Here is a 224831-nt window from a genome sequence, read left to right on the forward strand (position 1 = left end):
GTCGAATTGGCGCGCACGACGTTGACCAAGTGGCTCGATTCGATTCACGAGTGCCGGCGCAAGCTCGGCACGACGCTCACGGTCGGCACGACGCGGTTCATGCTCGACCCGCTCGCCAAGGCGTGGCACCACGTGGCGGACGACTTCCGGCGGCGGGACGTGGAGCTGAAGGTCGTGCACATCCGCACGAAGGACATCTGGACGAGCCTGGAGTCGAAGGAGGTCGACATCGTGTGCGGCAGCGTGGTGACGCACGCGGGTCGGAACAACGGGTTCGAGGACTTCGACGTGATCGAGTGGCGGCGCGGAGGGCTGGCGCTGCTGACGAACCTGCCGGAGAGCCGGCTGGGGACCAGCGTCGGCACCGGGGAGTTGCCGAAGCTGCCGCTGGTGGTGCCGGGTGACGGGCTGATCGCGGAGTTCCTGCGCGGGTGGTTCGGCCCGGAGTACCGCAACGAGCTGGACATCGCGGCGGAGATCGACGAGATCCAGTACGGCATGTCGCTGCTGCGGTCCGGGCTGGTGGAGGGCTGCATGATCGTCACGTCGGGCCTGGGCGTGGTGGCCGCGAACAACGAGCTGCGCGAGGGGTCCGGGCTGCGCGTGGTCGAGCTGAAGAACGACCGGAAGCCGCAGCTGGAGCGGTTGGTCGGGGTCTTCGCCCGCAAGGAGGAGCGGGCGAAGTTCCCGGCCGACCACCCGTTGAACCTGCTCTGGGCGGCGTTCCAGCGTGAGGTGTCGGACTAGACCGGGCCAGTCCCCACCGGCTTAACGCGCCGTGTCGGACGGGCGCTCCTCGCGGCGCCGTTGGGCTTGGCGCACCAGCCACTGCGTGCCGGTGAGCTGCTTCGGGACCTCAGGCTTCTGGCGTTCCACGGGTTCCTCCTGCTCCTGCTGCGGTCGGGGCGACGGGCGCTGGGCGTCCAGGTCGTTCATGGCGCGCTCCCTACCTTGGTCGACAGCGAGTGCCGTCGATCGGAGCACCGACAGGGGTCGGCCCGCTAGGGAGATCAACCCTATGGGTGACGGGCGGCGCCCTCGCTGCGTTCGGCGGTCTGGGCCCCGTACCGCTCGGCGTACCGAGTGGGGGTCTCACCGAACGTGGTGGTGAAATCCCGGACGAAGTGCGGCTGGTCCGCGTATCCGAGGTCCGCGGCGAGGTCGGCCCAGTCGATCCGGCCGCCCGCCTCCATCCGCTGGGTGACCTCGTGCAGCCGGTAGCGGCGGATGACCCACTTCGGGCCCACCCCCACGTGCTCGGCGAACAGCCGCTGGAGTTGGCGGACGCTCGTGCCCACCTCGTCGGCCAGCACGTCGACCCTCGTCATCCGGGGGTCGGCGACGACCAGGTCCACGATCTCCGCCGCCTGCCGCGCCTTCGGGTCGGGTTCGGGGAGGTTGCGGCGGAGCAGGTCCTCGACCGCGGCGACGTCCGCGCGGTCGGGCACGCCGTCGAAGACGCTCGTCGCGGGGATCGACCGGTCGGTGATCGACTGGACGGGTGCGCCGAGGAACGCGCGGAAGACGCCGGGGTGGAAGGCGACTCCGAAGACCCGGCCCTCACCGTCGAGTTCCTTGACCACGTGCCCGCTGGAGACGCCGTGCACCTCGGGGGCGGCGCCGGCGCGGAACGTCAGGTGGACGTTCGGGTACGGCAGGATCAGCTGGCGGTACGGCCGGTCGTACCGCCACTCGACCAGCCAGCAGCGGGCCACCAGCCCGGCCAGGTCGGGTGACGGCCGGAGGAACTCGTGGCGCTGGTGCCGCCGCCAGGCCAGCTCTCGCTCGTCCCGGATCACGTCGGCGAGGGTATGTCGCCTTTGTTCAATACACCGGCGACGGCCGTCCCTAGGGTGGCCGCATGTCCCGTGAGCAGATGATCGACCAGGCCGTGGCGACCGCGCTGGAGGTCGTCGAGAACATCAAGCCCGACCAGTCGGACGCGCAGACGCCGTGCGAGCGGTTCGACGTCCGCAAGCTCGTGAACCACCTGCTGTTCTGGGGACCGTCCCTGGCCGGCGCCGCGCGCAAGCAGCAGGTGGCGCCGGCGGCGGAGTCCGAGTTCCAGGTGGACCTGACCACCGGCGACTGGTCCGCCGACCTCAGCGCCCACTTCCGGTCCACGGCGACCGCGTGGGGCGAGCCGTCGGCGTGGACGGGCACGACGTCGGTGGCCGGCACGGAGGAGATGCCGGCCGAGGTGATCGGCGCGATGGTGGTGGGCGAGACGGTCGTGCACACGTGGGACCTGGCGCGCGCCACCGGGCAGTCGCCGACCTGGGACGACGGGCTGCTGGAGTTCGTGCTCGCCGACCTGGCCGCGACCGCGCCGATGGGGCGTGACATGGGCCTCTACGGGCCGGAGGTGCCGGTGCCGGCGGACGCCCCGTTGATCGACCGGATCGTCGGCCTCACCGGCCGCACGCCGTAGGCGAGGTCCTCCAGCGCTGCGCGGGAGGTCGACTGGCGGTGTCGTGGCTGGTCAGCACGGCGGGGCCGGGCTGACCAGCACGCGGAAGATCAGTCCCGCAGCTCCATCGTGCAGCACTTCGGGCCGCCGCCGGACTTGCGGAGTTCCGAGATGTCCACGAACACCGGCTCGAAGCCGCGCCGGGCCACCTGGTCGGCCAGGGACGTCGCCTCCACCGGCAGGATCACGTGCCGGCCGTCGGAGACCGCGTTGAGGCCCAGGCACGCGGCGTCCTCGGCGGTCGCGATGACGGCGTCGGGGAACAGTCGGCGGAGGACCTTGAGGCTGCCCGGCGAGAAGGCCTCCGGGTAGTACGCGACCAGGTCCTCGTCCAGGACGAACAGGGCCACGTCCAGGTGGTAGTACCGGGCGTCGGTGAGCTGCAGGGAGATGACCGGGACGCCCAGCGCCTCCTGCGCCTCCGAGTGCGCCAGCGGGTCGGTGCGGAACCCCGTACCCGCCAACAGGTGCTTGCCGGTCCAGATGAAGTCGCCCTCGGCCTCGTTGGTCCGCTCGGGCATCACGACCGTGCCGTAGCCGTTCTCCAGGAACCACCGCCGGAAGTGCTCGGCCTCCGCGGCGCGCTGGGGCGCGCGGAAGCGGGAGCCGAGGACCTTGCCGTCGATGACGGTGCCGGAGTTGGCCGAGAACACCATGTCCGGCAGGCCGGGTTGCGGCTCGATCACCGACACGTGGTGGCCGAGTCGCTCGTAGGTCTCCTTCAGGGCCGTCCACTGCGCCATCGCCAGCGACGTGTCGATCGGCTCCGTGGGGTCCATCCACGGGTTGATCACGTACTCCACCGTGAAGTACGCGGGTGGGCACATGAGGTACCGACGGGTGGTCGGCACACGCACCTGCGCGGCGGGCGTGGCGACTTCGAGCACGATCGGCTCGTCACCGGGGCCCGCGAAGGAAACCGAGGTCATGGATCGAAATGTAGATTGCCATCTGACCATCGAACAACGCCGCGATATTGCGTCTTCTAGGGCAGTATGTTGCGTGTGGACACGATCGACCAGCGAATCATTTCGCGCCTCATGGCCAACGCCCGCTCCAGCTACGCCGACATCGGCAAGGAGGTCGGGCTCTCGGCCCCCGCGGTGAAGCGCCGCGTGGACAAGCTGCTGGACACGGGGGTGCTGCGCGGCTTCACGGCCGTGGTGGACCCGGAGCAGCTGGGCTGGGGCACCGAGGCGTTCGTGGAGGTGCACTGCCGCGGCAACGTGGCGCCGCACGACATCCAGCAGCGGTTGGAGACGATGGCCGAGGTCAGGGCCGCTTACACCGTCTCCGGCGCGGCGGACGCGATCGTGCACCTGCGCGCGGCGAACATCCACCACCTGGAGACCGCGCTGGAACGGCTGCGGGCCGTCGAGATCATCGACCGGACCGTCTCCACGGTGGTCCTGTCCCGCCTCCTGGACCGACCACAGGCCCCTTAGAGTCTGCGCGCATGGCCGAAGTGCTCCTCGAACGCTCCGACCGCGTGGCGGTCATCACCGTGCACGACCCCGAACGCCGCAACGCGCTCACGGTCGACCTCTCCGACCAGCTCGCGTCAGCGGTGAAGACCTGCGAGGACGACGCGGACGTGCACGCCGTGGTCGTCACGGGCACCCCACCGGCGTTCTGCGCGGGCGCGGACCTGACCGCGCTGGGAGAGGCCCGGGAACAGGGCCTGCGGCGCATCTACGCCGGGTTCCTGGCGGTGGCCCGGTGCACGCTGCCCACGATCGCGGCGGTCGGCGGCGCGGCCGTCGGCGCGGGCCTCAACCTCGCGCTGGCGTGTGACGTGCGGCTCGTGAACGACAAGGCGAAGTTCGACGCGCGGTTCCTCCAGCTGGGCATCCACCCCGGCGGCGGCATGACGTGGATGCTGCAACGGCTCGTCGGCCCGCAGACCGCGACCGCGATGACGCTGTTCGACCAGGTTTTGAGCGCCGACACGGCGGTATCCCACGGCCTGGCCTGGGCACGGGTCGACGGCGGGCACGACGAACTGGTGGCCGCCGCGGTGGGGTTCGCGCGACCTTCGGCCGAAGCTTCGCGCGAACTGGTCCGCACCATCAAGGCGTCGATGCGCACCACCGCCACGCTGGCCGATCACACTCAGGCCGTGGACACCGAACTGGCACCGCAGGTGGCCTCGATCGGGACCCCGGAGTTCCAGGCCAGGCTCGCGGCCATGAAGGCGCGGATCAGCGGCCGGGAGCGACCTGGACAGACGACCTGAGGTACATGTAACTTCCGGTAACAGTTACCGGCGGGTACGGCCCCATGGCCGCAGGAGTACCACCTGATTGCCGCGGAGTTCACCGCCTGCGCACCAGGTGGGAGGAAGCGTCCCGCACAGTGGTACAGCTGAAACCGGCACGTTGCCGGGCACGACTACCCTCGCAAAGGGGGAGGGGCATCAGCCCCTGAGTGGGTGTGAGGAAAGGGATCGGCGTAGGACATGAGTACCGATGTTGGTAACGGCGCCGCGCCAAGTGGCACGGAGGTCCGCAAACTCGACCGAGTGGTGATCCGGTTCGCCGGGGACTCCGGCGACGGCATGCAGCTCACGGGTGACCGGTTCACCTCCGAGGCCGCCGCGTTCGGCAACGACCTCGCCACCCAGCCGAACTTCCCGGCCGAGATCCGGGCGCCCCAGGGCACGCTGCCGGGCGTGTCCAGCTTCCAGCTGCACTTCGCGGACTACGACATCCTCACCCCCGGCGACCGCCCCGACGTGCTGGTGGCGATGAACCCGGCGGCGTTGAAGGCGAACATCGAGGACCTGCCCAAGGGCGGGATCCTGATCGTGAACACCGACGAGTTCAGCAAGCGGAACCTGACCAAGGTCGGGTACGCGGCCAACCCCCTGGAGGACGACACCCTCACCGGGACCTACCAGGTGCACAAGGTCGCGATGGCCACGCTGACCATCGGCGCGCTGGAGGACACCGGGCTGGGCAAGAAGGACGCGGAACGGGCGAAGAACATGTTCGCCCTGGGCCTGCTGTCGTGGATGTACCACCGGCCCACCGAGGGCACCGAGCGGTTCCTGCGGGAGAAGTTCGCCAAGAAGCCCGACATCGCCGAGGCCAACGTGCTGGCGTTCCGGGCGGGCTGGAACTACGGCGAGACCACCGAGTCCTTCGCGGTCACCTACGAGGTCGCGCCCGCCAAGCTCGACCGGGGCACCTACCGGCAGATCACCGGCAACACCGCGCTGGCCTACGGCATCGTCGCGGCCGGGCAGCGGTCCGGGCTGCCGGTGGTGCTGGGCACCTACCCCATCACCCCGGCCTCGGACATCCTGCACGAGCTGTCCCGGCACAAGCACTTCGGCATCACCACCCTGCAGGCCGAGGACGAGATCGCCGGCATCGGCGCCGCCCTGGGCGCCTCCTACGGCGGCGCGCTGGGCATCACCTCGACCTCCGGGCCGGGGCTGGCGCTGAAGTCCGAGACCATCGGCCTGGCCGTGATGACCGAGCTGCCGCTGATCATCATCGACGTGCAGCGCGGCGGCCCGTCCACCGGACTGCCGACCAAGACCGAGCAGGCCGACCTGCTGCAGGCGATGTTCGGCCGCAACGGCGAGTCCCCGGTCCCGGTCGTCGCGCCGCGGTCGCCCTCGGACTGCTTCGACGCCGCGATGGAGGCCGCGCGGATCGCGCTGGTCTACCGCACCCCGGTGCTGCTGCTGTCGGACGGGGCGATCGCGAACGGCTCGGAGCCGTGGCTGATCCCCGACGTGGCGGACCTGCCCGACCTGACCGTGACCTTCGCCACCGAGCCCAACGCCCCCGACGGCACGTTCTGGCCCTACCTGCGCGACCCGCGGACGCTGGCCCGCCCGTGGGCCGTGCCCGGCACCGCCGGGCTGCAGCACCGCATCGGCGGGCTGGAGAAGGCCGACGGCACCGGCAACATCTCCTACGACCCGGCCAACCACGACCACATGGTCCGGCTGCGCCAACGCAAGATCGACGGCATCGAGGTCCCCGACGTCGTGGTGGACGACCCGACCGGCGACGCCCGCGTCCTGGTCGTCGGCTGGGGCTCCTCCTACGGGCCGATCGGCGCCGCCGCGCGCCGCGTGCGCAAGCTCGGGATGCCGGTCGCGCACGCCCACCTGCGCCACCTCAACCCGTTCCCGGAGAACCTGGGCGAGGTGCTGCGCCGCTACGACCGGGTCGTCGTGCCGGAGATGAACCTCGGCCAGCTCGCCCTGCTGCTGCGGGCGAGGTACCTGGTCGACGCGATCAGCTACACGAAGGTCCAGGGCCTGCCGTTCAAGGCCGAGGAGCTTCAGGACGTGCTCGCCGACGTGATCAAGGGAGTGTCGGAATGACGGCGACGGATCTGGGACTGCCGGCCCTGGGAGGCCTGGTCGGCGTGCCCACCGCGGACGAGCCGCAGAAGGCCAAGGACTACAAGTCCGACCAGGAAGTGCGCTGGTGCCCCGGCTGCGGCGACTACGTGGTGCTCAACGCCGTGCAGTCGTTCCTGCCCACCCTCGGGCTCAAGCGCGAGAACATCGTGTTCGTGTCCGGGATCGGCTGCTCCTCGCGGTTCCCGTACTACATGAACACCTACGGCATGCACTCCATCCACGGACGCGCCCCGGCCATCGCCACCGGCCTCGCCGTGGCCAGGCCCGACCTGTCGGTGTGGGTCGTCACCGGCGACGGCGACGCGCTGTCCATCGGCGGCAACCACCTCATCCACACCCTGCGCCGCAACGTCAACCTCAAGATCCTGCTGTTCAACAACCGGATCTACGGGCTGACCAAGGGCCAGTACTCGCCCACCTCCGAGGAGGGCAAGGTCACCAAGTCCACCCCCCTCGGATCGCTGGACCACCCCTTCAACCCCGTGTCCCTCGCGCTGGGCGCGGAGGCCACCTTCGTCGGCCGCGCCGTGGACTCCGACCGGGCCGGGCTGACCGAGGTGCTGCGGCAGGCCGCCGAACACCGCGGCACCGCACTGGTCGAGATCTACCAGAACTGCCCCATCTTCAACGACGGCGCGTTCGACGTGCTCAAGGACGAGGAAGAAGCCGCCCAGCGGATCATCAACGTCGTCCACGGCCAACCCATCACCTTCGGCCGCGGCGACTACGCCGTCGTCCGCGACGGCTACGGACTGGGCGTCGCCAAGACCGCCGACGTCCGACCCGACGACATCGTCGTGCACGACGCCACCGACCTCAACCTCGCCTTCGCCCTGTCACGACTGTCCACCCAGGACCTCCAGCACACCGTCACCGGCGTGTTCCGCAACACCGCACGCACCACCTACGACGACGCAGCACGCGAACAGGTCGAACAGGCCAAGGCCGCGAAGACGCCCGACCTCGGCGCGTTGCTGCACGGCAAGGACACCTGGACCGTAGCCGGCTGAGCCGCTCTTCCAGACCAGAGGACCCCTGTTCCGGGAGGCGGAACAGGGGTCCTTCGCTTTCCCTCCCCGGGGAAGCTGTCGGGCTCGGTCTTGCGGGAGGGCTGGTCTCACGGGGCCGGGCGGAAGCCCGCCTTCTCGGCGTCCGCGGTGGTCCGGAACCAGACGTCGGCGCGGGTCTCGCGGAAGTTCGCCGACCCGTCGGTGAAGTAGCGGCGGCCGGTGAGGGTCGCCTTCACCTGGAACTCCGGCGCGGGCGCCCGGCCGTCGGACTTCGGCAGCACCGAGCCGGGCCCGAACGGCGAACGCGGGTTGAAGCCCTCCTGCTGACCCTGGAAGCGGGTGCTGCCGGGTGCGGGCCTGCCACCCGTGCTGGGGCTGAAACCGACCGGACGCGGGCGCACGGGGCGCGGTGGCGGCGGTGTGGCGGGCTTCGGCGCGGGCGCGGCGGGCGGAGGCGTGCGCGGGGCGCCCGCCTGGCGGGTGGGGCGCTGCGGCAGGCCGTTCGCGGTCAGCGGGGTGGGGTTGCCGGCCAGCAGTTCGGGCGAGAGCGTCGGCACGAACGGCTGGTCGTCGCCGATCGGCGGCCGGTTCGGGCGCGGCTGGTCGGGCTCCGGCTCCTGCTCGTGCTCGGATTCCGGCAGCGGCTCGAACAGGCTGCGGGGCCGGGAGGGCTCGGCCGTCTTCGGCTCGGCCTTCTTCGGCTCGGGCTTCTTGTGCTCAGCTGCCTTGGGCTCGACGGCCTCGGGCTCGGGTTCCCCGGCCTGGGCTTCCGCGGGCCGCGGTTCGGCGGCCCAGGGCTCCGGGGCTTCCGGCTGGGACTGGAGGTCCGCGGCGGGGACGAACGTGGGCTGGAACGGCGGCTCCTCGACCACCTCGGGCTCGGCCACCACCTCTGGCTCGGCGACGGCGGGCTCGGGCGCGCGGAACGACTCGGGCTGGACGGGCTCCTCGACTTCGGGCCGTGTCTCCACCGGACCTGAGTCGACCACGGCCTTCATGACGTCCGTCCGAGGCCCTTCGTCCCGGAACTCCTCGTCCCGGAACTCCTCGTCCCGGCCGGACCCGACGTCGACGGGCGTGAAGTGGCCGGTCAGGTCGTGCTCGGGCCACACCTGCTGCTCGTCCCGCCGCCCGCCGCCCGCCTGGCCGTCCACCTCGGCGATGGCCTGCGCCAGCGCGGTGGCCGGGATGAGCGCCGTCTCCTCGGCGGACGAGGGCCGGCGCTCCGGCTCGTCCTCCTCCTCGTGGCCCTCGGTGACCTCGTCCTCGTCGTAGACCTCCTGGACGGGCTCCTCGCGCCACACCTCGCGCGGCTGGAAGACCGCCACCTCCGGCGGGGCCGTCGGCTCCTCCAGTCGCGGCGCGACCTCGGCGACCGGCGCCGCGGGCACGGCCGGCATCACGGTCGTCGCCTCGGCGGGCAGCTCGGGGTCGTCGTCGGACGCGTACTGGCGCGGGCGGTGATCCGGCTCCGGCGCCTTCCGCGTGTCGTGGCCGTCCTCCGGCGCCATCCGCTCGAACAGGCTGCGCGGCGGCTCGGCGTCGTGCTCGGGGAAGTCGTGCTGCTCCTCGAAGTCGGAGAGCGGCCGGTGCTCGTCGTCCAGCTCCTCCAGCAGCGCGTCCCGCTGGTCGAGCTTCATGTTGGCGACGTCGTAGCGCGGCGCTTCCAGGGAGGCCTCGTACTTCGCCCGGTCGTCGTTCGCCCGCTCGGCAGTCATGCGCTCGGCGGTCGCGCGATCGGCAGTCACCCGCTCGGCAGTCGTGCGCTCCTCAGTCGCCCGCTCGGCGGCCTCGTACCGCGGCGGCTCCGGGGTCAGCACCTCGTCCGCCAACGACCGCGACGCCTCGACGTGCCAGTTGTCGAACTCGTCCGCCGGCACGGCGGTCGGCCCGGCGGTACGGGCCGCATCGGCGGATGACGCGGGGCGCGGCGACGTGAGGAGGCGTTCCTCCAGGTCTTCCAGCTCCCGCTTGGCCGGGCGCACCAGGACCAACCAGGTCAGTGCGGCACCTGCCACGAAGGACAGCAGGCTCCACAGCCACACCTGTCCGAAGAGCGAACCCACGGGAGACCCTCCCACTGCTGCTTGTCACACACCCCGACGCGCTCCGCTCCCGGATATTCACCCGGTTGGGGAAGCCGTGCAAAAGTACCCTGACCGGCCAGTCCGGCGCGTGGGGCCGGCCGGACCTGCGGCCACGCTTCGATAGTAGGCCAGTCGGACCAACTGACCTGCCAAAACGGCTCGCGTACAGTACCCCTTGTGCCGCCGTTGACCCACTCTTCCGCAGTGACGACGGAGGTCAACCGCCCGAACCGGGGGATCGCTTTCGGCGTCGGCGCCTACTTCCTCTGGGGCATCGTGCCCGCCTACTGGCCGCTGCTCCAACCGGCCGGGTCGGTGGAGATCCTGGCCCACCGGATCGCGTGGTCGCTGGTCGTGATGGCGGTCATCACCGCCGCGCTGGGCCGTTGGGCGGGTATCCGCAGGCTGTCCCGGCGTGGCTGGGCGATGGTGGCGGCGTCGTCCGTGCTGATCGCGGTGAACTGGGGCGTCTACATCCACGCGGTCAACACCGGGCACGTGGTGGAGGCCGCCCTCGGGTACTTCATCAACCCGCTGGTGAGCGTCCTGCTCGGGGTGTTCGTCCTGCGTGAGCGGTTGCGGCTGCCGCAGTACGCGGCGCTCGCGATCGCCGTCACCGCCGTCGTCGTGCTGGCGGTGGACTACGGCAGGCTGCCGTGGATCTCGCTGGTGCTGGCGTGCTCTTTCGGCCTGTACGGGCTGCTGAAGAAGACCGTGCCGCTGGAGGCGACCGCGAGCGTGACGGCGGAGAGCCTGGTGCTCGCGCCGATCGCGGTGGGCTACCTGATCTGGCTGGGGCCGGCCGGGACGTTCGCCTCGCACGGCTGGGGCCACGCGCTGATCGTGGCGTCGGCGGGGTTGGTGACCGCGATCCCGTTGATCCTGTTCGGTGCGGGCGCCCGGCTCGTGCCGCTGGTGACCATGGGGATGCTGCAGTACCTGGCGCCCGTGCTGCAGTTCTCGTGGGGCGTGTTCGTGATGCACGAGCCGATGCCCGCGTCCCGCTGGTTCGGCTTCGCACTGGTCTGGGTCGCCCTGGCCGTCTTCACCGTGGACGCCGTCCGGGTCCGCCGCCGCCTCCCCGTCCCCGCCCCCGAACTGGCCTGACGCGGAACCGGGCCGACCCGCGGCTCAGTGCGAGCGGGTCACCACGTAGTCGCTCACGGAGGCCAGGGCGTCGCGGGCGGCGCCGGCCGGGAGGACGTGCAGGGTGGCGCGGGCGCGGGCGGCGTAGTCGTCCAGGGTGTGGCGGGCGCGTTCCAGGCCGCTCGACGCGCGGAGCAGGGCCAGCGCCTCGTGGACCTCGGCGTCGTCGGTGATCGGGGCCGCCAGGAGCTTCGCCAGGCGCGAGTCCGGGTCGTCCTCCAGCGCGTACAGCATGGGCAGCGTCTTCACGCCCTCGCGGAGGTCCGTGCCGGGGGTCTTGCCCGACTCCTCCGGAGGGGAGGCGATGTCGATGACGTCGTCGGAGATCTGGAACGCCGCCCCGATGACCTCGCCGTACGCGCCCAGCGCCTCGACCTGTTCCTCCGTCGCGTCGGAGAACATCGCGCCGAACCTGGCCGCCGTGGCGATCAGCGAACCGGTCTTCTCCGCGATCGTGGTCAGGTAGTGCGACACCGGGTTTTCACCGGCGCGCGGCCCCATCGTCTCGCGCATCTGCCCGGTCACGAGCTCCGAGAACGTCTCGGCGATGATCCGCGCCGCTCCCGTGCCGAGGTCCGCGACCAACGCCGACGCGTGCGCGAACAGGTAGTCGCCGGTGAGGATCGCGATGCTGTTGTCCCACTTGGCGTTGGCCGACTCCGCGCCGCGGCGCATGGTCGCCTCGTCCATGACGTCGTCGTGGTAGAGCGTGGCCAGGTGGGTCAGCTCGATGACCGCACCGGCCTTGACCACGCTGTCCCGGTCCCACGTGCTGCCGAACTGGGCGGACAGGAGGGTGAACAGCGGGCGGATGCGCTTGCCACCCGCGGTCACCAGGTGCAGGGACGTCTCCATCACCGGGTGGAACTCGCTCTGCACGACGTCGCGCAGCAGCTCCTCCACCTCGGCGAGCCCGCCCTGCACCAACTCCGCGAGCACGGGGTCCTCAATACGGAACCCCGCACCCGCCCGCTCGCTATTTGTCACAGGTGCAGAGCCTACGTACCACTAGAAGATGAACACTCCTGCCCCCGCCCATTCCAGGACGTCGGGCGGGTACACACCGAGCACCAGCGTGATCGCCGCACCCAGCGTGATCGCGATGGCCGTGAACGCGCCCGGCACGGTCACCGTCGGGCCGTCCGCCGCGGGCTCGCTGAAGTACATCAGCACGATCACCCGCAGGTAGAAGAACGCCGCCACCGCGCTCGCCACCAGCGCGATCACCACGAGCGGCGTCATGCCGGCCTCGATGGCCGCCGCGAACACCGCGAACTTGCCGATGAACCCGCTGGTCAGCGGCAGGCCCGCGAGGGCGAGCAGCAGGAACGTGAACACACCGGCCGCCACCGGCGACCGCTTCGCCAGACCGGCCCACTGGGACAGGTGGGTGGCCTCGCCGTCGGCGTTGCGCACCAGGCTGACCACGCCGAACGCGGCGATCGTGGTGAAGCCGTAGGCCAGCAGGTAGAACATCGTGCCGGACAGGCCCGCGTCGTTGAGCGAGATCACGCCGACGAGCAGGAAGCCCGCGTGCGCCACCGACGAGTAGGCGATCATCCGCTTCACGTCGGTCTGCGTGAGGCCCAGCACCGCGCCGATCACCATGGACGCGATGGCCACGGCCCACAGCACGCCGCTCCACTCCCAGCTCGACCGCTCGAACGCGCCGTAGAGGACGCGCAGGATGCCGCCGAACGCGGCGACCTTGGTGCACGCCGCCATGAACGCCGTCACCGGCGTGGGCGAGCCCTGGTAGACGTCCGGCGTCCACGAGTGGAACGGGCCGACGGACGCCTTGAACAGCAGACCCACGACCAGCAGGCCGAAGCCCGCGTACAGCAGGGTGTCCGAGCGGTCCGTCGCCGTGGTCGCGCTCGCGATGTCGGCCAGCTTCACCGAGCCCGCGAAGCCGTACAGCAGCGCCACGCCGTACAGGAAGAACGCCGACGCGAACGCGCCGAGCAGGAAGTACTTGACCGCGGCCTCCTGCGACAGCAGGCGACGACGGCGCGCCAGGCCCGCCATCAGGTACAGCGGCAGCGACATCACTTCCAGCGCGATGAACATGGTGAGCAGGTCGTTCGCCGCGACGAAGACCATCATGCCGCCGAGCGCGAACAGCGTCAGCGGGAACACCTCGGTCTGCATCTCCCGCCGGCGCAGCTGCTCGCGCAGACCGCCCACGGCGCCGGGCAGGATCGAGGCGTCCGCCACGATCGCGCCGCCCGGCTCGACCGACCGGTCCGCGATGAGCAGCACCGAGCCGAGGCCGAGCATGAGCAGGGTCGCCCACAGGAAGATCACCGGCTGGTCGACCGCGACGGTGCCCGCCAGGGTGATCTTGCCCTGCTCGGGGGTGTCCTCGGCGACCGCGTACTTCAGCAGCAGTCCACCGGCGGCGACCAGCGTGGCGAGGGTCAGCGCGACCTGCGCCGCCCAGCGCGTCGCCTTCGGGAGGAACGCCTCCACCAACACGCTGAGGCAGGCCGCGCCGAGCACGATCAGCAACGGTGCGACGGCCCCGTAGTCGATCTCCGGGGCTTGCAGCCGCTCCACTTGCGAGAGGAACGTCGTCACGTCACTTGCCTTCCTGCGCGACCGGGTCGACGACCCCGACCTCGCTGAGCGTCGCCCCGACGGACGGGGTGATCACGTCCAACACCGGCTTCGGGTAGAAGCCGAGCACCAGGATCAGCGCCACCAGCGGCGCGAGCACGGCCAGTTCGCGCTTGTTCAGGTCGGGCACCGGCGCCTTCTCCGGGTCGACCGCCGCACCGGGACCACCGGCCAGGCCCACCAGCGCGTTGCCGCGCACCGGGCCCTGGAACACGCGCTGGTACAGCCAGAGGACGTACAGCGCGGCCAGCACCATGCCGATGGCGGCCAGGATCGTGTACACCGGCTCGTTCGGGTAGGACCCGATGAGCACCAGGAACTCGCTCACGAACGAGTTGGTGCCCGGCAGCGCCAGCGACGACAGGCCGGCCACGAAGAACAGCCCGCCCAGCACCGGCGTCAGCTTCGCCATGCCGCCGTAGTCCTCGATCAGGCGCGACCCGCCGCGGGCCATCACCATGCCGACGACCAGGAACAGCATGCCGGTCGAGATGCCGTGGTTGACCATGTACAGCACCGCGCCGGCGCCGGCCTGCGAGCTGAACGCGAAGATGCCCAGCGCGATGAAGCCGAAGTGCGCGATCGACGTGTAGGCCACGAACCGCTTCATGTCGGACTGGCCGACGGCGAGCAGCGAGCCGTACAGGATGCCGACCACGGCGAGGATCAGCACGAGCGGCGCGAGTTCCTGGCTGGCCGCCGGGAACAGCGGCAGGCAGTAGCGCAGGAAGCCGAACGTGCCGATCTTGTCCAGGATGCCGACCAGCAGCACGCCCGCGCCGACCGGCGCTTCCGCACCGGCGTCCGGCAGCCACGTGTGCAGCGGCACCAGCGGCGCCTTGATCGCGAAGGCGATGAAGAAGCCGAGGAACAGCCAGATCTGGGTGGACAGCGGGGCTTCCCGCGTCACCGTCACCAGCGTGGCCCAGTCGAACGTGCCGGAGCCGAGCTTGTCCGCGCTCACCACGTACAGGCCGATCACGGAGGCCAGCATGATCAGGCCGCCGAGCAGCGAGTACAGGAAGAACTTCATCGCCGCGTACTGCCGGTTCGGCCCGCCGAAGCGGCCGATCAGGAAGTACATCGGGACCAGGACGGCCTCGAAGAACACGTAGAACACGAACACGTCGGTGGCCGCGAACACACCGACCATGCCGGTCTGCATGGCCAGCAGCAGCGCGAAGAACCCGCCCGCGCTGCGACCCTCGGGCAGCTTGTCCGCCCACGAGCCGCCGATGACGACCGGCACCAGGAACGCGACCAGCGCGATCATCACCAGGGCGATGCCGTCCACGCCGAACGACAGGTGCACGCCGAAGGCGGGGATCCAGTCGGCCGAGCTGGTGAGCTGCAAGCGCTCGCCACCCGGGTCGAACGCCGTCCACGCCAGCACCGCCAGCGCCAGCTCCACCAGGGAGAACGCCAGCGCGACCGTCTTGGCCAACCGGTCGTTGCCCCGCAGGAACGCCACCACCAGGCTGCCGACCAGCGGCAGCAGGAGCAGCGCGATCAGCGTCCAGCTCACGAGAACCTCACCATCAGCAGCGCGCCCAGGACGAAGACCGTGCCCAGGAGCATGGAGAGCGCGTACGAGCGCACGAAGCCGGTCTGCATCCTGCGCATCCGGCCCGAGCTACCGCCCAGCAGCGCCGCCGACCCGTTGACCAGGCCGTCGACGCCCTTGTTGTCCACGAACACCAGCGCGCGGGTGAGCCAGGTGCCCGGCCGCGCGAAGAGCGCCTCGTTCAGCGCGTTGCCGTACAGGTCGGCGCGCGCGGCGCGGACCGGGAACGACACCCGCGTCGGGCGTTCCACCGGCTGCGGCCTGCGGCCGAACAGCAGGAACGCGATCAGCACGCCCAGCGCCGACAGCCCGAGCACCAGGAAGTTCACCACGCCGTGCGAGAGCACGCCGTGCTGCTCCTGCAGCTCTCCCAGCGACGGGGTGAGCCAGCCGGCCAGGTTGTGGTCCGACGCGAGGAACCAGCCCGCGCCGACCGAGCCGACCGCCAGCACGATCATCGGCACCGTCATCGACAGGCCCGACTCGTGCGGGTGGTACTCGCGGCCGTCGGCCGACTTCAGCTCGGTGTACCGCGGCTTGCCCAGGAAGACCAGGAACAGCAGGCGGGTCATGTAGAACGCGGTGATGCCCGCGCCCAGCGCCGCCACGCCGCCGAACACCCAGCCGCGCCAGCCCGGCTCGCTGAACGCCGCCGCGATGATGGCGTCCTTGGAGAAGTAGCCGGACAGGAACGGGAAGCCGATCAGCGCCAGGTAGCCCAACGTCCAGGTGACGAACGTGATCGGCATCTTCTTCGCCAGGCCGCCCATCCGCCGGATGTCGCCCTCGTCGTTCATGCCGTGCATGACCGACCCGGCGCCGAGGAACAGGCCCGCCTTGAAGAAGCCGTGCGTGAGCAGGTGCATGATGCCCAGCGCGTACCCGACCGGACCGAGGCCGACGGCCAGGATCATGTAGCCGATCTGGCTGACCGTCGAGTAGGCCAGCACCTTCTTGAAGTCGTCGTAGGCGCAGCCGATGATGCAGCCGATCAGCAGCGTGAGCCCACCGATGATCATCACGACCAGTCGGCCGTCCGGGCTCAGGTTGTAGATCGGGTTGGCGCGGGCGATCAGGTAGACGCCGGCGGTGACCATCGTCGCCGCGTGGATCAGGGCGGAGACGGGCGTCGGGCCGGCCATCGCGTCCGGCAGCCACGCCTGGAGCGGGAACTGGCCGGACTTGCCGCACGCGCCGAGCAGCAGCAGCAACGTGATGGCCAGGACCTCGGCCGAGGAGAACTCGCCGACGCGGGCGAACACCTCGGTGTACTGGGTGGTGCCCAGGGTCTTGAACATCATGAAGATGGCGATCGCCAGACCCAGGTCGCCGACCCGGTTCATCAGGAACGCCTTCTTGGCCGCCGACGCCGCTTCAGGCTTGTGCTGGTACCAGCCGATGAGCAGGTACGACGCGAGGCCGACGCCCTCCCAGCCGAAGTACAGCGTCACGAAGCCGTTGCCGAGCACCAGCAGCAGCATCGCGGCGACGAACAGGTTCAGGTAGCCGAAGAACTTCCGCCGCCCGGCGTCGTGCGCCATGTAGCCGATCGAGTAGATGTGGATCAGCGCGCCGACGCCGGTGATCAGCAGCACGAACGTGAGCGACAGCGGGTCGACGCGCAGCCCGAACTCCACGTTCAGCGCGTTCACCGGCACCCAGTCGAACAGGTGCACCTCGGTGGTCCGCTGCTCCGGGCTCAGGCCCAGGGTGGAGAAGAAGAGCGCGACCCCGTACGCGAACGCGGCGATCACGGTGGCGCAGCCCAGCAGGTGGCCCCACTTGTCGGTGCGCTTGCCACCCACGAGCAGCACGAGCGCGCCGAAGGCCGGCAGCGCGAGCAACAGCCAGGCGAGACTGCCGATCCCGCTGGCCACAACAGGTTCCGTCACCGGTGACCCCTCAGTACTTCAGCAGGTTGGAATCGTCGACCGAGGCCGAGCGACGCGTCTTGAAGATCGCCATGATGATCGCCAGACCAACCACGACTTCGGCCGCGGCGACGACCATCACGAAGAACGCCATCACCTGGCCGTCCAGCTGCCCGTTGATGCGGGCGAACGTGACCAGGCTGAGGTTCACCGCGTTGAGCATCAGCTCCACGCACATGAACACCACGATGGCGTTGCGCCGCACCAGAACGCCGACCGCGCCGAGGCTGAACAGCAGCGCGGACAGCAGCAGGTAGTACGTAGGGGTCACGACGACTCTCCCTTGAGCGCGCGCGCGTCGGGGTCGTGCCCGGTGCCGGACAGCTCCGCGACGTCGTCCTCGAGACTTTCCTTGGCGGTCGTCTCGATGAGCTCGGACAGGGACTCGGAGGCGACCGAGCCGTCCGGCAGCAGTGCGGGCGTGGCCACCGAGTTGGCGGTGGCGAACACGCCGGGACCGGGCAGCGAGCCGGGGCGGTTGCCGCGGAAGCGCTCCTCGACCAGCTGGCGCTGGGTCTTCTTGGCGTCCTCGCCGGTGCGCGAGGTGAACGCGAGCACCATGGCGCCGACCGCCGCGGTGATCAGCAGCGCGGACGTCAGCTCGAACGGGAACAGGTAGTCGGTGAACAGCATCTCGCCGATGTTGGCGACGTTGCCGCCGTTCTGCGTGTTCTGCGCGGCCAGACCGACCGGCTGCACCTCGGTCAGCGCGCGGCCGACCGAGGCGACCACGAGGCCGGCGAAGCCGACGCCGATGACCACTGCGGCGAGCCGCTGGCCACGCAGCACTTCGACCACCGAGTCCGAGCTGTCCCGGCCGACCATCATCAGCACGAACAGGAACAGCATCATGATCGCGCCGGTGTACACGATGATCTGCACGAAGCCGAGGAACGGCGCCTGCTGGACCATGTAGAGCACACCGAGGCTGAGCATGGTGAGCACCAGCCACAGCGCGGAGTGCACCGCGTTGCGGGCGAAGATCATGCCCAGCGCCCCGGCGAGGGCCAGCGGGCCCAGGATCCAGAACGCGACCGCCTCGCCGGTGGTGACGGTGTCCACCACGCGTTCGACGGCGTCGGGCTGCTGCGCGAGGAGGGAGGAGATCATCGATCCGCTCCCGGCGTCTGCTTCGCCTGCGCTGCCAACTGCGGACCGTTCACGTAGTAGTCCTGCTCGTTCTCGCCGAGCCGCATCGGGTGCGGCGGCTGCTCCATGCCGGCGAGCAGCGGCGCGAGCAGGTCTTCCTTGGTGAAGATCAGCTTCTGCCGGTTGTCGTCGGCCAGCTCGTACTCGTTGGTCATGGTGAGCGACCGGGTCGGGCACGCCTCGATGCACAGGCCGCAGCCGATGCAGCGCAGGTAGTTGATCTGGTAGTCGGCGCCGTAGCGCTCACCGGGCGAGTAGCGCGCGTCCTCGGTGTTGTCCGCGCCCTCGACGAAGATCGCGTCCGCGGGGCAGGCCCACGCGCACAGCTCGCAGCCGACGCACTTCTCCAGCCCGTCCGGGTGCCGGTTGAGCTGGTGGCGGCCGTGGAACCGCGGCGCGGTGACCTTCTTGACCTCGGGGTACTCCTCGGTGACGACCTTCTTGAACATCGTGCTGAAGGTGACGCCGAAGCCCTTGACGGGATCAAACACGCCCATCGCTGGCCTCCTTTTGTGAAGCTGCGGTTACCGCTGCCGGTTCCTTCGTCTGATCGCCCGGTAGCTCGGCGACTGGCACCTGCCGACGCGGCGGCGACTTGGGGACCTGGAGGTCCAGCGGCGGCACCGGGTAGCCGCCACCGGTGACCGGCACGGCGTTGGGGTCGTGCGGTTCGCGCTTGTCCGGCAGCAGGAACGCGATGAGCAGCACCACCGAGAGGAAGCCGCCGATCAGCATCAGCATGGTGCCGGTCTCCAGACCGCCACCGGCCTCCACCTCCTGCCGGATGTAGCGGGCGAAGGTCACCGCGACGAACCAGACCAGCGCGATCGGGACCAGGACCTTCCAGCCCAACCGCATGAACTGGTCGTACCGCAGGCGGGGGAGCGTGCCGCGCAGCCAGATGAAGAGGAACAGGAACATCAGCGTCTTGATGACGAACCACACCAGGCCGAGCCAGCCGGCGTTGAGGAAGTGCGACTCGTCCACGAACGGGAAGCGCCACCCACCGAGGAACAAGGTGGTGCTCATCGCGGACAGGGTGACCATGTTGACGTACTCGGCGAGGAAGAACAGCGCGAACTTCAGCGAGCTGTACTCGGTGTGGAAGCCGCCGACCAGCTCCGACTCGGCCTCGGGGAGGTCGAAGGGAGCGCGGTTGGTCTCGCCGACCATCGCCACGACGAAGATCAGGAAGCTGACCGGCAGCAGGTAGAAGAACCAGCCGCCGCCCTGGGCATCGACGATGGCCGCCGTCGACAGGGACTGCGAGTGCAGGATGACCGCGAGGATCGACAGGCCCAGCGCGATCTCGTAGGAGATCACCTGGGCGGCGGCGCGCAGCGCGGCCAGCAGCGGGTACGGCGAGCCGGAGGCCCAGCCGGCCAGCACGATGCCGTAGACGCCGAGCGACGAGCAGGCCAGCACGACCAGCACGCCGACCGGCAGGTCGACCAGCTGGAGCGCGGTGCGCTCGCCGAAGATCGAGACCTCGCCGCCGAGCGGGATCACCGAGAAGGCGACGAACGCGGGGATGCAGGAGATCACCGGGGCGAGGAAGTACACCCACTTGTCGGCCAGGACCGGCCGGATGTCCTCCTTGAAGGCGAGCTTCAGGCCGTCGGCGAGCGACTGGAGCCAGCCGTTCGGGCCGGTCCGGTTGGGCCCGGGACGCTGCTGCATCCGGGCCACCACCTTGCGCTCCCAGTTGATCATGAACAAGGTCATGACCACGAGGAACCCGAAGATGCCGACGACCTTGAGGAGGATCAGCCAGAGCGGATCGTCGACGAGGAGTTCAGCGGTGCTCATGCCTTGCCTCCAGCAGGCGCTGTGATCTTCTCGGCGGAGCCCGCGACGGCCGGGGCCACCGCCACCACGGAACCGTGGCCGGCGACCAGGTTGCGCCGCACGGTGACCGCGCCCGAGTTGCCGGGCAGCCACACGACGCCGTCGGGCAGGTCGGCCGCCTCGACCGGCAGCACCACCTCGCCCCGGTCGGTGGCGACGGTGATCTCACCGCCGAGTTCGACGCCGAGGTCCCGCGCGGTGGCCTCGGACAGCTTCGCCACCACCGGGCGGGCGGTGCCGGCCAGGTTCGGCTCGCAGTCCTGCAGCGAGCCGTTGTCCAGCAGCCGCCGCCAGGTCGCGAGGACCGCCTGGCCCTGCTTGGGCTGCGGCAGCAGCGGCGCCGGCACGGTCGGCGGCGTGGCGCTCGTGGTCGCGGTGCCGAGCCTGGCCAGGTCGGCCGCCGCGGCGGCCGGGGTCTGGGTGAACAGGTCCGCGTCCATCTCGACGGCCAGCGTGTCCAGCACCCGGCCGTCCGGCAGCGCGCTGGTGCCGTCGATGGTGGTGGTGAACGTGCGGGGGCGGCCTTCCCAGTTGAGGTAGCTGCCCGCCTTCTCGACCGCCGGGGCGATCGGGAGCACCACGTCGGCGTGCGCGGTGACCGCGCTGTGCCGCAGTTCCAGGCTCACCACGAAACCGGTGAACTCCAGCGCGCGCTCGGCCAGCGCCGGGTCCGGCAGGTCGTTCGGGTCGACACCGCCGACGACCAGCGCGTCCAGCCCACCGCTCGCGGCGGCGGTCAGGATGCCGGTGGTGTCGCGGCCGGCCTTCACGGGCAGCGTGCCGGGCTCCAGGCCCCACGCCCGCTCGACCTCGGCGCGGGCCGCGTCGTCGCCCACCAGGCGCCCGCCCGGCAGCAACGTCGGCAGCAGGCCCGTCTCCAGGGCGCCCCGCTCACCGGCGCGGCGCGGGATCCAGGCGACCTTCGCGCCGGTCCGCTCGGCCAGTGCGGCGACCGCCGAGAACAGGCCCGGCACCTCGGCGGCACGTTCGCCGACCAGGATCACCGCGCCCGGCTTGGCCAGCTCGTCCACCACGTCGGCGGCGTGCTCGGGCAGCGCGTTCAACGCGGCCGGCTCACCACCGGGCACGCACGCCAGCAGCACGCCGTTCGTCTTCTCCACCCCGGGAGAGGTGAACTGGCCCAGGTGGAAGACCTTGATCCGGTTCTTGCGGGCCGCCTTGCGCAGCCGCAGGAACACGATCGGCGACTCCTCTTCCGGCTCGAACGCCACCAGCAGCGCGGCCGGCGCGGCCTCGATGCCCGCGTACGTCACGCCGCCGTTGTCCGGGTTCGTGCCGAGGATCGCGCTGGTCAGGAACTCCAGCTCCTCCGCCGAGTGGGCGCGGGCGCGGAAGTCGACGTCGTTGGTGCGCAACGCGATCCGGGCGAACTTCGAGTACGCGTAGGCGTCCTCGACGGTGAGCCGGCCACCGGCCAGCACGCCGACGCCCTTGCCGTCACGCGCCTTCGCCAGGCCCTCGGCGGCGTGCTGCAGCGCCTCGGTCCACGACGACTCGCGCAGCTCGCCGGACTCCTGGTCGCGGACCAGCGGGCGGCGGATGCGGTCCTCGGCGGTGGCGTAGGTGAACGCGAAGCGGCCCTTGTCGCAGGTCCACTCCTCGTTGACCTCGGGCGCGTCGGCCGCCAGCCGCCGCTGCACCTTGCCGCGCCGCCAGTCGGTGCGGGTGGAGCAGCCCGACGAGCAGTGCTCGCACACGCCCGGCGTGGACATCAGGTCGAACGGCCGGGCGCGGAACCGGTACGCGGCGCTGGTCAGCGCGCCCACCGGGCAGATCTGGATGGTGTTGCCGGAGAAGTACGACTGGAACGGCTTGTCCTGCGCCACGCCGACCTGCTGCTGCGACCCGCGCTCCAGCAGCTCGATGAACGGGTCGCCGGCGATCTGCGCGGAGAACCGCGTGCAGCGCTGGCACAGCACGCACCGCTCGCGGTCCAGCAGGACCTGCGTCGAGATCGGGATCGGCTTCGGGAACGTCCGCTTGTGCTCGTGGAACCGGGAGTCCGCGCGGCCGTGCGCCAGCGCCTGGTTCTGCAACGGGCACTCGCCACCCTTGTCGCAGATCGGGCAGTCCAGCGGGTGGTTGATGAGCAGCAGCTCCATCACGCCCTGCTGCGCCTTGTCCGCCACCGGCGAGGTCAGCTGGGTCTTGACCACCATGCCGTCGGCGACCGTCATGGTGCAGGAGGCCTGCGGCTTCGGCATCGGCCGGCCGCCCATCTCCACCTCGACCAGGCACTGCCGGCAGGCGCCCGCGGGCTCCAGCAGCGGGTGGTCGCAGAACCTCGGGATGACCGTGCCCAGCCGCTCCGCGGTGCGGATCAGCAGCTCGCCCTTGGGCGCGACCACCTCCACACCGTCGATCACGAGCTTGACGTGACCCTCGGGGACCACGACCTCGGTGCTCTTCTCAGGCGCAGTTGCCTCGATAGTCATGCGCGTGCTCCCGCCAAGGCTGCTGCCTGGTCCAACTTGGAGGAGTTCTGGTCGCAGAGAGCGAGGAACTCCTGCTTGAAGTACTGGATGCCGCTGGTGATCGGAGCCGTCGCGCCGTCGCCGAGCGCGCAGAACGAGCGGCCCATGATGTTGTCGCAGACGTCCAGCAGCGTGTCGATGTCGCTGGCCGTGCCCTCGCCGCGCACCATCCGCTGGAGGATCTGCACCAGCCAGTAGGTGCCCTCGCGGCACGGCGTGCACTTGCCGCACGACTCGTGCTTGTAGAACTCGGTCCACTTCATGACCGCCCACGGCACGGACACGGTCTCGTTGAAGATCTGCAACGCGGTGGTGCCGAGCAGCGAGCCCGCCTCGGCCGCGCCCTCGAAGTCCAGCGGGACGTCCAGGTGGTCGGCGGTGAACAGCGGGGTGGACGAGCCGCCCGGCGTCCAGAACTTCAGCGGGATGCCGTCCTTCATGCCGCCCGCGAGGTCCAGCAGCTCGCGCAGCGTGATGCCCATCGGGGCCTCGTACTGGCCGGGGCGCTCGACGTGGCCGGACAGCGAGAAGATCTTCGGGCCGGGCGACCGCTCGCGGCCCATGGTGCGGAACCAGTCCGCGCCGCCGTTGACGATGTACGGCACGCTGGCGATCGTCTCGACGTTGTTCACCACGGTCGGCGAGGCGTACAGGCCGGAGGTCGCGGGGAACGGCGGCTTCAGCCGGGGCTGGCCGCGCTTGCCCTCCAGCGAGTCCAGCAGCGCCGTCTCCTCGCCGCAGATGTACGCGCCCGCGCCGGAGTGCACCACCACGTCGAGGTCGAAGCCCGAGCCGAGGATGTCCTTGCCCAGGTACCCCGCCTCGTACGCCTCGCGCACCGCCGCGTGCAGCCGGCGGATCACGTGCAGCACCTCACCGCGCACGTAGATCGCGGCGAAGTTCGCCCGGATCGCGTACGAGGTGATGATGACGCCCTCGATCAGCGAGTGCGGGTCCGCCATCATCAGCGGGATGTCCTTGCAGGTGCCCGGCTCGCCCTCGTCGGCGTTGATGACGAGGTAGTGCGGCTTGCCGTCGCCCTGCGGGATGAAGCCCCACTTCATGCCGGTGGGGAAGCCCGCGCCGCCGCGACCGCGCAGCCCGGAGTCCTTGCACTGCTGGATCAGCTGGTCCGGGTGGGCGGTGAGCGCCTTGCGCAGCGCCGTGTACCCCTCCAGCTGCTCGTAGGTCCTCAGCGTCCACGAGCGCGGGGACAGCCAGCGCTTCGTGAGGACGGGGGTCAGGGGTGCCGACGTGCTCTTACCAGCGGAGGCACCATTGGTTACAGCGGCCATGTCAGCTCCCCTACCTACTTCTTCTCCGGCAACGGCGGGAACTCCGCGTGCTCCGGCATGGCCGGCGCGGTCCACCCGCGGTCCGCGGCGATCTTGGCTCCGCGCACGGTCTCCGGCGCGGCCGACGGGCCGTCCAGGTCCGCGTCCCGGCCCTCGAAGAACCCGGCGAGCTGCAGCTCGGCCTGGCGGAAGTCGGTCAGCGGCGCGCCACGGGTCGGGTGCGGCTTCTCCCCCGACTGCAAGGACTTCACCAGGTCCAGCGCGCCTTCCGGCGTCTGGTTGTCGAAGTACTCGTAGTTCACCTGGAGCACCGGTCCGAGGTCGCACGCGGCCAGGCACTCGGCGTGCTCCAGCGTGATCGAGCCCGGCGCGCCCGGCTCGCCCGCGGTCTCATCGTGGCCGACGCCCAGGTGCTCCTTGAGCTTCGAGTAGATCGCGTCACCGCCGAGCACCGCGCACAGCGTGTTCGTGCAGACGCTCACCAGGTGCTCGCCGCACGGGCGGCGCTTGTACATGGTGTAGAACGTCGCGACCGCGCTGACCTCGGCGTTGGCCAGGTCGAGCTGGTCGGCGCAGAACGTGATGCCGGCCTGGCTGACGTACCCCTCGACCGACTGCACGAGGTGCAGCATCGGCAGCAGCGCCGACCGCGACTGCGGGTAGCGCGCGATGATCGCCTGCGCCTTGTCCACGATCGACTGGTCGAACACGCTGGTGTCGACCGGGTTCTCGGTCACCAGCCGCTGCGTCTCGACGGGGTCCAGCGGGGAGGCCGCGTAGACCTCTTCGGAAGTGCTCATCGGTCACAACCACCCATCACCGGGTCGATAGAGGCCACCGAGGCGATGACGTCGGCGACCATGCCGCCCTCGCACATCGCGGGCATCGCCTGGAGGTTCACGAAGCTGGGTTCGCGCACGTGCACGCGCATCGGCCGGGTGCCGCCGTCGGACACGACGTGGTAGCCGAGTTCGCCGCGCGGCGACTCGATCGGCACGTACACCTGGCCCGCCGGCACCGCGAAGCCCTCGGTGACCAGCTTGAAGTGGTGGATCAGGGACTCCATGGACTGGCCCATGATCTTGCGGACGTGCTCCAGCGAGTTGCCCATGCCGTCCGAGCCGATGGTCAGCTGCGCGGGCCAGGCGACCTTGGCGTCCTCGACCATGACCGGGCCGGGCACCAGGTTGTCCACGGCCTGCCGGACGATCTTCAGCGACTGGTGGATCTCTTCCAGGCGCAGCAGGTACCGGGCGTACGAGTCGGCGGCGTTCGAGGTGGGCACGTCGAACTCGTAGTTCTCGTAGCCGCAGTACGGCTCGACCTTGCGCATGTCCCAGGGCAGGCCGGCGGAACGCAGGACCGGGCCGGTGATGCCGAGCGCGAGGCACGCGTCCACCGGCAGGTAGCCGACGCCGGCGAGCCGGTTGCGCCAGATGGGCTGGCCGGACAGCAGCTTGTCGTACTGCGGCAGCCGGGAGTCCATCACCTTGATGAAGTCCTTGATCTTCTGCTCGGCGCCCTCGGGCAGGTCCTGCGCCAGGCCGCCGGGCCGGATGAACGCGTGGTTCATCCGCAGACCGGTCATGAACTCCAGCAGGTGCAGGACCTCTTCGCGCTCGCGGAAGCCCGCGGTCATGCCGGTCAGCGCGCCGAGCTCCATGCCGCCGGTGGCCAGCGCCACCAGGTGTGAGCTGATCCGGTTCAGCTCCATGAGGAGCACCCGGATCGTCTGCGCCCGCTGCGGGACGGTGATGCCGAGCAGCTTCTCGACGGCCATGCAGTACGCGGCCTCGTTGTGCAGCGGGGCCAGGTAGTCCATGCGCGTCACGAACGTGACGCCCTGCGTCCAGTTGCGGTACTCGACGTTCTTCTCGATACCGGTGTGCAGGTAGCCGATGACGCTGCGGGCCTGGGTGACCGACTCGCCCTCCAGCTCCAGCACCAGGCGCAGCACGCCGTGCGTGGAGGGGTGCTGCGGGCCCAGGTTCATGACGATGCGCTCGTCACCCGCGGCCTCGGCCAGCACCTCGTCCCAGTCGCCGCCGGTCACCGTGTAGACGGTGCCCTCGGTGGTCTGGCGCGAGCCGGCGTACGAGTCGGGGTTCGACGTCGTGCGGTTCGCGTCGTGCGAGTCGCTGTCGCGGCCCGGGCCACTGGTGTCGGTGCCCGTGGTCACGTCGGAAAGCCGTTCGGTCATGAGTAGGACCGCCTCTGGTCTGGCGGGGGGATCTCCGCGCCCTTGTACTCCACCGGGATGCCGCCGAGCGGGTAGTCCTTGCGCTGCGGGTGGCCGTCCCAGTCGTCCGGCATGAGGATCCGGGTCAGCCCCGGGTGGCCGTCGTAGATGATGCCGAACATGTCCCAGGCCTCGCGCTCCTGCCAGTCCGCGGTCGGGTAGACCGCGACCACGCTGGGGATGTGCGCGTCGTCCACGTCGACCGCGACCTCCAGCCGGACGCGCCGGCGGTAGGTCATCGACGTCAGGTGGTAGACCGAGTGCAGCCGCTGCGGCGCGTCGACGCCGTAGTCCACGCCGGACACCGAGCTGCACAGCTCGAAGCGCAGCGCCGGGTCGTCGCGCAGGACGCGGCACACCTCGACGAGGTTCTCGCGGCGCAGGTAGAAGGTGATCTCGCCGCGGTCCACGGTGATCTGCTGCACCGTGTCGTCGGGCAGGCCCCGCTCCCGGATCGCGGCCAGCAGCTCGTCGGCGACCTCGTCGAACCAGCCGCCATAGGGCCGATCGGACGGCGCGGGCACGTAGGCGGGCAGCCGCAGTCCGCCGAAGCCGGACGTGTCACCGCTGCCGGAGATGCCGAACATGCCCTTGCGGGCCTTGCCCGCCACGATCGGCGCCTTCTCGGCGGCGCCGTTCGCCTCCAGGCCTTCGACGGCGCGGTCGGCGCTGGAACCAATGTCCCCTGGCTCGGTCATCGGATGCTCACTTCTTCGCAAAGCGCTCGGAGGACGGGATCAGGTCCGTGGTGTGGCCCGAGGCGGCCAGCACCGAGGCCCGGTTCGGCCCGAGCGGTTCGTCCATGATCTTCGCGTGGATCTTGAGGATCGCGTCGATCAGCATCTCCGGCCGCGGCGGGCAGCCGGGCAGGTACATGTCGACCGGCACGACGTGGTCCACGCCCTGCACGACCGCGTAGTTGTTGAACATGCCGCCACTGGAGGCGCACACGCCCATGGCCAGCACCCAGCGCGGTTCGGGCATCTGGTCGTAGATCTGGCGCAGCACCGGCGCCATCTTGTTCGTCACCCGGCCCGCGACGATCATCAGGTCGGCCTGGCGCGGCGAGGCGCGGAAGACCTCCATGCCGAACCGCGCGAGGTCGTAGCGCGGACCGCCGGTGGTCATCATCTCGATCGCGCAGCAGGCCAGGCCGAAAGTGGCCGGCCAGAGCGAGGACTTGCGGGTCCAGTTGACCAGCTTCTCCACACTGGCGAGCAGGATGCCGTTCGGGAGCTTCTCTTCGAGACCCACAGGATCTTCCCCCTCAGTTCCAGTCGAGGCCGCCGCGACGCCACACGTAGGCGTACGCGAAGCCGACCGTCGCGACGAACAGTGCGATCTCCACCAGGCCGAACAGGCCGAGCCGGTCCGCGGAGACCGCGAAGGGGTAGAGGAACACCATTTCGATGTCGAACAGGATGAACAGCATCGCCGTCAGGTAGTAGGCGACCGGCATGCGGCCACCGCCCACCACCGGTTGCGGCGAGGGCTCGATGCCGCACTCGTAGGCGTCGAGCTTCGCGCGGTTGTAGCGGCGGGGCCCGATGAACGGCGCGGCCGTCACCGAGAACAGCGCGAAGCCTGCTGCGAGGGCGAACATCAATACGAGGGGGAGGTAAGGGTCCAGCACTCTCCGTCGTCCTTTCCTCGCTGTCGCGGTGGTGGTGCACCGCTGACCGTTGCGCACCCTAAAGGGTGGTCGAGCGGCCTCCGGAGGTTAGGCGCGCCTAACATTCCGCAGGTCGCTTGTGAAACACTTCACAAGGCATCTCAGCCGGTTGTGAACTGATTCACAAGACCTGAGGTCCAGTGTAGAACGTCACACAGAGGCGTGACGGGCACCCCCGACATAGTCGCTGACCTGGTCTTTTTCGGTGCAGTTCAACAGTTGGGCGACGGCTGTGTGAACGGCGGCACACCGAAAACGAAACAGCGCCGACTTCGAAGGCGGCGCTGCGTCGACTGGAAGGCGGTCGGGGGAAGCCCGTTAGGCCGTAGGGGCTAGTTTCGTCGCCGCGGTGATCATGCGGTCGAACGCGTCGCCGTCCTTGGGGTCGTAGAGGCCCGCGAGGAGCTTCAGGACCAGCTTCATCAGGGTCTTGCGCGGCAGCCCGTACTTGGTGGCGGTGCGCATGATGATCGGGTTGCCGATCAGCTTGCTGAAGATGTTGCCGAGCCGGTAGTAGCTGCCCAGGGCCTGCTCGATGTGCACCGGGTAGCCGCGCAGCGCCCGTTCACGGCTCGCGCCCTGGCGGGCCAGCGCCTGCACCACGGTCTCCGCCGCGATCCGCGCCGACTCCATCGCGTAGCCGATGCCCTCGCCGTTGAACGGGTTCACCATGCCGCCCGCATCGCCCACGAGGAGCAGGCCGTCGCGGTAGTGCGGCTTGCGGTTCAGGCCCATCGGCAGGGCCGCGCCGCCGATCTTGCCGGTGGCGTTCTCCTCGCGGAAACCCCACTCCTCCGGGGTTCCGTCGAGCCAGCTCTTGAGCAGCGCGCGGTAGTCCGTGGTGCCGTAGGCCTTCGAGGTGCTGAGGATGCCGAGACCGACGTTCACGGTTCCGTCGCCCATGCCGAAGATCCAGCCGTAGCCCGGCAGCAGCACGTTGTTGGTCCGGTCCCACAGCTCCAGGTGCGACTCCAGGTAGTCGTCCTTGGTGCGCGGGCTGGCGTAGTAGCGGCGGACCGCGACGCCCATCGGCTTGCGGTCGTCCTTCTGGATGCCGAGGCTGAGCGCGAGGCGCGCGCTCACGCCGTCGCAGCCCAGGACCAGCGGCGCCCGGTAGGTGACCGGGGTCTTGTCCGGCCCCTGCTTGGCCGTGACGCCGACGACCCGGCCGTGCTCCACCAGCGCGCCGGTGACGGTCGTCTGCTCGTGCATCCGGGCGCCCGCGTCGACGGCGGTGCGGGCCAGCATCTCGTCGAAGTCCTGCCGGGGCCGCACCACGCCGTAAGGCGGGAACGTGGCCAGGTCCGGCCAGTCGAGTTCGAGCGTGACGCCGCCGCCGACCACCCGCAGGCCGCGGTTGTGCAGCCAGCCCGCCTCTTCGCGCATGTCGATGCCGAGGTCGATGAGCTGCTTGACCCCCCGCGGGGTCAGGCCGTCGCCGCAGACCTTCTCGCGGGGGAAGGTGCTCTTCTCCAGCAGCACCACGTCCAGGCCCGCGCGTGCCAGGTAGGTGGCCGCGGTGGATCCCGCGGGACCCGCCCCGACCACGATCACCTCGGCGTCCTCGCCTGCCTTTCGGCGGCTGGGAGTCGTCATCCCCGCTCCTTGTGCATGTGTTCACAAAGTCCACGGCGAGTCTACTGGCGGGCACCTGAGAGCCATGCCGGAGCGGTCGGCGAGGGCTTTCAGCTCGGACCGGCGCGGCCGGGGTCAGGCCGGCTTGGTGCCGCGGTGCAGGGCGACCAGACCACCGGTGAGGTTCATCCAGGCCACGTCGTCCCACCCGGCGCGGGCCACGATCTCGCCGAACTCGCGCTGGTCGGGCCAGGTGCGCATGGACTCGGCGAGGTACTTGTAGGCGTCCGGGTTGGAGGACACGAACCGGCTGACGAACGGCAGGATCCACAGCAGGTAGCGCTTGTAGACGAAGCGGAACGGCCGGAACGTCGGCGTCGACACCTCGCAGATCACCAGCCGGCCGCCGGGGCGGACCACGCGGGCCATCTCGCGGAGCGCGGCCTCGGGCTCGTTGAAGTTCCGGATCCCGAACGACACGGTGACGGCGTCGAAGGAGTTGTCCGCGAACGGCAGGCGCATCGCGTCGGCGGCGACCTTCGGCACCTGCCGGTGCGCCCCGGTCTGGAGCATGCCGAGCGAGAAGTCGGCGGCGACGCACCACGCGCCGGTGGCGGCGTACTCGACCGTGGAGACGGCCGTGCCGGCCGCCAGGTCGAGCACCTTCTCGCCGGGCCGGGCGTCCAGGACCCGCCTGCTCCACTCACGCCAACGCCGGTCGAACCCCAGGGTCATGACGGAGTTCGTGCGGTCGTACCCCTTGGCCACGCCGTCGAACATCTCGGCGACCTCGCGGGGGTTCTTGTCCAAACCTGCACGCGACATGCCCTGAAGCCTAAGTGACCGCCCGCTACCCCCACACGCTCCCTCCCCCTCGCCGCGACCCGCGTGAGTCCCGCGTTCGCGTCGTGCTCGCGCTGGGTCAGCGGGCGCGGAGGGCGGTGAGCATGCCGTCCACGGCCGCCTGCCACGGGTACTCCTCGGCGCGGGCACGGGCGGCGGAGCGGCGGGCCGGTTCGGGGTCGTCCAGGAGCGCGTTCACGGCGCCCGCGAACGCCGGGGCGTGGTCGGCCACGGCGGCGCCGCAGCCGGGGCGGACGATCTCCTTCAGCGCCGACGACGCCGAGACCACCACGGGCGTGCCGGAGGCCAGGGCTTCCAGCGCCGCCAGGCCGAACGTCTCGTGCGGACCCGGCGCCAGGGAGACGTCGGCCGTGGCGAGCAGGTCGGCGACCTCGGTGCGCCGGCCGACGTACCCGAGGAACGACACCGGCAGGCCGGCCGCACGACGTTCCAACGCCTCGCGCCGCGGCCCGTCACCCGCGATCACCAGCCGCACGTTGTGCCCGGCGGCGTGCAGCTCGGCCGCCGTGTCCACGCTGCGCTCGACGTGCTTCTCCGGCGACAGCCGCCCGCAGTGCACCAGCAGCGCGTCGGCGCCCCGGGCCAGGTCCGCCTTCAACGACCGGTCGTGCCGGGTCGGCGTGAACGTCCGCAGGTCCACGCCGAGCGGCACGCGGGCGACGTTGCGCGCGCCGATCCGGTCGAACTCCTCCCGCGCGAACTCCGTCGTGCACACCACCGTGTCGTACGAGGCGGCCATCCGGGCGTTCGCCCAGTCCGCGCCCCGCCGCGCGAAAGCCCTCGGCAGCAGGAACTGCTCCAGCAGCCGGTCCAACCGCTCGTGCGAGATCACCACGCTCGGCACGCCGCGCGCCGCCGCCCACCGGCCCATGCCGCGCAACGTCAGCCGGTCGGACACCTCCAGCCGGTCCGGTCCGAGGTGGTCCAGCAACGTCCGCACCCGCCACGGGTCGACCGCCCGGTACCCACCCGTCCCGGGGATGCGCGGCGCGGGCAACGTGATCCGCCGGACGCCCGGTGACAGCTCCTCGTCGGCGTGCGCCGCGCCGGGGACGACGAGCGTGACGTGGTGGCCGTTCGCCGCGTAACCGCCGCCGAGGTGGTGCAGCGCCGTGCGCAGACCACCGGAACGCGGGCCGTAGAAGTTGGCCAGCTGCACGATCCTCATGCGTGCCCGGTTCGCGCGCGTGCCCGGATCCTCATGCCGCACGACGCTCCGGCAGGTCCAGCACGGCCGCGTAGTGGCCGAGCAGCTCGTCGCACACGGCGGACCACGTGCGTCCGCGCACCCAACGCCGCGCCGCCTGGCCGTACTGCCGCCGTCGCAACGGATCGCCCAGCTCCACCACGGCTCGCCGGAGCTGCGCGTCGTCCGCGACCAGGTAGCCGGTGTTCGGCTGCACGAGGTCGCGCGGGCCGCCCGCGTCCGGCGCGACCACCGGCACACCGCTGGCCAACGCCTCCTGCACCGCCTGGCAGAACGTCTCGTGCGGCCCCGTGTGCACGAAAACGTCGAGGCTCGCGTAGGCGGTGGCCAGGTCCGTGCCGCTCTTGAAGCCGAGGAACGCGGCGTCGGGCAGGTGCTGCCGCAACTGCGCTTCCTCCGGGCCCTCGCCGACGACGACCAGCCGCACGCCGGGGAGGTCGCCGAGCACCGCCAGCCGCTCCACCCGCTTCTCCGGCGACAACCGGCCGACGTACCCGACCAGCAGCTCGCCGCCCGGCGCGAGTTCGGCGCGCAGCGCCTCGTCCCGCCGACGGGGGTTGAACAACTCGACGTCCACCCCCCGTCCCCACTGGTGCACGCGGGGGATGCCGTGCTGCCGGAGCGCGTCGACGGCCCAGCTCGACGGCGCGAGCGTGCGGTCGGCCTGGGCGTGCAGCCGCCGTGTCCACCGCCAGGCGGCGCGGGCGGTGAGGCCGAGCCCGTAGTGGCCGGCGAACCCGGCGATGTCGGTCTGGTAGACGGCGACGGTCGGGATGCCCAGCCTCCTGGCCGCCGACACGCCCCGCGCGCCCATCACGAACGGGCTCGCCAGGTGCACCACGTCCGGCTGGAAGTCGGCCAACGCGGTCAGCACCTTGCGCGTGGGCACGCCGACCGGCAGCGAGCTGAACCTCGGCAGGTCCACGGCGGGCACGCGGACCACCGGCGTGCCGAGGTGGTGGTCGGCGCCCGCGCCCGGTGCGACCACCAACGCCTGGTGACCGTGCGCCTTCAGGTGCTCCAGGACGCGGAGGACGGAGTTGGTCACCCCGTTGACCTGGGGCAGGAAGCTCTCGGTGACGATCGCTACGCGCACCAGGTCACCCTGCGGTGCCAAGGACACGGCGGCGTGACAGCTCTGCGAACGGCGGCCGAACTCCTCACGTCGGGGTTGACGTTGTCCCTGGCTTCACCTTGTGTACGCGTCTTGGCCACTCGGTGCGGTGACACTAGGTCGGCATGACCGTCTTGTCGTCCCGACCCGTGCAGCCCGTCGATCCCGGCCTGGTGTCGATCGCGCTGGAGATAGCGGGGCGACTCGCCAACGACGCGTCCGACGTGATCATGGCCACGGCCGGTCGCGGTGCGCGGTCCGACGACGAGACGTCGCCGTTCGACTGGGTGACGGACACCGACCGGACTTTGGAGCGGCACACGCGGCGGGTGCTGACGGCCGAGTTCCCGGACATCCCGGTGTTCTGCGAGGACGTCGACGAGGACGTGGCCAGCGACGCCGAGTACCGGTGGGTGGTGGACCCGGTCGACGGGACGGCGAACTACGTGGCCGGGGTGCCGTGGTGCGCGTACAGCCTGGCGCTGGTGGACCGGTGGGGGCCGGTCGTCGGCGTGGTGGCGGACCCGTACCGGGCGCAGATCTACGCGGCGGCGCGAGGTCGTGGGATGCGGGCGAACGGCACGCCGGTGAAGCTGGGCGACCAGGCGGTCAGCTCGATCGTGTGCACGGAGATGACGCGGACCGGTCCGTGGCCGGGGATGGGCGAGTTCATCTCGCGGGCCGCGCTGGCGGGCACCGGCGTCCGGGTGCTGGGTTCCAAGGCCTTAGCCGTCGCCCAGGTGGCCCTGGGTCACGCCGCCGCCGCCGTCCTGCACAGCTACCACGAGTGGGACGTGGCCGGCGCGGTCGCCTTGGCGGTCGAGTCCGGCGCGGCCGTGCTGGACCGGAGAGGCGAGGACGACCCGTTGCCGGTGGACGGCCTGCTCGTGGCGATGCCGGAAGTGGCCGAAGAAGTCCTGGCCTGGTGGCAGTCCTCAACGGCCCGTTAACCCGATTGCCGGACATGGCGCGCGCGGTCGAGGTCGCGGGGCCGTGCGCCTCCGGGCTAGCCGTTGCCCAGGTGGGGGAGCTGCTGTTCGAGGACTTCGAGGTGGGAGCGCACGGCGTCCAGCGACGTCTGGTCGAGCATTTGCAGGGCCACGCGGCCTACTTCGTCCTCGAACGACGTGAAGTCGCGGACGGTGGCGGACATGCGCCGGGACACCGGGTGGTTCTGGTCGGCGCCCAGTGCGCGCCCCAGGTCCGCGATCCGGCGCACGGCCGACAGCTCGCCACCGAACTGTCCCGCGATCCGCTCCAGCCACTCCCGGGCCGGTGACGCGGGCACCGCCGCCACCGCCGCGTGAGCCCGCCGGACGGCCAGCTCGCACCGGCCCACCATCGCGGACCACCGGTCGTTCACCGGCGGAGGCGGGGGTGGGGGCGGGGGGAGGTGCGGCAGCGGCGGGGGAAGGGCGGGTCGGGACCGCCGGCGCACGGCGCCCACGACCAAGCCGATGAGGGAGGCGGGGATGCCTCCCACCATCGCACCCACCATCCCGGCGGCGATGAACGACGCGGCCCACAGCTGATCGTCATCGGTGTCCGTCGACGCCAGTCCCAGCATGAGCAAGACCGTCATCAGCGCAGTGCCGATGACGAAGCCCCACAGCGCCGCTCGTCCCATGGCGCCCAATCTGCCAGATCAGGCGTCGTAATCCACGGTTACGGCCGAGGTCACGGGAACGGACTGGCAGGTCAGCACGAACCCGGCGTCCACCTCGCGCGGCTCCAGCGCGTAGTTCCGGCGCATGTCCACCTCACCCGACACGACCAGCGCCCGGCACGTCCCGCACACCCCGCCCTTGCACGCGAACGGCAGGTCGGCACGCAGCCGCTGCGCCGCGTCGAGGATCGGCACGTCCGCCGGCACCGGCACGACGGTCGTCCGCCCGTCCAGGATCACGGTCGCCGTGGCAGCGGCCGTCACCGCGGACGACTCACGGCGAGGCGGAGGCGGAGGCTCGTCCACGTAGAACAACTCGTGGTGCACCGACGACACGGGAACGCCCAAGGACGCCAACACGTCCTGCGCGTCCCGCACCAGCCCGTAAGGCCCGCACAGCCACCACTGGTCGACATCGGCCCACGGCACCACCGAACCGAACAACGCCCGCAGCTTCGCCGCGTCCAACCGCCCGGTGAACAGCTCGACGTCCCGGGGCTCCCGCGACAGCACGTGCACCAGCTGGAACCGCGCCGGGTACCGGTCCTTCAGGTCCGCCAGCTCCTCGGCGAACATCACCGTGTCCGCCCGTCGGTTCCCGTACAGCAGCGTCACCCGCGCCCCGTCCGCCAGCACCGACGCGGCGATGGACAGCGCCGGCGTGATCCCGGACCCGGCGACGACCAACGCGTGGTGCGAGCCGCCGGACGGCGTGAAGTGGCCCAACGGCGGCAGGACTTCCAGCACGTCACCGCGCTGCAACCGGTCCACCAGCAGCGTGGAGAACAACCCGCCGTCCACCCGCCGGACCCCGATCCGCAGCGGACCGCCGGCGGGCGCGCAGATCGAGTACGACCGCCGCTCGTCGCCGTTGCGCAGGGTCAGGTACTGCCCCGGCGAGAACGCGAAGTCGGCCGCCAGCGACGCGGGCACCTCGAACGTCACCGCGACGGCGTCCGAGCACAGCTGCTCGACCGACGCGACGGTCAGCTTGTGGAACACCGGCCGCGCCATCAGATCTCCTTCACGTGCTCGAACGGCTCGGCGCAGTCCGCGCACCGCCGCAGCGCCTTGCACGCCGTCGACCCGAACCTCGACAGCTCCGACGTGCGGTACGACCCGCAGCGCGGGCACGCCACCCGCCGCGACGGCGGCACCAGGTTCAACGGCACCGGCCCGACCTCCTGGGGCCCCAACCGGGACGGCGGCGCGATGCCCGCCTCCCGCAGCTTGCGCAACCCGTCCTCGCTGATCCAGTCCGTGGTCCAGGAGGGCGACAGCGACAGCCGCACGTCCACCGCCGAGAACCCGGCCGCCAGCAACGACCGCCGCAGGTCGGCGCCCATCTCGTCGAGCGCCGGGCAGCCCGAGTAGGTGGGCGTGATCGTCACCGACACCCGCCCGTCCTCCTCGGTCACGTCGCGCAGCACGCCGAGGTCGGCCAACGTCAGCACCGGCAGCTCCGGGTCGCGGACGCTCGCCGCGACCTCGAACGCGGTGCTCGTCCTGGTCACCACTTCGCCCCCGGCAACGACCGGTGCAGGTGCTGCATCTCGGCCAGCAGGTAGCCGAACGCCTCGGTGTGCACGCCGTCGCGCCCGGCCCGCCCGTTGACCCGAGCCGCGGGCACGTCCGCCGGCCGCGTCAGCCCGGCCGCCGACAGCACCGCGTCCAGCACACCGTCCACTTCGGACCGCAGCTCCCCCGGGTCCACCGCGACACCGGCCAGCCGCGTCTCCACCGGGTGCGGCGTGAACAGCTCGTCCAGGAACGGCCACACCCTCTCCAGCCCCGCCTGCATCCGCCGGTGCGACTCGTCCGTGCCGTCGCCCAGCCGGACGACCCACTGCGCCGCGTGATCGCGGTGGTAGGCCAGTTCCTTCAACCCCTTGGCCGCCACCGCCGCCAACACCGGGTCCGCGCTCCCCCGCAGCCGGGAGAACTGCGCGATCTTCCACGACGAGAACACCAGCAGCCGCGCCATGGTCGTGGCGAAGTCGCCGCCGGCGAACGGGCCGCACTCGATCTCCGCCAGGTGCGCGTTCAGGAAGTCGCGCTCGTCGCGCAGGAACGCCAGCGCGTCCTCGTCCCGCCCCGCGCCCTCGACCTCGCCGGCCCTGGTCAGCAGCAGCCGGGCCTGGCCGAGCAGGTCGAGCGCGATGTTGGCCAGCGCGACGTCCTCCTCCAGCTCCGGCGCGCGGGAACACCACTCGGCCAGCCGGTGGGACAGGACCAGCGCGTCGTCGCCCAGCATCAGGCAGTACGCCGCGAGGTCGGCGCGGTCGACGTCCGGCACGTCCCGGTCGACCCCGGCCAACGCCTCGGTGAACCCGGTCCCGAAGGCCCAGTGCGTGTCCTCGTGGTCGATCAGGGACTCGTACGCGTTGTCGAAGCTCATAGGTGCGGCACGTCCTCGGGGATCGCGTAGAACGTGGGGTGCCGGTAGACCTTGTCCCCGCTGGGCTCGAAGAACGGGTCCTTCTCGTCCGGTGACGACGCGGTGATCGCCGCCGCCGGCACCACCCAGATCGACACGCCCTCGTTGCGCCGGGTGTAGACGTCACGCGCGTTGCGGACGGCCATCTCGGCGTCCGGCGCGTGCAGCGACCCGACGTGCACGTGGTTCAACCCGCGCTTGCCGCGCACGAACACTTCCCACAGCGGCCACGACGAACTCATGCCACACCCTCCTCGGCGGCGGCGCGACGGGCGGCGTGCGCCGCAGCGGCCGCACGCACCCACTCGCCGTCCTCGTGCGCCTTGCGCCGGTGCGCGACGCGCTGGGCGTTCGACGGCCCGTTGCCGCCGACGACCTGCCAGAACTCGTCCCAGTCGGGCTGCCCGAAGTCGTGGTGCCCGCGTTCGGGGTTCCACTCCAGCTCGGGGTCGGGCAGCGTCACGCCCAGCTTCTCCGCCTGCGGCACGGTCATGTCCACGAACTTCTGCCGCAGCTCGTCGTTGGTGTTGCGCTTGATGCGCCACTTCATCGACTGCTCGGTGTTGGACGACTCGGCGTCCGGCGGGCCGAACATCATCAGCGACGGCCACCACCAGCGGTCCACCGACTCCTGCACCATCGCGCGCTGGGCGTCGGTGCCGGCCATCATCGTCATCAGCAGCTCGTAGCCCTGCCGCTGGTGGAAGGACTCCTCCTTGCAGATCCGGATCATCGCCCGCGCGTACGGCCCGTAGGACGTGCGGCACAGCGGCACCTGGTTGCAGATGGCGGCGCCGTCCACCAGCCAGCCGATCACGCCGACGTCGGCGTAGGACAGCGTCGGGTAGTTGAAGATCGAGGAGTACTTCTGCCGGCCGGAGACGAGCATCCCGGTCAGGTCGTCCCGGTCCGCGCCCAGCGTCTCGGTCGCGGCGTAGAGGTACAGGCCGTGCCCGGCCTCGTCCTGGACCTTGGCCAGCAGGATCGCCTTGCGGCGCAGCGACGGCGCACGGCTGATCCAGTTGCCCTCCGGCTGCATGCCGATGATCTCGGAGTGCGCGTGCTGCGCGATCTGCCGGATCAGCGTGCGGCGGTAGCCGTCGGGCATCCAGTCACGCGGCTCGACGCGCTGCTCGGCCGCGACCGTGCGCTCGAACTGTGCCTCCAGGTCCATGCACCGATGTTACACCTGGAGGCTGATTTTGGGCAGAACTGTCACAACCCTCGGCGCCTGGCTCTCCGGGCGAGCCACCAGGCCGGCGGCAACAACACCGCCCAGACCGCGAGCAGGAACGTGCTGATCGGCAGCAGCGCGAGCGCGGCCGTGCGTCCGGCGACCCTGGCGATCTCCGGGTCGGCCGTGTCGTACTCGATCCGCACCAGCTGGCCGGGCTCCAGCCCTTCGGGGTACAGGACGCCCTGCGACGGGCTGTGCACGGCGCCGTCCGGCGTGGCGAAACGCACCACCGTGCGCTGGAACGAGACCGACACCACCTCGGCGGTCGCCTTGCCCAGCCGCTCCTCGATCATCAGGTCGTCCCGCCAACACGCCGCCAGCAGGATCACCCCGATCAGCGTCACGACCGCGCCGAGCACCAGCAACGACCGGCTGGCCAGGAGCAGAGCCTTCGGGCGGGCACCTGTCCGCACTGCGTCGTCCACCACAACTGAGGAGTCTAGGGCGGCCTACGCGTCGGATCTCAGCGACGAGTCCATACCCTCGAAGCCGTGACCTCAGCTCCTGCCTCGCGGACCCGACAAAGGCTGCGCGCGCACACCAGGCGCGCGGCGGGCCACGACCTGCTGGGCAGGCTGCCGGCGCCGACCGGGGCGCTGAGCTGGGTGCGGGACGGATCAGGCCTGGTCGGGTGGGGTGAAGCGGCCCGGTTCGAGGCGTCCGGGCCGGACCGGTTCGCGGCGGCGGACCGCTGGTGGCGCGAGTTCACCGACGAGCTGGACGTGGACGACGAACTGGGCGTGCCGGGCACCGGCCCGGTGGCGTTCCTGAGCATGGCGTTCTCCGACCGGCCGGGGCACTCGGTGCTGGTCGTGCCGGAGGTCGTGCTGGGCCGCCGCAACGGGTACAGCTGGACCACCACGATCGGCAACGGCGGCCGGTGGCGGGTCGAGCCGGTGCGCAAGCCGTCCCGGGTGCGCTACGCCGACGGGCAGGTGTCCGTCACCGGCTACCGCGAGGCCGTGCGGACCGCCGTCGACCGGATGCGGGCGGGTGACCTGGACAAAGTCGTGCTCGCGCACGACCTGCTGGCCGTCGCGGACATCGGGATAGACCACCGGTTCGTGCTCGACGGCCTGGCCCGCCGCTACCCGGAGTGCTGGGTGTACGCCGTGGACGGCCTGATCGGCGCCACCCCGGAACTGCTGCTGCGGCGCAGCGGCTCGGTGGTCGACTCCCGCGTGCTCGCCGGGACGACGTGGCCGCACGACGGGATGTCCGACGACGAGCTGGCCGCCGCGCTGCTGTCGTCCGGCAAGAACCTCGGCGAGCACGACTACGCGGTGACGTCGCTGGTGGAGACGCTGCGTCCGTTCTGCTCGACCATGTCGGTGGACGGCCCGTCGGTGCTGCGGCTGCCGAACGTGTCGCACCTGTCCAGCGACGTGATCGGCACGCTCAGCGGCACGCCGTCACTGCTCGCGCTGGGCGAGGCGCTGCACCCCACAGCCGCCGTCGGAGGCACACCGCGCGCGGAGGCCATCGCGATGATCGACGAGCTGGAAGGCATGGACCGCGGCCGCTACTCCGGTCCGGTGGGCTGGATCGACGGCAACGGCGACGGCGAGCTGGGCATCGCGCTGCGCTGCGCCCAGGTGAACGGCCGCACGGCCCGCCTGTACGCCGGCTGCGGCCTGGTCGGCGAGTCCGACCCGGACTCGGAGGTTCGGGAGGCGCACGCCAAGATGCGGCCCTTTCGCGAAGCCCTCGAAGGCATGTGACCCCGACGGCGTGCGATCCCGACGGCGTGTGACCCCCGAGGGCAGTCGACCCACGACGAACGCGGGGCCGCGCCTGGTCGGGGACGGCCCCGCGTTCGTCTGGTTCTCGGTGATCAGTGGTGGTGGCCGGCGAGCAGCTCGTGCGTCTGCTGGATCTTCTGGAACGCCTTCGGCTCGGTCACCGTCGCCGCACGCGCGGCGAACCCGGCGGCGCCCGGCGCGACGGCCGGCTTGCCCGGCGTGTACAGCCAGGTCCGGAACAGCTCGTCCAACTGCTTGCCCGACAGCCTCTCCGCGAACGCGATGAACTCGTCCGTTGACGCGTTGCCGTTGCGCTTCTCGGCCGGCCACCGCTTCAAGAGCTGGAAGAACGCCTCGTCGCCGATCTCGCCGCGCAACGCGTGCACGGTCAGCGCGCCCCGGTCGTACACGGCGCCGTGGAACTGGTTCGGCGCGCCCGGGTCACCCGGCAGGACCTGCCAGAACGGGCTGTCGGCCGGGTACAGGCCGTAGACGTAGTCCGAGTTCTCCTGGACCGTGCCCTCGCCGACGTGCTCCGACCAGAGCCACTCCGCGTAGCTCGCGAAGCCCTCGTTCAGCCAGATGTCCTTCCAGCCCCGCACCGACACCGAGTCGCCGAACCACTGGTGCGCCACCTCGTGCGCCACGACGTAGGTGTTGGCGCCGCGGCGGAAGAACCCGGCGTCGTACGTCGACCGGGTCTGGTTCTCCAGCGCGAAGCCGATGCCCGGCGTCGCCACCCCGCCCTGCGCCTCGAACGGGTACGGCCCGAAGTACGTCTCCAGGAACTCCGTCATCTCGGGCGTGCGCTCGATGCTCGCCACCGCCGCGCCGTAGTCCGCGCCGAGCCGCTCCGAGTACGCGTTCAGCACCGGCTGACCGTTCGGCGCGGTCGACTGGCGGATCTCGAACTGGCCGATCGCGAGGAACGCCAGGTACGTCGCCTGCGGCTGCAGGCTGCGGTAGCGCCACCGGGTCCAGCCGTTGATCTGCTGCGCGGTGCCGTTGAAGATGCCGTTGGAGATGACCTCGACGCCGGTCGGCACGGCCACCGACACGTCGAACTTCGCCTTGTCGGTCGGGTGGTTGTTGCTCGGGAACCACCACGGCGCGATGTCCGGCTGGTCGATCGCCAGCGCGCCGTCCGGGGTGCGCTTCCACGACGTGTAGCCGTCCACGGCGTAGGAGGAGGGCGTGTCGGAGTACGTGACCACGATGGTCATGTGGGCGCCCTTGCGCACGTTGCCCCGGGGGTCGACCACGAGCTCGCCGTCCGCCTGCGAGAACTCGGCCACCTTGTTGTCGACCCGGACCGAGCTGACCTCCAGCAGGAAGTCGAGGTTGAACCGGCTCAGGTCCTGGGTGGCCTTGGCCAGGATCGTCGTCGTGCCGGAGAGGGTGTCGTTCGCCGGCTGGTAGTTGAGCCTGATGTCGTAGTGCGACACGTCGTACCCGCCGTTGCCGGCGTTCGGGTAGTACGGGTCACCGATGCCCGGTGCTCCCGGCTGGGCCGCCGTCGCCGTGCCGGCGAGCAGGAGCAGGGACGCCGCGGTGGCGGTGCCGAGGGTCAGCTTGGCTCTCAGGGACATGCGGCGAAACTAGTCCGACCGGGCGGCGGCCTGTACCCCCATCAGTAGGGCCTCCGACCAGTGGAATTCGCACAATTCGCCCCTTTCCACTTCTGTTTCACGCGTCCGTGCAGGCCGATGACGGGTTGTGCCGATTTGGGCCGGTTTCGACCGGTTTCCGTACCCGGCCGAGTGACGAACTCCGAATGCTAGTTCGAATACTATTGAGCCATGGATGTTCCGCCCGTGTTGTTGACCGAGGATGACGTGTTCGCCGCCGTTGCGGAGGTTGAAGCGTCCATTCGGGCATCGCACCGGCGACGGCTGGAATTGCTCGCCGAGGTGGTGCGCTGCGGGTACGACCTGGATTCGTACCGGCGGTCGGTTCGGGTGAATCCGGTGGAATTCAAGCAGTGGGTCGCGCAGGTGGGGTTGTTCCTGCCGTCGGTCGCGCCGACCGGGCAGTCGTTGCCGCCGCTGCACCCGGTGGTGGGTGGGGCGTTGGCGGAAGGTGTGTTGTCGGAGGGTCATCTGCGGGAGTTGGCGCGGGCGGTCGGGACGCTGAAGCTGCCCGACTGGTCGGAGGAGGTTCTGGTCGAGGCGGCGCGGTCGGTGGAGCCGAAGGTGGTCCGGCAGCTGGCGGACCGCATCCGGGACCGGGTCGAGCAGGACGCGGTGGACGAGCTGGACGAACCGGCGGCGGAGCCGGCGGATGTGCTGTACCTGCGGGATCTGCCGGGTGGACGGGTCGAGTTCTGGGGTGAGCTGTCGGCGGAGACCGGTGCTCGGTTCACCGCGATGCTGGAGCCGTTGTCCGTGCCGCGTCCGGAGGGACCGAAGGACCGGGCGCGCCGGCTGGGTGAGGCGTTCGCCGACGTGGTGTCGCTGGCGTCGCGGTCGGGTGACCTGCCGTCCGAGGCCGGGGAACGTCCGCACATCAGCGTCACCGTGGATGTGGAGACGCTGCGGCGTGGGGTGGGGCACGCGGTGCTCGACGGCGACCGCTATGTGAGTGCGGCGCAGGCGCGGCGGATCGCGTGCGACGCGAAAGTGATCCCGGTGGTGATGGGTGGCGATTCGGAAGTGTTGGATCTGGGTCGGACGAAGCGGACGGTGAGTGTGGCGCAGCGCAAAGCACTGCATGCCCGCGACCGGGGATGCGCTTTTCCGGGGTGTTCCCGACCGCCGAAGTGGTGCGACGCGCACCATGTGCGGCACTGGTCGGACGGCGGGGACACCGATCTCGGGAACCTCGTCCTTTTGTGCCGCGCGCATCACACGCTGGTGCACCACTCACCATGGCGGATCACCATGACCGGAGGCATTCCGACGTTCATTCCGCCACGACACGTCGACCCGCGTCAGAGGCCCCGGCAGAACCTGCTCCACCGACCGACCGTGCCCCTCGCGGCCTGACACGCGGACCGGCCCGGGTCACGTGAGCAGCCACCTAGTGGAATGCGGTGGACACGGCGTGCTTCAACCGGGCGTGCAGGCCGCGCAGTTGATTCCGTGCCGGCCGGACTTCGACCACGCGGATGCCGCTGGGCCGGTCGAGCGCCTGCCGGAACTCGTCCGGCGTGCGGGCGAGGGTGTGCGGCACGTGGTGCGCCTTGCACAGCGCTTCCAGGTCGACGCCGTGCGGCGTGCCGAAGACGCGTTCGAACACGTTGTCGTGCTCCTTCGCGCCCTGCTCCAGCAACGTGAAGATGCCGCCGCCGTCGTCGTTGAGCACCACGACCGTCAGGTCGGGGCGCGGTTCGTGCGGGCCGACGATGAGGCCGCTCGCGTCGTGCAGGAACGTCAGGTCGCCGATCAGGGCGTAGGTGGGGCCCTGGGCCAGCGCGATGCCGGCGGCGGTGGACACGCTGCCGTCGATGCCCGCCACGCCCCGGTTCGCGTAGGTCCGGAGGTCACGGCGGGGCTCCGCGACCAGGTCCACGTCGCGGATCGGGTTGGACGAGCCGAGGAACAGGTTCGCGCCCGCGGGCAGTGTGGCGACCAGGTCGCGGGCCACGTGCAGGCCGGTCGGCCAGGGCTCTTCGGCGAGCAGGTCGTCCACCACGTCCACGACGACCTTGTCCGCGTGCTGCCAGGCGGTGAGCCAGTCGTCGTCCACCTCGTGCTCGCCCAAGGCCAGGTCGGTGGACGTGTGGGTGGCGGTGAACTGCGGGTCCGGCCAGTCGAGGTCGTCGGAGAGGGCGTGCACCACCGGTGTTCGGGCGATGAGCTTCAGCACACCCCGGGAGAGGGTCGCGCGGCCCACGACCACGACCGCCTGCGGCTTCAGCCGGTCGGGCAGTTCGCCGGCGTTGAGCAGGAGGGTGCCGTGGCGCAGGCCGTGGCCGGTGGGTTCGGCGATCAGCGGCCAGCCCGCGCGTTCGGCCAGGTCGGACAGGTCGTGGTCGGTGTCCCCGACGATCACCAGGGTGCGCGGGCCGAGGTGGTCGGCCGGGTGCAGCGAGGTGGTGGTGCGCGGGATGGCGCGCGTCCACGGCATGTCGAACGGGCGGCCGTCCAGGCTCTCCGGCCAGTCGTCGTCGTGGTCGGGCACCAGTGGCTCGCGGAACGGGACGTTGACGTGCACCGGGCCCTGCTCGCGGGCGGTGGCGACGGCGCGGCAGGTCAGGGACCGCCACAGGCCGTTCTGGTCGTCCCGGCTCTCGGCGATGGGGAACTGGAGCGTGTCCAGGCCGAAGATGCGCTGCTGGTCGACGGTCTGGCTGGCACCCGTGCGGTACAGCTCGACCGGGCGGTCGGCGGTGAGCGCGATGACGGGCACGCCCGCGTGCCTCGCCTCCAGCATCGCCGGGTGCAGGTTCGCCACGGCGGTGCCGGACGTGCAGGTGACGGCGGTGACCTGGTTGCCGCCCTTGGCCAGGCCGAGGGCGAGGAAACCGGCGGTGCGCTCGTCGATGCGGACGTGGAGGGTGAGGCGTCCGGCCACGGCGGCCTCGTGCAGGGCGAAGGACAGCGGGGCGTTGCGCGATCCTGGGCTCAGCACGACGTGCCGCACGTCGTTGCGGATCAGCTCGTCGACAAGCACCCTGGCCTGCGCGGTGGACGGGTTCACCCGGCCATTGTCGCGCAGGGTGCGATCAGGTGATTCGCCTTGCTGAGCGAACAGGTGTTCGAGATGCCCGGATCAGGACGTCCTACCAGCGCGGACCCGTCATGCCGACCCGCCGGGAACCAGGCCCGCCCTCAGGTTCGCCGCAGGCCTATTGTCCGTGCCGTGGCAGATCAGGACGTTTCCGAGCTGTTCGACCCCACCCGCTGGAAGCTGGTCGAGGGGTTCGACTTCACCGACATCACCTACCACCGCGCGGTCGACCAGGGCACGGTCCGCATCGCGTTCGACCGGCCCGACGTGCGCAACGCGTTCCGCCCGCACACGGTCGACGAGCTGTACCGCGCGCTGGACCACGCCCGGATGAGCTCGGACGTCGGGTGCGTCCTGCTCACCGGCAACGGCCCCTCGCCCCGTGACGGCGGCTGGGCGTTCTGCTCGGGCGGCGACCAGCGGATCCGGGGGCGCAGCGGGTACCAGTACGCGTCGGGCGAGACGGCGGAGACCGTCGACCCGGCGCGGGCGGGCAGGCTGCACATCCTGGAGTGCCAGCGCCTGATCCGGTTCATGCCGAAGGTCGTGATCGCCGTGGTGCCGGGGTGGGCGGCCGGCGGTGGGCACAGCCTGCACGTGGTGTGCGACCTGACGTTGGCGAGCGAGGAACACGCGAAGTTCAAGCAGACCGACGCCGATGTCGGCAGCTTCGACGGCGGCTACGGCTCCGCGTACCTGGCGCGGCAGGTGGGCCAGAAGTTCGCCCGGGAGATCTTCTTCCTGGGCCGGACCTACAGCGCGGAGGACATGCACCGGATGGGCGCGGTCAACGCCGTGGTGCCGCACGCCGAGCTGGAGGCGACGGCGCTGGAGTGGGCGAAGGAGATCAACGGCAAGTCGCCGACCGCCCAGCGGATGCTGAAGTACGCGTTCAACATGATCGACGACGGGCTGGTGGGCCAGCAGATCTTCGCCGGTGAGACCACCCGGCTCGCCTACATGACGGACGAGGCGGTGGAAGGCCGGGACGCCTTCCTGGAGAAGCGCCCGCCGGACTGGTCCGACTACCCCTACCACTACTGACCGCCATGATCACCGTCGAGCAACTGCGCGAAGCCCTCGGCAGGCACACCACCGTGCCGGCGGCTCACCCCGACCAGCCACTCCCGCCCCTCCAGGGCTGGGAGGCCGACGCCGTCCTCTCCGTCGACACCTCGGGGTCGACCAGCGAGCCGAAGACGGTCCTCCTCGGCGCCGAAGCCCTCACCACGTCCGCCGAGCTGACCCACGCGCGACTGGGCGGGCCCGGCACGTGGCTGCTCGCCCTGCCCACCACGCACATCGCGGGCATCCAGGTGCTCGTCCGCTCGATCGTGGCGGGCACCGAGCCGGGCGTGATGGACCTGTCCACCGGCTTCCGGGCCTCCGGTTTCGCCGCCGCGGCCCGCCCCCTCCTGGCCGAACCCGGCCGCCACTACACCGCCCTGGTGCCGACCCAGCTGGCCCGCCTGGTCGCCACGGACGGCCCCGGCCTGGCCACGATCCGCGAGTTCGACGCCGTCCTCATCGGCGGCGCCGCCACACCACCCACCCTCCTCGAACGGTCGCGGCAGCTGGGCGTCCGGGTCGTCACGACGTACGGCATGAGCGAGACGGCCGGCGGCTGCGTCTACGACGGCCTGCCCCTCGACGGCGTGCACGTCCGGCTGGTCAACGGTCGGATCGAGATCAGCGGTCCCGTGCTGGCCCTGGGCTACCGGGGCGGCGAGCGGTTCGGGGAGTGGTTCCGGACCGGTGACCTGGGGCGGATCCGGCCCGACGGCACGCTGGAGGTGCTGGGCCGCGCCGACGACGTGATCATCAGCGGTGGGGAGAACATCGTGCCCACCCGGGTCGAACGCGCGCTCACCGCCCAGGCCGGCGTGCGCGAGGCGTGCGTCGTGGGTCTGGCCGATCCGGAATGGGGCCAAGTGGTGGCGGCGGCCGTGGTGCCGGATGATCCCGGAGCCCCGCCCGACGCGGACGAGTTGTGCGCGGCGGTCGGTGAGGCGGTCGGCCGGTTCGCCATGCCGAAGCGGCTGGTCTTCGTGTCCGAACTGCCCCGACGCGGCCCCGGGAAGGTGGACCGGAGGGCGGTCACCGGCTCGTTCGGGTGAATTTCCGCCTTGGCGGCAGCCTTGTTGGTTGACAAATAACCATCCCGCGCGATTGGCTCGGCACGCCGTGACGCGCGGCCCTGCCGCGGTCCCCTCCGCACCGCGTGTCCGGACGAGGAGTGCTGCGATGACCAGGCGCTACCTGATACCGCTCGCCGTCGCCACCGTCCTGACCGCCGGTCTGGCGGCACCCGCCACCGCCGCCGAGGGCGACCGCGAGTGGACGGCCGACCTCTCCACCGTGAACGCCGACGACAACGGCGTCACCTCCCACCGCGGCACGGTGCGCCTCGACCGCGCCGCGCCGACGCCCGCCAGCGCGCGGGCCGCCGTGCGCACCGGGTTCCTGCAACTCGAACCGCACACGGTCGACTCACCCGTCAACGCGGTCGCGGCGACCGTGAAGAGCCACGTCCCCGCCGGCGCCGAACTCGCCGTGGACGTGCGCGGCTCGCTCGGCGACGGCCAGTGGACCGAGTGGGTCGAGGCACGTCCGGAGGCCCCGGCCGTCCTGCCCACCGCGGTCACCACCGTGCAGGTCCGGCTGGCGCTGATGGCCGAGAAGGCCACCCCCGAGGTGAGCCGGGTCGACCTCCGGGCGTTCACCGCGCCGAAGACCGCCGACGTCGAAGCCCAGGCGGCGGGCCGGTCCTACCGGGTCTACGCCACCCGGGAAGGCCTCGTCGGCGGCACCACGGCCAACGGGCACGTGATCGTGAGCCGGGACCACTTCGTCGCCCTGCCGTCCCGTCGCGGCCTGTCCGCCAAGGGCACCGGCACGTACAGCGTGCGGGTGTGCGCGGCGAACGGCCGGTGCGAGTGGGCGCCGGTGTGGGACGTCGGCCCGTGGAACACGAAGGACGACTACTGGAACCCGTCGTCCACCCGTGAGATGTGGCAGGACCTCCCGCAGGGCAAGCCGGAAGCCCAGGCGGCGTACCAGGACGGCTACAACGGCGGGCGGGACCAGTTCGGTCGCGTCGTCGCCAACCCCGCCGGCATCGACCTGGCCGACGGCACGTTCTGGGACGGCCTGAAGCTGACCGACAACGCGTGGGTCACCGTCACCTACTCGTGGACCGGTTCGGGTCCGGCCGGGTTCGTCCGCACCTCGGGCGACCCGCTGAACGTCCGCAGCGGCGCCACGTCGACGGCCGCGCAGGTCGGCCTGGCCGCGAACTACGCCCAGGTGCGGGTCGAGTGCCAGGTCACCGGGCAGACCGTGACGGGCTCGCAGGGCACGTCGAACCTCTGGTTCCGGATCGCGGCGGGCAAGTACGTCGCGAAGGCCTTCGTGTCGGACGTCACGGGCGCCGGCGCCTGCTGATCACCCCGCCGTCCACCGGCAGCACCCGGGAGCGGGTCCCCGATCACCATGTCGGAGGATGTCCGACATGGCCACAGTCGCCCAGTGGATATCGGGGACCCGCCCCCGCACGCTGCCGAACTCGATCGCGCCGGTGCTGGTCGGCGCGGGCGCCGCGGACCACATCGACGGCTTCAACCCGACGTGGTCGCTGCTGGCGCTGGCGGTGGCGGTGGCGCTCCAGGTGGGCGTCAACTACGCCAACGACTACTCCGACGGCATCCGCGGCACCGACGCCGACCGGGTCGGCCCGTTCCGGCTGGTCGGCTCCGGTGCGGCCAACCCCAAGGCGGTGCGCACGGCGGCGTTCGCGGCCCTGGGCGTGGCGTCGCTGACCGGCCTGGTGCTGATCTTCCTGTCCGGCCGGTACTGGATGGTGGCGTTCGGCGCGGTGTGCGTCGCCGCGGCGTGGTTCTACACCGGTGGCCGGAAGCCCTACGGCTACTCGGGTCTCGGCGAACTGGCCGTGTTCCTGTTCTTCGGCCCGGCGGCGGTGCTGGGCACGCTGTACGTGCAGACCGGCGAGATCACCGGGATCGGCATCGGCGGCGCGATCGCGATGGGCGCGTTCTCCACCGGCGTGATGGTCGCGAACAGCCTGCGCGACATCCCGACCGACATCCGGGCGGGCAAGCGAACGCTGTCGACCATCCTGGGGGACAAGGACTCCCGCCGCCTCTACCTCGCGCTGGTCGCGATCCCGTTCGTGATCACGCCGGTGCTCGGGCTGCGCGTCCCGCTGGCCCTGCTCGGTTTCCTGGCCCTGCCGCTGGTGATCCTCGGCGCCCGCCACGTGGTCAAGGGCCGCACGGGCCACGGCCTGATCCCCGTGCTCCGCGACACCGGCCTGGCCATGCTGGTCTGGGGCATCACCGTTCCCGTCGCCCTGTTCCTGGCCTGACGCTCAGCGCTCGTTGCCCGCCCGCAGCCAGGCGGTGTACTCGGCGACGGCGCGCTCGGTGTCGTAGGCGGGCCGGTAGCCGGTGTCCTGGTGGATGCGGGTGATGTCGAGGTAGCTCGCGCGGCCCGTGCCGCCGGTGGGCAGGTCGACCCGCGCGTCCGGGACGACGTCCTTGATGGCGGCGATGATCTCGGCGTTGGACGTCGCACGGCCGGCGGCGACGTTGTAGGTGCGGTGGTTGAGCCGGTCCGCGAGTTGCAGGAGCGCGATCGCACGGCCGCAGTCCTTCACGTAGCAGAGGTCGAGCGCGTCTTCCGCGTACACGGGTGCGGGAAGCAGGGAGAGGTCCGGCTCGGTGCCCCGGGCGGCGGCGTGGACCAGCGCGGGTGCGGCGAAGAACAACGCGCCGTGCGGCTCGCCCGGTCCCCAGATGCCGGAGATGCGGTAGTCGACGACCTCGATGCCGGTGGTGGCGGTCAGGTGTTCGCCGAGGAGTTCACCGATCTTCTTGAACCTCGGGATCAGGTGCGGCGAGGTCGGCGGCAGCGGCATGTCCTCGCGCAGTGCGCCTTCGGCGGCGACGCCCGAGTAGACGCCGATCGTGCTCGCGACGCCGACGCGCGGCACACCCCAGGTCCGGGCGGCCTGGAAGACGTTGAGCAGCCCGCCGATCGCCGTGCGCGTCGCCTCCACCGGGTCGTCGGGGCCGGGCGGCCAGGGCATCGACCCGGCGAGGTGCACGATGCCGGTGATCTCGTGCCGGGCGCCGACGTCGAGCAGCGCCGCCAGGTCCGTGACGTCCGCCCGCTCCACCGCCACCCGTTCGTCGGCGAGGTCGGCCGGCACGTCGGCGGCCCGGCGCTGGACCAGCACGCAGCGCTCGCCCAGGTCGAGCAGCGCCCGCACGGTGTGGGAGCCGATGAAGCCCAGGCCTCCGGTGACCAGGATCATCCCAACACCTTTCTGTCGTCTGACTGATTATCAGTCGTACTGACGATCAGGCTAGCGATAGCATCCGCGGGTGGCAAGGGAGGACGGGCCAGGCCCGGAGTTGCGCATGAACCTCGTCTACCTGCTCAAGCACGCCCACTTCCGGATGGCCGAGCTGACCGGGCGGGCGTTGACGCCGTACGGCATCGAAGGGCGCGAGCTGGGCGTGCTGCTCACCCTCGCCGGCGGCGAGCCGATGTCCCAGCAGCAGGCGGCGCAGCGGCTCGGCATCGACCGCACGACGATGGTCGCGCTGCTGGACGCGCTGGAGGGCAAGGGCCTGGTGTCACGTCATCCGGACGCGGAGGACCGCCGGCGCAACGTGGTCGAGCTGACCGAGAACGGGCAGGACACCCTCCGCCGCGCCACCGAGGCGACCGACGAGGCCGAGCGCGCGTTCCTCGCGTCGCTCAGCCCTCAGGCCGCGCGGCAGCTGCGGGACTCGTTGCGGACGATCGTGACCCAGCCGGACTAGCTGACCGGCTACCAGGCGTCCTCGGTGAAGGACATCGGTTCGTCGTCGTCGCGCGGCTCGGGCTTGGGCGGGTCCACGCGGCGTTCTTCGCCCCGGCACAGGGCGGCGAGGATCTCGCGGTCCGCTTCGAGGGCCACCTTCACGCCGCGGTCGTCGGAGGCTTCCCCCATGAGCACCTGGCGCCAGCTCAGGTAGCCGCCCGCGATCCGCCGTTGCAGCGCCTGGAGCTCCGGCGACGCCTCGTTGGACTTGGCGAACTGCATCACCCGCCGGACGTCCTCGGCCGAGGGCTCGCGCTGGGGGTGCCGGAGCTTCGCCGCCTCGCGCATCGCCTTCTCCGCGTCGGCGACCGACCTCGCCAGCACGTCCTCGGCCGTGAGCACCTCCGCCGTCCGCCACGCGCTCACCGCACACCCCCTCCTGCACACCGATCACGCTGGGACGCACGACACCCGCCGCGCGTTCCCGGCGTGGCGGGAATCAATCGGACCAGTGCCCGGTGGACCGGAACCCGTCCAGCGTGGCCAGGTGCGGCTCCAGGTCCATGCCCTGCGCGGCCACCCACGAGTCGTCGTAGTAAGTGTGCCCGTACCGCTCCCCGCCGTCGCACAGCAAGGTGACCACGCTGCCGTGCAGCCGCGACGCCCGCATCTCCGCGACCAACTGGAACGCGCCCCACAGGTTCGTGCCGGTCGACCCGCCGACCCGCCGCCCCAGCACGTCCTCCACGTGCCGGATCGCCGCCACCGACGCCGCGTCCGGCACCTTGATCATCCGGTCGATGACGTGACCGATGAACGACGGCTCCACCCGCGGCCGGCCGATGCCCTCGATGCGCGAGCCCCGCGTCCCCGTCAACGAGGGGTCGCTGCCGCACCAGGCGTCGAAGAACACCGAGTGCTCCGGGTCGACCACCGCCAACCTGGTCCGCAGCTTCCGGTAGTGGATGTACCGGCCGATGGTGGCGCTCGTGCCGCCGGTGCCCGCCCCGACCACGACCCACTCCGGCTCGGGCGCGGCCTCCAGCGCCATCTGCTGGAATACCGACTCGGCGATGTTGTTGTTGCCACGCCAGTCCGTCGCCCGCTCGGCGTGGGTGAACTGGTCCATGAAGTGCCCGCCCAGCTCCCCCGCGAGCCGACGGGACTCGTCGTAGATCGCGCCCGGCTCGTCCACGAAGTGGCAGCGCCCGCCCTGGCGCTCGATCAGCTCCACCTTCTCCCGGCTGGTGGACCGGGGCATCACCGCGATGAACGGCAACCCGAGCAGCCGCGCGAAGTACGCCTCGGACACCGCCGTCGACCCGGACGACGCCTCGATCACCGGCGTGCCGCCGACGACCCAGCCGTTGCAGATGGCGTACAGGAACAGCGATCGCGCGAGCCGGTGCTTGAGCGAGCCGGTGGGGTGGGTCGACTCGTCCTTCAGGTACAGGTCGATGCCCCACTCCGGCGGGAGGGGGAAGTGCAGCAGGTGCGTGTCCGCGCTGCGGTTGGCGTCCGCTTCGATGATGCGGACGGCCTCGCACACCCACTCCCTGGTCCGGGAACTACATCGATCTACCGAAGTCGTCACGCCGGCACGATAACTTCTGCGTCGTGACCCCACATGCGAGCGGTTCCTTCCGCGGCAGCATCCTGGCCGGCGCCGTCGGCGACGCGCTCGGCGGTTCGATCGAGTTCGACCGCATCGACCGCATCCGGAGCCGCTTCGGCCCGTCTGGTCTCACCGACTACGCCCCCGCCTACGGCCGGCTGGGCGCGATCACCGACGACACCCAGATGACGTTGTTCACGCTGGAAGGCCTGCTGCTGGCGAAGAAGCGCGGCAGCGACCCGGTGCACGAGGTGCGCGCGGCGTACGGGCGGTGGCTGCGCACGCAGGGCGGCCCCGAGATCGGTCCGGACGGCTGGCTGCTGGACGTGCCGGAGTTGCACAACCTGCGCGCGCCCGGCACCACGTGCCTCACCGCGCTCCGCTCGGGCGTGCTGGGCACCGTGGGCGCCCCGATCAACGACTCCAAGGGCTGCGGCGCGGTGATGCGGGCGGCGCCCGTGGCGTTGTGGTCGGACGACGTGCACGAGGTGTTCGACCTGGCCGCCGCCACCGGCGCGCTCACCCACGGCCACCCGAGCGGCTACCTGTCGGCGGGTGTGCTGGCGGTGCTGGTGCAGCAGGTGCTGGCGGGCGCGCCGCTGCTGTCCGCGATCGACGTGGCCCGCGCGGAGCTGATCACGTGGGACGGTCACGAGGAGCAGCTGGGACTGCTGGACCTGGCCGTGGAGCTGGGCGCGGGCGGTGCGCGGCCGACGCCGGAGGTCATCGAGACGGCGCTGGGCGGCGGCTGGGTCGGCGAGGAGGCGCTGGCGATCGCGGTGCTCGCCGCGGTGGCCGCGCGGGACCTGGCGGACGGGCTGCTGCTGGCCGTCAACCACTCCGGGGACAGCGACTCGACCGGCGCGCTGTGCGGGAACCTGCTGGGCGCGCGGGACGGCGTGGAGGCGGTCCCGGAGCACTGGTTGGCCGACCTCGAACTCCGGGACGTGGCGGAGCGCCTGGCCGACGAGGCGGTGGAGGCGTTCACCCGGTGACCTGCCGGACGTGCCGGGTGCGGCATCGTCCGGCAGGGGCCACCGCGGATCAGGACGGGATCAGGACAGGATCAGCGACAAGCCGTAGGTGGACAGGATCGGGTTGACCTCCTGGTAGAAGGTCACGCCGCCGGACGAGCAGTTGCCCGAGCCGCCCGAGGTCACGCCCTGGGCCTGGTTCGAGCTCAGCCACGACCCGCCGGAGTCACCGGGCTCGGCGCACACCGTCGTGCGGGTCAGGTTGTAGACCACGCCCTGCGGGTAGTTGACCGTCTGGCCGCGGGCGACGATCGTGCCGCACCACATGCCGGTGGTCGAGCCCGAGCGGCAGATGCCCGAGTTCACCGGGACCTGCGCCGAGCCGCGGACGTAGTACCAGTAGCCGTTGTAGCCCTCGACGTAACCCCAGAGGTTCACGCCCGCGTTGGTGCGCACCCAGGCCATGTCGTTGCCGGGGAAGGAGGACGCGGCGAACGAGCCGAGCACGGTGCCGTTGCTGTCGCTGACGGTGTTGCCGGGACGGCCGCAGTGGCCCGCCGTGACGAACCCGCCGTAGACCGAGAACCCGACCGAGCAGCGTCCGGCGAAGTTGATGTAGTAGGGCCAGCCGCCGACCACGTCGGCCAACGGCTTCGGCGAGTGGTCCTCCTCCACGACGCGCACGGCGCCGTGGGCGGCCTTCGCCTTGGCGACGAACGCGCGGGCGGCGCCGTCGAGCTTGGTGCGGTTCACCGTGACGACCACGGTGTTGGTGCGGGTGTCGACGTACCAGCCGTTGACCGCGGACGGCGCGGCCTTGCCCGCCAAGCGGTCGATGTCCACCTTCGCGGAGTCGAGCTCGGCCAGCGTGTGCGCGACCGGGACGACCTTCGCGTCCAGGTCCGCGGTCGCGGTGGCGCCGGCGACGGCCACGACCAGCTCGCCCGAGCTGTCGTCGAACCAGCTGCCGGCGTACGCGGAGCCGAGGGTCTTGCGGGCGGTGTCCTCGACGGCGCGGGCCTTCTCCTCCTGGACGAGGCGGGTGCGCACCTGGTCGGGGGTGAGACCGAGGTCGCGGCCCAGGGCCTCGACCATTCCGGTGGAAACGCGCGGCGCGTCGACGGAAGAGGTGGCGGCGACGTCGGACGCCGCGGCAGAGTTGAGGGAGGGGACCAGAAGACCGAACGCGAGCACGAGCGCGCCGGTTAATCGAAGAGCACGAGTCACAGGGATGCCCTTTCACGATTGGGTGCACAGGGATTGCCACCGATTAACTTGGTGGCCAATTAGGACGATACTTTCCCACCGGAACTATCCGCAGCCCCCAAACCGGTGTACATCCTTAATCTACATAGGTAGACTGAGGTCGTGGAGCCACTCGGACGCATCGGAGGGGCCACGGTCGACGTGCTGGGAGTGCTGCTCAAGAGCGACCAGCCGCGCTGGGGCCTGGAGATCATCAAGCTGACCGGGCGCCCGTCCGGCAGCGTCTACCCGCTGCTCGACCGCCTGGAACGGGCCGGGTGGGTCACGTCGTCCTGGGACGACGACAGCGAACGCCGCGGCCCGCGCCGCCGGATGTACGTGCTCACACCCGGAGGAGCCCGCGAGGCGATCAAGGTGTGCGCGAAGAAGGCCAAGCCCGTGCCCGTCACCCGACCGGAGGTCGCCCGATGACCCGACTCGCCCTCGCCGTGGTCAGGGCAGCCGCCCTGAGGCTCCCCCGCGCGCAGAGAGACCGCTACCTGGAGCAGTGGCGGGCCGATGTGGAAGGGGCGGCGGAAGTCGGGCTCAACCCGCTGGGCGTGGCGTTCGGCGCGATCCGCATCGCGAACCGGGAACGGGCGCCGAGGACGCTGCTCCCGATCGGTCCGTTGGCGCTGGTGCTGCACCTGCGCGGGAGCACGCGGTTCGGCGCGGTGCTGACCATGGTGCTGCTGGCCAACCTCGGTGGGGTCATCCTGCTGATGATGTAGTCGCCGGCAGGCGGCAGCGCGGCTAGGCCGGGTTGTCGCCGCGCAGCTGGGCGCGCAGCTTCTCGCGTTCGGCGCGGCGCACGGCCTGCTTCTCCTCCAGGCCCTGCGCAACCCGCGTCCGCAGCCCGCGGAACACGAAGAGCGACAGCGGCAGGGCCACCACCACGCCCACTGCGAGGGCGACCAGCAGCGGCACGTTGACGAGCACGAGCAGCGCGGTGACCGCGGCGACCATGCCCAGGCGCGCGCCGATGTACAGCGTCACATCACGACCCAGGTGCACGGTTGACCAGGTTACGCGTCGCTCGCGGAACCGGCCGCCGCGGTGTTGGGACGGCCCTCGAACCGGGTGGACAGCACGACCGTCGTGCGGGTGCGCGCGACGCCCTGGATGCGCCGCAGCCGACCCAGCGAGCGCTCCAGGTCGTCCACCGTGGCGACCCGCACCTTCACGATGAACGACTCGTCGCCCGCCACCCGGTAGCACGACTCCACCTCGACCAGCTCGGCCAGCGCGAGGGCCAGCTCGTCGTCGTCCGCGGTGTCCGTGGGGTGGATGCTGACCAGCGCCGTCACGCCGAGGCCCACGGCGCTCGGGTCGACCACGGCGTGGTAGCCGACGATCACACCGGTGGATTCCAGCTTGCCGACCCGCTCGTGCACGGCGGAGGCCGAGAGGCCGACCTTGCGACCCAGGTCGGCGTAGGTGGCCCGACCGTTCTCGCGCAGGGCGGCGATGATCTGGCGATCAAGAGCGTCCACCGGTCACAGGGTAGGCCCAGGGGCGTTCGCGCACGCCGCGGGCGGCATGTCCGAACCGCGCGCTTCGTCCCTTACTACCTCTTTACCATCACCCAAGCGTTCGAGTACCCGGCGGGTGGGATGCCACCATGCGTCCGGTACGTCTGTTCGCCACCGGGGAGGATCGACTGTGACCGTCACGCAGGGACACCAAGGGGAACGGCTGCTCACGCCGGGCGAGGTAGCGAGCTTGTTCCGGGTAGACCCGAAGACGGTCACCCGGTGGGCGACCGCGGGCCGCATCGGCTCCATCCGCACGCCGGGCGGCCACCGCCGGTTCCGCGAGTCGGAAGTGCAGCAGCTGTTGTCGCAGCTGACCACGGAGGCGACCGAACCGGTCAGGCGTTGAGGACGTACACCTCCGGGACACGGGTAATCTCGTGGCAAAGGAGGTGGCGACCATGATCTACCTGCTCGCGATGATCGGTGCGCTCACCATCGCCGTGCTGCTGTGGCGTGCGTTCGGACCGGACCGGGTCGAGACCGCCCCCAGTCGTCGTCGCACACTGGCACCGGACGACGACCCCGACTTCCTGCGCAAGCTCGGTGAGCAGCGCAAGAAGAAACCGGACGACGAGGAGTGACCACGGAGGGGCCTCAGCTCGCGAGGCCCCTCGTGGTGACCCTGGTCGGTTAGTTGTTCGGGAAGTCGTCCGCGACCGTGGCGGCGAGTTCCAGCAGCGCCAGACGGGTGTCCGGGCCGAGCTTGTCCAGCTCGATCTCCGCGCCCTCTTCGAGGTGCGAGTCGAACGGGATCCGCACGACGGCGCGGCAGCGCTGCGCGAAGTGCGCGGCCAGCTTGTCCAGGTCGACCTTGCCCGAGCCGGGCCGCACCGAGTTGATCACCGCGACGGACTTCGCGACCAGGTCCCGGTAGCCGTGCGCGTCCAGCCAGTCCAGCGTCGCCGCCGACGTCTGCGCGCCGTCCACCGAGCCGGACGAGACCAGCACCAGCGAGTCCGCCTGGTCCAGCACGCCCTTCATCGCCGAGTGCATCAGACCGGTGCCGCAGTCGGTGAGGACGATGTTGTAGAACAGCTCCAGCAGCGCGACCGTGCGCAGATAGTCCTGGTCGCTGAACGCCTCCGACACGGCCGGGTCCTGCTCGGACGCCAGCACCTCCAGACGACTGGGCGACTGCGAGGTGTACGCGCGGACGTCGCTGTACCGGGTGATCTTGGAGGCGTCGCGCAGGAGGTGCCGCACGGTGGCCGTGGTCTCCCGCGGGACCTTCAGCGCCAACGTGCCGCGGTCGGGGTTGGCGTCCACCGCGATGACGCGGTCCCCGCGCAGCGACGAGAACGTCGAGCCGAGCGTGGTCGTCGTGGTGGTCTTGCCGACGCCGCCCTTCAGGCTCAGCATCGCGATCTTGTAGCAGCCGCGCAGGGGCTGGTTGATCCGCGCGATCAGCTCGCGTCGGCGCAGGTCCGCCGGGCTCTCGCCCAGGTTGACCAGGCCACCGGTGACCGAGTGCACGGTCTTGCGCCAGCCGGACTGCGGTGGGCGCTTCGCGCGCTTGATCAGCTGCTGCGAGGACATGTCGTTGGCGTTCGCCCGCAGCGGCTGCGGCTGGTGCGGCTGGACGCTCTGCGGGAAGTTGTTGGGGAACCCGCCCGGGTACTGGTGCGGCCCCGACTGGCCCGGCGCGGCGTACGGGCCCGACTGGCCGCCCGACACCTGGTACGCCCCCGACTGACCGGGGACCTGGTACGCCCCCGACTGCTGGCCCGGCACCTGGTACGGACCCGACTGCTGGCCGGAGACCTGGTACGGGCCGGACTGCGCCGGGAACCCGCCGGACGGCGGACCGGTCACCGGGCCGGACGACGACGGGTCGACGTACGGGTTGGCGTGCTGGGGGTTGGCGTGCTGGGGGTCGACGTAGTGGGCACCCGATCCCGGCTCGACCTGGTAGCCGCCCGACTGGTTCGGGTTGGGCTGCTGCCCCTCCGCTCCGGCCGGCTGCTGCCACGACGGCTCAGGATTCTCGTAGCGACCGGTCACCGCTGGGGTCCTCCCTGAGCAAAGCGGATCGAGACCTCCCCGACCCCACGCGTTCGACGGTAGTCGGCGACCAGTGGTTCCATCACACTGGGTGTGTGCGCTCACCCGGCCATCCGGCGAGGGCGCACGCGCAAGTGGTGGTCTACGGCGAGCCGACGTTCGCGTACGAGTGCAGCCCAGTCGTTACGAGGTTGATGAAGAACAGGTTGAACACGGTCAGCGCGAAGCCGAGCGAGTTGATCCAGGCGGCGGGCCGGCCGCGCCAGCCGGCGGTGGCCCGCGCGTGCAGGTACGCCGCGTAGACGACCCACGACACGAACGCCACCGTCTCCTTCGGGTCCCAGCCCCAGAACCGGCCCCAGGCCGCCTCGGCCCAGATCGCGCCGCAGATGATGCCGATGGTGAACAGCGGGAACGCGAACACCGTGCTGCGGTAGGCGAGCCGGTCGAGCACGTCGGCGTCGGGCAGCTTGCGGAACCGCGCGCGGCCCGAGGACCTCAGCAGGTAGAGCAGGCTGGCCACGCCGGGCACCAGCAGCACGCCGCTGGACACCGAGATCACCGAGACGTGCACCACGAGCCAGTACGACTGGAGCGCGGGCTGCACGGGAGCGGCGTCGGCGTACAGGACGGTGCCGCCCAGGAACATCAGGACCACGATCGGCACCAGCACGAAGCCGCCGAGCCTGCGCACCGGGAACGTGCGGGACAGCACCAGCCACGTCACCACGGCCGCGAGCGTCAACAGCGAGCCGTACTCGTACATGTTGCCCCACGGCGCGCGCTCGGTCGCCAACCCGCGCAGCACCAGGGAAACGAGTTGCAGGCCGGCGCCGAGGACCGTCAGCGCGGTGCCCATGCCGCCGAGGCGCTCGGCGCGGGACACCTCCGCCTTGGCCACCAGGCCGGGCACCCACGTGCCGTCGGCCTGGGTGCCGCCCGTCGGGGTCCCGCCCGCCGCGACGAGTACGCGGTCCCGGACCTTCTCGGGCCGGGCGAACGCCGCCTCGCACAGGTACAGCACGGCGGCGAAGAAGTAGATCGCCACGGCGGCGCCGTACGTCCAGTCGCTGTACGTCGCCAGGGTCGCGGTCGGCATCAGCTCTCCTCCTTGTGGGCGAGCAGGTCCCGGGACACCGAGGTGAACTCCTCGCCGTACCCGGCCTGGTCAGTGCGGGCGAGGCCGCCGACCTCGACAACGGTACGCCCGTCCGCCTGCGGGGTCGCCCGCACCCAGACGCGGCGGCGCTTGATGCTCAACGACACACCCAGACCCAGGATGACCAGCACCGAGGACAACAACACCCACACCTGGGTGGGGTCGTGCGACACCTGCAACGACACCCAGTCGCGGACGCCGTCGAAGCGGATCACGGTGCCGTCGTCGAGCGTGAGCTCCTCGCCCTGCCTGAGGTTCTTCCGGGCGACCTTGTTCAGCTTGCCGTCCTCCACCATCTTCCGGTCGATGGAGAAGATCGACTGGCCGCGCCCGGAGTCGGTGCCGAGGTCGCCGCGGTAGACGTCGATCGCCACCGCCGGGTCGTTCGCGGCGGGGAACGCCGAGTTCAGCAGTTCGCCGCGGAAGACGGCGGTCGGCGCGAGGAGCCCGGTGATCGCGAGCTGGCTCCTGCGGCGCTGCTCGGCGTCGGGCACGTCCGGCGGGTCGAACTTCGTCGCCCCCTCGGACGCCAGCGTGACCTGGTCGACGGGCCGCCACTGGGTGGTGCCGGCGCGGGTCTGGCCGTTCGGGAAGGTGACGGTGAACAGCGGCGTGTAGCCGTGGCCGAGGAGGTAGACCCGATCGCCCGCCGTGCGCAGGGGGCTGTTGACCTCCAGCGGGTACGGCCGCCAGGTGCCGGTCTCCAGGTCAGCGCCGGACTGGTACTGGATGTCGGCGCGGAAGCTCTCCGCCTGGCCGTTGTGCAGGAAGGTGGCCTCGAAGTCGTCGACCCGCACGCAGAACTGGTTCAGCTGCGTGCCGTCCACGCGCAGGCCGGGTCGGAACGTGTCGTAGTTGTAGACGCCCGAGTTGCAGAACTGGCCGCCGTTCGCCTGCACGATGACCTGGCCCTCGTAGCCGAGCATCTTGCCCAGCGCGAACGCGATCAGCAGACCCAGCAGGGAGAAGTGGAAGACCAGGTTGCCGGTCTCGCGCAGGTAGCCGCGTTCGGCGCTGATCGTGCGGACGCCGCCCTCTTCCTCGCCGGTGACCTTGCGCCAGCCCTTGAGCCGCCGTTCGGCGTGCTCGATCACGGCCTGCGCGCTCGCCGTCGTGTCCGCCTTGGCGTGGTGCGGCATCCGGGCCAGGTTGCGCGGCGTGAGCACGGGCCTGGCCCGCATCTGCTTGAAGTACTCCCAGGTGCGCGGCAGGAGGCAGCCGACCAGGGACACGAACAGCAGCACGTAGATCGAGGAGAACCAGATGCTGGCGTAGACGTCGTAGAACTGGAGGTCGTCGAGGAACCGGCCCCACCAGCCGTTGTCCGCGATGTACTCGTCGACGCTGCGCGGGTTCAGCGACCGCTGCGGCAGCAGCGCGCCCGGCATCGCGCCCAGGGCGAGCAGGAACAGCAGGGTCAACGCCGTGCGCATGGCCGTGAGGCCGCGCCACGTGTTGCGCAGGAGGGCGAGGAGGGCTCTCACTACAACGGCAGTTTCAGGTCGTTGACGACGGAGTCGCGCAGCCAGCCGACGAAATCGCCCCACAGGCCGGTGACCAGGGCGACACCGACCGCGATCAGCAGCACGCCGCCGAACACCTGCACCTGGCGGACGTGGGTGCGCAGCCAGCCCGTCATCCGGACCGCCCAGCGCGCGCCCAGCGCGATGAGGATGAACGGCACGCCGAGGCCGAGGCAGTAGGCGAGCACCAGCACCGCGCCGCGGGCGGTGGCCGGGCCGACCTCGCTGCTGCGGGCCAGGGCCATCACGCCCACCAGCGTCGGGCCGAGGCACGGGGTCCAGCCGAGCGCGAAGACCCCGCCCAGCAGCGGTGCGCCGATCAGGCCCGCGTTGGGGGTGCGGTGCACGCGGACGTCCCGCTGGAGGGCGGGGACGAGGCCGATGAACACCAGGCCCATGGCGATCGTGATGACGCCGCCGATGCGCTGGAGCAGGTCCTCCTGGAACCAGAAGAGGTCGGTGAGACCGAGCACCACGAACGAGGTCAGGGAGAACACGACCGTGAAGCCGAGCACGAACAGCAGCGCCGCGCCCGCGACCCGCCGGCGGCCGGTCTTCCTGCCCTCGTCACCGGCGACCGCGGGGGCTTCCGCGCCGACCAGGCCGGCGAGGTACGCGAGGTAGCCCGGGACCAGGGGCACGACGCACGGCGAGGCGAACGAGATCACCCCGGCCAGCATCGCGACCGCGGTCGCGAGCAGGATCGGGCCCGAGGTGGCCAGAACGGTCGCGTTCACGTCGTTCAGGGTAGGTAAACGCGACTTGACGCCGTCCACCGGCATCCCTTATGGGCGACCCACGTCACAGCGACCGACCGGTGCTCCGACCCCTGCTCCCCGCCGGCGCGTTACCCGATCGAGCGAAGCCCTAAACCCGACCATCCACCCTTGTGGGTGATCAAGCCACTTCATAGCGTGACGCCATGCGTGCACACCGGCTCACCTTGCCGGTGCCGGCGGTCGCCTTCGCCGTCGTCGCCGTCCCCCTGCCCGGCGACGCGGCGGAGCCGACGCCCACCACGGCGACCGAGGTCGAGTGGGTGGAGGTCTTCCGGCCCGACGACGCGATCACCCGGACCCCGGTCCCGCGCACCGTCGAAGCCGCCGCCGACCCGGCCGAACGCCGCTACGCCTCCGCGGCCAGCTCCTTGACCAGCGGCACCAGGTCGGACGCGATCACGGGGCCGAGGAACGCCGCCGCCACCCGGTGCTGCTTGTCCAGCACGAACGTGGACGGCACGGTGTTCGGCGGCAGCCCGCGGAACGCGAGCATCGCCCGACCGGACTCGTCGTAGATCGACGGGTACGTCAGGCCGCGGTTGGTCATGAAGTCGCGCGGCGACTCGGTCGAGGTCTCCTTGACGTCGACGCCCAGCACCTGCACGCCCAGCGGCCCGGTCTCGTCCTGCACCTTCTGCAGCTCCGGCGCCTCCGTGCGGCACGGCGGGCACCACGCGCCCCAGAGGTTCACGACCACGACCTTGCCCTCGTAGTCGTCCAGGGAGATCGTCTTGTCGTCCTCCATCAGGCTCGGGCCGGTCAGCCCCCTGATGCCCTTGCGCTCGTCGCCGTCGTAGCGGAGCCGGGTCTCGCCGTTGGGCGCGACGAGCTGGAACTCCGAGCCGACCACCGGCTCGTCCGTGCCCGCAGTGCAGGAGGTGACCAGCAACAACGCCGCCACCAACGCCGCCTTGACCGCTCTCATGCCCCCGTCACCCTCGGGTTCGTCGCGCCGACCGGTTCGGTGTAGACCACCCGCACCAGCTGCTCGCCCTCGAAGACCAGGCTGGTCAACGACGCCAGCGAGCACTCGCGCCGACGCGGGTCGTGCCACATCCGCTTGCCCTCCAGGAACCGCCGCAACGTCCAGATCGGCAGCTGGTGCGACACGCACACCGCCTCGTGGCCCTCGGCCTCCGACCGGGCCCGCTGCACCGCGCCGAGCATCCGGTGCGCGATCTCCAGGTACGGCTCGCCCCACGACGGCAGGAACGGGTTCACCAGCTTCGGCCAGTGCTTCGGCGAGCGCAGCGCGCCGTCGCCCACCGCCACCCGCAGGCCCTCGAACTGGTTGTCCGCCTCGATCAGCCGGTCGTCGGTGGCCAGCTCCAGCCGGTGCGAGTCGGCGATCGGCGACGCGGTCTGCTGCGCGCGGTCGAGCGGTGACGCCACCACGTGCGCGATGTCGTGGTCGGCCAGGTGCTCGGCCACCGTCAGCGCCTGCTTCTGGCCGCGCTCGGACAGCTTGAAGCCCGGCAGGCGGCCGTACAGGATGCCCGTCGGGTTGTGCACCTCGCCGTGCCTGAGCATGTGGATGACGGTCCGCGTCACTTCGTCGCCTCCGCGGCGGCACGGGCGGCGTGCGGCAGCGCGTCCGCGATCACCTGGAAGTCGTCGTCGGTCATGGCCGCGTTGACGAACCACGCCTCGTAGGCGCTCGGCGGCGGGTACACGCCGCGGTCCAGCAGGGCGTGGAAGAACGGCGGGAAGCGCCACGTCTCGGCGGCCTGCGCGCCCGCGTAGTCGACGACCTCGTCGTCGGTGAAGAACACGCTGACCAGGTTGCCCGCGAACTGCACGCGGTGCCGCACGCCCGCGTCGGTGAGCGCGGCGGTGAACAGCGCGCCCAGGCGGGTGGCATTGGCGTCGAGGACGCGGTAGACGTCGTGGGTCGCGGCGCGCAGCGTGGCCAGGCCCGCCGCCACCGCGACCGGGTTACCGGACAGCGTGCCCGCCTGGTAGACCGGACCGGCCGGCGCGAGCTTCGCCATCACGTCGGACCGGCCGCCGAACGCCGCCGCGGGCAGGCCGCCGGACATCACCTTGCCGAACGTGTAGAGGTCGCCCTGGACGTTCTCCAGGCCGTACCAGCCGGAGTACGACACGCGGAAGCCGGTCATGACCTCGTCCATGATCAGCAGCGCGCCGTTGGCCCGGCACAGCTCCTTGAGCTCGGCGTTGTGCTTGGGCGCGATCGCGCCCATGTTGCCCGCCGCGGCCTCGGTGATCACGCACGCGATCTCGCCGTCGTTCTCGGCGAACGCCCGCCGGACCGCCTCGATGTCGTTGTACGGCAGCACCAGCGTGTCCGCGGCCTGCGCGCCGGTGACACCCGGCGACGTCGGCAGGCCCAGCGTGGCCACGCCGGAGCCCGCCTGGGCGAGCAGCGCGTCCACGTGGCCGTGGTAGCAGCCGGCGAACTTGACGATCTTGCGGCGCCCGGTGAACCCGCGGGCCAGCCGGATCGCGCTCATCGTGGCCTCGGTGCCGGAGTTGACCAGCCGGACCTGGTGCACGGGGTCGACCCGGTCGATGATCTCCTCGGCCAGTTCGACCTCGCCCTCGGTGGGCGTGCCGAACGACAGGCCGTGCACCGCCGCGTCCCGGACCGCCCGGACCACGTCGGGGTGGGCGTGCCCGAGGATCATCGGACCCCACGACGACACCAGGTCGACGTACCGGTTGCCGTCGGCGTCCCACAGGTGCGGACCTGCGCCGCGGACCATGAACCTCGGCGTGCCGCCGACCGAGTGGAAGGCCCGGACCGGGGAGTTCACGCCACCCGGGATCACCGCCGCCGCGCGCTCGAACAGTTGCTGGGATCGCGTCACCGTCACGGGGTCCAGTCTCACACGTCGGGTTCTTCGACCTGCTTCCGACCACGGGTGCGCACCGCGAGCACGGTCTGGCGCACCGCGTCGAGCAGCAGCACCCCGGCCACGGTGACCAGGCCGACGGACGCGCCGATCCAGTTGCCCCGGAACCTGGTCGACTCCAGCGGCGGCTGGTCGGGGACCGGGAAGCTGTAGTGGACGACACCCCGGTTCCAGCACCACACGGCGGCCGGCACGAGCAGCGCCACGAGCACCACCTCGCCCACCGCGATGAGCGCGCGCTTCGGCTGGTGCAGCGTGTGCTCGCCGGGTTCCGGCTCGGTGTCGGTGTCGGGGTCGGTGCCGACGGTGGCCGCAGTCACGTCGGTCAGCTTCTCATGCCCCCGGTCCTCCGCGCCCGCGCCGGTCACCGCCCGTCAACGCCCTTCAGCTCCAGCAGCCGCGCCATCCCGGTCCGCAACGCCTCCGCGTCCCGCGCCCAGCCCGTCACCACCGTGCCGTCGACGAGCCGGATCGGCACCGCCTCCGCGCCCTTGGGCACGTCCCAGCCGCCACCCAGCACCTTGACCCCCGCCCGGGGCTCGACGCCCTCGACCGACTCGACGTCCCCGATCGCCAACTCCTCCCGCCCCTGGTGCAGCGCGGCCGGCGTCAGGCGCACGGCGTGCAGCCGCCGCCGGCCCTGCACCCACAGCAAGGTCGGCAGGAGCAGGCCCAGCGCGACGACCGACCACAGCAGCGGCCGGAACAGGCCGGTCAGCCCTTCGACGCCCACTCCGAGCAGGGCGAACACCGGGCCCCACAGCAGTGGCCACCAGGACGCGCCGGGCTCGGCGTACAGCGTGGGCTGATCCACTACCCGAGGTTCCCCGCGAAGTAGTGCCGGGTGCCCGGCAGGAAGCTGCACGCCGCCGCCGCCGCGGGCAGCACCAGCCGCGCCACGATCACCACCCACGACAGCGCCTCGGCGCCGCCGTCCCGGCCCGCGACGATCGCCGCGGCCAGCGCGAGGACGCCGATCACCATGGAGCCGCCGACCAGGGCGAGCCGCGCCTGGTAGCTGCCGCCCAGGAACGCCACCGCGCCCACCACTCCGCAGATGCCGAGGCAGCCCGTGAAGAACAACGTCATCACCGTGCCGAACCCGTCGAAGCCGTCCTCGGCCAGCGTCCGCAGCACCGTGCCCGCGGGCCACGACAGCGCCGCCAGCAACCAGAGCACGAACGCCGCCATGACCGCGGGAGGCCTGACCGCGGCCGTGGTGAACTGGTCGACGCTCCGCATCTGGCCGGGGAACTGCGGGCCGGGGTACTGCGCGCCGGGGTACTGCGGCGGGAGCTGACCCGGGTACGACGGCCGCGGTCCGGCCTGCGGGTGGTCCACCGGGCGCATGGACTGCCCGTACGGGTCGAAGGGCTGCCCGCCTTGCTGCTCCGGCCCAGGTGGCTGCTGTCCGAAAGGGGGCTGCTGTCCGAAGGGCGGCTGGGTCATCTCGTCACCGGCCCCTGGTGGGCGGGGCGTGAACTCGCAGGGCGAGGCGAACGGGTCCGTTCGGACATGGCATCTCCGCAGGGTTCAGTGCTGCTTCACCCACTGTGCCGTACCGGGGAGCCAGGTGAGGGCCAAACCCACGGCGATCAGCACCAGCGTCACCAGGTTCACCGCGCTCGCGCCCGGCAGCACGATCCACAGGACGTGCAGCACGGCCACCCCCGTGAGCACCCCGCGGGACCAGCGCCTGCCCAGCTTCAGCAGCCAGCCGAACAAGCCGTAACCGAGGGCGAAGCCGATCGCGACGATGGTCAACTGCGTCAGGAGCCCGGTCACGTTCGCCGGGTCGTGCCCGGCGCGGGCCGCCGACGCCTCCAACTCGCCGCGCTGCCACCACAGGTAGATGTTGGTCAGCAGGCCGAACGCGCCCAGCGCGAACCACACGCCGACCGCGCCGCGCACGACCGCCGGCGGCTGCCCGGTCACTCTCTGTCCTTGGCCGCGTCGAAGTACGCCTTCGAGGCGGGCAGGTACATCGTCACCACGGCCGCCGCGACGAGCAGCGCGATGACCAGGCTGAACTCGGGCATGGCGAGGAACATGGCGTACAGCAGCACGAACGGGACCATCACGACCAGCGCGGTCCGCGTCCAGCTGCGCCCGGTCCGGCTCTTGAGCACGAAGAAGACGAGCAGCCCGGACAGGATCGCCGCACCGAGCAGGACGATCGTGAGGAGGCTGTTCACCGACGCCTGGAGCTGGTCCTCGGTGAGGTTCTGGTCCCGGGTGGCCTCGCGGAAGTTCTCGACCAACCCGTCGCGCTGGGTCAGCAGCACCAGGCCGGACAGGAGGAGGAGCGCGGCGGCCGACATCCACAGCCAGAAGGACAGCTTCACTTCCCTGGGCCGCGTCGACGCGGGCTGCGCGGACGAGTCGGCCCCGCTCCCTGGTGGCGGGTGCTCGGGGTCCTGAGGGGTCGTCACGCCGGGCAACGCTAGGGCGGGCCTGGTGTGCTGTCCACCATGACAGGCGGTGGACAGCACACCTGTTACTTCAGGTCAGCTCGCCTTGAAGTAGTAGTTCGAGTCGGACTTGTACATGAAGACGATGGCGCCGATGACCGCGACCAGCGACACCAGCACGAACAGCGCCGAGATGACGCCGAAGGCGCCCAGCGACAGCAGGATGCCGATGACCGCGAGGCTCAGCAGGTTGCCGATGATGGACAGGCCACCCAGCACGGTCAGCAGGATCCGGGCCCAGTTGGCGCCCTTGCGCATCTGCATCACGACCACGATCCACAGCAGGGCGAAGATCAGGCTGACGATCGTCGTGCCGGAGCTCGACTCCACGCCCGTCTGGCGCTCGATGTCCCCGGCGATGAGGAAGCTGATCAGGTTGCTCAGGATGCCGATACCAGCCGCGACCAGCCACAGCATGAACGCGGTGTCGACGGACTTCGGACGCTGGGGCGCGCGGAGCTCGCTCTCGTTCAGCGGCGGCGCGGCCGGGGGGTAGCCGGGCTGCTGGGGCTGGCCGCCACCCTGCTGCGGGTAGCCGGGCTGCTGCTGCGGGTAACCGGGCTGCTGGGGCTGCCCGCCCTGGTTGTAGCCGCCCTGGTTGTAAGGGTCGTTCGGATTGGTCATGCGACGGACGGTAGGCGGGGCACGGCACTCCGTCGACCGGAAATCACAATCCGTTAGCTACCTGTGGTGGATCGACGCTGACCGAACGCACTGATCGGAAGTACCCGGAAACTGATGGCCGGTACATCAGCACGATGACCGCCGCGTCGATCACCGTCGTGATCCCGCTCAGCACCAGGACCAGCGGGCTCACCGTGAAGTCGGCCGCCGCCATGCCGCCCGACGCCACCGCGAGCAGCTGCAGCGTGCCGAAGGCGACACCGATGCCCGCGAGCACGGTCACCACGACCCGCGCCCAGTTCCGCCCCCACGCCATCCGGTTCGCCAGCACCGCGTAGACCAGCACGAACGCCATCGTCAGCAGCAGCCCGAAGCCGATCGCGCCGGTCATCGCCGCGTCCAGCTCGTCCTGGCTGAACGTCATCCCGCGCTGCACCAGGTCCTCGCGCAGCATCCTGATCAGCATCTCGCGGTCCCCGAGCTGGTACAGGAAGCGGCCCCCGCCGATCACGGCGCTGAGGATGAACAGCCACCGCGCCAGGTCGATCGGCTTGGGCGGGGTCGGCTTGGGCGTCTTGACGCGCTTGGGTCGGCTCGGCGTGGTCATTCCCGGTCCAGCCAAGCGGCGGCTTCCACGGCCCAGTACGTGAGCACGACGTCGGCGCCCGCACGGCGGATCGACGTCAGCATCTCCAGCACGGTCCGCTCGCGGTCGATCCAGCCGTTGCGGGCCGCGGCCTCGACCATCGCGTACTCACCGGAGATCTGGTACGCGGCCACCGGGACGTCCGACATCTCCGCGACGGCCTTGAGGACGTCCAGGTACGGCAGCGCGGGCTTGACCATGACCATGTCGGCGCCCTCGGCGAGGTCGAGCGCGACTTCGCGGAGCGCTTCACGGGCGTTCGCCGGGTCCTGCTGGTAGGTCTTGCGGTCGCCCTGGAGCTGCGACTCGACCGCCTCGCGGAACGGGCCGTACAGCGCGGACGCGTACTTGGCGCTGTAGGCGAGGATGCCGGTGTCGGTGAGCCCGGCCTCGTCCAGCGCGGTGCGGATGAACCCGATCTGGCCGTCCATCATCCCGCTGGGACCGACCACGTGGGCGCCGGCCCGCGCCTGGGCCACGGCCATCTCGCCGTAGACCTCCAACGTGGCGTCGTTGTCCACCGCGCCGTCCGGCGTGAGCACGCCGCAGTGGCCGTGGTCGGTGAACTCGTCCAGGCAGCAGTCGGACATGAGGACGGTGGCGTCGCCGAGTTCGTGGCGCAGGTCGCGCAGGGCGGCGTTGAGGATGCCGTCCGGGTCGGTCGCGCCGGAGCCGACCGCGTCCCGTTCGGCGGGCACGCCGAACAGCATCAGCCCGCCCACACCGGCCTGCACCGCCTCGACCGCCGCTTTGCGCAGCGACTCGCGGGTGTGCTGGACCACGCCCGGCATGCTCTTGATCTCGACCGGCGCGTCGGCGCCTTCCTTGACGAACATGGGCAGCACGAGCTGGCGGGGGCGCACGGTCGTCTCGGCGACCAGGCGGCGCATGGCCGGCGTGGTGCGGAGCCGGCGGGGGCGGTGGGCTGGGAACACGGCGGCACTCCCTGGAACGAGGTCGGGGCCACCACGAAGGCGACCCCGACTCACTTCGAGCTTCTTACGAGCGGCGCAAGCGCTTGGTCTTGCGCGGTGGCGGCAGAGCGCCTTCGGCCCGCAGCCTCGCGGCGTGCTGGGCCAGGGCGTCCACCAGGGCCGGGACGTTGGCGTCCTCCGGCTGCACGTCGACCCGGAGGCCGAACTCGCGTGCCGTCTCCGCCGTCTGCGGGCCGATGCACGCCACCAGCGTGCGCGCGTGCGGCTTGCCCGCGATGCCGACCAGGTTCCGGACCGTGGACGACGAGGTGAAGCACACCGCGTCGAACCCGCCGGACTTGATCATCTCGCGGGTGTCCGCGGGCGGCGGGGCGGCCCGGACGGTCCGGTAGGCCGTCACGTCGTCGATCTCCCAGCCCCGTTCGCGCAGGCCGGCCGCCAGGGTCTCGGTGGCGATGTCCGCTCGCGGGAGCAGGACACGATCCACCGGGTCCAGTATGTCGTCGTACGGCGGGAAGTCGGCCAGCAAGCCCTCGGAGGACTGCTCGCCGCTGGGCACCAGCTCGGGGATGATCCCGAACGAGCGCACCTTCGCCGCCGTCGACTCGCCGACGCAGGCGATCTTCACGCCGGAGAACGCGCGGGCGTCCAGGCCGAACTCGCGGAACTTCTCCCACACGGCGCGGACGGCGTTGGTCGAGGTGAAGACGACCCACTGGTAGCGGCCGTCGACCAGGCCCTTCACCGAGCGCTCCATCTGCGCCGGGCTGCGCGGCGGCTCGACCGAGATGGTCGGGACCTCCACCGGGATGGCGCCGTGCGAGTGCAGCCGGTCGCTCATCGCGCCCGCCTGCTCCTTGGTGCGCGGCACCAGGACCCGCCAGCCGTAGAGGGCTCGCGACTCCCACCAGGAGAGCTTCGCGCGACCGGCGACGGCGGCGCCGACCGTGACGACCAGCGGGCCGCCCAGGTCGCCGGCGTCGGCGGCCAGCGAGGCCAGCGTGGTGTCGACCGTGCGCTGGCCGAAGCCGGTGCCGTCGCAGGTCACCGCGACCGGGGTCTGCGGCGCCAGGCCGTGCTCCACCAGGGAGGACGCGGCCTCGGCCAGGTGACCGCCGGTGGCGTGGAGCACGAGCGTGCCGGGCGCGGAGGCCAGGCCCGCCCACTCGACCACGCCGCGGACGTCGGCTTCGGTGTGCACCGCGCCCAACGCCACTCCGGCGTAGGCGGGCACGGCGGTGCCGGCGGGCACGCCCGGCACCACGTCGAACGCGATCGTGGTGCGGGAGACGGCCTGCGCCTCCTTCACCACCGAGTCCAGCGTCAGCGGGTCGCCGGCCACGAGGCGGACCACGGCGTGGCCGTTCTTCGCCTCGGCGACCAGGTCCTTCGCCACGTCGGCGGGGTCGCCCACGGCGGGTCGGACCTCGACGCCGTCGGGTACCAGCGCCACCACCTCGGCCGGGACGTCCGGGTCCGTGACCACGAGCTCCGCCTTGTGGAGCAGGTCACGGGCACGGACCGTGAGCAGCCCGGTGTCGCCCGGACCTGAGCCGACGAAAGCGACTCGGCCGGGGGTCTTGCGTGCGCGGGTCATCAGGGCACTCCCCATCAACTACGCCCCGCCGGCGACGCGGTGGCGTGGCCGGAGAGGTCGAGCAACTCGGCGGCCAGCGCGCGGCCGAGTTCCTCTGCTGCGGTCAAGTCACCGGTGGCGGACGCACGGAGGAGGTCTCCATCCTCCGTCGCCATGACCCCGCGCAGCGACAGCCGGAGAACGACTCGCGTCGACCCGTCCGCGTCTTCAGCGAGGTCTTCCACCACATCGGCCAGTGCGCCGACCGGCGCGCTGCAACCAGCTTCGAGCGCGGCCAACAAAGCGCGCTCGGCGGCGACAGCGGCCCTACTGGCCGAATCGTCCAGAGTGGACTGGAGGAGGTGCTCGGTGTCGACGTCGTCGACCCGGCACTCCACCGCGAGGGCGCCCTGTGCGGGCGCGGGGAGCATTTGGATGGGCTCCAGGGTCTCGGTGATCTCGGCGGTGCGGCCGAGGCGGGCCAGTCCGGCGCGGGCCAGGACGACGGCGTCCAGCTCACCGTCGGCGACCTTGCGGATCCGGGTGTCGACGTTGCCCCGGATCGGGACCACCTCGATGCCCAGGCCAAGTGCTTCGAGCTGCGCGGCGCGGCGCGGCGAGCCGGTGCCCACCTTCGAACCGGTCGGCAGCTCGCCCAGGGTCAGGTTGTCCCGGGCGACCAGCGCGTCGCGCGGGTCCTCGCGGGGCGGTACGGCGGCCGGCGACAGGCGCGGGTCGCGGGCGGTGGGCAGGTCCTTGTACGAGTGCACGGCGACGTCGATCTCACCGTTGGCGAGCGCGTCGCGCAGCGCCGAGGTGAACACCCCGATGCCGATCTCGGCGACGGGTGCGGACGAGCGGTCGCCGGGTGTGGAGATCGTGACGATCTCCACGTCCGCGCCTGCCTCGCGCAGCGCGTCGGCCACGTGGCCGGTCTGCGCGAGCGCCAGGGCGCTGCCGCGGGTGCCGATCCTCAGGGTGCGGTTCACCGCTTCTCACCTTTGGGTTGCGTCGAATGGGGGGTGCTGACGGCGGACGGCGCCTGCGGGTCGAGCCCGAACAGCTCGCGCAGCGCCTCGGCGTAACCGGCGCCGCCGGGCGCCGCGGCCAGCTCCTTCACCCGCACCGTGGGGGCGTGCAGGAGCTTGTCCACCACCCGGCGCACGGTCTTGGTCAGCTCGTCGCGGACCGCGCCGTCCAGCTCGGGCAGCCGCGAGTCGAGCCGCAACAGCTCGGCGTCCACGACCTCGGCGGCCCGCTTGCGCAGTGCCGTGACGGTCGGCGTGACCTCGGCCGAGCGCTGCCCGGCCAGGTAGGCGCGGACCTCCTCGGCCACGATCTCCGCCGCGCGCAGCGTGCCCTGCCCGGTCGGGGCGTCGGACAGCCTGCGCTGAAGGGTTTCCAGGTCGACCACGCGGACGCCGTCGAGCAGCGCCGCCGCCTGGTCCACGTCCTTGGGCAGGCCGAGGTCGCAGACGACCAGCGGCCGGTGGGGCTCGCGTTCGCCGATCAGCTCGGCGCCGATGACCGTGCCGACCGCGCCGGTGCAGGCGAAGAGCACGTCCGCCTCGGCGATCTCGTCGGCCAGGTCTTCGAGGCCGGTGGACGTGGCGTCGACGCCGTCCGCGCGCAGTGCCGTGGCCAGGCGTTCGCCGTTGGCGGCGGTGCGGTTGGCGATGACGACCTCGCCGATGCCGGCCCGGCGCAGGTGCGCGGCGGCCAGGCCGCCCATCGAGCCGGCGCCGACGATCAGCGCCTTGCGACCGTCGAGGCCCGCCCTGCCGCCGGAGGCACGTCGCAGCACGTCGTCCGCGTCCCTCAGCGCCTCGGAGACGACGGACGCGCCGGCGTGGTCGATGTCGGTCTCGGTGTGCACCCGCTTGCCGACCCGCAGCGCGTGCTGGATCAGCTCGTGCAGCGTGCGGCCGACCACGCCCGCCTCGTCGGCGGCGTTGTACGAGCTGCGCAGCTGGCCGAGGATCTGTGCCTCGCCGACCACCATCGAGTCCAGGCCGCCGGCCACCGAGAACAGGTGCTCGACCGCGGCGGCCGAGTAGTGCACGTACAGGTGTTCGAACAGCTCGGCCGGTTCGGCGCCGGCCTGGTGGGCCAGCACCTCGACGACCTCGTTCATGCCGCCGTGGAACGTCTCGACGACCGCGTACACCTCGACCCGGTTGCAGGTCGACAGGAGCACCGCCTCGGACACGCTCGGCGCCGCCAGCAGCTGGTCGAGGACCTTGCGGCGGTCGGCGTCGGCCACCGCGACGCGCTCCAGCACGGGAACCGGGGTGGTCCGGTGGGACAGCCCGACGACAAGGATGCTCATGCCGTCACCACCGATCGGCTCACTACCCGCACGATCACGGGCGAATCACCACCCCGTCCACACCGATGCCGTTGACCACGTCGCCGGCGGCCTCGTCAGCCCGTCGCGCCACGTGGAACGACAGGATCTGCATTTCGACCGCCAGGTCGACCTTGCGCACTTCGACGTAGTCCGGCACTTGGAGCACGACGGGTGCGAAGTTCAGGATGCACTGGACTCCGGCGGATACCAAACGGTCGCAGACCGCCTGAGCTGCCTGCGGCGGTGTCGCGATGACCCCGATCGACACCTCGCGTTCCGCGCAGACCGTCGTGATCTCGTCGATGTGGTTGACGGGTATGCCGCCTACCGGCACTCCCGTCAGATCCGGGTCGACGTCGAACAGCGCGGCGACCGGGAAGCCGCGGCTCGGGAAGCCGCCGTAGTTCGCCAGCGCGTGACCAAGATTACCGATGCCGACGACGGCCACGGAGTGCTTGCGGGTGAGGCCGAGGATCCGCTCGATGTGGCCCACCAGCACCTCGACGTCGTAGCCGACGCCGCGCGTGCCGTACGAGCCGATGTAGGAGAGGTCCTTGCGGAGCTTCGCCGAGTTCACCCCGGCCGCACCGGCCAGTTCCTCGCTGGAGATGGTCGTCACGCCCTGCTCGACCATGCCGGAGAGGACGCGGAGGTAGACCGCGAGCCGCGCCACCGCCGCCTCGGGGATCGCGCGTGCCCGCTCCCGGACGTCGACGGGCGCTTCCGTGCCGGCCTCCCCCGGGCGAGCCTCCCCTGGGCGAGCCTCTCCCGGGCGGGTCACGACACCGTCACCCTCGCCCCGCTGAGCCGCCACGCTGGTACTCCTCGACATCCGTCGCACTGACCCGCCGGGCACCTTCACCAGCGGTGTGATTCACCCACCGTACCGCTTGTGAACGCTTGCACAAAGTTGATGGCCGGACCCCTGCCTGCTTCGTCGCCGGATACGGGGCCACGTCTCACCTTGGGGTGAACCGGGGCGGTCCGGGCGTGTCAGCCCACCGTGAAGAAGACCGAGTGCCACCCGGTCGCGCCGTCCGGCAGGGAGTCGACGCGTGCCTGTGGCTGGGTCGAACCGGCCTTGTCGGTGGCACGGGACTCGATCGTGTGACCGCCTGCCGGGAGGTCCAGCTCGATCCGCCACATCCGCCAGGTCGAGTCGCTGACGTCGGCGGACAGCGTCGCCGTCTGCCACGGCCCGTTGTCGACCCGCACCTCCACCCGGGCCACGCCGACGGGCTGGGCCCACGCCACGCCGGTCGCCACGACCCGGCCGGACACCGTCGACCGGCGCCCGGGGCGGTCGATCCGGGACATCACCTTGACCGGCGCCTCCCGCGCCCACTGGCGCTCCAGCCAGTACGCCCGCCGGGCGGCGAACGTGGTCAGCTCCAGGTCGACGACCCACTTCGTGGCCGAGACGTAGCCGTACAGGCCGGGCACGACCAGCCTGGCCGGGAACCCGTGCTCCACCGGCAGCGGCTCGCCGTTCATGGCCAGCGCGATCAGCGCGCCCCGGTCCGGCTCCAGCACCGCGGCGGTCGGCGTGCCCGCCGTCCAGCCGTCCACGCTGGTGGAGAACAGCTGGTCCGCGTCCGGGCGCACGCCCGCCTCCACCAGCACGTCGCGCAGCGGCACGCCGACGAAGTTCGCGGTGGAGACGTACCGACCGCCGACCTCGTTGGACACGCAGACCAGCGTGACCGTTCGCTCCACCAGGTCACGCCGACGCAGGTCGTCGTAGTCGAGGGTCAGCTCGCGGTCGACCATGCCGTGCACGCGCAGCGACCAGTCCTCGGCGCGCACCCTCGGCACGCTCAGCGCCGTGTCGATCCGGTAGAAGTCCTCGTTCGGCGTGATGAACGGGGGCGTGCCCTCGGCGGCGAAGTCGGCGTCCGCCGGGATGGCAGGCGCGGGTGCGGCGGGCTTGATCTCGCCGACCGCCCGCCGGGACGCCTCCACGTCCACCCGGCCGCCGATCAGCTGACCGGTCAGGCCCGCGAGCCCGGCGCCGACCGCCGTGGCACCCGACGCGACGAGGAACGTGCGCCTGCCCTCGACGGTCGGGGCGGACGACCTGGCGTGCAGCCACCGGAACACCGCGACGCCCGCCACCAGGCTCGCGACCGGCGCCAGGACGCCGAGCCGGCCCAGGTCGGGCCGGTACAGCACCGCGACGGCGCCGAGCAGGCCGACCACCACCGCCATGCCGAGCAGCAGGACGAGCTTGTCGGCGGTGCCGAACGCGCGGATCGCGAAGTCCTTCACCGCGCTCGGCGTGAAGTCGATCGCGGTGTTGCCGACGGCGAGGAACGGTGAGGCCGACGGCCCGACCAGCCCCGCGACGAGGTGCCCGGCGGCGAGCGCGGCGGCCACGCCGAGGATTCCGACGAGGGCGGCGGTCCAGCGGTTCATGCCCCCATTCGACACCCGCCACCGCCCCGCGCGCCGAATCCGTAAGCGCCCGGTAATCGCCGTCGAGCCGGGTCAGCGCAGGGCGGCCCGCAGGCGGTCCTCCTCGACGGACCAGTAGCCGTGCTCCTCGCCGTCGACCAGGATCACGGGCACCCGGTCGCCGTACTCGGCGCGCAGCTCGCGGTCCGCGTCGACGTCCTGGACGTCCCACGGCACGCCCAGCTCGCCGCAGATCCGTTCCAGGTCGGTTTTGGCCTGCTCACAGGCGTGGCAGTCGACCCGGCTCATCAAGGTGACGTGGTGGCTCACGCCGTTCAGGCTAGGGGTTGCCGCAGCCGCGACCGCGCCAGCTTCCCGGTGGGCGAGTGCGGCAGGGTGGTGGCGAACTCGACCACCGTCGGCACCTTGAACTTCGCCAGCCGCGCGGCGCAGTGGTCCTTCACCGCGTCCTCGGTCAGCTCGACGCCCTCGGCCGGCACCACGACGACCTTGACCGCCTCGCCGGTCCGCTCGTCCGGCACGCCGACCGCCGCGGCCTCGGCCACCCCGTCCAGCTCGGTCAGCACGTGCTCGACCTCGTGCGGGTAGACGTTGAAGCCGTTGACGATGATCAGGTCGTTGGCCCGGTCCACCAGGTGCAGGTCGCCGTCCTCGTCCAGGTAGCCGACGTCGCCGGTGCGGAACCAGCCCTCCGCGTCCGGGCCGTGCGCGCCGTCCGGCCAGTACCCGCTGAACAGGTTGTCGCCCCTGGCCGCGACCAGACCGGTGCCCGGCTCGTCCTCGTCCTGGTCGAGCGGACGGCCGTCGGTGTCGACCAGCCGCACCTCCACGCCCGGCAGCGCCCGGCCGACCGACCCGCCCTTGGGCACGCCGCCGGCCAGCGTCGTGGTCAGCACCGGGCCGGTCTCGGTCAGCCCGTAGCCCTCGTAGACGGGCAGGCCGACGGCCTCGCGCATGGTGTCCAGCAGGCCGGCGGCCAGCGGCGCGGCGCCGGAGGTGAACAGGCGGACCGTGGCCAGGTCGTCGCGCAGCCGCTCCACCGGCTTGGCCAGCATCGCCGAGTACATCGGCGGCACGCCGACCACGGTGGTCACCCGGTGCTCGCGGATCGCGGTCAGCGCGGCGTCCGGGTCGAACCGCTCCAGCAGCACGGCCGTCGCACCGGCGCCGGCGACCTGGAGCAGACCAGGGCCGAGCCCGTAGACGTGGAACAGCGGCAGCGCCAGCAGCACCCGGTCGCCCGGCGTCACCGGTGCGGGCCGCAGGGACGCGCACTGCCGGACGTTGGCGAGCAGCGCCCGGTGCGACAGCATCGCGCCGCGCGGCGTGCCGGACGTGCCGGAGGTGTAGCCGAGGACGGCGAGGTCCTCGCCGGAGCCGATGGCGGGGAACTCCTCGCCCGGCTCCATGGTCGGCGCGGCGAGCACCTCGACGTCCGCACCGCCGCCGTCGCCGACGAGCAGCTTCGCGCCGCTGTCCGCGACGAGTCGTTGCAGCTCACGGGTCGGCTGGCCCGGTCCGGCCGGCACCAGGACGGCGCCGGCGCGCAGCACGCCGAACACCGCGACGCAGTACGCCGCGCCGGCCGGCAGCCGGACGACGACCCGGTCACCGGGCTCCACGCCCGCCCGTGCCAGCCGGTGCGCCTCGCCGTCCACGGCCGCGTCGAACTCGGCCCAGGTGTGGGTGTTCGCGGCTCTCCGATCGCCGGAGGCCGTGACATCGACCAGTGCGACGTGCTTGGGTCCACGGTGCGCGGATGCGCGAACCAGGTCGGCGATGTTGCTTGCTGAAGTGGTCAACATGACCTCCTGGTGAACCACAGCGGATCTCCGCGCAGTCTGTCACGCGGGAGCGGCGTCACGCAGTGGCTCCGCCCCCGTCCCCGATTCGACCCCACTTGCCGCTACCTACTACGGAGTAACAACACGTATGCTGCCGGCACGGCGACCCTGTGGAGGTGCCGCGAGCCGATGACCGCACGGGCACGCGAGAACTCCGTCCGACCCATCAGGACGCTGCGCTCCAGGTGGAGTGCGGGAGGGCAGTCCAGCAAGATCGACAGCGTGGAGAGCGACGCGGCGACCGAGCCGTGGAACCTGGTCCGCGCCGCCCAGGGCGGCGACACGGACGCGTTCGGCGCGCTCTACGACCGGTACGTGGACGTGGTGTACCGGTACGTGCTCTTCCGCGTCGGCGACCGCACGCTCGCGGAGGACGTGACCAGCGAGACGTTCCTGCGCGCGCTGCGCAGCATCGGGTCGATCAGCTACCAGGGCCGCGACGTCGGCGCCTGGTTCGTCACGATCGCGCGAAACATCGTCTTCGACCACGTGAAGTCCAGCCGGTACCGGTTGGAGGTCACGACGGCCGAGCTGGCGGACAACCGCGAGGTCACGGACGGTCCCGAGCAGGAAGTCCTGACCGACGCCACCAACGCCGAACTGCTCCGCTGTGTCGCCCAACTGGGCGAAGACCAGCGCGAATGCATCACCCTCCGGTTCATCCAGGGGTTGTCCGTGGCGGAGACGGCGGCCAGGATGGGCCGCAACGAGGGCGCGATCAAGGCCCTGCAGCACCGAGCGGTGCGCCGCTTGGCCCAACTGCTGCCCACCTGGCTGCGGTGATCGCCATCGCACCGCTCGTCGCAGGCGTAACCCCGGGCGGCCCCGGGTCGTTACTCGGGGCAGGATCCTCGGCGCAGGGTCGTCCGAGACGCGGGATGGTTGGCCAGCGGGATGGTGGGCAGAGGTATCACGCCGCTACGGCGTCACAGGCAGCGCGAGCAGTTCGCCCGCGCCGTCGACACGCATCCCGGTCCGGCACGCCCCGGTTCCGCTGACACCGGCCGGACCGGCGAAGACTTCGCCGACGAACTGGCCGTAGTCGCGCTGCTGCGGAAAGCCGCAGCCACGAGCGGCCCGGACGAGGCCGCCAAGGCCCGGATGCGGGCCAGGGTGCTCGGCGCCGCGGCGCCGCCGCCGACCAAGCTCGACCGGCCCGCGGAAGAGCCGCGCACGCCCCGCGCCGGAGCCCGCGGCCGATTAGCGGTGGCCCTCGCCGCGGCGCTGTGCCTGCTGTTGTCGCTGACCGGGATGAGCCTGCTGCTCAGCCAGGACGCGCTCCCCGGCGACGCGCTGTACGGCGTCAAGCGCACCGCCGAGACGGCATCGCTCGGCCTCACCTTCGGCGAGGAGTCGAAGGGCCACAAGCGACTGGAGTTCGCCGCCGCGCGCGTCGCCGAGCTGGAGACGCTGGTCGACCGGTACCGCGGACCCGACGGCGGGCCGCTCGGCGGCTACCTGACCGCGCTGACCGATTTCGACGCCGACGCCGCGGCCGGTTCCCGCGTGCTGACCGCGTTCGGCTCGAACTCGGATCAGCGCGTCCTCACTGAGCTGCGCGATTGGGCCGACGCGCAGGCCACCCGGCTGACCGGGTTGCGGGCCGCGCTGCCCGTCGAGGCCTCGGACCGGGCCGGCACGTCGTTGGACCTGCTCGACCGGATCGCCCAGCGCGCGTCGGCCTTGCAGGGCCGGACGGACTGCGTGTCCGTGACGTCGGGGCAGTCCGACCAGATCGGCCCGGTGCCCGCCGAGGGCGAGTGCGCGGCCCCGCCCGTGCCGCCCGGCACCGCGCCGGAGAACCTGCCGCCCGCGCCGGAGCCCACGTCCGCCGCGGCGCCCACCACGTCCGCCGGCCTGCCCGGCACGAGCGCGTCGAGCGGCCTGCCGAGCGCCGGGGTGCCGCCGTCGACGCTGCCCACGCCGTCCGCGCCGACGATCTCCACCAGCGCTCCGGTGCTCCCGCTGCCCACGTTGCCGCTGCCGTCGCTGCCCCTGCCCGGCCTCGGCGGCTGATCGCTACCCTGTCCCCATCGGACCGCGGGAGGCGCTGACGTGGTGAAAAGGCGTGTGGTGGAGGGCTCGGCCGAGCGGGAGCGGCTCGCCGCGCTGGCCGGTGAGGCTTCGGCCGCTGCCGCGCTGGCGGTGGTCGGCCCCTCTGGGAGCGCGTCCACCGACCTCACCGCGGCGGCTTTCTTCGACGTCGACAACACGATGATGATGGGCGCGTCGATCTTCCACTTCGCCCGCGGGCTCGCCGCGCGCAAGTACTTCAAGAACTCCGACCTGGTCGGGTTCGCGTGGCAGCAGCTCAAGTTCCGGGTCGGTGGGCGCGAGGACCCGCAGAGCGTCGCCGCGTCCCGCGAGCAGGCGCTGTCGTTCGTGGCCGGCCGGTCGGTCGCGGAGTTGGTCTCGCTCGGCGAGGAGATCTACGACGAGCTGATGGCGGACCGGATCTGGACCGGCACGCAGGCGCTGGCGCAGATGCACCTGGACGCCGGGCAGCGGGTGTGGCTGGTCACCGCGACGCCGGTGGAGCTGGCGCAGATCATCGCCAAGCGGCTGGGGCTGACGGGCGCGCTGGGGACGGTGTCGGAGAACACCGACGGCATCTACACCGGCCGGCTGGTCGGCGACCTGCTGCACGGCCGGGCGAAGGCGCACGCGGTGCGGGCGCTGGCCGCGAAGGAAGGGCTCGACCTGCGGCGGTGCACGGCGTACTCCGACTCCGTGAACGACGTGCCGATGCTGTCGGTGGTCGGCACGGCGGTCGCGGTGAACCCGGACTCCGGGCTGCGTGAGACCGCGCGCAAGCGGGGCTGGGAGATCCGCGACTTCCGCACCGGCCGCAAGGCGGCGAAGATCGGCGTGCCGTCCGTGCTGGGCGCGGGCGCCCTGGCGGGCGCGGTGGCCGCCACCCTCGCCTACCGCCGCCGCGACCGCTGACCGCCGGGGCGGGTCGGCCTCAGCCCAGGAAGACGTTGCGGCGTTGCGTGAGCAGCCGGTACAGGGTCTGCTGGATCGTCTCCCGCACCTGGTCGGTCAGGTTGAACACCAGCATCGGGTCGTCCGCCGCGTGCTCGCCGTACGCGTCCGTCCGGATCGGCTCGCCGAACTCGATGTACCACTTCGAGGGCAGCGGGATCGCGCCCAGCGGCCCGAACAGCGGGAAGAACGGCGTCACCGGGAAGTACGGCAACCCCAGCAACCTCGCCAGCGGCTTGATGTCGCCGATCTTCGGGTAGATCTCCTCCGCGCCCACGATCGAGCACGGGATGATCGGCACACCGGTGTTCAGCGCCGCCGAGACGAACCCGCCCCGCCCGAACCGCTGCAGCTTGTACCGGTCCTTGAACGGCTTGCCGATGCCCTTGAAGCCCTCGGGCCACACGCCGACCAGCTCACCCGAGCTGAGCAGCCGTTCCGCATCCGGGTTGCACGCGAGCGTCTGCCCCGACTTGCGCGCCAACGCGCCCAGCACCGGCGTCCTGAACACCAGGTCCGCGCCCAGCATCCGCAGGTGGCGGCGCTTCGGGTGGTCCGCCCGCACCGCGAACGCGGTCATCGTCGCGTCCAGCGGCAGGGTGCCGGAGTGGTTGGCGACGATCAGCGCGCCGCCCTCGCCCGGCACGTTGTGCATGCCGATCGTCTCCACCCGGAACCACTTCTCGTACAGCGGCCGGAGCGGCGGCATCAGGAGGTGGTCGGTCAGGTCGGGGTCGAAGCCGAACTCGTCCACCTCGTAGTCGCCCTGGAGCCTCCTGCGGGCGAACGTCAGCAGCTCCGCCAGCTGCCGCTCCCACGCCGCGGGCTCGGGCGCCACGGGCTCCTGCGCCGACTCCTCGGCCGGCTCTTCGAACGGCGCGTCCGAAGGCTCGGGAAGAGCGGCGTGCGCCGAAGAGCGCGCCCGTGCCGCGCCGCGTCGTCGACGGGGAGCCTCCCGGTCCGCGCCGTGCAGCGGGATCACCCGTGCCTCTGCCACCGCGTGTCCACCTCCTCGCCGTCCACCGGCCGTCTAACGGAACCTGGCGGCCAGGTCGAGCACGCCGCGCTCGACCGACGCCACCACCTCGGGATCGATCAGCGGACGCAGGGCGCGCCCGCTCACGTAGTCGTCGAACGCCTGCTGCGTGGTCCACCTCGGGGTGAAGCCGAACTCCTTCTTCAGCAGCGTCGTGTCGACCACCCGGCCCCAGTTGAGGAACCTCATCTGGTCCGGGGAGAAGTCCACCAGCCTGGCACCGCGGAACAGCCTGCCCACGGTCGGCACCGACGCGCTCGGCACCCGCAGGTTGATCCGCCCGGCCCGGCGGATGGCCTGGGACAGCATCAGCACGCCGTCACCGCCCACGTTGTACACGCCGGGCAGGTCGTGCAGCGCCGCCCGCTCCAGCACGGCCAGGGCGTCCTCGGAGTGCAGCAACTGCACCCTGGCGTCGTAGCCCAGCACCGTCGGCACGACCGGCAGGGCGAAGTACCTGGTCAGCACCGTGTCGATGCGCGGGCCGATGAAGTTGCTGAACCGCAGCGCGGTGACGTCCACGTCCGGCCGCCGCCGGGCGAACCCGCGCACGTACCCCTCGACCTCGACCGCGTCCTTCGCGTAGCCGCTGGACGGCAGGTCCTTCGGCCCCATGTCCTCGGTGAACACCGCCGGGTCGCGCGAGCTCGACCCGTAGACCGCACTGGTCGACTTCACCACCAGCTTGCGCACGTGCGGCGACTTCTGGCACGCGGCCAGCAGCTGCATCGTGCCGATGACGTTCATCTCCTTCATCGCGGTCCGGCCGGTCGGACCGGCCGGGTTCGCGGTCACCGACGCGTGCACGACCGTGTCGACCTGCGCGGTGGCGATGACCTTCGCGATGAGGGGGTTGCGGATGTCGGCGCGCACGAACTCGGCGCGGCCCATCCGGCGGAGCAGGTCGCGGGACGGTGGCTCGGTGTCCACGCCGAGCACCCTGTCGATGTCCGGGTTCGCCGCGAAGCGCGCGGCGAGGTGACCGCCGAGGAACCGGCTGCAACCGGTGACGAGAACGACCTTGGGCGCCATGCGACTCCCTGTGCGGGTGGTGCGACTCGTCGATGCTAGCCGGGAACCCGGGTCGGGCCGGGATGAGGAGCGGCCCCTTGAGGCAGGTCACCAGCGCTTCACCGGTCAATCACCCGGATGGCGGCTTCACCGGCCGGGCGGCCCGGGACGGCGCGGAACGACAACACCGCCAGTCCCACGGCCGTTCGCCGGGGGACTGGCGGTGCGAGGACCCGCAGGGGTTACTTGCCGCGCTTCCTGCGCTGGACCCGCGTCTTGCGCAGCAACTTGCGGTGCTTCTTCTTCGACATGCGCTTGCGGCGCTTCTTGATGACCGAGCCCATGCGGGTTCCTTCACTACTAGACGTTGGTGGTCTCCACGCGCCGGTGGAAACACCCGTCAAGAGGGCGCGCCGACACCAGGCACGAACGGCCTATCACTTTACCCGCCGCCCCGTACCGGGCCTCACCCGGCGTCGAAGTAGGCGTTCCGCAGGTACTCGTGCACCGCCTTCTCCGGCACTCTGAACGACTTCCCGACGCGCACCGCGGTCAGCTCACCGGAGTGAACCAGTCGGTACACCGTCATCTTCGACACGCGCATCATCAGCGCGACCTCGGCGACTGTCAGGAACCTGACCTGGCCGAGCGACTTCTCCTCCGCAGGCATGGATCACCGCGTCCTTCGACACGCGTCGTGCCGTCGGCTTCCCCACCGACGGTTCGACACGCACGTGCTCCCTTGAGGGTAACGGGACAGGTGGGGCTGGTGCGACGGCCAATGGCGGTATCAGTCCGCCTCGTGGTCCCGCCCCAGCTCCACCGAGCGGTCCCGAGCTGCTTCGATGGCCGCCAGCATGGCCGCGCGGACGCCGTGCTTCTCCAGTTCGCGGATGGCCATGATGGTGGTGCCGGCGGGGGACGTGACGGCCTCGCGGAGGATGACCGGGTGCTGGTCGCCCTCGTTCAGCATGGTGGCCGCGCCGACCGCCGACTGGATGATGAGCCGGCCGGCCAGGTCGCGCGGGATGCCGAGCAGGATGCCCGCGTCGATCATGGCTTCGACCAGGTAGAAGAAGTAGGCCGGACCGGAGCCGGACAGGGCCGTGACGGCGTCCTGCTGGCTCTCCGGGACGCGCGCGACCTGGCCGACGGTGCGCAGCAGGTCCTCGACCAGGTTCAGGTGCTCGTCGGTGGCGTACCTGCCGGCGGAGATGGCGCTCATCGCCTCGCCGACGACCATCGGGGTGTTCGGCATGACCCGGACCACGGGGGTGCTGTCGGGCAGCCTGCGCTCGTACAGGGACGTCGGGAGGCCCGCGCAGAGGGACACGACCAGCGTGCCGGGCTTGAGCACCGGAGCCAGCTCGTCCAGCAGGGGGTCGATGTCCTGCGGCTTGACCGCGACCACGAGCACGTCGGCCCGCTGCGCGGCGCCCACGACGTCGAGCCCTTCCACCCCGTACCGGTCCGCCAGCTGTGCCGCACGGTCCGGGTGCTTCTCCGTGAACAGCAGCTCGTCGGCCTTGCGCCCCCCTTGGAGCAGCCCGGACAGCAGGGCCTCACCGATCTTGCCAGCCCCCAACACGGCGATGGTCGTCATGCCCCAAGCCTGCCACGCCCCACCCCACCCCCCGCGAGTCCTCCACTCACGCACCGCGAGTCACGCGGCCAGACACCGCGAGTCACGCGGTCAGCCCGCCGGCGTCAACGCCAGCTGCCGCGCCTGGCACACCAGCCGCCCGGCCGAGTCGATCACCACGGCGTCCTCGTCGAACCACTGACCGTGCACCGCGCTGCACGACACCCGCACGCGCAACCACCCCGGTGCCGGGCCGGCCCGCAGCAACGACGTCATCTGCACCGTCGGCGACCACCCGAACCGACCCAGGTTGAACGTCACCGGCATCGAGATGTCCCCGGCGATCAGCGCGAAGTACGGGTCCGGCCGCTCACCCAGCGGACGCACCCACAGCCGCAGCACCAACGGGTCACCCACCCGACCGGTCAGGAACCCGGCGCCTTCCTTGTCCAGCCGCACGTCGCACACCGACCCGAGCTTGTACACGCCCCCGGACCCCATGGACGCCAGGTCGATCGCGTCGGCGGGCGGTGCGGCGGCCATCTCCGGCAGGTCGACGTAGTCCGGCGTGCCGTCGGGCATCCGCCCGACCGTCACCACCGCCTCCACGCAGCTGCGCCCGCGCTGCTCCAGCGACGACGTCACCACTGTCGCCGTCCGCCCCGCCTTGCGAACGTGCGTCCGCAGCAGCACCGGCCCGACCTCCGGCGCGCGCAGGAACTGCGAGCTCACCGCCAACGGCGCGAGGTCGTCGGCGCCCGGCACGGCCGCACGCGCGCTGTCCACCGCCGCACGGGCCACCAGGGCCAGCAGGAACCCGCCGTGCGGCTTGGGGCCGACCGTCCACTCGGCGGGCAGGGACGCGGTGTACGTGCCGTCGCCCAGGGGGCGGACCGCACTGGCTACCGAGAAGGACACGGGGCTCCTCACGAACGGCTGACCAGCGAGCGCAGGAAGAACGCGACGTTCGCCGGCCGTTCGGCGAGCCGGCGCATGAGGTACCCGTACCACTGCTCGCCGAACGGCACGTAGACGCGCACGACGTGGCCTTCCGCCGCGAGGTGCAGCTGCTCGCCGGGGCGGACGCCGTACAGCATCTGGAACTCGAAGTCCTCGACCGCCTTGTCGTACCAGCGGGCGCGTTCGCCGATGATCTCGATCAGCCGCGGGTCGTGGGTGGCGAACATCGGGTACCCGGAGCCTGCCAGCAGGACGTTGGCGCAGCGCACGTAGTTGAGGTCGACCTCGTGCGGGTCGACGTACGCCACCGACGCGGGTTCGGCGTACGCGCCCTTGCACAGCCGGACGCGGGTGTCCGCGAGGTCGCGGCAGTCGTCCAGGGTGCGGCGCAGGTACGCCTGGAGCACCGCGCCCACCGACGGCCAGTGGCGGCGCAGCTCGGCGAGCACGCGCAGGGTGGCGTCGGTGGTGGTGTGGTCCTCCATGTCGACGGTGACCGTGGTCGCCGCCTGTTCGGCCGCCGCGCAGATGCGGGACGCGTTGTCCAGCGCCAACGTCTCGCCCAGGGCCAGGCCGACGGCGGACAGCTTCACGCTGACCTCGGCGTCGGCGGCCAGGCCCACGTCGTGCAGCTGGTCGAGCAGCTCCAGGTACGCGCGCACGGTGCGTTCGGCCGTCTTGCGGTCGGTGGTGTCCTCGCCGAGGTAGTCCAGGCTGACGCGCAGGCTGTGCCGACCGACGAGGTCGCTGGTCACGTCGATCGCGTCGCCGATCGTCTCGCCGGCCACGAACCGGCGCACGACGTCACGGCTGACCGGCGCGGTCGCGACGACCCGGCGCACCGTGTCGTTGCCCGCGACGGCGAGGACCAACGTGCGCAACGGGTTCACGATCAAGACCCTAGCCGCTGGGCAGCGGCGCAGCGGATGGGAGTTCGGGGCCGACCTGGCCGACGCACCTGAACGCAGCGTTCACACTGCGGGAACTCACGGGCCACGGTGCCCGAACGTTGTGCTCGCAGTGCCCGAGCGGACGACTCGGGGTGCCCGAGCGGAGGACTCGGGGTGCCCGAGCGGAGGACTCGCGCGTGGTCAGAGGTGGAGGCGGGCGAAGAGGAGGGATTCGGCGAGGAGTTCGGCGCGCTCGGCGGTGGTGCGGGCGCGGCGGGTGTTGACCTCCAGCACGACCTGCCCGGTGAAGCCGGTCCTGGTCAGGTGGGACAGCAGCTCGCCGCACGGCTGGTTGCCCCGCCCCGGCACCAGGTGCTCGTCCTTCGGCAGGCCCGAACCGTCGGCCAGGTGCACGTGCGTGAGCCCCTCGCCCATCCGCTTGGCCAGCTCCATCACGTCCGCGTGCGCGGCCGACGCGTGCGACACGTCCAGCGTGTAGTTCCGGTGCCCCACGTCCGTCGGGTCGATCGACGGCCGGAACGCCGTGACCTGCACCGACCGCCCTCGGCCCAAGGCCTTCCGCACCGGGAACATGTTCTCCACGGCGATGGCGACCCCGCTGGAGTCCTCCAGCGACGCGACCAGGTCGGCGAACCCGTCCGCGTACTTCCGCTGCCACAGGAACGGCGGGTGCAGCACGACCGTCCGCGCGCCCAGGTCGCCGGCCGCCCGCACGCTGCGCCGCAGCCGTTCCGCCGGGTCCGGCGACCACACCCGCTGGCTGATCAGCAGGCACGGCGCGTGCACGGCCAGCACCGGCACGCCGCTGCTCTTCGCCAGCCGTTCGAGCGCCTTCACGTCCTGGCTGATCGGGTCGGCCCACACCATGACCTCGACGCCGTCGTAGCCGAGGTCCGCCGCCGCCTGGAACGCGGCGCCCGCGGGTTGCGGCCACACGGCCGCGGTGGACAGGCCGACGGGGATCAAGACTTCACCAGGAGCATCGCGGCGGGCGAGACCGTGACGATCAACCCCACCAGCACGGCCAGGACGGTGGTCTGGAGGTCGTCCGCCCGGCGGATCTTGCGGACCACCATCACCAGGCCCACGGTCACGCCGAGCGCCACGACCAGGGCCGCGGGCGCGGCCGTGCGCCACAGGAAGCTGAAGCCGAGCCACAGCGCCGCGCCGCCGAGCACGCCGACCGCGAGCTGGCCGATCATGACCAGCCACTCCTTGCCGGCCGAGCGCTCGACGGGCTCCTCGTCGTCCTCGACGTCGGCCAGCCCGGCGGGCTCGTCGTCGAACTCGCGCCGCTGGAAGTCGCGGCGCTGGTAGCCGTCGCTCGCGTCGTCTTCGTCTTCCTCGTCGAGGTCGACGTACGGGTGGAACTGGGTGCTCTCCTGCTCCTCGGCCCCTTCGGGCTCGTCGTCGTCGCCGAACCAGTCCTCGGGGGTCTGGTCGGGCAGCGGCTCGGGCAGCCTCGGCGGCGCGGGCGGCACGATCAGCACCGACTCGGTCGGCAGCGACTCCAGCGGCACGTTCGGCGTGAGCTTGTCGGTGATGCGCGGCATCACCTCGGTGACCGGCTCCCGACCAGGCGGCTTCACCATCGGCGGCTTACCCGCCGGCGGCGCGGCAGGCGGCGCGGGCCGCACCAGGTTCGACGGCTTGACCTGCGGTTTCGGCAGGTTCGGCCGGGACTGCTCAGCCTGGTAGTCGGCCACGATCGGCGGCACGACCCGCGTCTCCTCGGCCGGGTCCACGTCGGGTGCGCGCCGACGGCCGGGCTCGGCCTTCGTCGGCTCCAGCCGCGAGAGGTCCGGCCTGGACACCTGCTCGGGCCGGGCGACCGGCGGCGGTGGGGCGACCGGCGGCGGTGCGGCCGGGGGCGGCGTGACCGGCGGCTGGTAGGCCGTGCGCTCGGCCTCGACGCCACGCTGCCGCTGCGGTCGCGCAGGCGGTGGTGGCGGCGCGGCGGGCGCGGGCTCGTCGCGGATCGGCATGAGCCGGCCGCTGTCCGAGTTGACCCGGTCGATGATGGCCTGCGGACCGGTCTCCGCGGCCTCTTCGGCACGGCGGCGTCGCCGACGCGGCGTCACCTCGCCGGAGCCCGCACCGTATTGGGCGAGCAACTCCGCGACGGTGCGCTGGGTCTGCTCCGACTCGCTCTCTCGACTCATCAACTCCACCGTGCCCCGTGGCGGCCAGTCCGTCCAGTGTCACCCGTCGTGCGGGTGCGACCCGGCAGTGTGCCCTGGTCCGAGCCATTAGTGTGGTCCAGGCGACGCAGGATGACACCTTCCCGGAGCGCCCAGGGGCAAATCTCCAGCTCGCCGAGTGACAGGGCTCGCATCGTGGCCTCCGCCACCAGGGCGCCCGCCACGAGCTGGTGCGCCCTGCTCGCGCTCACGCCTTCGAGATCGGCCAGGTCGGCCGCGGACATCCGGGAGATGAACGCGACGAGCTGCCGCAGACCTGCGTCCGTGAGCACGCGCCGTGCCCGCGGACCGGCCGAGGACGGCGCCGCGCCGGTCAACCGGGCCAGCGTCCGGAAGGTCTTCGACGTCGCGACCACTCGATCGGGCGCGCCGACCCGGCGGATCTTCTTCGCCACCGGCGCCAGCTGGTCGGCCAGCCACTCCGCGGTCTCGCGCACCTCGGCCCGGCTCGGCGGGTCGTTGCGGAACCGGGTCCGGGTGAGCCTGCCCGCGCCGAGCGGCACCGAGAACGCCTCCTCCGGCTCCTCGTCCACGCCGACCGCCAGCTCCAGCGAACCGCCGCCGATGTCCAGGCACAGCAGCCGGCCCGCGGACCACCCGTACCAGCGGCGCACCGCGAGGAACGTGTACCGAGCCTCGTCCTCGCCGGTCAGCACCTGGAGGTCCACGCCGGTCTCGGCGCGCACCCGGTCCAGCACCTCGGCCGAGTTGCCCGCCTCGCGCACCGCGGAGGTCGCGAACGCCATCAGGTCCTCGCAGCCCAGTCGCTCCGCCGTCGCCTTGGACGCGGCGACGGTGCGCACCAGCTGGTCGGCGCCCGCACGGCCGAGCAGGCCGGAGCCGTCCAGCTGCTCCGCGAGGCGCAGCACGGACTTCTCCGAACTCATCGGCGTCGGGTGGGCACCCCGATGAGCGTCCACCACCAAGAGGTGGACGGTGTTGGACCCGACGTCAAGCACCCCGAGGCGCACGCGGTGCACCGTACCCGGTCGGGATTGTCAGGATTCGAACTTGTAGCCCAGTCCGCGCACGGTCACCAGGTGACGCGGGGTCGAGGGGTCCGGCTCGATCTTCGACCGCAGCCGCTTGACGTGCACGTCGAGGGTTTTCGTGTCCCCCACGTAGTCCGCGCCCCACACCCGGTCGATCAGTTGGCCACGGGTCAACACCCGGCCGACGTTGCGCAGCAGGTACTCCAGGAGGTCGAACTCCTTCAGCGGGAGGCTCACCTCGCCGCCGTCCACCGTCACCACGTGCCGCTCGACGTCCATCCGCACCGGCCCGGCTTCCAGGACCTGCGGCAACAGCTCCTCGGACTCACCGCCGCGGCGGAGCACCGCGCGGATGCGGGCGATCAGCTCGCGCGCCGAGTACGGCTTGGTGACGTAGTCGTCCGCGCCCAGCTCCAGGCCGACGACCTTGTCGATCTCGCTGTCCCGCGCGGTCACCATGATCACCGGCACGGCGGACCGGGCACGCAGCTGCTTGCACACGTCCGTCCCGCTCATCCCGGGCAGCATCAGGTCGAGCAGCACGATGTCGGCGCCGTTGCGGTCGAACTCCTCCAACGCCTCCTGGCCGGTGGCCGCGAGCGCCGCGGTGAAGCCCTCCTTGCGCAGCAGGAAGGCGAGCGGATCGGCGAAGGACTCCTCGTCCTCCACGATGAGCACCCTGGTCACAGCTCTCCTCCGTGTTTGCTGCCCGCGCCGCTCGGCACGGGTCTCGCCATGTCCTGCCTGGGCAGGTCCTGCGTGGGCTCTTCCTGGTCGGGGTGAGCCGGGATGCGCAGGGTGAACGTGGAACCGGTGCCCGGCAGGCTCCACAGCTTCACCTCGCCGCCGTGGTTGTTCGCGACGTGCTTGACGATGGCCAGCCCGAGCCCGGTGCCGCCCGTCGCGCGCGACCGGGCCTTGTCGACCCGGTAGAAGCGCTCGAACACGCGGATCTGCTGGTCCTCGGCGATGCCGATGCCGCGGTCGGTGACGGCGATCTCGACGAACCCGTCCACGAGCTTGCGGCTGACCGACACCGGGCTGCCCGGCGGCGAGTACGCGACCGCGTTCTCCAGCAGGTTGCTCAACGCCGTGACCAGCAACGTCCGGTCGCCTTCGACCTCAAGGCCGCCGGGCTCGTCGGTGGTGATCTGGATGCCGGCCGACTCGGCGGACAGCTTGGACCGGCTCAGCGCCTCGTCCACGACCACGTCCACCTCGACCCGGCTCAGCTCCGGCAGCTTCTCCGCGCCCTGCAGGCGGGACAGCGCGATCAGCTCGGTGACCAGCGTGCCCAGCCGGGTGGCCTCCTGCATGATCTTGGCGCTGAACCGGCGGACCTCCTCCTGGTCGTCCGCGGCGTCCAGCACGGCCTCGGCCAGCAGCGCCAGCGCGCCGACCGGGGTCTTCAGCTCGTGGCTGACGTTGGCCACGAAGTCGCGCCTGGTCGCCTCCAGCCGGACCGACTCGGACTCGTCGGTGGCGTCGACCACGACGAAGCCCTCGGTGAGCACCTTGACCGTGGCGTGCACGGCCGCCGGGTGGCGTCCCTTCACGACCTCCAGCGTCGACAGGTCGACCGAGATGACCCCGCCGTTGCGGCGGGCCAGCTCGGCGGCCCGTCTGGCCCGGTCGTCCACCCGGTTGTTCCGCACCACGCCCAGCTCCTCGGCGCGGGCGTTGTGCAGCACGACGTCGCCGAAGCCGTTCAGCACGGCGATGCCGTCGGGGGACGAGTGGACGACCATCGACATCAGGTCGGCGACGGTGAGGCCCTTGGGGCGGCTCTCACCGGGACGCGCGGTCGTGCGTCCGATGAGAAACGCCACGCCGCCGATCAGCAGAACGCCGATCGACAGGACGAGGTAACCCGTTGCGGTCACGAGCGCATCGTAAGCAGGTCAGGGCGTGTACGGCCTAGTGCGCAGGCCTGGTTCGTGACTCCCGCGACATGTCTGGAGCCGATGTTTTCCCTTCGGACGGCCGCAGTTCACCCAATCGTGTCCAATCAGGTCAGTGCCGGTGCATCGGCCACGGCCCAGACAAGCGAAACGGCGGCACCCGCGCTCGGTGTGCCCTTGCGCGTGTGCCGCCGTCGCGGGGTGGAGCTGTGGGGTTATCGGCCCTGGTTGGCCACGGCCTTGATCGCGTCGGCCGCCGCGTCCGGGTCGAGGTACTGGCCGCCCGGCTTGAGCGGCTTGAGCTCGTCGTCCAGGTCGTAGCGCAGCGGGATGCCGGTGGGGATGTTCAGGCCCGCGATGGCCTCGTCCGAAACGCCGTCGAGGTGCTTGACCAGCGCGCGCAGCGAGTTGCCGTGCGCCGCGACGAGGACCGTCTTGCCCGAGCGCAGGTCCGGCACGATCGCGGAGTCCCAGTACGGGATCATCCGCTTGACCACGTCGAGCAGGCACTCGGTGAGCGGCAGCTCCGGGCCGAGGTCCGCGTAGCGCGGGTCCGCGTCCTGGCTGAACTCCGAGCCCAGCTCGATCGGCGGCGGCGGGGTGTCGTACGAGCGGCGCCAGAGCATGAACTGCTCCTCGCCGAACTCGTCCAGGGTCTGCTTCTTGTTCTTGCCCTGCAACGCGCCGTAGTGGCGCTCGTTGAGCCGCCAGTCCCGCCGGACCGGGATCCAGTGCCGGTCGGCCGCGTCGAGGGCGAGGTTGGCGGTGCCGATGGCCCGCCGCAGCAACGACGTGTGCACCACCTCGGGCAGCACGCCCGCTTCGCGCAGCAGCACGCCGCCACGACTAGCCTCTTTCACGCCCTTCTCCGACAGGGGGACGTCCACCCAGCCGGTGAACAGGTTCTCCGCGTTCCACACGCTCTCGCCGTGGCGGAGCAGCACCAGGGTTCCGACAGCCATGGCCGTCAGCCTGCCAGATGCGGCCGCCCTGTTCACGCCGGTGGTCACTGTGACCTTGATCGGTGCAGCTCCACGGCCGGAGAACGGTGTCGGGAACGGCTCCGGGCCAGGCCGCGAACGGCCCGGCCCGGAACAGCCCCACCGGTCGGTCAGCCGCCCAGGTTGCCCAGGCCGCCGCCGCCACCCAGGCTGCCGAGGCCGCTGCCGCCGCCGGTCAGGCCGCCCGTGAGCCCTTGGAGCACCGGGCTGACGACCGGCACGCCGCCGATGCCGACGAGACCACCGAGGCCACCGAGGCCCGTCTTCTGGCCGGACGTGGCCGCCTTCGAGAGCTGGTCGGCTTCGGACGCGTTGGCCCCCGGTGCCGCGAGCAGGACAACAGCGGTGGCGCCGACCGCGACGGCCAGCTTTCCAAGCATGCGCATGCGTATGTTCTCCGATGTGTGGATGCGTGTTTTGCACCCGACATGGTTGTGACGATCCGCCGCCCCCGCGCGGCGAGCAGCCGACAACAACACCATCGAGTGGTAATTGCACCCCATCAGGTCCTGCGCAAGGCGAGAAAGCAGTCGATCAGGCCGGTGAGCTGGCCTCACGTGCCCGGAGGTCCTTGCGGAGGATTTTCCCCGAGGCGGACTTCGGGATCGCGTCGATGAATTCCACCACGCGCACCTTCTTGTGCGGCGCGACCTGGGACGCGACGAACTCCATCACACCCGCCGCGTCGAGCGGGGAATTCGGCTGGAGGACGACGAAGGCCTTCGGGACTTCCTCGCCCTCCTCGTCGCGCACCCCCACGACGGCGGCGTCGGCGATGTCCGGGTGGGTCAGGAGCAGCGCCTCCAACTCGGCCGGCGGCACCTGGTAGCCCTTGTACTTGATCAACTCCTTGACCCGGTCCACGATGCTGACCAGACCACCCGAGTCGATCACCGCCACGTCGCCGGTGTGCAGCCAGCCGTCCTCGTCCAGCGTGACGGCCGTCGCCCCCGGGTTGTTCAGGTACCCCTTCATGACGTTCGGCCCGCGGCACCACAGCTCGCCGCGTTCGCCGACGCCGACGTCCTCGCCGGTGGCCGGGTCGACGAAGCGGCACTCCATGTTCGGCGCGATCACGCCGACCGTGCCCACCGGGATGTCGTCGCGGTCGTCGGGGATCGCGTGGCTGACCGGGCTCATCTCGGTCATGCCGTAGCCCTGCGACACGCGGCAGCCCAGGCGCTTCGCGACGGCCGCCGCGAGGTCCGCGTCCAGCGGCGCGGCGCCGGAGAACAGCGTGTCCAGGCCGGACAGGTCGTACTGGTCGACCAGCGGGTGCTTGGCCAGCGCCACCGCCACCGGCGGCGCGATGTACACCCGGTCGGTCCGGTGGTCCTGGATCACCCGCAGGAACTCGGGCAGGTCGAACTTCGGCAGCGTCACCACCGTCGCGCCGGCGTTCAGGCCGCAGTTCATCAGCACCTGCATGCCGTAGATGTGGAAGAACGGCAGCACGGCGAGGATCCTCGTGTCGGGACCGACGTTCAGCATCGGCCCGCACTGCGCGATGTTCGCGACCAGGTTCCGGTGCGTCAGCATCACGCCCTTGGCGCGGCCGGTCGTGCCCGACGAGTACGGCAGCACGGCCACGTCCTCGGCCGGGTCGATCGACACCTCCGGCACCGGCTCGGAGTTCGCCAGCAACGACGAGAGGCTCGGGTAGCCGTCGGCCTCGTCCAGCACCACGACGTCCGGGACACCGGCCTTCTCGGCGCCGGGCGCGGCGTTGGGCAGCAGCACGGACACCGTGAACAACATCTTCGCGCCCGCGTCGGCCAGCTGGTGCGCGACCTCGTCCGCCGTGTACAGGGCGTTGATGGTGGTCGCGGTGGCGCCGGCGCGCAGGATGCCGTGGAACACGACCGCGTAGTAAGGGGTGTTCGGGCTGAGGATGCCGACGACGTCGCCCTTGCCGATCCCCTTGGCGGCCAGCGCGGCGGCCAGCCGGTCGATCGCGGCGGCCAGCCGGCCGTAGGTCAGCGACGCGCCGGAGGTGCCGTCGACCAGGGCGACCCGGTCGGCGCGGTCGCCGAGGTCGGCGAACAACAGCTCGTGCAGCGAGACGTCCGGGACCGCGACATCGGGAATCGGACTGCGGAAGACCATGCGGCTGCCTCATTCATCCGGGGGCCGTGATCCCGCCATCGTGAGTCAACCCACACCACCGGTCAAGGCAGCAGATGATCACGCTACAGCGTTACTTAACTCGGCTAAGAACACACGAATGGAGCAGTGTCGCCCCTTGTGGTGATCGCCGACGATCTGCCAAGTTGGCAGGGCCTCGCGGGTCGGCTCCCACGCACTCCGACGACCGGCGCGGCACGAACCGCGGCTTGCCATCCCCCCGTCGGGCCGCGGCCCGCTCTGGGAAAACCGGGCTCCCCCCGCCCGGCTCCACCGCAGCGGGGAACTGTCGCGGGGCGGCTTGCGCTCGTGAATCCCCCTCTCTCCCAAGCCGCCCCGCGCTCCCGCGCGGTGTCGCTCTCAGTAGTCCTGTCGCCAGGAGTCACCACCTCGGTGGAGCTACGGCGTGGCGGCCGTGGCTGCCGGTTCCGATGCGGCCCTGCGGCGCCGGCGACGCCACCACAGGTACCCGAACGCGGGCACGCCGAGCACCACCGCGAACGGCAGCACACCCCCCAGCACCACCAGCAGCCAGCCGAACGCCGCCAGCAAGGCCTTCCAGCCACCGGCGAACGCGCTCAGGAAGTCGTCCTCCTCCGCCACGACCGCCGGCGCGTGCCGCGACGACATGGCGACCGTCAGAGTCGCCATGGCCACTTGGCCCTTCAGCGCCTCGTACCGGCGCTGCAACGACTCCAGCTCGGACTGCCGCTTGGTCAGCTCGGCCTCGATGTCGGTGATCTCCGACGTGGTGGACGCCCGGTCCAGCAGCCCGCGCACCCGCTCCACGCTGGCCCGCTGGTTCGCCAATCGGGCCTCGACGTCCACGACCTGTTCGGTCACGTCCTCGGTCCGCAGCTCACGCCGGCCGATCTCGACGCCCTCCAGCCCGCCGATGGACGCCAGCACCGCGCCCAGCCGGTCTCCGGGCACCTTCAGCGTCACCGAAGCGCTCTGCGCCTGCGACTTCTCCTGCGCCGAGTACCCGCCCTCGGCGATGGCCAGGCCCTTGACCCGCGCCAGCACCGCGGTGACGTCCGCCGCGACCAACTCGACCGTCGCCGTGCGCACGAGCTGCCGGTTCTGCTGCGCCGACGATCCCGCCTGCTGGGCCTCGCCGGACCCGGCCTTGCCCGCGGACTCCTGCTTCGGCGTCCCGCCGCCCGGCTGCTGCTCCGCCGGCGCCGGCACAGCCATGTCTGCCGCCGGCGCCGACGAGAGGTCCCCTGCGCACCCGGCCAGCGCCACCACCGCGAACGCGGCGACCGCCAACCCCACCCGTCTGCCCATCTGCCCTCCCTCGGTTCACCGCTGGGACGGGACGCGGGCTCACCGCAGTTGCGCGGGTGCGATCACGATTCGGACACCAGGTGCCGGAACGCCTCCAGGTTGGACAGCGACTCGCCACGCGAGACCCGCCAGTCCCACTCGCGCTGGATGGCCCCGGCGAACCCGATCTCGAGCAGGGTGTTGAAGTCGCCGTCGGCCGCCTCCACCACCTGACCGAGCACGCGGTCCAGCTCGTCGGGCGTCACGGCGTGCGGCGCGATCCGGCCGACCAGGTAGATGTCGCCGGTGGTGTCGATCGTGTAGTGCACGCCGTACAGCTTCGCGTTGCGCCGCAACAGGAACCGGTAGACGTCCTCGTGCGCCTCGTCGGGCTTGCGGCACACGAACGCCTCCACGACCAGCGCGTGCCTGCCGCTCACGAGCCAGCAGTTCGTCTGGAGCTTCTTCGTGCCGGGCAGGGTCACGAAGTACCGGCCCGGCCCCTTGCGGTCGTAGCGCAGCTCGCGGTCGTCCAAAGTGGACCGGATCACGTCGTCCAGGTCCTGTTCCGGTTCCCGGCTCAAGCGAACACCTCCTCGCGGAACACGTCACGTGCTTCGGCGTACCCGGTGAGGAGTGAATCAGTGGTCCGGTCCCACGAGAACCGGTGGGCGTGGCCCACCGCGTTGCCGGCCAGCTCCTCGCGGTAGCCGGGGCGCAGCACGATGTCGGACAGCGCCCGCGCCCACGGCCCCGCGTCGTGGCCGTCCACCAGCGCGCCGGACACACCGTCCCGGACGGCCACCGGCAGCCCGCCGACGGCCGCCGCGACGACCGGCGTGCCGCACGCCTGCGCCTCCAGCGCGACCAGGCCGAACGACTCGTTGTAGCTGGGCACGGCGACCACGTCGGCCGCCTGGTACACCCCCGCCAGCGCGGTGCCGCCCTGCGGGGGCAGGAACCGCACCACGTCGGAGATCCGCAGTTCCGCCGCGAGCCGGATCAGCTGGTCGGGCGTCTTCATGCCCGAACCGGACGGTCCGCCGACGACCAGCACCACCAGCCGCGACCGCAGCCCCGGGTCGCGCGCCACCATCTCCGCCGCGGCGCGCAGCAGCACGTCCGGCGCCTTCAACGGCTGGATGCGGCCCACGAACGCGAGCACGACCGACTCCGGCCCCAGCCCCAGCGCGGCCCGCGCGGCCTCCCGGTCACCCGGCCGGAACCGCTCCAGGTCCACGCCCGGCGGCACGACCAGCACCTTCCCCGGGTCGGCGTCGTACAGCTTGATCAGCTCGGCGGCCTCCACCTCGGTGTTGGCCACCAGCCGGTCCGCCTCGGCGACCACCTGCTCCTCGCCGATCACCCGCATCCGTGGCTCGGGCGTGTCGGCTGCGGCCAGCGCCAGGTTCTTCACCTTGGCCAGGGTGTGCGCGGTGTGCACCAGCGGCACGGCCCAGCGCTCCCGGGCGAGCCAGCCGACCTGCCCGGACAGCCAGTAGTGCGAGTGGACGACGTCGTAGTGGCCGGGGTCGTGCCGCGCCTCCGCACGCAGCACGCCCGCGGCGAACGCGCAGAGCTGGCCGGGCAGCTCCTCCTTGCCCAAACCCTCGAACGGACCCGCGACCACGTGCCGGACCTTCACGCCCGGCGCGAGTTCGGCGACCGGCGGCAGGTCGGACGAGGTGGCCCGGGTGAAGATCTCCACCTCGATGCCGCGCTGCGCCATCCGCGTCGCGGTCTGCACGATGTAGACGTTCATACCGCCCGCGTCGCCCGTGCCGGGCTGCTCCAGCGGCGACGTGTGGACGGAGAGCACGGCGACCCGCTTCACCGGGAGAGCTCCGCGACGAAGCCGGCCAGGTCGGCGGCGAAGCGTTCGGGCTGCTCCAGGAACGGCGAGTGTCCGGTGCGGTCGTAGCGGCGCAAGTCGGCTCCGGGGATCATGGCTGCCGCGAACTCCCCGGCGGCCGGGTCGACCACCTCGTCGGCGGTGCCGTGCACCACCAGTGTCGGCTTGTCGACCGCTTCCAGCACGGTGGCGCTCTCGACGTCGCGCTGGAACATCTCCCGACGCACCCGCGGCGGGACGCGCAGTGCGGTGCCGACCATGCGCTGCACCAGCTCACCGGGCAGTCCGGGCGCCTGGTCGCGGCAGAACTCGGTCAGCGCGGGCACCGCCACCGCTGGGTCCTCCGACAGCGAGTCGGCCAGGGTGGCCTTCGACAGCCGCCCGGTGACACCGCCGGGCCGGTCCCGCCCGAGTTCGGTGATCGCGCCGACCAGCACCAGCCCGGAGACCCCCGCCGTGCCGTGCGCGCGCAGGTAGTCGGTGACCACCAGACCGCCGTACGACCAGCCGACCAGCACCGCGGGCCTGCCGACGTGGTCGAGCACCGCTCTCAGGTCCGCGGCCCAGGCGGCCGAGTCGCGGTAGCCGCCCTCGGCGATCTCCGAGTCGCCGTGTCCGCGCAGGTCGAGCGCGTAGGAGCGGTACGACGGACTTGGCGGCCACACCTCCCCGGACTGTGCCCAACCGTGCACCAGCACTACCGCCGGGGCGTCCACCGGGCCCGATTCACGGACCGCCAGCCGGACGCCCCCGGCGTCGAGGAGAGTGTTCTGCACGATCCAGCTCAACGCCGTGGTCGTCCCGTCGCTTCCCGGCACAACCGAATTTCTGTCACAACGCGGACATGGTCCGCCATTGGGCCCAGGGGATCTGCCAGTCGTACCAGTCGTACTGCGGCGGCAGCGTGGTGATCGAGCCGGTGACCTCGACCGGGTCGCCGACGAGCGCGCTGTCGTAGAACGCCTTGGCGTCCGCCTCCAGCAGGTTCGCGCAGCCGTGGGAGGTGTTGTTCTTGCCGATGTTCTCGGCGTTGTCGTTGTTCTCGTGGATGAACTCGCCGTGGTTGGAGAACCGCACGGCCCACTTCTTCACCACGTTGGTGTAGCCGTACCGCGGGTTGTCGAAGCTGAACTGCGGGTCCTTCTGCATCACCACGAACGTGCCGTTGGGCGTGGTCAGCTCCGGGTCCGCGTCCCGGCCGAACGACGCCGGGTAGGACGCCACGGTCTGCCCGTCGCGCTGCACCACGAGCTGGTGCGACGGCGTGTCGATCTTCACGACCTGGTTGCGGCCGATGGTGAAGTCGCTGGTCACGTCCGCGCGGCCGAACGCGCCGCCGCCGTAGGGGACGCCGTAGAGCTTCGCCTCGACGTGGACCTCGGTGTTCGCGGGCCAGTAGTCCTCCGGCCGGTAGTGCACCTCGCGGGAGCTGAGCCAGCCCCAGCTGCCCTGCACGCCCGCCGAGTTGGTGACCGTCAGCGCCTTCTCCACGGTGGCCCGGTCGGCGATGTCGGCGTCGAACTCGACCTTGATCGGGACCGCGACGCCCATCGTCTGGTTGTCGCCGGGGAACAGCGTGGCGCGCACCTGGACGGCCGGGTTGATGGTGGTGAACGTGCCCTTGAGCTCGACCGGCCTGCCGTCGGTGCCGGTCGCCCGGCCCGCGTACGTGTAGCTCTTGCCGTAACCCAGCGGCTCGGTGCTCGACCACGACTTCTTGTCGTCGGCGAGCTCGCCCTTCACCGGTTGGCCCTCGGGGTTGGTGAGCGCGACCTCGTCGAGGACGCCCTCGGCCACGGTGACCTGTGCCGGCACGTTCACCGGGACGTCGGCCGCACCGTCGGCGGGCGCGGTGGTGACCTTCACCACGGGCGGGTTGTCGCCGCCGACCGGCTTGGCCGTGCCCTGTTCCACTTCCGCCGCGCAGCCGGCCACCAGGGCCAAGCCGACCAGCAGTGCCGCCACTCTCCTGTGCACGTTACGACCTCCCGATAGGAGGACGTTCCACACGGCTTTCGGTGTGAGTGACCTGCATCACACACCTAGGATCATCAGCGTGAACCGTCCAATCGCAGTCGTCACCGGTGCAAGCGCGGGGATCGGCGAGGCCACCGCCCGCAGGCTCGCCACCGAGGGGTTCCACGTGGTGCTCGGCGCCCGGCGGATCGACCGCCTCCAGGCCATCGCGGCCGAGATCGGGGGCACGGCGGTCGAACTGGACGTCACGTCCGCACCGTCCGTGGAGTCCTTCCTGGACGCCGTCCCGGCCGCCCGGGTGCTGGTCAACAACGCCGGCGGCGCGCGCGGCCTGACCACCGTGGCGGAAGCCGACGAGGAGCACTGGCGGTGGATGTGGGAGACGAACGTGCTGGGCACGCTGCGGATCACCAAGGGCCTGCTGCCGAAGCTCATCGCCTCCGGTGACGGGCACGTGGTCACCGTGACGTCGGTCGCCGCGTTCGAGGCCTACGACAACGGCTCCGGGTACACGTCGGCCAAGCACGCGCAGTCGGCGCTGCACCGGACGCTGCGCGGCGAGCTGCTCGGGCAGCCGGTGCGGGTGACCGAAGTCCTGCCGGGCATGGTGGAGACGGACTTCTCGGTGAACCGGTTCGACGGCGACGCCGAGCGGGCCGCCGCCGTCTACCGGGGCGTGACGCCGCTGACCGCGGACGACGTGGCAGACGTGATCGCGTTCGCGGTGACCAGGCCCGCGCACGTGAACCTCGACCAGATCGTGCTCAAGCCCCGGGCGCAGGCCTCGGCGACCCGCGTGCACCGGGAGTGAGCAGGTCCACGTCGAGCTGGTCGAGCACCGGGCCGATGGGGTTGGCGAAGCCGCGGCGCGGGCTGCCGCCGCAGTAGAGGCCGACCACGTGGTTGCCGTCGTCCAGCAGGACGGCGCCCGAGTCGCCGTGGTCGGCGAACCCCGGCGTCTCGACCCGGATCTGGTCGTACAGGGTGCGGACGCCGAGGCCGACGCCGAAGTCCAGCGTGATCGCGGCGTCCGTGGAGGCGACCACGCCCTCGGTGCAGGCGGTCGTCCGGCCGCGCTTGCGCACCCGACGGCCGACCCGCGCGCCGGCCTGCCCCCGCACCGCGCCCAGCCCGACCACGTCCAGCTTCACGCACGGCGTGGTGAGCATGATCGCGGCGGCGTCGACCGCCCCGGACAGCGCGGCCCGCGCCAACGCGCCGACGCGGTCGTGCACGGGGTGGCCGCCGTCGACCCGGGACGGGTGCACCATCGGATCGCCGACCGCCCAGGCGTCGTCCACGCAGGCCACGTGGAACGACGTCAGCCCCATCACCATCTGCCGGCGGCGCGGCGTGACGAACGCGCCCAGCGTCCCCGCCACCACGTAGTCGTCCGCCTCGGGGACGTCCGGCGGCACGAACCGGATGACCCGGCTGGGCCCGATCCCGACCCCGCCGAGCAGCAACTCGTGCCGCTCCGCCCCGCTCACGCCTTCCGGCGACTCGATGGTGTGGTGCGGCGAGAACGAGTCCTCGACCACGTCGGTCGGGACGCCCAGCACGTCCGGCGGGATGGTGAACTGGGCGGCCGGCCCCTTGCGGCGGACGAACACGACGATCGCCAACCCGCCGGTCGCCCGGCCGTCGACGGTCTTCTCGCCGAGGTCGACACCCACCACGCCGGGCCGGCTCAGGAAGTCGTCCTCAACCAGCTTCTTGATCGGCCTGACGGCCGCTCGCTCGTCGTCTCGGTAGGCCATGGCGACCTCCCACGGGTGCCCCTACCTCCATGAAACGCGCGGAGTGAGAATTCGTCACACCCAGTCACCCGTTCGGCTGTTCGGCCGACACGGTGGAGGGGGTTCCAGCGCGCCACGCAGGGTTCGGCGCAGGTCCCGCAGTTCAGCGCAGGTCGCAGTCGACCAGCACCGGTTCGGGGTGCAGCTCCACGCCGAACGCCGTCCGCACGCCGTCGCGCACCTCGCGCGCCAGGTCCAGCAAGTCCCCGGTCGACGCGCCGCCGCGGTTCGTCAGGGCCAGCGTGTGCTTGCTCGACAGCGCCACCCGGCCGCCGGGCCCGCGGTACCCGCGGTGGAAGCCGGCGCGTTCGATCAGCCACGCCGCCGACAGCTTCGAGAACCCGGCCCCCGCCGGGTACGTCGGCACGTCCACGTGCGGCCCGAGCCGTTCGGCGATCCGGATCAGCACCCCGGTCAGCGTCGAGTCGTCCAGCAGCGGGTTGGTGAAGAACGAGCCCGCGCTCCACGTGTCGTGGTCCGTCGCGTCCAGCACCATGCCCTTGCCGCGCCGCAGTTCCAGCACCGCCTTGCGGGCCGCGTCGGCGGGCACCCGGTCGCCCTGCGCCACACCCAGCACCCGCGCCAGCTCGGCGTACCGGATCGGCGCGGACTGGCCGCCCGCGGTCAGCGCGAAGCGAGCCCGCAGCACGACCGCGTGGTCCGTGCCCTTCAGCACGCTCGTCCGGTAGGCCAGGCCCAGCCCGTCGGCGGGCACCTGGTGCACCCGGCCGGTGCGGCGGTCCAGCAGGTCGACCGAGGTCAGGACCTGCGCCACCTCCACGCCGTACGCGCCGACGTTCTGCACCGGAGTCGCACCGACCAGGCCCGGGATGCCGGACAGGCACTCCAACCCGCCCAGTCCCTGCGCCACGGCCTCCGCGACCACCGAGTCCCAGTCCTCGCCCGCCTCGACGGTGAGCTGCACCAGACCGTCGCCCAACGGGTCGAGCCGACGTCCCGCCGTGCCGACCTGCACCACCGTGCCGGCGAACCCGGCGTCCGCGACCACGAGGTTCGACCCGCCGCCGAGCAGCAGCAACCGCTCACCGGCCGCGTCCAACGCGCGCACGGTCTCGACCAGCTCGGCGGCCGTGGTGGCGCGCGTGAACCTCGCCGCGGGGCCACCGAGCCGGAGCGTGGTGCACTCGGCCAGGGGCACGCGGGCACTGGAGGGCGGGGTGGTCACGACCGTGAACGGTAGCCTCCGCGACATGGCACGCCGCATCGAGCACCGAACCACGTCCCGCCGGCCCGCGCGGGACGTGTTCGCAGCACTGGTGAACGAGAGGTACCTGCGCGACCGGCTGGCCGCGCTGGGTGGCGCGGACCCGGAGCTGGTCGCCTTCACAACCACCGACCAGAGCACGTCGTACCAGCTCAAGCAGGGTGTGCCCGCCGACAAGCTGCCGTCGGTGGCGCGTGGCCTGCTCGGCGGCGACCTCGTCATCGACCGGGCCGAGTCGTGGACCGAGGCCGGTTTCGCGGGCACCGTCGAGGTGACGCTGAACGGCGTTCCGGGCCGTTTGGACGGCACGATCACGCTCGCCGACACCGCGAATGGGAGTGAACTCACCCTCACGGGTCAGGTGAAGGTCGGCATTCCGCTCATGGGCGGGAAGCTGGAGACGTTGATCGCCGAGCAGGTCGCGCTGCTGCTGGACAAGGAAACCGAGTTCACCGCCGAATGGCTCGACCGCCACGCCTAGCCGCGGGCCGGGCGCGCGCGCTCGGCCTGCCCACGAGAGGCACGACGAACCCGAACCGCCTGCGCCGGGTCGACCGGTGGGTCGCGCACACCTACCGCGACCTGCTGCTCTCGCACGACCAGCCGCTGGTGGTCGACCTCGGGTACGGGTCGTCGCCCATCACCACGGTCGAGCTGGCGGCCAGGCTGGGCGCGGTCAGCCCGGACGTCCGGGTGCTCGGCCTGGAGCTGGACGCGGACCGGGTCGCCGCCGGCAAGGAGGTCGCCGACCCGCCGCGGCTGGACTTCCGGCGCGGCGGGTTCGAACTGGCGGGTGCCCGTCCGGTGCTGCTGCGCGCGTTCAACGTGCTGCGCCAGTACACCGAGGAGCAGGCGGCTGAGGCGTGGGACACCATGGTCGGCCGGCTCGCGCCCGGTGGCGTCCTGGTGGAGGGCACGTGCGACGAGATCGGCCGCCGCTGCTGCTGGGTGGCGTTGACCGCCGACGGCCCGCGGACGTTCACCTTGTCGTGCCTGCCCGCCGACCTGGAAACCCCCGGTGACCTGGCCGAACGGCTACCGAAGGCGTTGATCCACCACAACGTGCCCGGCGAGAAGGTGCACGCGCTGCTGAGCGAGCTGGACTCGTGCTGGGCGACGTCCGCGCCGTTCGCGCCCTACGGCCCGCGCGCTCGCTGGGTGGAGTCCGTGCGGCTGCTGGCGGCGCGCGGCTGGCCGGTGCTGGACGACCGGAAGCGGTGGCGGCTCGGCGAGGTCACCATGTCGTGGGACGTCGTGAGTCCCTAGGCTGTGCGGGGTGGACCACGCGGACTTCGTGCAGCAGATGAGGACCCAGTACACCGCACTGCGGGACGCGGCGGTGGCCGCCGGGCCGGAGGCGCCGGTGCCGCCCTGTCCGGAGTGGACGGTGCAGGACCTGGTCGACCACGTCGCGCGGGTCCACTCGTGGGCGTTGCGGGCCCTGCGCACCGCGCCGGACGCCGACCGGCCCCACGCCGACGAGCGGCCCAGGAACTGGGACGACCTGCTCGCGTGGTGGGACGGGAAGTTCGCCGAACTGGCCGACACGTTGGCCGGCGCCACGTCGAACACTCCCGCGTGGTCGTTCGGGCCGAAGAACTTCGGCTTCTGGTCACGGCGGCAGGCGCACGAGACGGCGATCCACCGGCTGGACGCCGAGCACGCGCTGCACGGCGCGGACGTGCCGTCGCTGCTGTTCGACGTGGAGTTCGCGGCGGACGGCGTGGACGAGTACCTGCACCGGATGCTGGTGGGCGCCGCCCGGCGCAAGGCGATCGACCTGGCGGGCCGGGTCGTGCTCCACGCGGCCGACGCCGGTCGCGCCTGGGAGGTGCGGCTGACACCGGGCGAGCTGCCGGAGGTCGGGCCCCTCACCGACTCGGCCACCGACGCGGACGCCACCGTCGCGGGCACCGCCGACGCGCTGTACCGGGCGGTGTGGGGGCGGCCGAGCGGGGCCATTACATCTGGTGATAGGTCACTGCTCGACGGACTGCCCAGACCGTAGATACTTCGGTGGTGTCCGTACCCAAACGACGCTACGTGATCACCTTCGGCTGCCAGGACCGGACCGGCATCGTGGCCAGGATCTCCTCGTTCCTGGCCGAGCACGGCGGGTGGATCGTCGAGGCCGCCTACCACACCGACCCGACCACCAACTGGTTCTTCACCCGTCAGGAGGTCTGGGCGGACTCGCTGCCGTTCGGCGTGGACGAGCTGCGCACCCGGTTCGCCGAGGTGGCCCGCGACCTCGGCGCGCTGCCCGGCTCGTGGCGGGTCACCGACACCGACGAGCGCAAGCGCGTGGTGATCCTGGTGTCGAAGGACAAGCACTGCCTGTACGACCTGTTGGGCCGGGTGGCGGCGCAGGAGTTGGACGTGGAGGTCTCGGCGGTCATCGGCAACCACGCCGGGATGTCGTGGATCACCCGGGCGCACGGCATCCCGTTCCACCACGTGCCGTTCCCGCTGAACGACCCGGAAGGCAAGCGGGCGGCGTTCGCGCAACTCCGGCAGCTGGTCGACGTGCACGAGCCGCACGCGGTGGTGCTGGCGCGGTTCATGCAGATCCTGCCCCCGGAGCTGTGCGCGGACTGGGCCGGGCGGGCGCTGAACATCCACCACAGCTTCCTGCCGTCGTTCGTCGGCGCGCGGCCGTACCACCAGGCGCACAGCCGCGGCGTGAAGCTGATCGGCGCGACCTGCCACTACGTGACCGCGGACCTCGACGAGGGCCCGATCATCGAGCAGAACGTGATCCGGGTGGACCACACGGACTCGGTCGGCGACATGGTCCGCAAGGGCCGTGACATCGAGAAGATCGTGCTGGCGCGCGGTCTGCGCTGGCACCTCGAAGACCGGGTGCTGGTGCACGGCAACCAGACCGTCATCTTCTAGTCCCGGTCGCCGCCGGCAGTCCCGCCAGCCGCGGGGAACGCGCGTGTGCGGCCGGTGCGGGTCGTAGGCTGCGCCCGTGCGCACCGAGTTCACCGACCCCGACCAGGTCCGCGCGGCGGACGACCTGAAGCGCGCCGTGCTGATCGGCCTCGACCTGGGCGACGTGGACCTGCGCGTGCCGATGGACGGCGCGCTGTTCCTCGGCTGCACGCTCTCCCCGGTCGCGCAACGGCGTGCGGCGGCTGCCGGTGCGCTGGTGTTCCCGGCGATCCCGGACCTGCCGTACGACGTGTACCGGTCACGGCTCTACACGCCCGCCGAGCTGTTCGCCGGGCTCGACCCGGCCGACCCGCTCTCCTACGCCAAGACGCCGGACGCCCTGATCTACCAGCACAGCCAGGCGCAGGGCCACAACCCGGACCCGCTGCACGCGCTGGCCGAACGCCTGCACGACCACGCGATCACCGACGCGTTGGCCGATGCCCTGATCGGCACGCCGGTCGCGGTGATGGGCGGGCACGCGCTGGGCCGTGACACGGACGGCTACCGGCGGGCCGTGCGGCTGGGGGCGGCGCTCGGCGAGGCCGGGTTCACCGTGCTGACCGGCGGCGGACCGGGCGTGATGGAGGCCGTGCCGCTGGGCGTGCGGATCGGCGTGGACGAGCCGACGCTGAAGGAGCTGGCGCGCGCCCCGAAGTTCGGCGACGACGCCGCGTCGATCGGCCGCTGGATCGCCGCGTGCCCGGCCGACCTGCCGACGTCCGAGAGGCCGCGCACGATCGGCATCCCGACCTGGTTCTACGGTCACGAGCCGCCGAACCCGGCGTGCGAGCTGCACGCCAAGTACTTCGCCAACTCGGTCCGCGAAGAGGGCCTGCTCACCGTCGCCACCGGCGGCGTCGTCTACACGCCGGGCAGCGCGGGCACCGTGCAGGAGGTCTTCCAGGACTACTGCCAGAACCACTACGGCTCGGTCGGCCCGGCCGCGCCGATGGTGTTCCTCGGCCGGGACTTCTGGGTGGACGAGGTGCCGGCCGCACCGCTGGTCCGGCAGCTGGCCAAGGGCCGCGAGGCGGAACGCTGGATCCTCGTCACCGACGACATCGACGAAGCCGTCGCCTTCCTCGGCGAGTACCCGGCGCAACGCCCCGGCTAGCGGGCGAGGCCGTCCACCACCTCGGCGCCGGGCAGCTTCGCCAGCACCTCGCCGGGCACCAGCAGCTTGCTGCCCCGGACACCGCTGCCGATCACCAGCTCCGGCGCCGCCGCCACCTCGGGCGACAGCAGCACCGGCCAGTCCCCGGGCAGGCCGACGGGCGTGATGCCGCCGTACTCCATGCCGCTGAGCGACACCGCGTCGTCCATCGGCGCGAACGACGCCTTGCGCGCGTCCAGCCGACGCCGGACGACGCCGTTCACGTCCGCCCGCGTGGTCGCCAGCACGACGCACGCCGCGTACCGGACGGTGTCCCCGCGCTTGCCCGCGACGACGACGCAGTTCGCCGACGCCTCCAACGGCGAGCCGTAGTGCGCGCAGAACTCGGCCGTGTCCGCCAACGTGGGGTCGATCTCCGCGACCGCGAACCGCGCGCCGTCCGCCATCGACCGGAGCGCGGCGGCGACCGGACCGGCCACGAGGTCCAGCCGGTCGAGCGCGGGTACGGGACTCAGGGTTCCTGCGATGGTCCACACGCCGACCATCCTGCCGGCTCGCCTTGACGTTGACGTTACGTCAACCTCTAACGTGGTCGGTGCAAGGAGGGAGCACGGGAATGGCCTGGTCGATCGCACAGGTGGCGCGGATGTCGAAGGTGACTTCGCGGACGCTGCGGCACTACGACGCGATCGGCCTGCTCGAACCGGCGTGGATCGGTGGCAACGGCTACCGCTACTACGAGCGCGAGCAGCTGCTCAAGCTCCAGCAGATCCTGCTGCTGCGCGACCTGGGACTCGGCCTCGACACCGTCGCCGAAGTCCTGGACGGGCGGCACCCGACGGTCGCCGTGCTGCGCAACCACGCGCGGCGGTTGGCCGAGGAGCAGGAGCGGCTGGCGAGGCTGGCCAAGACCGTGGCCCGGACGATCGAGGAACTGGAAGGGGGTTATCGCATGAAGATGGAAGAGCTGTTCGACGGCTTCGACGCCGACCGCCAGACCCGTTACGAGTCGGAACTGGTGGAGCGCTACGGCGAGCAGGCCCAGGAGCACATCGACGAGGGCAAGCGCCGGATGCAGGGCTGGACCAAGTCCGACGCCGACGGCTTCATGGCGGAGTGGCGGTCGATCTACCAGGCCTACACCGAGCTGTTCGACGCCGGTGTCGCGGTGGACGCGCCGCGGGCGCTGGACGTGACCGACCGGCATTTCCGGTGGTTGAGCCTCAGCTGGACGCCGAACCGCGAGTCGTACACCGGGCTGGGCCGGCTGTACGTCGACTCGCCTGAGTTCAAGACGCAGTTCGACGCGCACTCCGAGGGTTTCGGCGAGTACGTCCGCGACGCCATCGCGGCGTACGCGCAAGCACGCCTCTAGATGATTGATTCCAAGGGTTAGTGGTCGTAGGCGGTCAGGGAGCGCTTGATCGGCTGGTCGGTGTGGTCGTTGTGCCAGATGGCGGCGGTCAGGGCGAGGATGCGTTGCAGGACGCGGGCGATGACCCCGGTGGGTGTGCGTCCGCCGTGTCGTTCGAGGTCGAGTTGGGCTTTGAAGGTCTGGTTGATCGACTCGATGGTCTGGCGCAGTGGTTTGAACAGGGCTGCGCCGGGCCGTTCGGCTTCGCCTTTGCGTGCCGGGCGCAGCAGCCGGAGGCCGGTGTCGGCCAGGGCGTGTTCGAAGTCGCGGCCGTAGTACTGCCGGTCGGCGATCAGGACCTGGCCGGGACGCTCGACCGCGAGCGTCGGGTCGGCGTCGAGGATACCGAGCAGGGTGGTGCGTTCGTCGGCCTTCGCGCCGGTCAACGCGAAGGCGATCGGCAGGCCGCCCAGGGTGCAGACCAGGTGCAGCCGCAGGCCCCAGAAGAAGCGGGAGTGCGAAGCGCAGTAACCGTACTCGGCCCATCCGGCCAGGTCGGAGCGTCGCGTGGTCTCCCGCGACCGGCCGCACTCCACCGGCGTGGAGTCGACCACCCACACGTCGTCGGTCCACAGTGCGGTGTCGACGGCCAACAGCCGGATGACCGCCTTGACCAGGCCGGACGCCTTGCGCAGCCGCTTGTTGTAGCCGGGCTGTAGGGGCAGGTAGCGGAACAGATGCCTTAGATGCGCGCGGGCGTGGCGTAACCAGCGGGCCTCGGAGGTGAATCCGAGCAGGGCCTGCATCACCGCCAGGGTGACCAACTCCGCGTCGGTCAGGCGGGGTCGCAGGCCGACCTTCGGACGCCACGGCGCGAGGTGCGGCGCGTCCCTCAATAGGTCGTCGGTTCTGACATAGAGTGCGGTCGCGAGGGTGTCAATGTCGGTCGTCACAACCCGTACATCGACACCCTCGCCCCACATCTCCAGGTGCCTACCCCTTGGAATCAATCATCTAGGGGGGTGTCCACGGGGAGGTGCACATCCCCGTGGACCTGGTGCCGTCAGAACACCCGGACGTCAGAGGCCCTGCAGCCCGAAGGCCTTCAACGCCTCTCGGTTGAACGCGGGCAGGTCGTCCGGTTTGCGGCTGGTCACCAGGGTCCAGCCACCCGCGCCGGACACGCACACCTCGGTGTCCTCCCACTCGCCGCCGGCGTTGCGGATGTCGGTCGCGAGGCTCGGGAACGACGTGAGCTTCTTCCCGCGCACCACGTCCGCCTCCACCAGCAGCCACGGCCCGTGGCAGATCGAGGCGATGGGTTTACCTGCGGCGACGTGCTGCTTCACGAACTGCACCGCGTCGCGGTCCATCCGCAGGAAGTCCGCGTTGGCAACCCCGCCGGGGATGACCACGCCGTCGTAGTCGATCGGGTCCGCGTGCGCGAACGGCACGTCCACGCGGAACGTGTCGGCGGGCGTCAGGTGGTCGAACCCCTGCACCTGCCCCAGCTTGGGCGCGAGCAGCCTCGGCAGCGCACCGGCCTTCTCCACGTGCTGCCAGGGATCGGTCAGCTCGACCTGCTCGATGCCCTCCGTGTCGACCAGGAATGCGATCTTCTTCTGTTCGGCCATGCAGTTCGGCTACCCGCGCAGGAAGTCGAGCAACCACCCGCGGACGTCACCCCGGTGGGTCGTCCAGGACGGCACCAGCTCCAGCCGGCCGTGCGGGAACGACGCCGCCACCTGCTTGGCCACGTCCTCCGGGTGCAGCGGGTCACGGGTCGCGCCGACCACCAGGACCGGGGCCGTGACCTGGGACAACGCCGCACGGTCGGCGACCGCGACCTGACCGGGGAGCTCGGCCGTCGCGCCGTCGAGCCGGGCGAACGCACGACGCCGTTCGGTCTGGTAGTCGGGCGGGCCGCCGACGGCGGTGATCGCGTCCTCGCGGTCGAGCACCGGCCTCGGCTCGTCCAGCACGGCGGGCAGCAGCAGCGCCACCCGGTCGAACGCCGCCGGTTCCCCGGCCAGCAGGGCGAGCAGCGCGCCGGCGGTCAGCGACACGCCGATCGCCTGCGTCGCACCGGTTTCCCGCGCGACTCCACGCAGGTCGGCGGCGATCCGCCGGTAGGTCCAGTAGCCCTCGGGCGCGTCCGGCGCGTCGCCGTGCGAGGGGAGCGTGACCACGACCTTCGTGCCCGGCAGGCCGGACGCGGGCAGACGGGCCTCGCCGGGGGTCGCGCCCAGGCCGTGGCCGACGAGCGTGACCGGCGTTCCGGAGCCGTAGCTCCGGAACGTCACCACCGGGGGCCGCGCTGGATCTCGATCAGCCGCGGCCGGACGTCGACCACGTACACCGTGACCGCCACCAGCCCGGCGAGCCAGAACAGTCCACCGCCGGAGAACGGGTGGAACAGCAGCAGCGCGAACGCGCCACCACCGGTGATGCCGAGCCAGGCGGGCTTGGTCATGCGCTCGGCCGCCGTGTAAGCGTCCGCCCGCTGGGAGAGGGCGTGCGCGAAGGCGAACACGCCCATGACAAGCGCGGCGTAGTACGCCACGAACATGACCCAGGCGTCCAGGTAGAGCGGACTGAAGGCCGGGAATGAGGGCAGCACGAGTCCAGCCTACGTGCGTTCGACGTTCCCGGTACAGCGGAAACGGGGCGTCCCTGGTGGGACGCCCCGCGCCGGTCCGGTCACTTCGTGGTGTCGGTGGGCTTCTTCGCCGCGGTGGAGCGGGTGCCCGCGGCCTTCGGGGCCGTGGTCTTCGCGGTGGCGGGACTGGTCGCCGCGGCCGGCTTCCGCGGCGCGGTGCGCTCGGCCGCCTTGCGGGTGGTGTCGCGCACCTCCTCGGCGACGTCACCGCCGACCTCGACCACCGTCTCGGCCAGCTTCTCGCTCGCGTCGTCCACCTCGCCGGCGACCTTCTCGCCGACCTCGCGGGTGCGGCGGGTGACCTTGCCGAGCACGTCGTCGGCGAGCACCCGGGCGTCCGCGGCGGCGGCCTCGGTGCGCTTCTGCGCGTTCTCGACGGCTTCCTCGACCTGGTGCAGCGCCCGCTGGAACTGCGGTTGGGTCTTCAGCTTCTCCAGCGCCTCCTCGCCGTGCTGGGCGAGGTACTGGTAGAGGTTCAGGGCCGACTGCGTGTACGCGTCGACGACCTTGCGCAGCTCCGCCGGGTCCAGCTTCTCCAGCAGGTCCTTCTTCAGGTCGCTCGACTCGGCGGCGGTCCGCGCCTCCTCGGCGCGCTCGCGGGCCTTGATCAGCGCGTCGATGACGGCCTTCGCGGCCAGGTCACCGGCGCCGAGGGCGGCGAGCAGCGGGGTGCGGGCGGCGGCGACGGCCTGCTCGCCGGCCTTCCGCAACTCCTCGGTGGTGGGCATGTTCGGCATGGAGATCACTCCTCCGGCTTGGTCTGGTTGACGGCGGTGTTCTCCCGCCGGAACGACTCGTAGACGTCGAGCAGCACCTGCTTCTGCCGCTCGGTCAGGTCGGGGGCGCTGACGATGGCGTCCGCGAGGGCGCCGCCCTCTCGCTGCTCCAAGATCCCGGCCTCGACGTACAGCGCCTCCGCCGAGATCCGCAGCCCCTTCGCGATCTGCTGCAGGATCTCCGCGCTCGGCTTGCGCAGCCCGCGCTCGATCTGGCTCAGGTACGGGTTCGAGACCCCGGCGAGCTTGGCGAGCTGCCGCAGCGAGATCTTCGCGGTGTTGCGCTGCTCGCGGATGTACTCGCCGATGTCGCGGCCGAGTTCGGCCACCGCCTTGTCGATGGACTTGTCCAAATTTGCGGCACCTCCTCGATCCGTATTCGACGGTACGCGGAGGTGCTAGCAGTTGCAAGCGCCCTGCTAGCGATCTGCCCGTGTGCTCGGCCACAGCGCTACGGTGGGGGACGTGGACCTGGCGGCGAACCTCCGCGGACAGCTCGTCGACTCTCTGGTGGCCGCCGAGGTCATCCGCGATCCACGCTGGGCGGACGCGTTTCGGCAGGTCCCGCGGCACGAGTTCCTCCCGGGCTTCTTCGTGCAGCGGCCGGACGGCTCGTGGGAGGCGGTGACGTCCGCGCACCCCGACCACCTCGCGCTGGTGTACCGGAACGACGTCTGCGTGACCCAGCTCAACGGGGACGACCGGGCGTGGCAGCAAGCACTGGCGGACGACGCCGTCACCGGGGTACCCACGAGTTCGTCGAGCATGCCGACGATCATGGCGATCATGCTGGAGGCCTTGGCCGCCACGCCGGGCGACCGCGTGCTGGAGATCGGCACCGGCACCGGCTACAACGCCGCCCTGCTGTGCCACGTGCTCGGCGACGCCCTGGTGACCTCGATCGACGTGGACGCCGGGGTGCTGGCGCGGGCCGAGTCCCGGCTCACCGCCACCGGCTACCACCCGACGTGCGTGGCGGGCGACGGCGAGCGGGGGTACGCGCCCCGAGCGCCCTACGACCGCGTCCTGGGCACGTGCGCCGTGTCCCGGATCCCCTCGGCGTGGATCGAGCAGACCGCGCCGGGCGGGCTGATCGTGACCACGTTCAACCGCGCCATCGGCGCCGGGCTGGTGCGGCTGACCGTGCGCGACGGCCGGGCCACCGGGCGCGTGCTGCCGGAGGACGGCCGGTTCATGCCGCTGCGCGCCCACCGCCGGTCGTGGGCCGACGAGGCGCTGCTCGACGCCCTGACCGCCGCACCGACCGGGTCCCGCACGACCCTGTTGTCGTCACGTGCGGTGTTGGACCCGTCCAGCGGCTTCGAGTTCTTCGCCGGCCTGGTGCTGTCCGACGTGGCGGTGGCCGCCGACCCGATCCGCCTGGTGCACCCCGACGGCTCGTGGGTCCGCCACCGGGGCGCGGTCGTGGACCAGGGCGGCCCCCGTGCGCTGTGGGACGAAGCCGAAGCCGCCTACCGCTCGTGGCGCGCACTCGGCAGACCCCGCCGCCACCGGTTCACCTTCACCGCCACTCCCACCGCCCAGTACTTCGCCCTCGACGGCACCCCGCACACCTGGCCCCTCCCGCCCCCACCGCGTGAGCCCAACGCTCACGTGACGTGAGTCCTACCTCCGGACCACCCGAGTCCAACGCCCAGAACCCCGGGAGTCGTCCGCTCAGGCACCGCGAGTCGCGCGGTCGGGCACCTCGAGTCGACCGGTCAGTCGAGCAGTTCCTCCAGGAAGCTGCGTCGGCGGCGCGGCGGGTGCTGGGGGTGCTGGTAGTCGTAGTAGCCGGGCGGGTACGCGGGCGGCGGGCCGGGCGCGGTGCCGGGTGGCGGCTGGTACGGGGGTGGCGCACCGCCGGGCTGGACGCCAGGTGCGTGGTTTCCCGGCACGGGGGTGCCGGGCGGCGGCTGGTAGGGCGGCGGCGGACCGGCGGGCTCGGCGGGTGGCACCGGCGTGGACGGTGCGGTCGGCGGCGGCTGGTCACCCTCCACGGACTCGGCCGCCTTGTCCGGCGCCTGGCCCTCGTCCAGCGATCGGCCCTCCTCCGACGATCGGCCTTCGATCGACACCCGGCCCTCGATCGGCGTGTGCACCGTCTGGTCGTGCGCCGTCTGGTCGTGCGCCGGCGGACTCGGAAGAGCCGGCGGACCTGGAACCGGGGTCATCGGGACAGGAGTCATCGGGACGGGTGCGAGCGGCACGCCTTCCGGCCGGTACGGCTGCGCGTAGTGCGCGCGTTCGGCGGCGATGATCTGCTCCAACTCGCCGCCGTCCAGGAAGACGCCCTTGCAGTTCTCGCACTGCTCGACGTGCACGGAACCGCGGCTGATGGTCTGCATCAGGTCCTGGCATTTCGGACAGATCACAGATCCGAGGGTACGCACGACACAAGGGTGACCGTGTCACCACCATCCGTCACCGGTCAGTCATGATGCGGTGGTGTCCAGATTCCGCCAGCGGGCCGTCCTCATCGGATGCGTGCTGGCCGCCGTGCTCGTCGCGGCCGGCCTGTTCGTCACCGACTACGGCATCGCACCCGAACTGTGGCTGACCGGCCTGGCCCTCGGCTTCCTGGCCCTGCTCGCCGCCCTCGACCCGTGGCTGCACCGCAAGCGCGCCGCGGGCTTGGCGACCGACGACAACCTCGACGCCGCCACGACCGCCCTCGCGCACGCCCTGCACGCCCAGTGGAACGAGGAGTGCCGCGCCCGCGGCCTGCAGGACAACCTCCTCGACGTGCACTGGATCGCCCTGCGGAGCGGACCGGGCCAGGGCGGCCCCGGCCACAGCGACGCGGTCGTCCGCGCGTTCCAGCGCAACCCCCGCATGGTGTTCCTCGGCGAACCCGGCGCGGGCAAGAGCACCACGGCCATGCTGCTCACCATGGGCCTGCTCGACCGCCGCACGGACGGGCCGGTGCCGTTCCTCCTCCCGCTGTCCACCTGGGACCCGAACGCGGAGGACGTCCGCACCTGGATGACCCGGCGGCTCTACGAGGACCACCCGGCCCTGCGCAACACCGAGCTGTACGGCAGCTACGCGGGTGACCTGCTGGTCGAGCAGCGCCGGGTGTTCCCGGTCCTGGACGGCCTGGAACAGATCCCGCCCGACCGCCGTGCCGACGCGCTGGACCGCATCAACCGCGCGTTCCCCGGTGCGCAACCGCTGGTGCTGACCAGCCGGACGGACGAGTTCGCCGACACCGGCGTCCCGGTCCAGGGGGCGCACGTCGTCCAGCTCCAGCCACTCGATCAGGAAGAGATCGCGGGCTACCTGCGCGCGGCGTCGGACCCGGTGACGGCGGCCCGCTGGGAGCCGATCTTCCTGCACCTGCGCGACGAGCCGGACGGCCGGCTGGCCGACGCGCTGTCCACGCCGCTCGCGGTGTGGCTGGCGGGCATCGTCTACGGGTACGGCGAGCCGAGCGAGCTGCTGGACCGCGGCCGGTTCCCGGACCGCCGCGCCGTGGAGGACCACCTGGTGGACCGGCTGGTCAGCAGCGCGTTCGGCGACCGGGGCATCGCCCACCAGGCCCGTGCGAGCCAGGTCTGGCCGCGCGACAAGGCCACCCGCTGGCTCACGTTCCTCGCCGTCGAGATGCGCAAGCGCGGTGTGCTCGAACTGGGCTGGTGGGAGCTGCGCCGGTCGGTCGGCAGCACGTGGCTGGCGCTGCTCGGCGCGGTCGTGCTGGGCACCATCGGCGGGCTCGGCATCATGTGGCTGATGGCGTACGCGAGCACGCCGAAGCTCGCGCCGGTCACCGGTCTGGCCGCCGGGCTCGGGGTGGCCGTGGCCGCGCTGTACGCGTCGGGCAACCGTGCGCCGAAGCCCCGGCTGGGGGTGTGGCGCAGCCTCGTCGTGGTCAGCGGGGTGCTGGGCACGGCGGCCGGTCTGGTGTTCGGCGCGCTGTACGGGTTGTCCGCGGGCCTGGTCGTCGGCCTGGGCATCGCGGTGGCGGTGGCGCTGCAGTTCTCGTTGGCCAGCAGCGCCGAGCTGAGCCACCCGTCGAGTCCCCAGTGGACGATGACGCAGGACCGGATCGCGGTGTGGACCGGGTCGCTGGTGCTGGCCGTGGTGTTCGGCGCCGCCGCTGGTCTGGTGTTCGGGCCGAACCAGTCCGGCATGGTCGGGCTGGGGCTGGCGTCCGGGCTGATGCTCGGCTTCGCGCTGTCCGTGCTGCACCTGCGCTGGTGGTGGTTCACCGTGGCGCGGATCTGGCTCGCGATGCGCGGGAAGCTGCCGTGGGAGCTGATGGTGTTCCTGGACGACGCGCGCAAGCTCGGCGTGCTGCGCCAAGCGGGCGCCGCCTACCAGTTCCGGCACGCCCTGGTGCAGGACCGGCTGGCGGGCGCCCGCCCGGCGGAGGTCAAGTCAGACGCTTAGCTTCCGCAGCCGGCTGATCGCCTCGTCCAGCACCTCGTCCCGCTTGCAGAACGCGAACCGCACGAGGTGCCGCCACTCGTCGGGGTGGTCGGTGAACACCTGCACCGGCACGCCCGCGACGCCGATCCGCTCGGGCAGCTCCCGGCACAGCTGCGCGCCGTCGGTGAAGCCGAGCGGGCGGACGTCCGCGGTGATGAAGTACGTGCCCTCGCTCGGCCGCACCGCGAACCCGGCGTCGGTCAACCCGTCCGACAGCCGCGACCGCTTGTCCTGCAACGACGTCCGCAGCCCTTCGACCCACTCCAGCTCGTTGCGCAACGCGTGCGCCACGGCGGGCTGGAACGGCGCGCCGCCCACGAACGTCATGAACTGCTTGGCCGCGCGCACCGCCCCGACCAGCTTCGCCGGACCGCACGCCCAGCCGATCTTCCAGCCCGTGCAGTTGAACGACTTGCCCGCGCCGGAGATGGTGACGGTCCGCTCCGCCATGCCCGGGAACGTGGCCAGCGGCACGTGCGTGAGGTCGTCGAACACCAGGTGCTCGTACACCTCGTCGGTGATCGCCACGATGTCGTGCTCGACGCACAGCGCGGCGACGGCGGCCAGTTCCAGGTAGTTCAGCACGGTCCCGGTCGGGTTGTGCGGCGAGTTGAGCAGCAACGCCCTGGTCCGCGGCCCGATGGCGGCACGCAGCGCGTCGACGTCCAGCCCGAGCCGCCCGGTCCCCGGCTCCTCGACCAGCCCGACCGTCCGCCGCGTCGCGCCGGCCAGCGCCACGGACGCCGCGTACGAGTCGTAGTAGGGCTCGATGAGCACGACCTCGTCACCGGGTTCCACGAGGGCGAGCAGCGAGGCCGCGATGGCTTCCGTGGCGCCCACCGTGACGAGGATCTCGGTGTCCGGGTCGTAGCGCGTGCCGTAGCGCGCCCGGTGCTCGGAGATCGCGCCGCGCAACCCGGGCGTGCCCGGACCCGGCGGGTACTGGTTGAGCCCGGCGTCGATGGACGCCTTGGCCACTTCCAGCATCCCGACCGGGCCGTCGGTGTCCGGAAAACCCTGCCCGAGGTTCACCGCCCCGGTCCGGTTCGCCAACGCGGTCATCTCCGCGAAGATCGTCGAGGTGAACGGCCGCATCCTGGGGACTAGCGCTGGTACCCGCACAAGGTCGAATCTTCACGGACAATGGCGGAGTGGAGCAACTGACCGCCGCTGACCAGCTCAAGCGCCAGGGCTTGCGCCGGATGAAACTCGTGGCCACCGGCTTCTTCCTGGCCGCGACCGTGATCTTCGTCGTGGCGCTGCTGTTCGAGGACGACGGACCGGCCTGGGTCGGGTACGTCCGCGCCGCGGCCGAGGCGGGCATGGTCGGCGCGATCGCCGACTGGTTCGCCGTGACGGCCCTCTTCCGCAGGCCCCTGGGCCTGCCGATCCCGCACACGGCGATCATCCCGAGCCGCAAGGACACCTTCGGCGACGCGCTGGGGACGTTCGTCGGGACGAACTTCCTGTCCGAGGCGGTGGTGCGGGACAAGCTCCGGCGGGTCGGCATCGGCCGGCGCCTCGGCGAGTGGGTCGCCGAACCGGCTCACGCCGAGCGGGTGACGTCCGAGGTGGCCAACGTGGTGCGCGGCGCGGTCACCGTGCTGCGGGACGACGACGTGCAGGCCGTGGTCGAGCAGGCGCTCGTGCGGCGTTTGGTGGACCAGCCGTGGGGTCCGCCGCTGGGCAAGCTGCTCGGGCAGGTCCTCACCGACGGCGCGCACCACAAGCTGGTGGACCTGGTCTGCGACCGGGCGTACGACTGGGTGCGGGACAACTACGACAAGGTCATGGGCGTGGTGTCGGACCGGGCGCCGTCGTGGTCGCCGAAGTTCGTGGACTCGCTGCTCGGCGACAAGGTGTACGGCGAGCTGCTGGACTTCGCGTGGGCGGTCAAGACCGACGCCAACCACCCGATGCGGCTGGCGGTGGACCAGTTCCTGATCGAGTTCGCGGGCGACCTGCGGACCGACCCGGCGACCATGCAGCGGGCCGAGCAGGTCAAGCAGCAGCTCGTGGAGCACCCGGACGTGCAGCGGCTCATCGGGTCGGCCTGGGGCACGGCGAAGAAGATGCTGCTCGACGCGGCCGAGGACCCGTCGTCGGAGCTGCGCAAGCGGGTGCGCGAGGGCCTGATGTCGTTCGGCCGCCGGATGGTCGAGGACGAGTCGATGCGGGCGAAGGTCGACGGGTGGCTCGAAGGCGCGGCGGGGTACGTGGTGACCAACTACCGCGACGAGATCACCACGCTGATCACCGACACGGTCGAGCGCTGGGACGCCGAGGAGACCTCGCGCAAGATCGAGCTGCAGGTCGGCCGCGACCTGCAGTTCATCCGCATCAACGGCACGGTCGTGGGTGCGCTCGCCGGCCTGGTGATCTACACCGTCGCCCAGCTCGTCACCTGACCCGGGCACGCCCCACCCGCGCGAGACCTCCGCTCAGGTCACGCTGAGGGCGCGCCGCTCCCGCCAGTTGCGCGCCTTCTCCCGGTTCCCGCACGTCTGCATCGAGCACCAGGTGCGCGAGCGGTTGCGCGAGCGGTCGAAGAACGCCCACCGGCAGTCGTCCGCCTGGCAGATCTTGAACCGCTCCCAGGACCCGAGCACCGCCAGCCGTGCCGCCGCGCCGAGCACCGCGCCGAGCGCGTCGGTGCTGGACATCGTCGGCACGCCGTGGCTGAGGTCGACGCGGACGAGGCCCGCGGCGGGGGTGGGATCGGGTCCGTCGTGCCGTTCACCCAGCGAGGCCCGCAGCGACGCGCGGGCGGCGCGGACTTCCGCCGGGTCACCCGCCCGGCCGAGGCCGCGTTCGGTGACCCAGGCGCGCCAAGCGGCGGCGCTGTCCAGGACGTCCGTGCCGAGTTCGAGATCTCGGGTGTTCAGGAAAGCGAGCAGCAGCTCCACATCGTGTTCCGCATCGCCGGCTCGACCCTGCGTGAAAGCCGCGTGGTCCCAGCCGGCCGCCAGACCAGTCACCCCTCCACTGTAGGCGTCGAAAGGTCGCGATGTGGCGAAGTAACCGTCAAACGATTGTGACCGGTTAGCCCGGCTGCCGACCGGGCCGGCCACCGCCGCTGGGCCGTTAAGGCTATGAACGACGTGTATACCTGGAGTGTATAGTTGCCGGCATGTCGATCGGACACACCCTGCTCGGCCTGCTGGAAAAGGGCCCGAGTCACGGATACGACCTGAAACGGGCCTACGACGAGCGCTTCGGCCAGGATCGGCCGCTGCACTACGGGCAGGTCTACACCACGCTGTCACGCCTGCTCCGCAACGGCCTGGTCGAAGAGGCCGGCGTCGAGTCGGGCGACGGCCCGGAGCGCAAGCGGTACGCGATCACGGACGCCGGCGTGACCGACGTGGAGCACTGGCTGGGCACGCCGGAGAAGCCGGAGCCCTACCTCCAGAACACGCTCTACGCGAAGGTCGTGCTGGCCCTGCTGTCCGGCCGCAGCGCGGACGAGGTGCTGGACGTGCAGCGCACCGCCCACCTGACCACGATGCGCGAGCTGACCAAGCGCAAGGCGCACGGCGACCTCGCCGACCAGCTGATCTGCGACCACGCCCTGTTCCACCTGGAAGCCGACCTGCGCTGGCTGGAGCTCACCGCCGCACGCCTGGGACAGCTGAAGAACGCGGTGACCAAGTGACCGGCGCGACCTCGACCACCGCACCGGTGAAGGCGCTGCTGGAAGCCGTCGACCTGCACAAGTCGTTCGGCCCGACGCCCGCGCTGGACGGCGCCGGCCTGAACGTGCGAGCGGGCGAAGTCGTGGCCGTGATGGGCCCGTCCGGCTCCGGCAAGTCGACCCTGCTGCACTGCCTGGCCGGCATCCTCACCCCGGACAAGGGCACGGTCCGCTACCGCGACGTCGAGCTGAGCGCGATGGGCGACGGCCCGCGCAGCGAGTTGCGGCGCACCGACTTCGGGTTCGTGTTCCAGTTCGGCCAGCTGGTGCCGGAGCTGACGTGCCTGGAGAACGTCGCCCTCCCGCTCCGGCTCGGGTCGGTGAAGCGCAAGGAAGCCGAGTCACGGGCCCGTGAGTGGCTGGAACGGCTGGAAGTGGCCGACGTCGCGGACAAGCGCCCCGGCGAGACGTCCGGCGGCCAAGGCCAACGGGTCGCCGTGGCGCGCGCGCTCGTCACCGGTCCGCGCGTGGTGTTCGCCGACGAGCCGACAGGCGCGCTGGACTCGCTCAACGGCGAGCGCGTCATGCAGCTCCTGGTCACCGCGGCGAAGGAGACGAACGCGGCGGTCGTCCTCGTGACGCACGAACCGCGCGTCGCCGCGTACTCCGACCGCGAGGTCGTCGTGCGCGACGGCCGGTCCCGCGAGATGGAGCCGATCACGTGAAGCGGTGGTTCTCCGACCTCGCGCTGGGCGTCCGGCTCGCCGTCGGCGGCGGGCGCACGTCGTGGGTGCGGCTCGCGCTGACCGGCGCGGGCATCGGCATCGGGGTGGCCGTGCTGCTGGCCGCGGCCTCGGTGACGACCGTGTTGTCCGAACGCGCCGAGCGGCAGGCGGACCGCGAGCCGGTCACCGCTAGCTCGACCGGCGCGGAAGAGGCGTCCGGGGACGTCCTGTACTCGACGCTGTGGCACACCGCGTACCGCGGCGAGCCGATCTCCGGCCACTTCGTGAAGGGCAGCGGTCCGGACGCGCCCGTGCCGCCGGGCATGTCGAGGGTGCCCGGCGACGGCGAGCTGTTCGTGTCGCCCGCGCTGCGGGAGCTGCTGGAGTCTCCGGAAGGCCAACTGCTGCGCGAACGGTTCCCGCAGCGGATCGTCGGCACGATCGACCAGTCCGGCCTCAACGCGCCGCACGACCTGCTGTTCTACGCCGGTGACGCGACCGTGGAGGAGGACGGCCCGAACGCGACCATGCGGTTCGGCGGCACGGTGCACGAACGCACCCTCGACCCGCTGCTGACCCTGCTGATCATGGTGGGCGTGGTCGCGCTGCTGTTCCCGGTGCTGGTGTTCGTGGGGATCAGCACCCGGCTGGCGGGGGCCGAGCGGGACCGCAGGCTGGCGGCGTTGCGCCTGGTCGGCGCGGGCGGGTTCCGGGTGCGCCGGATCGCGGCGGGTGAGTCGCTGCTCGGCGCGTTCGTCGGGCTGGCGGTGGGCACGGCGCTGTTCTTCGGGGCACGGCAGTTCGTGGAGTCCGTCCGGCTGCTGGGGATCAGCGTGTTCGTGAGCGACCTGACCCCGTCGCTGCCGCTGGCGGTCCTGATCGCCGTGCTGGTGCCGGTCATGGCGGTGGTGACCTCGGTGCTCGCGATGCGCCACACGGTGATCGAGCCGCTGGGCGTGGTGCGCCGGGCGAAGCCGGTGCGCCGGGCGCTGTGGTGGCGAGTGGTGCCGCTGGTCGTCGGCGGTGCGGCGTTGACCAGCCAGTCCGGGACGCTCGGCGGTGAGGAGAACCAGGCGTCCGAGCCGGTCGTGGTCGGCGGCATCCTGATGCTGCTGCTGAGCATCCCCGTCCTGCTGCCGTGGGTGGTGGAGCGCGCGGTGGGTCGCATGCGCGGCGGCGCGCCGTCGTGGCAGCTCGCGATCCGCAGGCTCCAGCTGGAGAGCGGCACGGCGGCCCGCGTGGTCGGTGGCGTGGCCGTGGTCCTGGCGGGCGGCATCGCCCTGCAGTCGATCATGGCCAGTGCGGAGAGCGAGATCCTGGACGATCCGCTGCCCCAGGCGGACCACAGCCGGATGGTGATCTCCATGCGGGACGCGACACCGGAGGTGACCGGGCAGACGGTCGGCCTGCTGGAGCGGTCGACGGGCGTCGAACGGGTCCACACGACGTACGACCTGCTGTTCGCGGGGGCTTCGGACCTGATCGAGTCGGCGGTCGTCGGCACGTGCGAAGCCCTGGAGGTCCAGGCGGACCTGCCGAGCTGTCAGGACGGCGACGCGTTCTACGTCCGGCGCGACGTCTCCTACGACAGCGGGTCCGGGCGGGTCGAAGCCGGTCAGGAGGTCACCGTGTACGCGGGGACCGACGCGGACGGCCAACTCCGGCGAGGTCCGCGGTGGACGGTCCCGGAGTACACCGTGATCGACGAGCCGGGCGCCTCGATCGGGTTCCGGCAGGGTCTGTTCCTCACCCCGTCCGCGGTGCGGGACCTGCCGGTCCTGCCCGGTAGCGCCACCCTCCACGTCATGGTGGACCGGGGTGTTCCGGACGTCGCCGAGCACGTCCGCAACGCGGTGGCGCCGATGGCCTGGCGCAGCTACACGTCCTACTTCGGCGAGGCCGAGTTGGCCCAGCGGGTCGAGGAGTTCCAGAGCATCCGGCGGGGACTCCTGGCCGGTTCGCTGATCACGCTGCTGTTCGCGAGCGCCAGCCTGCTGGTGCTCGCCCTGGAACAGGTGCGGGAACGCAGACGACCGCTGGCGGTGCTGGCCGCGAGCGGCGTCCCGAGAGGTGCGCTGAGCAGGTCCCTGCTGTGGCAGAACGCGGTGCCGCTGCTCCTCGCGGTCGTCGTGGCCGTGGTCGTGGGCGGCAGCCTGGCGGCCCTGCTGCTGAAGGTCATCTCGCAACCCGTCGTGCTCGACTGGCCGGGTATCGCCCTGCTCAGCGGCGCCGCGGCCCTGATGGTCGTCGTGGTGACGATCCTGTCCCTCCCGTCCCTGCGGCGGGCCACCGGCGCCCTCGGCCTCCGATCCGAGTGACCCGCTCGGCACGCCGAAGCCACGTCCCGCCCCTCCCCCGCGTCTCTTGAGATGTGATCCCACACCCGCACCACTCCCACCACGTCCCCCACGGGGGCGCACGGAGCACGAAGGACGCGCTCCGATGAGGTGGGCCGCCGACCTGGTCCTCGGCATCCGACTGGCCGTCGGGGGCAGCCGGACGTCCTGGGCCAGGTTGGCGCTCACCGCCGCCGGCGTGGGCCTCGGCGTCACCGTCCTGCTCCTGGCCGCGTCCATCGGCCCGGCCCGCGAGGCCAAGTCCGAACGCGTCCAAGCGGCGTCCATCACCTCGGCCGCCACCTCGGCCAAGGCGGCCCCCACGCTCAAAGCGCGCCACGTCAGCGTTTCCTGGCAGGGCCGCCTGATCACCGGCGTGGAACTGGCCGCCACCGCACCCGACGCGCCAGCGCCGCCCGGCGTCGGCCGCATCCCCGGACCGGGCGAACTGGTCGTCTCGCCGGAACTGCTGGACCTGATGCGCACCGAGGACTCGGTCCGCGCCCGCTTCCCCGAGAGCGTCATCGGCGTGATCGCCGACGCGGGGCTGCCCAGGCCGAAATCGTTGATCTTCTACGCGGGCCTCCCCGAGGTCCACCTCGACACCGCCTACCCGGCCACCGGCTTCGGCAGCGACCTGCCCCCGTCGACCCTCCTGCCGATCTACCGGCTGCTGATGGCCGCCGCGATCGGCGCGCTCCTCGTGCCGCTGGGGATCTTCATCCTGGTCGCCACCCGGCTCGGCGCGACCGGCCGCGGGCAACGCCTGGCCGCGATCCGGCTGGTCGGCGCGTCCCGCAACCAGATCCGCTGGATCGCGAGCGGCGAGACGTTGACGGGGGCCGTGCTCGGGCTGGCCGTCGGCGTGGCGCTGTTCTTCGCCGCCCGGCCGCTGGCCCGGTTCATCGAGGTCGAAGGGGTTGGCTTCTTCCCGACCGACCTGCTGCCGGACCCGCTGCTCGGCGCGCTGATCGCGTCGGGCGTGCCGGTGGTCGCCGTGGTGTCGGCCCTGCTCGCCCTGCGCACCGAGGACGTCGGCCCGCTCGGGCTGTCCCGTGCCGTCGAACTCCCGGAGCACCGGGCGTGGTGGCGGTTCGGGCTGATCGGCGCGGGCGCGGTGCTGATCGTGGTGATCACCGCGGTCGGCAGCTACTGGCAGGTGATGGCCGACGCGAGCCTGGCCGTCGGTCTCGGCATCGGTGTCGCGCTGGTCCTCGCGGGCACGGGCGCGGTGCTGCCGTGGCTGGTCGGCAAGGTCGCGCACCGCCTGGAACCGGACGGCGTCGCCCCGCTGCTCGCCCTCCGCGCCCTCCGCTTCGACGCCGGCACCCCGCGCGTCCTGGCCGGTGTCGTCGTCGTGCTCACCGGGTCGCTGACGCTCCAGGTGCTGCTCGGCGTGGCGGCCCAGTTCACCGCCGCCCCACCGTCCGACACCCCCGGCCGCTGGGTGCTCGACCTGTCCGACCGCACCCCGGTCCGGTCGCTGGAGGAGGCGATCGCGCTGGTCGGCGGCGTGCGGCAGGTCAGCGAAGTGCGCGTGTACGGCACGGAGGACACCGTCGTCATCAGCACCGACTGCGCCGAGATCGCCGAACGGCTGGACGTCGGGGACTGCACGACCGGCTCCGCCTACCTCGCGGGTCGAGGTCCCGCGGCCGGCACCACGTTGACCGTCAACGGGCAGCCGTGGGTCGTGCCGCGGTACAAGGCGGTGGACGACGACGCGGAAGCGCTGTACGTCGCGGGCGGAGCCGATCCCGTGCTGTCCGCCATCCCGCCGGCCGAACTCGTCGTCCGCGGTGATCCGGACGAGTCCTTCGGCGACCGGCTGCTGGCCGCCACCGGCCGCGCGGACCGGGGCGTCACCCTCCGCCGGCCGGCCGGGCAGGTCGAGCTCTTCACGTCCTTGCGCAGCGGCGTCATCGGCGGATCGGCGCTGCTCACCCTGCTGGCCGTGATCGGGCTCGCGGCGGCGGCCGTGGACCAGGTCTTCGAACGCCGCCGGCCCACGGCGGTGCTGGCCGCGAACGGTGTGCCGCCGAATGTCCTGGCGCTGTCGGCGCTGTGGCAGTCCGCGATACCGGCGGCCCTCGGCATCGGGCTGGCCATCCCGATCGGCCTCGGCACGGCGTGGCTCGTGGTCCCCGCCGAACGGTTCCGCGTCGCCTGGACCGAGGTCGCCACCACGGTCGCGGCAGCGGCGGTCGTCGTCCTCGTGGTGACCCTGTGCACGTTGCCGGCGCTGCGCACGGCGATCCGCCCGAGCAGCCTGCGAACCGAATAGCGACGCGCCGAAACGATCGCCGGTTCCGCCGACCACACCATCGGATGGCCCCGGTATCCCCAGGTCAGGCCGGGTGCTCTCAACGAGCATGCAAGATCGGACCAACACTGAACTGCTCACCCTCGCCCAGGACGGCGACGAGACGGCGTGGCACGAGATCGTGCGCCGGTACGTGCGACTGGTCTGGGCGGTGCCGCGCTCGCACCGGCTGAACCCGGACGACGCGGCCGACGTCTGCCAGGCCGCCTGGCTGGCGCTGGCCGAGAACCTGACCCGCATCCGCCACCCCGAGCGGCTGGGCGCGTGGCTGGTCACGACGGCCCGGCGCGAGACGCTGACCGTGCTGCGCCTGCGCGGCCGGGAGGAACCGCTCGACCTGTGGGAACCGCCCGACGGCCGGCCGACACCCGAGGACGCGGCGGTGGCGGGGGACGTCGGACCGAGGTTGTGGCGCGCCTACGCATCGTTGACCGACCGGTGCCGGGAAATCCTGCGGCTGGCGGCGTTCGCGCCGGAACTGTCGTTCACGCAGGTCGCCGAGGCGGTCGGGATCCCGGTCAACAGCCTGGGCGCGACCCGCGGCCGCTGCCTGACCGTGTTGCGCCGACGCATCGGTGTCGAGGTGGCCCGGTGACCAGTGACCGCGAACTCCTCGACGCCTTGGCGCACCTCGTGGACGACCTCGACCCGACCCCGCGGACCCTTGCCTCGCAAGCACGATCGGCGCTGGGCGAACGCACCGGCGGGACCACGATGCGGCTGCTGTCCGACTCGGCCCGGGTCGACCCGCCCGGCATGCGCGGGCGGTGCGGCACGCGCACGGTGACCTTCACCGACCTGGACCTGCGCCTCGACCACGTGGCGGGCGGCCTGCACGTCACCGGGCTGGCCCGCGCCGGCGCCCTCGCCGTGGCGCGCCGGCCAGGGGGCGAGGAGACGGCCGCGATCGACGAGGCGGGCTGGTTCCACGTCGAACTCCTGCCGTTCGGGCCGGTCAGGTTCGTGCTGCGCGGCGGCGGCCGTGAGCACGCCACGCCGTGGTTCGTCGCATGACGCCCGACCGTTCGCTGGCCCTCGTCGGCCGGGCGGAAGCCCTGCTCAACACCGGGCTGGTGCGCGAGGCGAACGTCGTGCTGCGGCGGGCGGTCAACTTCTCCCGCCTGCCCGAAGCGCTCCTGCTCGCCGCACGGTGCGCGTTGCGGGACAACGACTCCACCGCCGCCCGTGCGTTGGCCGGCGAGGCCGAAGCCCTGTTCCGCGGCGAGAACCGCCCGTCGTGGATACCGGCCGCCCAGGCCGTGGCGCTGCGTGCGGGCGCGCCCGGTTCACCTCTCGCGGTGGCCGAGGCGTGCGACCGGCACGGGCACCACGACGACGCGGCCGAGCTCCGACTCACCCACGCGCCCGAGCAGGCGGCGGCCCGCCGACACCGCGGCACGTCCCGCTCGAAGGCCATCGGCTGGTTGGCCCGCGCACGGCTCGCGGACACCCGGCGTGACGCGGTGGCCGCGTGCCGGGCCGGGCTCGCGCTGCACGACCCCGACACCCACGGAGACCTGGTGGACATCGCCCTCGACCATGCCCTGACCAGCGGCGACGCCCGATCCGCGCTGCGCTGGAGCGAACGCCGCCCGGTGTGCCCGCCGGACGTCCCGCCCGAGGTCGCGGCGGTTCGCGCCGAGCTGCGCCTGGCGCGGGTGCGGCGCGACCGGGACCGGATCGCCCGGTTGGAGCGCGAGATCCGCAGGCTCTCCCCCGTGCCGCGCACGACCCGGCGACCGGCCGTTCCCCTGGCTGACGTGGTGCAGGCGTTGGGCGACAAGGCTTTGCTGCACTTCATCAGCCACCGCGGCCGGTTGCTGGCGGTGTCCGTGGCCTCCGGCCGGGTCCGCCTGCACGACTTCGGTGAAGCCCGGACCACCGCGCGGCACGTCCGTTCGCTGTCCCTGGCAGCGGCCCCGCACGCGATCGCCGACCTCGACCGCCTGCTGCGGCCGGCGGGCGACCGGCCACTGGTGATCGTGCCGAGCCCGGAACTGGAGCGCATGCCGTGGGCCGCGCTGCCGTCCGCCGCCGGGCGGGCGTTGTCGGTGGCGCCGTCGCCGAGCCACTGGCACCGGGCGAGCACCCGGCCGCTGGCGCTGACGAGCCGCCTGTGGGTCGCCGGGCCGAGCCTGCGGCACGCGCACCGGGAGGTGGAGGCGTTGCGCCGGACGCACGGCGGTCGGTCCTCCTCCACGGTGGACGAGACGCTGCGCGAGATGGTCCGCGTGGACGTCGCGCACTTCGCCGCGCACGGCGTGCGGCAGGACGACCTGTTCTCGTACCTCCAGCTGGACGACGGGCCGCTGGACGGGCACGACCTCGCCGGCTTGGCGCGCGTGCCGTCGGTCGTGGTGCTGTCGGCGTGCGAGTCCGGTTTGGCGCGGGTGCTGTTGCGGCGCGGCGCGCGGGTGGTCGTGGAGAGCGTGCGGGCGGTGCCGGACGACCGGGTGGTGGACCTGATGGTCGACCTGCACGCCGGCCTGGCGAACCCGGCGCAAGCGCTTGCGGACGCGCAGGCCCGGCATGGTGATCTCGGCTTCGTGTGCGTGGGCGCGGGATGAGCCGTGGCACCCGACACGACGACACTCGAATGGACTAATGGGACTGCCGAAGCCGAACCCACTGCTCAGGCGTCCACTGCGGACACCGGCCAGGCGTCCACAAGGGACTTCGCCGGCGTCACCCGATGCAGTGGCCACGACGGACTGTGGTCGGTGGCGGGGTGTGGCAACCCGGACAGCCGCACCCCACCGCCCTTCCGAGTGGGTTCCGGCGCAGAACGTTCGAAAATGCGGTTACCAGTGCTAGACATAGCAGAACGTCGACCTCGAACGGTCCGTCCCGTCCGCCGCAACCGGAACGGTGGTGATCCACAGTGGCTGTCTCCGACGCGGTGCGCCGCAGTGGGTCCGTGCTGCTCCGGGCACTCGCCGTGGGCGGGTTGGCCACGGCGGCCTGGCTCGCGTGCGGCGGGCTCGCCTCGGCTGACGAAGACCACTCGGACGAGATCGCGGCGACGCTCGACGCGGTGAACGTGGCGCTCGGCGAGCAGCAGTCGGCGACCGTCGACGCGCTGCTCGCCGACCCGCTCCCGCACGACCCGTTCGGCCTCCCGGCTTTCGATGCGTCCGACACGTCCGGCGGCTTCGGCACGTCCGGCACGTTCAGTGCGTTCGCAGTGGACTTCAGTCCCGTCGACCGGCCGCTCGAACGCCCCCTGGTCGCAGACCGGCTCCCGTTCGAGTTCCTGGTCCCGTCCTCTCTGGACGTGCGGCCGACCGACGACGCGCACTCGGACGAGCCGTACTCGGCGCCGTACACCGGTGCACGTCCCGCCGATCCGTACGACGACGAGTACGAGTACACCCACCCCGGTTACACGTCCGGGAGCAGCACCCACTACAGCCACTCGGGTGCGGTGTCGAACACCATGCCCGCCCCGCTGTACCAGGCGAAGGTGGCCGCGAAGGCAGCGGCCAGGGCAGCGGCTTCGGCGCCGCCTCCCGCACCGGTTCCCGCAGCACCTCCAGTCCCGGCGGCCGTCGTCGTCACCGCACCGGCCGGCTCGGACGTGCTGCCGCAAGGCACCGCATCGGCTCCACCCGCCTCCCGCACCGCGTCGAACGCCGACGTGGTGTGGGAGGCGCCGAAGCCCAGCACCCCCGCACCCGCCCCGACCCAGGCGCCCGCGCCCAGTGCGCCCACGGCGTCGTCTTCGAGCAGTGCGGACAGCGGTGGCGGTCACCGAGGTGGCCTCATCGCGTCGTTCAGCAGCCAGTCCGACCCGAAGCCGCTGGCGGCGTGGTCGACCGAGCGGTGGGACGACGGGCGATCCCCGGGCAGTGTTCCCGGGCTGCCCAGCACGTCACCCGACTGAGCGAGACGGGACCCGTGTGCCCTGAGCACACGTGAGTACAGCCGTCCGACCAGTCACCTCCTGATATCCCGCAGTCGCACCGTCGTGCGGTCGCGCAGTCGCCCACCGGGTGGCTCGACGCGCCGGCGCGCACCCCCAGACTTCCCGTTCCTGCCGACCGCGCCCTGGCAGGAACGGGCGAGGTCCCATCGCCGCGCTGCCCCCGCAGCGAAGGGACCGCAAGGGAACCTGCGGCAGGGGACGCCAATCCCTGGAGCGTCCCCGCCGCAGGTCCACTCACCACCGTCGGGTTCCGGCTCATCGAGGGGCTGCGCCGGAACCCGACGGGAACGCCGAACACCCCGCACCCTCCAGGCCCACCAGCGCCAAGCCGCACCCCGGCATCGGCAGCCGGCAGGAGCAGCGAATCGGTGCGGGAGCAGGGAATCGGCCGGGCGACGGGGAGCGGTCAGGCGACGGGGACGGCAACGCCGGCCTCACCCGCCGGCCCCGACCCAACCACCGACGCCGCCACCAGACCAAGCCGGCGGGCGGCGTCGCGGAGGACGTCCGGCGGCTGGACGAACGGCAGCCGGAGCCAGCGCTCGAAACCGCCGTGAGCCCCGAAGCGCGACCCCGGCGCCAAGCGGATGCCGTGGTTCTGGGCGACGACCGCGATCCGCGTGCTCACCGGCGCGTCCAGCTCGCACCACACGCTGAGCCCGCCCTCGGGCGTGCGGAAGCGCCACGACGGGCAGTGTTCGCGCAACCCTCCGATCAGCACGTCGCGCTGCGCCGCGAGTTGCGCACGGCGTTCGCGCAGGGCCGGTTCGGGGTCGGCCAGCAGCTCCGCCAGCACCAGCTGCTCCACCACCGCCGAGCCCAGGTCCAGGGCGGTGCGGGTGGAGATCAGGCGGTGCACCATCTCGGGGGTGGCCCGGATCCAACCGATGCGCAGACCGCCCCAGTGGGATTTGCTGGCCGAGCCCAGGGTCACGACCAGGTCCTCGGCGTACGACGCCATCGGGGGCGGGCCGTCGAGCGGGTCGCCGTCCAGGTCCAGTTCCACGACGGTCTCGTCGACCACCAGCGGGGTGCGGGCGCGGCGGGCTACGTCGGCCAGTTCGGCTCGACCCTCGGCGTCCAGGCGGTGGGCGGTGGGGTTGTGGAAGTCGACCACGACGTACGCCATGCGGGGTGCGGCTTGGCGCAGGGCCGCCGAGATGCCGGGCAGGTCCCAGCCGGTGTCGGTCATCGCCACCGGGACCGGGATGGCGGACACGGCCTTGATCGCGTCCAGCGCGTTGGGGTAGCTGGGCTGCTCGACCAGCACCCGGTCGCCGGGGCCGGTCAGCAGGCGCAGCGCCAACGCGAGCGCGTGCTGTGCGCCGCTGGTGATCACGATCTGGTTCGGCGACGTCGGCAGCCCTCGCGCCACGTACCGGTCCGCGATGCGCTTCCGCAGCTGAGGCAGCCCGTGCTCGTAGTAGCCGTGATCAGTCAGGTGGTCCGGCAAGGTCAGCCGAACCCGGTCGAACGCCGCCAGCAGACCCGGCAGCGCCGGGGGCGCGGCACGCGCGAAGTCGACCATGCTCTGCCCGACCAACGGGGTGTCCGGACCCACCCCCAGCGCCCCGGTCGGCAGGCTGATCCACGACCCCGCCCCCCGCCGGCTGGCGACCAGACCTTCCGCCCGCAGCTGGTCCAGCGCAGCCGTGATCATGGTGCGGCTCACCGGCAGCACCTCGGCCAGCTCACGTTCCGCCGGCAACCGGGTGCCCGCGGGCAGTCTGCCGTCCAGCACGAGCATCCGCACCGCGGCGGCGAGGTCCGCCGAGCCGTGACGCGTGCCACGACGACGCCACTCACCGAGCAACCGGGCCAGGCGGAAACCGGATATACGTCCACCTGGTGGGACGTTGCCATTCATGAAGCCAATTATTGCGGATTGGCTCTGGAATACAAGGCCAATCTCGACGAAGGATGGCCACATGCTCGCCGCACTCACCCAGGTCCCGGTCACCGTCTCGCCGCTTCGCCGCATCCCCCAACTAGTCGCCGGGCTCTGGCTCTACGGCGCGAGCATGGCGCTCCAGATCCGCGCCACCCTCGGCCTCGACCCGTGGGACGTGCTGCACGAAGGCCTGACCAAGATCACCGGCTTGTCGTTCGGCACGATCACCGCCCTCGTCGGCCTCGTGGTCCTGCTCTGCTGGATCCCGCTCAGGCAGAGACCCGGCGTCGGCACGGTCAGCAACGTGATCGTCATCGGCATCGCGGTGGACGTCAGCCTGGCCATCCTGCCGAACCCGGCCGAACTCCTGCCCCGCATCCTGTTCCTCACCGCCGGCATCGTGCTGAACGGCCTCGCCGCCGCCGTCTACATCGGCGCCCGCCTCGGCCCCGGCCCGCGCGACGGCCTGACGACCGGCTTCTGCGCGCGGACCGGGACCTCGTTGCGCCTGGTCAGAACCGTCGTGGAGATCACGGTGCTGGCGATCGGCTGGCTGCTCGGCGGCACGATCGGCGTCGGCACCGTCCTCTACGCCGTCACGATCGGCCCGCTGACCCAGGCGTTCCTCCCCCTGGTCACCTGGGTGAGCGCGCGGCCCGCTTCCTGACCTCCTCGTAACTCACCCCGCGCGCCTCCAACACCTCGGCCACCACCCCCTGCTCGGCCAGCAGCGCCAGCAACAGGTGCTCCTGGCCGAGCGTGCCGTGGCCGAGGTCGCGTGCTTCGACCAGGCTGCGCACCAGCGTCTTCTTCGCCGCCGCCGTGAACGGCCGGTGGTTGCCGAAGAACCGCCGCCGACGCTGCCGGGGCGCACCGGCCAGCGCGCCCTCGCCGTGCGACCGTTCCACCGACGCCACGATCTGGTCGACGTCGATGCCGAGCCCGCGCAGCGCCTCGGTGTCGGCGGCGCTGAGCCCGCCCTTGCGCCGGGCCGCCGCGAACGCCTCCACCACGTCGTCGCGCGGCAGCGAGAAGGCCGCCAGCACGGGCGCGTCGAGCAGCGCCAACGCCAGGTGCTCGGGCCCGATCTCAGGCGAGTCGAGCCGTTCGGCCTGCGCCACCGCCTCGTGGACGGTCTGGCGCGCGGCCCTGGTGAACCGTTCCCCGATCATCGGTCTCCCCCGTGCTTCTTGTGGACGGCCTGCCGGGTGACCCCGAGTTCGGCCGCGATCTCCTGCCAGGACCAGCCGCGGGCGCGGGCGTTGCGCACCTGCACGGCTTCGAGTGTTTCGAGCAGTCGGCGCAGCGCGCTCACCGCTCGCAGTCCGACCCTGGGGTCGTGGTCGCCCGCCGCCGAGGCGAGCTGGGTTGCCTCCGTCATGTCGTCAACCTTGGTTGACAAGCGCCGGTTTGTCAACCCAGGTTGACGCACTACGCTCGACGTCGATGCCGGAGATCACGACTGCCGAACGGCCAGGAGTCGGCCGTGACGGCCTGCCACGCCCCACCGAGGACCGGATAGTCCGACTGGCGAACGCCGTGGTGCTGCTGGACGGCGCCACCTCGCCGACCCCGCGCGAACGGGACGGCGGCTGGCACTCGCGGAACCTGGCCCGGGAACTGGCAGCGGGTCGGAGCCACCTGGACGGCGACCTCGCCGACGACCTGGCCCGAGCCATCGAACGCCTCGCCCGCCACCACGGCCTGATCCCGGGCGACTCCCCGTCGAGCACGGTCGCGATCACCCGGTGGACCGACACGGCCGTGGACGTGCTGGTGCTCGCGGACAGCCCGGTGGTGGTGTTCACCGACGACGGCCCGCAGGTCGTGGCGGACAACCGGCTGCGCGACATGCGCGGCAAGGTCGACCGGATCACCGACTGGCGCAACCACGAGCACGGCTGGTGGGTGGCCGAGGCGGACCCCACCGCCGCGCACCGGGCCGTCCGGGCGAGTTGGCCGCGTGACCGGGTGCGCGCGGTGGTGATGGCGACGGACGGTGTGTCCTGCGGCGTGGACGACTACGGCTTGTTCGACGACTGGCAGATCGTGTTCGACGTCACAGCGGAAAAAGGACCGGAAGCGGTGTTGGACGAAATTCGCGCGGCGGAAGCGGATGATGCCGATCGCCGGAAGTGGCCGCGACCGAAAATCCACGACGACCAGGCGCTGGCCGTCATCCGATTCACCGGGCCGGAATGAGAAAAGCCCCCCGCGTGCGCGGAGGGCTTTTCTTCAACGAGTCTGGTGGCCAGGGGCGGGGTCGAACCGCCGACCTACCGCTTTTCAGGCGGTCGCTCGTACCAACTGAGCTACCTGGCCAGGTAGCGGCTCGACCAACCGGCCGAACTGCCTTGCGACCCAGACGGGACTCGAACCCGCGACCTTCGCCGTGACAGGGCGACGCGCTAACCAACTGCGCCACTGGGCCTTGCTTTACTGCTTCACACCGTACTCGACTAACTGTACTACGTGCCCCCAACGGGATTCGAACCCGCGCTACCGCCTTGAAAGGGCGGGGTCCTAGGCCGCTAGACGATGGGGACCTAGTTCCTCCGGCAGCCCTTGGGCCACCATCTTCCCAGGCCCTCCACGCTGTCCGGTGGAAGCATCGTAAGCATAGGGCACGAGTGCCCACACCTCCAAAACGGGGGTGGCACAAGTTGTTGACCTGCGATTCCACCGCGTCCACGGCTGCGACGGCCCATTCGGATCACGTCCCGAAGGGCCGTCGGCCGCACGTCCTACCGCTGCACGGGCGGCGCGCCCCCGTCCTCGCCCGGGGACAACCCGAGCATGTCGAGCAGCAACCGGCAGTCCTCGGCACTGGTGGCGCCGCGCGCCACCGAGAGCCTGGCCCGGTGCACCTGCTCGTCCGAGATCCGCGATGGCTCGCCTGTCCGCTGGGCCGGCACACCACCGCCGCCCGGCCTGGACATCGTGTCGTCCTGGTTCCACAGGAACTGACGCATTTCTAGGGACCCGCTCATGACGCCTCCCCGACTTGAGGTTGGCGCGAGGCTAAGCGAGCCCGTCCGACAACCGCAGCCCCCCGCAGAGTGATTCGGGGGCGACGGAGCGTCACTTTCCGTGTAGGCCAGTCGGTGTCAAGCGTCCCGTGATGTGCTTGACGCGAACGAGGAGGGTGCAACCCATGACCGAACCGGTACCGGGGCAGACGCCGGAACCCGCCGTGACGGATGCCGCGAACGCCACGCCGCCGGCCGCGGACCCGCCCGCGGCGGCCCAGCAGCCGACCGAGACGCATGAGCCGGACCTGGCGGCCACCAAACCCGGCCCGGCGGAGTCCCGGTCGACCGATCCGGTCGAGACCGCCGATCCGGCAGGGGCCGAAGCGGCCGGCCGCGGAGCGCGAGCCGAAAGCCGGACCGAAGCGAGCGCCGACGCCGAAGGCCCGGCAGAAGCGGGGGCCGTGCCGCCGAACCCGCAGGAGTTGTTCGGCAGCCTCTCGCTGTCCGCGATCGAGGCGGACATCGACCGGTTGATGAACGACAAGATGAGCGAGCTCGACGGGATGCTCGCGGGCCTCGAAGACCTGGTGCAGCGGCTGGAGGGCGAGATCACGAACCTGGAGCCCCCGCCGGACGATCCGGCCACCCCCTAGGCGTACCACCGCCGGCGCGGCCCCGAGGACCACATCGGGGCCGGGTACGGGTTTCCGCCATCCACTACCTGAAGATTTCGGTTCAACCCACTCCCCAGTCCCACCTGCGCGTGCAACAATCCGAATTGCTGACACACCCCCGGTCAGCGCCTGTGGAGATCCCCTCCGGCCCCCGCGTTCCTCCCCCTGGCGCGGGGGCCTCTCCATGCACACGCTTGTGACCCAGGCCACAGTTCGGCCGACTTCGCAATCCAACCGTTATCGTGACGCGGTGCCTCTTGGATCCCTTGGGCGGTCGAAGTCCGGCCGCCACCGCCCGTCCGACCGTGAAGACGAAGTCGTGCCCGCCGACGACGAGCTGGAGTCGTACCTCGCGGCCCTCGCGCCGGAGGCGACAGACGCGGAGACGACCGCCGGCACCAGCTTCGGCAACGCGCAGGTCTACCAGCTCCGCCTCCAGCTGGTGGCGAACGAGCAGCTGAAGGAACTGGCCGCCGAGCGGCAGACGTCCCCCCAGGCCCTGGCCACCGAGTGGGTCATGCAGCGACTGGAGTGGGAAGCCCGCCAGCGCGGGTTCTAGCTTCCGGCGGAACGCCGACACACGACGCAGGCCCCCGACCATCCCGGTCGGGGGCCTGCGTCGTGCTGGAACGTCGGTCGTGCCGGAACGTCGGTGGAGCGTGGACTATCTCCGCGATCAGACCTTGCGCACGTTCTGGGCCTGCGGGCCCTTGGTGCCCTGACCGATCTCGAACTCGACCCGCTGGTTCTCCTCCAGGGTGCGGAAACCCTGACCCTGGATCTCCGAGTAGTGCACGAAGACGTCCGGCCCGCCGTTCTCCTGCGCGATGAAGCCGAAGCCCTTTTCGGAGTTGAACCACTTGACAGTGCCCAGTGCCATGTACCTGCCTCCATCGCAGGGAAGCTTGGGACTGCACCGTGCAGCCCCGGCCGTCCCGGGGCGTTCTCCCCCACCAACGGGAGCGGAGGCGGCACGCCCGCGTGTCGTTCCGCGAGCGTGAGACACGAACACAGAAACCACGGCCTGCGTGGCTGAGCGTATCGGTTGGCCACGCTCAGCACTACTGCCCCGAAGCCTTTGGTCAACCGGAAATCTACTTCTCGGTCACCTCGGGCGGGTCGGGCAGCCGCACGTCCGCCTGCCCGATGTTCCGCTCCAGCGCGGACCGCCACTCGCCGGAGCCGACCATCTTCTCGATGGCCGCGCTGACGTCGGCCCGGCCCTTCGCGTCGTCCTTGGCGAGGCCGACGCCGTACCGCTCGGTGGTGAACGGTTCACCGACGAGCTTCAGCAGCTCGGGGTTCTCCGCCACGTACCCGGCGAGGATCACCTCGTCGGTGGTCACCGCGTCCACGTTCTCGGCGAGCAGGGCGACGACGCAGTCGGAGTACTGGCCGTACTCGACCAGCTGCACATCCTGCGCGAACTGGTCCTTCACCTTCTGCGCGGACGTCGAGCCGGCGACGGAGCACAGCTTCTTGCCGTTCAACGTCTCCGGGCCGGTGATCTGGTCGTCGGTGAAGCGGGCCAGCACGCCCTGGCCGGTCTGGAAGTAGGGGCCGGCGAACGACACCTGCTCCTTGCGCTTGTCGGTGATCGAGTAGGTGGCGACGACGAAGTCCACGTCGCCGGCGGCGATCAGCTTCTCCCGGTCGGCGGACCGGGCTTCCTTCCAGGTGATGCCGTCCTCGTCGACGCCGAGCTGGGCCGCCACGTACTTGGCGACGTCCACGTCGAAGCCGACGAACTTGCCGTCCAGCCTGCGCTGCCCGAGACCCGGTTGGTCGAACCGGATGCCGATGGTCAGCGTGCCGTCGTGGGCTTTGCCGGCCAGGGTGTCGCCGCTCGGGCCACCACACGCCGCGGTCGTGGTCAGGGCCGTGACCAGGGCGGCTGCGGGCAGCATTCTTCGGAACAGCATGAGCTGGGGCCTCTCGGGGGTGCTCGGACTCGGGCTCTCGACGCAGGCGCGGATCGACGCACCGGACGTTGCCCATGCTAAGCAAACCGGGCACGGTGGCCGGTGCGACGAAGGTCGCACCGGCCCGGTTCACTACGCCGTTCGGCCCAATCCGCGCTGTGAGCCCGGTGACGGCACGGGGTCTAGGACGGCAGGAGGGACCGCCTGGGCGCCACGCGGCAGCCGAGCCGGCGGATGGCCTTGTTCACGTGCCCCTCCGGCACGCCCCAGCGGATCGGCGCGGGCACCAGCAGTGCGGCGGTCCGAAGTCCGCGCAGGAGAACGGTGGCGGCTGGTTCGGGGTAGGGGCGGTGGCCGTGCAGGGCGATGGCCCACGGCGGCAGCACGGAGTACGCGAGGTGGCCGAGCAGCGGCTCGTAGGCGTCCAGGCCCAGGCGCAGCACGCCGTCGACGGGCGGGCGGTGCAGGAAGCGGTACACCGCCTCGGAGTCCTCGGTGCGCTTCAGCTCGGGGAGCGTCGCGGCGAAGTAGTCGCCCATCTCGCGGGCGCTGCCGGGCACTTCGTCCTCGTGCAGGCCGACGAGGGCGGCGGTGCGGCGCTGCTCGTCGTAGTAGCGGTCGACCTGGGCGTCGGTGAGCCGGTAGCCGGCACGCCGCAGGACGGTGACGAAGCTGTGGACCTCGGCGCAGTGCACCCAGAGCAGCAGGTGGGGGTCGTCGATGCGGAACGTCCCGCCGTCGGCGTCCTTCGCGCGGAGTGTGCGGTGCAGGTCGCGGACGCGGGCGGCGGCCCGTTCGACCTCTTCGGTGGAGCCGTAGCTGACCGTGCCGACGAAGCTCGCGGTGCGCTTGAGGCGGCCGAGCGGGTCCTGGCGGAAGTTCGAGTTCTGGACGATGGCGGCGACCGCGCGCGGGTGGAGGGCCTGGAGGTAGAGGCTCGCGATGCCGGCGACCCACATGGCGGGGTCGGCGTGCAGCTGCCAGGTCACCGTCCCGGGTCCGAGCAGCCCTGCGTCCACCTGGCCGATGGTGCCACGCGCGGCGGTTCGCGTCACCCGTTCGAGCGTGGCGGAACGGTCTGGGGCGTAACGCCTTTTGCCTGGCGAACGATTTCACGTGACACCGTGGAGCGTCGGAGCGGGTGCTGGGATGAGCAGTGGCAAGAGCGTCGCCTTCGCCGGGGTCGCGCTGTTACTCGCGACCGGTGGGCTCGTGTCCGTGGCGCTCACGGTCAACGAACCGAGGCCGGTCGACGTGCGCCGGGTGGAGGTGAGCCGAGCGGTGCCCGGCGTGATGAGCGCCAGCTACACGACCACGGTCCAGGCGAACCGCCCCACGACCAGCGCGGTGGTCATCGCCCCGCCGGTGCCCCGCCCGGTTCCGCCCGTGGACGTCCCAGTGCCGACGACGACCGAGCAGACCGCGCCGCCCCCTCCGCCGCCGACGCCGTCGTCCAGCGATCCGGACGAGAGCACGTCGTCCGCTCCGCCGTCTTCGGGCGAGGGCTGCGATCCCTCGTACGTGACCGAGGGCCCGTGCGTGCCGTTGCGCTTCCCGCGCGGGGTGTGGCGCAAGTGCGACTGGCTGCACGAGCGGGGCACCACCCGGATCGAGGTGGTCGGCTGGGACCGCCACTACCTCGACCGCGACCACGACCGCGTCGCCTGCGAACGCGCCGACTGACCCGCCCGCCCTGAGTTCTGAGCGTCACATCCGGGTGTTCCGAACGCAGGACTCACGCGGGGCGCGGGGTGAGTCCTGCGTTCGGAACGGGTGGGTTCAGCGCTCGGGAGGGGCGAGGCGGTCGAGGGCGGTGCCCACGCGGTCGGACAGGAGGGCTACCGCGCCCACCGCACGGCTCATCGGGTCGTCGTCGGAGCCACCCAGGGCCTGGGCCCGGACGTACGCCGACTTCACCTCCTGCCAGCGGGCGGCCTGGGCGGGGGTGAGGGTGCCGCGCAGTTCGGCCAGCTTGAGCAGGTTCGCCTCGGCGCCGGACGTCAGCGTCTGCGCCTCGCCGACGTAGTGGTCGTCGATCACGGCGGCCAGCTCGGCGTCGTTCATCACCGGCACGACCTTCTCCGCCAGCTTGTTCATGTTCCGGTACGAGCCCTGGAGCTGGAACGGCGGCTCGACCCGCGAGGCGTCGGACTGGGCGGCCGAAGCGATGTACGCCTGGTTGTTCGCCAGCACGACCTCCTGCACGCGCAGCACCTTCCGCAGCACGGACAGCACCTGCTCCAGCTCCACCGACGTGTACGGGTGCACGAGCCGATCGGCCCGCACGTCCTCGCCCCGCGCCATCCGCACCAGCAGCTCCACGTCACCCCGGTCACGGGTGGACAGCGGCGCGAGCACCGGGTTCGACGTCAGCGCGTTCTCGACGTAGCTCAGCGCGAACAGCTCCTCGCGCCCGGACAGCACGTCGCCCAGGTTCCACACGTCCGCGCGGTTGGCGAGCATGTCGGGGATCCGGAACCGCTGCCCCGACTCGGTGTACGGGTTGCCGGCCATGCACACCGCGAACCGCTTGCCGCGCATGTCGTACGTGCGCGTGCCGCCGTCCCACACGCCTTCCATCCGCCGCTGCGCGTCGCACAGCGAGATGAACTTCTGCAGCAGCTCGGGTGACGTGTGCTGGATGTCGTCCAGGTACAGCAGGACGTTGTTGCCCGCCTCCAGCGCGAACGAGATCTTCTCGACCTCCTGCCGCGCGGTGGCGTTCGGCGCGTCGGCCGGGTCGACGGACGTCACGTCGTGGCCCAGCGACGGGCCGTTGACCTTGACGAACACCAGCCCCAGCCGGTTGGCGACGTACTCCATCAGCGTCGTCTTGCCGTAGCCGGGCGGCGAGATGAGCAGCAGCAGGCCCATCTGGTCGGTGCGCTTCGCGTCACCCGCCGCGCCGAGCTGCTTGGCCAGGTTGTCGCCGATCAGCGGCAGGTAGACCTCGTCCAGCAACCGGTTCCTGACGAACGCGCTCATCACCTTGGGCTGGAACTCGTCGAGCCGCAGCCGCGCCCGTTCACGGGCCACGACCTCGTTCCGCCGACGCTGGTACGCGCGGTAGGCGGGCACGCGTTCCTCGCGGAACGCGCGCGTCCGGGTCAGCAGCTCGTCCAGCCGGACCTCCAGCACCCGGTCGGTGATCCGCGGGTGCGTGCCGAGCAGACCGTCCACAGTGGCCTGCAACTGGGCGGACGACTCGTACCGGGGCAGGTCGCGGCACAGTTCTAGGGCCACCGCCTCGGGCAGGTCCGGTTCCTCCCTGCCCGCCAGGAACGCCTCGTACCAGCCCTCCACCAGCCGACGCCGCACCGCGAGGTCGCTGAACGCCCGCAGGTCGTCGTCGTACTCCTTGCGCCCGGCCAACGCCCGGTGGAACGAGTCCACCAGAGCGCGCGCTCCCGCACTCGTGGCGAACCCGACCGGCGCGCCGCACAGCTCCTCGAACAGGTACTCGCCGGCCAGCGGATCACCGGCCAGCGACGACAGCTCCGCGCACAGCTCGTCGATCGCCGCCGTGTGGCCGAACGCCGCCCGCGCCCGCCCCAGCGACGCCGCCCGCCGCGACCACGAAGCCCGCGCCTCCTCCGAGGCCTCGGCCCAGAACAACTGCGCCGCCGCACGAGCGCCGGGCGGGTACCGCAGCACGCCCGCGCCCGCGTGCAACCGCAGCAGCACGTCGAGGATCCGGGCCGCGTCGTGGTCGTGCACGCCCCGCTCGTAACCCTCGTCCAGCCGTGACTCGGCGACCTGCCGCACCAGGTCCGGCAACCGTCCTTCGGTGACGGCGGCGTGCAGGTCGTCCAACGGGTGGGTGGCCAGCATCGACGCGGCCAAGTGCTCCGCCCGGTACACCTCGGCGGTCTCCGACACCACCAGCTGGTCCCAGAACGGCTTGGTGTCGGCGAACTCCGGGTCGCGCACCGGCGCGCGGAAGTCGGTGCCGGTGATGGCGAACGCCAGCGCGCCGTCCTTCGGCACCAGGGTCAGGTCCATCGGCTGGGTGTTCACCGCGAACCGGTGCTTGCCGAGCCGGATGGTCTCGCCGTCGAACAGGTCCAGCCGGTCGCGCAGCGAGCGACCCGCCTCCTGGCGCGCGGCGAGCACCCGGCCGTCCAGCTCCTCCGCCCGCACCTGGTCGCCCAGGGCGCGCAGCTCGTCCGCCACCGACCGGATCTTGGCGACCATCGGGTCGGACGCGAAGTAGGTGTTGACCTCGTCCAACGACGCCAGCGACGCCACCCGCCGGGTCACGCTGACCAGGATGCGGTCGGCGGAGGAGGCGAGCCGGTCGGCACGGCGGGCGCGGTCGTCCAGCAACGCCTGCTTGCGTGACGAGAACGCCTCGTAGACGTCGGTCCGCTTGTCGCCGAGCCGGGTCAGGAAGTCGTCGAACTCGCCGAACCGCGACTCCAGGTTCTCCAGCTGCAGCAGCAGCCGGCCCAGCTGCTCGTCGCACCGCTGCGGGCTGTCCGCGACCGCCAGCGCGCCCGTGATGGCCTGTCCGAGCAGCGCGAACTCGGCGGCGAACTCGGCCCGGCCCTCGGTGGCCAGCAGGGCGCGCCTGCGACCGTCCACGGTCGCCCGTGCCCGGTTCAGGCCGCCCAGCACCTCGCCGATGCGTTCGAGGATCGACGTGCGCACGGTGGCGTCCGCGATGTCCAGCGAGCCGACGACCTCGGTCAGCACCTCCAGGCCGCGTTGCTGCTCGCCCAGCTCCTCGACCACCGGGACGGCCTCGGCGACCGTGCGGATGCCGTCCGCCTTGCCGACCAGCGCCTCGACCTGCTCGTGGTAGCCGGTGAACGCGTCGTCCCGGCGCAGGTGCTCGACCGCCCGCAGCGCGGTCTCCCCCAGCTCGTCGGCCAGCGACGAGACCAGGGCGTCGATGCGCGCCACGTCGACGTAGCGCATCTCCTTCAACGTGACCAGGTGCCCCTGCGCCTGCCGCAGGCCGGCCAGCTGCCGCACCCACGCGTCGGCGGAGGCCGGCACCTCGCCGCGCACCCGGCGGACCATGGACGCGACCCGGTCGGCCGCCTCGGCCAACGCGGCCGACGCCTGGTCGCTCAACGCCTGCACGGTCTCGAACTCGTCCAGCACCTGCTCGGCGGTGGCCCGCACCTCCGTCAACGGGGTGCGCAGGTCCTCCAGTTCCGCCTCGCCCAGCCAGTGGTAGGCGTCGAACACCCTGGTGCACGAGGCGATCAGGTCCTCGAACACCGCCACGGACGGCGCCATCTCGCCGACCATCCGGCTCACCGACAGGCAGTCGGAGATGCCGCGCACCAGGTCGGCGTTCCCGACCCGCTCCAGCGGACCGGTGCCGACCGGCTGCGCGGCGGTGTACGTGTCGGACAGGTACGGGGTCTGCCACACCTGCATCGGGTGCACGCGGGTCGGCTCGTCGCTCGACGCGCGGAACACGACCAGCGTGCCGTCGTCGAACAGGGAGAACCCGTGGCACGACAACGGGTTCGCCACTTCCTTGCGGATCACGTTGTACGGCAGCAGCAGCGACCGCCCGTCACGGCGGGCGTGGAAGACGTACAGCACGTCCTCGCCGTTGGTGGACCGGATGACCCGCTCGAACTCCAGCTCGTCCACGGGGGTGTCGAACGTCTTGCTGATCCCCGTGGTCAGGTAGTAGCCGCCGGGGAAGATCAGGCCTTGGTCCTCGGGCAGCCGCTGGCACGCCTGGCCGATGCCGTCCAGCTTCACCACGGACCTGGTGCGGGTGTTGAACACCAGGTGCCGCCACGCGGTCTCGTTGTACGGGCGGATGCGCAGCAGGATCAGCGAGCCGACCCGCGCGTAGTGCACCTCGCCGTCGGCCAGCGACTGCAGCGGCTCGTCCACCGGTTCCCGGTAGATGCCCTCGCCGGTCTCGGTGTTGTCCTCCACCTTGATGGTGAGGTCGCCGTTGATGGTCTCGACGAAGACCTCGTCCTCGATGGAGATGTGCGGGTGGCGGCCCAGCACGTGGTGCTCGCGGCCGGTCGGGATCCACTCGAAGTCGTGCGACGCCGGGAACACGTGGTCGCGCTCGCCCCGGTTGTCCAGGTACTTGACCGTGCCGTCCACGCCGACCTGCCAGCGCAGCACCCGGATGTCCTCGATCCGGGCGCCGGTCTGGAACACGGCCAGCAGCCTGCCCTCCAGCCGGCGCAGCTGGACCAGCCGGGTGTCCCGGTAGTACCGGTACAGCTCGGCGAAGTCCCGCTCGAACTGCGGGTCGCGCAGCAGGCCGGGCAGCTCGCCGTCCGCCGCGTCCTCGAACCGGAACGCGTCACCGTCGCGGGTGAAGCGGTGCAGCGAGAACACGTCGTCGACCGTCGTCTCCGGCTTGAGGCCGATGAAGACGTTGTAGCCGAACAGCATCAGCCCGGCGCCCTGCCACCCGTGCCCGTCGCCGTAGGAGACAGGGACGCAGTCGCGCGGCACGCAGTTGTGCTCGGTGCGGATGCGCTCGGTGCCGAGCAACGTCAGCTCGGCACTGCCGAACACCTCCAGCCGGCGGGTGTTGAGCGCTTCCGCCCGGCGGGCGAGCCCGGCGGCCTGGTCGGCCAGCCGGGCCCGCAGCACCTCGTAGGTGCCCGCCTCCAACGTCGCTACCGCCGGGGCCGCCTCCACTGGGCTTGCCTCCGCTGGGCTTGCCTCCCTTGGAGCGGTCACGACAGCGAGGCGACCGGCCGCTCGGCCACACCCAGGTTCTGGGCGGCGGCCAGCAGCTCGCGCAGCTTGCCCTCGTCCGGACCACCGGAGTTGATCAGCTTGAGCAGCAGGGCGGACACGGTCAGGTTCTGCACGTCAGCGGTGTTCAGCGAGCCGAGCAGCCGACCGATGTCGTCGGTGAAGCTCGCCGACCCGTCGAGCCACGGCTTGGCCAGCGACTTCGCCACGTCGGAGTGCTCGATGAACCCGTCGACCTGCTTGCCGACCGTCATGGCGCCGACGATCCGGTCGAAGAACATGCTGTCGCCGCCGATGATGTCGATGTCGGCGTGCTCCAGGCCCGCCGCCAGCACCAGCGCCTGCGACTCGGCGATCTGCCGCTGCACGTCGATCCCGGCGAGCCGGACCTCCTTGTCGGCCTCCAGCCGGAGCCGGTACTCCTCGTGCTCGCGGGTGGCGTCGTCCAACGCGGCCATGGCGCCCGCCTTGTCGGCCAGCCCCTCGGCCTCGCCCTTCAGCTTCTCGCGGATCGCCAGCGCCTCGACCAGCGCCTTCTCCTTGCCCACCGCGGCCTCGGCGCGGCCGACCTTCTCGATCGCCTCCGCGTCGCGCTCGCGCACCTGCACCTCGGCCAGGCCGGCCGCCGCCGCCTCCGCCTGCTTGCCCTCGGCGAGGCGGATCATGGCGCGGGTGTCCAGCTCGGCGGCCTGCTGGCGCGCCTCGGCGAGCACCAGTTCCTCGCGGGCCTTGAACTTCGCGGCCTGCTCGGCGGCCTCGGCGGCCTTGATGTCCTTGACGAGGCCTTCCTGGGCCTGCGCCTCGGCGTGGATCACCATCGTCTGGCGGGTCCGCTCGGCCTCCTCGACCGCGCGCAACCGCTTGATGATCTCCTCCTGCTCGGCCACGGTCTTCTCCACCGCGATCCGCTCGCGCACCACCTCGGCGATGGCCCGCTTCTCGCCCTCGACCTCCTTGTCCGCGGAGATCCGGGACAGCTCGGTCTCGCGCTCGCGGCCGATGACCTCGAGCATCCGGTCCTTCTCGATGCGCTCGGTCTCGATCGCGATCACGCGCTCGCGGTTCTTCTCCGCCACCGCGATCTCGCGCGCCTTGTTCTCGGTCTGGATGCCCAGCTGCTCGTCGGTGCGGATGTGCGCGGTGTTGGCCTTGAGGCGTTCCTCGGCCTGCACCTTCGCGGTCTCCGCCTCCTCACGGGCGCGCATCGTCTCGACTTCGCGCTTCTGCTTGATCTCCGCGTCCGCCTGGCGGCGCTCCAGCTCCAGGATCGCCTCGCGCGCCTCGACGTTCTGGCGCGTGATCTCCTTCTCCTCGTGCCGGGTGAACTCGTTCGTCCGGACGTGCTCGATCGCGGTCAGCTCGGTGATCTTGCGGATGCCCTGGGCGTCGAGGATGTTCGACGGGTTGAGCTGCGACATCGGCGTCTGCTCGAGGTAGTCGATCGCCGCGTCCTCGAGGCTGTAGCCGTTGAGGTCGGTGCCGATGACCTGGATGATCCGGTCGCGGAACTCGTCGCGCTTGGTGTAGAGGTCGATGAAGTCGAGCTGCTTGCCGACCGTCTTCAGTGCCTCGGAGAACTTGGCGTTGAACAGCTCCTGGAGCGTGGTCTCGTCGCTGGCGCGGGCGGTGCCGATGGCCTGGGCGACCTTGATGACGTCCTCGACGGTCTTGTTGACCCGCACGAAGAAGGTGATGCGGATGTCGGCCCGGATGTTGTCCTGGCAGATCAGGCCCTCTTGCCCGGCACGGCGGATCTCGATGGTCTTCACCGAGATGTCCATGACCTCCGCGCGGTGCAGCACGGGCAGCACCACGGCGCCGGTGAACGTGACGTCCACCTTGCGCACCTTGGAGATGATCAGCGCCTTGCCCTGGTCGATCTTGCGGAACAGGCGGCTGACGAGGAGCAGCAGCCCGATCACGACGACCAGGATGACGGCGACGAGAATGCCGAACCCGGTGGTGATGACATCCATCTAGTGGTCCCCCAGTGTGGTCGTAGGGCTTTCGTTCCAGAGGGCAGCGACCCAGAAGAACTCGCCGTCCGCGTCGTAGTCGAAGATCACCGCTGCGGTGCCCGCGGTGAGTGGGTCCCGGCCCGGCTGGCGCACCTGCACGACGGCCGACGAACCGTCCGCGGCGGTGACCTCGGCCTGGCCGAACGTCTGCGTCACGCTGCCGGTCCGGATGACGCACCGGCGGCCGACGAAGTCCAGCCGGGACGCGGGCGGGTCCGCCGGGAACAGCCGCTTCAACGGCGTCATCACCAGCCGGGTCAGCACCAGCCCGACGAGGAGCGCCCCGGCGAGCACGGCCGCGGCGACCGCCGTCGACGGTCGCAACAGGACAGTGCCCGCCAGGCACGCGAACCACGAGAACACGATCATCAACGAGATGCCGACCGTCGCGGGCACGCCGCCGATGTCCAGCTCCACCCAGTCGGTGTCCGCCACCCCGAAGGCGGCCAGCAGCCAGAAGACGAGGACGACGACCAGCAGGATGGTCAGCAGGACGACGGGAAAATCCAGTGCCGCCGCGAAGAACTGCCCCATGTGGCCCCCTTTGACCGGACTCTAACCGGTTCCTGAGAGCGATCTGAGCGGAATGACACAACGCGGTCGGAACAACCCGGTCAGTGCACCAGCAGGCCCGACACCCTGGTCAAGCCGTTGCCCGCGTAGCTGACCACCGCGCCGTCCGCGAACGGCATCGACCGGATGCTCATGCCCGCGAACCCGGCGTCCGTCACGAACCAGCCCCACACCGTCACCCACGGCCGATCGTCGCCGGGGACGACGTCCGGCGTGGGGCGCACGCGTTCCTGCACGACGTACGGCTCCTTCTCGACGTCGTCGAGGAGTTCGGCCCACTCCTTGTCGGTCATCAGCCAGCCGGGGTGGACGCCGGTGCCCGCGAACTCGCCCGCCGCCTTGACGATCAGGTTCTCCCGGTTGCCGCGGACCTCGTCCAGCGGCACGTCCCGGAGGTAGCGGGTCCACGGCAGCAGCCGGTCCACCAGCGCCCGCTCGGCGTCGGTCAGCTTCTCGCGGTGCTCCGACAGCAGCGCGAGGGTGGACTTGTTGCCGTACAGGTAGCTGGACAACGGCGTGTACAGCTCGGTCTTGTGGCCCTTCGCCAGGATCTCCGCGTGGCCGACTGCCTGCTTCGCGGAGAAGTACCGGACCACCACGTCGAGCTTCGTTCCGCGCAGGTGGAGGTGGCCGTTGCGCTCGGTCAGCTCGTCCAGCTCGCCGAGCAGCACGTCGACGCCGTGCCGCGCGCAGGCCTCCCGGATGCTGGCGAACCCCTTGGCGAACCGCGCCAGCATGCCGCCCTCTTCGAGGAACGCGATGGTGCGGTCGCGGCCGACGGCGTCGAGCAGCTTCTCGATCGGGTCGAAGTAGCTCAGGCCGTGCTCGCGGACGAACGGCTGGAAGCCGGGGTCCTGGTGGATGGCGCGGGCCAGCTCGCCGAGGTCCGGGCCGCCGAGCGGGGAGCCCGCGTTGATCTCCAGCAGCCGGAAGTCGTCGCCGACGCGGTAGATGTCCGCGCGGCCGTGCCTCGGCGGCCGTTCCGAGCCCATCAGGGCGGCTTCGGCGGGCGGGATGCCCAGGGCGTCGGCGAAGCGGGCGAAGCTGCCGTCGAACATCTTCTCCGGCAGGGAGAAGACGAGGTCGAAGAAGTCCAGCACGTCGGCCGCGACGCTGTGCGCGGTGCTCTCGTCCAGGAAGAACGGCCGGCCGACTAACCGGTGGCCGTAGGCGGCTTCGAGGTGTGGCGGCAGGTCGAGCCGCCCCATCACCCCGTGCACGCTCTCGTCGTCCAGGTACGCCTGCGTCACGTGGTCTGCCACGTCTGCTCCTCGGGGCCGGGGCGGGTCGCGGCACATGATGTCGGAGCGGACGGGTCAGCCGGCGAGGATCCCCCCGAGCACCCTGCGGACGGCCGCGGTGGGGTCGAAGTCCCGGCGCGGGTCGGCCAGGTGGTTCGTCAGCAGGCCGTCGATCAGGGCGAGCAGCACGGCCAGGTCGGTCCGCGGGTCGGTCGAGCCGAGACCGGCGATCAGGGGGACGGCCCAGCTCGCGATCTCGCGGTGCGCCCGTTCCACTTCGGGGCGCAGCTCCGGCCGTTGGGCGACCTCGACGAACAGCGCGTGGCGGGCGAGGGTGACCGTGGGGTCGGCGGCGAGCCGTTCGACCAGGGCGCCGACGGTCCGGGCGAAGGCGTCGGGGGTGGTGACGTCGCCGGCGAGGCTGCCCCAGAGCTCGGTCTCCCGTTCGAGGAGGCGGCCGAGGACGGCGGTGATCAACGCGTCCCGGGTGCGGAAGTGGTTGGACGTCGATCCCTGCGGGAGGCCCGCTTCGGCGTCGACGGCGCGGTGGGTGAGCTGGCGCATGCCACCCGTGCCCAACACGCGGATCGCGGCGTCGAGCACCTGCTGCTGCTTGGTCATCAAGGACCACACTACACCCGTAGTATATTGTACTACAGCTGTAGTACGGTGGCGTGCATGGGACTTCGACGCGCAGCGGTCATCGGTGGAGGGGTCGGCGGCCTGGCCGCCGCGGTCGGCTTGCGCCGGCACGGGTGGGAGGTGACCGTCTTCGAACGTGCCGAGGCGTTGGCCGGAGTCGGGACCGGGCTGGGGATCCGGCCGGATGCGATGCGGGCGCTGGACCGGCTCGGGGTGGGCGACGCCGCGCGGCGGGTCGGCCGGCGGCAACCCGATGGCGCCCTGCGCAGACCGGACGGCACGCTGATCGCGACCCTCGGCGCGAACTCCGTCCACCTGCTCACCCGGCCCGCGCTGCTCGGGGTGCTGGCGGACGCGTTGCCGCCGGGGGTCGTGCGGTTCGGGACGTCGGCGGCGTTGGCCGACTGCGCCGGGTACGACCTGGTCGTGGGGGCCGACGGCATCCACAGCGCGGTGCGCGGCGAGCTGTTCGACGCGGAGATCCGCACGTCCGGCGCGATCGGCTGGCGCGGCACGGTCGACTTCCCCGTCGCGACGGGCGGCGAGACGTGGGGCAGGGGCGTCAAGTTCGGCCTCAACCCGCAGGCGGGCGGGCACACGAACTGGTACGCGATGGCCGACGACCTCTCGCACTTCGCCGACTGGCACGACCCGATCCCGCGGATCCTCGCTTCGACCTCCGACGTGATGCGGCACGAGCTGCTGTACCTGGCGCCGCTGCGGCGTTACGTGGCGGGCAAGGTGGCCCTGATCGGCGACGCCGCGCACGCCATGACGCCCGACCTCGGGCAGGGCGCGTGCCAGGCGATCATCGACGGGACGGTGCTGGCCGAGTGCCTGACCGGGGACGTCGAGTCGGGTCTGCGCGCGTACGAGCGGGAGCGGCGGCCGGTGACGCAGCGGTTGGCGGCCCGGTCGCTCCGGTTCAACCGGCTGGCCCGGGTGCGCCGGCTGACCCGTGTCCGTGACGCCGGGCTGCGGGTGGCCCTGGCGCTGGCCCTGCGCCGCCAGTGGCGCACCGAGTCGTGGACCGCCGACATCGAACGCGACGAACTCGCCGGCTAGGGCTGTTCACCCGGGCTGTTGATCAGGCCTGGTGGTCAGGATCGTCGGCTAGGACTGGGGCAGCTTGACGGACTTGCGGGCTCGGGGAGCGGACGGCGGCGGCACGACCGGCCCGATGTCGCCGTCCGGGGCCTCGTCCAGGTCGACGATCACCGGCGCGTGGTCGCTGGGTCCGGTGCCCTTGCGCGCGTGCCGGTCCACCCACGCCGCCTCGACCCGTGCCGCGACCGGGTCCGACGCCAGGACGAGGTCGATGCGCATGCCGAGGTCCTGGTGGAACATGCCGGCGCGGTAGTCCCAGTAGGTGAAGACGCGCTCGTCCGGCCACCGGTCGCGGACGACGTCGTGCAGGCCGGCGGCCTGGAGTGCGGCGAGCGCCTCGCGTTCGGGGGCGGTCACGTGCGTGTGGCCGACGTAGGCGGCCGGGTCGAAGACGTCGGCGTCGGCGGGCGCGATGTTGACGTCACCGCAGACGACGACGGCCTCCGGACCCGCCGCCACGACGTCCCGCAAGGCTGCCAGCCAGGCCAGCTTGTAGTGGTAGTGGTCCGAGTCGGGCGTCCGGCCGTTGGGCACGTACACCGAGTGCACCCGCACCCCACCACACGTGGCAGCGACCGCCCGCGCCTCGGGGTGCGGGAAACCGGGGCCGTCGGGAAGGCCTTTGACGACGTCGTCCAAGCCGACCCGGGAAAGGATCGCCACCCCGTTCCAGCGACCCTCCCCGTGCACCGCCACCTGGTAACCGCGCCCGGCCAGCTCGTCGCCGAGGAGCGCGGTGAAGGCGTCGTCGGCGAGCTTGGTCTCCTGGAGGCAGACGACGTCGGGTTGCCGCTGGTCGAGCCACGGCAAGAACCGAGGCGCCCGCTGCTTGACCGAGTTCACGTTCCAGGTAACGACCCGCACCCGTCCCACCGTAGCCCCGATCCCCCTTGACCTGCACCGCAAGCACCCGCGCCCACCCAACACGTGACCGCACCCACACCGAAGACCCGACCACCCCGACTCACCAGCCGTCCGGGTCTCGGTAAGCTGTCGCCCGAGGGCTGCTAGCTCAATTGGCAGAGCAGGAGACTTTTAATCTTCGGGTTCAGGGTTCGAGTCCCTGGCGGCCCACCAAAAGCGCTGGTCAAAGCGGTGACGGGGAATTGGGCAGGAGCCGAATCCCCACTCACCCCCGAATTGTTCGCCGTCAGTGCTGATCAGCCGTGAGCGCATCCGCTCCGGCGACCGCCCCGTGTACACGTCTTGAGGCATCGCCCCATCGAGCGCAGCGCCTTGGCCCTCCGGTGGTCGTCAGCCCACTTGTCTCCGCCGGCCACCCCGCGTAGAGCGCCAGGCCGTCCAGCGCCCGCATGGCCGGTGTCAGCCCGTCTCGCAACGTCCGCAAGCGGCCAGCGCGCGCTGAACCGACACACCGGCCTATCCGCTCACGCCTTCCCCAACAGCTCGGGCAGATCGTGCAGCGAGTCGATCACCCAATCGGCATCACGACGCACCAACGGATCATCGGCCCACAGGTGCCCCCACGGCCCACGCCGGATCAGCGCAGTACTCAGCCCAGCCGCTTTGGCGGCGACGACATCGTTGTCACGGTGATCACCGACGTAGAGCACATCACCGGCAGCCGCCGCAGGCGTCATGCCCACGACCCGCTCGAAGAACTCTGGCGCAGGCTTGGCCACACCCCATTCACCAGACGTGGCGATCCCGTCCACCGGCAACTCCAACCCCCGCAGCAGCTCGCCCCCCCGAGCAGTCCGGTTCCCGGCCACCCCGACCCACAGCCCAGCCTGCCGCAACCCCGCCAACCCGGTCCGCACATCCGGGTACAGATCCCCGCTCTCGATGCGCTCGCCCACCCCTGACCGCTCCCGCAACTCCCGCTGGTGGGCAACATCGAACCCAGGCCGGAAGTACTGGAACGTCTCGGCGTTGTCCCGACCCGCCGCGGTCACCGCACCCAACACCGTCGAGAAGGTGTGCCGGGACACCCCGATCCAGTCGGCCCACGCCCCCCACTCCCGCGAGTCGTCCAGCAAGGTCTCACCGACGTCGAGCACCACCGCAGACACCATGCCCTACTCCTACGGCATCAGCACTCGCCGCGCGACAACGGCATCGGTCCGGCCCCATTGCCCGCGCGGGGGCTGCTCCGGAGCGACAAGGACTGTGTGGGGCATTCGTGGGCCCCAACAGCCGGGGCTCCACCATGGACCGTAGTTGCGCTATCACCGGTCGGGCCGAACGGATCGATTCTGCCGACAGGTGCGGTGCCCTGCGATATCTTGACCGGACCAAGCGGCTTGTGTGCCACCGCTTATTCGATAGCCTGCCGAACCGATTATCGGCGTCGCCGAGCGCGCCGGTTCGCATTCTCCGACTGGGGACACCGACGGGTGACGTCACTGGAAATCTCGGTGCGCGGGCCGCTAGAGAGGTTCCATGCACCTCGCTGTGGCACTCGCCCTCGCCGCCTCGTTCACCCCCGTGTCGGGGGAGTTGACCAGCTACGACCCACGCGTGCCCACCGGCGCACGGGCCGCGGTGGTGGCCGCGCCTGTCTCCGGTGGCACGGTCGTGTTGCTGCACACCACCGGCCTGTTGCCCGACCGCGACTACGGCGCCCACGCGCACGTCGACCCGTGCGGTCCACTGCCGGCTGATTCCGGGCCTCACTACCAGCACGTGCAGGGCGGGGCCACCGATCCCGCCTTCGCCAACCCGCGCAACGAGATCTGGCTCGACTTCACCACCGACGCGAACGGTCGCGGCAGGGCTTTTGCGCGGGTCGAATGGCAGTTCGGTGAACGGCGGCCCCGTTCGATCGTGCTGCACGAGGAACACACCCACACCGAACCCGGCCACGCGGGCACGGCCGGCGCACGGCTTGGCTGCATCACCGTGCCCTTCTGACGGCGGCCCGGTTCAGGCACGTCGCGGTCGATAGCGCCTGACCATCCGTGCCAGCACGAATCCTCCCACCAAGCAGCCCGCCAGAAAGAACGCACCGCCGACGACCGAGGAGACCCAGTTGAAATCAGCGGTGTAGGCGGCCGGCCGTTCCGGGTCGTCGGCCAGGCGCACGTCGGCGATCCGGCTCGGCGTCGGATCCCCTTTGCGGACCGTCACGGCGTCGTTCAGCGGCACGCCGGCCCGGACGACCGCGCCGTCCTCGCTCTCGAAGTCGCCGATCCACGAACAGCCGTTCTTGCCGCACTGGCGGTCGGTGGGCGTGAGGACGCCGACAGGCCCTTCGGCCACGGCGGCACGGCCTTCCAGCCCGGTCCCGATCAGGCTCCCGCCGACACCGAGGCCGACCAGCACGATGAACACGATCAGGAACCAGCAGACCACCCTGCCGCGCCTGGTCAACGGCGGCAATGCCTTCGACGCCCTCATGGCGCGCAGACTGCCATGCCTGCGCCGACTGGGTGAAGGGTCTCACCGAGGTCCGGGACCGGCGCCGGCTGCCAGGGCGGGTTCCGGCGTTTCTCGCGTGTGGCGACGACCACTGGCCGGGTTGGGTGACAATGGACGGCGATGTCCACCGCGCTGCACGCCACCCAGCCACTGAAGATCGGCCGCTACCCGGTCGATCCCGCCGTCGTGCTCGCACCCATGGCGGGCATCACCAACGTGGCCTTCCGACAGCTGTGCCGCGAGTTCGGCAGCCCCACCTCGCTCTACGTCTGCGAGATGATCACCGCCCGCGCGATCGTCGAACGCGACGCCAAGACCATGCAGATGATCACCTTCGGCGAGGGCGAGCGCCCGCGCTCGATGCAGCTCTACGGCGTGGACCCGAAGTCCATGGCCGAAGCCGCCCGGATCATCGTCGCCGAGGACCGGGCCGATCACATCGACATGAACTTCGGCTGCCCGGTGCCCAAGGTGACCCGCAAGGGCGGCGGCGCGGCGCTGCCGTACAAGCGGCAGCTGTTCCGGCAGATCGTGCGGGCCGCGGTCCGCGCCGGTGAACCCGCCGGGGTGCCGGTGACGGTCAAGTTCCGCATCGGCATCGACGACGACCACCTGACCTACCTGGACGCCGGGCGCATCGCCGAGGACGAAGGGGCGCAAGCGGTTGCCCTGCACGCCCGCACCGCGGCCCAGCGGTACTCCGGCCAGGCCGACTGGTCGGCCATCGCCCGCCTGAAAGAGGCCGTGACCAGCATCCCGGTGCTGGGCAACGGCGACATCTTCAGCGCCCAGGACGCCCTCGACATGGTCGCCAAGACCGGCTGCGACGGCGTCGTCGTCGGCCGCGGCTGCCTGGGCCGCCCGTGGCTGTTCGGCGAGTTGCAGGCGGCGTTCCGGGGCGAGCCGATCCCGCCCGGCCCCCCGCTGGGCCAGGTCGCCGCCATCCTGCGCCGCCACGGCGCGCTGCTCGCCGACTTCCTCGGCGAGGACAAGGGCATCCGCGACCTGCGCAAGCACATGGCCTGGTACTTGAAGGGCTTCCCGGTGGGCGCGGAGTTGCGGCGCAGCCTCGCCATGGTGTCCACCCTCGCCGAGCTGGACGACCTGGTCGGCCGGCTCGACCCGACGCTGGAGTTCCCGGACAACGCCGACGAGCCTCGCGGCCGGCAGGGTTCACCCGGCAAGGTCGTGCTGCCCGAAGGCTGGCTGGACGACCCCGAGGACGCCACGGTGCCGGTAGGCGCCGACGAGATGCACTCGGGTGGCTGACATGGTCGTACGCGCCGTGACGGCGGTGGCGTGTGCCCTCACCCTGGCGGGGTGCGCGTCGACGATCACCGGCACGGCGCGCCCGCTGAGGGTCACCGACGTCGAACGGGCGCTGGTCACCGGATACTTCGCCGACCTGAACGAGGCCGGCGGGCAGGGCACGGCCGAGCAGCGCGAACTGCTCCAGGACACCCAGCACCCGGACTTCCGCGACGACGACTGCGAACTGCCCTCGGGCACCATCAAGGTGCAGCCGACGATGTCCACGCTCAGACTGGACCCACAGTGGGCGCCGCCCGGCGAGGACGAACACCCCCGCGGTGTCGTGCTGGTCGTCGCGGTCACGCTCACGGTGGTGCAGGAGGGCACGGAGATCGGCAGTCAGATCGGGTCGCAGCACGTCGTGCTGCTCAACGGCAAGGCCTACGGCTTCGCACCCTGCGTCAACTGAGGCGCGGCTGAGCTGCTTGGACGCGCTCGGCACACGCTGAGGCGTGTTGATCACCGAACGTCACCGGTTCGGAGCAGTGCACGGTCAACCAGTAGGGGGAAATCCCCCGGTGACGTGTCCCGCCCGCTCAAGCGCCGCCTCGTATGAGACGACACCTTGGCAAGTAAGGAGGTGAGCGTGATGACCGCACTGCGACCGGAAGTCGCCGAGTCCGACCGCGACGGCCGGCCCGGGGTGACCCTGCCCGTGCCCGAGAGCGAGGGCACCGGGCTGGTGCAGCTGCACGAGTCGATCGCCGCGCTGCTCGCCTCCCGCGGCCAGTGGCGGCAGGCCTACCAGCACCTGCGCTCCGCGTTCGACCTGGTCTCCGCCGACCAGGACGACCAGCCGCAGGTTCCCGAGCAGCTCCGGCGCGAGGTCGACCGGCTGCGCCGCGAGCACGCCGAGGCGCGCGAGCAGAGCCTCCGGGACAGCCTCACCGACAGCTACAACCGCAGATACCTGGACGAGCGACTGGTCGACCTGGTCGCCCGGCGCGGCACCGCGGCGGCCGGGCTCGCGATCGCGTTGATCGACCTCGACTGGTTCAAACAGGTGAATGACACGTTTGGCCACCTGTTGGGTGACCGCGTGTTGCAGCGCGTGGTCGAGCTGCTCCAGGAAGAGCTGCCGGAGGGCGGTTTCTGCGCCCGCTACGGCGGCGAGGAGTTCGTCCTCGTGCTGCCCGGCCTCGAGGCGTCGCCGGCGGTGGAGGTCGCCGAGTCGGCGCGGCTGCGTGTCGAGCGTCACGCCTGGGCTTCGCTCGCGCCCGGATTGCGAGTGACCGTCAGCATCGGTCTCGCCTACGAGCCGGCCGCCGCGGAGCCGCCGAGCCGTCCGGTGGTCGCGCCGGAGCAGCAACTCCTCCGCGCCGACAGCCTGCTCTACACGGCCAAGCAGTCAGGACGCAACGCCGTCGCCTATCGGGAGAACGGCCGCGTCCGTCTGGCGGGTGCCGCTTCCGGGCGACGCGGAATCGCCGAATCTCGGGTAGTCGGTTACTGACACCTCATCGTCACTCACCCTTTCGGGCGTAGCCTGCTGCGCGCAACCGAGTACCTCGGACCCCTGTATCACCGGGAGTGGTCGTCAGGACTGGCGGTCATCCGTAGTATCGCCAAGGCAAGTGACACGCCGTTGGTGCAACCAATGTGTCCTTGCTGTCGTCAACTCGTGATGACGACCCACTAGTGACCGAAGCTGAAGGGAGACCGGGTGCCCGACGAACCCCGCCGTGGCGGCCCCGGACCCGACGGTGACCACGCCTCCCAGGAAGACCCGCCGCCCGGCCGGCGGCGCAGGTCCCTGGACGCCGGCGGGTTGAGCGTGTCCGACCTGCTGGAGCAGCACAGCCGCAAGGACATCCCACGTCCGGTTCCTCCCGGCCCGTCGGACACCGGCAGGCGTGCCGCACCCGAGCCGCCGCAGAGGCCGGCTCCGCCACCGAACTACGCGCCACCCGCACCCGACGAGGACACCGCCGCCCGGCCGAGGCCCGCGAGCGGCGCACCGCCCGCGGGCCGCCGTCCCGCCGCGCCACCGCCGTCGAACGACTTCTTCGCCGCGACGGGCGAGGGCGGCGGCACCCGGACGCCCCGGTCGCGCCCGGAGGACACCCGACGTCGGACCGACGAGCCCGGCAGAGCACGCCCCGGTGACGCCCGCCGCCCCGAGGACGGTGGACGACGCCTCGCCGAAGGCGGCCCGCGCCCCGCGAGCGGTGCGCCGAACGGCTACGCGGGCCGACCGGACGACGTGGACCCCCGACGCCCCGCGCCCGCCTCGCGCCCGGCGCCCGGTGACGTGCCGGGCGAGCCGAGCAGGCGGATCCCCGCCACGGGACGGCCCCGCCCCGATGGCGGCCCCCAGGACCAGACCGCGGCGCCGCGGCGGTTCGCGGACGGCACCGGCCGGCGCCCCGACCTCCCCGGCACCGCGCCGGGTCGACGGATCGAGGACGGCGGCGGACGGCGTCCCGAGGACCCCGCCCCCGACACACCCGGTCGTTCGCCGGACGGCAGTGGTCCGCGTCGACGTCCCGATAGCCTGGCACCGGACACACCCGGTCGCCGGGTGGACGGCCCGCGACCGGGCGAGAACACCGGCAGGCGGCTGCACCCCGGCGCTCCGCCGGCTGACGGCCCTCGCCGACCCGCGAACGGCAGCGGCCCGCACGACGTGACCGGCGGCCCCCACACCGGCGGCGCTCACCCCGGCGCCTCCCAGACCGGCAGCGCACAGACCGGCGGCCCTCGGACCGGTCGACGCCCGCGGCCCGACGACCTCGCCGCCGATCCGCGCCGTCCGGCCGACGGGCCGAGGCCCGGTGTGCCGGTCGAAGATCCCGCAGGGCGTCGTCTGCCCGATGGCAGCGGCCCCCGCCGACTCGCCGAGAACGGCGCGCCGATCGCGGACGACGGCCGACCCCACGGCAGCGGTCCTCGCCGACTCGCCGAAGGCGGCGCACCGGCCGACGAAGCCGGCCGCCCCCAAGGCAGCGGCCCCCGTCGTCTTGCCGAAGGCCCTTCCGGTCTGCCGGACGACCCCGCGGCCCGCCCGCGTCGCCTCGCCGAAGGCCCTCCCGGCGCACCGGCCGACGAACCCGGCCGCCCACGCCGTCTCGCCGAAGGCGCTCCGGCTGAACCCGTCGACAGCACCGGTCGGCGTCCCGACGGCAGCGGTCCGCGTCCGGCCGGTGACGTGGCCGGCCGGAGGTTCGCCGCGGACAGCGCCGCCGCGCTCGACCAGGCGCCTCCCGCCGCGGCGGAACGACTCGGCAGCGAACGCCCGGAGCCGCGCGAGTCCATCGACCCGTCCAGCCTCACCACCGAGATGGAGGCCATCAGCGACGACGTCAAGAAGCGTCGCGAGGTCGACCACACGCTGGCCCGCTTCTCCGCCGTGCACGACGAACTGGCCGAGCAGGAGCGCATCCGCAAGGAGCGCCGGCAGAAGCTCATGCCGTGGAAGGCACAGGAGGAGGACGAGGACGCCACCGAGTACGCCTCACCGGTCGACGTCCCCGACGAGGACGGCCCCCGTCGCCGCGGTCGCACGGCGAAGCACAGCAAGATCGTCCGCTCGGTCAAGGCCGTCGCGCTGACCGCCGCCGTCCTGGTGTTCGTGTCCACCGGCCTCGGCTGGGCCGCGATGCTCTACATCGACAGCAAGTTCATCGAGATCGACGCGCTGAACTCCAACTCAGCCGCCGTGCACCAGGCGGAGAAGCAGCTCGGCGACGAGAACTTCCTCATCATCGGCTCGGACACCCGCGCGGGCGCCAAACCGGAGGACGGCGTCGGCGACCCGAACGCCGAGGACACCCAAGGCGCGCGCTCGGACGTGCTGATGCTCGCCCACATCCCGGCCGACCGTAAGCGCATGGTCGTCGTCTCCGTGCCGCGAGACCTGCTGATCACCCGCCCGCAGTGCGAGGCGTGGGACCCGAACACCGGTCAGTACACCGGCACCCAGGTCGAGAAGGCCGAGAACGTGAAGGCCAACGAGCCGTACGCGGTGGGCGGGCCGAAGTGCGTCAGCAAGTTCATGACCGAGCTGACCGGGTTGGACATCAACCACTTCATCAGCGTGGACTTCAACGGCTTCAAGGGCATGGTCGACGCCATCGGCACCGTCGAGGTCTGCGTGCAGAAGCCGATGGACGACGAAGAGCTCGGCGTCATCTTCGACAAGCCGGGCAAGTACGAGATCAACGGCAGCAAGGCGCTCGACTACGTGCGCGCCCGCAAGATCGAAGGCGAGACGAAGACCGACTTCGACCGCGTGGCGCGGCAGCAGCAGTTCCTGTCCGCCTTGCTGCGCAAGGCCCTGTCGTCGGAGATCCTGCTGAACCCGAGCAAGCTCAACGGGTTCCTCAACGCGTTCGCCGCCTCCACCGTCGGCCAGAACATCGGCGTGAACGACATGCTCACGCTGGCGCAGTCGTTGCAGAGCCTGGAAGCGGGCCGGGTCAGCTTCATCACCGTCCCGCACGTGACCGACGAAGGCGAGACGCCGGACCACGACGACAACCTGGAGCTGTTGAAGGAAACCGAGACCAAGGCGTTGTTCCAGGCGATCATCGACGGCACGCCGTTGCCGGAGGAAGCCCCGGACACCACCACGCCGGAGCCCGGCAAGGCGGCCCAGCCGGCGCCTCCGCCCGGCCCGAAGCAGGGCAAGGTCGTCGACGCCAAGGGCCTGAAGGTCCAGGTGCGCAACGGTGATCCGGACAACGGCGGCGCGGCGCGCGAGACCAGCACGGCACTGCGGCAGCTCGGCTACGACGTGGTCATCAGCGACAACGCGCCGCCCACCGACAAGACCGTCATCAAGTACGGGATCGGCGGTGAGGACACCGCGGCGACGCTGCAGTCCTCGGTGCCGGGTGCGACGCTGGTCTTCGACGCGGGCATGGGCGGCGCGGTGCTGCTGCTGATCGGTCCGCGCTGGGACGAGGAGATCCGGGCGCCGCAATCCGTTGGCGCCGCGCCGAACAAGCCCGCGACGCCGAAGGACCTGTCCGTCGTGAACGCCGCGAAGGATCCCTGTGCCTGAACCGACTGGACGTCTTGGGTTCACCACCGGTTCACCGGGGTGGGTCGCTACCGCGATGACCTCACCGTAGGCTGACGCCCATGCGTGAGGCCTACCACGACCAGCTCGGACACCTCGCAGACCAACTCGCCGTGATGTGCGGGATGGCCGGCGACGCGATGGAGCGCGCGACCACATCGCTGCTCGGGGCGGACCTAGCCCTCGCCGAGCAGGTGATCGGCGACGACACCAAGATCGACGACGTGCGCGCCGACATCGAGGAGCAGGCGTACGCGCTGCTCGCGTTGCAGGCGCCCGTCGCCACCGACCTGCGCATCGTGCTCGCGGTGATCCACGCCGCGGAGAGCGTGGAGCGGATGGGCGACCTGGCGCTGCACGTGGCGAAGGCCGCGCGGCGCAGGCACCCGAACCCCGTGCTGCCGGACACGGTGCGGCCGTACTTCGCCGAGATGGGCCGCATCGCGGTCGAGCTGGCGCGTGAGGCGACCGACATCATCCGCACCCAGGACGTGGCGCGGGCGCGGTCGCTGGAGGACGCCGACGACGCGATGGACGACCTGCACCGGCACCTGTTCACGGTGATCATGGACAAGGAGTGGGCGCACGGCGTGCCGGCCGCGGTCGACACCACGCTGCTCGGCCGGTTCTACGAGCGGTTCGCCGACCACGCGGTGTCGGTGGCCAAGCGCACGGTCTTCGTCGTCACCGGCCGGATGCCCGGCTACCACGGCACCAGCACCGAGTCGCCCTGAGCTCCGTCAGGTGAGCAGGCCGTTCAGCTCCTGGGAGAGCTGGGCGGCGATGCGCGCGTTGTCGGCGGGGGCGTGGGTGAGCCACTTCCGGCCGTCCGACCCCTGCCGGGTCTGCGACATGTAGCGGCCCTGGTCGTTGTCGAACCACGCGACCTGCGGTGCCCGCTGCTCCCGACCGTGCCTGCCGCGCACCGTGACGCCGAACTGCCCGGCCCGAAGGCGAGGGCGTTCGAACACCGATTCCAGCGCGCGGACCTGCGTGGACGCGGTGGAGCGCGGCGCCATGGCCTGGGTGAACCTGGCCTGGCCGAAATCGTCGTCACGGCGCGGCGGTGACGGCGGTGCGGACGTGGGCATCGGCACCGTGATCGACTGGCCGGGGCCGGGACGCGAGGGCGGCACGAGGTCCACGACCGCGCGCAGCACCGCTGCCGAGCGCATCAGGTCGACCTTGATCTGCCGGTCGTCCATCACCGCGAGGGCCGCGTTCTCACCGGCAGCGCCGGCGCGTGCGAGGAGCTGGCGTTCGACGTTGCGGGCGTCGAGCGACGCGACCGCGTTGAGGGAGAAGTCGAAGCGCACCAACAAGGTGAGCGCTTCCTCCACCTCGGGCGCGGCCCGGCCACCACGCGCCAGGCCGCGCGACTCCAGGTCGCGGTAGACGGCGTTGCGGATGCCGCGCCGTTCGTCGATCGTGTGCCCGACGTAGGGGAATTCGAACGGGTAGGGCCGGCTGCCGAGCTTCAGGTCTTCCCAGAGCATGTCGGCGGCAGCGAACGACAGGGCGAACGAGAACACGCTCACCCGCCGATGACGGGCGGGGCGACCATGGTGCCGTCGCCGAAGACGTCCTCGGTCTCCACCAGGTAGGACGCGGCCTTGTGCTCCTTGTCCTCGTCACCCTGGCCACGACCGCCGCCCGCGGCGCCCATGCCCGCGGCACCCATGCCCGCCGCGCCACCGCGACCGGCCGCACCGGCGCCACCAGGGCCACCGCTGCCGCCGGGCCCGAAACCACCGGCGCTGGAGCGGTGGGAGTCACCGAGCGCGCCGGCGCTGCCGCCGGGCCCGAACCCGCCGCCCATGCCACCCCGACCAGCAGCCGCCATGCCGCCAGGTCCGCCGCCGGGGCCACCACCGAGGCCACCACCGGGACCGCCGCCCGGGCCGCGTCCGGTGCCGGGGCCGCCAGGGCCACCGGGGAAGCGTCCGGCGCCGGGGCCGTTCGGTCCGGTGGGACGTCCGGTGGGCGGCACGTTCGGCCGTCCGTTGGGACCGGGCAGGTACGGGCCGGTGCCAGGCGGGTAGGGACCCGGACCCGTGCCGGGCGGGATGTTGTGGCCGCCACCGATACCGGGCGGGTACGTCGTGCCGCCGCCACCAGGGCCGGGGCCGTTCCAGCCGGACTGGTTCGTGTTGCCGCCGGGGCGGATCACGCCGAAGTCGCCCATGCCGGTGCCGGTGCCGGTTCCTGTGCCGGTTCCTGTGCCCGTGCCCGTACCGGTCCCGACGCCGCTCGGCGTGGTCGGCCGGCCACCGATCTCGCCCGTGCCGGGCCGGCCCGGTTCGCCGGTGCCGCCGCCCTCCATCGGCGGGGGCGGGGAGAAGGCGGGCATGGTCGAGCCCGACTCCTGGAAGCTCGTGGACATGGTCGTCATGACCTCGGCCGCCCGCTCGTGGGCCTGCTGCTTCTCCTCGAACTTCTGCTCGATCTGGTCGATCGTCTCGGCCCACTTGAAGGGGTTGGGCTCGGAGAAGAACATCTTGTAGGCGTCGGCGGTGCTGAACTCGACCGGTTCGGGCATCGCGTTCTTGGCCTGCTCGGCGGCCGTGCTCTGGGTGTAGAGCTTGTTGCCGGTGAGCTGCGCGCCCTGTGCCGCGTTGCCGGACCAGGTGGCGACGTTGGTGAAGTACCCCTGCGCCGACTCGGCCGCGGCACCCTGCCAGGCGCCCTTGCTGGCGCTGGTGGCGCTGGTGAGGTCGGATTGCAGCTGGGCCAGCGTGTTGCCGACCTTGGTCCAGGCCTCGCCCTGCTCGTTCGCGGTGCTCGGCGCCATGTTCTCGGTGACCATGGACTTCAGGGCCTTGTGGTCGTAGCCCATGTAGTGCGAACCGGGGGGCGACAGCGGCGGCCGGTAGGCCTCCACCGCCTGCTCGAGCTGCCGCTCCTGCTCGGCCTGGTACTGCGCGGACTGCGCTTTGTAGCGGACGTAGTCGGCGATCGTCTCGAACGCGCCGAACAAGCCCGGGTTGTCGCGCTGCCCCTGCTCGAACTCGGCACGCAGAGCGGCTTCGTTCTCACCGGCGTAGGTAACCTGGGTCGCCTGGCTGTTGTCCTGCGGCGGCTGCGTGTTCGGCGGCGTCACGACGTTCTCCCCCCTGGGTTACTTCGGCAGCTTCGGTTCGATGGCGGTGGCGACCTTCGTCGCCGCGTCACAGGCTTCGTCCAACGAGGCGTTCGCGGACCCGATGACGTCGACCCTCGAACTCGGCGTGATCTCGATGGTGACCGCGCATGAGCTGGACGAGGCCGGCGCGGTAACGCGTTTCGCCTTGTGACCGCCCAGCGGTAGGTCGGAGATCTGCGAGTTCGGCCCCGGCACGTAGTCGGCGATGCCGAGTTCCGGGAACGCCTTGATGCGAACCACGAGCTTCCCGCCGTAGCGCGCCACGCACTCCTTGACGCCGTCTTCCTTGATCTCAGTGAGTCCGAGCACTGGCGCAACCCCTTCGAGCTGCCCGCAAGCGTCGAAGTCAGCAAGGGTGTCACCGGCGGGTGCAGACGTGGTCGTGCGTTCCGTGCCGTTGACGGCGGAGGTCGTAGTCACGGTCGTTGCCGCCGTAGGTGTGCCCGGGGTGTCCGAGCACCCGATCAGCACCGCGCCGAGCACAGCGACCGGAAGGACGGATCGGACCACCAGGTTCCTGGTCAACAACATCCCCATCTCAGTAGCGCCGGTAGCCGTTGGCGGCGGAGTCATCGACTTCACGATAGTTCTCGATCGCCTTCTGGAGAGCCAGCCGCGCTTCTTCCAGCGCCGCCTTCAGCTGTTCGACCGCCGGGATGATGCCGGTGGTACCCGCTCCACCCAGTGCACCATCCATGTTGTAGCGGCTGATCGCCTGGGCATCGGGGCTGGTGCCCAGTTTGGTCTCCTGCCGCAGCACTGCGACCTTGGAGTCAAGTTCCAGAAGGTCGAGCTGGGCCTTCTCGATGGCCTTGATGTACGCCTTGGCACCGTCTTCGCTGATCGCGAACGAGCCCGACTCTGCGGCCTGCTTGAGACCGACCATGTTGGCCGTCATCGCCTGCATGGACTGTGCGCTCCACGCACCTTCCACCGCCACGGTTACCCCCTGCGAGTCTGCCGATCCCAGCCGTCACGGTACCTCCGAAAGGAGGACCATGTCTTGATTTCGACGCTAGGGGCGAGCGCACGGTTCCGCTGTCACCCGAACGCGCGAGAGCCCTCCCGCCGCAGGTAGAAGGGCTCGCGACAAGACCACTGAGCACCCTGGGCAGCGCTACTCACCAGGCGGTGGCGTCGGCGAAGTACCTTCGAGCCGACTCTGCCGCCACTCCACTCGCTTGCCGGCGACCGGGCCACCAGCAAGGGGGGCGGCAGCTCTCTGTGGTCACCGACAAAGGCAATGCGAGCTGGCAGGCACGAGCGGCAGAGGTGACTCTCCACCGACTGCTCAAGCTGCCCCTGCGCGAGCTCCGGCACGCAACGCGTCCTCGTTCTCATCGGCATAGGTCGACTGCGGTCGACATGGTCGCCGAGTACTCGGCGAGGCACTCGCGATCACCTGTCGCCTCGATCTCCGTGAGGTTCAGCTGCGACGCCACGGACTCCAGGACCGCGCACGGGCCGAAGTCTGCGAGCGTGTCACCGCCGGTGGACTGCTTCGCCTGGTGGTGGTCTTCGAGGCCTGCTCGGTCGTCGTCGACACGGTGGCCCCTGGCGTGGCCGTTCCCGCCGTGTGCAACCGGTGACGACGGCGCACAGCACCGTCAGCGCCAAGACGACGCGGGTAGGCGATCCCTTGATCAACTGTCGCCACCCTCAGTGGCGTTGGCGGGTGCTTGCGGTCGGACTGTCGACGTCGCGATAGTTCCCGATCGCTTCCCGCGAACCCTGAACGCGCAAGAGCCCTCCCACCAGCAGTGGGAGGGCTCTGACGGGTCGAGCCGAGGATCAGCCGAAACGGCCGGAGATGTAGTCCTCCGTGGCCTTCTGGTTCGGGTTCGAGAAGATCTTCTCGGTGTCGTCCACCTCGATCAGCCGACCCGGCTGACCGACGCCCAGCAGGTTGAAGAACGCCGTCTGGTCGCTGACCCGCGCGGCCTGCTGCATGTTGTGGGTCACGATGACGATCGTGTACTCCTTCTTCAACTCCGTGATCAGGTCCTCGATCGCCAGGGTCGAGATGGGGTCCAACGCCGAGCACGGCTCGTCCATCAGCAGCACGTCCGGCTGCACGGCGATCGCCCGCGCGATGCACAACCGCTGCTGCTGACCACCCGACAACCCGCCACCGGGCCGGTCGAGGCGGTCCTTCACCTCGTTCCACAGGTTCGCCCCGCGCAACGACTGCTCGGCCACCTCGTCGAGCTTCTTCTTGTTCCGCTCACCCGCCAGCTTCAGCCCCGCCACCACGTTGTCCCGGATGGACATCGTCGGGAACGGGTTGGGGCGCTGGAACACCATGCCGATGGTCCGCCGCACCTGCACCGGGTCCACGGGGGACGCGTAGATGTCCTCCCCGTCCAGCAGCACGGTGCCCTCCACCCGCGCCCCGGGCGCCACCTCGTGCATGCGGTTCAGCGACCGCAGCACGGTGGACTTCCCGCAACCGGACGGGCCGATGAACGCCGTCACGTTCTTCGGCGGCACGGCGAGCGAGACCTCCTGCACGGCGTGGAACTTGCCGTAGTAGAGGTTCAGGTCTTTCACGTCGATGCGCTTGGCCATGACCGCCCGCTCACTTCGTCTTCGGAGCCAGCCACCGCGAGATCACGGTAGCCAGCAGGTTGAACAGCGTGATGATGATGACCAGGGTGATCGCCGCACCCCAGATCCGCTCGAAACCGGCATCGGTCGGGTTGTTCCGCTCCGACGTCATGAGCAGCGGCAGCGACGCCATCGGCCCTTCGAACAGGTTGTAGTTGATGTAAGGCGCGTACGCGGCGAGCACGAGCACCGGCGCGGTTTCGCCCATGACCCTGGCGAGGGCCAGCATGATGCCGGTGATGATGCCGGACAGCGCCGTGGGGATGACGACCTTCACGATCGTCTTCCACTTCGGGATGCCCAGCGCGTAGGACGCCTCACGCAGCTCGTCCGGCACGATCTTCAGCATTTCCTCGGTGGTCCGCACGATCACCGGCACCATCAGCAGCACCAGCGCGAGCGACACCGCGAAACCGCTGCGGCCGAACCCGAAGTACGTGATCCACAGGGTGTAGACGAACAGCGCGGCCACGATGGACGGCACACCGGTCAGGATGTCGACCATGAACGTGGTGGCCTTGGACAGCTTGGACCGGCCGCCGTACTCCACCAGGTACACACCGACGAACAAGCCGAGCGGCACCGACAGCACACCGCACACCAGGCCTTGGACCAGCGTGCCGTAGATCGCGTGGTAGACGCCGCCGCCCTGCTGGCGGGACAGCAGGCCGGACAGCGACTTCTGCCACCAGTCGCCGTTGAGCACCACCGGGAACCCGCGTTCGACCACCACGAACAGCACCCAGATCAGCGGCACGATCGCGACGAGGAACGCCCCGTACACCAGCGCCGAGGCGACGGCGTTCTTGAACTTGCGCCCACCGCTGACGCTCTGGAAGGTCGGCGGCGTGGCGAGGCGGTTCAGGTCCGCCGTGTCGGTCGTCATTCGTACTCCTTGTGACCGGCGACGATGGACCGGGCGATGGCGTTGACGCCGAAGGTCAGCACGAACAGCACCAGGCCTGCGGCGATGTACGCGCCGGCCGTCCGCGGGTCGTTGAACTCGGGCGCGGCGAGCGCGATCTTCGACGCGAACGTCGCGCCACCGTCGAACAGGCTCCACCCGAACGCCGCGCCGGTGCCGCTGAGGATGATCGTCAACGCGATCGTCTCGCCGAGCGCCCGGCCGAGGCCGAGCATGGAGGCGCTGACGTAGCCGGCCTTGCCGAACGGCAGCACGGTGGTCCGCACGACCTCCCACTTGGTGGCGCCCAACGCGATGGCGCCCTCGACGTGGGTGACCGGGGTGCGGTCGAACACCTCGCGGCTGACCGCGGTGATGATCGGCAGGATCATCACGGCCAGCACGATGCCGGCGGTGAAGATGGTGCCGCCCAGCTCGATGCTGACGTTGCCCTCGGCGAACAGCGGGATCCAGCCGAGGTTCGAGGTCAGCCACTGGCCGACCGGGGTCAGCACCGGGCCGAGCACGAGCAGGCCCCACAGGCCGAAGATGATCGACGGCACGGCGGCCAGCAGGTCGATGACGTACGCGAACGGCCGGGCCAGCCGGCGGGGCGCGTACTGGGTGAGGAACAGGGCGATGCCCAGGGCGATCGGCATGGCGATGACCAGCGCGAACGCGGCCGACACGACGGTCACCAGGAACAGGTCCAGGATGCCGTACCGCATGTTGTCGACGTCGCCGGTCGACCACTCGCGGCTGGTCAGGAAGTTGACCTGGTCCAGCGCGAGCGAGGGGATGGCCTGGAGCAGCAGGAAGACGCCGATAGCCGCGATCAGGACCACGATGAAGATGCCCGACCCGGTGGCCAGGCCTGCGAAGATCCGGTCACCCGGCCGGACGATGGTCTTCTGGTCGGCTTCCGTGGTCGGGGGAATCGGAGCCTCCGAGTCGGGTCTGGCGGCCGGAACGCCCGCGCGGGCACCGGTCGAACCGGTGCCCGCGGGGCGTGGGGCCACTGTGCGGTCGTTCATCGCAATGGCGTTCCCGAAGAGTGTGCCGGCCTGATCAGGCGATCGCCTTGATGGCGGTCAGCAACTTCTCCTGGAAGGCCTCGGGCACGGGAGCGTAGCCCGCGTCCGCGAGACCCGCCTGGCCGTCGGTCGCCGCGACCGTGAGGAACGCCTTGATGGCCTTCGCGGTCTCGGCGTCGTAGCCCTTCGAGCAGACGATCTCGTAGGTGGCGAGCAGCAGCGGGTAGGTGCCGGCCTCGGTGGAGCCGTAGATCGAGTCGAGGTCGAGCACCAGGTCGTTGCCGGCGCCCTTGATCTTCGCGCCGTCGATGGCCTTGCCGACCGACGCCTCGTTCAGCTCGACCGGGCCGGAGCCGTTGTCGATCTTGGCGACGGACAGCTTGTTGTCCTGGGCGAAGGACAGCTCGACGTAGGTGATGGCACCGTCGATGGAGCCGACGGCCTGCGCGACACCGGCGGACTTCTCCTTGGCCTCGCCGACACCGCCCTTGAACTGCTTGCCCGCGCCCTGCGTCCACGCGCCGTTCGAGGCGGCGTCGAGGTACAGCTGGAAGTTGTCCGTGGTGCCGGACTCGTCCGAGCGGTAGACGACCTTGATGTCCTTGTCGGGCAGCGTGGCGCTGCCGTTCAGGGCGGCGATGGCCGGGTCGTTCCACTTCGTCACGGAGCCGTTGAAGATCTTGGCGATGAGCTCGCCGGACAGCGTGAGGTCGGTGACGCCCTCCAGCTTGTAGCCGACCGCGACGGGGCCGAACACGAGCGGCAGGTTCCACGCCGGGTTGCCCTGGCAGCGCTCGGCCGCCTTGGCGACCTCGCCCTTGCTCTCGGACAGCGGCGAGTCGGAGCCGCCGAAGTCGACCTGACCGCCGATGAACTGCTTCACGCCCGCACCGGAGCCGGAGGCGTTGTACGCGAGGTCCGCGCCCTGGCACTTCTGCTGGTACGCCTGGACGAAGGTGTCCATCGCGTTCTTCTGCGCGGAAGAGCCCTCTGCGCTGAGCTTCGACTTGCCACCACACTCGACCGGGTTCGCCGACGACTCGCCGGTCGCCGGGGCCTGGCCCACGGGTGCGTTCTCGTCGCTACCACACGCGGTGAGCAGAAGCGCACCGGCCGCGATCAGGCCGAGTACGGCGCCGTGTCGCTTGGTCTTCACCTGGAGTCCTCCAGCTACGGAACGGATGTCGCGGCGAAGCTCCGCCGCTCGACACGGACGGTAGGCAGTGAGGGTGGACAGGCCCCCAGAAAAAGGTGAACGAGAGGTGAACTCCACACAGGAGGTGACGGAGTACACCGCCTTTTGGGTGTCTCGTGACCTGCACGTTTGCATGGCGTGATGGGTTTGTCACTACCGGGCGTATTGGACGTCCGAGTCCCAGCGCGCAAATCCCAACCGGTTGTACACGGACAGTGCCGCACCGTTGTCGGATTCGACGTACAGCATGACGTCCTTGAGCCCCGTGTCACGGAGGTGCGCCAGGCCCGCGAGGGTGATGGCCTTGCCGAGCCCGCCGCCCTGCGCGTCCGGGTCGACGCCCACCACGTACACCTCGCCTAGCTCGGCGGAGTGCGCCTTCGTCCAGTGGAAGGCGAGGAGCCGTTCCTCGCGGTCGACCGCCAGCAGGAACCCGGCCGGGTCGAACCACGGCTGCTCTTCCTTCTGCCGCAGGTCCTCGATGCTCATCGCGCCCTGCTCGGGGTGCCACGAGAACGCGCGGTGGTTGACGTACACGACGGCGGCCTCGTCCCGGCCGGGTACGAACGTGCGCAGCGTGACGCCGTCGGGCAGCACGGGCTCGGGCAGGTCGGCGTCGAGCGGGCGGCGCAGGCGCAGCAGTTCGCGGACCTTGCCGAAGCCGAACTTGGCCGCGAGGGCCTCGGCGCCCGGGTGGCCGCCGTGCGACCAGATGCGGAGCGGCTTGGGGCGGTCGGCGACCGCTTCGAACAGCGCGCTGCCGACACCGCGGCGGCGGTGGTCCGGGTGGACGGCCAGTTCGGCGACCTCGTTGCCGTCGGCGTCACCGAACACGTCCACGTGCAGGTAGCCGACCAGCACGTCCCCGTCGTGGACCAGGAGGTGCCGGCTACCTCGGGCGTCCGGCTGGAGGCGCAGGATCACGGCCTCGCCGACGGGGGCCACGCCGTCGGCGGCTTGGGCGGCCCCGAGCAGGTTGGAGACCTCGTCGGCCTGCTCGGGGGACAGCTCCTCGAACCACGTCGATTGCACACCGAAAACCTACCCGCAGAGATCCGGTCCGGAGGGAGAACCGCCCGGGGAAGATCCGCGGACGGCCGTCAGGCCCGGAAGATCAGCTCCGCTTCGTCGATGGTCGTCTCCGGCGCCTCGATGGCGTGCTCGACGCGGCGGGCGCTGCCGGGGCGCGGCGGGCGGACGAACTTGTAGCCGACGTTGCGCACGGTGCCGATGAGCGACTCGTGCTCGGGGCCGAGCTTCGCGCGCAGGCGCCGGACGTGCACGTCCACGGTCCGCGTGCCGCCGAAGAAGTCGTAGCCCCACACCTCCTGGAGCAGCTGCGCCCGGGTGAACACCCGGCCGGCGTGCTGCGCCAGGTACTTCAGCAGCTCGAACTCCTTGTAGGTCAGGTCGAGCGGGCGTCCGCGCAGGCGGGCCGTGTACGTGGCCTCGTCGATGACCAGCTCACCGAGCTGGATCGAGCCGTCGCCGCCGGGCTGCGTGGTGCCGCGCCGGGAGCGCACCAGGCGCAGCCGGGCGTCCACCTCGGCCGGGCCGGAGGTGGGGAGCAGGATCTCGTCCACGCTCCAGTCGGAGTTCACCGCGACCAGACCGCCCTCGGTGACGACCGCCACCACGGGCACGTCCACCCCGCTGGAGTCCAGCAGGCGGCACAGGCTGCGGGCGGCGGCCAGGTCGGTCCGCGCGTCGACCAGCACGACGTCGTGGGGGCCGGCTTCCAGCAGCGCCGACACCTCCGGGCGCAGCGGACGGACTTCGTGCGGGAGGAGCGACAGCGCGGGGAGAACCGCCTCGGGGTCGGAGTCCGTGGTCAACAGCAGCACGTCGATACTCATCGCGGCGCCCTCTCGTTCGGCCGGTGCTTGGTCACCGACCAGGCACAGCGAAGTACGGTGACCGGGCCCCGTTGCCTGCGGATGACGGAGACGATACCGGTGCACACCACGAAAGACCCAGGTCAGCAGGTCAGGGTCACAGTTGTTTCCACAAGCGTCACGCCTGTTACATCCATGTCACACGACGCTGTCCTCCTGCACGGTGTGCATGTGAGATCAACACCGACGGTGACGGATCTCGCCTTCGTGGTCGGTCACGGCTTCACGAACCACGTGCGAAAACCTTTCGTCAGCCGGGTGTTGCGGCGGTTCTCGCACCACGGCGGGGTCGTCGCCCTCGACTTCCGCGGCCACGGCAGGTCCGCCGGCCGGTCCTCGGTGGGCAGTGATGAAATCCACGACCTCGCGGCCGGCGTCTCGCTCGCCCGGAGGCTCGGGTACCGACGCGTGGCGACGGTGGGGTTCTCCATGGGCGCGTCCATCGCCCTGCGCCACGCGGGTCTGCACGAGGACAGACCGGACGCCGTGGCGGCCGTCAGCGGTCCCTCGCGCTGGTGGGTGCGCGACACGGTGGCCATGCGCCGCGTCCACTGGCTGCTCGAACAGCCGCACGGCCGGCTCGCCGCCCGCGCGCTGGGCGTGCGCCTCGGCCCGCCGTGGGTGACGCCGCCGGAGAGCCCGCTGGAGGTCGTGCACCGCATCGCGCCGACACCGCTGCTGATCGTGCACGGTGAGCAGGACCACTACTTCAGCCCCGCGCACGCCGTCGCGCTGCACAAGGCGGCGGGCGGCGACGCGGAGCTGTGGCTGGAGCCCGGCATGAGGCACGCCGAGTCCTCCATGACGCCCGCTCTGGTAGACCGGGTGGCGACCTGGCTGGACGAGCGCTCGCGGCCGACCCGGGCCGACGACCACAGCTGCGGCCAGATCGACGACCAGACCGCGCACGACGACCGGACAAAGGGCAGGCGATGACCGCGACCGAGACCAAGCGCCGTCCCACGCGGGGCCGCAAGCTGATCATCACCCTGCTGGTGGTGGGCGGGCTGCTGGTCGCGGCCGACTTCGCGCTGGCTGCGGCGGGCGAGTACCAGGTCGCGCAGAAGATGCGGCAGAAGCTGGTGCTGAGCGAGGACCCGTCGGTGCGGATCAACGGCTTCCCGTTCATCACGCAGGCCATCGCGGGTGACTACCGGGACATCGAGATCAGCGCCACCGGCGTGCCGGTGCGCGACCAACTGCGGGACCTGGAGATCCACGCGAACCTCCGCCACGTCCGGATCGGCCTGTCGGACCTGCTGGCCGGCAACACCCGCGGTGCGAAGATCGACCAGGTGCAGGGCAGCGTCAAGATCAAGGCGAACGACCTGAACCGGGTGGTCAACCAGGTCACGCCGTTCACCGACATGGCCATCGAGCCCGACACCCGCACCGAGCTGCCCCCGGGGCAGGAGGCGGACCCGACGGTCGCGGCGGTGAAGCTGTCCGGCAACACCACGGTGGCGAGCCGCAAGATCCGCATCACCGCGTACGGCACGGTGGCGCTGGTCAACGGCGACGTGGTGATCTCGATGAACGACGTGGAGCTGGACGACACGGCGCTGGCCGGGCTGGACGCGGTGCTCGGCGTGGTGCGCGAGGCGTTGAGCGTGACCATCAACCCGGGCCAGCTGCCCTTCACGGTGACCCCGACCGCCGTCAAGGTGGAGAGCGGCGCGTTGACCGTGGAAGGCGCCATCAGCGACATCCCGTTGGACGGGGGAAGCTGAATGACCGGGGCCTGGGCACTGCTCGGCGCGGTCGCGGTGGTGGCCGTGATCGGCGTGGTGCTGCGCGCGCGGAACGGTCGGGTGCGCGCCCCCCGGCCCGGCGCCCGGCTGCCCGCCCCGGTGCGCGACCTCCTCGCCCCGGACGCGCACGTCACGCTGGTGCAGGTGTCCACGACGTTCTGCGCCACGTGCCGGCAGACCAAGGCGCTGCTCGAAGACCTGGCCCACCGCACCGAGGGGCTGCGCCACGTCGAGCTCGACGTGACGGACCTGCCGGAGGTCGCGGCCGAACTGGGCGTGCTGCGCGCGCCGACGACGCTCGCGCTGGACGGGTCGGGTGCGGAACTCCTGCGCGTCGGCGGCCTGCCGAAGCGGGACGCGCTCATTGCGGCTTTGCGCCCACACCTGCCTGGGCTGATCGGGTGAACCTGCCGACTCCCACCAGGTGGACGCCCCTCCCGACAGCAGAGATGAGCGGCTAGTCTCGAACCCATGACCATGCTGCTGACCAAGCGACTCGCGGTGGACCTCTGCCGCGTGCGCAGCAGCCTGTGTCGCGCGGCGCGCTGACCGGGCGGTCACCGGCAGTCCGCACGCCCTTGACGGACGTGTGCGCCTGCACCTAACACCGCCTGAAGACGGACTACCCAGTCTTGTCCACCGTCAGGAGGTCGCCGTGCCGAAAGATGCCCCTGTGGATCCGCGTGGTCCGCGTTTCAGCGCCTGGATAACCACCGCCGTGCTGGCGGTCGTCCTGCTGACCGGGTCGTGGCGGTTGCTGGCCGCGCAGACCGTGCTGTTCGCGATGTGCGCGTTCATCTCGCTCAAGCTCAACCCCTGGGGCCACGTCTACCGGTACGCCGTCCAGCCGCGGATCACGCCGACCGCCGAGCGCGAGGAAGCCGCCCCGCTGCGGTTCGCGCAGGGCGTCGGGTTCGTGTTCGCCCTGGTGGGCACGATCGGGTACGCCTCGGGACTGACCGCGCTCGGAGTCGTCGCCACGTCCGGCGCACTGGTCGCCGCGCTGCTCAACGCCGCGCTCGGCCTGTGCCTCGGCTGCGAGATGTACCTGCTCCTGCGCCGCTACGCACCCGCACTCGCCCGACCCCAGTCGACACCGTCGCAGTAAGAACGAAGAAATTGGAGCAGCTTCGATGAGCCGTGAAGACGTCCTGGTCTCGGCCGCTTGGGCCGAGGAGAACCTCGCCACGCCCGGCGTGGTGTTCGTGGAGGTCGACGAGGACACCTCCGCCTACGACGGGGGCCACATCCCGGGCGCGGTGAGGATCGACTGGAAGACCGAGTTGCAGGACCCGGTGCGCCGCGACTTCGTGGACCGCGCGGGCTTCGAGAAGCTGCTGTCCGCCAAGGGCATCTCCAACGACGACAACGTGATCTTGTACGGCGGCAACAACAACTGGTTCGCCGCGTACGCGTACTGGTACTTCAAGCTGTACGGCCACGACAGCGTGAAGCTCCTCGACGGAGGCCGGAAGAAGTGGGAGCTGGACGGCCGTCCGCTGGACAAGGAGCAGGTCGAGCGCCAGGCGACCAGCTACACCGCCCAGGAGCAGGACCTGGCGATCCGCGCGTTCCGCGACGAGGTCGTCGACGCGATCGGCAAGAAGAACCTGGTCGACGTGCGCTCGCCCGACGAGTTCTCCGGCAAGCTGCTGGCGCCCGCGCACCTGCCGCAGGAGCAGGCGCAGCGCGGCGGCCACATCCCGAGCGCGATCAACGTGCCGTGGAGCAAGGCGGCCAACGAGGACGGCACGTTCAAGTCGGACGAGGAGCTGGCCCGGATCTACGGCGAGGCCGGGTTCGACGGCTCGCGCAAGACGATCGCCTACTGCCGCATCGGCGAGCGCTCGTCGCACACGTGGTTCGCGCTGCACGAGCTGCTCGGCCACGAGGACGTGAAGAACTACGACGGTTCCTGGACCGAGTACGGCTCGCTCGTCGGCGTGCCGGTCGAGCTCGGCAGCGGCAAGGAGGCCTGACATGAGCAGCAGCTGTGGCGCACCCGAGCAGGGTGCGGAGATCCAGGTGGGCGGCAACGAGGTCGTGCTGACCGGCAAGGTCCGCGCCGAGGGCGCCCCGGTCGGTGGCGCGTTCGTGCGGCTGCTGGACTCGTCCGGCGAGTTCACCGCCGAGGTCGTGTCCTCCGCCGACGGCGACTTCCGCTTCTTCGCCGCGCCGGGCACGTGGACGATCCGGGCACTGCACCGGTCGGGCAACGGGCAGGCGTCGGTCGACGCGGACGGGCCGGGCGTGCACCCGGTCGAGGTCGCGGTGGCCTGAGCGGACCCGCACCCCGGCTGGGTTCGCCCCAGACGGGGAGGAGCGCACGGGCTCGTCCCCGGCGCTACCTCTCGCCGACCCCGGTGGCGTTCGCCACCGGGGTCGCCGCTGTTCGGGGACAGGTGCCTAAACTGGATGGGTGGAACACATCTTCACAGCGCTGCTGATCGTCGTGTCCTTGATGGTGGTGTGGTTCGCCGGGTACGTGGTGTACCGGCTGTTCTCCGACCAGCGATGAGCGGCGGCGGGCCGGTCCCCGGCAGTGGTGACGAGGCCGTCCGGGCCGCCGCGGAGCGCGCGGAGGTGACGCGCGCGCGGAACCTGCCGCAGTTCGACGACCTGCCGATCCCGGCGGACACCGCGAACCTGCGCTCCGGGCCTTCGCTGCACGACGCGTGCCTGGCCCTGCTGCCGCTGGTCGGCGTGTGGCGCGGCGAGGGCGAGGTCGTGTACCCGACGATCGAGGGCCCGTTCCGGTACGGGCAGCAGGTCACGTTCGCGCACGACGGCCGGCCGTTCCTCTACTACGAGGCCAGGGCGTGGCTGCTGGACGCGGACGGCGCGGTGATCCGCCAGGCGGCCCGCGAGACCGGCTTCTGGCGTCCCCAGGCGGACGACACGATCGAGGTGTTGATCACGCACAACACCGGCATCCTGGAGCTGTACTACGGCAAGCCGCTCAACCAGACGTCCTGGGAGCTGGCCACCGACGCGGTGATCCGCACGGCGACCGCCAAGGAGGTCACCGGGGCACAGCGCCTGTACGGCCTCGTCAACAACGGCGACCTGGCGTACGTCGAGGAGCGGGCGATGGTCGGCCAACCCCTCCAGCCGCACATCTCGGCCCACTTGAAGCGCGTCGTCGGCTAGGACTCCGGGTTGGATTGTTGAACAATCCCACCCTACGCTGTGCCCATGCAGCTGCGGCGGTGCGGCACGAACGCGGTGCTCGTCGAGGTGGACTCGCTCGACGAGGTGGAGGCCGTGCGCGCGGCGGTCGCGGCGGCCGGGTCGCCGGACGTGGTCGAACTCGTGCCCGCCGCCCGCACGGTCCTGATCGTCACCAGGCCCGGCGGGCTGCCGGCGGTCCGCGAGGTCCTGGCCACCGCCTCGCCGGTCCGCCACCCGGGGACGTCGTCGGGTGAGGTGGTCCTCCCGGTCCGCTACGACGGCCCGGACCTGGACCTCGTCGCCGACACCGCGGGCCTGACCACCGCCGAGGTGGTCGAGCTGCACACCAGCGCCACCTACCGGGTCGCGTTCTGCGGCTTCGCCCCCGGCTTCGCCTACCTCACCGGCCTGCCGGAGCCCTTGCGGCAACCACGCCTGGCGTCGCCGCGCACCAAGGTGCCCGCCGGCTCGGTGGCCGTGGCCGGCGAGTTCACCGCCGCCTACCCCCGCGCCACGCCCGGCGGCTGGCGCCTGATCGGCCGCACCGACGCGCCGCTCTTCGACCCGCGCCGCCCCACCCCGGCCCTGCTCGCCCCCGGCCGGCGCGTCCGCTTCGAGGCCACCCCATGACCCCACCCCGCCGCGAGCCCTCCACTCCGACACCGCGAGTCCTCCGTTCCGACACCGCGAGTCCTCCGTTCAGGACGCGTGAGTCCTCCGTTCCGAACACCCGGGTTCAACGCTCGCGCACGCTCACCGTGCTGCGTACCGGCCCGCAGGCCCTGGTCCAGGACCTCGGCCGCCCCGGCAACGCGCACCTCGGCGTCCCGCCCTCCGGCGCGCTGGACCAGCCGTCGTTCACGCTCGCCAACCGCCTGGTCGGCAACCCCGAGAACGCGGCCGGCCTCGAAGTCCTCCTCGGCGGGCTGGCACTGCGCGCCAACGCCTCCTGCACTGTCGCGGTGACCGGACCGGCCACCCCCGCCCTGGTCAACGGCGTCGCGCGCGACTCACCGCTGCACCTCGCCCCCGGCGACACCCTGACCCTCGGCACGCCGCAAGCCGGCCTCCGCTCGTACGTCGCGGTGTCCGGCGGCATCACCGTCCCGGCCGAGCTGGGCAGCCGGTCCACCGACCTGCTCTCCGGCCTCGGCCCCGCCCCGCTCCGACCCGGCGACGAACTGCCCCTCGGCGACCCGACCGGCGTGCCGGTGGGCGTCGACGTGCTCGTGCCCGTCCAGGTGCCGGGCGAAGTGGTCGTGCCCGTGTTCCTCGGCCCCCGTGACGACTGGTTCGACGACCCGGCGCGTCAGCTCCGCGAAGGCCGCTGGACGGTGTCCGACCGCAGCAACCGGGTCGGCATCCGCCTCACCGGCACGGCACTGGACCGGACCGAGGACCGCGTGGGCCGGGAGCTGCCGAGCGAAGGCCTGGTCACCGGTGCCGTGCAGGTCCCGGCCGACGGCCACCCCGTCGTCTTCCTCGCCGACCACCCGACGACCGGCGGCTACCCGGTGATCGGCGTGGTCCCGGAGCACGCCCTCCCGCTGCTGGGCCAGGCCCGGCCGGGCACACCGCTCCGGTTCACGCCACAGGGCTGAGCGGCGGCCCCGGACAACGCCGAGGCCGCCGCCCTCTGCGTCCCAGCCCCCGGTACGCCACAGCTCCTAGTACTCGGACTCGTACAGGTCCGCCAGCTCGGCGTGCAGCTCGGCCGAGTCGGGCAGCGTCTTGCCGTCCAACGTGTGCACGCGGGTGACCTTGCGGACGCTCGACACCAGGAAGACGCCGTCCGCCGCGTACAGCTCCTCCACCGCGATCGGCCGCACCTCGACCGCCCAGCCCTCGCGCGCGGCGGCCCGGAACAGCGCGGCCTGCGTGGTGCCCGGCAGGATGCCCAGGTCCGCGGGGGGCGTGGTCAGGGTGCGCCCGCGGACCATGATCAGCGTGGACGTCGGGCCTTCCAGCACGGACCCGGACGACGTGGTGAACACGACCTCCGCCGCGCCACGCCGTTCCGCCTCGCGCAGCGCGGCCATGTTCGTGGCGTACGACAGCGACTTCGCGCCCAGCAGCAGCCACGGCGCGCGCTCCATCAGGCCCGGCTCGATCCCCCGGTCCAGGGTGACCGCGGCGATGCCCTCGGCGCGCTGGGTCATCACCTTCGGCGAGATGTCCATCGCCAGCGCGAAGCCGGTGGGTGTGCCGTCACCGCCTTCGACACCGCGGGTGTAGACGAGCTTCAGCGCGATCTCCGGGCCGCCCGTCCAGTTCGCCAGCACGAGGTCGACGGCGTGCTCGAACGCGGCGCGGTCGGGTTCGGGCAGGTCGAGCATGGCCGCCGAGCGGGCCAGTCGATCCAGGTGGGGGCCGAGTTCGCGGGGCTTGCCGTCGACGACCAGGATCGTCTCGAAGATCCCGTCACCGCGCATCAGGCCGAAGTCGTCGACCCGGATCAGCGGGGCGTCGGGGTCGGCCAGGGTTCCGTCCAGTAGTGCGAGCACGCGCATACCGTGAGACTACTCACGGCCTACCATCGAATTCGTGGACACCGCCAGCGCCCCGAAAGCCCTGCGCAAAACGCTGCACGACCGCGGCATGCGGATGACACCGCAGCGCCAGCTCGTGCTCGACGCGGTGCGCGAACTGGGCCACGCCACACCGGAGCAGATCTGCCAGCGCGTCCAGGTCATCGCGCCCACGGTCAACATCACCACCGTCTACCGCACGCTCGACCTGCTGGACCGGCTCGGCCTGGTCCGGCACACGCACCTCGGGCATGGCGCGCCGAACTACTCGATGGACGAGCACGAGCACGTGCACCTGGTGTGCCACCGGTGCGGTCGGGTGGACGAGGTGCCGTGCGAACTCCTCTCACCTCTGGGGGGAACACTGCGGGCGGAGTACGGGTTCGAACTTGATGCGAGCCACCTCGCGCTGTCCGGCACCTGCCGCGAGTGCCTGACCCAGAGCGTGCCGAAGGAGTCCGAGTGAATTCACCGCTGTTGCCCGCGCCGGGTGCGGTCGCCCCGTTCGAGGGCGTCCCCGACCAGGGTGTGCCGTGGCACTTCGGCGACCCGTTCGCCGAACAGCGCTCGGCCGCGCGGTCGGTCGCGGTGTTCGACCGGTCGAACCGGGCCGTCATCGCGGTGCCGGGTGACGACCGGCTGCCGTGGCTGCACTCGCTGACCAGCCAGCACTTCACCGCGTTGGGTGACGACCAGGGCACCGAGGCGCTGATCCTGGACATCCAGGGGCGGGTCGAGCACCACGCCGTGGTGGCGAACGTGGGCGGGGTCGTCTACCTCGACACGGAGTCGTCGCGGTCGGCCGACCTGCTGGCGTACCTGACCAAGATGGTGTTCTGGTCGAAGGTCGAGCCGCGCGACGCGACGGCCGAGTCGGCGGTGCTGACCGTGGTCGGCCCGGAGGTCCCCGGGTTGTTCGCCAAGCTGGACCTCCCCCTCCCGGACGGCCCGCACGGCGTCGTCGCGCTGGAGGGGGGCTTCGCCCGCCGCATGACGTGGCCCGGCCAGGACGCGGTCGACCTCGTGGTCCCGCGACCGCGGCTCGCCGACTGGTGGCAGAGGCTCACCGACGCGGGCGCGCGCCCGGCCGGCAGCTGGGCGTTCGAGGCGCTGAGGGTCGAGTCCCTGCACCCGCGGCTGGGCGTGGACACGGACGAGAAGACCATCCCGCACGAGGTGAACTGGATCGGCGACGCCGTGCACCTGGACAAGGGCTGCTACCGGGGTCAGGAAACGGTCTCCAAGGTGCACAACGTCGGCCGCCCGCCGCGCCGGATGCTGCTCCTGCACCTGGACGGCTCGATGGAGGTGCAGCCGGAGACCGGCGACCCGGTGCTGGTCGACGACCGCGTGGTCGGCCGGGTCGGCAGCGTGGCGCTGCACCACGAGCTGGGCACGATCGTGTTGGCACTGGTCAAGCGGTCGATCTCGCCGGAGACGGAGCTGCTGGTCGGCGCCGAGGACCGCCGGGTCCAGGCGTCCGTCGACCCGGACTCGGTGCCGCCGGACACCCCGGGTCTCGGCCGTGAGGCGGCCCGCAACCTGGGCCGCTGATCCGGACCGGAAAACCGGCGACTTCCCCTGCCTGCGGTTCCGGGCCGAACGGGTGTCGCCGAGGCGGTGGACCGGGCGGGTTGTGTGCCAGGATCACGACATGTCCCGACCCGGATCCCACGGCACGCTGCTGACCGTCGCCCCCACCGGGGCCGAGCACGCGAAGGCCGACGTCCCCCAGCTGCCGGTCACGGTGGAGGAACTGGTCGGCACGGCCGTGGCGTGCGAGCAGGTCGGCGCCGCGATGGTCCACGTGCACATCCGCGGCGCGGACACCAGGCCGACGCTGGACCTCGGGCTGCTCAAGGAGACGGTCGCGGCGCTGAGGGAGCGCACGGACCTGATCGTGCAGCTGTCCACCGGCGGCGCGGTGACCGACCCCGAGGCGGACCGGCTGCGGGTGCTCGACGCCCTGCCCGATTCGGCGTCCTGCACCATGGGCACGGTGAACTTCGGCGACGACGTCTTCCTGAACCGCTGGGAGTTCGTGGTCGCTTTGCACAAGGGAATGCAGGAGCGGGGCATCGTCCCCGAGTACGAGATCTTCGACATCGGCCAGCTGGCGTCCCTGCGGCGGCTGCTGGACCAGCACGGGCTGCCGGCGGGCGGCAAGGTGCACGTCGACCTGGTGATGGGCGTGCCGGGCGGCATGCCGGGTGACGCGGAGACGCTGGTGGCGGCCTTGCGGCTGCTGCCGGAGGGCGCGTCGTTCTCGGCCACGGGGATCGGGCGGACCACGCTGCCGGTGATGCTGACCGCGCTCGCCGCGGGCGGTCACCTGCGGGTGGGCATGGAAGACACCATCTCGTACGCGAAAGGCCAGCCGGTGCGGGACAACGCGCAGCTGGTCGCCCGCGCGGCCGGGTTGGCGAAGATCGCCCAACGTCCGCCGCTGTCGCCCGCGGACGCACGTGCACTCCTCGGCGTGCGCAGTCCGGTACAGGTTTGAGACAACTTTGGAAGCAGGTTTGTGTTGGCGGGTGGACACGAACTACCGCAGGATGAGTACGTGATCGAGGTGCGCCCCGGCGGGCGCCGCCGTATCGACCGGGTGCTCGCCCCCGACTACGCGGAGGGGGTCGAGCGACTTCCGCTCGCCGAGGTGCGCGCGCTGCGCGACGAAGCGGCGCAGGAGGAGACCGATCTGTCGTACCTGCGGCGACTGCTGCACGTGCGGATCGACATCGTGCGGGCCGAGCAGGAGCGCCGGACGTCGGGCGGTTCCGCGGTGGTCGATCAGCTGGCGACCATCCTGGCGTCGAACGCGGTCGGGCCGGCCACCGGTCTCGGCCGGTACCAGACCCAGGAGCCGTCCCGGGCGGAAGCGCACCGGCGGCACGTCGAGGCACTGGTGTCGGACGTCGACCTGTCGGACGTGAGCGCGCTGTCGGACGACAAGCTGGGCCTGGCGCTGCGGGTGCTCATCGGCGAGGAGGCCTCGGTGTCGTCACGCCGGCGGGAGGTGCAGGCCGTGGTCGACTGCCTGAACGCCGAGATCGCCGGCCGGTACCAGAGCGGCAGCGCCTCGGTGGACGAGCTGCTGGCCGCCGAACGGGGTTGGCCGACCAACCCCGGCCGTTCCAAGCAGTAGGAGCACAGTCCCAAATTCTGGGCCGGCCACCTAACGTGGCCGGTGATGGCACTACGACGATCCGCGACGCCGAGGTACCGGTGGGTGGTGCTCGCGGTCGGCGCGGTGGCGCAGGGCACCAACGCCGCGGTGTTCCTGGGCCTGCCGGCGATCACCCCGCAGCTCCGCGGGCACTTCGGGCTGTCCCTCCCGCAGGTCGGCCTGCTGCTCGGCGCGGTCAACCTGGGCACGATGCTGACCCTCGTGCTCTGGGGCGCGGCGGCCGACCGGCGCGGTGAGCGGCCGGTGATGGCCATCGGCGGGTTCGGCGCCGCCCCCTGCCTCGCGCCGGCGGCGTTCGGCGGTCCCCCCTGCTGATCCGGGAACCGCCGTGGGCCGTGCGCTCGGGCGGCCGGCCCGCCGCCCTGCTGATGGCCGCGGTGGTGGCCGTGGGCGCCCGTGTGCTGCTAGCCGTGCCGTTCCCGGCTCGCCAGCTCGCCCCAGAACTCCCGTAGCCGCTCGTAGCGGAGGGCGACCTCCTCGGCGTCACCGGCCTCCAGCGCGTCCACGATCGCGTTCACGTCCGTCGCCGAGCTGTCTTCGAGCAGGTCCTTGTCGTCGATGAGCTGCACCAGGCCGCCGTAGTCCAGCTCCACCGCGGAGCCGGGCGCGAAGTGGTCGAGCCAGCGCTTGGTGTCCGCGAGGACCTTGGCCGGACCTCCCTCGCCCAGGGACCGGGACACCACGCCGTGCGCCCGCGCCACCCGTTCGAGGGCATCCGCCAGGGACACCCGCCACGAGACCTGGCGCTCCGGGTCGTCCTTCGGGGCCAGGACGACCCGCCGTGCGGCCGGCTCGACCAGGGCGAACCAGGGCAGCGGCACCGTCCAGGTGGTGGAGATGACGTGCACCGCCCCACCGGTCAGCTCGGCCATCACCGAGGACGCCCGCGCCCGGATCTCGTCGGGCTCGACGGCGACGGCCTCGTCCTGCAGCGGTCCGGTGGACGTGGCGAGGAAACCGACCAGCGCGGCGGCCGAGCGGGCTCTCAGGTCGAGGGGGCAGACCAGGGGACCAGGGCCGACTTCTCCCGGCACCTCGGCTGGACTGATGGTCATCACGTCGAACGGCGCGTCCGGTGGGACGCGTCCGTCCGACCGCTCACCGGGCAGGAGGCGGCGCGGCCGGGCCAACTGTGATCGCAACCACAGCTCCCGTTCGCGCTCACCGACGTCCGCACGGCTCAAGGCCCCGTCTTCCAGGGCTTTTCGCACCTGATCCGCCAACGGTGCGTCAAGAGCCGACAGCGGTTCGTACACCCTGAGGTAGGCGACGAACGGTCGAGGCACCCGCGCATCCTCCCATGGCGGGATTTGCCGGTACGTCTCACGCCTACCGCGTCGCGGGGAACCCCTTCGACACGGTACGGTAGTTACCAGGAACTAGTTGTCGAGACGAGTGGGGCCGCCGTTCCCCCGGCCGCCCCCGTCCCTGTGCGAGGGGGTCGAGCCATGGGGCGCGGCCGAGCGAAGGCCAAGCAGACCAAGGTGGCGCGGGAGCTCAAATACAGCTCTCACAACATCGACGTCGACGCCTTGCAACGCGAGCTGTCCAGCGGCGAGTCCGCCGCAGGTCGCCGAAGCGATGAACGCTTCGACGACGCGTCGGACGATGATTACGACGACTACCGTCGCTGACGTATCCACTACCCGCTGCTGAGGTTGGGCTGCCGGTGCACTTGCCGGCAGCCCAACCTTTGCAGCGGGCCCTAGAACGCCCTGGCGTACTGCCGGGGCGGGTCGACCTGCACCCCGAGCTGCCGTGCCGCGTGCAACGGCCAGTACGGGTCCCGCAGCAACTCCCGCCCGAGCAGCACCAGGTCGGCCGAGCCATCGGCGAGGACCTGCTCAGCCTGCCGGGCGTCGGTGATCATGCCGACGGCCCCGGTGGGCACGTCGGCCTTCCGCCGTACCGCCTCGGCGAACGGCACCTGGTAGCCGGGGCCGGTCGGGATGTCCGCCGTGGGCACGTTGCCACCGGTGGACACGTCGATCAGGTCGGCGCCCAGGGCCGCGAGGTCGCGGGCGAGTTCGACGCTGTCCTCCGCGGTCCACCCGCCCTCGACCCAGTCGGTGGCGGACACGCGCACGAACACCGGCACGTCCGCGCCCACCTCGTCCCGGACGGCGGCGGTGACCTCGCGCGTCAGCCGGGTGCGGTTCTCCGGCGAGCCGCCGTAGGCGTCGGTGCGGTGGTTGCTGAGCGGCGACAGGAACTCGTGCAGGAGGTAGCCGTGCGCGGCGTGGACCTCGACCACCCGGAAGCCGGCCGCCAGCGCGCGCCGGGCCGCCGCGGCGAAGTCGGCGACCACCTCCGCGATGCCCGCGGCGTCCAGTTCGGCCGGCGTCCGGTAGGTCTCGTCGAACGGCTCGGCGCTGGGCGCGACGGGCGTCCAGCCGCCGTCGGCGTCCGCGACCCCACCTCGCCGCGCCGCGAACGGCGAGTAGGTCGAGCCCTTGCGGCCGGCGTGGGCGAGCTGCACCCCGGCGACGGCCCCCTGGGCGTGGATGAAGTCCACGATCGGCCGCCACGACGCGATGTGCGCGTCGTCCCACAGGCCGGCGTCGTCGGGCGAGATGCGGCCGACGGCCTGGATGGCGGCGGCCTCGGTGAGGACCAGGCCCGCGCCACCGGCGGCGCGCGAGCCGAGGTGCACGAGGTGCCACTCGTCCGGGTGGCCGTCGACGGACGAGTACTGGCACATGGGGCTCACCGCGACGCGGTTCGGCAGGGTGACGCCGCGGAGGGTCAACGGGGTGAACAGCAGGCTCACGTGAAGCTCCTAGTAGCGGTCCGGAACCAGGACGGGACCAACGGCCCGTCACCGGGTTCCAAGCCCTCGATCGGACCGCTTGTTCCCGGTGTGGTGTCCGTCCCACGTCACGGGAGCTGGGGAATTCCATTCGATTCGGTATTGCGCGTGCATTCGCACGTGATCTTCACCGAGAGGCCGGCGGGCACAACGCCGGACAAGAGGACACCAGTTACGCCCATTCGGGTGTACTGTCCGCACCACGTTCGGGGAGACCATCACTTGCGCCCGACGCAGGTCGGCCCATTCGAAGTCCCGCCGGTCACGACAGTAACAGGATCCACATGCTGCCCATGCCGACCACGATGACACCGGATCCAGGGTGGCCCAGCAACAGCCTCCTGGGCCGACTCCGAGACAACACCCGACAAGAGCTGTTGAACATCGGCACGGTCGTGCGGTACACGGCCGACCGAGAGGTCATCGAGCAGGATGCGAAGGACACTCATGTCCTGCTGCTGCTCGAAGGCGTGGTCAAGGTGCAGACCACGGACGAAACGGGTGACACGGCGCTGCTCGCGATCAGGGTCGCGGGCGACCTCGTGGGCGAGATGGCCGCGCTGGACCAGAAGCCCCGCTCGGCCACCGTCGTCACGTGCGGTGACGTGGTCGCGAAGCTGATCACCAGCGGCGAGCTGATGACGTTCCTGCACCGGCGCAACGACGTGTTCGTCGAATTGATCGGGATGATCAACGACCGGTTGCGCTGGGCGAACCAGCGCCGGCGCGATTTCCTGTCCCACCCGGCTTCCGAGCGGGTGGCGCGGGTGCTGGCCGAATTGGTGCAGACCTACGGACGGGAAGAGCCGCACGGGTGGACGTTGGGAATTCCGCTGACGAAGGTGGAACTCGCGTCGATCGCGGGGATGAAGCCGAGAACGGCCGAGAAGGCGTTCGCGGATCTGCGAAAAGCGGGGGTGGTGGTGAGTCACCTGAGGCGTGACGTGCTGGTGCCCGACCTGGCCGGACTGCGCGCATATGCCGGCTTCTGACCTGGGACCGCAATTCTGCGGAATTCACGCGGACGCGGTCGGCAGTACGCGGACAAGGGGACGTGAGGGTGCGCGAGGAACCGCTGAGACTGCTCGCCGGCGCCGCTGCCGGTGCGCTCGCCACTGCCGTGGACACCGAGCAGTGGCCCGACCTGCGGGCGCGGGTGGCGGCGGCCGTCGCGCCCGGACTGTCCGAGTTGGTCAGCGCGCAGCTGGACGAGGCGCGGCGGAGGCTGGTCGCGGTGCCGCGCGGGCGGCTGGAGCCGGCGCGGGCGGAGTTCGCCACCGAGTGGCGGGGTTCGATCCACGCCATGCTGTGGGAACGCCCGGAGGCCGCCGGTCCGCTGCGCGCGGTGTTGGACGAGGTCAGCCCCGCGCTGCCTCGGAGTCACGGGGATTTCGGCGATCCGGACACCTTGACGTCAGCGGCACCGTGACCGCTCCGGCCGGTCGGAGATAGCGGATCTGCTTCGCTTTTCCGGCGGCCACCTCGTCGTGGGCGGCGGTGATCTCGGGGCGGTGGGCGACTTCCGGGACGCCGATCTCCCACCACGCGCCGGCTTCCGTCCACGCGTCCGGACGGGTGCGAATCACGACCACCGCCGGGCGGTGCTCGGATTTCGCCACGTCACGGGCTTTGCGGTAGGCGTCACGGAGGTCTTCGAGGCTGTCCGCCGGGAACGCGGCGCAGCCCATCGAGGCGGCGTGCGCGGCGAAATCGGTGCGCGGCGGTCGGGCGTGTGCGGTGCGCACGTCGTCGTAGAGGTTGTTGAACGCGGCGCCACCGTTGCCGGTCTGGAGGCGGTGGATCACCGCGTAGCCGTCGTTGTCGCACACCACGGCCACGAAGCCGTGCCCGGCGAACGCCGCCGAGAACAGCTCGGAGTTGAGCATCAGGTACGAGCCGTCGCCGAGGAGCGTGGTGACCACGCCGTCCGGCCGGGCGATGGCCGCGCCCCACGCGCCGGCCAGTTCGTAGCCCATGCAGGAGAAGCCGTACTCGACGTCCATGGTCGCCTCGCCGACCGCGCGCCAGCCGCCGATCAGCTCGCCGGGCAGGCCGCCGGACGCCGTCATCACGTAGTCCTCCGGCGTGGAGAGGTCGTTCACCACGCCTACTACCTGCGCGTACGTCGGCATGCCGGGGGGTGCGCGCAGGGTGTCGACGTGCGCGTCCCACTTGGCCCGCTCCTGTGCGGCTCGTGACGCCCAGGTCTGGTCGGCCTGCCAGTCGCCCACGGCGTCGGTCAGCTCGCGCATGCCTTCGTCGGCGTCGGTGACGACGGACAGCGCGCCGTGCTTGACGGCGTCGTACCGGGCGGCGTTGAACGAGACGATCCGGACGTTCGGCGCGAACACCGTCCAGGAGGCAGTGGTGAAGTCCTGGAGGCGGGTGCCGACGGCGAGCACCACGTCGGCTTCGGCGGCCAGGGCGTTCGCCGAGGTCGAGCCGGTGATGCCGAGCGGGCCGGCGTGCAGCGGGTGGTCGTGCGGGACGAGGGTGCGGCCGGCGGTCGTCTCGGCGATCGGGATCGCGTGCTGTTCGGCGAAGCGGATCGCGCGGCCGGCGGCGCGGGAGTACCGCACACCGCCGCCCAGGACCAGCAGCGGCCTGCGGGCTTGGCGGAGGGTTTCGGCCGCTTCCGCGAGCGCGCGCAGGTCCGGGCGGGGGCGGGGCGGGCGGTGGACGACTCGCGTGAACAGGCTTTCCGGGAAGTCGAACGACTCGGCCTGCACGTCCTGGGGCAGCGCGAGGACCACCGGGCCGCAGTCGGCCGGATCGGTGAGCACCCGTGCGGCGTGCGGCAGGGTGTTCAGCAGCTGCTCCGGTCGGGTGATCCGGTCGAAGTACCGGCTGACCGCGCGGAACGCGTCGTTGACGGTGGTCGTCGGGTCGCCGAAGTGCTCGACCTGCTGCAGGACCGGGTCCGGCGCGCGGCTGGTGAACGTGTCGCCGGGGAGGAGGAGCAGCGGCAGGCGGTTGGCGTGGGCGACGCCGGCGGCGGTGACCATGTTCAGCGCGCCGGGGCCGATGGACGACGTGGCGACGCCGACCTGCCGGCGGTGGGTGGCCTTGCCGATGCCGACCGCGGCCAGTGCCATGCCCTGCTCGTTGTGGCCGCGCCAGACCGGGAGCTGGTGGCGCGCTTCTTCGAGGGCGTTGCCGAGGCCGAGGACGTTGCCGTGGCCGAAGATCGCGAAGACGCCGGGGAAGAGCGGGCCTTCGGCGCCGTCGGGCAGTTCGGTGCGTTGCGCGAGCAGCCAGCGGACCAGGGCTTGCGCGGTGGTGAGCCTCATTCCACCCGTCCTTCGGCGTTGGTGACGGGACAGCGCGGGTCGAGGTGCTGCTTCGCCCAGGTGTCCCGGATCCAGGTGTGCGCGGGGTCGTCGCAGAACTCCATCGAGCGCTGGGGGCCCGGGCCTGCCAGCACGTTCAGGTAGTACATGGGGTAGCCGGGGGCGGCGACGCACGGGCCGTGGTAGCCGCGGGGGATCAGGAAGACGTCGCCGTCGCGGACGGTGACGTCCTCGTCGATGTCGCCGTCGTCGGCGTAGGTGCGGTGGAAGCCGAAACCTTCACGCGACGGGGTGACGTTGTCCCGGCCGGCGATGCGGAAGTAGTAGATCTCCTCGTTGGCGACGTCGCAGGTGTGGTCGTGCTTGTGCGGCGGGTAGGACGACCAGTTGCCGTCCGGGGTGATCAGCTCGCAGGCCATGAGCCGGTCGGCGTGGTCCCAGACGCCGGGGACGCCGAAGTTGGTGACCTGCCGGGTGGCGCTGCCCGCGCCCCGGACCTCGACGGGGACGCCCTCGGCCGGGCCGTACTTCGGCGTGAGCCTGCGTTCGCAGCGCGCCATCGGCAGTGCGACCTCCACGCCGTCCTTCGTGGACAGCTTCACGTGGGCCTCGCGCGGCACGTAGGCGAAATCCGTCACCCGCGTGAAGACGGAATCCCGCCCCTCCAGGTCGAACCGCTCGCCGTCCACGTCCACCACGCACCCGCCGGACAGCGGGAGCACGAACGCCTCGTGGTCGCCGGTGTCGAACTCGGTCACGCCGCCGGGGTGCAGCAGCAGGACCCGCAGGCCGGCGTGGTGCCAGCCGGCGGTGTCGGGCGTCAGCTCGACGGCGTTCTCGCCGTCCGACAGCGTGCCCAACGGCCGGTGCAGACTCATCCGCCCACTCCCCTTCTCGTCGGCCTCATCCACTGGCCCGTCATCCACTGGCCGCTCGTGCACCAGCCTGCTCATCCGCCGGCCCGCTCGCGCGCCGAATCCCGCGCCGTGCGCAACACCTGCGCAGCAGCCTCAACCGCAGCAACGACGTCCCCGTCCGACGGGTAGAGCAACGCCCGCCCCACCACCAACCCGCGCACGGTCGGGTGACGGAGCGACCTGCCCCACGACGCCAGGTCATCCTCCGGCCGAGCCGAGGGCACACCGCCGAGCACAAGCGCGGGCAACGTCGTCGCGTCCAGCGCCGCATCCGCCGACGCCGGCAACTTGAGCCACGTGTACGCCGACGTGGACCCCAGGCCGGCCGCGACGCTCGCCGCCCGCGCCAACGCCGCGGCGTCCTTCTGCAGCACCAGACTCCCCGCCGCGTTCCGCACGTACGGCAGGGGCTCGACCATCGCCATCAGCCCGCGTTCCGCCAGCGCCGACACGGCCGCGGCGCAGCTCTCCAGCGTGGGCGCGGTGCCTGGGTCGGAGTCCACCATGCGCAGCAGCATCTTCCCGCCGTCCAACCCGTTGCCCGCGATGGCGCTGGGGTCGTAGGCGGTGAACCGGTCGTCGATCTCCCAGTCCGCGCCGGCCAGGCCGCCGCGGTTCATGGAGCCGATGACGACCTTGTCGTGCAGGCCGTCGAGGAGCAGCAAGTCCTCGATCACGTCCGGCGTGCCGAGCACCCCGTCCACCGCCGGGTTCGCCAGCGCGGTGAGCAGGCGGTCCAGCAGGGAGCGGCGGTCGGCCATCGCCAGCGGGTCGGCGCCCACCCCCAGCGCACCGCGCGCGGGGTGGTCGGCTGCGACCAGGAACAGGGTGCCCTGGTCCGACAGCAGCCGTTGGCGTCGGCGGCGGGCTTGGTAGGCGTGGCGGACGGCGGCCGGGTTCGTCGCCCTGGTGTCCAGCAGCTGCCGCCACTGCTCGTCCGGGATCACTGCGCACCGCCGGCCGTGGGGTCTCCGGCGCCGGGAGTGAGGGCTGCCGGAGTGAAGGCTGCGGGAGTGGAGGCTGCGGGAGTGGAGGCTGCGGGAGTGGGGGTGGTGGGCTTGGCGGGTGGTGGGCAGGGGGTGTGGTTGTCGGGTGCTCGGTACTCGTTTAACCGAGTGCCGGTAACACCGTTTCCGTACATTCTCGGGTCATGTTCATCCAAACGTGTTGCACCGCCGCCGAGAACGGGATGATCTTGCCACGGGATGACCGGAGCCGCCTGGCGAGCGGTTTTCACAGGTGGGCCTCGATCTCGCTCGGGGTCGGCATCGCGTCCGCGCAGGCCAGACGGCCCGCTACCAGGGCACCGGCGACGTTGGCGTAGCGGGCGATCCGGACCGGGTCCCAACCCGCCAGGAGACCGTGGGCCAGGGCACCGCCGAACGCGTCCCCGGCACCCAACCCGCACACGACGTCCACCGGGTGCGGCGGGATGGTCCACGACTCCTCGGCGGTGGCGAACAGGACGCCCTCGGCGCCCTTCTTCACCACCGCGAGCTCCACGCCTCTCGCCAGCAACCTGGCGGCGGCCTCCTCCGGATCGCTCGTGCCCACCGCTACCTCAACCTCGGCGCGGTTGCCCACCGCCACCGTGACGTGGTCGAGCATCCAGCCGATCTCACGGCGGGCAGTCGGCAGGTCCGGCCAGAACATCGGGCGGTAGTCGAGGTCGAGGACGGTGTGGGGGCGACGGGCCCGGTGTTCGAGGACCTGCCGTTGGGTTTCACGGGCGGGTGATGCCGATACACCCGTTCCGGTCACCCACAGGAGGGGCACGGACTCCACTACGTCCCACGGCACGTCGTCCAGGGCAAGGGACAGGTCGGGCGCGAGCGGCGAGCGGTAGAAGAGGAGTGGTGGGTCCTCGGGCGGGTCCAGGGCGCAGAAGACGACCGGGGTCTGGAGATCAGCAGCGGTGCCCACGAAGGATGCCGAGACGCCGAAGTACTCCAGCGCGGAACGGACGTAAGGGCCGAAGCCGTCCGGACCGACCTTGGTCAGCACGGCCGCGGAACGTCCGAGCCGGGCCGCCGCGACGGCCACGTTCGTCGCCGTCCCGCCCAACGACTTGGCGAACGTCCGCACCTCCGCCAGCGGCACGCCGCTCTGCTCCGGGTACAGGTCCACCCCGACCCGGCCGATGGTCAGGACCTCGACGGTCATTCCCCGACGCCCCTCAGCTCGTGGGCCAGGGCCTCCAGCTCCGCCCCACCGGCCATCTGCCCGGTCAGCTCTTCCAGGCTGATCTGCGACTTCTCGTACGTCCCCAGCGCGCGCCCCCGCTTCAGCAGCAGGAACCGGTCACCCACGGGGTAGGCGTGGTGCGGGTTGTGGGTGATCAGCACGACCCCCAGCCCCCGGTCCCGGGCCTGCGCCACGTACTTCAGCACCACGCCGGCCTGCTTCACGCCGAGCGCCGCCGTGGGCTCGTCCAGGATCAGCACCTTCGCCCCGAAGTGCACGGCCCGCGCGATCGCCACGCACTGCCGCTCACCACCGGACAGCGTGCCGACCGGCTGCTCGACGTCCCGCAGGTCGATGCCCATCTCGGCCAGCGCCGTCCGCGTCATGGACCGCCCGCGACGCCGGTCGATGAACCGGAACGGCCCGAACCCGACGGTCGGCTCGGACCCGAGGAAGAAGTTCCGCCACACGCTCATCAGCGGCACCACCGCCAGGTCCTGGTACACGGTGGCGATCCCCCGGTCGAGGGCTTCACGCGGCGAGGAGAACCGCACCGGCGAGCCTTCGACCAGGTACTCGCCGGTGTCGTGCTGGTGCACCCCGGCCAGCACCTTGATCAGCGTGGACTTGCCCGCGCCGTTGTCGCCGAGCACGCACGTCACCTCGCCGGCGTTTACCGCGGTCGACACGTCCTTCAACGCGATGACGCTGCCGTACGTCTTGCCGATCCCGCGCACTTCCAGGAGGGAGGTCATCGCCGCACCCTCTCCGCCCGCCGCCGCAGGGCGTTGTTGACCAGCACGGCGGCCAGCAGCATCACGCCGAGGAACAGCTGGAACCAGTCCGAGTTCCAGTTCGCGTAGACGATCCCCTGCCGGGCCATGCCGAAGATCAACGCGCCGATGGCCGCCCCGACCGCCGAACCGAACCCGCCGGTCAGCAGGCACCCGCCGATGACCGCGGCGATGATGAACTGGAACTCCAGCCCGATGCCCTGGTTGGCCTGCACGCTGGTGAACCGCAGGATGTTGATCGACCCGACCAGCCACGCCGCGCCGGCCGTGGTCATGAACAGCAGGATCTTGGTGCGCACGACGGGCACGCCGACCGCCCGTGACGACAGCGCCGACCCGCCGACCGCGAAGATCCAGTTGCCGAACCGCGTGCGCAGCAGCACGGTCGCCGCGATCACCGTGAACAGGATCCACCAGACGATCGACACGTAGAACGACGTGCCGCCGATGGTGAACGTCGACGCGAACAGGTACCCGGCGGACGAGTAGCCGTCGGCGGACCGCATGCCGGACACCTGGACGGTCCCCGTCACCAGCCGGGTCACGCCGAGGTTCAGCCCCTGCAACGCCAGGAACGTTCCCAGCGTCACGATGAAGCTGGGCAGCCCGGTGCGCATCACCAGCCACCCGTTCAGCGCACCGACCGCCAGCGCGAACACCAGCGAGGCGAGCAGCGCGAGCCACACGTTCCAGCCGAGCCGGGTGGCGAGGATCGCGGTGACGAGGGCGGTGGACGCGGTCATCACGCCGGCGGACAGGTCGAACTCGCCGCCGATCATGAGCAGCGCGACCGCGACCGCCATGATGCCGAGCGTGGACGCGTCGTCCAGCCAGGTCGCCACGCCGCCGGTGCTGAGGAACCGCTCGGTCACGACGGAGAAGAACGCGAAGACCAGCAGCGCGCCGAGGAGCGCGCCGATCTCGGGTCGCAGGACCAGCCGGTCGAGCAGCCTCGGTGAGCCGACTCGCTCGTCCGCCGGCGGGGCGGGGGTCACGGGCGTCATCGTCAGCGGGTGCCGCGCGCGGCGTACTCGGCGACCTTGTCCACGTTGGACTTGTCGACGAAGCCCGGTCCCGTGAGCACCGGCTTGCCGCCGCCCACGGTGTTGGCGTTGTCGCGGTAGAGCTTGAGCATCACGATCGGCAGGTAGCCCTGCTCGTACTGCTGCTGGTCGACGGCGAACAGCACGTCTCCGGCCTTGATGGCGCCGGTGACGTCGGCGTTGAGGTCGAACGTGGCGACCGCCGCGGTGGACGACGCGCCCTTGACCGCGCTCACGGAGGACACCGCGACCTGCGGGTTGAGCGCGAGCACGGCGTCGACGGACGGGTCGGTCTGCAGCGCGCCCTTGATCCGGGACTCGACGTCGGTCGGGTTGTTGATGTCGACCTGGAGGTTGTCGACGGTGCCGCCGAAGCCGGTGCGCGCGCCGTCGCAGCGCTGGTTGAGGCCGACGTTCCCGGCTTCGTGGATCACGCACAGCAGCTTGGTCTTGCCGGCTTCCTTGAGCTTGCGGCCGGCTTCCTCGCCGGCGACGCTCTCCTCCTGGCCGACGTGCGCGAGCGCGCCGAACGACGTGCTCTTGTCGGAGCCGGAGTTGATGGTGATGACCGGGATGCCCGCCTTGACGGCGTTCTCGATGGAGGTCTTGAGCGCGTCGGGGTTGGCCATCGACACGACGATCCCGCCGACCTTCTGGGAGGCCGCGTTGTCGATCAGGGTGGACTGCCGGCCGGGGTCGCCGTCGGAGTTGTAGTCGACCGTGACGCCGAGCTGCTTGCCCGCGTCGGTGGCGCCGTTCTTCACCACGTTCCAGAACGCGTCGCCCGCGCTGCCGTGGGTGATCACGGCCACGCGCAGGTCGCCGGTCGGGGCCTGCGCGGAACCCGTGTCGGTGGTGGCGGCGGTATCCGCGCCGGGACCGCTGCACGCGGCCAGCAGCACGAGTCCGGTCAGCGCGAGGCCGAGGTGCGGGGGGCCGGAACGCAGAGGACCGGTGCGCAGGCCCTTTCGAGTGGACGTCATCGTCTCTCCTCGCTGGGGTTGATCAGGCGGTGGTGATCTTGGTGAGGTGCGCGAGGCTGCGCCCGGTGTCCCGCACGGGGGTGTCGAACGGGCTGTCGTCACCGAGCGCGGTGTCCTGCTCCAGGACGTACCAGCCGGTGTAGTCGGCGTCCCCGAGGAACGCCACCAGGGCTGCCACGTCCACGTCGCCGTCGCCGAGCGGCACGTACATCCGCTGCTGGACGGCGGCCGTGTAGCCGATGTCCCCGGCGCGCACGGAGGCCGCGACGTCGGCCCGCACGTCCTTGAGGTGCACGTGCCCGATCCGCTGGGGGAAGCGGCGGGCGAGGTCGACCGGGTCCGTGCCGCCGATGAGGAGGTGGCCGGTGTCCAGGCAGAGCGGCAGGTCGGAGTCGGCGAGGAACCGCTCGACCTCGGCGGCGCGTTCGACGTGCGTGCCGACGTGCGGGTGCAGCACGGTGCGCAGGCCGTGGCGGGCGGCGTTGTCGCGGATGGCGGCGGCGGTGTCGATCAGGGTGCGCCACTGGTCGTCGGTGAGCGCCGGGCGTTCGTCGTAGCCGTCGAGGCCGGTCGCGGCGGCCAGCACCAGCACTTCCGCGCCCGCCGCCGCGAGGAGGGCGGCGGCCCGGTCGGCTTCGTCCACCGTGGACCGCGCGCCGGTGTGCAGCGGGACGGCGAGGAAGCCGCCGACCAGCGACAGGCCGTGTTCGTCCAGCACGGACTTCAGCGCCTGCGGTTCGGCGGGCAGGTAGTCCGGCGGACCGAGTTCGGTAGCCCGCAACCCGAGCGAGGCCATTTCCGCCAGGACGGTCGCGGGTTCGAGCACGCGACCCCAGCCGGGCACTTCGCAGACACCCCACGAGATGGGCGCTCCGGCGATCTTCACGCGATGACCTCCGAGGTGACTCGAACCGGGGCGCCGGAACGCCGGGACTGCTCGCACGCCTCGGCGAGCCGGAGGCTGATCAGGCTCTCCCGCGCGGGTGACGGGTTCGCCACCCTGCCCGCCACCACCTGCGTGAACACGGTCATCTCGTTCAGGTACGCGCGGTGGAAGCGCTCCGGGAAGCCGGGGTAGGCGTCGGCCGCGACCTTCGGGCCGTCGGGCTCCAACGACGTCAACGGTGTGCGCGGGTCGAGGCCGGCGGTCAGCGAATCGCGGCTGCCCAGCACCTCGATCCGGTGGTCGTAGCCGAGCGGGTCGTGGCGACCGCCGGCCAGCAACGCGTGCGCGCCGCCCGCGAACTTCAGCAGCACCACGGCGTTGTCCACGTCGTCGGCGTCGCCGAACGCCTGGTCCACCAGCACCGATCCCGACGCGTACACCTCCACCACCGGCTCGCCGACCAGCCACGGCACGGCGTCCAGGTCGTGGATCAGCAGGTCGCGGAAGATGCCGCCGGAGTTCGGGAGGTAGGCGAGGTCGGGCGGCTGCGCGTCGTTGCCGAGCGCCCGCACCAGGTAGATGTCGCCGACGTCGCCCGCCCGGATGCGCTGGTGGAGTTCGGACACCGCCGGGTCGAACCGGCGCTGGAAGCCGACCAGGACCTCCACACCGGACGCCTCCACGTCGTCCACCAGCGCGCGCATCTCGTCCACGTGGCCGGCGATGGGCTTCTCGCACAGCGTCGGCACGCCCGCCTCGATGGCTTCGCGCAGCAACGCGGGGTGCGTGGTGGTGGGGGTGGCCAGCAGGATCCCGTCACTGGCGGTGAGCAGCGCGTCGAGGTCGTCCACGCTCCTGGTGCCGGGCAGTGCGGCGGACACCTGCGCCGCGCGTCCGGGCACGGGGTCGAACAGCAGCACTTCGGCGACCTCGTCGAGGGTGGCCAGGTTGGTGGCGTGCATGGTGCCGATCCGACCGACTCCGGCAACTCCGATGCGCATCCCGCTGGTCTCCGTCCTGGTAGAGGCGGTCTGACGTTAGAGCGCTCTATTGTTGGAGCGCTCTAAGGCTGTAGCGTCCGTCACACGGGTGTCAAGGGTGCGTTTCCCGCTCGTGACGTCCGGCGGCGGTCGTGGGAGGTGGGGCGCGGTGGTCAGACCGACGATGGAGGACGTCGCGGCGCGCGCCGGGGTGTCCCGCGCGCTGGTGTCGCTGGTGATGCGGGGATCACCGAAAGTGAGCGACCAGCGACGGGCGGCGGTGCTGAAGGCGGCCGAGGAGTTGGGGTACTCGCCGCACGCGATGGCGCGGTCGCTGGCCAGCCGCACGTCGCACGTGCTCGGCGTGATGGTGTCCGACCTGCACAACGCGTTCTTCGCGGAGGTCGTGGACGGGCTCGACGCGGTGGCGAACGAGCAGGGCTTCGAGTTGATCATCAACACCGGCGGGCGGAGCCCGACGCGGGAACGGCGGGCGCTGCGGAGCCTGCTGTCGTTCCGGCCGGCGGGGCTGGCCCTGCTGTCACCGGTGGTGCCGGCCGCGGACATCGGCCGGGCGGCGGACCAGACGCCGGTGGTGCTGGTCGCACGCTCATCGCGACTATCCACTGTGGACACGGTGAACGACGACGGCGAGCGCGGCATCGCGCTGGCGGTGGACCACCTGGTGTCGTTGGGGCACAGGAAGATCGCGCACCTCGACGGTGGCGGGGGCGCGCAGGCCGCACCACGCCGGCGCGGCTACCTGACCGCGATGGCGTCCCACGGCCTCACGCCGCGCGTGGTGGGCAGCGAGTACACCGACGCGGCCGGCGCGCGTGCCGTCCAGGGCCTGCTGGACGACATGCCGACCGCGATCATCTCGTGCAACGACTTCAACGCGATCGGCGCGATCTCCGCGTTGGAGGAAGCCGGTTTCCGCGTTCCGCGGGACGTCTCGGTGGTGGGCTACGACAACACCTCGCCGGCCGCGCTGCGGCACGTCTCGCTGACCACGGTCGACCAGCCGCGCAACGAGTTCGGCCGCCTCGCCGCCGAAGCCCTGCTGCAACGGGTGCGGGGTGAGCGCGACGAGCCCGTGCGCCACCTGCTGCACCCGTCCCTCGTGGTCCGCTCGACCACCTCCCCGCCGGTCAGGCCGGCTTGAGCCCCACCACGCCGAGGACGATCAACGCCAGGCACGCCGACCGCAGCGGCGACGCCGGACTAGGCAGGGACGGCTTTGCGGACGATCAGGTAGCCCTGCGGGGTCTTCTCCGGACCGATCGGCTGACGGTCCAGCCGGGTGTGCGGCTCGAAACCGGCTTCCGCGAGCTGGGCGAGCACGCGGTCGGGATCGAGGTGGAACACGTCCAGCGCGATGTCGTGCCCGTAGCCCTGCTCCAGCCGCCGGACGTCGTCGCCGACCTGGAACGCCATCAGCAGCAGGCCGCCGGGCGCGAGGACGCGGTGGAACTCGGCGAACACCGCCGGGTGCAGGTCCCACGGCACGTGGATCACCGAGTACCAGGCCAGCGCGCCGCCCAGCGAGGCGTCCGGCAGGTCGAGGTCGAGCATCGAACCGACCTCGAACCGCACGTCCGGGTGGTCGCGCCGGGCTACGGCGACCATCTCCGGCGAGAGGTCGACGCCCACCACGTCCACGCCGAGCCGCTTCAGGTGGCCGGCGATCCGGCCGGGACCGCAGCCGACGTCCGCGACCGGGCCGCGCACCAGCTCCGCGAACAACCCGAGCACCGCGCGGTCCGCCGGGCTCTCGGCGAGGTGGTCGCGCAGCAGGTCGGCGTAGCTGTGGGCGACGGTGTCGTAGGCGGTGCGCGCCAGGGTGAGGAACTCGGGCTCGGTCACGGCGCGGAACCCTAGTCCCAGCCGCCGCCGCGCCGACCGTGCTTCGTCTGGGCGCGGCGCTTCTTCTCCGCGATGCGGCGTTCCTGCGAGCCCTTGGTGGGCTTGGTCCTGCGCCGGACCGGCGGTGGCGCGGCAGCCGCGGCACGCAGGGTGTCGGCCATCCGCTCGCGGGCCGCTTGGCGGTTCTGGAGCTGGGCCCGGTGCTCGCTCGCGGTGATCGTGAGCACGCCGTCCACCAGGCGCTTCTCCAGCCTGGACAACATCCGGACGCGCAGCCACTCGGGCACGGACGGCGAGGCAGCCAGGTCGAAGCTCAGCTCGACCCGGCTGTCCGCCGTGTTGACGCCCTGGCCACCGGGGCCGGAGGACCTGGAGAACCGCTCGCTCAACTCGGCCGCCGGTACCACCAGCGTCCGCGTCACGGTCAAGTCCTCAGCCACCCCCACAGGTTAGAAGACCAGACCCGGAACGGTCGCCAGGTTTACCACCTCTTCGACGACGAGCGGCTGCGTCCCGCCGGGCAAGGGGGTCGTGTCGTAGTTGCCGGTGCCGCGGTCCGCGATGCCCTGGACCGACACCAGCATCATCCTGTCCTCCGGTAGTTCCACCGTGACCTGGATCGGCTGCCCCGGGCCGTCCGGGTCCGTCTCGACCTTGACCGCGCGACCGTCGCTCGTGTCCCGCTCGACGCACGTGCGGCCGGGGGACAGGGAGGTCGGGGACTCGCAACCCTCGTAGGAGCGGTGCGAGAACATCGAGATCGACACGGTGCCCGCTCCGCGGGTCGTCTCCACCTCCGTCCCCAAGGAGCAGAAGGGCCCCACCGCCTCGAACTCCCAGGGACGGACGTGCGACCCCGCGGGTGTCCTCGTCCGGACGCCCTCGGGGAGCGCACCGGACTCGCGCAGGACCTGCGACAACTCCGCCGCCCGTTCGTGGGACATACCCGGCCCCAGGGGGTCGTGGGCAGGACACCGCCGCCGTCCGTGGTCTGCCGGACCGGAGTCGTGGACTCGGCCGTGCTCGCCTGCCCCGTGTCCGGACCACCACCGCCACCGCCGAGGTCCACCATGGTCGGCACCGACACGACGACCGCCGCGACGAGCACCGCCGAGCCGATGGACGCGTACCGGGTGGCCACCTTGCGCCGGCCCGCGCGGTGGATGCCGGACTTGTCGATGGTCAGCGGCGGTTCGTCGGCGAGCGCCGTGGCCAGCACTGTCCGGGCGTAGGCGTCGGGTGAGGTGTCCCGCCTGACCCTGGGCCAGGCGACGTACAGCTTGGTCAGCGCGGTCTGCACCAGGTCTTCGGCGCGGTGCCAGTCACCGCACAACAGGTACGCGGTTCTCCGCATCACCAGCGCGCGGGCGTCGACGTACTCGTCGAACTCACGATCGCGATCCACTCGGCCCCTCCTCGGTCGCCGCTTAGTACGGATCGGCGACCGCCGGAGGTTGCCGCGACGGCGGTGGCGGTCGGACGGCAGGACGCAGCGCTTCGCGCAGGAGCCCGACGGCGGAGGGGATCTCGGTGTCGCCGATGTTGCCGTACCCGAGGACGAGCGCCCGGTCCGCCGACCGCTCGACGCGGTAGTCGTCGAGGTCGGCCAGGCGCAGCCCGGCGACGGCCGCGGCCCTCACCGCGCCGCCGGTGTCCGCGTCGTCCGGCAGGTGCAGCAGGACGTGCAGCCCGGCGGCGGTGCCGGAGACCCGGCCCTCCGGCACCTGGTCGGCGAGGGTCCGGACCAGCAGGTCGCGGCGGGACCGGAACCGCCGTCGCGCCGCACGCAGGTGGGCGTCGTACCACCCGCGGTCGATGAAGGTGGCCAGTGCCAGCTGGTCCAGCACCGGGGGCGCGGCGGCCACCGGGTTCGCGGCCCGGAGCGCCTGGGCCGCGGCGGCGGGGGCGACGAGCCAGCCCAGCCCGAGGGCGGGCGACAGCGTCTTGCTGACCGAGCCGAGGAGGAACACCCGGCTCGGGTCCAGGCCCTGCACGACGGCCACCGGGTGGCGGTCGTAGCGGAACTCCGCGTCGTAGTCGTCCTCGATGACGAAGCCGTCCACCTCGCGGGCCCAGCGCACCAGCCGTGCCCGGCGGCTCGGGGACAGCACCGCGCCGGTGGGGAACTGGTGCGCCGCGCCGACGACGACGGCCCTGGCCGGTGTGCGCGCGAGGTCGTCCACGCGGAGGCCGTCGTGGTCCACGGGCACGGGGTGCACGCGCAGGCCGGCGCTCGTCGCGGCGTCCCGCAGCCGCCCCCAACCCGGGTGCTCCACGGCCAGGTCGGCGATCCCCCGGCCGAGCAGCGCCCGGCACGTGCGCACCAGGCCGTCCGTGACGCCCGCGCACACCGACACGGATCCGGCGTCCGCGTCCGCACCGCGCGAGCGCCGCAGGTAGTGCGCCACGGTCGTCCGCAGCACCGCGTGCCCGGCCGGATCGGGCAGGCCGAGGTCGTAGTGGACGGCCGAGCCCGTGACCGCCCGGACTGCGTCCGCCCAGCGACGGCGCGGGAACGCCCGCAGGTCCGGCAGGCCGGGCGCGAGGTCGTACCGGACCGGTGTCGACTCCGGTGTGCGAGGGGCGCGAGGCCGGTGAGGTGGCGGTGGCACGGTGTCCGGCGACCACGAGACACGCGTCGCGGAACCGACCCTGGCGGCGAGGTAGCCCTCCGCGACGAGCTGCCCGTACGCCTCCGTCACCACCCACCGCGAGCAGCCGAACTCCTCGGCGAGCGCCCGGCTCGGCGGCACGGCCGCGCCCTCCACCAGCCGGCCGTCCCGGATCGCGGTGCGGAGGGCGTGGACCAGGCGGTCGCGCAGCCGCCCGCCGCGTTCCGACGGGCCGACGTCCAGCAGCGTCGCCCACGCGAAATTGGTCTGGGAAACGGCCACGGGATTGGAGCGTACTGCCGATCCGAAGCGACCTACCGTGGCGGACATGACGGACAACCTGGTTCTGGGCGCCATGCTCTTCGGCACGGTTCAGGACGAACGCCGGTCGTTCGAGCTCCTGGACCACTTCGTGGCCACCGGTGGCGTCTGGGTCGACACCGCGAACTGCTATTCGTTCTGGGAGGACCCGAGCGGCTTCGGCGGTCAGAGCGAGGCGGTGCTCGGGCGCTGGCTGGCCGCCCGCCCGGGTGTCCGCGACCGCGTCAGGATCAGCACCAAGGTGGGCTGCGAGCCGACCGTGGCCGGGAAGTTCCCGGAGACGGCCGAGGGCCTCTCCGCCGTGACCATCAAGAACGGCATCGAGGGCAGCCTCCGCCGGCTCGGCACGGACCACGTCGAGCTGTACTGGGCCCACAAGCCCGACCCGGTCACACCGCTGGAGGAGACGGTCGCCGCCTTCGCCGAGCTGGTGTCCACGGGCACGGTCGGCCGACTCGGCTGCTCCAACCACCCCGTGTGGCAGGTGGAACGGGCACGGCAGACCGCGCGGGCCGGCGACGTCACCGGCTTCACCGCCGTGCAGCAGCACCACACGTACCTCCAGCCGCGCCCGGCCACCCGACCGACCGTGGCGCACCGGTTCGGCGCGGTCACCGACGAAGTGCTCCACTACCTGGAGCACAACGCGGACATGGCGCTATGGGCTTACACGCCCCTGCTGAGTGGCCGGTACACGCGCGCGGACAAGCCGCTCCCGGCCGAGTACGACCACCCCGGCACCACCCGCCGGCTCGCCGTGCTGGACGAGATCGCCGCCGAGACCGGCACGAACCGCAACCGGGTGGTGTTGGCGTGGCTGACCGGCGGGCGCCCGGCCGTCACGCCGATCGTCGGCGTCAGCACGGTCGAGCAGTGGGACGAAGCGGTCGCGGCGATGTCGCTGGAGCTGACCGCCGACCAGCGCGAACGCCTCGACGCCGCGGTGTGACGACGGCTCCGGCCCCGGTGGACCACCGGGGCCGGGGAGCGACCGCGGCTAGAAGCGGGGGTGGTCGCCGACCAGGACGGTGCCCGGCTCGTCCGAGCGGACCACGTCACCCAGCACCCACGTGGGCACGTGGCGGGCGGTGAGCACGGCCAGGGAGCGGTCGACGTCCTCGGGCGCGACCACCGCGACCATGCCGACGCCCATGTTGAACGTCTTCTCCATCTCCTCGCGCTCCACCCGGCCGCGCTGGGCGATCAGGGCGAACACCGGGGCGGGCGTCCACGTGCCCCGGTTGAGCTCGGCGCGCAGGCCCTGGGGCAGCACGCGGGCCAGGTTGGCGGCCAGGCCACCTCCCGTGACGTGCGCGAACGTGCGCACCTCCGCCTCGGCGGCCAGCGCCAGGCAGTCCTTCGCGTAGATCCGGGTCGGCTCCAGCATCTCCTCGCCGAGGGTGCGGCCGAACTCCTCGACGTGACCCTCCAGCGGCATCCGGGCGATCTCCAGCAGCACGTGCCGCGCCAGCGAGTAGCCGTTCGAGTGCAGGCCGGACGAGCCCATGGCGATCACCACGTCACCCGCGCGCACCCGGTCCGGGCCGAGCATCGCGGACGCCTCGACCACGCCGACACCCGTGCCGGAGATGTCGTAGTCGTTCGCGCCCATCAGGCCGGGGTGCTCGGCGGTCTCGCCGCCCAGTAGCGCGCACCCCGCCAGCACGCAGCCCTCGGAGATGCCCTTGACCAGCGCCGCGATCTTGTCCGGCACGACCTGACCGATCGCGATGTAGTCCTGCAGGAACAGCGGCTCCGCGCCGCACACCACGAGGTCGTCCACGACCATCGCGACCAGGTCGATGCCGACCGTGTCGTGCTTGTCCATCGCCTGCGCGACCGCGATCTTGGTGCCGACCCCGTCCGTGGAGGCCGCGAGCACCGGTTCCTTCCAGCGGTCGAGCTTGAGCTTGAACAGGCCCGCGAAGCCGCCGATGCCGCCGAGCACTTCGGGACGCTGCGCCTTCGCCGCCCACGGCTTGAGCTTCTCCACCGCCTCGTCGCCGGCTTCGATGCTTACCCCAGCTGCGGCGTAGGTCGCCTTGGCGCTGTCCGTCACGTCTCTGTGCTCCACTTTCAGGGCATCTGTTTCTTACGGGCGCGCGTACGGGCGCGCACCCGGCTTACCGGCGCTCAGGGCCGTTGCAGAGCGTCTTCGGCACCGTACCCGTTCGTCAGGACGGGGGCGGCCGAGCCCGCGACACCCCGGATCCCTTCGAGCAGGTGCTTGCCGATCAGCGCGTCGTCGGGCAGCGCGATCGGGTAGTCGCCGTCGAAGCACGCGCAGCACAGCCGCGTCTTCGGCTGCTCGCTGGCCGCGATCAGCTCCTCCAACGACACGTAGCCCAGCGAGTCCGCGCCCACCGAGCGGCGGATGCCGTCGGTGTCCAGGCCGTTCGCGATGAGCTCGGCCCGGGAGGCGAAGTCGATGCCGTAGAAGCACGGCCACTTGACCGGCGGCGACGCGATCCGCACGTGCACTTCGAGCGCACCGGACTCGCGCAGCATCCGGACCAGGGCGCGCTGCGTGTTGCCGCGGACGATCGAGTCGTCCACCACCACCAGCCGCTTGCCGCGGATGACGTCGCGCAGCGGGTTCAGCTTCAGCCGGATGCCCAGCTGGCGGATCGTCTGCGACGGCTGGATGAACGTGCGGCCCACGTACGCGTTCTTGACCAGGCCCGAGCCGTACGGGATGCCGCTGGCCTGGGCGTACCCGATGGCGGCGGGCGTGCCGGACTCGGGCACCGGGATGACCAGGTCGGCCTCCACCGGGTGCTCCACCGCGAGGCGGCGGCCGATCTCCACCCGCGTGGCGTGCACCGAGCGGCCGGAGATCGTGGTGTCCGGGCGGGCCAGGTAGACGTACTCGAAGATGCAGCCCTTGGGCTCGGGGGTGGCGAACCGGCTGGACCGGAGGCCGTTCTCGTCGATCGCGATCAGCTCGCCCGGCTCGACCTCGCGGACGAACGACGCGCCGACGATGTCCAGCGCCGCCGTCTCGCTCGCGACGACCCAGCCGCGCTCCAGCCGACCCAGCACCAGCGGGCGGACGCCCTGCGGGTCACGGGCCGCGTAGAGGGTCGATTCGTCGGAGAACGTGAGGCAGAACGCGCCGCGCAGCGTCGGCAGCAGCTGCAGCGCCGCCTGCTCGATGCCGATGTCGGCGGCCTGCGCGGCGAGCAGCCCGCAGATCAGGTCCGAGTCGGTGGTCGCGCCGTGGCTGGTGTCGACGCCCACCTCGCGGGCGCGGGCCATCAGCTCGGCGGTGTTCACCAGGTTGCCGTTGTGGCCGAGGGACAGGCCGGAACCGGTGGCCGTGGTGCGGAACGTCGGCTGCGCGTTCTCCCACGTGGTGGAACCGGTGGTGGAGTAGCGGCAGTGCCCGACCGCGACGTGGCCGCGCAGCGACTGGAGCACCTGCTCGTCGAACACCTGGCTGACCAGGCCGAGGTCCTTGAAGACCACCACCTGGCTGCCGTCGCCGACCGAGATGCCGGCGGCTTCCTGGCCGCGGTGCTGGAGGGCGTAGAGGCCGAAGTAGGTGAGCTTGGAGACGTCTTCGCCGGGTGCCCAGACGCCGAACACACCGCATTCTTCGCGGGGTTCACGCTCTTCCTGGGTTTCGGGGTCAGTGCGGCCGGTTGCGGAATGGTCGGTGACCACCGGGGTGCTCCCTAGCGACGAGGGTCGGGGCTGCACCATCGAGTGTAAGGCTGATGGGGGTGGTACCACCCCCATCAGGACCCCTGCGACGTGACCAAGCGCACCCTCAGTCGAGCTTGAGGGCGTACCGGACCTGCTCGTCACCGGTGTGCTTGAGCGGGAGGCGACCCCACAGGCCGTAGTGGACGAGCTGCGCCTCGCCCGCGATCCGGAGGTCGGTTTCCTCGCCCGGCCCGGCCGCCCGCACCTCCGGCACGACGCCCGGCGCGAACGTCACCACCCACGCCTCCGGCACGTCGGTGAGCTGGATGAGGGCGGTGCCCTTGGTGGTCGGCGGCACGTCGGTCGAGTGCTTGGCGGCGAGCAGCGTGGTCAGCGCCTCGTCGATGCCGTCCACCGCGAAGTCCGCGTCGCCCGACACCAGCTCGCGCAGGGCGGCCTGGGCGTCCCAGCGGCGCAGGTCCAGCTCGTGCGCGATGCGGCGGTGCCAGACCCAGGCCAGGTCCGGTGCGGCGGGGGAGAACGTCCAGGCGGTGCGGTTGCCGGGGGCGGCGGGGAGGATGTCGGCGGCCTTCGCCAGCTGGGCGTCCAGGTACTCGACCGGCGCCACGCCGGCGGGCGGCGGGGGCAGGCGCAGCTGCACGGTGCTGCCGGTGCGGAGGTATTCGAGCGACGTCTCCAGGAACCTCCCGACGTGGAGGGTCAGCTCGGTGAACGTCCAGCCGGGGCAGCTCGGCACCTTGGCGGCGGGATCGGCCTTGCCGACCGCCGCCCGGAACATCGCGGCCTGCTCGGTGAAGACCCCGGTCCACCGCTGGGTGGTCCAACCTCCTGGCACGTGCAGCCTCCCGCGTCGCGTCGATCGGTCCGGTCATCGTGCCGCACCGACCTGCCCCAGGACGTCGGAAGCCCGAGATTCCCCCTCCCGGCGGCCCGGCCCGGTCACCACGGCCGCTGACCGCTCAGGCCACCGGGCGCGTCGAGCCTCGTCGCGGCCTCCTCCCACCAGCGCGACAGCTCGCCTGGCGTGAACTCCCAGTCTTCGGCGTCCCCGTACGCCGGTCGGCCGGCGGCGAGGTCGTGGCCCTCCGCGAGCGTGCGGATCAACCGGGTGATCGGCCGTGCGTAGAACTCCTCGGTGGGCCAGTCGATGTCCGTGTCGTCGGCTGCGTGCGCGGCTGTGCGGGTGGCCTGCCCCAGGTGGTCGGCGGAGGGCTCGTGGATGGGTTCCGTGAAGTCGGCGCACTGGGCCGTTCGAGGTGGCGGGTGGAAGGAGTTCCAGGTGTCGGTGCGCGGGACGCCGAAGGCGGGTGTCGTGGGGCGGGCAGGGCATGTCGGGTAGCGGGTGCGCTCGGGGTGCGGTGTTCGGACCGGGAGGCCCACGACGGCCGATTTCCATTGCTGCAAGCGGACTTTGAGCGGGGACGGGGCGCGGTGGCGGGCCTTGGGCGTGGCCGGGGTCAGCATGGCGATCAGGAGGTCGAGCACTCTGGCGGCGGCGCGGCGGAAGGCGTGGAGGGCCACGATCTCCGGCGTGGGGACCATCGTTGTCATGCCTCTATGGTCGAACTGGCGTTCGACGCTGGCAAGATCACCTTCGAGTGGTCTCCAACGGGGGAGTTTTCGGGCCTCCTTGACCCGTGGGGCGCGGGAACCGGGGAGGATCGACGCGCGTCGCATCCGCAGCGGCTAGCGGCACGGAGGGTGGGAAATCGTGTTCGGTGTGCGACCAGAGACGTTGCGCGTGGCGTCGAAGCAGTTCCACGACGGCGCGGACGCGGCCGGGGACGGTGCTGAGCTGATCTCGATGCTCAGGCTCGACGCCGACGCGCTGGGGCAGGTGCCGGCGGCGGCGGAGTTCGTCGACGCGCTGGCCAAGTGGTCCGGTGAGCAGTCGGACGACCTGCGCCGCGGCAGCGCCTGGTACCGCGACGCCGGGGACGGCCTCAACGAGAACGCCGACGCCTACCAGCGCGCGGACGACGAGTCGACCACCTCGTTCCGCGGCATCGACGGGGGCATGGCGTGAGCTACACCGACCCCGAGGTCCTGTACGGGCAGCTGGCCGCCGGCGACGCGGGCCGTGTCGCGGCTGCCGCCGACCCCATCACCGGTGCGATGAGCGCCGTGAGCCGCGCGGGCGAGTCGGTGGCCGGCGGCGGCACGACCGCGACGTCCCACTGGCAGGGCGACACGTCCACCGCGTTCGCCGCCCGCGCCGAGCTGTCGGTCAAGTCCGCGACCGTGGTCGGTGAACGGCTGGGGGCGGGCGCGGACATCGTCCAGGCCGCTTCGCGTGCGTACGCGCAGATGCGCGGCAGCGCGGACCAGCTGATCGACTTCTGGCGCGGCCGGTCGCCCGCGTTGGACGAGGCGCAGACCCGTGACCTGGCCAACCGCGTCAACCAGCAGCTGAACACCGTCAAGACGAGCTACGAAGGTGTGCTGCGGTCGTACGCGAGCGCGCTCACCAGGGTCCGCCCGGGGTTCGAGGAGACCGCGGGCAAGGACGCCGGTTGGAGCACCGCCGTCACCGCCACCCGCACCAACGCCACCGTGCCCGCGCCGGGGACCGACCCGAGGCAGGTCGCCGCGTGGTGGAAGTCGCTGACCCCGGAGCAGCAGGCCGAGCTGCTGCGCACCAACTTCCAGGAACTGGGCCAGTTGCGCGGCCTCCCGTCCGACGTCCTGGACCAGGCCAACCGGGCACGGATCGCGGACGACGCCCAGCGCTTCGGCGAGCAGCGCGACCAGCTCGACGCGCAGATGGCCGAGCGGGCGCGGGAGTTGGGGCTCGACCCGAACGACTCCGACGACGTGACGCGGCTCATGAACGACTCGCAGTACGCGTCGCTCAGCGAGCAGCGGCAGGAAGCCGCCACGAAGGCCGAGAACGCGGAGCGGGTACAGGAGAGCATCGACCGCGCCGAACAGCTCGCCAGGGACAACGGTTGGCTCAACGCACAGGGGCAGCCGGATGTCCGGATCATGGCGTGGGACCCGTACGGTCCGCGCGGCGACGGTGCGACCGCCATCGCCTACGGCAACCCCGACACGGCCACGAACCTCGCGATCAGCGTGCCGGGCACCGGTTCCACGCTCGACGGCTTCTCCGTGGACCAGGCGGCGAACCTGCGTGCCGCCATGGGCGGGGAGGGCAACGCCACCATCCAGTGGCTCGGCTACGACGCGCCCGGCTGGGCGATCGGCGAGGTCGACAACCCGGCGCAGGCCCGCGAGGGCGGCGCGAACCTCGTCGCCGACGTCGACGGCTACCGCGCCGCCGCCGAGGCGGCGGGCAACGACCCGCACGTCACCGTGATCGGCCACTCCTACGGCTCCACGACGGTGGGTTACGCGGGCATGAACGGCTTGGCGGCGGACGACATCGCGTTCGTCGGCTCCCCCGGTGTGGGTGCGTCGAACGTCGACCAGCTGTCGGCCGGCCCCGGTCACGTCTACGTCGGCGCCACCGAGCACGACCCGGTCGTCCAGGGCACGAGTTCCAGTTGGTTCACCGAGGACGGCTCGTCGGTCGGCCCGTACGACAGCCGGTTCGGCGCCACGACCTTCGGCACCACGGACGGGTCCTCGCTCCTGGCCGCGCACACCGAGTACTACGCGCCCGGTTCGGAGTCGGTGCAGAACCTGGCCCGGATCGCGACCGGTGACGGCGCCTCGGTGACCCGGCAGGAGTGGGACGAGAACCCGCTCGGTCCGTCGCTGCCCGGTTCGCACCTGCCGGGGGTCGGTCCGGTGCTGGACGTCGTCAGCGGCACGGCGGTGGGCGCGGCGGACATGGTGGTCGACGCCGGAACCGGCCTCTACAACGCCGGCCGGGACGCGCTGAACGGCAACTGGTCCGACGCGGGCACCGGGCTGCTCAACACGGGTACGGAAATCCTCAACGACGCCGGTGACGTGGTGGTCGGCGCTGTCGGTGACGTGGGCGAGTTCGGCCGTGACGTCGTGGAGGGCGTCGGCAGCGCTTGGGACAGCACGGTCGGGTCCTGGTTCTAGCGGCTCAGAACTCCTGGCAAGGACCCATTTCCCGCCCCGGCTCCGCATCGTCGGACTTGCTGTCGTCGCGGGCGTCCACAGTGCAGACCAAAGCATCGCCGATGGCGTTGTCGGGAGGGGACGTCGGCGAGCCTCGCCCGCCGGTCGTGATCGGCGCGAGTCCGGTCAGCGGAGCCGGCACGGACCGACGTCGGTCTGGACGCCCTTCTGGTCGAACCCGCTGTTGTCGGACTGCCGCACCGAGCACGTCACGAGGTCGCCGGCCTTGATCCCGTCCGGCAACCGGTCGAGATCGACGGCCTTCTTGGTGATCTGCTCGACCGAGCCCGGCTGGTCCTGGTCGATCTCGAGGTTCGCGTACGCGGGTTTCGTCTCACCCATCGACTCGTACGCCGGGTTGATCTTGACGACCTCGAAGTCGACGTCCCCGGACCACTCCCTCCCGCCGCAACCGACGAGCAGAGCCCCGACCGCGAGGACGGCGACACACGCCTTGAGCGCCTTCACACGATCGAGCTTAGCTAGAAGCGGAGGACGGGGAGGAGGGTTGAGAGATCGGCCCGGCTGCCGGACGCGGTGACCCGGGCGGTGGTCAGGGCTGTCGGCCAGTCGAGGCGCCCGACTGCCAGTTCGAGCCAGGTGCGCGGGTCGGTTTCGATCACGTTGGGCGGCGTTCCGCGGGTGTGGCGGGGACCGGCCACGCACTGCACGGCGGCGAACGGCGGGACCCTCACCTCCACGCTGCGGCCCGGAGCGATCTGTTCCAACGTCCGCAGGGTCAGGCGCACCGCCGCGGCCAGGACCGGGCGGGACGGCTGGTCCGACTCGCCGGCCAACCAGGGCAGCACGGCCTCGACGGCGGTGCGCATCTCGTGCGGGTCAACGGGTGTGGCCGGCATCCGCTCAGGTTAACGTCGAAGTCCAGTCCATAGTGGACAGGGCGGGTCAGGACCTCGCCGCGCGCACGGCCTCGCCGAGCAGTTCCTCCAGCTGGTGCACCAGCCGGCGGGAATCGGTCGGGGTGAACGTGCTCCACGGCTCCGACCCGTTCGAAGCCCGCCGTTGCTGCAGGTAGCGACCGTCCTCCGTGTCGAAGAACGCCACCACGCGATCCGGCCGGCACCGCTTGCCGTACTTGTCCCGGGCCGCCGCGCCGAAGTTCCCCGTGTGCACGAGCCCGGTGAACATCTTCACCAGCGTGACGGCGTCCTCCTGCCGCACCCCGTGCTCCCGCAACGAGTTCTCCAGGCTCTTGGGCGAACCGTCGGACTTCTTGACCGCCGCTTCCAGGTCGGCGCTGGGCATGGTCACCGAGTGCCCGGTCCCCGCCGGGTGTGCGGGCAGCGCGCCCAGCACCGCCGAAGGCAGCCCGCTGCCCGCCGCCCGCCGGAACGTCAACCGGTTGTCCGTCAACGTGGCCACCGCGCCGAAGTCGCCGTTCGCCACGGCCAGCACCCGCACGCTCTTGCCGATCCACACGCGACCGTCGACCTCGCGCTCGGGCCGGGAGAACAGCCGCAGCAGGTAGTCCAACTCGGGGTGCAGACCGGTCGGCCCGCCGAGCCCTCGCGCGCCGATGTTCGCCCACACCCGCCGTTCCAGCTCGGCCCGCTCGCGGTGGGTCTTGCCCGGTGACGGCACCTTGATGACCAGCGGCATCTGCCCCAGGTCCAGGCGTTCCCAGAGCACGTCGAACTCCTCGGCGGCGAGCTCGATCGGCTCCCGCTCGGCGGGCCCCCCGAAGTACGTCACCCGATATCCCCGTCCCCTGAACACCGGACGACGGGCCCGCGCCGGGATCGACGCGGGCCCGTGCACCGGACGATCACTGCTGCGGCGCTTCGCCGATCACCGGTGGCGCGACGAGCCGGTCGTCGCCGAACACGTCGTTCGTCTCGACCAGGTAGTCGGCCACCTTGTGCTCGATGTCGTCGTCGCCGTCGCCGCTACGGGCGCCAGCCGCGCCACCGGCCATGCCAGCGCCACCCGCGCCGCCCGCACCGGGACGACCTGCGGCGCCGGGGCCACCCGCGCCGGGACCGAACCCGCCTGCGCCCGACACTCCACCGCGACCGGCCAGGCCGGCCGGGTTGCTCGCGCCGGGCACGGCGCCGGGCAGCGCGCCGGGACCACCGGGGGTACCAGGCATACCGGGCACTCCCGGCATACCGCCGCGCATTCCGGGACCACCGGGACCACCGGGACCACCGGGGCCACCGGGCATGCCCGGCACGCCGGGACCACGACCGGTCGGCACACCGGGGCCGGGACGCGGACCCTGGCCGGGCCCGTTCGGCACCCTCGGCGGAACCTGCGGGCCGCTGCCCGGGGGCTTCGGCTGGTTCCACACCGGCGGCGGGAACGGAGCCAGGGGCGGCTTGGGCGTGGGGACGGGCTGGTTCACCGGCGGGGCGATCGGCGGCGGGGGCGTCGTCGGCGTGCTGGTCGTCGGGGGTGCCCACGAGGTGTGCGTGGTGCCACCCGTGCTGCCCGTGCCGACCTGGTGGACCGGGGTGACGGGCGCGCCGGACGGCGGGGGCGACCACGACGTGTGCGTGGTGCCGCTCCTGTCGCTCGGCGGCGTCCACGCCGGCGTGCTGTTGTAGTTCGCGCTCGTGCTGTTGTACTCACCCGCGCCGGCCGGCGGCGGGGTGTCGATCACGACCTTCGGCGGCGGGACGAACTTGCCCAGCGTGTCGGAGTTCCACTCGCTGCTGGACTGGTAGTTGTTCATCACCTCGACGGCCTTGGCCTCGGCGTTGTCCTGCGCCGCTTCCTGCCGCTCGTGGTCCTGCTGCTGCTGGATCACGTGCATCATGCCGACCGGACCGGTCAACCCGCCGATGATCTTGTCGCCAAGGGACGGCGCCTCGGTGGTCACCACCACCGGCTCGGGCATCTCCTTGCGGGCGTTCGCGATGTAGTCCGCCTGCAACTGGGCGGACGTCTCCATCGTGGACGAACTCCGCTGGGCGTCCTCCGCCCACGCGGCGAGGGGCGACACGGACTTCTGCGTCGAGTCGGCGGTGTCACCCTCCCAGCTCGCGCCGAGCTTGCCCAGCCCTTCCTGGATCGACGTGTCGATCTCGCTCAGGGCCTCGGACAACCCCTTCCAGGAGTCCTCCAGCGGTCGGGACGCGGCAACGCCCGGTCCCTCGTTGATCATGCGGTGCAGATCGGGGTGGGCATACCCGCGCCAGCGGTGGTCACCCATCGTGCTCGCCCCCCTCGGGTGCGTAGGTCAGCAGGTCAGCCGTTGTGGACGCGTCCCCAGGACGCGGTGTTGTCGCCTTCGACGCGGCGGTAGTCGGCCTCGATCGCGGTGAGCTGGTCGACCACGCCCCGGAGCTGGTCGCGGTACGCGAGCAGAGCGGCCAGGGCGGCCGAGTCACCCGCGTCGAAGGTGTCCTGGTTGAACCGCTCGGCGGTTTCCGAGCTCACCGGGTCGCCGGCCCACGGCCGCGCCTTGAGCTGGTCCATCGCCGGCATCAGCTTGCGCTCCAACCGGTCCAGCGCGTCCGAGAACACCTTGCGAGCGGCAGGGATCGCCGAGGGCTCGACGTTCAGCTTCCGCTGCGCCCCGCTGTAATCCGGCAGCGTCGACGTCGATCCCCCACCACCACCATCCGCGATGAACACGGCACACCCCTCCTCAGTGCTGCACAAACCCCAGCGTGTGCATTTGGGACGACTTTAGCTCCGATGTCCGGAGCAGGTCATCGGTTCCCTCGACAAAGGGGTAGTTCTACTCGCCCACGTTCGCCACGACGGCCGCGGCGACCGGCTGGACGATCTGGCACAGGGTCGGCAGGTCCGTTTCGCCGACGCTCATGGCGTCCACGTCGACCACCTGGCCGTCCGAGACGTCCACGGCGATCGAGCAGCTGAGCCCGAGAGCGGTGGTCGACTCGACCAGCAGCGCGGGAAAGCCGCCGACCTCCAGCTTGGTCACCTTGCCGCCGGCCTCGGCGTAGTCGCCGATGCCCGCCGTGGTGTCGGCCGTGATGCCGACGAAGTGCGTGCGGTCCTCGCGGCTGATCGTGCAGCCCTTCTTGCCCGGCACCTCCTCGTCCAGCTGCGGCGGGCGGTCGAGGCCGAACTCGGCGCGCTGCGGCTCCGTCAGCAGGGTGCACGGGTCGACGTCGGCGATGTCGACCGCCTTCGGCCGCTTCGACGGCTCCTTCGACGCCGATTCCTCCGACGTCGGCTCGGCCGAACCGGGCGTCGACCTCCCGGTGGGCGCGGACCCCGGGTCGCCGGGGGTCGCGGACCCGTCGGTGGCCTGCGAACAGCCCCCGAGCAGGGCCAGAGCGGCGATGAGCGGCACGACACGGCGCATGGGGCTCAACGTATCGGATCGGCGTCACCCGCAAGGCGCAATGTTGACGATCCCGGTCTTGACCCGCGCCACCGGCCGTTCGTGCTGCCCGCGAGGCGTCCGGGACCGTAACCTCGTCGGGTGGGAGACACCGGACCGGGACGGATCGAGGACTACGCGCTGCTGTCGGATCTGCGGACAGCGGCCTTGGTGGGATTGGACGGGTCGATCGACTGGCTGTGCATGCCGCGGTTCGACTCGCCGTCCTGCTTCTCGCGATTGTTGGGCACCGAGGACGACGGGCACTGGCGGATCGCGCCGACGGGTGAGGTGGTGTCGGCGCGGCGGTCCTACCGGGACGGCAGCCTGGTGCTGGAGACGGAGTTCGAAACGGTCGACGGCGTGGTGCGGCTGATCGACACCATGCCGCCCGAGCAGGAGCACTGGGACGCCGACACGCGCGTGGTGCGGGTGCTGGAGGGCGTGTCCGGGCAGGTCGAGATGTCGATGCGGTGGGTGCTGCGGTTCGCCTACGCCGACTCCGTGCCGTGGGTGCGGCGCGGTGAGCAGGACGGGCAGGAGTGCATCGTCGCCCTCGCCGGACCGTCCGCGGTGGCGCTGTACGGCGACCGGCTGCCGTTCCGGGTGCAGGGGCAGCGGGCGCACGAGGCGGTGTTCACCATCTCGTCCGGCCAGCGGCTGTCGTGGGTGATGGAGTTCGCCTACTCGCCCGACGAGCCGCCCGCGCCGGTGGACGCGCTGGCCGAGGTGGCGCGGTCCGAGGCGTTCTGGCTGGCCTGGTCGTCGAAGATCGGGTACGACGGGCCGCACGCGGACGTCGTGCAGCGGTCGCTGATCACGTTGAAGGGCCTGACGTACGCCCCTACGGGCGGGATCGTGGCCGCGCCGACGACGTCGCTGCCGGAGACGTTCGGCGGTGAGCGCAACTGGGACTACCGGTACTGCTGGCTGCGCGACGCGACGTTCACCTTGCTGGCGTTGGACAACTTCGGCTGCACGGACGAGGCGGCGGCGTGGCGGAAGTGGCTGCTGCGGGCCGTGGCGGGCGACCCGGCGGACCTCCAGATCATGTACGGGATCGGCGGCGAGCGGCACCTGGTGGAGTGGGAGGTCGACTGGCTGCCGGGGTACCGGGGCGCGCGGCCGGTGCGGGTCGGGAACGCGGCCTACCGGCAGTTGCAGCTGGACGTGTACGGCGAGGTGATGGACGCGCTGCACCTGGCGCGCGAGCGCGGGCTGGGTGAGACGCCGGACTCGTGGGCCATGCAGCGCGGCATGATGCGGCACCTGGAGAAGGTGTGGGAGCAGCCCGACAAGGGGTTGTGGGAGGTGCGCGGGCCGGACCGGCACTTCACCCACTCCAGGGTGATGGTGTGGGTGGCGTTCGACCGGGCGGTGCGGGCGGTGGAGGAGTTCGGCCTGCCGGGCCCGGTCGAGCGGTGGCGCGAGCTGCGGGACGCCGTGCACGCCGAGGTGCTGGCGAAGGGCTGGAACGCCTCGCTCGGCGCGTTCACCCAGTACTACGGCGGCACGGCGCTGGACGCGGCCACGTTGCTCATCCCGGCGGTGGGTTTCCTGCCCGGTGACGACCCCAGGGTGCTCGGCACGCTCGACGCGATCGCCGGGGTGCTCAAGCGGGGCGACCTGGTCGACCGGTACGAGACGGACATCGGCGAGTCCGAAGTGGACGGGCTGGCCGGCGTGGAGGGCAGCTTCCTCGCGTGCTCGTTCTGGTACGTCGACGCGCTCGTGATGGCCGGGCGGCGACCGGAGGCGCTGGCGATGTTCGACCGACTCGTGGACCTGTGCAACGACGTGGGCTTGCTGGCCGAGGAGTACGACTCGGAGACCGGGCGGATGTGCGGCAACTTCCCGCAGGCGTTCAGCCACCTGGCGCTGGTGAACAGCGCGGCCGTGCTGTTCGGCGGCCACACCCGGGACGAGCGGCACCGGGGCGGGTCGGCGTGAGGGCGGCGGAGGTCGTCCCGGGCAAGCCGGAGGCGTCCCGGGTGGTGGACCGCGACGATCCGGAGCCCTCGGACGAGCTGCTGGTCGAGGGCCTGCTGGTCGGCATGTGCGGCACCGACGTGGAGATCATCCGTGACGGTTTCGGCCGGCTGCCGCCGGGCCGGGACTCCATCGTGCCGTTCCACGAGTCGCTCGGCCGGGTGATCAGCAGCCCGTCACCGGACTTCGCGCCCGGTGACCTGGTGGCCGGGGTGGTGCGCCGGCCGGACCCGGAGCCGTGCCCGGCGTGCGCCGTGGACGCGTGGGACTTCTGCCGCAACGGCAGGTACACCGAGCGCGGCATCAAGGAGATCGACGGCTACGGCATGCAGCGCTGGACCGTGCCGCCCAAGTTCGCGGTCAAGCTCGACCGGACGCTCGGTGACGCCGGTGTGCTGACGGAACCCGCGTCCGTGGTGGCCAAGGCGTGGGCGCAGGCGTCGGCCGTGGCCGCGCGGTCCCACCTGCCGGTGCGCTCGGTGCTGATCACCGGCGCCGGACCGATCGGCCTGCTGGCGGCGTTGCTGGGCGTGCAGCGAGGGCTGGAGGTGCACGTGGTGGACCGGGTCACCGAGGGCCGCAAGCCCGACCTCGTCACCACGTTGGGCGCGACGTACTACCCGGACCTGGCCCGGGTGACGGCCGACGTGGACGTGGCCATCGAGTGCACCGGGGTGGCGCAGCTGATCTGGGAGTGCGCGCGGCGGGCGTCCGTCACCGTGCTGGCGGGCATCTCCGGCGAGCACGAGCCCGTGCCGCTGGACCCGCGCGTGTTCGACGGGATGGTGCTGGGCAACAAGACGGTCGTCGGCTCCGTCAACGCGGGCCTGCCCGACTACGCGGCGGCGGCCGAGGCGCTGTCCGACGCCAGCCGGCCGTGGCTGAACGGCCTGATCACCCGGCGCGTGCCGCTGGACCGGTTCACCGACGCGTTGGAGAAGGAGAAGGACGACGTGAAGGTGGTCGTGGACTTGGCCTAGCTGTACTCGACGGCCCGATCATCTCCGAGGATCCGCCGGGCCGATCCGCCGAACTGCGGGATGCACCCCATCGGCCGAGAACCGCGCGCGGCGCTCAGCGGCGGAGGAGTTCGTCGATCGACTCGGGCTTCATGGGCTTGGCGAAGAACCAGCCCTGGCCGGTGTCGCAGCCGATCCGGTGCAGGCGCTTGGCCTGCGCCGGCGTCTCCACGCCCTCCGCGGTGACGCCGAGCTGCAACGCGTGGGCCAGCTGGACCAGCGTGGACACGATCTGGACGTCCACCGCGTCCTCTTCGTCCGCCGCGCGCAGCCCTTCCATGAACGAGCCCGCGATCTTCAGCTCGTGCACCGGCAGGTGCTTCAGGTACGCCAGGTTCGAGTAGCCGGTGCCGAAGTCGTCGATCGCGATCCGGACACCCATGTCCGACAACGCCCGCAACGCCTCCAGCGGCTCGTCGGCGGTGCCCATGATCGCGCTCTCGGTCAGTTCGAGCTGGAGCTGGTGCGGCGGCAACGCGCACTCGTCCAGGATCCGCTTCACGTCCCGCACCAGCTCCGGGTCGCGGGACTGGCGGACGGCAAGGTTGACGCTGACGAACGGCGCCGACTCGCCGAACTCGGCCCGCCACCGCCGCGCCTGCTCGCACGCCCGCCGCAGCACCCACCGTCCCAGGGGGACGATCAGCCCGGTCTCCTCGGCCAGCTCGATGAACCGGTCCGGCGCCAGCCGCCCGAACTCCGGGTGCTGCCACCGCACAAGCGCTTCGACGCCCACCACGGTGCTGTCCTCCAGCCGCACCAACGGCTGGTAGTCGACGTAGAACTCGTCCCGCTCCAACGCCGCCGGCATGGTCGCCGACAACGTGAACCGGGCGACCTCCTTGGCGTTGCGCTCCGGGTTGTACAGAGCCCAGCGCGACTTGCCGTCCGCCTTCGCCCAGTACAGCGTGATGTCCGCGTCACGCATCAGGTCCGCGGCGGTGGTGCCGGACAGCGCGCGCTCCACGATGCCGATCGACGCCGACACGGTCAGCTCGTGCCCGCCGATCCGGATCGGCGACTCCAGCTCCCGCAGCACCCGGTCGGCGACGTCGACGATGTCCCGGGTGTCCTTCGACCCCTCCACCAGGATCACGAACTCGTCGCCGCCCATCCGCGCGACCAGCTTGCCCTCGCCGGAGACCGAGTGGTCCAGCCGCCGGCCGACCTCGACCAGCAGCTGGTCGCCGATGTCGTGGCCGAGGCTGTCGTTGATCACCTTGAACCCGTCCAGGTCCAGGTAGCAGAGTCCGGCGCGGTGGCGCGCCTTGTTGTTGAACACCCGCCCGAGCCGTTCCAGGAACAGCGCCCGGTTCGGCAGGCCGGTCAGCGGGTCGTGCAACGCCTGGTAGCGCAGCCGGTTCTGCAGCAGGTGGCGGTCGGTGACGTCCTCGATCATCGCCACCTGGTACTGCGGGTCGCCGTGGTCGTCGCGCACCAGAGACAGCGTCAGGTGCGTCCACACCTGCTCGCCGTCGGCCCGGCGGAACCGCTTCTCCGCCCGGTAGTGGTCGCACTCGCCCGCGGTGAGCTGGTCGTACAGCCGCCAGACGCTGCCGCCGTCCTCCGGGTGCATCAGGTCGCGGATGTTGTACTGCCGCATCTCCTCGACGCTGAACCCGAGCATGTCCTGCAACGCCTGGTTCACGTCCAGGATGCGGCCCTCGATGTCGGCGATGCCGATCCCGATCGCAGCCTCGGTGAACATCGCCCGGAACCGCGCCTCGGACGCGCGCAGGGCGGCTTCGGCCTGGTCACGGGCGTCCAGCACGGCCGCGCGGATCGCCTCCTGCTCGGCCAGCGTCCGCTCCCGCAGCGCACGCGCGTACCCGGCGGCCAACGCGCCCTGCAGCGCCGCGAGCCGTGACCGCATCAGCTCGTCCGGCTGGATGCCCAGCTCGGCCAGCAGGTCGTCGCCGAGCAGCTGCACGGTCCGGCCCAGCGTGTCCGTGCCGGTGAAGTGCGCCTCGACCAGCCGTGCGCCGATCTCGTACCCGGGCGCGGTGCGGAAGGGCGTGGCGTGCAGCGCGTGCACCAGGACCTCGGTCAGCGCCTGGAGGTGGTCCGCGACCTCGGCCCTGGTCATCGGGACGTAGCTGCTGCCGATCACCGCGGTGGCCCAGGTGCGGGCGAAGGCCTCCGCCCCGGCCAGTACGGCGGGGTCGAGGTTCGATCGGCCCGGTGCTGCCACCCGATGGTCAACCTGTTCCGTCATGTCCGCCGGCCTACCGCCACAACCGAGAGGATACGGCCGGTCGCCGACCGGGGTCGACCGCGGCGTGCCCGTCCCGGCCGGACATCAGGGCTTCCGCCCGACTCCGCCGAAGCCGAGGAAGTGCGCGGCGCCCTCGTCCACGTCGTCCGGGGACTCCGGGCGCCACAGCGGCAGCCGCGCCACACCCGGCTCGACCAGCTCGAACCCGTCGAACAGGTCCTCGACCTCGCGCTTCTTGCGGTACCGCATCTCGCTGACGCCGCGGTTGTACGTCGTCTTCGCGTCGTCCCAGGCGGGGTTCCACTCGCCTTCCTCGTACCCGGCGTGCGACATGGCCAGGTAGCTGCCGGAGGGCAGGGCGTCGCGGTAGTCGGCCACCATGCCGTTCGGGTCCTCCGAGTCCTGGACGAAGTGCAGCAGCGCGACCATCAGCACGCCGATGGGCTGGTCGAAGTCCAGCCGGTCCCGCACCTCGGGCGACTCCAGCACCTGCCGGGCGTGCCGCACGTCGGTCTGCAGCACGCCGACCAGGTCGTTCCCGGCCAGGATGGCCCGGCTGTGCGCGACCGCGACCGCGTCCATGTCCACGTACACCACGCGGGCACGCGGGTCCGCCGCCTGGGCGATCTCGTGCACGTTGCCGACCGTGGGGATGCCGGAGCCCAGGTCGAGGAACTGCCGGACGCCCTGCGACAGCATGTACCGCACCGCCCGCCGCAGGAACGCGCGGTGGTTGAGGATGACGCTCTTGAGCACCGGCACGTCCGCCAGCACCTTGTCGCCCACGGCCCGGTCGACGGCGAAGTTGTGCGCGCCGCCCAGCCAGTAGTCGTAGACCCGCGCGATGCTCGGGCGGCTCAGGTCGATGTCGCCTGGTGCCCAGTTCGGCCGCTCCACGCTGTCCACCCGTTCTCTCCTCGACCACTCGCGTTCCACCGTTGCGGTGACACGCACATCATGGGCCAATCCGGTGAGTTATCACACCGTCCCGTCACCGCGAGTTCCGAATCAGCCGCCCGGGAGGTGATCACCGGTAAGAATGACCTCCTTGTGGGGTACCTGTGGATCGCGGGCGCGGTCGTCGTGGTGGTCGCGGTCGTGCTGCTGGTCGTGCGGCACGTCCGCGAGGACAGCTTCCTGGTGCCGACGCTGACCGGGGCCATCGGGGCGTTCATGCTGGTCGCGGGCTGGTCGTTCGTCGCCGACCCCGGCGCGCCGAAGAGCGGAGCGTTCAAGACCGGCGGGCTCGCCGGTGGCGCCCTGGTGGCGCTGTACGCGCTGTGGCTCCGGTCGCGGGTAGCGGACGAACGATTCGCCCGATCGGTTGAACTCCTCGGTCATGAAGCGGAGCAGGTCGTGCACGGCGGCGCGTGGTCCACCGACGCGACGAGTGACGGCCGGCTGTACCTGCACCACGTGGTCTTCCACGGCAAGGCGTGGTCCAGCCGGTTCACGTGCCACGACACCGCCGACTACACCGGCACGAGGTTCCTCGGCCCGGACAAGGTCGCCGGGGTGGAGTTCACCGGACCGGTGAGCTCCACGGGCTGCGAGTTCGCCCAGCCGATCGACTTCGGGAACGCCCGGTTCGCCGCCCGCGTCAAGATCGACCTGGCGGAGCGCGCGGTGGCGCGGACGCACGCCATGTACGTGTCGCCGGGGCACGAGAACGTCCTGCCCGACGGGTGGGTGGTGGAACGCCGCGAGGGCGGCCTCGGACTGGTCGGGAGCTGACGTGCGCGGACGCTGGTTGTTGGTGGCGAGCGTGCTCGCCGCGATCCTGGTCACCATCGCGACGACCGCCGTGCTGATCACGGTCGACCCGAAGCAGCCCAAGGCGGAGGCGGTCAAGACCGGCGGGCTGGCCGGTGGCGCGATCGTCGCGCTGTACGCGCTGTGGCTCAACGACCGGCGGCGGCGCACCGAGGAGGCGCGGCACGAGTTGGAGGGGCAACGGCTCGGGCTGGAGGGCGAGAAGGTCGCCGACGAGCGGTTCGCCCGTGCGGTCGAGCTGCTGGGCCACGACGCCGACCAGGTCAGGGTGGGTGCGATGCACGTGCTGGCCGGGCTCGCCCGCACCACGCCGAGGTACAAGCAGACGGTGCTGAGCGTGCTGTGCGCCTACCTGCGGCGGCCGTTCGACCACCCGTCGTTCGGGCAGAAGCCCGAGGACCCGGACCAGGCCTATCCCGGCGGGACGAAGGGCGTCGTCAAGCCCGAGGAAGACCAGGAGATGACCGTCCGGATGACCGCGCAACGGCTCATCACGGACCTGCTGCCGTGGGGCAGCGACCCGGACGAGACCCAGTACCACCTGGACCTGACCGCGGCGAGCCTCTCGTACTTGCGGTTGGAGGGCCGCCGGTTCGGCCGGCTCGTCGCCCGGCGGGCCCAGTTCTACGGGATCACGGCGTTCCGCGAGGTCGCGCTCAGCAAGCCCGCGCTGTTCTCCGGCGCCACGTTCCACGGCCGGGCGGACTTCCGGGACGGCAGGTTCGACGGCGGCATCTCGTTCCAGGACACCGCGTTCGAGTCGACGCTCGACGTCAGGGGCACGAAGGTGGGCAACTTCCTGCACGTCACGCCGGAGCCGCCGCGGGAGCAGGTCGGCGACCTCGAAGTGCTGGCGGGCACCGCGTTCCGCAACGACCCGGAGGGCTGGCGGCTAACCGGCGACGGGCAGGCCCCGGCCCGCCTCGACGACCATGTCCAGCAGGACTGACGCGGCGGCGCTCACCGTGGGCGCGGTGACCACGGCGGTCTCGGCCGTCGGGGCGTCGACCAGGTCCACGAACACCGCGCGGGTCTGCTTCCCGGCGAACGACCGGGGCACCAGCGCGACGCCGAGGCCGAAGCCGACGAAGTCCAGCAACGAGTGCACGTCGTTGACCTCGACCGCGAGCTTGCGGTCCACCCCGGCGGTCGCGAGCGCGCGGTCCACGTCGTCGCGGGTGCCCCAGTCGGGGTTGAAGTCCACGAACGGCTGACCGGCCAGCTCGGCGAGCCGCACCGACTCGCGCCCGGCCAGCGGCAGCTCCGGCGCGCACGCCAGCACCAGCGGCTCGCTGGACAGGGTGGTGACCTTCAGGTCGTCCCCCGCGCGGCCGGACGTGACGAACGCGAGGTCGAGCCGCCCGGCGCGGACGAGGTCGACCAGCTCGCCCGAACCGGCCTGGCGCAGCGAGAGCTCGACGCCGGGGTGCAGCTCGTGGAACCTGGCCAGCACGGCGGGCAGGTGTACGGCGTGCAGGCACTGGATGCTGCCGACGGACAGCGTGCCGCGCAGCAGCCCCTGCACGGCGGCGACGGCGTCACGGGCCGCGTCGATCGTGCCCAGCGCGCGCCGTGCCTCGACCAGCAGTGCCCGTCCGGCCTGGGTCAGCTCCACCTGCCGGGTGCTGCGCACGAACAGCGGCGCGCCCAGCTCGACCTCCAGTGCCCGGATCGACGCGGAGAGCCCCGACTGGGCGACGTGCATCCGCCTGGCCGCCCGGGTGAAGTGGCACTCCTCGGCCACGGCCACGAAGTACTCAAGCTGTCGGAGCTCCACGATTCATCACCCGTACTGCTGAATGGCATCAGGTCCTTCTGTTGGACAGCTTAATGCGTACGGCCCAAGCTGGTGGTGCCGCGGCCCCCGCAGCGGCCACCCACCAAGCGGCCGTCCACCACAGGAGGTAACTCAGCATGCTGACTCGTCGAATCGGCGGAGTCGCGGTCAGCGCCATCGGCCTGGGCGCGATGCCGATGTCGCTCGAAGGCCGTCCGGACCGCGCCCGCTCGATCGAGACGATCCGCACCGCGCTCGACAAGGGCGTGACCCTGATCGACACGGCCGACGCGTACTCGGCCGACGACCGCGACTTCGGGCACAACGAAGAGCTGATCGCCGAAGCGCTGAAGGGCGTGGACGGCGTCATGGTCGCCACCAAGGGCGGCCACACCCGCACGTCCGGCGGCGGCTGGGAGGTGAACGGGCGCCCGGAGCACCTGAAGGCGGCGTGCGACGCGTCGTTGCGCCGGCTGGGCGTGGACGCGATCGACCTCTACCAGTTCCACCGGCCGGACCCGGCCGTGCCGATCGCCGAGTCGGTCGGCGCGCTGGCCGAGCTGCTGGACGCGGGCAAGATCAAGCTCGCGGGCGTGTCGAACTTCGACCCGGCGCAGATCCGGCAGGCGAACGAGGTCCTCGGCGGCCGGCTGGCGAGCGTGCAGAACCAGTTCTCCCCCGCGTTCCGGTCCAGCGAGCCGGAGCTGGAGCTGTGCGCCGAGCTGGACATCGCGTTCCTCCCGTGGAGCCCGCTGGGCGGCATCAGCGCGGCCGGCGAGCTGGGTGCGCGGTTCACCGCGTTCGCCGAGGTCGGTCGGGCGCACGGGGTCAGTCCGCAGCAGGTGTGCCTGGCGTGGATGCTCGCCAAGGCGCCGCAGGTCGTGCCGATCCCCGGCTCTTCCCGGCCGGCGAGCATCGCCGACTCGGCCGACGCGGTGCACCTCGAGCTGTCCGCGGAGGAGCTGAAGCGTCTGGACGGGTGACCAGCGGATGCGGAACGGGGCGAATGGTCCGACGATCTAGACCGGACGTACCAGCACCGCCGACCGAATGGGGGCGTCAATGGCGACGCACACCCTTCCGCGCACCTGGATCGCTCGACCAGGTGCGTTCACGATCACGATGGCGATCACACGGGCATCCGTCGCCGAAGCGCTGCCCGGGGGTTCCGCGGACCACTGCGCGGGCCCGCAGATCGCGAAGCACGGGGGCCGGGGCCGCGATTCACGGTTCCGGCCCCGTGCCGGGGACTCCGTGCCCGATAGGGGCGTCAGCCGCCATCAGGGTGACGTCGACCGGGTGAAGGCGTGGCCGGACGGCGCGTTACGCCGACGCGCCAGGGCGCAGGGTGGCGCTGGGCTGATCGTGGTTGCTCCGTTTTCGTGAGCAATTCACGTAGTGCTTGGCGGATTGGTTAGAAGTGCAGCACACTGCCGATCGAGTCAACACCCTGCACTGGCTCAAGGAGTAACCGATGAAGAAGTTCGCACGCTCCGCCACCATCCTCCTGACCAGCATCGGTCTCGCACTGCCCGGCTTGGCCGGCACCGCCTGGTCCGCGCCCGTCGCCGAGGACCACGCCATGGGTTCGCAGATCGCCAAGCACGAAGGACGCGGCGACCAGCGGATCGTCATCAACACCGACCCGAGCGCACAGGCCGTCGTGTACGGCATCGACGTCAGCGGGCACCAGGGGAACGTCGACTGGGCCTACTACTGGAACCAGGGCAAGCGGTTCGCCTACGTCAAGGCCACCGAGAGCACCACGTTCCGCAACCCGTACTTCGCCCAGCAGTACAACGGTTCCTACAACGTCGGCATGATCCGCGGCGCCTACCACTTCGCGCTGCCGGACCGGTCCGCCGGCGCGACCCAGGCCGACTTCTTCGTCAACAACGGCGGCGGCTGGTCCCGTGACGGGAAGACCCTGCCCGGCGCGCTGGACATGGAGTACAACCCGTACGGCTCCACCTGCTACGGGCTGACCAAGGCGGGCATGACGTCGTGGATCCGGTCGTTCAGCGACCGCTACCACGCCCGGACCAGCCGCTACCCCGTCATCTACACGTCCACCAGCTGGTGGAACCAGTGCGTGAGCGGCGACTTCAGCTCCACCAACCCGCTGTGGATCGCGCGCTACTCGTCCACCGTCGGCACGCTGCCGTACGCGTGGCAGATCTACACGTTCTGGCAGTACTCGTCGTCGCCGATCGACCAGAACCAGTTCAACGGCGCCTACGACCGCCTCCAGGCGCTGGCCAACGGCTGATCACCGGTGGTCGGCCGGGGATTCCCCGCACCCCCGGCCGACCGCTCCGGTCGTCAGTCGAACAGAGCGGGGAGGGTGCCCTCCCAGGCCTCGCGCAGCTCGGGAAGCGGCAGCGAACCCAGCTCCTGGATCTCCAGCGCGTCGGACTCCGGGTCCACCACGCCGACCTTGCGCCACGGCAGGCCGCGCGCGGTGCACATGTCGGTGAACCGCAGCTCTTCCGTGCGCGGCACGGCGACCAGCACGCGGGCCGTCGACTCGCTGAACAGCTCGGTGAACAGGTCGCCCTCCAGGAAGACCCGGGCGCCGACCTCGCCGATCAGGCACGTCTCCACCAGCGCCTGCGCCAAGCCGCCGTCGGACAGGTCGTGCGCGGCGGACAGCATGCCGTCGCGCGAACCCGCCACCAGCACCTCGCCCAGCAGCTTCTCCCGCCGCAGGTCCACCTTCGGCGGCAGACCGCCGAGGTGACCGTGCACGACGTGCGCCCACTCCGAGCCGCCGAACTCCGCGCGCGTCTCGCCGAGCAGCAGCAGCGTCTCGCCGGCCTCCGCGCCGACCCCGGTCGGGGTGCGGCGGCGGACGTCGTCGATCACGCCCAGGACGCCCACGACCGGCGTCGGCAGGATCGCCGTGGCACCGGTCTGGTTGTAGAAGCTGACGTTGCCGCCGGTCACCGGGATGCCCAGCTCGACGCACCCGTCCGCGAGGCCCTTCACGGCCTGCTCGAACTGCCACATCACCGCCGGGTCCTCGGGCGAGCCGAAGTTCAGGCAGTTGGTGACGGCCACCGGCGTGGCGCCCGTGGTCGACACGTTCCGGTACGCCTCGGCCAGCGCCAGCTGCGCGCCCGCGTACGGGTCGAGCTTGGTGTAGCGGCCGTTGCAGTCCGTGGACAGCGCCACGCCCCGGTTGGTCGATTCGTCGATCCGGATCATGCCCGAGTCGGACGGCTGCGCCAGCACCGTGCCGCCGCGCACGTACCGGTCGTACTGCTGGGTGACCCAGCGCTTCGACGCCAGGTTCGGCGACGCGGCCATCGTCTTGACCAGGTCGAGCAGCTCGCCCCGCGACGGCTTCGGCAGGCTGTCCGGCGTGTCCGCCTGGAGCGCGTCCTGGTCGGCCGGGCGCTCGATCGGCCGGTCGTACACCGGGCCCTCGTGCGCGACGGTGCGCGGCGGCACGTCCAGCACGACCTCGTCGTGCCAGGTGATGACCAGCCGGTCGCCCTCGGTGACCTCGCCGATCTCGGTGGCGATGACGTCCCACTTCGCGCAGACCGCCATGAACGCGTCCATGTCCTCGGGCCGCACGACCGCGCACATGCGCTCCTGCGACTCGCTGGACAGGATCTCCGCCGGCGTCATGCCCGTGGCGCGCAACGGCACCCGGTCCAGGTAGACGTGCATGCCGCCGTCACCGGCGCTGGCCAGCTCCGACGTCGCGCACGCCAGGCCCGCGCCGCCCAGGTCCTGGATGCCGACCACGATGCGCTCGGCGAACAGCTCCAGGCAGCACTCGATCAGGACCTTCTCGGTGAACGGGTCGCCGACCTGCACGCTGGGCAGCTTCTTGCGCTTGCCCGCGGTGTCGTCGAACGTCTCGCTCGCCAGCACGGAGACGCCGCCGATGCCGTCGAGGCCGGTGCGCGCGCCGAACAGGACGACCTTGTTGCCGGTGCCCGAGGCGTGCGCCAGGTGCAGGTCCTCGACCCGCATGGCGCCCACGCACAGGGCGTTGACCAGCGGGTTGCCCGCGTACGTCGCGTCGAACACGACCTCGCCGCCGATGTTCGGCAGGCCGAGGCAGTTGCCGTAGCCGCCGACGCCGGCCACGATGCCCGGCAGCACGCGGCGGGTGTCCGGCGCGTCGGCCGGGCCGAACCGCAGCGGGTCCATCACGGCCAGCGGGCGGGCGCCCATCGCCAGGATGTCGCGCACGATGCCGCCCACGCCCGTCGCCGCGCCCTGGTACGGCTCGACGTAGGACGGGTGGTTGTGGCTCTCGGCCTTGAACGTGATCGCCCAGCCGTCGCCGATGTCGACCACGCCCGCGTTCTCGCCGATGCCCGCGAGCATCTTCTCGCGCATCTCGTCGGTCGTGGTGTCGCTGAAGTACTTGAGGTGCACCTTGGACGACTTGTAGGAGCAGTGCTCGCTCCACATCACCGAGTACATGGCCAGCTCGGCGTCCGTGGGGCGGCGGCCCAGGATGTCCTTGATGCGGGCGTACTCGTCGTCCTTCAGGCCCAGCTCCTTGTAGGGCTGCTCCTGGTCGGGCGTGCTCTCCGCGTTCTTGACGGTGTCGAGGGTCATGCCGTCACCACCGAGTCGACCAGGGACAGGAACATGCCGAGCCCGTCGTCGGTGGGGCCGGTGAGCGCGTCGATCGCGTGCTCGGGGTGCGGCATCAGGCCGACCACCCGGCCGTTCGCGCTGGTGATGCCCGCGATGTCGTTGCGCGAGCCGTTCGGGTTCTCGCCGACGTAGCGGAACACCACCCGGCCCTCGCCCTCCAGCTCGTCCAGGGTGGACCGGTCGGCCTGGTAGCCGCCCTCACCGGACTTGAGCGGGACGAGGATCTCGGCGCCCCGGTCGTAGCGGGACGTCCACGCGGTGCCGTTGTTCTCGACCTTCAGCCACTGGTCGCGGCACATGAAGTGCAGCTTGTGGTTGCGGATGAGCGCGCCGGGCAGCAGGTGCGCCTCGCACAGGATCTGGAAGCCGTTGCAGATGCCGAGGACCGGCATCCCCTTCTTCGCCGCGTCGACCACTTCCTGCATGACCGGGGCGAACCGGGCGATCGCGCCGCAGCGCAGGTAGTCGCCGTAGGAGAACCCACCGGGCACGATGACCGCGTCGACGTTCTTCAGGTCGTGGTCGGCGTGCCAGAGCCTGACCGCCTCCCCGCCCGCGTACTCGACCGCACGGGCCGCGTCGACGTCGTCCAGCGTGCCGGGGAACGTGATGACCCCGATCCTCATGCCTCTACCCGCCTCACGACCCAGTCCTCGATCACCGGGTTGGCGAGGAAGGTCTCGGCGATCTTGGCGAGTGTGGCGTCGTCGACGTCGTCGGCGACCTCCAACTCGAAGTGCTTGCCCTGGCGGACACTGGTGATTCCGTCGAACCCGAGACGAGGCAGCGCGTTGGCCACCGCCTGTCCTTGCGGGTCGAGGATTTCGGGCTTCGGCATGACGTCGACGACGACTCGGGCCACGACAGGCTGCTCCAAGCTAGGAGGGCTGGCGGTACTGGCAGAGCCTACCTGACCTGGGTGTTCATCATCTTCACAGGTGGTGGGCAGCACACGTTCACCTCCAATCACCCGATCATGGAAGTGAGCACGGCACGCGTCCGGACGGTCGGCGGCCGTGTTCGCGCCATCTCCGGGCCGGCATTCGGGCGTTCGCTGTCGGCGGACGCGGTAGCGGGCGGGACGGGGGCGACGCAGGGTGGGGATCATGCGCATCCTGGTGCTCGGTGGCACGGTCTTCCTCAGCAAGGCGACCGCTGTCGAGGCGGTGCGGCGCGGGCACGAGGTGGTCTGCGCGGCGCGCGGGGAATCGGGGCGGGTGCCCGTGGGCGCGACGCACGTCGCCGTCGACCGGGACGCCGGGCTCGGCCCGCTGGTGGGCTCGCACTTCGACGCGGTCGTGGACGTGGCCAAGATGTCGGTGACCTGGGTCCGCGACGCGCTGAGATCGGTCACCGCCGACCACTGGACGTTCATCTCCAGCTGCTCGGTCTACGCCGACCACTCCACCCCCGGCAGCACGGCCACCCTCGCCCCGCTGGAGGACGACGCCGACGCGCCGATGTCCCCCGACCGCTACGGCGCGATCAAAGTGGCCGGCGAGAACGCCGTCCGCGACGCGCTCGACGACCGCGCCTTCATCGTCCGCGCCGGCCTCATCACCGGCCCCGGCGACCCGAGCGACCGGTTCGGCTACTGGCCCAACCGGCTCGCGCGGGGCGGCCGGGTCGCCGTTCCCGACGCGCCCGACCAGCCGGCCCAGCACGTCGACGCGCGCGACCTCGCCGCCTGGGTCGTGGACGCCGCCGAGCGCCGGGTCACCGGCACCTACGACGCAGTCGGCCCGGCCAACCCGTTGTCCCTGGTCCTCGGCGAGATCGCGGGCGCGGTGGCGCCGCAGGGCACCGAGCTGGTCCGCATCCCGGAGCCCGTCCTCCAGCAGCACGGCGTCGTGCCGTGGGTCGGGCCGCGCTCGCTGCCGCTGTGGCTGCCGCCGACCCACCGCGCGATGATGTTCCGCGACGCGGTTCCGGCACTGGCCGCCGGCCTCCGGGTCCGCCCCACCGCCGAC

Annotated in this window: 232 protein-coding genes, 4 tRNA genes and 2 pseudogenes (2 of these 238 running past the window's edge); 84 read left to right on the plus strand and 154 right to left on the minus strand. The window is 71.5% G+C overall.

The window, feature by feature from the left end; all coding sequences use genetic code 11:
• Positions 1 to 747, plus strand: partial view of a LysR family transcriptional regulator gene (locus ACRAKI_RS34020; RefSeq protein ID WP_447004559.1) — the 3' portion only. It extends 291 nt beyond the left edge of the window; only the last 747 of its 1038 coding nucleotides appear in the window; its start codon lies beyond the left edge, outside the window; the stop codon is at positions 745 to 747.
• A 21-nt stretch (positions 748 to 768) separates the two neighbouring features.
• Here the strand turns inward: ACRAKI_RS34020 and ACRAKI_RS34025 are convergent, their stop codons facing one another.
• Both ACRAKI_RS34025 and ACRAKI_RS34030 read right to left on the minus strand, forming a co-directional pair.
• Positions 769 to 936, minus strand: a complete 168-nt coding sequence (locus ACRAKI_RS34025; protein WP_447004560.1) for a hypothetical protein — start codon at positions 934 to 936, stop codon at positions 769 to 771.
• Between the two features lie 80 nt (positions 937 to 1016).
• Positions 1017 to 1799 carry an AraC family transcriptional regulator gene (locus ACRAKI_RS34030; protein WP_447004561.1) on the minus strand — a complete coding sequence of 261 codons (783 nt, stop codon included), beginning with the start codon at positions 1797 to 1799 and terminating at the stop codon, positions 1017 to 1019.
• 62 nt (positions 1800 to 1861) lie between these two features.
• Here ACRAKI_RS34030 and ACRAKI_RS34035 point away from each other — a divergent pair, with 62 nt between their 5' ends.
• Positions 1862 to 2431 (plus strand): TIGR03086 family metal-binding protein, encoded by a 570-nt coding sequence (locus ACRAKI_RS34035; RefSeq protein WP_447004562.1) that lies wholly within the window; start codon positions 1862 to 1864, stop codon positions 2429 to 2431.
• 89 nt (positions 2432 to 2520) lie between these two features.
• Here the strand turns inward: ACRAKI_RS34035 and ddaH are convergent, their stop codons facing one another.
• A complete protein-coding gene (gene ddaH / locus ACRAKI_RS34040) occupies positions 2521 to 3399 on the minus strand; it encodes a dimethylargininase (RefSeq protein WP_447004563.1) in 879 nt (292 codons plus the stop codon).
• 75 nt (positions 3400 to 3474) lie between these two features.
• Here ddaH and ACRAKI_RS34045 point away from each other — a divergent pair, with 75 nt between their 5' ends.
• The 4 genes from ACRAKI_RS34045 (at position 3475) to ACRAKI_RS34060 (ending at position 7867) form a co-directional block, all read left to right on the plus strand.
• Entirely contained in the window at positions 3475 to 3915 is a 441-nt protein-coding gene (locus ACRAKI_RS34045; protein WP_033437001.1) for an Lrp/AsnC family transcriptional regulator, read from the plus strand.
• A gap of 11 nt (positions 3916 to 3926) precedes the next feature.
• Positions 3927 to 4706: an enoyl-CoA hydratase gene (locus ACRAKI_RS34050; RefSeq protein ID WP_447004564.1), complete on the plus strand. Its 780-nt coding sequence runs from the start codon at positions 3927 to 3929 to the stop codon at positions 4704 to 4706.
• A gap of 222 nt (positions 4707 to 4928) precedes the next feature.
• A complete protein-coding gene (locus tag ACRAKI_RS34055; RefSeq protein ID WP_447004565.1) occupies positions 4929 to 6815 on the plus strand; it encodes a 2-oxoacid:acceptor oxidoreductase subunit alpha in 1887 nt (628 codons plus the stop codon).
• Complete coding sequence (locus ACRAKI_RS34060; RefSeq protein WP_447004566.1) at positions 6812 to 7867, plus strand: 2-oxoacid:ferredoxin oxidoreductase subunit beta; 1056 nt, start codon at positions 6812 to 6814, stop codon at positions 7865 to 7867. Before ACRAKI_RS34055 ends, ACRAKI_RS34060 begins: the two co-directional genes overlap by 4 nt.
• Before the next feature lie 107 nt (positions 7868 to 7974).
• Here ACRAKI_RS34060 and ACRAKI_RS34065 read toward each other — a convergent pair whose 3' ends face one another.
• On the minus strand, positions 7975 to 9933 hold the full coding sequence (locus ACRAKI_RS34065; RefSeq protein ID WP_447004567.1) for a sunset domain-containing protein: 1959 nt from the start codon (positions 9931 to 9933) through the stop codon (positions 7975 to 7977).
• Positions 9934 to 10158: 225 nt separating this feature from the next.
• On the opposite strand from ACRAKI_RS34065, the gene rarD reads away from it, so the two are divergent.
• Positions 10159 to 11061: an EamA family transporter RarD gene (gene rarD, locus ACRAKI_RS34070; protein WP_447004568.1), complete on the plus strand. Its 903-nt coding sequence runs from the start codon at positions 10159 to 10161 to the stop codon at positions 11059 to 11061.
• A gap of 24 nt (positions 11062 to 11085) precedes the next feature.
• Here rarD and ACRAKI_RS34075 read toward each other — a convergent pair whose 3' ends face one another.
• From ACRAKI_RS34075 to ACRAKI_RS34165, 19 genes are all read right to left on the minus strand, one after another.
• Complete coding sequence (locus tag ACRAKI_RS34075) at positions 11086 to 12087, minus strand: polyprenyl synthetase family protein (protein ID WP_447004569.1); 1002 nt, start codon at positions 12085 to 12087, stop codon at positions 11086 to 11088.
• Between the two features lie 21 nt (positions 12088 to 12108).
• On the minus strand, positions 12109 to 13680 hold the full coding sequence (gene nuoN, locus ACRAKI_RS34080) for an NADH-quinone oxidoreductase subunit NuoN (RefSeq protein WP_447004570.1): 1572 nt from the start codon (positions 13678 to 13680) through the stop codon (positions 12109 to 12111).
• 1 nt (position 13681) lies between these two features.
• Positions 13682 to 15244: an NADH-quinone oxidoreductase subunit M gene (locus ACRAKI_RS34085; RefSeq protein WP_447004571.1), complete on the minus strand. Its 1563-nt coding sequence runs from the start codon at positions 15242 to 15244 to the stop codon at positions 13682 to 13684.
• Positions 15241 to 17175, minus strand: a complete 1935-nt coding sequence (gene nuoL / locus ACRAKI_RS34090; RefSeq protein ID WP_447004572.1) for an NADH-quinone oxidoreductase subunit L — start codon at positions 17173 to 17175, stop codon at positions 15241 to 15243. The genes ACRAKI_RS34085 and nuoL overlap by 4 nt, the downstream gene beginning before the upstream one ends.
• A gap of 10 nt (positions 17176 to 17185) precedes the next feature.
• Positions 17186 to 17485 carry an NADH-quinone oxidoreductase subunit NuoK gene (gene nuoK / locus ACRAKI_RS34095; RefSeq protein WP_184925672.1) on the minus strand — a complete coding sequence of 100 codons (300 nt, stop codon included), beginning with the start codon at positions 17483 to 17485 and terminating at the stop codon, positions 17186 to 17188.
• Positions 17482 to 18324 carry an NADH-quinone oxidoreductase subunit J gene (locus tag ACRAKI_RS34100; RefSeq protein ID WP_447004573.1) on the minus strand — a complete coding sequence of 281 codons (843 nt, stop codon included), beginning with the start codon at positions 18322 to 18324 and terminating at the stop codon, positions 17482 to 17484. The genes nuoK and ACRAKI_RS34100 overlap by 4 nt, the downstream gene beginning before the upstream one ends.
• Positions 18321 to 18860: an NADH-quinone oxidoreductase subunit NuoI gene (gene nuoI, locus ACRAKI_RS34105; protein WP_447004574.1), complete on the minus strand. Its 540-nt coding sequence runs from the start codon at positions 18858 to 18860 to the stop codon at positions 18321 to 18323. The genes ACRAKI_RS34100 and nuoI overlap by 4 nt, the downstream gene beginning before the upstream one ends.
• A complete protein-coding gene (gene nuoH / locus ACRAKI_RS34110; RefSeq protein WP_447004575.1) occupies positions 18847 to 20172 on the minus strand; it encodes an NADH-quinone oxidoreductase subunit NuoH in 1326 nt (441 codons plus the stop codon). The genes nuoI and nuoH overlap by 14 nt, the downstream gene beginning before the upstream one ends.
• Positions 20169 to 22667: an NADH-quinone oxidoreductase subunit G gene (locus tag ACRAKI_RS34115; protein WP_447004576.1), complete on the minus strand. Its 2499-nt coding sequence runs from the start codon at positions 22665 to 22667 to the stop codon at positions 20169 to 20171. The genes nuoH and ACRAKI_RS34115 overlap by 4 nt, the downstream gene beginning before the upstream one ends.
• Positions 22664 to 24001: an NADH-quinone oxidoreductase subunit NuoF gene (gene nuoF / locus ACRAKI_RS34120; protein ID WP_447004577.1), complete on the minus strand. Its 1338-nt coding sequence runs from the start codon at positions 23999 to 24001 to the stop codon at positions 22664 to 22666. The genes ACRAKI_RS34115 and nuoF overlap by 4 nt, the downstream gene beginning before the upstream one ends.
• Positions 24002 to 24015: 14 nt before the next feature.
• On the minus strand, positions 24016 to 24801 hold the full coding sequence (nuoE, locus tag ACRAKI_RS34125) for an NADH-quinone oxidoreductase subunit NuoE (protein WP_447004578.1): 786 nt from the start codon (positions 24799 to 24801) through the stop codon (positions 24016 to 24018).
• Positions 24798 to 26201 (minus strand): NADH-quinone oxidoreductase subunit D, encoded by a 1404-nt coding sequence (locus tag ACRAKI_RS34130; RefSeq protein ID WP_447004579.1) that lies wholly within the window; start codon positions 26199 to 26201, stop codon positions 24798 to 24800. The genes nuoE and ACRAKI_RS34130 overlap by 4 nt, the downstream gene beginning before the upstream one ends.
• Positions 26198 to 26938, minus strand: a complete 741-nt coding sequence (locus ACRAKI_RS34135; RefSeq protein ID WP_447004580.1) for an NADH-quinone oxidoreductase subunit C — start codon at positions 26936 to 26938, stop codon at positions 26198 to 26200. The genes ACRAKI_RS34130 and ACRAKI_RS34135 overlap by 4 nt, the downstream gene beginning before the upstream one ends.
• A gap of 7 nt (positions 26939 to 26945) precedes the next feature.
• Positions 26946 to 27494: a NuoB/complex I 20 kDa subunit family protein gene (locus tag ACRAKI_RS34140; protein ID WP_033436649.1), complete on the minus strand. Its 549-nt coding sequence runs from the start codon at positions 27492 to 27494 to the stop codon at positions 26946 to 26948.
• Between the two features lie 13 nt (positions 27495 to 27507).
• The gene (locus ACRAKI_RS34145) at positions 27508 to 27873 is read right to left on the minus strand and encodes an NADH-quinone oxidoreductase subunit A (RefSeq protein ID WP_033436648.1); all 366 of its coding nucleotides are present in this window, start codon (positions 27871 to 27873) and stop codon (positions 27508 to 27510) included.
• A gap of 357 nt (positions 27874 to 28230) precedes the next feature.
• Positions 28231 to 29508: a geranylgeranyl reductase family protein gene (locus ACRAKI_RS34150; protein ID WP_447004581.1), complete on the minus strand. Its 1278-nt coding sequence runs from the start codon at positions 29506 to 29508 to the stop codon at positions 28231 to 28233.
• Between the two features lie 114 nt (positions 29509 to 29622).
• Positions 29623 to 30312 carry a demethylmenaquinone methyltransferase gene (locus ACRAKI_RS34155; protein ID WP_447004582.1) on the minus strand — a complete coding sequence of 230 codons (690 nt, stop codon included), beginning with the start codon at positions 30310 to 30312 and terminating at the stop codon, positions 29623 to 29625.
• Between the two features lie 97 nt (positions 30313 to 30409).
• Entirely contained in the window at positions 30410 to 31519 is a 1110-nt protein-coding gene (locus ACRAKI_RS34160; protein WP_447004583.1) for a glycosyltransferase, read from the minus strand.
• A gap of 31 nt (positions 31520 to 31550) precedes the next feature.
• Positions 31551 to 32654: a glycosyltransferase family 4 protein gene (locus tag ACRAKI_RS34165; RefSeq protein ID WP_447004584.1), complete on the minus strand. Its 1104-nt coding sequence runs from the start codon at positions 32652 to 32654 to the stop codon at positions 31551 to 31553.
• 143 nt (positions 32655 to 32797) lie between these two features.
• Between ACRAKI_RS34165 and ACRAKI_RS34170 the strand changes: the two genes are divergently transcribed.
• Positions 32798 to 33622 (plus strand): inositol monophosphatase family protein, encoded by an 825-nt coding sequence (locus ACRAKI_RS34170; RefSeq protein ID WP_447004585.1) that lies wholly within the window; start codon positions 32798 to 32800, stop codon positions 33620 to 33622.
• A gap of 56 nt (positions 33623 to 33678) precedes the next feature.
• On the opposite strand, the gene ACRAKI_RS34175 is transcribed toward ACRAKI_RS34170, so the two are convergent.
• The 7 genes from ACRAKI_RS34175 to ACRAKI_RS34205 are packed head-to-tail and all read right to left on the minus strand — an operon-like array spanning position 33679 to position 38440.
• A complete protein-coding gene (locus tag ACRAKI_RS34175; RefSeq protein ID WP_447004586.1) occupies positions 33679 to 34299 on the minus strand; it encodes a hypothetical protein in 621 nt (206 codons plus the stop codon).
• A gap of 18 nt (positions 34300 to 34317) precedes the next feature.
• Positions 34318 to 35352: a 1,2-phenylacetyl-CoA epoxidase subunit PaaE gene (gene paaE / locus ACRAKI_RS34180; protein ID WP_447004587.1), complete on the minus strand. Its 1035-nt coding sequence runs from the start codon at positions 35350 to 35352 to the stop codon at positions 34318 to 34320.
• Entirely contained in the window at positions 35352 to 35855 is a 504-nt protein-coding gene (paaD, locus tag ACRAKI_RS34185; protein ID WP_447004588.1) for a 1,2-phenylacetyl-CoA epoxidase subunit PaaD, read from the minus strand. Before paaD ends, paaE begins: the two co-directional genes overlap by 1 nt.
• Positions 35849 to 36736, minus strand: a complete 888-nt coding sequence (gene paaC / locus ACRAKI_RS34190; RefSeq protein ID WP_447004589.1) for a 1,2-phenylacetyl-CoA epoxidase subunit PaaC — start codon at positions 36734 to 36736, stop codon at positions 35849 to 35851. Before paaC ends, paaD begins: the two co-directional genes overlap by 7 nt.
• Complete coding sequence (gene paaB / locus ACRAKI_RS34195; RefSeq protein ID WP_447004590.1) at positions 36733 to 37017, minus strand: 1,2-phenylacetyl-CoA epoxidase subunit PaaB; 285 nt, start codon at positions 37015 to 37017, stop codon at positions 36733 to 36735. The genes paaC and paaB overlap by 4 nt, the downstream gene beginning before the upstream one ends.
• Positions 37014 to 37949, minus strand: coding sequence for a 1,2-phenylacetyl-CoA epoxidase subunit PaaA (paaA, locus tag ACRAKI_RS34200; RefSeq protein WP_447004591.1), 936 nt, complete (start codon positions 37947 to 37949; stop codon positions 37014 to 37016). The genes paaB and paaA overlap by 4 nt, the downstream gene beginning before the upstream one ends.
• A gap of 41 nt (positions 37950 to 37990) precedes the next feature.
• The gene (locus tag ACRAKI_RS34205; RefSeq protein WP_447004592.1) at positions 37991 to 38440 is read right to left on the minus strand and encodes a DUF3592 domain-containing protein; all 450 of its coding nucleotides are present in this window, start codon (positions 38438 to 38440) and stop codon (positions 37991 to 37993) included.
• A 63-nt stretch (positions 38441 to 38503) separates the two neighbouring features.
• On the opposite strand from ACRAKI_RS34205, the gene ACRAKI_RS34210 reads away from it, so the two are divergent.
• Positions 38504 to 39733: an isochorismate synthase gene (locus ACRAKI_RS34210; RefSeq protein ID WP_447004593.1), complete on the plus strand. Its 1230-nt coding sequence runs from the start codon at positions 38504 to 38506 to the stop codon at positions 39731 to 39733.
• Between the two features lie 113 nt (positions 39734 to 39846).
• Here the strand turns inward: ACRAKI_RS34210 and ACRAKI_RS34215 are convergent, their stop codons facing one another.
• Positions 39847 to 41343 carry a M1 family metallopeptidase gene (locus ACRAKI_RS34215; RefSeq protein ID WP_447004594.1) on the minus strand — a complete coding sequence of 499 codons (1497 nt, stop codon included), beginning with the start codon at positions 41341 to 41343 and terminating at the stop codon, positions 39847 to 39849.
• A 210-nt stretch (positions 41344 to 41553) separates the two neighbouring features.
• Between ACRAKI_RS34215 and ACRAKI_RS34220 the strand changes: the two genes are divergently transcribed.
• On the plus strand, positions 41554 to 42738 hold the full coding sequence (locus tag ACRAKI_RS34220) for a DUF222 domain-containing protein (protein WP_447004595.1): 1185 nt from the start codon (positions 41554 to 41556) through the stop codon (positions 42736 to 42738).
• A gap of 34 nt (positions 42739 to 42772) precedes the next feature.
• Here the strand turns inward: ACRAKI_RS34220 and menD are convergent, their stop codons facing one another.
• On the minus strand, positions 42773 to 44395 hold the full coding sequence (gene menD / locus ACRAKI_RS34225; protein WP_447004596.1) for a 2-succinyl-5-enolpyruvyl-6-hydroxy-3-cyclohexene-1-carboxylic-acid synthase: 1623 nt from the start codon (positions 44393 to 44395) through the stop codon (positions 42773 to 42775).
• 162 nt (positions 44396 to 44557) lie between these two features.
• Between menD and ACRAKI_RS34230 the strand changes: the two genes are divergently transcribed.
• The 4 genes from ACRAKI_RS34230 (at position 44558) to ACRAKI_RS34245 (ending at position 48809) form a co-directional block, all read left to right on the plus strand.
• Positions 44558 to 45469 (plus strand): 1,4-dihydroxy-2-naphthoyl-CoA synthase, encoded by a 912-nt coding sequence (locus ACRAKI_RS34230; RefSeq protein WP_447004597.1) that lies wholly within the window; start codon positions 44558 to 44560, stop codon positions 45467 to 45469.
• A 5-nt stretch (positions 45470 to 45474) separates the two neighbouring features.
• Positions 45475 to 46542, plus strand: a complete 1068-nt coding sequence (menE, locus tag ACRAKI_RS34235; protein ID WP_447004598.1) for an o-succinylbenzoate--CoA ligase — start codon at positions 45475 to 45477, stop codon at positions 46540 to 46542.
• Positions 46543 to 46669: 127 nt separating this feature from the next.
• Positions 46670 to 47869 carry a hypothetical protein gene (locus tag ACRAKI_RS34240; protein WP_447004599.1) on the plus strand — a complete coding sequence of 400 codons (1200 nt, stop codon included), beginning with the start codon at positions 46670 to 46672 and terminating at the stop codon, positions 47867 to 47869.
• A gap of 67 nt (positions 47870 to 47936) precedes the next feature.
• On the plus strand, positions 47937 to 48809 hold the full coding sequence (locus tag ACRAKI_RS34245; protein WP_447004600.1) for a 1,4-dihydroxy-2-naphthoate polyprenyltransferase: 873 nt from the start codon (positions 47937 to 47939) through the stop codon (positions 48807 to 48809).
• A 3-nt stretch (positions 48810 to 48812) separates the two neighbouring features.
• On the opposite strand, the gene ACRAKI_RS34250 is transcribed toward ACRAKI_RS34245, so the two are convergent.
• Positions 48813 to 49760: an NAD-dependent epimerase/dehydratase family protein gene (locus tag ACRAKI_RS34250; protein WP_447004601.1), complete on the minus strand. Its 948-nt coding sequence runs from the start codon at positions 49758 to 49760 to the stop codon at positions 48813 to 48815.
• 70 nt (positions 49761 to 49830) lie between these two features.
• Between ACRAKI_RS34250 and ACRAKI_RS34255 the strand changes: the two genes are divergently transcribed.
• The gene (locus ACRAKI_RS34255; RefSeq protein WP_447004602.1) at positions 49831 to 50274 is read left to right on the plus strand and encodes a MarR family winged helix-turn-helix transcriptional regulator; all 444 of its coding nucleotides are present in this window, start codon (positions 49831 to 49833) and stop codon (positions 50272 to 50274) included.
• Positions 50275 to 50282: 8 nt separating this feature from the next.
• Here the strand turns inward: ACRAKI_RS34255 and ACRAKI_RS34260 are convergent, their stop codons facing one another.
• Together ACRAKI_RS34260 and ACRAKI_RS34265 are read right to left on the minus strand one after the other, a co-directional pair.
• Positions 50283 to 50681: a hypothetical protein gene (locus tag ACRAKI_RS34260; protein ID WP_447004603.1), complete on the minus strand. Its 399-nt coding sequence runs from the start codon at positions 50679 to 50681 to the stop codon at positions 50283 to 50285.
• A 73-nt stretch (positions 50682 to 50754) separates the two neighbouring features.
• Entirely contained in the window at positions 50755 to 51804 is a 1050-nt protein-coding gene (locus ACRAKI_RS34265) for a PLP-dependent cysteine synthase family protein (protein ID WP_447004604.1), read from the minus strand.
• 68 nt (positions 51805 to 51872) lie between these two features.
• On the opposite strand from ACRAKI_RS34265, the gene ACRAKI_RS34270 reads away from it, so the two are divergent.
• Positions 51873 to 52865, plus strand: coding sequence for an ADP-ribosylglycohydrolase family protein (locus ACRAKI_RS34270; protein ID WP_447004605.1), 993 nt, complete (start codon positions 51873 to 51875; stop codon positions 52863 to 52865).
• Between the two features lie 60 nt (positions 52866 to 52925).
• Here the strand turns inward: ACRAKI_RS34270 and ACRAKI_RS34275 are convergent, their stop codons facing one another.
• The gene (locus tag ACRAKI_RS34275; protein WP_447004606.1) at positions 52926 to 54071 is read right to left on the minus strand and encodes a S1 family peptidase; all 1146 of its coding nucleotides are present in this window, start codon (positions 54069 to 54071) and stop codon (positions 52926 to 52928) included.
• A gap of 141 nt (positions 54072 to 54212) precedes the next feature.
• Between ACRAKI_RS34275 and ACRAKI_RS34280 the strand changes: the two genes are divergently transcribed.
• A complete protein-coding gene (locus ACRAKI_RS34280; protein ID WP_447004607.1) occupies positions 54213 to 54521 on the plus strand; it encodes a PadR family transcriptional regulator in 309 nt (102 codons plus the stop codon).
• Positions 54518 to 54820 (plus strand): hypothetical protein, encoded by a 303-nt coding sequence (locus tag ACRAKI_RS34285; protein ID WP_447004608.1) that lies wholly within the window; start codon positions 54518 to 54520, stop codon positions 54818 to 54820. The genes ACRAKI_RS34280 and ACRAKI_RS34285 overlap by 4 nt, the downstream gene beginning before the upstream one ends.
• 22 nt (positions 54821 to 54842) lie before the next feature.
• On the opposite strand, the gene ACRAKI_RS34290 is transcribed toward ACRAKI_RS34285, so the two are convergent.
• Together ACRAKI_RS34290 and ACRAKI_RS34295 are read right to left on the minus strand one after the other, a co-directional pair.
• Complete coding sequence (locus ACRAKI_RS34290) at positions 54843 to 55103, minus strand: DUF4229 domain-containing protein (RefSeq protein WP_447004609.1); 261 nt, start codon at positions 55101 to 55103, stop codon at positions 54843 to 54845.
• Between the two features lie 11 nt (positions 55104 to 55114).
• Positions 55115 to 55582, minus strand: coding sequence for an Lrp/AsnC family transcriptional regulator (locus ACRAKI_RS34295; RefSeq protein ID WP_447004610.1), 468 nt, complete (start codon positions 55580 to 55582; stop codon positions 55115 to 55117).
• Between the two features lie 169 nt (positions 55583 to 55751).
• On the opposite strand from ACRAKI_RS34295, the gene ACRAKI_RS34300 reads away from it, so the two are divergent.
• Complete coding sequence (locus ACRAKI_RS34300) at positions 55752 to 55970, plus strand: BldC family transcriptional regulator (RefSeq protein ID WP_447004611.1); 219 nt, start codon at positions 55752 to 55754, stop codon at positions 55968 to 55970.
• Between the two features lie 52 nt (positions 55971 to 56022).
• On the plus strand, positions 56023 to 56205 hold the full coding sequence (locus ACRAKI_RS34305; protein ID WP_447004612.1) for a hypothetical protein: 183 nt from the start codon (positions 56023 to 56025) through the stop codon (positions 56203 to 56205).
• Positions 56206 to 56254: 49 nt separating this feature from the next.
• Here the strand turns inward: ACRAKI_RS34305 and ACRAKI_RS34310 are convergent, their stop codons facing one another.
• The 22 genes from ACRAKI_RS34310 to ACRAKI_RS34415 form a co-directional block, all read right to left on the minus strand.
• Complete coding sequence (locus ACRAKI_RS34310) at positions 56255 to 57625, minus strand: nucleotide-binding protein (RefSeq protein ID WP_447004613.1); 1371 nt, start codon at positions 57623 to 57625, stop codon at positions 56255 to 56257.
• A gap of 142 nt (positions 57626 to 57767) precedes the next feature.
• Positions 57768 to 58724 carry a c-type cytochrome biogenesis protein CcsB gene (gene ccsB, locus ACRAKI_RS34315; RefSeq protein ID WP_447004614.1) on the minus strand — a complete coding sequence of 319 codons (957 nt, stop codon included), beginning with the start codon at positions 58722 to 58724 and terminating at the stop codon, positions 57768 to 57770.
• Complete coding sequence (gene resB / locus ACRAKI_RS34320; RefSeq protein WP_447008593.1) at positions 58724 to 60217, minus strand: cytochrome c biogenesis protein ResB; 1494 nt, start codon at positions 60215 to 60217, stop codon at positions 58724 to 58726. Before resB ends, ccsB begins: the two co-directional genes overlap by 1 nt.
• A 50-nt stretch (positions 60218 to 60267) precedes the next feature.
• Positions 60268 to 61053 (minus strand): cytochrome c biogenesis CcdA family protein, encoded by a 786-nt coding sequence (locus tag ACRAKI_RS34325; RefSeq protein ID WP_447008594.1) that lies wholly within the window; start codon positions 61051 to 61053, stop codon positions 60268 to 60270.
• 379 nt (positions 61054 to 61432) lie between these two features.
• Positions 61433 to 62011, minus strand: a complete 579-nt coding sequence (locus ACRAKI_RS34330) for a TlpA disulfide reductase family protein (protein WP_447004615.1) — start codon at positions 62009 to 62011, stop codon at positions 61433 to 61435.
• Entirely contained in the window at positions 62008 to 62616 is a 609-nt protein-coding gene (locus tag ACRAKI_RS34335; protein WP_447008595.1) for a histidine phosphatase family protein, read from the minus strand. Before ACRAKI_RS34335 ends, ACRAKI_RS34330 begins: the two co-directional genes overlap by 4 nt.
• A gap of 17 nt (positions 62617 to 62633) precedes the next feature.
• Complete coding sequence (gene hemL, locus ACRAKI_RS34340; RefSeq protein WP_447004616.1) at positions 62634 to 63923, minus strand: glutamate-1-semialdehyde 2,1-aminomutase; 1290 nt, start codon at positions 63921 to 63923, stop codon at positions 62634 to 62636.
• 11 nt (positions 63924 to 63934) lie between these two features.
• Entirely contained in the window at positions 63935 to 64282 is a 348-nt protein-coding gene (locus tag ACRAKI_RS34345) for a hypothetical protein (RefSeq protein ID WP_447004617.1), read from the minus strand.
• Between the two features lie 44 nt (positions 64283 to 64326).
• A complete protein-coding gene (locus tag ACRAKI_RS34350; protein ID WP_447004618.1) occupies positions 64327 to 64776 on the minus strand; it encodes a hypothetical protein in 450 nt (149 codons plus the stop codon).
• On the minus strand, positions 64776 to 65411 hold the full coding sequence (locus ACRAKI_RS34355) for a hypothetical protein (RefSeq protein WP_447004619.1): 636 nt from the start codon (positions 65409 to 65411) through the stop codon (positions 64776 to 64778). The genes ACRAKI_RS34350 and ACRAKI_RS34355 overlap by 1 nt, the downstream gene beginning before the upstream one ends.
• A gap of 84 nt (positions 65412 to 65495) precedes the next feature.
• Positions 65496 to 65897 (minus strand): hypothetical protein, encoded by a 402-nt coding sequence (locus ACRAKI_RS34360; RefSeq protein ID WP_447004620.1) that lies wholly within the window; start codon positions 65895 to 65897, stop codon positions 65496 to 65498.
• On the minus strand, positions 65894 to 66394 hold the full coding sequence (locus tag ACRAKI_RS34365) for a hypothetical protein (RefSeq protein ID WP_447004621.1): 501 nt from the start codon (positions 66392 to 66394) through the stop codon (positions 65894 to 65896). Before ACRAKI_RS34365 ends, ACRAKI_RS34360 begins: the two co-directional genes overlap by 4 nt.
• Positions 66395 to 66469: 75 nt before the next feature.
• The gene (locus ACRAKI_RS34370) at positions 66470 to 67057 is read right to left on the minus strand and encodes a hypothetical protein (protein ID WP_447004622.1); all 588 of its coding nucleotides are present in this window, start codon (positions 67055 to 67057) and stop codon (positions 66470 to 66472) included.
• Between the two features lie 43 nt (positions 67058 to 67100).
• Positions 67101 to 67664: a hypothetical protein gene (locus ACRAKI_RS34375; RefSeq protein ID WP_447004623.1), complete on the minus strand. Its 564-nt coding sequence runs from the start codon at positions 67662 to 67664 to the stop codon at positions 67101 to 67103.
• Entirely contained in the window at positions 67661 to 68638 is a 978-nt protein-coding gene (gene hemB, locus ACRAKI_RS34380; protein WP_447004624.1) for a porphobilinogen synthase, read from the minus strand. The genes ACRAKI_RS34375 and hemB overlap by 4 nt, the downstream gene beginning before the upstream one ends.
• A gap of 64 nt (positions 68639 to 68702) precedes the next feature.
• Positions 68703 to 70235 carry a uroporphyrinogen-III synthase gene (locus ACRAKI_RS34385; RefSeq protein WP_447004625.1) on the minus strand — a complete coding sequence of 511 codons (1533 nt, stop codon included), beginning with the start codon at positions 70233 to 70235 and terminating at the stop codon, positions 68703 to 68705.
• A gap of 14 nt (positions 70236 to 70249) precedes the next feature.
• On the minus strand, positions 70250 to 71203 hold the full coding sequence (gene hemC / locus ACRAKI_RS34390) for a hydroxymethylbilane synthase (RefSeq protein WP_447004626.1): 954 nt from the start codon (positions 71201 to 71203) through the stop codon (positions 70250 to 70252).
• Complete coding sequence (locus tag ACRAKI_RS34395) at positions 71200 to 72543, minus strand: glutamyl-tRNA reductase (RefSeq protein WP_447004627.1); 1344 nt, start codon at positions 72541 to 72543, stop codon at positions 71200 to 71202. Before ACRAKI_RS34395 ends, hemC begins: the two co-directional genes overlap by 4 nt.
• Positions 72544 to 72577: 34 nt before the next feature.
• On the minus strand, positions 72578 to 73378 hold the full coding sequence (locus ACRAKI_RS34400; protein WP_447004628.1) for a redox-sensing transcriptional repressor Rex: 801 nt from the start codon (positions 73376 to 73378) through the stop codon (positions 72578 to 72580).
• 179 nt (positions 73379 to 73557) lie between these two features.
• A complete protein-coding gene (locus ACRAKI_RS34405) occupies positions 73558 to 74979 on the minus strand; it encodes a molybdopterin-dependent oxidoreductase (protein WP_447004629.1) in 1422 nt (473 codons plus the stop codon).
• 72 nt (positions 74980 to 75051) lie between these two features.
• Positions 75052 to 75288, minus strand: a complete 237-nt coding sequence (locus tag ACRAKI_RS34410; protein WP_447004630.1) for a glutaredoxin family protein — start codon at positions 75286 to 75288, stop codon at positions 75052 to 75054.
• A 5-nt stretch (positions 75289 to 75293) separates the two neighbouring features.
• Positions 75294 to 76784 (minus strand): class I adenylate-forming enzyme family protein, encoded by a 1491-nt coding sequence (locus tag ACRAKI_RS34415; protein WP_447004631.1) that lies wholly within the window; start codon positions 76782 to 76784, stop codon positions 75294 to 75296.
• A 168-nt stretch (positions 76785 to 76952) separates the two neighbouring features.
• Between ACRAKI_RS34415 and ACRAKI_RS34420 the strand changes: the two genes are divergently transcribed.
• The 3 genes from ACRAKI_RS34420 (at position 76953) to ACRAKI_RS34430 (ending at position 79769) form a co-directional block, all read left to right on the plus strand.
• On the plus strand, positions 76953 to 77606 hold the full coding sequence (locus ACRAKI_RS34420) for a sigma-70 family RNA polymerase sigma factor (protein WP_447004632.1): 654 nt from the start codon (positions 76953 to 76955) through the stop codon (positions 77604 to 77606).
• A gap of 111 nt (positions 77607 to 77717) precedes the next feature.
• Positions 77718 to 78839: a DUF5667 domain-containing protein gene (locus ACRAKI_RS34425; RefSeq protein ID WP_447004633.1), complete on the plus strand. Its 1122-nt coding sequence runs from the start codon at positions 77718 to 77720 to the stop codon at positions 78837 to 78839.
• A gap of 39 nt (positions 78840 to 78878) precedes the next feature.
• On the plus strand, positions 78879 to 79769 hold the full coding sequence (locus ACRAKI_RS34430; RefSeq protein ID WP_447004634.1) for an HAD family hydrolase: 891 nt from the start codon (positions 78879 to 78881) through the stop codon (positions 79767 to 79769).
• Between the two features lie 19 nt (positions 79770 to 79788).
• Here ACRAKI_RS34430 and ACRAKI_RS34435 read toward each other — a convergent pair whose 3' ends face one another.
• The 20 genes from ACRAKI_RS34435 to ACRAKI_RS34530 all read right to left on the minus strand — a co-directional run bounded on the left by ACRAKI_RS34435 (position 79789) and on the right by ACRAKI_RS34530 (position 98625).
• A complete protein-coding gene (locus tag ACRAKI_RS34435) occupies positions 79789 to 80805 on the minus strand; it encodes a lysophospholipid acyltransferase family protein (RefSeq protein ID WP_447004635.1) in 1017 nt (338 codons plus the stop codon).
• A 33-nt stretch (positions 80806 to 80838) separates the two neighbouring features.
• Positions 80839 to 81876, minus strand: a complete 1038-nt coding sequence (locus tag ACRAKI_RS34440; RefSeq protein WP_447004636.1) for an NAD-dependent epimerase/dehydratase family protein — start codon at positions 81874 to 81876, stop codon at positions 80839 to 80841.
• 221 nt (positions 81877 to 82097) lie between these two features.
• The gene (locus ACRAKI_RS34445) at positions 82098 to 82199 is read right to left on the minus strand and encodes a 30S ribosomal protein bS22 (RefSeq protein WP_015105422.1); all 102 of its coding nucleotides are present in this window, start codon (positions 82197 to 82199) and stop codon (positions 82098 to 82100) included.
• Positions 82200 to 82321: 122 nt separating this feature from the next.
• Positions 82322 to 82525: a helix-turn-helix domain-containing protein gene (locus ACRAKI_RS34450; RefSeq protein WP_033436603.1), complete on the minus strand. Its 204-nt coding sequence runs from the start codon at positions 82523 to 82525 to the stop codon at positions 82322 to 82324.
• Positions 82526 to 82645: 120 nt separating this feature from the next.
• Complete coding sequence (proC, locus tag ACRAKI_RS34455) at positions 82646 to 83458, minus strand: pyrroline-5-carboxylate reductase (protein WP_447004637.1); 813 nt, start codon at positions 83456 to 83458, stop codon at positions 82646 to 82648.
• Between the two features lie 90 nt (positions 83459 to 83548).
• Complete coding sequence (locus ACRAKI_RS34460) at positions 83549 to 84355, minus strand: thioesterase family protein (RefSeq protein WP_447004638.1); 807 nt, start codon at positions 84353 to 84355, stop codon at positions 83549 to 83551.
• An 8-nt stretch (positions 84356 to 84363) separates the two neighbouring features.
• Positions 84364 to 85287, minus strand: coding sequence for a proline dehydrogenase family protein (locus tag ACRAKI_RS34465; RefSeq protein ID WP_447004639.1), 924 nt, complete (start codon positions 85285 to 85287; stop codon positions 84364 to 84366).
• A gap of 201 nt (positions 85288 to 85488) precedes the next feature.
• Entirely contained in the window at positions 85489 to 86274 is a 786-nt protein-coding gene (locus ACRAKI_RS34470; RefSeq protein ID WP_447004640.1) for a sugar phosphate isomerase/epimerase family protein, read from the minus strand.
• Complete coding sequence (locus ACRAKI_RS34475) at positions 86271 to 87470, minus strand: hypothetical protein (RefSeq protein WP_447004641.1); 1200 nt, start codon at positions 87468 to 87470, stop codon at positions 86271 to 86273. The genes ACRAKI_RS34470 and ACRAKI_RS34475 overlap by 4 nt, the downstream gene beginning before the upstream one ends.
• Positions 87470 to 88480, minus strand: a complete 1011-nt coding sequence (locus tag ACRAKI_RS34480) for a Ppx/GppA phosphatase family protein (protein WP_447004642.1) — start codon at positions 88478 to 88480, stop codon at positions 87470 to 87472. Before ACRAKI_RS34480 ends, ACRAKI_RS34475 begins: the two co-directional genes overlap by 1 nt.
• A gap of 27 nt (positions 88481 to 88507) precedes the next feature.
• Positions 88508 to 89188: a response regulator gene (locus ACRAKI_RS34485; protein WP_380724364.1), complete on the minus strand. Its 681-nt coding sequence runs from the start codon at positions 89186 to 89188 to the stop codon at positions 88508 to 88510.
• The gene (locus ACRAKI_RS34490) at positions 89185 to 90384 is read right to left on the minus strand and encodes a sensor histidine kinase (RefSeq protein ID WP_447004643.1); all 1200 of its coding nucleotides are present in this window, start codon (positions 90382 to 90384) and stop codon (positions 89185 to 89187) included. Before ACRAKI_RS34490 ends, ACRAKI_RS34485 begins: the two co-directional genes overlap by 4 nt.
• 233 nt (positions 90385 to 90617) lie before the next feature.
• Positions 90618 to 91364: a phosphoglyceromutase gene (locus tag ACRAKI_RS34495; protein ID WP_447004644.1), complete on the minus strand. Its 747-nt coding sequence runs from the start codon at positions 91362 to 91364 to the stop codon at positions 90618 to 90620.
• Positions 91365 to 91513: 149 nt separating this feature from the next.
• Positions 91514 to 91789, minus strand: coding sequence for a hypothetical protein (locus ACRAKI_RS34500; protein WP_447004645.1), 276 nt, complete (start codon positions 91787 to 91789; stop codon positions 91514 to 91516).
• 148 nt (positions 91790 to 91937) lie between these two features.
• Positions 91938 to 93509 (minus strand): AMP-binding protein, encoded by a 1572-nt coding sequence (locus ACRAKI_RS34505; RefSeq protein ID WP_447004646.1) that lies wholly within the window; start codon positions 93507 to 93509, stop codon positions 91938 to 91940.
• 417 nt (positions 93510 to 93926) lie between these two features.
• A complete protein-coding gene (locus ACRAKI_RS34510) occupies positions 93927 to 94817 on the minus strand; it encodes a DUF4349 domain-containing protein (protein ID WP_447004647.1) in 891 nt (296 codons plus the stop codon).
• 62 nt (positions 94818 to 94879) lie between these two features.
• The gene (locus ACRAKI_RS34515) at positions 94880 to 95380 is read right to left on the minus strand and encodes a YbjN domain-containing protein (protein WP_447004648.1); all 501 of its coding nucleotides are present in this window, start codon (positions 95378 to 95380) and stop codon (positions 94880 to 94882) included.
• The gene (mshA, locus tag ACRAKI_RS34520) at positions 95377 to 96630 is read right to left on the minus strand and encodes a D-inositol-3-phosphate glycosyltransferase (protein ID WP_447004649.1); all 1254 of its coding nucleotides are present in this window, start codon (positions 96628 to 96630) and stop codon (positions 95377 to 95379) included. The genes ACRAKI_RS34515 and mshA overlap by 4 nt, the downstream gene beginning before the upstream one ends.
• On the minus strand, positions 96627 to 97424 hold the full coding sequence (locus ACRAKI_RS34525; RefSeq protein WP_447008596.1) for an alpha/beta fold hydrolase: 798 nt from the start codon (positions 97422 to 97424) through the stop codon (positions 96627 to 96629). The genes mshA and ACRAKI_RS34525 overlap by 4 nt, the downstream gene beginning before the upstream one ends.
• A 55-nt stretch (positions 97425 to 97479) precedes the next feature.
• Positions 97480 to 98625, minus strand: a complete 1146-nt coding sequence (locus ACRAKI_RS34530; RefSeq protein ID WP_447004650.1) for a L,D-transpeptidase — start codon at positions 98623 to 98625, stop codon at positions 97480 to 97482.
• Positions 98626 to 98704: 79 nt separating this feature from the next.
• On the opposite strand from ACRAKI_RS34530, the gene ACRAKI_RS34535 reads away from it, so the two are divergent.
• Complete coding sequence (locus tag ACRAKI_RS34535; protein WP_447004651.1) at positions 98705 to 99436, plus strand: SDR family NAD(P)-dependent oxidoreductase; 732 nt, start codon at positions 98705 to 98707, stop codon at positions 99434 to 99436.
• Here ACRAKI_RS34535 and ACRAKI_RS34540 read toward each other — a convergent pair.
• Positions 99390 to 100385 carry a hypothetical protein gene (locus ACRAKI_RS34540; RefSeq protein WP_447004652.1) on the minus strand — a complete coding sequence of 332 codons (996 nt, stop codon included), beginning with the start codon at positions 100383 to 100385 and terminating at the stop codon, positions 99390 to 99392. The genes ACRAKI_RS34535 and ACRAKI_RS34540 overlap by 47 nt on opposite strands.
• Positions 100386 to 100527: 142 nt before the next feature.
• Positions 100528 to 101637 carry a UDP-N-acetylmuramate dehydrogenase gene (locus ACRAKI_RS34545; RefSeq protein WP_447004653.1) on the minus strand — a complete coding sequence of 370 codons (1110 nt, stop codon included), beginning with the start codon at positions 101635 to 101637 and terminating at the stop codon, positions 100528 to 100530.
• On the opposite strand from ACRAKI_RS34545, the gene ACRAKI_RS34550 reads away from it, so the two are divergent.
• From ACRAKI_RS34550 to ACRAKI_RS34570, 5 genes are all read left to right on the plus strand, one after another.
• Positions 101636 to 102130, plus strand: coding sequence for a DUF2505 domain-containing protein (locus ACRAKI_RS34550; RefSeq protein ID WP_447004654.1), 495 nt, complete (start codon positions 101636 to 101638; stop codon positions 102128 to 102130). The genes ACRAKI_RS34545 and ACRAKI_RS34550 overlap by 2 nt on opposite strands.
• Entirely contained in the window at positions 102109 to 102915 is an 807-nt protein-coding gene (locus ACRAKI_RS34555; protein WP_447004655.1) for a class I SAM-dependent methyltransferase, read from the plus strand. Before ACRAKI_RS34550 ends, ACRAKI_RS34555 begins: the two co-directional genes overlap by 22 nt.
• Before the next feature lie 10 nt (positions 102916 to 102925).
• Complete coding sequence (locus ACRAKI_RS34560; protein WP_447004656.1) at positions 102926 to 103657, plus strand: maleylpyruvate isomerase family mycothiol-dependent enzyme; 732 nt, start codon at positions 102926 to 102928, stop codon at positions 103655 to 103657.
• A gap of 11 nt (positions 103658 to 103668) precedes the next feature.
• Complete coding sequence (purU, locus tag ACRAKI_RS34565) at positions 103669 to 104547, plus strand: formyltetrahydrofolate deformylase (protein WP_447004657.1); 879 nt, start codon at positions 103669 to 103671, stop codon at positions 104545 to 104547.
• A 76-nt stretch (positions 104548 to 104623) separates the two neighbouring features.
• A complete protein-coding gene (locus ACRAKI_RS34570; protein WP_447004658.1) occupies positions 104624 to 105703 on the plus strand; it encodes an LOG family protein in 1080 nt (359 codons plus the stop codon).
• Here the strand turns inward: ACRAKI_RS34570 and ACRAKI_RS34575 are convergent.
• A complete protein-coding gene (locus ACRAKI_RS34575) occupies positions 105700 to 106248 on the minus strand; it encodes a YbaK/EbsC family protein (RefSeq protein WP_447004659.1) in 549 nt (182 codons plus the stop codon). The two genes, ACRAKI_RS34570 and ACRAKI_RS34575, sit on opposite strands and share 4 nt — an antisense overlap.
• A 71-nt stretch (positions 106249 to 106319) precedes the next feature.
• Here ACRAKI_RS34575 and ACRAKI_RS34580 point away from each other — a divergent pair, with 71 nt between their 5' ends.
• Positions 106320 to 107078 carry a MerR family transcriptional regulator gene (locus ACRAKI_RS34580; protein WP_447004660.1) on the plus strand — a complete coding sequence of 253 codons (759 nt, stop codon included), beginning with the start codon at positions 106320 to 106322 and terminating at the stop codon, positions 107076 to 107078.
• A 17-nt stretch (positions 107079 to 107095) separates the two neighbouring features.
• On the opposite strand, the gene ACRAKI_RS34585 is transcribed toward ACRAKI_RS34580, so the two are convergent.
• The 6 genes from ACRAKI_RS34585 to ACRAKI_RS34610 form a co-directional block, all read right to left on the minus strand.
• On the minus strand, positions 107096 to 108010 hold the full coding sequence (locus ACRAKI_RS34585; RefSeq protein ID WP_447002037.1) for an IS982 family transposase: 915 nt from the start codon (positions 108008 to 108010) through the stop codon (positions 107096 to 107098).
• Positions 108011 to 108136: 126 nt separating this feature from the next.
• Positions 108137 to 108691 (minus strand): type 1 glutamine amidotransferase domain-containing protein, encoded by a 555-nt coding sequence (locus ACRAKI_RS34590; protein ID WP_447004661.1) that lies wholly within the window; start codon positions 108689 to 108691, stop codon positions 108137 to 108139.
• Between the two features lie 9 nt (positions 108692 to 108700).
• The gene (locus tag ACRAKI_RS34595) at positions 108701 to 109363 is read right to left on the minus strand and encodes an alpha/beta fold hydrolase (protein ID WP_447004662.1); all 663 of its coding nucleotides are present in this window, start codon (positions 109361 to 109363) and stop codon (positions 108701 to 108703) included.
• Entirely contained in the window at positions 109357 to 109641 is a 285-nt protein-coding gene (locus ACRAKI_RS34600; RefSeq protein WP_447008597.1) for a DUF2516 family protein, read from the minus strand. Before ACRAKI_RS34600 ends, ACRAKI_RS34595 begins: the two co-directional genes overlap by 7 nt.
• A gap of 116 nt (positions 109642 to 109757) precedes the next feature.
• Complete coding sequence (locus ACRAKI_RS34605; protein WP_447004663.1) at positions 109758 to 110453, minus strand: hypothetical protein; 696 nt, start codon at positions 110451 to 110453, stop codon at positions 109758 to 109760.
• A gap of 5 nt (positions 110454 to 110458) precedes the next feature.
• Positions 110459 to 110845: a helix-turn-helix domain-containing protein gene (locus tag ACRAKI_RS34610; protein WP_447004664.1), complete on the minus strand. Its 387-nt coding sequence runs from the start codon at positions 110843 to 110845 to the stop codon at positions 110459 to 110461.
• A gap of 112 nt (positions 110846 to 110957) precedes the next feature.
• Between ACRAKI_RS34610 and ACRAKI_RS34615 the strand changes: the two genes are divergently transcribed.
• A complete protein-coding gene (locus ACRAKI_RS34615) occupies positions 110958 to 112115 on the plus strand; it encodes a methyltransferase domain-containing protein (RefSeq protein WP_447004665.1) in 1158 nt (385 codons plus the stop codon).
• Between the two features lie 98 nt (positions 112116 to 112213).
• On the opposite strand, the gene ACRAKI_RS34620 is transcribed toward ACRAKI_RS34615, so the two are convergent.
• Positions 112214 to 112867 carry a TFIIB-type zinc ribbon-containing protein gene (locus tag ACRAKI_RS34620; protein ID WP_447004666.1) on the minus strand — a complete coding sequence of 218 codons (654 nt, stop codon included), beginning with the start codon at positions 112865 to 112867 and terminating at the stop codon, positions 112214 to 112216.
• Between the two features lie 73 nt (positions 112868 to 112940).
• Here ACRAKI_RS34620 and ACRAKI_RS34625 point away from each other — a divergent pair, with 73 nt between their 5' ends.
• Positions 112941 to 114884: an NACHT domain-containing protein gene (locus ACRAKI_RS34625; RefSeq protein WP_447004667.1), complete on the plus strand. Its 1944-nt coding sequence runs from the start codon at positions 112941 to 112943 to the stop codon at positions 114882 to 114884.
• Here the strand turns inward: ACRAKI_RS34625 and ACRAKI_RS34630 are convergent.
• Positions 114873 to 116045, minus strand: a complete 1173-nt coding sequence (locus tag ACRAKI_RS34630; protein WP_447004668.1) for a pyridoxal phosphate-dependent aminotransferase — start codon at positions 116043 to 116045, stop codon at positions 114873 to 114875. The two genes, ACRAKI_RS34625 and ACRAKI_RS34630, sit on opposite strands and share 12 nt — an antisense overlap.
• An 80-nt stretch (positions 116046 to 116125) precedes the next feature.
• On the opposite strand from ACRAKI_RS34630, the gene ACRAKI_RS34635 reads away from it, so the two are divergent.
• Entirely contained in the window at positions 116126 to 117331 is a 1206-nt protein-coding gene (locus tag ACRAKI_RS34635; RefSeq protein ID WP_447008598.1) for a DUF445 domain-containing protein, read from the plus strand.
• A gap of 33 nt (positions 117332 to 117364) precedes the next feature.
• Here the strand turns inward: ACRAKI_RS34635 and ACRAKI_RS34640 are convergent, their stop codons facing one another.
• Positions 117365 to 117901: a CGNR zinc finger domain-containing protein gene (locus tag ACRAKI_RS34640; RefSeq protein WP_447004669.1), complete on the minus strand. Its 537-nt coding sequence runs from the start codon at positions 117899 to 117901 to the stop codon at positions 117365 to 117367.
• A 152-nt stretch (positions 117902 to 118053) separates the two neighbouring features.
• Between ACRAKI_RS34640 and ACRAKI_RS34645 the strand changes: the two genes are divergently transcribed.
• The 8 genes from ACRAKI_RS34645 (at position 118054) to ACRAKI_RS34680 (ending at position 127824) form a co-directional block, all read left to right on the plus strand.
• Positions 118054 to 118578 (plus strand): PadR family transcriptional regulator, encoded by a 525-nt coding sequence (locus tag ACRAKI_RS34645; protein ID WP_447004670.1) that lies wholly within the window; start codon positions 118054 to 118056, stop codon positions 118576 to 118578.
• Positions 118575 to 119282 carry an ABC transporter ATP-binding protein gene (locus ACRAKI_RS34650; RefSeq protein WP_447004671.1) on the plus strand — a complete coding sequence of 236 codons (708 nt, stop codon included), beginning with the start codon at positions 118575 to 118577 and terminating at the stop codon, positions 119280 to 119282. Before ACRAKI_RS34645 ends, ACRAKI_RS34650 begins: the two co-directional genes overlap by 4 nt.
• Positions 119279 to 121600 (plus strand): FtsX-like permease family protein, encoded by a 2322-nt coding sequence (locus ACRAKI_RS34655; RefSeq protein WP_447004672.1) that lies wholly within the window; start codon positions 119279 to 119281, stop codon positions 121598 to 121600. The genes ACRAKI_RS34650 and ACRAKI_RS34655 overlap by 4 nt, the downstream gene beginning before the upstream one ends.
• 124 nt (positions 121601 to 121724) lie before the next feature.
• Positions 121725 to 123902, plus strand: coding sequence for an FtsX-like permease family protein (locus tag ACRAKI_RS34660; RefSeq protein ID WP_447004673.1), 2178 nt, complete (start codon positions 121725 to 121727; stop codon positions 123900 to 123902).
• An 88-nt stretch (positions 123903 to 123990) separates the two neighbouring features.
• Positions 123991 to 124536 (plus strand): RNA polymerase sigma factor, encoded by a 546-nt coding sequence (locus ACRAKI_RS34665; protein ID WP_447004674.1) that lies wholly within the window; start codon positions 123991 to 123993, stop codon positions 124534 to 124536.
• Positions 124533 to 124955, plus strand: a complete 423-nt coding sequence (locus ACRAKI_RS34670) for a hypothetical protein (protein ID WP_447004675.1) — start codon at positions 124533 to 124535, stop codon at positions 124953 to 124955. Before ACRAKI_RS34665 ends, ACRAKI_RS34670 begins: the two co-directional genes overlap by 4 nt.
• Positions 124952 to 126508: a CHAT domain-containing protein gene (locus tag ACRAKI_RS34675; protein ID WP_447004676.1), complete on the plus strand. Its 1557-nt coding sequence runs from the start codon at positions 124952 to 124954 to the stop codon at positions 126506 to 126508. The genes ACRAKI_RS34670 and ACRAKI_RS34675 overlap by 4 nt, the downstream gene beginning before the upstream one ends.
• A gap of 314 nt (positions 126509 to 126822) precedes the next feature.
• Positions 126823 to 127824, plus strand: coding sequence for a hypothetical protein (locus ACRAKI_RS34680; protein ID WP_447004677.1), 1002 nt, complete (start codon positions 126823 to 126825; stop codon positions 127822 to 127824).
• A 448-nt stretch (positions 127825 to 128272) separates the two neighbouring features.
• On the opposite strand, the gene yczR is transcribed toward ACRAKI_RS34680, so the two are convergent.
• Positions 128273 to 129733, minus strand: coding sequence for a MocR-like transcription factor YczR (yczR, locus tag ACRAKI_RS34685; protein WP_447004678.1), 1461 nt, complete (start codon positions 129731 to 129733; stop codon positions 128273 to 128275).
• A 61-nt stretch (positions 129734 to 129794) separates the two neighbouring features.
• On the opposite strand from yczR, the gene yczE reads away from it, so the two are divergent.
• Positions 129795 to 130424, plus strand: coding sequence for a membrane protein YczE (yczE, locus tag ACRAKI_RS34690; RefSeq protein ID WP_447004679.1), 630 nt, complete (start codon positions 129795 to 129797; stop codon positions 130422 to 130424).
• Here yczE and ACRAKI_RS34695 read toward each other — a convergent pair.
• Positions 130393 to 130929, minus strand: a complete 537-nt coding sequence (locus ACRAKI_RS34695; protein WP_447004680.1) for a Clp protease N-terminal domain-containing protein — start codon at positions 130927 to 130929, stop codon at positions 130393 to 130395. The two genes, yczE and ACRAKI_RS34695, sit on opposite strands and share 32 nt — an antisense overlap.
• The gene (locus ACRAKI_RS34700; RefSeq protein WP_447004681.1) at positions 130926 to 131138 is read right to left on the minus strand and encodes a helix-turn-helix domain-containing protein; all 213 of its coding nucleotides are present in this window, start codon (positions 131136 to 131138) and stop codon (positions 130926 to 130928) included. The genes ACRAKI_RS34695 and ACRAKI_RS34700 overlap by 4 nt, the downstream gene beginning before the upstream one ends.
• A 65-nt stretch (positions 131139 to 131203) precedes the next feature.
• Here ACRAKI_RS34700 and ACRAKI_RS34705 point away from each other — a divergent pair, with 65 nt between their 5' ends.
• Positions 131204 to 131959: a protein phosphatase 2C domain-containing protein gene (locus ACRAKI_RS34705; RefSeq protein WP_447004682.1), complete on the plus strand. Its 756-nt coding sequence runs from the start codon at positions 131204 to 131206 to the stop codon at positions 131957 to 131959.
• A 43-nt stretch (positions 131960 to 132002) separates the two neighbouring features.
• On the opposite strand, the gene ACRAKI_RS34710 is transcribed toward ACRAKI_RS34705, so the two are convergent.
• The 4 genes from ACRAKI_RS34710 to ACRAKI_RS34725 form a co-directional block, all read right to left on the minus strand.
• Positions 132003 to 132079: transfer RNA gene (locus ACRAKI_RS34710), tRNA-Phe, on the minus strand.
• 35 nt (positions 132080 to 132114) lie between these two features.
• Positions 132115 to 132188, minus strand: a tRNA-Asp gene (locus ACRAKI_RS34715).
• Between the two features lie 42 nt (positions 132189 to 132230).
• Positions 132231 to 132303, minus strand: a tRNA-Glu gene (locus ACRAKI_RS34720).
• A 198-nt stretch (positions 132304 to 132501) separates the two neighbouring features.
• Complete coding sequence (locus ACRAKI_RS34725) at positions 132502 to 132747, minus strand: hypothetical protein (RefSeq protein WP_447004683.1); 246 nt, start codon at positions 132745 to 132747, stop codon at positions 132502 to 132504.
• A 164-nt stretch (positions 132748 to 132911) separates the two neighbouring features.
• Between ACRAKI_RS34725 and ACRAKI_RS34730 the strand changes: the two genes are divergently transcribed.
• Both ACRAKI_RS34730 and ACRAKI_RS34735 read left to right on the plus strand, forming a co-directional pair.
• A complete protein-coding gene (locus ACRAKI_RS34730) occupies positions 132912 to 133382 on the plus strand; it encodes a hypothetical protein (protein ID WP_447004684.1) in 471 nt (156 codons plus the stop codon).
• Positions 133383 to 133653: 271 nt separating this feature from the next.
• The gene (locus tag ACRAKI_RS34735) at positions 133654 to 133962 is read left to right on the plus strand and encodes a hypothetical protein (RefSeq protein WP_447004685.1); all 309 of its coding nucleotides are present in this window, start codon (positions 133654 to 133656) and stop codon (positions 133960 to 133962) included.
• A gap of 117 nt (positions 133963 to 134079) precedes the next feature.
• On the opposite strand, the gene ACRAKI_RS34740 is transcribed toward ACRAKI_RS34735, so the two are convergent.
• From ACRAKI_RS34740 to ACRAKI_RS34750, 3 genes are all read right to left on the minus strand, one after another.
• On the minus strand, positions 134080 to 134283 hold the full coding sequence (locus tag ACRAKI_RS34740) for a cold-shock protein (protein ID WP_015105489.1): 204 nt from the start codon (positions 134281 to 134283) through the stop codon (positions 134080 to 134082).
• 214 nt (positions 134284 to 134497) lie between these two features.
• Positions 134498 to 135325, minus strand: coding sequence for a glutamate ABC transporter substrate-binding protein (locus ACRAKI_RS34745; RefSeq protein ID WP_447004686.1), 828 nt, complete (start codon positions 135323 to 135325; stop codon positions 134498 to 134500).
• Between the two features lie 182 nt (positions 135326 to 135507).
• Positions 135508 to 136380 carry an oxygenase MpaB family protein gene (locus ACRAKI_RS34750; RefSeq protein WP_447004687.1) on the minus strand — a complete coding sequence of 291 codons (873 nt, stop codon included), beginning with the start codon at positions 136378 to 136380 and terminating at the stop codon, positions 135508 to 135510.
• A gap of 94 nt (positions 136381 to 136474) precedes the next feature.
• Here ACRAKI_RS34750 and ACRAKI_RS34755 point away from each other — a divergent pair, with 94 nt between their 5' ends.
• Complete coding sequence (locus ACRAKI_RS34755; protein ID WP_447004688.1) at positions 136475 to 137008, plus strand: hypothetical protein; 534 nt, start codon at positions 136475 to 136477, stop codon at positions 137006 to 137008.
• Between the two features lie 96 nt (positions 137009 to 137104).
• On the opposite strand, the gene ACRAKI_RS34760 is transcribed toward ACRAKI_RS34755, so the two are convergent.
• The 5 genes from ACRAKI_RS34760 to ACRAKI_RS34780 all read right to left on the minus strand — a co-directional run bounded on the left by ACRAKI_RS34760 (position 137105) and on the right by ACRAKI_RS34780 (position 146477).
• Positions 137105 to 141964, minus strand: coding sequence for a DNA repair ATPase (locus ACRAKI_RS34760; protein WP_447004689.1), 4860 nt, complete (start codon positions 141962 to 141964; stop codon positions 137105 to 137107).
• A 38-nt stretch (positions 141965 to 142002) separates the two neighbouring features.
• Positions 142003 to 144000 carry an SPFH domain-containing protein gene (locus tag ACRAKI_RS34765; protein WP_447004690.1) on the minus strand — a complete coding sequence of 666 codons (1998 nt, stop codon included), beginning with the start codon at positions 143998 to 144000 and terminating at the stop codon, positions 142003 to 142005.
• On the minus strand, positions 144001 to 144576 hold the full coding sequence (locus ACRAKI_RS34770) for a hypothetical protein (protein ID WP_447004691.1): 576 nt from the start codon (positions 144574 to 144576) through the stop codon (positions 144001 to 144003).
• Between the two features lie 80 nt (positions 144577 to 144656).
• The gene (locus ACRAKI_RS34775; protein WP_447004692.1) at positions 144657 to 145877 is read right to left on the minus strand and encodes a hypothetical protein; all 1221 of its coding nucleotides are present in this window, start codon (positions 145875 to 145877) and stop codon (positions 144657 to 144659) included.
• A 54-nt stretch (positions 145878 to 145931) separates the two neighbouring features.
• Positions 145932 to 146477, minus strand: a complete 546-nt coding sequence (locus ACRAKI_RS34780; RefSeq protein ID WP_447004693.1) for a TetR/AcrR family transcriptional regulator — start codon at positions 146475 to 146477, stop codon at positions 145932 to 145934.
• Between the two features lie 57 nt (positions 146478 to 146534).
• Here ACRAKI_RS34780 and ACRAKI_RS34785 point away from each other — a divergent pair, with 57 nt between their 5' ends.
• Positions 146535 to 147563, plus strand: a complete 1029-nt coding sequence (locus ACRAKI_RS34785; RefSeq protein WP_447004694.1) for an FAD-dependent monooxygenase — start codon at positions 146535 to 146537, stop codon at positions 147561 to 147563.
• 48 nt (positions 147564 to 147611) lie between these two features.
• On the opposite strand, the gene ACRAKI_RS34790 is transcribed toward ACRAKI_RS34785, so the two are convergent.
• Complete coding sequence (locus tag ACRAKI_RS34790; RefSeq protein WP_447004695.1) at positions 147612 to 148478, minus strand: exodeoxyribonuclease III; 867 nt, start codon at positions 148476 to 148478, stop codon at positions 147612 to 147614.
• Between the two features lie 128 nt (positions 148479 to 148606).
• On the opposite strand from ACRAKI_RS34790, the gene ACRAKI_RS34795 reads away from it, so the two are divergent.
• Positions 148607 to 148682: transfer RNA gene (locus ACRAKI_RS34795), tRNA-Lys, on the plus strand.
• Positions 148683 to 148993: 311 nt separating this feature from the next.
• Here the strand turns inward: ACRAKI_RS34795 and ACRAKI_RS34800 are convergent.
• On the minus strand, positions 148994 to 149641 hold the full coding sequence (locus ACRAKI_RS34800) for an HAD family hydrolase (protein WP_447004696.1): 648 nt from the start codon (positions 149639 to 149641) through the stop codon (positions 148994 to 148996).
• 367 nt (positions 149642 to 150008) lie between these two features.
• Here ACRAKI_RS34800 and ACRAKI_RS34805 point away from each other — a divergent pair, with 367 nt between their 5' ends.
• Entirely contained in the window at positions 150009 to 150479 is a 471-nt protein-coding gene (locus ACRAKI_RS34805) for a superoxide dismutase (RefSeq protein ID WP_447004697.1), read from the plus strand.
• A gap of 12 nt (positions 150480 to 150491) precedes the next feature.
• Here ACRAKI_RS34805 and ACRAKI_RS34810 read toward each other — a convergent pair whose 3' ends face one another.
• Entirely contained in the window at positions 150492 to 150965 is a 474-nt protein-coding gene (locus ACRAKI_RS34810) for a hypothetical protein (RefSeq protein ID WP_447004698.1), read from the minus strand.
• Positions 150966 to 151106: 141 nt separating this feature from the next.
• Here ACRAKI_RS34810 and dusB point away from each other — a divergent pair, with 141 nt between their 5' ends.
• From dusB to phoU, 5 genes are all read left to right on the plus strand, one after another.
• Complete coding sequence (gene dusB, locus ACRAKI_RS34815; protein ID WP_447004699.1) at positions 151107 to 152255, plus strand: tRNA dihydrouridine synthase DusB; 1149 nt, start codon at positions 151107 to 151109, stop codon at positions 152253 to 152255.
• Between the two features lies 1 nt (position 152256).
• Positions 152257 to 152706: a hypothetical protein gene (locus tag ACRAKI_RS34820; protein WP_447004700.1), complete on the plus strand. Its 450-nt coding sequence runs from the start codon at positions 152257 to 152259 to the stop codon at positions 152704 to 152706.
• Between the two features lie 180 nt (positions 152707 to 152886).
• Complete coding sequence (locus ACRAKI_RS34825) at positions 152887 to 153750, plus strand: GGDEF domain-containing protein (protein ID WP_447004701.1); 864 nt, start codon at positions 152887 to 152889, stop codon at positions 153748 to 153750.
• Positions 153751 to 153960: 210 nt separating this feature from the next.
• Positions 153961 to 157302: an LCP family glycopolymer transferase gene (locus tag ACRAKI_RS34830; protein ID WP_447004702.1), complete on the plus strand. Its 3342-nt coding sequence runs from the start codon at positions 153961 to 153963 to the stop codon at positions 157300 to 157302.
• Positions 157303 to 157382: 80 nt separating this feature from the next.
• Positions 157383 to 158054: a phosphate signaling complex protein PhoU gene (gene phoU / locus ACRAKI_RS34835; RefSeq protein WP_447004703.1), complete on the plus strand. Its 672-nt coding sequence runs from the start codon at positions 157383 to 157385 to the stop codon at positions 158052 to 158054.
• A 6-nt stretch (positions 158055 to 158060) separates the two neighbouring features.
• Here the strand turns inward: phoU and ACRAKI_RS34840 are convergent, their stop codons facing one another.
• The 10 genes from ACRAKI_RS34840 to ACRAKI_RS34885 all read right to left on the minus strand — a co-directional run bounded on the left by ACRAKI_RS34840 (position 158061) and on the right by ACRAKI_RS34885 (position 168058).
• Entirely contained in the window at positions 158061 to 158858 is a 798-nt protein-coding gene (locus tag ACRAKI_RS34840) for an ESX secretion-associated protein EspG (RefSeq protein WP_447004704.1), read from the minus strand.
• Positions 158855 to 160420, minus strand: coding sequence for a hypothetical protein (locus ACRAKI_RS34845; RefSeq protein ID WP_447004705.1), 1566 nt, complete (start codon positions 160418 to 160420; stop codon positions 158855 to 158857). The genes ACRAKI_RS34840 and ACRAKI_RS34845 overlap by 4 nt, the downstream gene beginning before the upstream one ends.
• Before the next feature lie 18 nt (positions 160421 to 160438).
• Entirely contained in the window at positions 160439 to 160771 is a 333-nt protein-coding gene (locus tag ACRAKI_RS34850) for a hypothetical protein (RefSeq protein ID WP_447004706.1), read from the minus strand.
• 229 nt (positions 160772 to 161000) lie between these two features.
• Positions 161001 to 161402, minus strand: a complete 402-nt coding sequence (locus ACRAKI_RS34855; RefSeq protein WP_447004707.1) for a hypothetical protein — start codon at positions 161400 to 161402, stop codon at positions 161001 to 161003.
• An 851-nt stretch (positions 161403 to 162253) separates the two neighbouring features.
• On the minus strand, positions 162254 to 163030 hold the full coding sequence (pstB, locus tag ACRAKI_RS34860) for a phosphate ABC transporter ATP-binding protein PstB (protein ID WP_447004708.1): 777 nt from the start codon (positions 163028 to 163030) through the stop codon (positions 162254 to 162256).
• Positions 163031 to 163040: 10 nt separating this feature from the next.
• On the minus strand, positions 163041 to 163955 hold the full coding sequence (gene pstA, locus ACRAKI_RS34865; protein WP_447004709.1) for a phosphate ABC transporter permease PstA: 915 nt from the start codon (positions 163953 to 163955) through the stop codon (positions 163041 to 163043).
• The gene (pstC, locus tag ACRAKI_RS34870; protein ID WP_447004710.1) at positions 163952 to 165007 is read right to left on the minus strand and encodes a phosphate ABC transporter permease subunit PstC; all 1056 of its coding nucleotides are present in this window, start codon (positions 165005 to 165007) and stop codon (positions 163952 to 163954) included. Before pstC ends, pstA begins: the two co-directional genes overlap by 4 nt.
• A gap of 34 nt (positions 165008 to 165041) precedes the next feature.
• On the minus strand, positions 165042 to 166163 hold the full coding sequence (gene pstS / locus ACRAKI_RS34875) for a phosphate ABC transporter substrate-binding protein PstS (RefSeq protein ID WP_447004711.1): 1122 nt from the start codon (positions 166161 to 166163) through the stop codon (positions 165042 to 165044).
• Positions 166164 to 166355: 192 nt separating this feature from the next.
• A complete protein-coding gene (mshD, locus tag ACRAKI_RS34880) occupies positions 166356 to 167234 on the minus strand; it encodes a mycothiol synthase (RefSeq protein ID WP_447004712.1) in 879 nt (292 codons plus the stop codon).
• 68 nt (positions 167235 to 167302) lie between these two features.
• The gene (locus ACRAKI_RS34885; protein WP_447004713.1) at positions 167303 to 168058 is read right to left on the minus strand and encodes a winged helix-turn-helix domain-containing protein; all 756 of its coding nucleotides are present in this window, start codon (positions 168056 to 168058) and stop codon (positions 167303 to 167305) included.
• Between the two features lie 174 nt (positions 168059 to 168232).
• Between ACRAKI_RS34885 and ACRAKI_RS34890 the strand changes: the two genes are divergently transcribed.
• The 10 genes from ACRAKI_RS34890 to ACRAKI_RS34935 all read left to right on the plus strand — a co-directional run bounded on the left by ACRAKI_RS34890 (position 168233) and on the right by ACRAKI_RS34935 (position 174620).
• Positions 168233 to 169033: an alpha/beta hydrolase family protein gene (locus ACRAKI_RS34890; RefSeq protein WP_447004714.1), complete on the plus strand. Its 801-nt coding sequence runs from the start codon at positions 168233 to 168235 to the stop codon at positions 169031 to 169033.
• Positions 169030 to 169827, plus strand: coding sequence for an LmeA family phospholipid-binding protein (locus ACRAKI_RS34895; protein ID WP_447004715.1), 798 nt, complete (start codon positions 169030 to 169032; stop codon positions 169825 to 169827). Before ACRAKI_RS34890 ends, ACRAKI_RS34895 begins: the two co-directional genes overlap by 4 nt.
• Positions 169828 to 170253, plus strand: coding sequence for a TlpA family protein disulfide reductase (locus ACRAKI_RS34900; protein ID WP_447004716.1), 426 nt, complete (start codon positions 169828 to 169830; stop codon positions 170251 to 170253). It abuts the gene before it with no gap.
• 72 nt (positions 170254 to 170325) lie between these two features.
• On the plus strand, positions 170326 to 170397 hold the full coding sequence (locus ACRAKI_RS34905; protein ID WP_447008599.1) for a putative leader peptide: 72 nt from the start codon (positions 170326 to 170328) through the stop codon (positions 170395 to 170397).
• Between the two features lie 106 nt (positions 170398 to 170503).
• Positions 170504 to 170956, plus strand: coding sequence for a DUF4395 domain-containing protein (locus ACRAKI_RS34910; protein ID WP_447004717.1), 453 nt, complete (start codon positions 170504 to 170506; stop codon positions 170954 to 170956).
• A gap of 25 nt (positions 170957 to 170981) precedes the next feature.
• A complete protein-coding gene (locus ACRAKI_RS34915; RefSeq protein WP_447004718.1) occupies positions 170982 to 171827 on the plus strand; it encodes a sulfurtransferase in 846 nt (281 codons plus the stop codon).
• A gap of 1 nt (position 171828) precedes the next feature.
• Entirely contained in the window at positions 171829 to 172128 is a 300-nt protein-coding gene (locus tag ACRAKI_RS34920) for a DUF1416 domain-containing protein (protein WP_447004719.1), read from the plus strand.
• A gap of 234 nt (positions 172129 to 172362) precedes the next feature.
• On the plus strand, positions 172363 to 172998 hold the full coding sequence (locus tag ACRAKI_RS34925) for an FABP family protein (RefSeq protein WP_447004720.1): 636 nt from the start codon (positions 172363 to 172365) through the stop codon (positions 172996 to 172998).
• 45 nt (positions 172999 to 173043) lie between these two features.
• Positions 173044 to 173649, plus strand: a complete 606-nt coding sequence (locus ACRAKI_RS34930) for a 5-oxoprolinase subunit B family protein (protein ID WP_447004721.1) — start codon at positions 173044 to 173046, stop codon at positions 173647 to 173649.
• Between the two features lie 128 nt (positions 173650 to 173777).
• Positions 173778 to 174620 (plus strand): 5-oxoprolinase subunit C family protein, encoded by an 843-nt coding sequence (locus tag ACRAKI_RS34935; RefSeq protein ID WP_447004722.1) that lies wholly within the window; start codon positions 173778 to 173780, stop codon positions 174618 to 174620.
• A gap of 66 nt (positions 174621 to 174686) precedes the next feature.
• On the opposite strand, the gene ACRAKI_RS34940 is transcribed toward ACRAKI_RS34935, so the two are convergent.
• The gene (locus ACRAKI_RS34940; RefSeq protein ID WP_447004723.1) at positions 174687 to 175529 is read right to left on the minus strand and encodes an aminodeoxychorismate lyase; all 843 of its coding nucleotides are present in this window, start codon (positions 175527 to 175529) and stop codon (positions 174687 to 174689) included.
• A 34-nt stretch (positions 175530 to 175563) separates the two neighbouring features.
• On the opposite strand from ACRAKI_RS34940, the gene ACRAKI_RS34945 reads away from it, so the two are divergent.
• From ACRAKI_RS34945 to ACRAKI_RS34965, 5 genes are all read left to right on the plus strand, one after another.
• Positions 175564 to 176013 carry a Fur family transcriptional regulator gene (locus ACRAKI_RS34945; RefSeq protein ID WP_447004724.1) on the plus strand — a complete coding sequence of 150 codons (450 nt, stop codon included), beginning with the start codon at positions 175564 to 175566 and terminating at the stop codon, positions 176011 to 176013.
• Positions 176010 to 177101, plus strand: a complete 1092-nt coding sequence (ygfZ, locus tag ACRAKI_RS34950; RefSeq protein WP_447004725.1) for a CAF17-like 4Fe-4S cluster assembly/insertion protein YgfZ — start codon at positions 176010 to 176012, stop codon at positions 177099 to 177101. The genes ACRAKI_RS34945 and ygfZ overlap by 4 nt, the downstream gene beginning before the upstream one ends.
• 100 nt (positions 177102 to 177201) lie before the next feature.
• Positions 177202 to 178050, plus strand: coding sequence for a 3-keto-5-aminohexanoate cleavage protein (locus ACRAKI_RS34955; RefSeq protein WP_447004726.1), 849 nt, complete (start codon positions 177202 to 177204; stop codon positions 178048 to 178050).
• A gap of 60 nt (positions 178051 to 178110) precedes the next feature.
• Positions 178111 to 178692 (plus strand): RsiG family protein, encoded by a 582-nt coding sequence (locus ACRAKI_RS34960; RefSeq protein ID WP_447004727.1) that lies wholly within the window; start codon positions 178111 to 178113, stop codon positions 178690 to 178692.
• A gap of 45 nt (positions 178693 to 178737) precedes the next feature.
• Positions 178738 to 179049 (plus strand): MFS transporter, encoded by a 312-nt coding sequence (locus ACRAKI_RS34965; protein WP_447004728.1) that lies wholly within the window; start codon positions 178738 to 178740, stop codon positions 179047 to 179049.
• A gap of 89 nt (positions 179050 to 179138) precedes the next feature.
• Here ACRAKI_RS34965 and ACRAKI_RS34970 read toward each other — a convergent pair whose 3' ends face one another.
• Positions 179139 to 180020 carry a hypothetical protein gene (locus tag ACRAKI_RS34970; protein ID WP_447004729.1) on the minus strand — a complete coding sequence of 294 codons (882 nt, stop codon included), beginning with the start codon at positions 180018 to 180020 and terminating at the stop codon, positions 179139 to 179141.
• 162 nt (positions 180021 to 180182) lie between these two features.
• Here ACRAKI_RS34970 and ACRAKI_RS34975 point away from each other — a divergent pair, with 162 nt between their 5' ends.
• A complete protein-coding gene (locus tag ACRAKI_RS34975; protein ID WP_447004730.1) occupies positions 180183 to 180368 on the plus strand; it encodes a DUF3073 domain-containing protein in 186 nt (61 codons plus the stop codon).
• 71 nt (positions 180369 to 180439) lie between these two features.
• On the opposite strand, the gene ACRAKI_RS34980 is transcribed toward ACRAKI_RS34975, so the two are convergent.
• Positions 180440 to 181504 (minus strand): NADH:flavin oxidoreductase/NADH oxidase, encoded by a 1065-nt coding sequence (locus tag ACRAKI_RS34980; RefSeq protein ID WP_447004731.1) that lies wholly within the window; start codon positions 181502 to 181504, stop codon positions 180440 to 180442.
• A 344-nt stretch (positions 181505 to 181848) separates the two neighbouring features.
• Here ACRAKI_RS34980 and ACRAKI_RS34985 point away from each other — a divergent pair, with 344 nt between their 5' ends.
• Together ACRAKI_RS34985 and ACRAKI_RS34990 are read left to right on the plus strand one after the other, a co-directional pair.
• Positions 181849 to 182535: a Crp/Fnr family transcriptional regulator gene (locus tag ACRAKI_RS34985; RefSeq protein ID WP_447004732.1), complete on the plus strand. Its 687-nt coding sequence runs from the start codon at positions 181849 to 181851 to the stop codon at positions 182533 to 182535.
• A 68-nt stretch (positions 182536 to 182603) separates the two neighbouring features.
• A complete protein-coding gene (locus ACRAKI_RS34990) occupies positions 182604 to 182972 on the plus strand; it encodes a hypothetical protein (protein ID WP_447004733.1) in 369 nt (122 codons plus the stop codon).
• Here the strand turns inward: ACRAKI_RS34990 and iolD are convergent.
• The 10 genes and pseudogenes from iolD to ACRAKI_RS35040 form a co-directional block, all read right to left on the minus strand.
• Complete coding sequence (iolD, locus tag ACRAKI_RS34995; protein WP_447004734.1) at positions 182902 to 184833, minus strand: 3D-(3,5/4)-trihydroxycyclohexane-1,2-dione acylhydrolase (decyclizing); 1932 nt, start codon at positions 184831 to 184833, stop codon at positions 182902 to 182904. The genes ACRAKI_RS34990 and iolD overlap by 71 nt on opposite strands.
• A complete protein-coding gene (iolB, locus tag ACRAKI_RS35000; protein ID WP_447004735.1) occupies positions 184830 to 185711 on the minus strand; it encodes a 5-deoxy-glucuronate isomerase in 882 nt (293 codons plus the stop codon). The genes iolD and iolB overlap by 4 nt, the downstream gene beginning before the upstream one ends.
• Positions 185712 to 185782: 71 nt before the next feature.
• Complete coding sequence (locus tag ACRAKI_RS35005; protein ID WP_447004736.1) at positions 185783 to 186697, minus strand: Cgl0159 family (beta/alpha)8-fold protein; 915 nt, start codon at positions 186695 to 186697, stop codon at positions 185783 to 185785.
• 286 nt (positions 186698 to 186983) lie between these two features.
• Positions 186984 to 187913: a 5-dehydro-2-deoxygluconokinase gene (gene iolC, locus ACRAKI_RS35010; RefSeq protein ID WP_447004737.1), complete on the minus strand. Its 930-nt coding sequence runs from the start codon at positions 187911 to 187913 to the stop codon at positions 186984 to 186986.
• Complete coding sequence (locus tag ACRAKI_RS35015; RefSeq protein ID WP_447004738.1) at positions 187910 to 188689, minus strand: ATP-binding cassette domain-containing protein; 780 nt, start codon at positions 188687 to 188689, stop codon at positions 187910 to 187912. The genes iolC and ACRAKI_RS35015 overlap by 4 nt, the downstream gene beginning before the upstream one ends.
• Positions 188686 to 189732, minus strand: coding sequence for an ABC transporter permease (locus ACRAKI_RS35020; RefSeq protein ID WP_447004739.1), 1047 nt, complete (start codon positions 189730 to 189732; stop codon positions 188686 to 188688). Before ACRAKI_RS35020 ends, ACRAKI_RS35015 begins: the two co-directional genes overlap by 4 nt.
• Before the next feature lie 2 nt (positions 189733 to 189734).
• Complete coding sequence (locus ACRAKI_RS35025; RefSeq protein WP_447004740.1) at positions 189735 to 190754, minus strand: sugar ABC transporter substrate-binding protein; 1020 nt, start codon at positions 190752 to 190754, stop codon at positions 189735 to 189737.
• A 22-nt stretch (positions 190755 to 190776) separates the two neighbouring features.
• Positions 190777 to 191640, minus strand: coding sequence for a TIM barrel protein (locus ACRAKI_RS35030; RefSeq protein ID WP_447004741.1), 864 nt, complete (start codon positions 191638 to 191640; stop codon positions 190777 to 190779).
• Complete coding sequence (locus ACRAKI_RS35035; protein WP_447008600.1) at positions 191637 to 192323, minus strand: Gfo/Idh/MocA family protein; 687 nt, start codon at positions 192321 to 192323, stop codon at positions 191637 to 191639. The genes ACRAKI_RS35030 and ACRAKI_RS35035 overlap by 4 nt, the downstream gene beginning before the upstream one ends.
• Positions 192300 to 192656 (minus strand): annotated as a pseudogene (locus ACRAKI_RS35040) (Gfo/Idh/MocA family protein); the annotation flags it as partial. The gene ACRAKI_RS35035 and the pseudogene ACRAKI_RS35040, both read right to left, overlap by 24 nt.
• A gap of 133 nt (positions 192657 to 192789) precedes the next feature.
• On the opposite strand from ACRAKI_RS35040, the gene ACRAKI_RS35045 reads away from it, so the two are divergent.
• Positions 192790 to 193785, plus strand: coding sequence for a LacI family DNA-binding transcriptional regulator (locus tag ACRAKI_RS35045; RefSeq protein WP_447004742.1), 996 nt, complete (start codon positions 192790 to 192792; stop codon positions 193783 to 193785).
• Positions 193786 to 193844: 59 nt separating this feature from the next.
• Here the strand turns inward: ACRAKI_RS35045 and ACRAKI_RS35050 are convergent, their stop codons facing one another.
• From ACRAKI_RS35050 to ACRAKI_RS35060, 3 genes are read right to left on the minus strand one after another with little or no spacing between them, the layout of a single operon-like run.
• Positions 193845 to 194486 carry a class I SAM-dependent DNA methyltransferase gene (locus ACRAKI_RS35050; protein ID WP_447004743.1) on the minus strand — a complete coding sequence of 214 codons (642 nt, stop codon included), beginning with the start codon at positions 194484 to 194486 and terminating at the stop codon, positions 193845 to 193847.
• A gap of 11 nt (positions 194487 to 194497) precedes the next feature.
• Complete coding sequence (gene arfB / locus ACRAKI_RS35055) at positions 194498 to 194926, minus strand: alternative ribosome rescue aminoacyl-tRNA hydrolase ArfB (protein WP_447004744.1); 429 nt, start codon at positions 194924 to 194926, stop codon at positions 194498 to 194500.
• A gap of 9 nt (positions 194927 to 194935) precedes the next feature.
• On the minus strand, positions 194936 to 195430 hold the full coding sequence (locus ACRAKI_RS35060; protein WP_447008620.1) for a hypothetical protein: 495 nt from the start codon (positions 195428 to 195430) through the stop codon (positions 194936 to 194938).
• A 126-nt stretch (positions 195431 to 195556) separates the two neighbouring features.
• Between ACRAKI_RS35060 and ACRAKI_RS35065 the strand changes: the two genes are divergently transcribed.
• Positions 195557 to 195718: a hypothetical protein gene (locus ACRAKI_RS35065; RefSeq protein ID WP_447008621.1), complete on the plus strand. Its 162-nt coding sequence runs from the start codon at positions 195557 to 195559 to the stop codon at positions 195716 to 195718.
• A gap of 32 nt (positions 195719 to 195750) precedes the next feature.
• On the opposite strand, the pseudogene ACRAKI_RS35070 reads toward ACRAKI_RS35065, so the two are convergent.
• Positions 195751 to 195840 (minus strand): annotated as a pseudogene (locus ACRAKI_RS35070) (SigE family RNA polymerase sigma factor); the annotation flags it as partial.
• Positions 195841 to 195913: 73 nt separating this feature from the next.
• On the minus strand, positions 195914 to 197380 hold the full coding sequence (gene pdxR / locus ACRAKI_RS35075) for a MocR-like pyridoxine biosynthesis transcription factor PdxR (RefSeq protein WP_447004745.1): 1467 nt from the start codon (positions 197378 to 197380) through the stop codon (positions 195914 to 195916).
• A 46-nt stretch (positions 197381 to 197426) separates the two neighbouring features.
• Here pdxR and ACRAKI_RS35080 point away from each other — a divergent pair, with 46 nt between their 5' ends.
• The gene (locus ACRAKI_RS35080) at positions 197427 to 198368 is read left to right on the plus strand and encodes an aldo/keto reductase (RefSeq protein WP_447004746.1); all 942 of its coding nucleotides are present in this window, start codon (positions 197427 to 197429) and stop codon (positions 198366 to 198368) included.
• A 48-nt stretch (positions 198369 to 198416) separates the two neighbouring features.
• Here the strand turns inward: ACRAKI_RS35080 and purM are convergent, their stop codons facing one another.
• The 4 genes from purM to ACRAKI_RS35100 all read right to left on the minus strand — a co-directional run bounded on the left by purM (position 198417) and on the right by ACRAKI_RS35100 (position 202639).
• Positions 198417 to 199478 (minus strand): phosphoribosylformylglycinamidine cyclo-ligase, encoded by a 1062-nt coding sequence (purM, locus tag ACRAKI_RS35085; protein WP_447004747.1) that lies wholly within the window; start codon positions 199476 to 199478, stop codon positions 198417 to 198419.
• Positions 199479 to 199552: 74 nt separating this feature from the next.
• Entirely contained in the window at positions 199553 to 201085 is a 1533-nt protein-coding gene (gene purF / locus ACRAKI_RS35090) for an amidophosphoribosyltransferase (protein WP_447004748.1), read from the minus strand.
• Positions 201086 to 201191: 106 nt separating this feature from the next.
• Complete coding sequence (locus ACRAKI_RS35095) at positions 201192 to 201923, minus strand: maleylpyruvate isomerase N-terminal domain-containing protein (RefSeq protein ID WP_447004749.1); 732 nt, start codon at positions 201921 to 201923, stop codon at positions 201192 to 201194.
• 104 nt (positions 201924 to 202027) lie between these two features.
• Complete coding sequence (locus ACRAKI_RS35100; RefSeq protein ID WP_447004750.1) at positions 202028 to 202639, minus strand: hypothetical protein; 612 nt, start codon at positions 202637 to 202639, stop codon at positions 202028 to 202030.
• 169 nt (positions 202640 to 202808) lie between these two features.
• On the opposite strand from ACRAKI_RS35100, the gene ACRAKI_RS35105 reads away from it, so the two are divergent.
• Complete coding sequence (locus ACRAKI_RS35105) at positions 202809 to 203114, plus strand: hypothetical protein (RefSeq protein ID WP_447004751.1); 306 nt, start codon at positions 202809 to 202811, stop codon at positions 203112 to 203114.
• Positions 203111 to 205105 carry an alpha/beta hydrolase gene (locus tag ACRAKI_RS35110; RefSeq protein WP_447004752.1) on the plus strand — a complete coding sequence of 665 codons (1995 nt, stop codon included), beginning with the start codon at positions 203111 to 203113 and terminating at the stop codon, positions 205103 to 205105. The genes ACRAKI_RS35105 and ACRAKI_RS35110 overlap by 4 nt, the downstream gene beginning before the upstream one ends.
• A 165-nt stretch (positions 205106 to 205270) precedes the next feature.
• Here the strand turns inward: ACRAKI_RS35110 and ACRAKI_RS35115 are convergent, their stop codons facing one another.
• The 6 genes from ACRAKI_RS35115 to ACRAKI_RS35140 form a co-directional block, all read right to left on the minus strand.
• The gene (locus ACRAKI_RS35115; protein ID WP_447004753.1) at positions 205271 to 205612 is read right to left on the minus strand and encodes a hypothetical protein; all 342 of its coding nucleotides are present in this window, start codon (positions 205610 to 205612) and stop codon (positions 205271 to 205273) included.
• Positions 205613 to 205626: 14 nt separating this feature from the next.
• Positions 205627 to 206004 carry a sterol carrier family protein gene (locus ACRAKI_RS35120; RefSeq protein ID WP_447004754.1) on the minus strand — a complete coding sequence of 126 codons (378 nt, stop codon included), beginning with the start codon at positions 206002 to 206004 and terminating at the stop codon, positions 205627 to 205629.
• 46 nt (positions 206005 to 206050) lie between these two features.
• Positions 206051 to 206857 (minus strand): ESX secretion-associated protein EspG, encoded by an 807-nt coding sequence (locus tag ACRAKI_RS35125; protein WP_447004755.1) that lies wholly within the window; start codon positions 206855 to 206857, stop codon positions 206051 to 206053.
• 73 nt (positions 206858 to 206930) lie between these two features.
• The gene (locus ACRAKI_RS35130; protein WP_447004756.1) at positions 206931 to 208319 is read right to left on the minus strand and encodes a PPE domain-containing protein; all 1389 of its coding nucleotides are present in this window, start codon (positions 208317 to 208319) and stop codon (positions 206931 to 206933) included.
• A gap of 35 nt (positions 208320 to 208354) precedes the next feature.
• Positions 208355 to 208744 carry a transcriptional regulator gene (locus tag ACRAKI_RS35135; protein ID WP_447004757.1) on the minus strand — a complete coding sequence of 130 codons (390 nt, stop codon included), beginning with the start codon at positions 208742 to 208744 and terminating at the stop codon, positions 208355 to 208357.
• Between the two features lie 106 nt (positions 208745 to 208850).
• Positions 208851 to 209444 (minus strand): DUF3558 domain-containing protein, encoded by a 594-nt coding sequence (locus ACRAKI_RS35140; protein ID WP_447004758.1) that lies wholly within the window; start codon positions 209442 to 209444, stop codon positions 208851 to 208853.
• Positions 209445 to 209564: 120 nt separating this feature from the next.
• Between ACRAKI_RS35140 and ACRAKI_RS35145 the strand changes: the two genes are divergently transcribed.
• Positions 209565 to 211412, plus strand: a complete 1848-nt coding sequence (locus tag ACRAKI_RS35145; protein WP_447004759.1) for a glycoside hydrolase family 15 protein — start codon at positions 209565 to 209567, stop codon at positions 211410 to 211412.
• Positions 211409 to 212431: an alcohol dehydrogenase catalytic domain-containing protein gene (locus ACRAKI_RS35150; RefSeq protein WP_447004760.1), complete on the plus strand. Its 1023-nt coding sequence runs from the start codon at positions 211409 to 211411 to the stop codon at positions 212429 to 212431. Before ACRAKI_RS35145 ends, ACRAKI_RS35150 begins: the two co-directional genes overlap by 4 nt.
• A 94-nt stretch (positions 212432 to 212525) precedes the next feature.
• Here the strand turns inward: ACRAKI_RS35150 and ACRAKI_RS35155 are convergent, their stop codons facing one another.
• Both ACRAKI_RS35155 and ACRAKI_RS35160 read right to left on the minus strand, forming a co-directional pair.
• A complete protein-coding gene (locus ACRAKI_RS35155) occupies positions 212526 to 214685 on the minus strand; it encodes a putative bifunctional diguanylate cyclase/phosphodiesterase (RefSeq protein WP_447004761.1) in 2160 nt (719 codons plus the stop codon).
• Positions 214686 to 214769: 84 nt separating this feature from the next.
• Positions 214770 to 215591, minus strand: coding sequence for an SAM-dependent methyltransferase (locus ACRAKI_RS35160; RefSeq protein WP_447004762.1), 822 nt, complete (start codon positions 215589 to 215591; stop codon positions 214770 to 214772).
• Between the two features lie 144 nt (positions 215592 to 215735).
• Here ACRAKI_RS35160 and ACRAKI_RS35165 point away from each other — a divergent pair, with 144 nt between their 5' ends.
• The gene (locus tag ACRAKI_RS35165; RefSeq protein WP_447004763.1) at positions 215736 to 216419 is read left to right on the plus strand and encodes a hypothetical protein; all 684 of its coding nucleotides are present in this window, start codon (positions 215736 to 215738) and stop codon (positions 216417 to 216419) included.
• 1 nt (position 216420) lies between these two features.
• Positions 216421 to 217407: a pentapeptide repeat-containing protein gene (locus tag ACRAKI_RS35170; protein WP_447004764.1), complete on the plus strand. Its 987-nt coding sequence runs from the start codon at positions 216421 to 216423 to the stop codon at positions 217405 to 217407.
• On the opposite strand, the gene ACRAKI_RS35175 is transcribed toward ACRAKI_RS35170, so the two are convergent.
• Complete coding sequence (locus ACRAKI_RS35175; protein WP_447004765.1) at positions 217351 to 218235, minus strand: LysR family transcriptional regulator; 885 nt, start codon at positions 218233 to 218235, stop codon at positions 217351 to 217353. The genes ACRAKI_RS35170 and ACRAKI_RS35175 overlap by 57 nt on opposite strands.
• Before the next feature lie 137 nt (positions 218236 to 218372).
• On the opposite strand from ACRAKI_RS35175, the gene ACRAKI_RS35180 reads away from it, so the two are divergent.
• Both ACRAKI_RS35180 and ACRAKI_RS35185 read left to right on the plus strand, forming a co-directional pair.
• Positions 218373 to 219218, plus strand: a complete 846-nt coding sequence (locus tag ACRAKI_RS35180; protein ID WP_447004766.1) for an aldo/keto reductase — start codon at positions 218373 to 218375, stop codon at positions 219216 to 219218.
• A gap of 491 nt (positions 219219 to 219709) precedes the next feature.
• Positions 219710 to 220504 (plus strand): lysozyme, encoded by a 795-nt coding sequence (locus ACRAKI_RS35185; protein ID WP_447004767.1) that lies wholly within the window; start codon positions 219710 to 219712, stop codon positions 220502 to 220504.
• A 53-nt stretch (positions 220505 to 220557) separates the two neighbouring features.
• Here the strand turns inward: ACRAKI_RS35185 and purL are convergent, their stop codons facing one another.
• From purL to purS, 3 genes are read right to left on the minus strand one after another with little or no spacing between them, the layout of a single operon-like run.
• Positions 220558 to 222819: a phosphoribosylformylglycinamidine synthase subunit PurL gene (purL, locus tag ACRAKI_RS35190; RefSeq protein ID WP_447004768.1), complete on the minus strand. Its 2262-nt coding sequence runs from the start codon at positions 222817 to 222819 to the stop codon at positions 220558 to 220560.
• A complete protein-coding gene (purQ, locus tag ACRAKI_RS35195; RefSeq protein ID WP_447004769.1) occupies positions 222816 to 223487 on the minus strand; it encodes a phosphoribosylformylglycinamidine synthase subunit PurQ in 672 nt (223 codons plus the stop codon). The genes purL and purQ overlap by 4 nt, the downstream gene beginning before the upstream one ends.
• Positions 223484 to 223723 (minus strand): phosphoribosylformylglycinamidine synthase subunit PurS, encoded by a 240-nt coding sequence (purS, locus tag ACRAKI_RS35200; RefSeq protein ID WP_033428368.1) that lies wholly within the window; start codon positions 223721 to 223723, stop codon positions 223484 to 223486. Before purS ends, purQ begins: the two co-directional genes overlap by 4 nt.
• Before the next feature lie 244 nt (positions 223724 to 223967).
• Here purS and ACRAKI_RS35205 point away from each other — a divergent pair, with 244 nt between their 5' ends.
• A protein-coding gene (locus ACRAKI_RS35205; RefSeq protein WP_447004770.1) for an NAD-dependent epimerase/dehydratase family protein crosses the window boundary here: on the plus strand, positions 223968 to 224831 show its 5' portion. 108 nt of this gene lie beyond the right edge of the window; 864 of the gene's 972 nt are visible here — the first part of the coding sequence; its start codon is at positions 223968 to 223970; the stop codon falls past the right edge of the window.

It is taken from the genome of Saccharothrix isguenensis, from assembly GCF_052936305.1.

Coding starts and splice junctions, on each gene's coding strand:
- ACRAKI_RS34025 (WP_447004560.1), bottom strand. CDS start 936: ATGAACGACCTGGACGCCCAGCGCCCGTCGCCCCGACCGCAGCAGGAG.
- ACRAKI_RS34035 (WP_447004562.1), top strand. CDS start 1,862: ATGTCCCGTGAGCAGATGATCGACCAGGCCGTGGCGACCGCGCTGGAG.
- ddaH (WP_447004563.1), bottom strand. CDS start 3,399: ATGACCTCGGTTTCCTTCGCGGGCCCCGGTGACGAGCCGATCGTGCTC.
- ACRAKI_RS34050 (WP_447004564.1), top strand. CDS start 3,927: ATGGCCGAAGTGCTCCTCGAACGCTCCGACCGCGTGGCGGTCATCACC.
- ACRAKI_RS34055 (WP_447004565.1), top strand. CDS start 4,929: ATGAGTACCGATGTTGGTAACGGCGCCGCGCCAAGTGGCACGGAGGTC.
- ACRAKI_RS34060 (WP_447004566.1), top strand. CDS start 6,812: ATGACGGCGACGGATCTGGGACTGCCGGCCCTGGGAGGCCTGGTCGGC.
- ACRAKI_RS34100 (WP_447004573.1), bottom strand. CDS start 18,324: ATGATCTCCTCCCTCCTCGCGCAGCAGCCCGACGCCGTCGAACGCGTG.
- nuoI (WP_447004574.1), bottom strand. CDS start 18,860: ATGGGCGTGTTTGATCCCGTCAAGGGCTTCGGCGTCACCTTCAGCACG.
- nuoH (WP_447004575.1), bottom strand. CDS start 20,172: ATGAGCACCGCTGAACTCCTCGTCGACGATCCGCTCTGGCTGATCCTC.
- ACRAKI_RS34115 (WP_447004576.1), bottom strand. CDS start 22,667: ATGACTATCGAGGCAACTGCGCCTGAGAAGAGCACCGAGGTCGTGGTC.
- nuoF (WP_447004577.1), bottom strand. CDS start 24,001: ATGGCCGCTGTAACCAATGGTGCCTCCGCTGGTAAGAGCACGTCGGCA.
- nuoE (WP_447004578.1), bottom strand. CDS start 24,801: ATGAGCACTTCCGAAGAGGTCTACGCGGCCTCCCCGCTGGACCCCGTC.
- ACRAKI_RS34130 (WP_447004579.1), bottom strand. CDS start 26,201: ATGACCGAACGGCTTTCCGACGTGACCACGGGCACCGACACCAGTGGC.
- ACRAKI_RS34135 (WP_447004580.1), bottom strand. CDS start 26,938: ATGACCGAGCCAGGGGACATTGGTTCCAGCGCCGACCGCGCCGTCGAA.
- ACRAKI_RS34150 (WP_447004581.1), bottom strand. CDS start 29,508: ATGACGACTCCCAGCCGCCGAAAGGCAGGCGAGGACGCCGAGGTGATC.
- ACRAKI_RS34155 (WP_447004582.1), bottom strand. CDS start 30,312: ATGTCGCGTGCAGGTTTGGACAAGAACCCCCGCGAGGTCGCCGAGATG.
- ACRAKI_RS34160 (WP_447004583.1), bottom strand. CDS start 31,519: ATGAGGATCGTGCAGCTGGCCAACTTCTACGGCCCGCGTTCCGGTGGT.
- ACRAKI_RS34170 (WP_447004585.1), top strand. CDS start 32,798: ATGACCGTCTTGTCGTCCCGACCCGTGCAGCCCGTCGATCCCGGCCTG.
- ACRAKI_RS34175 (WP_447004586.1), bottom strand. CDS start 34,299: ATGGGACGAGCGGCGCTGTGGGGCTTCGTCATCGGCACTGCGCTGATG.
- paaE (WP_447004587.1), bottom strand. CDS start 35,352: ATGGCGCGGCCGGTGTTCCACAAGCTGACCGTCGCGTCGGTCGAGCAG.
- paaC (WP_447004589.1), bottom strand. CDS start 36,736: ATGAGCTTCGACAACGCGTACGAGTCCCTGATCGACCACGAGGACACG.
- paaB (WP_447004590.1), bottom strand. CDS start 37,017: ATGAGTTCGTCGTGGCCGCTGTGGGAAGTGTTCGTGCGCGGCAAGCGC.
- paaA (WP_447004591.1), bottom strand. CDS start 37,949: ATGGACCTGGAGGCACAGTTCGAGCGCACGGTCGCGGCCGAGCAGCGC.
- ACRAKI_RS34215 (WP_447004594.1), bottom strand. CDS start 41,343: ATGTCCCTGAGAGCCAAGCTGACCCTCGGCACCGCCACCGCGGCGTCC.
- ACRAKI_RS34220 (WP_447004595.1), top strand. CDS start 41,554: ATGGATGTTCCGCCCGTGTTGTTGACCGAGGATGACGTGTTCGCCGCC.
- menE (WP_447004598.1), top strand. CDS start 45,475: ATGATCACCGTCGAGCAACTGCGCGAAGCCCTCGGCAGGCACACCACC.
- ACRAKI_RS34240 (WP_447004599.1), top strand. CDS start 46,670: ATGACCAGGCGCTACCTGATACCGCTCGCCGTCGCCACCGTCCTGACC.
- ACRAKI_RS34245 (WP_447004600.1), top strand. CDS start 47,937: ATGGCCACAGTCGCCCAGTGGATATCGGGGACCCGCCCCCGCACGCTG.
- ACRAKI_RS34250 (WP_447004601.1), bottom strand. CDS start 49,760: ATGATCCTGGTCACCGGAGGCCTGGGCTTCATCGGCTCCCACACCGTG.
- ACRAKI_RS34285 (WP_447004608.1), top strand. CDS start 54,518: ATGACCCGACTCGCCCTCGCCGTGGTCAGGGCAGCCGCCCTGAGGCTC.
- ACRAKI_RS34305 (WP_447004612.1), top strand. CDS start 56,023: ATGATCTACCTGCTCGCGATGATCGGTGCGCTCACCATCGCCGTGCTG.
- ccsB (WP_447004614.1), bottom strand. CDS start 58,724: ATGCCGACCGCGACCCTGGCGACGTACAGCGACTGGACGTACGGCGCC.
- resB (WP_447008593.1), bottom strand. CDS start 60,217: ATGCGCACGGCGTTGACCCTGCTGTTCCTGCTCGCCCTGGGCGCGATG.
- ACRAKI_RS34330 (WP_447004615.1), bottom strand. CDS start 62,011: ATGAGAGCGGTCAAGGCGGCGTTGGTGGCGGCGTTGTTGCTGGTCACC.
- ACRAKI_RS34335 (WP_447008595.1), bottom strand. CDS start 62,616: ATGCTCAGGCACGGCGAGGTGCACAACCCGACGGGCATCCTGTACGGC.
- ACRAKI_RS34355 (WP_447004619.1), bottom strand. CDS start 65,411: ATGACCCAGCCGCCCTTCGGACAGCAGCCCCCTTTCGGACAGCAGCCA.
- ACRAKI_RS34370 (WP_447004622.1), bottom strand. CDS start 67,057: ATGACCAATCCGAACGACCCTTACAACCAGGGCGGCTACAACCAGGGC.
- ACRAKI_RS34375 (WP_447004623.1), bottom strand. CDS start 67,664: ATGACCACGCCGAGCCGACCCAAGCGCGTCAAGACGCCCAAGCCGACC.
- ACRAKI_RS34385 (WP_447004625.1), bottom strand. CDS start 70,235: ATGACCCGCGCACGCAAGACCCCCGGCCGAGTCGCTTTCGTCGGCTCA.
- ACRAKI_RS34395 (WP_447004627.1), bottom strand. CDS start 72,543: ATGAGCATCCTTGTCGTCGGGCTGTCCCACCGGACCACCCCGGTTCCC.
- ACRAKI_RS34405 (WP_447004629.1), bottom strand. CDS start 74,979: ATGAACCGCTGGACCGCCGCCCTCGTCGGAATCCTCGGCGTGGCCGCC.
- ACRAKI_RS34415 (WP_447004631.1), bottom strand. CDS start 76,784: ATGTTGACCACTTCAGCAAGCAACATCGCCGACCTGGTTCGCGCATCC.
- ACRAKI_RS34420 (WP_447004632.1), top strand. CDS start 76,953: ATGACCGCACGGGCACGCGAGAACTCCGTCCGACCCATCAGGACGCTG.
- ACRAKI_RS34425 (WP_447004633.1), top strand. CDS start 77,718: ATGGTGGGCAGAGGTATCACGCCGCTACGGCGTCACAGGCAGCGCGAG.
- ACRAKI_RS34440 (WP_447004636.1), bottom strand. CDS start 81,876: ATGGCGCCCAAGGTCGTTCTCGTCACCGGTTGCAGCCGGTTCCTCGGC.
- ACRAKI_RS34445 (WP_015105422.1), bottom strand. CDS start 82,199: ATGGGCTCGGTCATCAAGAAGCGCCGCAAGCGCATGTCGAAGAAGAAG.
- ACRAKI_RS34450 (WP_033436603.1), bottom strand. CDS start 82,525: ATGCCTGCGGAGGAGAAGTCGCTCGGCCAGGTCAGGTTCCTGACAGTC.
- proC (WP_447004637.1), bottom strand. CDS start 83,458: ATGACGACCATCGCCGTGTTGGGGGCTGGCAAGATCGGTGAGGCCCTG.
- ACRAKI_RS34475 (WP_447004641.1), bottom strand. CDS start 87,470: ATGAGTCGAGAGAGCGAGTCGGAGCAGACCCAGCGCACCGTCGCGGAG.
- ACRAKI_RS34495 (WP_447004644.1), bottom strand. CDS start 91,364: ATGGCTGTCGGAACCCTGGTGCTGCTCCGCCACGGCGAGAGCGTGTGG.
- ACRAKI_RS34500 (WP_447004645.1), bottom strand. CDS start 91,789: ATGCGCATGCTTGGAAAGCTGGCCGTCGCGGTCGGCGCCACCGCTGTT.
- ACRAKI_RS34505 (WP_447004646.1), bottom strand. CDS start 93,509: ATGGTCTTCCGCAGTCCGATTCCCGATGTCGCGGTCCCGGACGTCTCG.
- ACRAKI_RS34510 (WP_447004647.1), bottom strand. CDS start 94,817: ATGGGCAGACGGGTGGGGTTGGCGGTCGCCGCGTTCGCGGTGGTGGCG.
- ACRAKI_RS34540 (WP_447004652.1), bottom strand. CDS start 100,385: ATGGCCTACCGAGACGACGAGCGAGCGGCCGTCAGGCCGATCAAGAAG.
- ACRAKI_RS34550 (WP_447004654.1), top strand. CDS start 101,636: ATGGCACGCCGCATCGAGCACCGAACCACGTCCCGCCGGCCCGCGCGG.
- ACRAKI_RS34545 (WP_447004653.1), bottom strand. CDS start 101,637: ATGTCGCGGAGGCTACCGTTCACGGTCGTGACCACCCCGCCCTCCAGT.
- ACRAKI_RS34555 (WP_447004655.1), top strand. CDS start 102,109: ATGGCTCGACCGCCACGCCTAGCCGCGGGCCGGGCGCGCGCGCTCGGC.
- ACRAKI_RS34575 (WP_447004659.1), bottom strand. CDS start 106,248: ATGGTCGGCGTGTGGACCATCGCAGGAACCCTGAGTCCCGTACCCGCG.
- ACRAKI_RS34580 (WP_447004660.1), top strand. CDS start 106,320: ATGGCCTGGTCGATCGCACAGGTGGCGCGGATGTCGAAGGTGACTTCG.
- ACRAKI_RS34590 (WP_447004661.1), bottom strand. CDS start 108,691: ATGGCCGAACAGAAGAAGATCGCATTCCTGGTCGACACGGAGGGCATC.
- ACRAKI_RS34605 (WP_447004663.1), bottom strand. CDS start 110,453: ATGCCGAACATGCCCACCACCGAGGAGTTGCGGAAGGCCGGCGAGCAG.
- ACRAKI_RS34635 (WP_447008598.1), top strand. CDS start 116,126: ATGAAACTCGTGGCCACCGGCTTCTTCCTGGCCGCGACCGTGATCTTC.
- ACRAKI_RS34645 (WP_447004670.1), top strand. CDS start 118,054: ATGTCGATCGGACACACCCTGCTCGGCCTGCTGGAAAAGGGCCCGAGT.
- ACRAKI_RS34660 (WP_447004673.1), top strand. CDS start 121,725: ATGAGGTGGGCCGCCGACCTGGTCCTCGGCATCCGACTGGCCGTCGGG.
- ACRAKI_RS34665 (WP_447004674.1), top strand. CDS start 123,991: ATGCAAGATCGGACCAACACTGAACTGCTCACCCTCGCCCAGGACGGC.
- ACRAKI_RS34675 (WP_447004676.1), top strand. CDS start 124,952: ATGACGCCCGACCGTTCGCTGGCCCTCGTCGGCCGGGCGGAAGCCCTG.
- yczR (WP_447004678.1), bottom strand. CDS start 129,733: ATGAATGGCAACGTCCCACCAGGTGGACGTATATCCGGTTTCCGCCTG.
- yczE (WP_447004679.1), top strand. CDS start 129,795: ATGCTCGCCGCACTCACCCAGGTCCCGGTCACCGTCTCGCCGCTTCGC.
- ACRAKI_RS34695 (WP_447004680.1), bottom strand. CDS start 130,929: ATGATCGGGGAACGGTTCACCAGGGCCGCGCGCCAGACCGTCCACGAG.
- ACRAKI_RS34700 (WP_447004681.1), bottom strand. CDS start 131,138: ATGACGGAGGCAACCCAGCTCGCCTCGGCGGCGGGCGACCACGACCCC.
- ACRAKI_RS34705 (WP_447004682.1), top strand. CDS start 131,204: ATGCCGGAGATCACGACTGCCGAACGGCCAGGAGTCGGCCGTGACGGC.
- ACRAKI_RS34725 (WP_447004683.1), bottom strand. CDS start 132,747: ATGAGCGGGTCCCTAGAAATGCGTCAGTTCCTGTGGAACCAGGACGAC.
- ACRAKI_RS34730 (WP_447004684.1), top strand. CDS start 132,912: ATGACCGAACCGGTACCGGGGCAGACGCCGGAACCCGCCGTGACGGAT.
- ACRAKI_RS34740 (WP_015105489.1), bottom strand. CDS start 134,283: ATGGCACTGGGCACTGTCAAGTGGTTCAACTCCGAAAAGGGCTTCGGC.
- ACRAKI_RS34745 (WP_447004686.1), bottom strand. CDS start 135,325: ATGCTGTTCCGAAGAATGCTGCCCGCAGCCGCCCTGGTCACGGCCCTG.
- ACRAKI_RS34755 (WP_447004688.1), top strand. CDS start 136,475: ATGAGCAGTGGCAAGAGCGTCGCCTTCGCCGGGGTCGCGCTGTTACTC.
- ACRAKI_RS34765 (WP_447004690.1), bottom strand. CDS start 144,000: ATGGATGTCATCACCACCGGGTTCGGCATTCTCGTCGCCGTCATCCTG.
- ACRAKI_RS34770 (WP_447004691.1), bottom strand. CDS start 144,576: ATGGGGCAGTTCTTCGCGGCGGCACTGGATTTTCCCGTCGTCCTGCTG.
- ACRAKI_RS34780 (WP_447004693.1), bottom strand. CDS start 146,477: ATGACCAAGCAGCAGCAGGTGCTCGACGCCGCGATCCGCGTGTTGGGC.
- ACRAKI_RS34785 (WP_447004694.1), top strand. CDS start 146,535: ATGGGACTTCGACGCGCAGCGGTCATCGGTGGAGGGGTCGGCGGCCTG.
- ACRAKI_RS34800 (WP_447004696.1), bottom strand. CDS start 149,641: ATGGTGTCTGCGGTGGTGCTCGACGTCGGTGAGACCTTGCTGGACGAC.
- ACRAKI_RS34805 (WP_447004697.1), top strand. CDS start 150,009: ATGCACCTCGCTGTGGCACTCGCCCTCGCCGCCTCGTTCACCCCCGTG.
- ACRAKI_RS34810 (WP_447004698.1), bottom strand. CDS start 150,965: ATGAGGGCGTCGAAGGCATTGCCGCCGTTGACCAGGCGCGGCAGGGTG.
- dusB (WP_447004699.1), top strand. CDS start 151,107: ATGTCCACCGCGCTGCACGCCACCCAGCCACTGAAGATCGGCCGCTAC.
- ACRAKI_RS34820 (WP_447004700.1), top strand. CDS start 152,257: ATGGTCGTACGCGCCGTGACGGCGGTGGCGTGTGCCCTCACCCTGGCG.
- ACRAKI_RS34825 (WP_447004701.1), top strand. CDS start 152,887: ATGACCGCACTGCGACCGGAAGTCGCCGAGTCCGACCGCGACGGCCGG.
- phoU (WP_447004703.1), top strand. CDS start 157,383: ATGCGTGAGGCCTACCACGACCAGCTCGGACACCTCGCAGACCAACTC.
- pstB (WP_447004708.1), bottom strand. CDS start 163,030: ATGGCCAAGCGCATCGACGTGAAAGACCTGAACCTCTACTACGGCAAG.
- pstA (WP_447004709.1), bottom strand. CDS start 163,955: ATGACGACCGACACGGCGGACCTGAACCGCCTCGCCACGCCGCCGACC.
- pstC (WP_447004710.1), bottom strand. CDS start 165,007: ATGAACGACCGCACAGTGGCCCCACGCCCCGCGGGCACCGGTTCGACC.
- ACRAKI_RS34885 (WP_447004713.1), bottom strand. CDS start 168,058: ATGAGTATCGACGTGCTGCTGTTGACCACGGACTCCGACCCCGAGGCG.
- ACRAKI_RS34890 (WP_447004714.1), top strand. CDS start 168,233: ATGTCACACGACGCTGTCCTCCTGCACGGTGTGCATGTGAGATCAACA.
- ACRAKI_RS34895 (WP_447004715.1), top strand. CDS start 169,030: ATGACCGCGACCGAGACCAAGCGCCGTCCCACGCGGGGCCGCAAGCTG.
- ACRAKI_RS34900 (WP_447004716.1), top strand. CDS start 169,828: ATGACCGGGGCCTGGGCACTGCTCGGCGCGGTCGCGGTGGTGGCCGTG.
- ACRAKI_RS34915 (WP_447004718.1), top strand. CDS start 170,982: ATGAGCCGTGAAGACGTCCTGGTCTCGGCCGCTTGGGCCGAGGAGAAC.
- ACRAKI_RS34920 (WP_447004719.1), top strand. CDS start 171,829: ATGAGCAGCAGCTGTGGCGCACCCGAGCAGGGTGCGGAGATCCAGGTG.
- ACRAKI_RS34925 (WP_447004720.1), top strand. CDS start 172,363: ATGAGCGGCGGCGGGCCGGTCCCCGGCAGTGGTGACGAGGCCGTCCGG.
- ACRAKI_RS34930 (WP_447004721.1), top strand. CDS start 173,044: ATGCAGCTGCGGCGGTGCGGCACGAACGCGGTGCTCGTCGAGGTGGAC.
- ACRAKI_RS34940 (WP_447004723.1), bottom strand. CDS start 175,529: ATGCGCGTGCTCGCACTACTGGACGGAACCCTGGCCGACCCCGACGCC.
- ACRAKI_RS34955 (WP_447004726.1), top strand. CDS start 177,202: ATGTCCCGACCCGGATCCCACGGCACGCTGCTGACCGTCGCCCCCACC.
- ACRAKI_RS34965 (WP_447004728.1), top strand. CDS start 178,738: ATGGCACTACGACGATCCGCGACGCCGAGGTACCGGTGGGTGGTGCTC.
- ACRAKI_RS34975 (WP_447004730.1), top strand. CDS start 180,183: ATGGGGCGCGGCCGAGCGAAGGCCAAGCAGACCAAGGTGGCGCGGGAG.
- ACRAKI_RS34985 (WP_447004732.1), top strand. CDS start 181,849: ATGACACCGGATCCAGGGTGGCCCAGCAACAGCCTCCTGGGCCGACTC.
- iolD (WP_447004734.1), bottom strand. CDS start 184,833: ATGAGGCTCACCACCGCGCAAGCCCTGGTCCGCTGGCTGCTCGCGCAA.
- iolB (WP_447004735.1), bottom strand. CDS start 185,711: ATGAGTCTGCACCGGCCGTTGGGCACGCTGTCGGACGGCGAGAACGCC.
- iolC (WP_447004737.1), bottom strand. CDS start 187,913: ATGACCGTCGAGGTCCTGACCATCGGCCGGGTCGGGGTGGACCTGTAC.
- ACRAKI_RS35015 (WP_447004738.1), bottom strand. CDS start 188,689: ATGACCTCCCTCCTGGAAGTGCGCGGGATCGGCAAGACGTACGGCAGC.
- ACRAKI_RS35020 (WP_447004739.1), bottom strand. CDS start 189,732: ATGACGCCCGTGACCCCCGCCCCGCCGGCGGACGAGCGAGTCGGCTCA.
- ACRAKI_RS35025 (WP_447004740.1), bottom strand. CDS start 190,754: ATGACGTCCACTCGAAAGGGCCTGCGCACCGGTCCTCTGCGTTCCGGC.
- ACRAKI_RS35060 (WP_447008620.1), bottom strand. CDS start 195,430: ATGTCCCACGAACGGGCGGCGGAGTTGTCGCAGGTCCTGCGCGAGTCC.
- ACRAKI_RS35065 (WP_447008621.1), top strand. CDS start 195,557: ATGGTCGGCACCGACACGACGACCGCCGCGACGAGCACCGCCGAGCCG.
- ACRAKI_RS35080 (WP_447004746.1), top strand. CDS start 197,427: ATGACGGACAACCTGGTTCTGGGCGCCATGCTCTTCGGCACGGTTCAG.
- ACRAKI_RS35100 (WP_447004750.1), bottom strand. CDS start 202,639: ATGACAACGATGGTCCCCACGCCGGAGATCGTGGCCCTCCACGCCTTC.
- ACRAKI_RS35120 (WP_447004754.1), bottom strand. CDS start 206,004: ATGCCGGCCACACCCGTTGACCCGCACGAGATGCGCACCGCCGTCGAG.
- ACRAKI_RS35130 (WP_447004756.1), bottom strand. CDS start 208,319: ATGGGTGACCACCGCTGGCGCGGGTATGCCCACCCCGATCTGCACCGC.
- ACRAKI_RS35140 (WP_447004758.1), bottom strand. CDS start 209,444: ATGCGCCGTGTCGTGCCGCTCATCGCCGCTCTGGCCCTGCTCGGGGGC.
- ACRAKI_RS35155 (WP_447004761.1), bottom strand. CDS start 214,685: ATGACGGAACAGGTTGACCATCGGGTGGCAGCACCGGGCCGATCGAAC.
- ACRAKI_RS35180 (WP_447004766.1), top strand. CDS start 218,373: ATGCTGACTCGTCGAATCGGCGGAGTCGCGGTCAGCGCCATCGGCCTG.
- ACRAKI_RS35185 (WP_447004767.1), top strand. CDS start 219,710: ATGAAGAAGTTCGCACGCTCCGCCACCATCCTCCTGACCAGCATCGGT.
- purL (WP_447004768.1), bottom strand. CDS start 222,819: ATGACCCTCGACACCGTCAAGAACGCGGAGAGCACGCCCGACCAGGAG.
- purQ (WP_447004769.1), bottom strand. CDS start 223,487: ATGAGGATCGGGGTCATCACGTTCCCCGGCACGCTGGACGACGTCGAC.